Origin of the sequence: Salinisphaera sp. (genome assembly GCF_002729955.1) — a bacterium.
Taxonomy (GTDB): domain Bacteria; phylum Pseudomonadota; class Gammaproteobacteria; order Nevskiales; family Salinisphaeraceae; genus Salinisphaera.
Genome location: NZ_PBYA01000004.1, coordinates 1 through 179,423, shown reverse-complemented (window position 1 = coordinate 179,423; position 179,423 = coordinate 1). Strand labels below are relative to the sequence as shown.

The window sequence follows — 179,423 nt, the reverse complement described above, 5'->3', positions numbered from 1 at the left end:
GCGCCGGTGCCCGTTTTTTCGGCGCTCGGTCCACGGCCGGGAGGCATCTTGCCCTTGTCGTGGTCCATGCCGGCCATTTTCGAGCCGCCCATCGCGTGGCCTTGATGGCTTGCCTCGCCCATGCCGCCCATATCGTGGCGCTTGTCTGCACCCGACATCTTCTGCATCGAGCCGTGATCCATGGCCTTGTCGTCATGGCTCATCGCCTGGGCGTGCTGGCCGTGGTCCATCTGCATGCCGCCCATGTCCATATGGCTCATGTCCATGCCCATATCCATCATCGTGCGCTGCGGCTGTTCGCGCAGCGCGGGCACGGGAGCGACCATGCCCAGGCGCGGGGCGAGGGTGCCGCAGGCGTAGCCGCTACGGTCCATGCTTTCGGCCATGACGGTATAGGCCTGGTCGGCCTGCGGCTGGACCACCACATCGAAGGTTTCGGCGACGCCGATCTGGAATTCGTCGGTCTCGACCGGTTCGACTTCCTTGCCGTCGGCCGCCACCACGGTCATCGGCAGGCCCGGCACGCGGACGTTGAAATAGGTCATGGCCGAGGCATTGATCACCCGCAGGCGGATACGCTCGCCCGGCGTGAACAGCCCCGTCCAGTTGGCCTCGGGGTGCAGGCCGTTCATCAGATAGGTGTAGGTATGGCCGGTGACGTCGGCGATATCGCGGGCACTCATGCGCATATCGCCCCAGGCCAGACGGTCCCTGAGCGTGTCGGCCACACCGGCGGTACGAAAATCCTCGGCCAGATCGCCCAGGGTGCGCTCGCTGAAGTTGTAGTAGTCGCTCATCTTCTTGAGCCGGGCGACGATCCGTTGCGGATCCTCGAAGGTCCAGTCGTTGAGCACGATGACGTACTCGCGGTCGGCATCGATGCCGTCATCCTGGGCCGGATGAATCACGATCGGGCCGATCTGGCCGCTTTGTTCCTGCAATCCGGAATGGCTGTGATACCAGTAGGTGCCCGCCTGCCGGACCGGGAAATCGACTTCGAAGCGCTCGCCCGCGGCGATCCCCGGAAAAGCCACGCCGGGAACGCCGTCCATCTGAAACGGCAGCAACAGGCCGTGCCAGTGCATCGAGGTCGGTTCATCGAGATGGTTGTGTACCCGCAGGCGGGCATTACGGCCTTCCCAGAGTTCCAGGATCGGGCCGGGCGTACTGTGGTTGATGGTGAGCGCAGAAGCCCGGCCGCCGGCGATATCGATGCGCTCGCGGCGTACGTGCAGATCCATGACGACATCCCGGGGCGCCCCGCCTGCGACCCGGGCCGCAGGGGCGCTCGGCTGCTGTCGTGCATCCGTGCCGCGGCTATCTCGGGCATAGGCCGGTAGCAGGGCATTGAAGCCGGCCAGCAGCCCGCTCGCCCCCATGGCGCGTAGCAGGCGGCGACGGTCGCTATCGGTGGTTCGTTGCGCCATGAGTGCTCCTGAATTCGAAATCCTGGGCCGGGTTCGGAGTGGGTCTAGAGGCGCGCATAGACGTCGGCCTGCAAGGTGCGCACGACGAAGGTCTGTGTTTTCTCGCCGGGCATGCCGGGGGTGCCGATCGGCATGCCGGGCAGGGCGATGCCGTCTATATCCGGCTGTTCGCGCAGCAGTTTCGCCACGACTTCGAGCGGCACATGGCCGACCACGGTATAACCACCGACGCGCATCATATGGCAGGAACTCAGCTCGGGCGCGACGCCCGCAGCGCGAAACCGCTCGGCGCGATCGCCCATTTCGGCCACCGTCACGTCGAAGCCGGCTGCGCGCAGATGATCGACATACTTATGGCAGCAGCCACAGTTGGCATCGCGATACAGGGTCGCGCTCAGCGGCGCGGCGAGGGCGGCGCTGGCGACGGCCCATAGCAGAAGGGTGGCGGTGAATCGGTAGAGCGAGCGAAAACGAGACGCGGTCATGGCGTGGCTCCGACAGCTGGGCGCGTTGCATGCGCGGGTTGGATGACCCCGAATATAGCCACGCGCACGCCACGGCGACAACGTGGACCCGGGTACGGACTTTGGTCCTCGTTCTGTCGAAAAATCATGTTTATTCAATAATATGAGAATGATTCGCGGGTTTCGTTCAGGCCCGGCCCGACGGGCGTCAGTCGCGCCCTGCGCGCAGGTCGAGCGGCGGGCGCGACCGGGGATCTCGAGGTCCGGCCCGGCCTGCTTGAGGACAAGCGCGTACACTACGGCGCGTTACGAACCGGTGACAGGACGACGACGTATGCGAGTAGTGGCGATTGGGGCCGGCGCCTGGGGCAAGAACATCATCCGCAACCTCGACGAACTCGGCGTGCTGGCCGGGATCGTGGAAGGCAACACGGAGCGGCTGAACGGATACGGCGAACAGTATCCGGGCGTGTCACTGTTCGAGGACTGGCGTGCTGCCCTGGAATCCGCCGACTGCGACGCGGTGACCATCGCCACGCCCACCCCGTCGCACTTCGAGATCGCCATGGCGGCCATCGAAGCCGGCAAGGACGTGTTCGTCGAAAAACCGCTTACGCACAGCTCGGGCGAAGCCCGTCAGCTGGTGGACGCCGCCCGGCACAATAACGCCATTCTCATGGTCGGCCATCTGCTGATCTACCAGCCGGCGATCGCCTGGATACGCGACTATGTTGCCAGCGGTGAAATCGGCGAGCTGTTCTCGATTCGCCACGAACGGCTCAATCTCGGTCGGGCGCGCAGTGCCGAGAACGTGATCTGGGATATCGGCGTGCACGATATGGCGGTGATGCTGTATCTCGTCGGCGAGGCACCGGAACGGGTGCGCGGCACCGGCCATCGCATGCTCGGCCTGGGCGTTGAGGATGAAGTGCATGTACATCTGGAATTCGCCAACGGCGTGCGTGGCAATATCCATACATCCTGGCTATGGCCGGAAACCGATCGCCGCACCATTCTGCGCGGCTCGCGCGGCATGCTGGTCTACGACGAAGTGGCCCAGACGGTGACCCACCACCGCCGCTGGATCGATGCCGAACTGCAAAACCACGACGAAGGCAGCGAAGTGGTCCACCGCGGCGACGGCCAGCCACTCAAGCTCGAGCTGCAGCATTTCCTCGACCGCATCGCCGATCGCAAGCCCGCCCGCTCCGACGGCGAAAGCGCGCTGGCGGTGGTGGAAACGCTGGAGCGCATCAACGCGGCGGTGGAAGAGTCCAGCCGCTACTAGCCGGCCTGCTGCAACCGCTCGATAACGGCGCCCGAGAGGCGCCGTTTTTGTTTGTGCGGACCGCCGATACAGGCCATATTCGTTGCCTCGGGGCGCGGACGGCGATCTCGAAAAAAAACACAGCCGTGCTGAAAACGGCGCCATGAAAAAATGGAGGAGCGCGCGTGGAACAGGGTCCGCTGATTCAGATCGGTTTGCCGGTCTCTTTGTTCATCATCATGCTCGGGATGGGGCTGACGCTCGCACCGCGCGATTTCCGCAACGTTGTCGTTTATCCACGCGCCACGATCATGGGCGCCATCGCCCAGATTCTCCTGCTGCCGGTCGCCGCCTTCGGAATCGTCGCGCTTCTGGGGTTGCCGGGCCCCATCGCGGTGGGCCTGGTAATCATCGCCGCATGCCCGGGCGGGACCACGTCCAATCTGTTTACCTTTCTTGCGCGCGGCAACGTGGCGCTGTCGATCGTGCTCACGGTGCTGGCGAGCCTGGTGACGATCCTCACCCTGCCGTTGTTCACGAATCTGGCCATGCAGCTCTATATGGATACCAGCGAGCGCATCTCGCTACCCGTGCTGCGAACCGTTGCAACGCTGGTGGTCATCATCCTGATTCCGGTATCGCTCGGCATGGCGATACGCCGTGTGGCGCCGGCCTTTGCAAAACGGTCCGAGAGTCTGGTCAGCCTGTTCGGCATGTTCGTGCTGGTCGCGCTTATCGCTGCCATCGTGATGCAGGTACGCGACGAGTTCTGGGCCCTGCTACAGACCGCGGGGCTGGCCGCGGCGGCTCTGAATATCGCCGGTATCCTGCTGGGCTTGCTGGGTGGCCGGCTTGCCGGACTGCCTTTACGCGATGCCCTCACCGTCGCGATCGAACTCGGCATCAAGAACGCGACGCTGGGCCTGCTCGTGACGCTGACACTGCTGGATTCGAGCGAAATGTCCGTGCCCTCGGCCGTCTACGGCGTTCTCATGTTCGTGTTCGGTGTCGGATTGATCGGCGCCGGTCGATTGATCCAGCGCCCGGCCGGCTAGAGATCGAACTCGGCCACCACCGGTACATGGTCGGAGGGGCGCTTGCGCCCGCGCTCGCCGACATGGGCCTTGCAGTCGCGACAGGCTTCGACCAGCGCCGGGGTGGCGAGCACGTGGTCGATACGCAGCCCAGCGTTACGCGCCCAGCCGCCATTGCGGTAATCCCACCAGGTGAAACGATGCCGGCCTTCGCGTTCGTCGAACAGCCGCCAGCAGTCGGCAAGTCCGGCGTCGAGCAGCGTCTGCAGGGCGGCGCGCTCGGGCGGCGAGCACAGGATACGGCCTTCCCATTTGTCCGGGTCGTAGGTGTCTTCCGGGCGCGGGGCGATATTGAAATCGCCGGTGAGCACCAGCTTGTCGTGGTTCTGTAGCTCGGCTTTCAACCAGCTTGCCAGCGCTTCGAACCAGGCCAGCTTGTATTCGAACTTGGGTGAATCCAGCGCCTGGCCGTTGGGGCAGTACACGCCGATCACGCGCACGCCGTTCACGGTGGCCGCGATCACGCGCTTGTGGTCGTCCTCGAAGCCGGGCAGCGCATAGGCCACGTCCTCGGCCGGCGTTTTCGTGAGCAGGGCCACGCCGTTGTAGGTTTTCTGGCCGGTGAATACGGTTTCGTAACCGGCCTCGCGGATGGCCTCGTGCGGGAACTTGTCGTCGGTGAGCTTGGTTTCCTGCAGCGCGAGCGCATCGACCGGGTTCTTCTCCAGCCAGGCCAGCACGTGTTCCAGGCGCACGTTGAGCGAATTGACGTTCCAGGTGGCGATCTGCATGCGACGGGGTTCCTTTGCGTTGCGGTCGAGGCGGTGGGCGCGCTATACCTTGGGTCACTCCTTCGACCCTTTTGATAGCACGCCATGCGTCGACTTCTATCCAAGCCGTTTACCGCCGCCATTGTAATGACCTCGGGCGTAATCGGCTGTGCCAGCCCGCCGCCGAAGCAGTTCACCCGTTCGGCGGACGAATTCACCGCCTGTTCGAGCGCGCCCCACTGCGTATCTTCCCAGGCCGAAAAGGGCGGGTCGAAATACGTGGCGCCGTTTGCCTACAAGCAGACCAGCGCAGACGTCGCCCGCCAGACCCTGCTCGATATCCTCGCCGCCAGCGAGGGGGCGACGGTGGAGCGCGCCGAAGAGCGCTTCATCCATGCCACTTTTCGCAGCACGCTGGGATTCGTCGATGACGTGACCTTCATCGTCCAGCCCCAGGCCGAGATCATCGACGTGAAGTCCTCGTCGCGGCTGGGCTACTACGACTTCGGCGTCAATCGAAAACGGGTGGAACAGCTGCGCGCCCGCTTCAACGCGCAGCTGTCGGCCAAAGCCTGAGCCGCCCCGACACGCGCGCAAGCTTCCCTAGGCGGCGCGTTCGTTGCCGTCGAGACCGCTATGGCGCAGCAGCGCCTCGATCGACGGTTCGCGCCCGCGAAAGGCCACGAAGTTGTCCATCGCATCGCGGGTGCCGCCGCGTTCGAGCACTTCGGTGAGAAAACGCTGGCCGGTCGTGGTATCGAACAGGTCGGTTTCCTCGAAGGCCGAGAAGGCATCCGCGGAGAGCACTTCGGCCCATTTGTAGCTGTAGTAGCCGGCCGCATAGCCGCCCGCGAAGACATGCTGAAAGCTGTGCGGGAAGCGGTTGACCGCCGGCGGCGTGAGTACGGCCACTTCGGCGCGCACTTTCGCCAGCGTATCCATGACCTGGCTGATGGTGGTCGGGTCGTAGTCGCGGTGCAGGCGCAGATCGAACAACGAGATTTCCACCTGGCGCAGCATCTGCCAGCCGGCCATGTGGTTGCGCGAGGCATAGAGCTTGTCGAACAGATCCTGGGGCAGCGCCTCGCCGGTCTCGAAGTGGGCCGCGAACAGATCCAGCGATGCCCGTTCCCAGCACCAGTTTTCCATGAACTGGCTGGGCAGCTCGACCGCATCCCATTCCACGCCGGCGATGCCGGAAATCGGGCCATAGTCCACGCGGGTGAGCATGTGGTGCAGGCCGTGGCCGAATTCATGGAACAGCGTGGTGACTTCGTCGTGGGTCAACAGCGCCGGTTCGCCGCCGATCGGCGGCGAGAAGTTGCAGGTCAGAAACGCGACCGGCAGCTGCAGGCCATTGTCGTCGGCACGCCGGCTCTGGAAGCCGTCCATCCAGGCGCCGCCGCGCTTGCCTTCGCGGGCATAGGGGTCGAGATAGAACACGCCACGGCGTTCGTCGGCGTCGTCGCGGATTTCGTAGACGGTGACGTCCTCGTGCCAGGTCGATACGCCCTCGAGCGCGGCGATACGAATGCCGTAGAGCTTTTCCACCACCTTGAACAGGCCGTCGATGACCTTGGGCGCCTGGAAATAGGGCCGCAGATCCTCGGCGGAATAGTCGTAGCGCTGTTCCTTGAGCTTTTCGCTGTAGTAGCCGACGTCCCGGGCGGCGAAATCGTCGATGCCGTCGTCGGCGGCCAGCGCCTTGAGTTCGGCCAGTTCCGCTTCGGCCGGGGCACGGCTGCGTTCGGCCAGATCGAGCAGGAAGGCTTCAATCTCATCCGGCGTTTCGGCCATCTTGGTGGCCAGCGATTTCTCGGCATAGTTGTCGAAGCCGAGCAGGCCCGCCGCTTCATGCCGTAGCGCCAGAATCTCGTCCATGATCGCGCCGTTGTCGAATTCGTTGGCATTCGGGCCCACTTCCGATGCCCGGCTGGAGAAGGCCTCGTAGACCTCGGCGCGCAGCTCGCGATCGTCGGCATGGGTCATGATGGCGATGAAGCTCGGCGCATCGAGGGTGACCAGCCAGCCGTCGAGTTCCTTGTTGCCCGCATTCTGGGCCAGCAGCGAACGCGCCGAGTCGGGCAGGCCGCTCAACCGGGCTTCGTCGGTGAGATGCTTGCGCCAGGCCTGGGTGGCGTCGAGCACGTTCTGCTGGAAGGTGGTCGACAGTTCGCTCAGGCGCTGGGCGATATCGGCATAGCGTTTCTTGTTGGCCTCGTCCAGCGCCACGCCGGCCAGACGGAAATCGCGCAGCATGTCGGTGATCACCCGCTGCTGGGCGGCGTCGAGCGTGTCGAATTCGTCGGAGTCGCGCAGGCGTTGCACGGCTTCGAACAATGCCGTGTTCTGGCCCAGCTCCGAAGAAAAGGCGGTCAGCTTGGGCAGGCAGGCCTGGTAGGCCTCGCGCCAAGCCGGCGAATCCATGACCGAATGCAGATGCGATACCGGCGAAAACGCGCGCCCGATGCGATCCTCGGCGGCGTCCAGCGGCGCGATGAGCTTGTCCCAGGTCGGGTTCACGCCTTCGGCGATGGCGCGATCCACCGCTCGGCGGGCGTCGGCAATCATGCGTTCGACGGCCGGTTCGGCATGTTCGGGCTTGATGGCATCGAAATCCGGCAGCTGGCCGCCGTCGAGCATGGTCACCAGCGGGTTGTCTTGCGTATCGGTCATGATCATCTCGGCTAGGAAGCGAAGCAGGCGCCACGGCGCCGTCAATTAACCTGAATCTGCGGCTGGGCTTGTGCTGTATCAAGAGCGCAACACGACGTGCCGCGTTTCGGTGAATACAATGGGCACCATCATATGGTGAGCGAGCAGTTATGAGCGAACATTTCGACCTGGTGGTCATCGGCGGCGGCAGCGGCGGCATGGCCACTGCCCGCCGGGCCGCCAGCTACGGCAAGAAAGTGGCACTGATCGAACGCGGTCGGCTGGGCGGCACCTGCGTCAACGTCGGCTGCGTGCCCAAGAAGGTGATGTGGCATGCGGCCGAATTCGCTACCCACGCGGGCGATGCGGCGCACTACGGTTTTGCCACCGGTGTGCCCGAGCACGACTGGGCCAAACTCGTGGATAACCGCGAGACCTATATCCAGCGCCTGAACGGCATCTATGCGCGCAATCTCGACAAGGACGCGGTGGAATTCATCGCCGGCGACGCGCGCTTTCTCGGCGAGCGCCGTATTGCCGTCGGCGAGCGCGAGCTCGATGCCGACCATGTGGTAATCGCCACCGGCGGCAAGCCGCACTGGCCGGATATTCCGGGGGCGGCGCTCGGCACCGATTCGGACGGTTTCTTCACCTGGCGCGAACGCCCGAACAGCGTGGCCATCGTGGGCAGCGGCTATATCGCGGTGGAACTGGCGGGCGTGCTCAATGCGCTGGGCAGCGACGTCAAACTGCTGCTGCGCAAGGAGCACGTCATCAAGAACTTCGATTCGATGCTGGGCGACACGCTGATCGAGCGAATGAAAGAGGCCGGCATCGATGTGCAGATGAATCGCAGCACCGCCGAACTCAGCGAGGTTGGCGAACAGATCCGGGTCGATTTCGAAGACGGCGACTCGGTCACCGTGGACAAGCTGATCTGGGCGATCGGCCGCCTGCCCAACACCGACAATCTCGATCTGGAAAACACGGGCGTGGAGCTGGCCGCCGACGGCACGATCGTGGTCGACGAATGGCAGGACACCGCCATCGACGGCGTGCATGCGCTGGGCGACGTGACCGGGGGGATCGAACTCACGCCAGTAGCGATCGCCGCCGGGCGACGGCTGTCGGATCGGCTGTTCGGCGGCCAGCCGGATCGAAAACTGGATTACCACAACATCCCGACCGTGGTGTTCACCCATCCGCCGATCGGCAGCGTGGGCCTGTCGGAAGCCGACGCCCGCAGCCAGTACGGCGACGCTGCGGTGAAGATCTATACCACCCATTACGTGGCGCTCTATCACGGCGTGCTCGAACACAAGACACCCAGCGACATGAAGCTCGTCTGCGTGGGCGCAGAGGAAAAGATCGTTGGTGCGCATGTGATCGGCGACGGCGCCGACGAGATGCTGCAGGGCTTTGCGGTGGCGGTGAAGATGGGCGCGACCAAGGCCGATTTCGACGATACCGTGGCGATTCATCCGACCAGTGCGGAAGAATTCGTCACCATGACGTGAGACATGTCGTGCGTATGGGCGGGGCGCTGCTAATGGGCGCGCTCGCTTTGCTGTCGAGCGCATGTTCCGGGCAGTTCTGGGCCAATGCGCTCACCCCGCGCTGGGGTTACGATCGCCATGCGGATATCGCCTATGGCGAACTCGAGCGCCAGACGCTTGATGTCTACGTGCCCAACGACCGCGCGGCCGGCGCGCCGGTGGTGGTGTTCTTCTATGGCGGCAGCTGGCAGAGCGGCGACAAGAACGGCTATCGCTTCGTCGGCCAGGCCCTGGCCTCGCGTGGCTTCATCGCGGTGCTGCCGGACTACCGGCTGTATCCGCCCACGACCTTCCCAGGTTTCGTCGAAGACGGGGCCAAGGCCGTGGCCTGGGCTCAGGCGCATGCGGCCGACTATGGCGGCAACGTCGGGAACCTGTTCGTCTCCGGTCACTCGGCCGGTGCCCATATCGCCGCCATGCTGGCCACGGACGGGCGCTATCTGAACGCGGCCGGGTCTTCGATTTCGGCGCTGTCGGGCTTCGTCGGCATGGCCGGGCCCTATGATTTTCTCCCCATTCGCGACCCGGTGCTACAGCAGATTTTCGCCCCGCGCGAAGACTGGCCGCAAAGCCAGCCGATCGAGTTCGTCGACGGCGACGAGCCGCCGATGCTGCTCATGCACGGCGCGACGGATACCACGGTGCTACCGAAAAACAGCCGAAATCTGGCAGCTCGCGTGAATGAGGTCGGCACAAGCGCCGAATTGGAAATCTATCCGGATACCTCTCATATCGGTGTCATCGCACCGCTTGTCGCGCCTCTGCGCAGCACGGGCAGCGAACTCGATGACTTCGCGGACTTCGTCAATAAAGTGGTCTCGGACAGCTTACGTTAAGCTTCGGCGTGTATCCTGCGCCGCTTAATTTAGTCGCCTACGTAATCATGCGTCGTTTTGTCATAACAACGATAAGCGTGCTCGTACTGCTGTGCGCGTCACTTTCTACGGCAATGGCCGAGTCCGTTGAATGGAAAGAACTTAGCGTCTCGGCTACGGCGTATAATTCCGTGCCGTGGCAGACCACGGCGAACAAGCCGTCGATTGCCGCCTGGGGTGACGAGCTGCGACCGGGGATGCGCGCCATCGCCGTATCCCGCGATCTGATCAAGCAGGGGCTGACCCATGGCGCCCGGGTCAAGATCGAGGGCATGCCCGGCGTGTACGTGGTTCGCGATAAGATGAACAGCCGCTGGAGCAACAAGATCGATATCTACATGGGCAAGGATATCGACGCGGCACGCGAATTCGGTATACAACACGACCTGCGTATCAGCTGGGCCGAGCCAGGCAGCTGATACCCGTCCGGCGTGCATGCGTCGGCTGCCATCGATACAAGGAGAGACGATGCCCGGCAAGCTCGTACTGCTACGCCACGGTCAGAGCCAGTGGAACCTCGAGAATCGATTCACCGGCTGGGTCGATGTCGACCTGACCGATCAGGGCCGGGCCGAGGCACGCGCCGCGGGTCGTCTGCTGGCCGAAGAAGGCATTCGCTTCGATATCGTGTTCACGTCCATGCTCCAGCGTGCCATCAAGACCATGTGGCTGGCGCTGGAAGAGCTGGAGCAGCCCTGGGTCGAGGTGGTGCGTCATTGGCGCCTGAACGAACGCCATTACGGCGGGCTGCAGGGCCTGGACAAGGCCGAAACCGCGGCCAAGCACGGCGAGGAACAGGTTCATGTCTGGCGCCGCAGCTATGATATTCCGCCGCCGGAAATGGCCGCAGACGATCCGGGCCACCCGCGCAATGATCCGCGCTATCGGCATCTGGACGCGCGCGTGCTGCCGGGCACCGAGTCCCTCGCGCTCACGCTCGATCGCGTGCTGCCCTACTGGCACGACGCCATCGCGCCCCGCTTGAAGGCGGGCGAGACGGTGCTGGTGACCGCCCACGGCAACAGCCTGCGTGCGCTGGTCAAATACCTCGACGGCATCGCCGACGATGTGATCACCGGGGTGAACATCCCCACCGGCATTCCGCAGCTGTATACGCTCGACGACGAGCTCAACGTCATCGAATCGCGTTATCTGGGCGACGCCGAAGCCGCCGAGGCCGCTGCGAAAGCGGTCGCCGATCAGGCCAAGTCGAAATAGCGCCGGGCGTTGCGCTCAGCGGCGTACTTGAACGTTGAGCGCGCCGCTGTCGGCGTCGACGAGGCCCGCGGCCACCAGCCAGGCATGGGCGTCCTCGGCGTCGTCGGCAAACCAAGCCGCGGCGCTGCCCAGGCGAAAGGTATAACCCCAGCGGTCCATATCGGCGCACATGCGCTCCCGGCTCATGCCATCGAGATGGTCGCTGGCCAGGATCTGCCAGTAGCAGACCGCGTTCTCCTCGTCGTAGGTGCCGCCCGCATTCGTATGCAGACCGTTGCGGCGTGTCTGGTCCATGCACACGTAGTGGCCGGCCTCGTGCATGGCCGAATGCACCGGCGTATCGTCGCGCACGTACAGCGTGTCGCCGATCAGGCCGGCTTCCTCGTCGCCCCAGAAGCTGCCGGGGATGGGCTCGCCGCCCGGGACATGCGCAAGCGTGAGGCCCAGCCGGTCGAAAAAGCGCGCCAGGGTGTCGAAACCCAGGGAGTCAACGGCGAGCACGTCGTGCGTTTCGGGCACGGCGTCGGGGCTTTGGCGTACAGTATGCAGATTGCTCAATGCACAGGTGAAACGTGAAACCGCAAGCGAAATCCTATCTTATTGGCGTGTTGATGGCTGCTGCCGTGTTGGCGGGTTGTGCGACCGGACCGGTCGACAAGGCCGCGCAGGAAAGCGCTGCCGACCGTGTGATGGCGGCCTATGACGTACCGGACCTGCTCGCCCAGGCCGCGCCGGCCGTGACCCAGTCGCTCAACCAGAACCTGCCCGACGACGTGGACACGGCCACCCGCAGCGCGCTGCGCGATGCCGTCTATGAAGCCTACGACCCGCAGACGCTGCAGCAGGACGTGCTCGATCGTCTGCGCGATGCCGCCGCCCGGGACGACCAGCAGCGCGGGCTCACGCGCGCGGCCGACGCCCTGCATACGCCCCTGGCCACGCGCATGATCGCGCTGGAGTCGGCGACCGGGGATCCGGACTTCGCCGCCAACTTCAAGGCGTTCGTCGAACAGCCGGCCACGGCCGAGCGCAAGGAGCGCCTGCGCAAGGTCGATATGCTGGCCGAGAACATGAAGGTCGTCGAACTGCAGACCGACTTCAACGTCACGCTGCTCGAAGCCATGATTCGCGCCCGCAACGAGGCCTCGGCAGCGGAATACCAGGTCGACAACAGCCGCGTGGAACAGATGGTCGCCGAAACGCGGGCGGATATCGGCAACAAGCTCGAACAGCGCGTGCCGCTGATGCTGCTCTATGTCTATCGCGACGTCGACGACAGCACGCTGAGCGAGTATGTCGCCCTGCAGAATCAGCCGGCGCTCGTCTGGGCCAATCAGGCGCTCAAGAACGCCATCATCGACACGCTTTCCGCGGCCAGCGATCGCGTGACCGAAAACTTCACTCCCGCTTCCAGCTGATCCAAATGCCCATAGTTACCGAAGATAGTCGTATTCGAGAGATCCTGGCCCAGACCCGTCGCGTGATCGTGATCGGACTGTCCTCCAACCCGGATCGGCCGTCCTACGAAGTGGCCCAGGCGCTTCAAAGCGAGGGCTTTGATATCGTGCCGGTCAACCCGAACGAGCGCGAAGTGCTGGGCGTGAATGCGTTCCCGGACCTACGCCATGTCACGGGTTTGACGGACGTCGTGGACGTGTTCCGTTCCTCCGAGCACGTGCCCCAGATCGTCGATGCCTGTATCGAGTGTCATGTCCGCACCCTGTGGCTGCAGGAAGGCGTGATTCACCACGAAGCCGCGCAAAAGGCCGTGGATGCAGGCATCGAAGTGGTCATGGACCGTTGCATGCTCAAGGAATACCGGCGCCTGCTGGGCTGACAAGCCCCCTGGCCTCAGCTCGAACCGCCCGTTGCTGGCGCAGGATTGTTGCCAGTGACGGGCGGCGAGTGCTGGGCGATATCGTGCCCCTGCGTCTGCCCCACGCAGGCGGCGCGCAAGCCCGTTGATCGCGACCTGGGTTGCATGCCTGGCACTTGCCGTTCGCGACGCGACAACACAGTATGGGGCGCACGTACGATTCATGCCCTGCCCCCGGGAGATACCGCTCCATGGACAATCTCAGCCCTATCGTCCTCATCCTGATTCTGGTCGTATGCGTCGGCATCGCGCTCGCGGTCGGTTATTTCCTCGGTAGCCGCTTTGGCGGCAGGAAATCCGTGGCCATGAAAGAGGCGACGGAAAAGCACGACAGCTACAAGAACGACGTACGCGAACACTTCGAACAGACCTCGGCGATCATGTCGCGCATGGTCGACGACTATCGCGACATGTATAAGCACATGGCCGATGGCGCCGAGAAGCTGGCCGAAATGCATCCGGAAAAGCTGGTGACGCCGCCGCCGGCCCCGGAGGCGATCACCCGCGATACGCCGGTGGATCAATCGACGGCCAAGACCCACGCGGCCCAGTCGAAGCAGGGCGGCGATCGCAGCGCCAACAATACGGCCGAAGCCAAACCCGCCGCATCGCCACAGAAACCGACCGGGACCCACACCCAGTCGTCCACGCAGACCAAGACAGGCGAGCCGGCACAGGGCAAGAACCAAAGCGATACTGCCGCGACCTCGGCAAAAGCCGACCCGAAGGCTTCCACGAGCGCAGCGAGCGCCGAGAAGAGCGCCACCCAGACCGCCGGCACGCCGGGTGCCAAGGCCGATACCGATCCCAAGGCCAAATCCGATGCCAAGGCCGATACGAAGACCGGAGACGCCACCAACCGCGATGCGGTGATGAACAGCGATTCCTCCAACGACCGGCCCTGGAACAAGGAAAGCAACAACAAGGACGGCAAGCGCTACGGTCTGGAATGACCGCATCGCGCGGGCGCGCCCTGCGCTTGCGTGGAAAACGAAATGCTGTTCTGATTCAGCCGGCCCCGTGCCGGCTGTTTTCGTAGCGACGCCGGCACTTACGAAATAAAGCAATAATCGAGGAGTACGCCGGTGGAACGCAGCAACACCCCCTACGGCAATCATCAGTTCGGGATTTACAGCGCCGGTCTCAAGGGCGAACTGCCCACCTTGCCGTTACGCTATGAAGACCTGGAAGCGCGGGCACGCGAGGTGCTCGACCCGGCGGCCTACTGGTATGTGGCCGGTGGCGCAGGCGAGGCGTCGATGACGGCGAATCGACGCAGCTTCGATCGCTATCCGCTCGTGCCGCGCATGCTGACCGACGTCAGCGAACGCGATCTGAGCACCACGGTGCTCGGCAAGACGCAGGCCACGCCGCTGATGCTCGCACCGCTGGGCGTACAGGAGATCCTGCATCCCGAGGCCGAGCTCGCGGTTGCACGCGCCGCGGCCGAGGTGGGCGTACCGATGATCCTGTCGACCGTGTCGTCCTATCCGATGGAACAGGTCAAAAGCGAGCTGGGCGATACCACCGGCTGGTATCAGCTGTACTGGCCCAACGACGACGAACTGGCCACCAGCCTGGTACAGCGCGCGGAAAAGGCCGGTTACGAGGCCATCGTCATCACCCTGGACACCAAGATGCTGGCCTGGCGCGAGCGCGATCTCGAAGGCGCCTACCTGCCGTTTCTACAGGGCAAGGGGCTGGCCAACTACACCAGTGACCCGGTGTTTCGTGCCGGGCTGGACAAGGCACCGGAAGAGGACGTGGTGGCCACGGTCAAGCACTGGTCCAAGGTCTATGCCTCGCCCGAACGCAGCTGGCCGGACCTGGCCAAGCTGCGTGCCGCCACCAACCTGCCGCTCATTCTCAAGGGCGTGCTGCACCCCGAAGACGCGCTGGCCGCACGTCGTGCCGGCATGGACGGCGTGATCGTATCCAACCACGGGGGCCGCCAGGTGGACGGCAGTATTGCCGCCATCGATGCCCTGGCCGGCGTGGTGGACGCCGTGGGCGATCATATGAGCGTGCTCTTCGACAGCGGCATCCGCCGCGGCGCCGACGTGCTCAAGGCGGTGGCCCTGGGCGCGGATGCGGTGCTCGTCGGGCGTCCCTTTGCCTGGGGGCTGGCCTGTGCCGGCGAGCAGGGCGTGGCCGAAGTGCTGCGCCGGCTGCTGGCGGATATCGACCTGACCCTGGCCTTGACCGGCCACGATCGGATCGACGGGCTCACACGCGCAGCGATCGCGCCCGTTCGCTATTGATTGTGGCGTGACGCGGCTTGCCTGCCGTGTGCCCTGTTGGATTACGCTTCGCTAATCCAACCTACGTCCGCTACGGCCTCAACGCCTGGCCGAAGCCGCGTAGGTTGGCTTAGGCTGCAGGCCGTAAGCCAACAGGAAGCGCCTCGGGGCTTGCCGCAGCGACGGGGCGCGATACGGCTTTGCGGGCGGTGTTCCCTGTTGGATTACGCTTCGTTAATCCACCTACGTGCTATCCGAGCTGCATTACATCCGCCCGAGATGCATGCCGGCGTCGAGCAGCAGCGTTTCGCCTGTGGTAATACCCGCGCCGGCGGCGAAATAGGCGATCGACTCGGCCACGTCTTCCGGCGTGCAGACGCGGGCCAGCGGCGAGTTGGCTTCGAGGCGCTCGATCATCGCGGTGTAGCGTTTCTCCCCCAGGCCCTCGGCCAGCCAGCTGCCGCGCACGAAGCCGGGGCAGACCGCGTTCACGCGAATGGCCGGGCCGAGCGCACGGGCCAGGGATTTGGTCATGGTAATCAGCGCGCCCTTGGAGGCGGCATAGGCAATCGAGCTGCCAAAGCCGAGCACGCCGGCGATGGAGGCGACGTTGACGATGCTGCCCTGGCCGGCCTGCTGCATGGCCGGGGTGACGGCCCGCACCATCTGGAAAGCGCCCACCGTATTCACGCCGTAGAGCGTATGAAAATCCTCTGCGCTCAGCCCGTCGAGGTTTTCGTGGGCACAGAAACGCGTGGTGCCGGCGTTGTTGACCAGGGCGTCGATACGCCCCCAGCGCTCGAGCGCGCTATCGGCCAGGGCGCGACAGTCGGCGTCTTCAGCGACGTTGGCCTGCTGAACGAGCGTCTGTGCGCCCAGCGCTTCGCATTCGGCGGCCACCTTGTCGGCGGCCTCGGCGCTGCGTGAATAGTTGATGACGACGTTGTAGCCGCGTTCGGACAGCAGGCGGGCAGTGGCCGCGCCGATGCCGGAGGACGAGCCGGTGATCAGGGCGACGGGGCGATCGTTGGACATGCGCTATTCCTTGGCAGGCCGCACATGCCGGATGTGACCGAGGCGCGGCGTGAATCAACGCCGCAGCATAGCCGATCGTGCCCGTTCTAGAGCCTGTTTGTCCCGAAGAGTTGGGCCGCGAATCGTGCTTGGCGGCGTTGCGAGTCTTGATCGAGGCGCGCCACGACGCTGCGACTCGCGCCTTGCTAAACATGATTTACGCACGCCAACGCGGCGCTCGTATGAAACCTCAACAGGCGCTAGGCGTCGAGCTGCCGGTGGGCGGTGCGCTGGATTGTTTCCACCATCGAATACAGGCCGTTACGCCGGTTCATGGTGATGTGCTGCTCCAGGTTGAGATCGGCGAATACCTGGTTGATATCGATTTCGGCGATCTCGCGCGGCGTCTTGTCGGAATAAATCATCAGCAGCACGCCGATGAGCCCGCGCACAATATGGGCATCCGAATCGCCGCGAAAATGCAGCCGGTCGTCGTTGCTTTCGTCGGCCACCAGCCAGACCTGGCTCATGCAGCCGCGTACGCGCGTGGCCTCGTTGCGCTCGTCGTCGTCCAGCGGTTCGAGCTTGCGGCCCAGATCGATGATGAAACGATAGCGTTCCTCCCAGTCGGGCAGCATCTCGAAGGTGGCCTTGAGTTGCTCGATCTGTGTATCCATACGGCGCGTGTTCAAACGAGGTGTACCTGTTACAAGCTTGGGCCATAGCGCGGGCCAGTCAAGCGTTCATGCTCGTGTGCATCGTCGCCAGCGGCTAGACTGGCCGCATGCAAAGCCCATCGGTCATGGCCAGAATCTCGGCAGCGCTGCGCTGGCTGCTGGTGCGCCTGCTGCAGCTGCCGATCGTGATCTATCGCTACACGCTCTCACCCCTGCTGGGGCCGCGCTGTCGCTATGTGCCCAGCTGCTCGGCCTATGCGCTGGAGGCGCTGCAGGTACACGGGCCGATTCGCGGCTCCTGGCTGGCGTTTCGGCGCATTACGCGGTGTCATCCGCTGCGCGAAGGCGGTTTCGACCCGGTGCCGCCGCCCCGCGACAAGCGTTGACAGCGCCCTGCGACCGATGCATGGGGCGCACGCAGGGTTTATGATGTCGCGCTTTGACTGCCAAGCCTGCCTGGATCGACGCCTCGCCCATGACCGGTTTCACCGAACACAAGCCGCTGGATCTGTCTGCACTGGACGGCGATATCCGCCGCTGGTGGGATCAGCAAGACGTTTTCGAGGCCAGCACCGCCGCGCGTGCCGATGGCCCGACCTTCACCTTTTATGAAGGCCCGCCCACGGCCAACGGTCGGCCGGGTATTCACCATGTGCTCGGGCGCACGATCAAGGACACCTTCTGTCGCTACAAGACGATGCGCGGCTATCGGGTCGATCGCAAGGCGGGCTGGGACACCCACGGCCTGCCGGTCGAGATCGAGGTAGAAAAGGAACTCGGTCTTTCCTCGCGTGAGGATATCGAGAACTACGGCATCGCCGAATACAACGCCGCCTGTCGCGAGTCGGTTCTGCGCTACAAGACGCAGTGGGACGAGCTGACCCGACGCATCGGGTTCTGGGCGGATCTGGACGCGCCCTACGTCACCTTCTCCAACGAATACATCGAGTCGGTCTGGTGGCTGCTCAAGCAGCTCCACGAACAGGGCCTGCTTTACAAGGGCCACAAGATTCACTGGTATTCGCCGGGCTCGGGCACGGTGCTGTCCTCGCACGAGGTCAGCCTGGGCTACAAGGAAGTGCAGGACCCGTCGATCACGGTGAAGTTCTTCCTCGAAGACGAGCCGGACGTCGCACTTCTGGCCTGGACGACCACGCCCTGGACCATGCCTTCCAACGTGGCCCTGGCGGTCGGGCCGAGCATCGAATATGCCAAGGCCCGCGGCGAGGACGGGTCGGTCTATATCGTGGCCAAGGCCTGCGTGAACGCCACCTTGGGCGAGCGGGCCGAAATTCTGGAAACCTTTGGTGCCGATGCGCTCATTGGCCGGCGGTACAAGCCGCCCTACGACTGTTTCACCGATCATCCCGAGGCCGACCGGGCCTGGCGCGTGATCGCGGCCGATTTCATCACCACCGACGACGGTACCGGCATCGCCCACGAAGCCCCGGCCTTCGGCGCCGACGACTTCCGGGTGACCTCGGCCGAGGGCATGCCCGTATTCAACCCCATCGAGCGCGACGGCCATTTCCAGGCCGATTTTCCGCTGGTCGGCGGGCTGTGGTTCAAGGATGCCGACAAGCCGGTCGCACGCGATCTCAAGGAGCGCGGGCTGCTGTTCGAGCAGAGCGTGACCGTGCATAACTACCCGCACGACTGGCGCAAGGGCACGCCCTTGATGAACTACCCGGTCGAGTCCTGGTTCGTGGCCACGCAGCAGAACAAGGACAAGCTGGTCGCCTACAACGACCGTATCAACTGGTTCCCGGCCCATGTCGGCACCGGCCGCTTCGGCGACTGGCTGGAAAACAACGTCGACTGGGCGCTGTCCAGGCACCGCTACTGGGGCACGCCGCTGCCGATCTGGGTCAACGACAACAACCCGGACGATATCGTGGTTATCGGTTCCATTGCTGAGCTGCGCGAGTATGCCGGTGATCAGGTCGCCGACGACGACAGCCTCGATCTGCACAAGCCGCAGGTCGATGCCATCACCTGGACGGCGAAAGACGGTGGCACCATGCGCCGTGTGCCCGAAATCATCGACGTCTGGTTCGACTCCGGCGCCATGCCGTTCGCGCAGTGGCACTACCCGTTCGAAAACCAGGAGCGCTTCGAGGCCAACTTCCCGGCCGATTTCATCTGTGAAGGCGTGGACCAGACCCGCGGCTGGTTCTATTCGCTGCATGCCATCGGCACGCTCATCAAGGACTCGCCGGCCTACAAGAACGTGGTGGTCAACGGGCTGCTGCTGGACGCCAACGGCGAGAAGATGTCCAAGTCCAAGGGCAATACGGTGGACCCGTTCGAAGCCCTGGATACCCACGGCGCGGACGTTATCCGCTGGTACATGCTGGCCAACAGCCCGCCCTGGGATAACACCAAGTATGCCGATCGCGGCCTGCGCGAAACGCGCACCAAGGTCTTCGGCACGCTGGAGAACGTGTATTCGTTCTTTGCCACCTACGCCAATATCGACGGTTTTACCGCCGATACGCCAGCGCCGGCCGTGGCAGAGCGCCCCGAGCTGGATCGCTGGATTCTCTCGCGGCTGCAATCCACGGCTGCCGAAGCCTCGGCCGCACTGGACGAATACAACCCCACCCGCGCCGCGCGTGCGGTGGAGCGCTTCATCGATGCGCTGTCGAACTGGTATATCCGCCGCTCGCGGGCGCGCTTCTGGGCCGGCGCACGTGCCGATGCTGGCGGTGCGGCCAGTGATGAAGCCGTTGCGGACAAGCGTGCGGCTTATCACACCACGCTCACCTGTCTGCGTGACGTCGCGGCCATGATGGCGCCGATCGCGCCCTTCTTTGCCGACTGGCTGTACGGCCAGCTCGGCCGCGAATCCGGCGCGCGGGCCTCGGTTCATCTCGCCGACTTCCCGGCGACCGATGCCGCGCTCATCGACGCCGATCTCGAACGCCGCATGGCGCTGGCACGGGCGATCGTGGCCAACGCGCTGGCGTTGCGTAACGAAGCCGGGCTGAACGTACGCCAGCCGCTGGCCCGTATTCTTGTCGTCGAAGAAGCCGACGTCGCGCGCGCCGACGTCGACGCCATCGCCCCCATCGTGCGCGACGAGATCAACGTCGATGCCATCGAGTTCGTGGCCGGCGAGGGTGATCTGGTCAAGCGCAGCGCCAAGCCCAACTTCAAGACCCTGGGCAAACGTCTGGGCAAGAAGATGAAGGCGGTCGCTGGCGCGGTCGCCGCCCTGGACGACGAAGCCATCGCGCGCTACATGCGCGACATGCGGCTCATCGTGAGCGCCGACGGCGAGGACATCGAACTCGGCGAAGGGGACCTGCTGGTATCCGCCGAAGGCGTGGAAGGCTGGCTCGTGGGCCGCGAGGATGGCGTTACGGTCGCACTTGATAGTACACTGACGGATTCACTACGCGAACGCGGGCTGGCGCGCGAAGTGATCAATCGCGTACAGCGGTTGCGCAAACAGGCCGAATTTCATGTCGCCGATCGGATTCGCGTGCAATATCACGCCGATGACGAACTGGCGAAGGCGATCGAAAGCCACAGGACGGTGATCGCACGTGAAACCCTGGCCGAAGCGTACGAGCCGAACGCGCAGCCGTCGGGCGAGGTCGAACAGGCCTTCGATATCGACGGCGCGCAGATCACGCTAGCCCTGGCGCGCGTCTAACAACGCGCGAATCGCAACGGTTTTACTTTTTAACGATCGACAGTCGAGACAGCAGGCCATGCAGAAAGACATCCACCCCAATTATCGCCCCGTCGTATTCAAGGACATGGGCGGCGATTTCGCGTTTCTGACGCGCTCGACCATCGAGACCAACGAAACCATCGAATGGGAAGATGGCAACGAGTACCCGCTCGTCAAGCTGGAAGTCACGAGTGCGACGCACCCGTTCTATACCGGCAAGCAGAACATCATGGACACGACCGGCAAGGTCGAGCGCTTCAACCGCCGCTTTGGCATGATGAAGGGCGCCAAGAAGCAGTAAGGCTTCTGGCCCCCGCGTTCGATCGCATTCGGGCGCGGCGCGTGATGCATGCAAGCCGGCCGGCGTGAAATACGCCGGCCGGCTTTTGCGTGTCCGCTATTCGCGTTTTTAGATGGCCACTTGGGTGGCTCGGTTGTTTCACCGCATGGCCCCAACGGGCAACTCGGACACCCGCTTAATCTCGGCATCGTCATCCAGGGTGGCCGGATCGGCCAGATACTGCGCGGCCATGGGCATCGCATCCGCACCCCAGAACAGTTCGTTGCCGATCGCGAGCGTCGGCACGCCGAATACGCCTCGCGCGCAGGCGTTCTCGGTCTCGACGCGCAGCTGCTGTTTGACCTCGGGCGCGGCGAGTCCAGCCGGGTCCACGTCCAGCGCCTGCGCCAGCCTCTGCACCACGGCCGGATCCTGCGGGTCGACGCCGGTCGTCCATAGTCCGTCGAAGATGCGGTCGATCGCCTCCGCCGTGCTGCCGGCCGCGATTGCCAGCCGCAGATACGGCAACGGGTTGAATGGATGCGCGGCCGGCATGCGAAACGCCAGCCCGTTTTCGCGCGCATGCCAGGCACACCAGCGATAGGTCCAGCGTCGTTTCGGGTCGATTTCGGCCGGCCCCTTCTGACCGTGGTGGGCCAGCACGCCCGCAAACAGGATGGGGCGATGGGCCACCACGGCGTGCTCTCGGAACTCGCCGAGGCGCTGCCAGGCGAAATAGGCGAATGGGGAGATGAAATCGAAGTACCAGTCGATGGTGTGGGGTTTGTTCATGGGATATCCCGAATCGGCTGTGGCGCGAAATGCAAGATTAGCCGAGTCCGTGAGTTCGGCGGTGATCGTAGATCGAATCCGCGTGCGGTCTGAATCAACTGAGGGGGTGCATTTTGGCTTGTGGTTTCGCGCTGCTGCGCGAGTGACTTTCATTTGCTTGTCCAAATGAAAGTCACCAAAGCAAAGGACACCCTGTCTTGCGTCGGCGCTACGCGCCGATGCCCTCCCATCGCAGCCGGCAAGCGGGGCGGCCGGAAACTCGCTGCGCTCAAACATCCGGCCGTCTTTTCCGCTTGCCGGCCGCGCTGCTCGGCGCTGCGCCCAAGGGGCCCAATACAGACAAGCTCGCTATCGCTCGCTCAAGGTCACGATTGGTGTAGGTCGGATTAGCCGAAGGCGTAATCCGACAAGAACGTAGCCAATAGCCTTGATTCCGGTGTGTAGCCGTACCAACTCACTGCTATGGGTTACCCGTCTGTATTCAGGCCCCGTGTGAAGCGAACGAGAAGCACAGGGCCGAAGGGTTCCCGGCGCACTGCGCCGGTGCGGCAAGGTGTTTGAGGGCGGCGAAAGCCGCCCGAGTTTTTGCCGCACCCTTCGGCCCGAGAACTTCTTATTGCTCTGGCAGTGGTTCGGCGCGCAGCGCCGACGCGTAACCCGGGCGTCTTTTTCTTTGCTTCCTTTCGTTTGGACGAGCAAACGAAAGGGAGTCGCACAGCAGTGCGAAACCGAGGGTTCGATAAACTCGTGAGTGCTGAAAAACGTGTAGCTCGAAGCGCCCGTTTTCTGAATTAACTCCAGAAATAGATGTGGCCCAGTAGGGGAGTGCGCTGCGAAGGAAAACCCCCAATCAAACCCTCCCCCTGTGCGCAGCGGCAAGCTCAAGAAACCCCTCGAGCGCCGGCAGCCCACGATCCCCCCGACGCACCCCCAGATGAATCTGCTTGGCGATACCCTGCTCGCCCAGCGGCCGGGCAACGATCGCAAGCTGCGGCTGGTATTCCTCGATCAACCAGCGCGGCAGGGCTGCCACACCGCGGCCTGCGGCCACCATCTGCAACATGATGTCGGTCGATTCCACCGTCTTGTGACGATGCGGCATGACCCCGGCCGGGGTCAGCAGCGATACGTAGACGTCCAGCCGGCTGGGGTCGACCGGGTAGGACAACAGCGTTTCCCCGGCCAGATCCTCGGCCCGTACCACGTCGCAGGCGGCCAGCGGATGGTCGGCAGCCACGGCCAGCACCTGTTCGTAGTCGAACACCGGCTCGAACTGCACGCCTTTCTTGTTGAGCGGGTCGGGCGTGACCAGGATATCGATCTCGTGGTTGAACAGCGCGGCCATGCCGCCGAACTGGAACTGTTGCACCACGTCCACATCCACCCCCGGCCAGGCGCTCAGATAGGGCTCGACCACCTTGAGCAGCCACCGATAGCAGGGATGGCATTCCATGCCGATACGCAGGGCGCCGAAGGTGCCGCTGGCATAGTCGGCCAGCATGTCGTCAACGCGTTCGAGTTGGGGCAGCAGCCGGTTGGCGGCGATCAGCAGCTGTTCACCGGCGGCGGTGAGCCGTACCCGCCGGCCTTCCCGGCTCCAGATCGTCGCGCCCGAGCGTCGTTCGAGCTTGCGGATCGCATGGCTCAGGGCGGACTGGCTCAAATGCAGGGTTCGGGCAGCGGCGGTGAGCGACCCCTCCCGCTCGATCGCCCGGAGGATGCTCAGGTGGATACGCTCGATCATCAGTCAATGAGCGGAATTCATTTATTAATGCAAATATACCAATTTTATTCATCAGTCGCCCGCTATAGAGTTCCGGTTCGCGAATACCGGAGTCAGGCAGCGGACGTCGGCAGCACCCCACACCTATCGGAGCGACCATGACGATTTCCCAGAACCTCGGTTTCCCGCGTATCGGCGAGCGCCGCGAACTCAAGAAGGCCACCGAGGCCTACTGGAAAGGCGATCTCGACCATGCCGGTCTCGAAGCCACCGGCGCCGAGCTGCGCCGTGCCAACTGGGCGAAACAGCAGGCGGCAGGCATTGATCTGATCCCGTCGAACGATTTCTCCTTCTACGACCAGGTGCTGGGTCTGTCGTGTCTGATCGGTAACGTGCCGCCCCGCTTTGGCTGGGATGGCCAGACCATGAATATCGACGTGGCCTTCGATATGGCCCGTGGCACCGACGCCGCGATCGCCTGCGAAATGACCAAATGGTTCGATACCAACTATCACTACATCGTGCCGGAATTCACCCGCGATACCACGTTCCAGCTGGTCGGCACGAAGATTTTCGACGAGTTCGCCGAGGCCAGGGCGCAGGGCATGATCACCAAGCCGGTGATCGTCGGCCCGGCGACCTATCTGAGCCTGGGCAAGGTCACCGACGGCTCCGATCTGAACAAGTTTGACCTCGCCGACGAGCTGATCGCGATCTATGTCGAGATCGCCGAACGGCTGGCCGCCGAGGGCGCCGAATGGCTGCAGATCGACGAGCCGATCTTTTCACTTGACCTGGACGATGCCCAGCGCGAGGTCATTCGCAAGGCCTACGATGCACTCGCGGGCGTTGCCGGCATCAAGGTCATGGTGGCCAACTATTTCGGTGCCCTGGCCGACAACCGCGAGCTGTTCGTCTCCCTGCCGGTTGCCGCCCTGCATATCGACGGCATGCGCGGCGTCGATGAAATCGAGGCCGTGGCCGCACGCCTGTCGGACGACAAGCTGCTCTCGGTGGGTATCGTCGATGGGCGTAATATCTGGAAAACCGATCTCACCCGAGCGCTGGACCGACTGCAGCCTGTGCTCGGCGAGCTGGGCAGCGACCGCCTGATCGTCGCGCCCAGCTGTTCGCTGCTGCATTGCCCGGTGACCCTTCGCAGCGAGCACAAGCTCGACGATGAACTGCTCAACTGGCTGGCCTTTGCCGAGGAAAAGCTCGACGAGATCGTATTCCTCGCCGGGGCGGTGGACGGCAAGGTCGACAAGGACATGCTCGCCGCCAACGCGGCCGCCATGGTCGACCGCGCCAACTCGACGCGTATCCATGACAGCGCGGTCAAAACCCGGATGGCCGATACCAGCGATGCCGACTATCGGCGTTTTTCTGCCTATCCCGAACGGGCCGAGAAACAGCAGGCCAAGCTCGATCTGCCGGCTTTCCCCACCACCACGATCGGCTCCTTTCCGCAGACCGCGGAGGTGCGCAAGGCCCGTGCGGCCCACAAGCGCGGCGATATGAGCGACGCCGACTACGATGCCTTTCTCGAGGCGCAGATCGCCGAGGCCGTGGAAATGCAGGAGGCCATGGGCTTCGACATGCTCGTACACGGCGAATTCGAGCGTAACGACATGGTCGAGTATTTCGGCGAACAGCTGGCCGGCTATGCCTTCACCAAGTTCGGCTGGGTCCAGAGCTATGGCACGCGCTATGTGAAGCCGCCGATCATCTTCGGCGACGTCTCGCGGCCCGAGCCGATGACGGTGAAATGGTCGAAATATGCCCAGTCGCTGACCGAAAAGCCCATGAAAGGCATGCTCACTGGCCCGGTCACCATGGTGCAGTGGGCGTTCGTGCGCGATGACCAGCCGAGGTCCGAGACGGTCAAGCAGGTGGCCCTGGCCATTCGCGACGAGGTCTGCGATCTGGAAGCCGCCGGCCTGGCCGCCATCCAGATCGACGAGGCGGCTTTTCGTGAAGGCCTGCCGCTGCGCCGCTCCGAGTGGGCCGAATATCTGGACTGGGCGAGCGCAAGCTTTCGCCTGACCGCAGGCGGGGTCGCCGACGACACCCAGGTGCATACCCATATGTGCTATTCGGAGTTCAACGACATCATCGAAGCGATCGCGGCCATGGACGCCGACTGCATCTCCATCGAAACCTCGCGCTCGCAGATGGAACTGCTGGATGCCTTCGTCAAATTCCGCTACCCGAACGAAATCGGCCCGGGCGTCTACGACATCCACAGCCCGCGGGTGCCGGCCAAGGCCGAAATGATCGCCCTGTTGGAAAAGGCCACCGAAGTGCTGCCGCCCGAGCGGATCTGGGTGAACCCGGACTGTGGCCTCAAGACCCGCGGCTGGGCCGAGGTTCGGCCGGCGCTAGAGCATATGGTCGACGCTGCGCGCGAACTGCGCCAGAGACAGGCCGCCTGAGGCGATCGCCGCCGCCCCGCTAGCTCGTCGGGGCGGCCGGCTGCGACCTCACGGGCCCCAGCGCAGCGGATGATCGGCGCGTAGTACGCCGTTCGCGTCCCAATCCTGCCAGCCGGTGAACGGGATCGGTCGGGCCGAGTCGAGCGTGTTCAGGCGCTCGGCCCAGCCCCGTTTCAGGCTGTCGAGATGCTGTTCGAACACGTCGCGCTGTTCGTAGGCGATACCGCCGCCCTGAATGCCGTGGGCGACGAACGGTGGCAGCACATCGAAACCCATATAGTGCAGCGAGTAGTGGATGGGCCAGAGCAGGCGTTCGATCGGCCCGCCGCGGCCGTAGGGCAAAAACGTGGCCGCCGGCCCGCCGGTGGTCACCGACAGCAAGGCGCGCCTGCCGTTGAAAACGCCCTCGTCGTAGCGCATGCGCCCGGTATAGAGCTCGCCGTAGACGAATACGCGATCGAACCAGCCCTTGAGGATGGCCGGCTGGGCATGCCACCAGAGTGGAAACTGGAGGATGACCATCTCCGCCGCCATCAAGCGGTCGATTTCGCGCTGTACGTCAGGTGCACGGGTGCGCTCATTGCCTGCATGGCGTTGTTCGGTCAGCGCCGAGAAATAGTCCGCATCGGCGCGTGAGTCGTAGTGGGCCGGGCCTTCGACCGGGTCGAAACCTTCGCCGTAGAGATCCGAACGGGTGACCCTGTGGCCCTGGTCGGCCAGCGTCTGCTCGGCGGTATCGGCGAGCGCGCCGTTGAAGGAGGCGGGTTCGGGATGGGCGAATACGATATGGGCGTGCATGACGGGGTGCCTTTGAAACCGGGCCTTCAGTCTGTGGTTTGCGTTATCGTCGCGAAATAGACAGAACGGCAAGCCGTATTTGCGCGTATGCAAACTGATATCGCCTGGGACGATCTGCGCCTGGTGCTGGCCATTGCACGGGCCGAAACGCTGGCCGGTGCTGCGCGCACGCTCGGGCTGCACCACGCCACGGTCTACCGACGACTGATTGCCTGTGAACGCGCCCTGGGCACGGCGCTGTTCGAACGTGATCGGGGGCGTCATGTACCGACCGCGGCCGGGGCGGAATGGGTGGCCGTGGCCGACGACATGGACGGCGCGGTAATCGATGCCGCGCGCCGTATCGCCGGACGCGACGTCACCCCGGCCGGCACGGTACGCCTGACCACCACGGATACACTGCTGCACGGCCTCGTCTCGCCCGTATTGGGAGCGTTTCGCCAACGTTTTCCGGCTATTCGTCTGGATGTGCGGTTGTCCAACGCGCCCCTCGATCTGGCGCGCCGCGATGCCGATCTGGCGATTCGTGCCGCCGACGCGCCGCCGGACCCGTTGATTGCCCAGCGGCTGGGCGATATCGCCATGGCGCGTTATCGCTGCGCGCAGCATGCGCCGCCGCCCAACGCCTGGGTCGGGCTGAGCGAAGCCGTGCCGTTTGCAGCCCTGCACCGATGGATGGCGGCTTACGTCGATCAAGACGACATCGCCTTGCAGGTCGACAGCATGCTCGCCATGCAGCGTGCGGTGGCCGATGGCGTGGGCGAGGCGCTGCTGCCGTGTTATCTCGCCGATGATGATCCAGCCCTGGTACGTGTTACCGAGCCGATTCCGCCACTGAGCACGCCGATCTGGCTGCTGGTGCATCCCGACATGCGCCGTACGGCAAGGGTGCGCGTGCTGCGCCAGGCGCTCATCGACGCCTTCGAGCCCCCGGATCTGCGGGCACGGCTGTCCGGGGCATAGGCGCGGCGATAAGGCCGGTCGTCAGCCGGCGCGCTCGGCATCGGCGCTCTTGGCCTGTTTGTGGCTCTCCTCGTTCGCGCCGTGCTGCCAGTAGCTGGAGATATACATTTCCTCGCGGGCCACATCGCGGTCCTGCTTGAGGTAGGTGCGCAGGCGGCGCATGGTCTGGAATTCGCAGGCGCACCAGACTGCCGCCCGGCCGTCGAGCCAGTCGAGTGCGCGGACTGCATCGAAAAGCGCGTCGCTGTTCTCGCCGGGTTGGGGGTTGATGACCCAGTGCAGCTGTAGGTGTTCCGGCGCGGAGAGCGGCTGGATATCGCGTTCGTCCACGACTTCGATCACGGCATGGCCGCGGGTGTCCGCTGGCAGCTGTTCGAGGTTGGCGCTGATCGCGGGCAGGGCGGTCATATCGCCGATGAGCAGCACCCAGTCGGCGCTGGCATCGACGCGTTTCTTTGGCCCCGGGCCGGCGATATCGATGGTATCGCCGGGCGCGGCGGTTTCGGCCCAGCGCGCGGCCGGCCCGTCGTCGCTATGGCGTACGAAGTCGATATCCACGGCATCCGGTCTTTGGGCACGGATGGTGTAGGTGCGCAGCAAAGGCTTTTCGCGCTCCGGATGCGGCAGCTGAAGTTTTACATAGGCGCTGGGCTGATCGGCCGGAAAGTCGTCCATGCCTTCGCCACCCAACGTGATGCGCAGCATATTCGGGGTGATCTCGGTCTTGTCGAGCACGGTGAAGGTACGAGGCGGGGCGCGGCGGCTCATAGCGGGTTCTCGCGGGGTTCGAGGTTGGCGATCATCGCCTCGGCGATGTCGATGAAGCGTTCGATATCGTTTGCCGGCAGTTGGCCGGCCATGCGCGTCCCGGCTTCGGCCTCGACTTCGGCGATGCGTTCGGCGAGCGCTCGGCCGGCGTCGGTGAGCAGGAGCTGGCGATACCGGCTGTCTTGCGGGTGCGGGCGGCGTGTCACCAGATCCAGGCCTTCCAGATCCCGAATGAGACGGGCGATATGGCCCTTGTCCTGACGCGTGCGCGTGGCGATGTCCTGAGCGGAGGCGTTCGGATCGCCGGCGATGCCCTTGATCATGCGGATCTGGGCCACGGTAAGTTCGATGCCCGCGGTGGCATAACCTTCGCGCAGGGCGCGTTTGTAGGCATGCAGCAGCCGGTGCAGGGTTTCGCCGATGGGGGGGTGCATGACGCTTAATAGTTGACTAAGGCAACTGATGGTCGATGCATTGGTTGATTTTGTCAACTAATCGGGTGCCACCGACAGCCGGGCGGGTTGTTAAACTACGTCGCCTGTCATTACCCGCCCGGCCTGCTCCTATGACCATCACCACCCGTTTCGCGCCGTCGCCGACCGGTTATCTGCATATCGGGGGTGCACGTACCGCGCTGTATTCCTGGCTGCATGCCAAGGCCAGCGGTGGGCGCTTCGTGCTGCGTATCGAGGACACCGATCGCGAGCGCTCGACCGACGAAGCCGTGCAGGCGATTCTGGATGCCATGGCCTGGCTGGATCTCGAACACGACGGCGAGATCTACTACCAGACCAAGCGCTTCGATCGCTATGCCGAAGTCATCGACTGGCTGCTGGCCGAAGGCAAGGCCTATCGCTGCTATTCGAGCGCCGAGGAAGTCGAGGCCATGCGCGAGGCCGCGCGGGCCCGGGGCGAGAAACCCAAGTACGACGGCACCTGGCGGCCGATGCCGGGCAAGACCCTGCCCGAGCCGCCGGCGGGCGTTGACCCGGTCATTCGTTTTGCCACGCCGCTGGACGGCCAGACCGTCATTCATGACATGGTCAAGGGCGATATCACCATCTCCAACACCGAGCTGGATGATCTGGTGATTGCCCGCGCTGACGGCACGCCCACCTACAACTTCTGTGTGGTGGTCGACGACATGGACATGGCCATCAGCCACATCATTCGCGGCGATGACCACGTCAATAACACGCCGCGCCAGATCAATATCCTCAAGGCGTTGATCGGCGATTTTGCCGAGCTGCCGGTCTATGCCCATGTGCCCATGATTCTGGGCGCCGACGGCAAGCGTCTGTCCAAGCGCCACGGCGCGGTCGGCGTGATGCGTTATCGCGAAGAAGGCTATCTGCCCGGCGCGCTGCTCAACTATCTGGTGCGCCTGGGCTGGGCACATGGTGATCAGGAAATCTTCACCCGCGAACAGATGCTCGAGCATTTTGATATCGAGCATGTCCAGGGCGGGGCTTCGACCTTCGACCCGGACAAGCTGCTGTGGGTGAACCAGGAACACCTGAAGATGGCCGCGCCCGAGGAGCTGGTCGGCGAGCTGCGCTGGCATCTGGCACGCCTGGGCATCGAGGGCGTGGGCGATACCCGTCTGGCCGAAATCGCCGCGATCCAGAAGGGCCGTTGCAAGACGGTGCTGGAAATGGCCGAGCAGAGCCTGTTCGTCTTCCAGCCGGTGGACGAATACGAGCCCAAGGCGGTCAAGAAACATATCAAGGCGGATACGCCGGACCTGCTCGCCCAGGTACGCGATGGCCTGGCGAAGCTGGACGACTGGACCGGCGAAGCCGCGAGCGCGGTGGTCAAGCAGGTATCGAGCGACAACGAGGTGGGCATGGGCAAGGTCGCCCAGCCGATTCGAATTGCGGTGACTGGCGGGCCGGTATCGCCCTCGATCGACGATACGCTGGTGCTGCTCGGGCGCGATGAAACGTTGGCACGCCTGGATGCGGCGGTGGTCGCATTCGCCTCGGAACAGGGTTAGACGCGCCTATAGCAGCGCGTTCAACTCATCAAGGCTGGTGATCGTGTAATCCGGCACGATCGCCGTATCGTTGGCCCGGCGGTCGCGGTTGAGCCAGACCGACGTGGCACCGACGGCGTTGGCGCCGGCCACGTCAGTATCCAGCGCGTCGCCGACATGGATCATATCTGCCGGGCTGCAGCCGGTACGCATGAGCGCGTGCGAGAACATGTCGGCTGCCGGCTTGGGCCGGTGGGCGTCGTCTGCAAACGCGATTACGTCGAAGTAATTGGCGATCCCCAGGTGCTGCGGATGGGTATTGCCATTGGATAGCAGCGCGAGCCGGAGGCTTTTGTCGAGGGCGCCAAAAAACGGGGCGGTATCGGCATACAAGGACGTTGCCTCAAGGCGGTGTTGCAGATAGGCCGCATATAGCTCATTGCCCAATGCCTCGTCGGGCCGGTCGTGTTCGGCGAGCAGCGCATGAAACGCACGCCGGCGAATCTCGGCAAACGACAGGCCCGAGGCGCCTTCATCGGCCAGAATGCGATCGCGCAGAGCCATCATTGGCGTAATATCGACAAGCGCCGCAGCCATATGCGGCCGGCGCTCGATCAGGAGCGTGCGGGTGTTTTCGAGTGCTGCACGCATGCTGGCCTCGAAATCCCAGAGCGTCATGTCGCCGTCGAAGCTGAGCAGTCGGTATTGCGATCGCAACGGAAGCCGTCGCCGCTGTTTTATTGTGCGCAATACCATAACAGGCGCTCGCTCGATACAATGCTTGTTCAATTGTCGAGGTTCGCATGACCACCACGTATCTTGAACTGCAGGTTCTGAGCACCGGCCAGACCTCGCGCCTGGCCGAGATGTTTCGCCTGCTGGGCGAGCCGAACCGGCTGTCGCTGGTCTATGCCTGTCTCGAAGAGCCGCAGAGCGTGCAGACGCTGGCGGCCGATATCGATATCTCCATGTCGCTGGCCAGTCATCATCTGCGCCTGCTGCGGGCCGCGCGCCTGCTGCGGGCCGAGCGTCGCGGCAAGCAGGTGTTCTATGTGGCCGCCGATGCGCATGTACAGCGCGTGCTGCGCGACATGGTCGAGCACAGCATTCAGGAGTAGTCGTCATGGCCCATGCGCATGCCCACGCCCGTCATGACCACGAACACGGTCACGAACACGAACACGAACACGAACATGGCCTGGGCGGCCACCATCATCATGGCGGCAGTGGCCGGGCGCTCGTACTGTCGCTGTGCCTGACGCTTTCCTTTGCCTTCGTCGAAGCCGTCGGCGGCTGGTGGGCCGATTCGCTGGCCTTGATGTCCGACGCCGGCCATATGCTCACCGACAGTTCCTCGCTGGCCATCGGCGCGCTGGCGGCCTGGATGGCCAAACGACCGGCGTCCAAGATGCATTCCTTCGGCCTGCAGCGCGCCGAGGTGCTGGGTGCGCTCATCAACGCCGTGCTCATGATCGTCGTGGTCGTGGCGATCGCCTTTTCGGCGATACAGCGTTTCGCCGAGCCGCGCGAGGTGGCGGGCATGCCGGTGATGGTGATTGCTACCATCGGGCTGGTGATGAATATCGCGGTGGCCGCCATTCTCATGCGCGGCGAACAGACCATGAACGTGCGCGGCGCGCTCATTCATGTGCTGGGCGATCTGCTCGGGTCGGTGGCCGCGATCGTGGCCGGCGCGGTGATTCTGCTGACCGGCTGGATGCCGATCGACCCGCTGCTGTCGCTGGCCGTGAGCGCGCTGATTCTGGTCTCGGCCTGGCGTTTGCTCAAGGATGTGGTGCACGTGCTCATGGAAGGCGTACCCAAGGGCGTGGACGCGACGCGGGTCAGCGATGAACTGGCCGGCGTGGAAGGGGTGCATGCGGTGCACGACCTGCATATCTGGAGCCTGTCTTCGAGCCAGCGCGCGCTGGCCGCGCATATCGAGATTGGTCGCATGAGCGACTGGCAGGCCATCCTGCCGCGACTGCAGACGCTGCTCGCCGAGCGATTTTCCATCACCCATACCACGCTGCAGCCGGAAGACCGCCAGACCGCCAGGGCCTGTGCGGTGGACACGGACTGCGGCGTGGCTACGTAAGCCCGACAGGCAACGGGCAAGGATTGGCCATGTCGATACAACTCAAGCGTATCTACGATTCGGTATCCGATGACGACGGACGCCGCGTGCTGGTGGATGGCATGTGGCCGCGCGGCGTCAAGAAAGCCGATGCCGCACTGGACGACTGGTACAAATCGGTGGCGCCGTCGAGCGAACTGCGGCGCTGGTTCGGCCACGATCGTGATCGCTGGGAAAAATTTCGCGAAAGCTATCGCGCCGAGCTGGACGACGCCGACAACGAGGCTCTCGATGCCCTGCGCGAAATCGTGGCCCAGGAAGACGAAGTGACGCTGCTTTTTGCCGCCCGCGATACCGAATGCAACCACGCCGTCGTGCTCAAGGACTGGCTGGAAGACGCCGCATGAGCGATACGGCCGGCCTGAACGACGCCGAACGCGTTCGCGAGGCCTGTATCGCAGCCGCGCTTGAGGGTTACGAGGAGGCCGCCATCGCCGGCCTCTGCGGGGAAGGCGCCCTGGAGATGGCGATCAGCGTGATACGCCGTCTGGATATGGCCGAGGTTGTGGGCCAAGAGGGCGCCTCTGCGGCCGAAACTAGCAAGCAAAGGCGATAGCGCAGGCGCGTAGCCGCCCCGCGGGCGGGCATGAAAAAGCCCGGGCGCTGTTGTCCTGCGCACCCGGGCTTTGGAAACGACGCGCGAGCGTCGAGCGCGCTATTTGCTCTGGTAGTACTGCATGAGAATCTCGGCCACTTCGGGGCGCGAGAACTCTTCCGGCGGGGCGATGCCGTTGCCGAGCATTTCACGCACCTTGGTGCCGGAGAGGATCACGAAGTCTTCCTTGGTGTGATCCGGCACGTCGCGCATCATCACCACCTTGCCGAGTTTCTTGGAAAACGCGGTGTGATCAGCCGCGAAGATCTCGATATCCAGGGCGTCGTCGGGCACGCGTTCCTCGAAGATCTTCTGGGCATCGAAGGGCCCGAAGAAATCGCCCACGCCGGCATGGTCGCGGCCGACGATGAGATAGGAACAGCCGGCGTTCTGGCGAAACACCGCATGCAGCACGGCCTCGCGCGGGCCGGCATAAAGCATGTCGAAGCCGTAGCCGGTGATCATCACCGAGTTCTTGGGGAAGTAATGATCCACCATCGTGCGAATGGCGGCATCGCGCACGTTGGCCGGAATATCGCCAGGCTTGAGCTTGCCCAGCAGCATGTGCACGAGAATGCCGTCGGCGCCGGTGGCTTCCATGGCCATCTTGCAGAGTTCTTCATGCGCGCGGTGCATGGGGTTGCGCGTCTGGAAGGCCACGACCTTCTCCCAGCCGCGTTCGGCGAATTCGTCGCGAATCGACTGGGCGGTACGGAAGGTGTCGGGGAAATCCTTCTCGAAATAGCTGAAGTTCAGCACCTGGATCGGCCCGTGGACCACATGGCGGCCAAGCGATTTGAAGGTGGCCACACCGGGATGTTCTTCATCCGTGGTGGTGAAGATCTGCTCGAGCAGGGTGTTCAGCTCGTCGTCGCTGAATTCGTCGATGCCCTCGATATCCTGCACCGCGATCACGGGGTTGCCCTCGACGTTCGGGTCGCGCAGGGCGATACGGGCCGCACCCTTGATCGGTTCGATGTCCTCGACAAGGTTGAGCACCGGTACCGGCCAGAACAGGCCGTCGGCGGTACGCAGGTCGCGGCCGACGGATAGCGCATCGGCCTTGCTCATGAAGCCGGTCAGCGGGTTGAAATAACCGGCGCCGAGCATCACCGCGTTGGCCGCGGCGGCGGAGCTGACGGTGATCGCCGGCAGTTCGTGGGCTTCCTGTATGAGTTGCTCGCGGTCGGCCTCGTCGGCCACATACAGCGGATTGAGCGTATCGGAACCGTGCGGTTTGATCATGTCGTCGCGCCTTGCGTTGTCGAATGGCAAAAACGGGTCGCATGACGCGCCCAGCGTGCCATGCGTAACCGAAAACGCGGCTGTCGCGCCGCGTTTTCGATCGTCAGGATTTTGCAGATTCTAACGTATTGCGGGCGTCATGCCCGTGACACAAGGCCGCGACCCATCGGCTGGCGCGCCGACCGGCCAAAATGGTTTCGGCTAGGAGCTTTTCTTGCTGGTGTCGTTTTCGCAGTTGTCCGCCCGGCATTCGCCGTAGAGCACCAGCGTGTGCTTGGACAGATCGAAACCGGATTTCTGGGCCACGTCGCGCTGACGCTGCTGGATTTCGGTATCGAAGAATTCCTCGATCTTGCCGCATTTCACGCAGATGAGGTGATCGTGCGGGCCCTGTTCCAGCTCGAACAGGGCATGGCCGTCCTCGAAATGGTGACGAATCACCAGGCCCGCGTCCTCGAACTGGGACAGCACGCGATAGATCGTGGCCAGGCCGATGTCTTCGTCCTCGGCCATGAGGCGCCGATAGACGTCTTCGGCCGAGAGATGATCCTCTCGGTTGTTTTGCAGCACTTCCAGGATCTTCAGGCGGGGCAGTGTCGCCTTGAGTCCGGCTTTGCGCAGATCGCTGGTTTCCATGCGTCGGCACCTCGATGAATCGCAGAACGGTCCGTTGGTAAGGACCGTCCGGGCGCTGAATGATTCAGCCCGGTCGTCGCACTGCCTAGCGCGTGTGATCGCGATCGTAGGTCAGCGCTCGGCCGATACAGCCTCGGCTAAGTTTACCTTCATGATAGGCCAGTTGGCCAGACACGAAAGTGCTCATGATGCGGCTTTGGAACGTATGGCCGGCGAACGGCGACCAGCCGCATTTGGCCAGGATCGGCTCGTGATCGACCACCGTCTGGCCGCTCGGGTCGGCAATGACCAGATCGGCCCAGTAGCCTTCGCGAATATACCCCCGCTCGGCGATATCGAAGCGATCCGCCACGTTGTGGGCACTCTTGGCGACCAGCTGTTCCAGGCTGAAATGCCCGGCGCTGACATGGTCGAGCAGCGTGGGCATGGCATGCTGAACCAGCGGCAGCCCGGCCGGTGCCGAAAAATAGGGCTGATCCTTCTCCGAGAGCTGATGCGGGGCATGATCCGTGGCCAATACATCAATGCGGTCGTCGGCCACGGCTTTCAACAGGGCCATGCGATCGGCATGGGTCTTGATGGCCGGATTGCACTTAATCAGCGTGCCGCGGGCGGCGTAATCGCTGTCTTCGAAGAACAGATGATGGGCACAGGCCTCGGCGGTGATCTGCTTGCTGGCCATCGCCCCGGCTTCGAACAGATCCAGTTCGTCGGCGGTGGTGATATGCAGGATATGCAGCCGTGCGCCGTGGCGCCGGGCCAGGTCGATGGCCTTGGAGGAGGATGCATAGCAGGCCTCGCGCGAGCGGATGATCGGATGCTCGCTCATCGGTACATCCTCGCCGTAGAGCTCGCGCGCCCGGGCTGCGTTCGCCTCGATCATGGGCGTGTCTTCGCAGTGGGTGAGGATGGTCAGCGGCGAATGCTCGAAGATCTGTTCCAGCGCACGGTCGTCGTCGACCAGCATGCGCCCGGTGGACGCGCCCATGAAGATCTTCACGCCGGCCGACAGGCGGGTGTCGAGCTTCTTGATTTCTTCGATGTTGTCGTTGGTGGCACCGAAGTGAAAACCGTAGTTCGCCGTGCAGCGCCCCTGGGCAAGCGCATGCTTGGCCACCATCGCGTCGTGGTCGACGGTCGGCGGCTTGACGTTGGGCATGTCCATGAAACTGGTGATACCGCCGGCCACGGCCGCTGCCGACTCACTGGCCAGATCGGCCTTGTCGGTCAGCCCGGGCTCGCGAAAGTGCACCTGGTCGTCGATCATGCCGGGCAGCAGATAGTGCCCCTGGGCATCGACGACCTCGACACCGTCCGGGGCGTCGATCTGGCCGGCGATCTTTTCGATGCGCCCGTTGCGAATGAGCACATCGGCTTCGCGGCGCTGGCCTTCGTTGACGAGACAGGCGTTCGCAATCAGGTAATCGGTCATGCGGCGAGGCAGTAGGAATTTGCCCCCAGTTTATGACCTGTGACCGTTTCGTACGAGTCCACGCACGGGATGAAAGGCCGGGCCAGCGTGACGCGGTATCTCTTCGTGGTCGCTGGCTAACGCCCGGATGCTAGGCGTGGCTGGATAGATCGATGCCCCGCTCGGGCAGCATCACCGGAATGCCGTCGTCCACGCGATAGGCGGTATGGCGGTCGGCGGTGACCAGCGCCTGTTCGAGCGGGGCGTCCACCGTGCTGTCGTCCGCATAGCGGGCCTGGCCGGCGCTCACGCGTTCGTTCAGGCGGGCCAGCGTGTCCTGATCGGCCAGGGTGACGGCCGCGCCCGAGACGGGGCAAACCAGAATATCCAGCAGTTTCTTGTCCACGACGGCCACTCGTTGCGATCCAGGCCCGCGATTCTAGCATCGGCGGGGTATCGTGCCATTCAAGAATCGCCTGGCACGGCCGCTATCCGTTCTCAGGATATAAGCCGTGGGCCGGCGAGAGCATGTACGCGGCGTGCAACGGGACAAGCATGCAAGACGCGACGGGCACTCTCATGACCGCCTACCGACAGCGTATCGACCCAGTCATGGGCACGATGGCGCTCATGTTCATGCTGCTCTGCCTGGGCGTGGGGCTGGGCACGGGACACATGCTGCTTGCGCTTGGCGTGCTCGTGCCGAGCGCGGTGGTGGCCCTGCTGGTCGCTTTCCTTGCGCCGGGAGCGCTGGCCAGCGCGCTGTTGATGGCGGCTCAGTTCGTCGTGCTGGCGGCTTTGCTCATCGAACAGAGTGGCGGGCGCGGCGAAGCCCATCTGGCTGTGTTCATCCTGCTTGCCGCACTCGTGGCCTATGCCGACTGGCGTGTGCCGGTGGCGGGTGTGGCTATCGCGATCGCGCATCAAGGCGTGTTCGCCTATCTGCAGTCCCAGGGCCTGGTTTCGCTTTATGCACAGCCCGGCCAGACCACGGCGCCGGCCGTGCTATTCGCGATGCATGCCGGCGCGCTGGCGGTCTATGCCGGCGTGCTCGGTTATATCGCGGCAAGCCTGGGCCGCGCGGTGCGCGATAATGCCGCGATCCAGGTATTCGCCGAAGCGGCCGAACGCGGCACGCTCACCCAGGCATTCACCGCTGCCGAGCTGCAGCGCCCGGCAGTCGCCGCCGTCGCCCGTCTGCAGTCGCGGTTTTCGCAGCGGCTGGCCGCGGCCGGCAAGGCAGCGAATGCGGTACGCCGGCTCAGTGGCGATGCCACGCAGGTTCAACAAAAGCTTCAGGTTCAGACCGAGCGCAGCGGCGTCCATATCGAACGCATGGCTACCAACAGCCGCAAGCTGGCGACGACTACCCGCCATAGCACCGAGCAGGCCGAGCAGGGCCACGATCTGGCCACGAACGTGGGCGGGGCGCTCGATGAAAGTGCACAGAGCGTGCAGCGTCTGGACGATACGATGGCACGAGTCGATGAAAGCGCCCGTGATATCGCCCGGCTGCTCGGCGAGATCGATGCGATCAGCGCACAGACCAATCTGCTCGCGCTGAATGCGTCGGTGGAAGCGGCACGCGCCGGCGAGCAAGGGCGTGGCTTCGCGGTCGTGGCCGGCGAGGTGCGCAAGCTCTCGCAGCGCAGCAGCGATATCGCCCGCTCGATCCGCGAACGTGTCGAGCGTTCGCTTGGCCATGTCGAAACCGGGGTGGCCGATGTCGAGTGCGCGGCCGAACGCATGCAGGCCGTGGTAGCGGTGTTCGAACAGATCCAGCAGCGCATGCACGAAATCAGCGCCTCGGGCGGCGAGCAGCAGGTCGGCCTCGACGTGCTCGACGAAGGTATTCGGGCCATGCAGCAGGCCATGGCCGCCTCGGCGCAGTCGATCGAGAGCACGCGCGACGTCGCCGAGCGTTTGAACCGCGAAGCCGACATGCTCGGCGAGGCGATCGGCTATTTTCGTATCCCGGCCGAGGACACCGCCGGGCCTGGCGGGCGACGCGAACGCCGGCACCGCCAGCGTCCGCCCAAGGAATCGGTGACCGAGTCCGTACGTCGAGGCGTATTGCCGACCTGAAGGCCGGCCATGGCGGCCGTGCGATGCGGCGGTATAAGCTGTATCGGTCGTTCCCCTTATACGATCGATCATGCGCGACGAGGTCAAGGACTATTACGGCCGCCAGCTCACCGGCAGTCAGGATCTGGCCACCACGGCCTGCTGCGATCAGGCCCCGCCTGAGCATCTCAAGCCGGTATTGGCCAAGCTCCACGACGAGGTGATCAGCCGCTACTACGGCTGCGGTCTGGTGGCCCCGGCCGCGCTCGAGGGCATGCGCATTCTGGATCTGGGCAGTGGCAGCGGGCGCGACGTTTATCTGCTGTCCGCCCTGGTCGGCGAAACAGGCGAAGTCGTCGGCGTCGACATGACCGACGAACAGCTCGAGATCGCCCGCCGCCACCAGGATTATCATCGGCAGGCTTTCGGTTTCGAGCGTTCCAACGTGCGTTTTCTCCAGGGCTATATCGAAGCGCTCGACGAACTCGATCTGGCGCCGGCGAGCTTCGATATCGTGATCTCGAACTGCGTGATCAACCTGAGTACCGACAAGGCCAAGGTGCTGGCCGACGTCAAACGGTTGCTTAAACCCGGCGGCGAATTCTATTTTTCGGATGTCTATGCCGACCGCCGCGTGCCGGCCGAGCTCGCGCGCGACCCGGTGCTCTACGGCGAATGTCTGGCCGGCGCGCTCTACTGGAACGATTTCGAAAATCTCGCCCGGGCATCGGGCTTTGGCGACCCGCGCCTGGTGGAATCGCGACGCCTGGGCATCGACAACCCGGCCATCGAAGCGCGCCTGGGCAATATTCGTTTCTATTCGGCGACCTATCGGCTATTCAATATCGATGCCCTGGAGCCGGCCTGTGAGGATTACGGTCAGGCCGTGATCTATCAGGGCACGCTTGCCGACATGCCGCAGGCCTTTGTGCTCGATGGCCACCACAGGATCGAAACGGGCCGGGTATTTCCCGTATGCGGCAATACCTGGCGCATGCTCGCCGAGAGCCGTTTCGCGGCGCATTTCGAGTTCATCGGCAATTTCGACACCCATTACGGCATCTTTGCCGGCTGTGGTACGGCGCTGCCTTTCGATGAACAGATGCCTGAGACAGCCGAGGCCGGTGGCTGCTGTTAGCTCGGGGCCGCGTGGGCTGGCTCGGGCCGCCAGGACGTAAGCCAACATGGAACGCCCGCCTCGGGTTGAAAGCGGTGGGAATCGAACCCGCGGGCTGCGTTCCCTGTTGGATTACGCTGCGCTAATCCAACCTACGTTCTTCGTTCGCGGGTGCTCTTTATCGTCGTCGAATGGCGAGCCATCCTTTGATCGCTTGGTGCCCAGCGGCGGACTTTATGGGGCGTTGGCCGAGGCCGCGTAGATTGGCTTGGGCCGCCAGGCCGTAAGCCAACAGGGCACGGCTTCTGTGGCGCGTGCAAAAGACGCGGGTTGAATCGCTCACTCTAATTTGCGCTTTTAGCGTTCATTTGCGGACTTCCTCGTCCGCCGAGTCTCGTAGGCAGTCAATAACTGCTCTTGAGCCCGATAACTGCGACCACGATTGCCAGCACGCACACAAGCCGCGCCGGGCGGGCGGAATCGCCCCAGAACAGGATGCCCAGCAGGGTGCTGCCCACAGCGCCCACGCCGGTGAACACGCCGTAGGCCACGGCCATGGGGATGCTGTGCATGGCGTAATGCAGACAGGTCAGCCCCAGGCCGAAGCCGCCCACGCCCAGCACCAGACCAGAGAGATAGACCCGCCGGGTCAGACGTTCGAAACCGGCCACGCCCACGATTTCAAAAGCCCCGGCACAGAGCAGGGCCAGCCAGCTCATGACGTGGCCTTCGCGGTCGATGTGGCGGTGAGCTTGAGCCCGCAGACCGCCGCCAGCAGCAGCGTCAGCCAGGCCAGCGCGGCCGGGTCGAAATGCATGCCAAAGGCGAAATGGTCGAGCAGGGCAGTGCCCGCCGTACCCAGGCCGACGAACAGGATATAGACCGTGGTCGCGGCCAGCCGGCGTGCGGCGAGCAGCGCCAGGCTGAAACTCGCGACCACGCAACCCCCGGTTGCTACCCAGTCGACGACGCTGTCGGCGGCGTTGAGGCCGGAAATCCAGCCGACTTCCGCGGCGGCGGCCAGTACCAGCCACATCACGCTACGCATTTCTGACTCCTGCTAACTAACGGTCGTTAGTATAAGCCGGCATGGCGCGATTTCAAGTCCGGTCGATCGGTTGGGTCAGGCTAGAATGGGCACGATGAATGACGCTGCCGCATCGACCGCCGAACGTATCCAAACGACTGCCCTCGCGCTGTTCGCGCGCCAGGGCTATGAAGCCACTACGCTCGCGCAGATCGCCGACGGCGTGGGGATCCGCAAGCCCTCGCTCTACAACCATATCGACAGCAAGGCGGCGCTGTTTCTCGACCTCGTGGCCCAGGTGGAGGCCGCCTTCTTCGTGGTTCAGGACGCAAGCCTTGCCCGGCATGCCGAAGCCGATGTGAAGACCCGGCTGCATGCGCTGGTCGAGGATTTGAGCGTATTCATCTTCACCGAGTCCCAGGGGGCGTTCTACAAGCGCTGTCTTTTGTTTCCGCCGGAGCCGCTGGCCGCGCAGATTCGTGAAATAAACGCCGCCAACGAACGACGTATCGACAGCGCCTTGCGCGATCTCTATCTGCAGGGCCAGCGCGAGGGCTGCTGGCGAAACGTTGGCGAACGCGCTTTTCTCGATGCCTTCTATTGCCTGATGGACGGCCTTTACAGCCAGCGCTTCATCTACGACGAAGCCGAATATCGGCGTCGCCTGACTTCGAGCTGGACGGTGTTCTGGGCCGGGCTCATTCACGCACAGGACTGAAGTACGGTTTGGGTGTGGCTTTACCCACGTGATACAAATGTAATGTTATTTCATTTTATATTTGCGTTGGGGAAGTCATGTTGGGGGATCATCAATACGGGCCGGTCGTGGTGGGTCGGTCGTGGCGGCATTCGGCTGTGTGTCTTGCGCTGCTGTGCCTGCCGGCATCGGTCTGGGCAGCGGGTGGCGATGTCGACACGCTGGCCTTGCCGGACCAGGGCGCCGAGCAGCAGGAACTCGGCCCGATTTCGGTGACCGGCGCGCCGCTGCCGGGCAGTCCGTTGTCGCAGGCGGCGGATGTCGACGTGGTGGAATCCGACGATATCGAAGCCAAGGGCGCGACCAATCTCGGCGAGGCGGTCGAGGATCTGGCCGGCGTGGATTCGATCAGCACCGGCAACAGCGTGGGCAAGCCGGTGATTCGCGGCCTGTCGGGCGAACGCATCAAGATTCTGTCGAACGGCGTGGGCGTCGATCACCAGCAGTACGGCGTGCGCCATATGCCCACCACCGACACATTCCTGATGGATCGGGTGGAAGTCGTGCGTGGTGCCTCAAGCGTGCTCTATGGCTCCAGCGCGCTGGGCGGGGCGATCAACCTGTTGCCGCCCGCAATCGCTTGGGATACGCCGGTCGAAGGGGAGGCGCTGACCCGTTATTCCACCAACAACGGCCAGTGGGATACGGGCATCAAGGCCACCGGCGGCAACGGCCGCTTCGGTTATGCGGCCGGGCTCATTCGCCGCAGCGCGGGCAATATCGAAACGCCCGACGAAACGACCTATTTCCCGCCGCCGCCGGCCGAGCAGTTTCGCGACGCGCCGGCCTATACCGGCAAGCTCGGCTATACCGACTTCAACCAGGTCAACGGCGATTTCGCGCTGGGCTATCGCGATGACGGCGGCGGCGAATGGACCGCGCGCTACTCGCGCTACAACGACGAGCATAATTTTCTACTGCCGCCGCCTGCGGGCAACCTGCCGCCGGCCGCCGGTGAAGAAGGCGTGGGTCAGTACATCGATAACGAACAGGTCGAGCTGGCCGGTCACAAGCAGGCCGGGGGCATCACCTGGAAGCCCAAGCTCGTCTGGCAGAACAACCGGCGCCGCTCGAACGCCGCCGGCACGCCGCGCGCGGCCGGTTTCGATAACGCGCTCGATATCGAATTCGACCAGTACACGGTCCGCCTGGAAGGCCAGCACGGCCCGCTGCTCGGCCTGGACGGCGGCACCGTGGGTATCGAATACGTGAACAAGGATCAGGTCTCGCGTGGCACCACCCAGCTTTCGCCGGGCGGCACGGTCGAAAACGCCGCCATCTTCGCCTTCGAGGAAAAAGGCGTCGGCGATCTGCTGTTACAGGCCGGTCTGCGCTACGACCACCACGAGGTCGAAGGCGAGGCCTCGAAGACGGCGAGCCCGTCGCAGAGCGTGCTCGACGCCAAGACGCAATCCTATGATGTCGTCACCGGCTCGCTCGGTGGTATCTACAGCCTGACCGAGCGCCTGTCGGTGGCCGCCAACGTGGGCCGTGGCTTCAGGGCGCCGAGCCTGTTCGAGCTGTACGTCGCCGGCCAGCACGGCGGGGTCGCGGCATTCCAGCAGGGCAATGCCGATCTCGACGAGGAAACCTCGCTCAATACCGACCTGTCGCTGCGCTGGGCCTCGGATACGTTGCGCGCCAAGGCTACGGTGTATCGCAACGCCATCGACGATTACATCTTTCTGGCCAACACGGGCGACACGATCAACGGCCTGCCGGTGGCCGCCTACAACCAGGCGGATGCCAAGCTCACAGGCGCCGAGCTGTCCGTCGAAAAGGATATCGGCAGCTGGATGACGCTGAGTGCTGCGGCCGCCACCGTGGACGGCGAACGTCGGGACAACGGCGACGAGCTGCCGCTGCTGCCGGCCGATAACGTGCGCCTGGGCGCCGAGTTCACCCCCGCCAGCGACGGCTGGATCAAGGATCCGCGGGCGTCGGTGACCGTGCGCTACTACGACTCCAAGGATGCGGCCCCCGGCGAACCCTTTGCTCAGTTCGACGATGCGCCGTTCGGCACCGCCTCCACCGACGACTACTACCTGATCGACCTTGGCGCCGGTTTCTCGCCGCAGCTTGGCGGGCAGACGGTGCACCTCGATCTGGCCATCAACAACCTGCTGGACGAGGACTACCGCGGTTTTCTGGATACCTATAAAGGCTATGCGCTGTCGCCGGGCCGCGACGTGCGCCTGACCGCGCGCCTGCCGTTCTAGGTGCGTTGTGCCTATGGAAACCCGGCCCGGCATGCGCCGGGCTCATCCTTCGAGGGAGGCCGGAACGCGCGAGCGCGCTCGCGGCCGTGGCAGACGATGAGGCAACCGGTGGCTGACGCGCCGGTCGATCGGCCCGGGCGCAGTGCTGGCTATACGATCGCGGCGGTGTTTATCGTCGCGGTCGGCTTTACTGTGCATACGGGCTATACAAAGGTCGCCTCGATCGCCCTGATTGCCTGCGTGGCGATGCTGGCCGGCGGCGTGCTCGGCTATCGCACGCAGGGCACGAGTGCGTTCTGGCAGGCCCTGGACGGCGTGGCCGGCGGGGCTATGATCGCGGCGGCCTGTATTTTGCTGTTGCCCAAGGCCGTGTCCCTGGATGCGGGGCTGGCGGGCGTGGGCGTGTCGTTCGGCCTGCTGTTCGGTCTGGCCTTGCATCGCGCCTGTCGCTTCCAGGCCTGGCGCCCGGGGGCGCTGGGCGAATCCAGCCTACTGGCGCTGACGGTGCATTCGGCCGGTGCGGGTGTCGTGATCGGCATGCTGTATGCGCAGACGCCGAGCCTGGGGTTATGGGTGGGCAGCGTCATCGTGGCCCACAAGTTCCCGGCAGGCTATGCGGTGGCAAGGCGTCTGCGCGCCAACGACGGCGCGCTGGCTGGCATCCTGCTGCCTGCCTGTGCGGTGGGGATCGTCGCCGTGCTCGCGGCCATGACCACCGGCGTGCTGCCACCGTCGGTCGGGGTGGGGGCAGTCGCTCAAGGCCTTGCCGCCGGGGTGTTTCTGCATGTGGGTCTGGAATGCGTCGCCCTCGAGGGTCCGGCCTCCGCTAGCCCCGACACGCCGGGCTGGCATATCTGGCTGCCGGTCGCGATCGGCATCCTGCTCATGCTCGGGCTGAAACTCCTTCTGGGTTAAGCCGTCCGCGCGCTCGATGCTTGACAGCTTCTATATAGTTTATTTGTTATGTTATAACGTATTAAATCATGACAGAAGACGAACTCCGGGCCATGCCCGACAGCCAGTATATGAGCCCGGACCAGCTCGCGTTCTTTCGAGACCGCTTGTTGCAGCTGCGCGAAGAAGTGCTCGTACGCGAACGTGATATTCGCGTACGGCTCAATGAAAACCTCACGTTTGCCGATCCGGGTGATCGCGCTCTGGCCGAAGAGGCACGGTGGCTGGACCTGCGCCTGCGGGATCGCGAAGCGCAGCTGCGCAACAAGATCGATGCCTCACTAAAGCTGATTCGCGACGGCGATTACGGCTGGTGCGAGGTTTCGGGCGAGCCGATCGGCGTTGAGCGCCTGCTGGCCCGACCCACCGCCACCACCTGTGCCGACGTCAAGACCGACGCCGAGCTGCGCGAGCGCGCGTTTCGCGCGGCGCGCTGAATTACCCCACACGCTTTCAAAAAGGATTGGATATGCGCGACACACGCCTGCCGGTCACCGTGCTTTCGGGCTTTCTAGGCGCGGGCAAGACCACCGTACTCAACCACGTACTCGCCAACCGCGATGGTCTGCGCGTGGCCGTAATCGTCAACGACATGAGCGAGATCAATATCGATGCCGCCCGTATCCGCGATACCGGCGCGCTGTCGCGGGTCGACGAAAAGCTGGTCGAATTCTCCAACGGCTGCATCTGCTGCACCCTGCGCGACGACCTGCTCGCCGAGGTCACGCGGCTGGCACGAGAAGCGCGTTTCGACTATCTGCTGATCGAATCCACCGGCATCTCCGAGCCCATGCCGGTCGCGGCCACGTTTGCAGTACGCGACGAAGACGGCTTTTCGCTGGCCGACGTCGCGCGTCTGGATACCATGGCCACCGTGGTCGATGCCGCTGCGCTTCTGGCCGACTACGAAAGCGCAGACATCATCGCCGATCGAGGCGAATCGCTGGGAGAAGAAGACGAACGCAGCGTGGTCGATCTGCTGGTCGACCAGATCGAGTTTGCCGATGTCATCGTGCTCAACAAGACCGACCTGGCCACGCCGGAGCAACGTCGCGCCGCGCGCGGCGTGATTGCCGCGCTCAATCCGGCCGCGCAGGTGATCGAGGTCGCGCACGGTCGCATCGCCACGGGCGATATCGTCGGCACCGGGCGTTTCGACTTCGACCGCGCGGCGATGTCGGCGGGCTGGGTACGAGAGCTGCAGGGCGTGCATACCCCCGAAACCGAGGAATACGGCATCAGCAGCTTCGTCTATCGGCGCCGCCAGCCGTTTCATCCACAGCGCCTACTCGAACTGTTCCATTCGGACTGGCCCGGCGTGCTGCGCAGCAAGGGTTGGTTCTGGCTGGCCACGCGGCCCGATTTCGTCGGCGAAATGGCCCAGGCCGGCGGCGCGCTCACCCACCAGGCGATCGGTCTGTGGTGGGCCAGCGACCGGGCGGGCCAGGCACCTGAAGATGCCGAAGCACGGGCCAGCGTCGAAGCGCTTTGGGATCCGCTCTACGGCGATCGGCGCCAGGAGATCGTGATCATCGGCATGGGCATGGACGAAGCCGCGCTGATCGAGCGTCTGGATGCCTGTCTGCTGACCGAGGCCGAATGCATGGGCGGGCCCGAAATGTGGCGCGAGTTCGACGACCCGTTCCCACGCTGGCAGCTCGCCGCCCACTAAACGCCTTCTGCAACAACCGGTCGTCCGTCTGTCCCGGCGCTCGTTTCCTCGCGACGCCGGGGCCTTTTTATCCTGCTAGCCACCCGCTATCGAAACAGCGGATGCGGTCAGTGGTTTCAACGCCGTTTCTGATATCTATGAAACTCAGATGGCTGTTTTCAAGCAGGCAGGTTGTCCGCAAATGAACGCGAAAAAACGCGAATAAGGCGAAAGACAGATCGATTGAGCCCGGGGATTGCTTCACGGCGCCTGCTTGATTTCTTGTATAACCAGGACGCGATTAAAAGTAAGGGCGGGTACCGGTTAGTCGTTTGTTTTTAAGCTTCGTGGCTGCGGGTTGCGACTCGCGTGGTTTTACGCGCTCGCTTGACCCGAAAAGTCATCGATTCTTTTGTCGCTAGATGCGTCAAAGGCTATCGCAGAGGCGTTCGGCGTTTCGATTGCGGGCGCGCTGCGTTGCGCGTGCGTGCCGACACAAGCGCGAGCCCAGGCTATGCCGTAGTGTCCAGCGCGGCCAGAATGCCCGCCAGCGACTCGCGCGGGATATCACGGGTAATGAAGACCAGTCGCGAGCGTCGATCTTCGTCCGGCCAGGCGTCGAGCCATGTCATGGGGTGAAAGATATGCTGCACCCCGTGGATGACGGCGGGTCGGGCTTCGCCAGTGATATGGATCAGGCCCTTGATACGCAGCATGCGCTCGCCCATGAGCGATACCATCAGCTGCAGCCAGACCTCAAGACGATCGGCGTCGATGGGCGTATCGAAAGTAAAGCAGTGCGCACGCACGCGATCGTCGTGGCGATTCGGATCGTTGGCGACCGACGTCGGCGCAAGCGTGGGTGCCGGGGTCTTAACGGCCGCGCCCAGGCGCAGTCCGGTAGCGGCGCCTGTCTGCGGCGTCTTCACGGTGGGAGTGCTGCCCAGCCAGCGTTCGATATCGGCCCCGTGTGCGCTTTGCGGGTCGATGCCGAGATCGGTCAGCGCGCCGGCATCGACATGGCCGTGGGTCACCGTGATCTGGCGTGCGCCGTGGTTGAGGGCGCCTAGACGTGCGCGAAGCTTGGCCAGCGTCGCGGTATCGGCGAGATCCGCCTTGGTCAGCAGCAGCAGGTCGGCCATGGCGGCCTGCTTCATCGCCTCGTCGTGCGCATCGAGGCTGGCATGACCGTGGACGGCGTCGACGCAAGTCACCACGCCGTCCAGCCGGTAGGCGCGGGCAATACGGGCGTCGGTCATCAGGGTGTGCAGAATCGGCGCCGGGTCGGCCAGGCCGGTGGTTTCGATCACCAGCCGGTCGAAAAAGCGTTCGCCGCCGCGGGCGAAACGCCAGGTGGCATCCCGCAGGGTACGGACGAGATCGCCGCGTACCGTGCAGCATAGACAGCCACTGTCGAGCGCGACGAGTTCGGTTTCGCGGCTGGCGCTGAATAGCTGGTGATCCAGGCCGATTTCGCCGAATTCGTTAATGACCACCAGGGTGCGGTCCATGCCGGGTTGGCGTACCAGCTGGTTCAGCAGGGTGGTCTTGCCGCTGCCCAGGAAACCGGTCAGCAGGGTGATGGGAATGGTCGTGTCGGCGGATGAAGGCATGGGCGGGAGAAGTGGCGGGATGTTTCGGCGCTCGGCCAGTCAGTGTGCCGGATCGGGCGTGTTCAGCTCGGCGGCCGCGCGTTCGAACCAGTCGATGACGGCACGATGGTGGGCCGCTCCATAGACTTCGATGAATCGCCGGGTGGTGTAATCCGCGTCATCGCGCAGCGCGTGCAGCCGTTGTTCGATATAGGCCGACGTCAATGCGATACCGCAGTCGACCGTAATGCAGTGGCGCCACTGTTCGTAGCTGTGGGGGACGACGTCGTTTTGGGCTGTCATGGCGGCCTCTTGCAGCAGGTTAGCGACGGGATAGAGCGAAAGCCCGCCGCATGAGCCATGCGGCGGGCCGGTTCGGGATGCGTCGTATCAGGCGGGTTCGACCACCGCGTTTCGGGATGTGACCAGTTCACCCGGCAAATCCGGCGTGAGGGTGTCGTCGCGATAGTGAATCACCGAACGAATCGCCTGGCCGCTGCGCAACAGGTCGAAGGCCGTATTGACCTGCTCATGGTCCATGTTGTGGGTGATGTACGGGTCCACGTCGATGGTGCCGTTGAGCCATTCATTGACCATGCCGGGCAGCTCCGAGCGACCCAGCACGCCGCCGAAGGCGGAGCCACGCCATACCCGGCCCGTTACCAGCTGGAACGGGCGGGTCGATATTTCTTCGCCGGCGCCGGCCACGCCGATGATGATGCTCTCGCCCCAGCCCTTGTGGCAGCACTCCAGCGCCGCACGCATCAGCTCCACGCTGCCGACACATTCGAAGGAGAAATCCACGCCGCTGTTGGTCATGTCGATGATGACTTCGTGTAGCGGCTCGGAATAATCACGCGGGTTGATGTACTCGGTCGCACCCAGCGATTCGGCCAGGGCGAACTTGTTGGGGTTGATATCGATGCCGATGATACGGCCCGCACCCTGGAGAACCGCGCCCTGGATCACGGCCATGCCGACCGCGCCCAGGCCGAATACGGCGACCGTGTCACCCGGCTGGACCTTGGCCGTATTGCGCACCGCGCCCACGCCCGTGGGTACGGCACAGCCCATGACACAGGCCTTGGACAAGGGCGCGGCCGGGTCGATCTTGGCGACGGCAATCTCGGGCAGCACGGTGTATTCGGCAAACGTCGACGTGCCCATATAGTGGTGCAGCATCTGCCCGCGGTAGGAAAAGCGGCTGCTGCCGTCCGGCATCAGCCCCTGGCCCTGGGTCTTGCGGATGGTCTGGCACAGATTGGTCTTGCCCGACTGGATATAGGGGCAGTTCGGGTCCTCCGGCTGGTAAAGCGGGATCACGACGTCGCCTTCCTTGACCGAGGTCACGCCCTTGCCGACATCTTCGACGATACCGCAGCCTTCGTGGCCGAGAATGCAGGGAAAATTGCCCTCGGGGTCGCGCCCCGAAAGGGTGAACATATCGGTATGGCACAGGCTGGTGGTGACGATACGCACCAGGACTTCGCCCGCCTTGGGGCCTTGCAGATCGACTTCTTCGATCTCGAGCGGGGTGTTGGGCGCCCAGGCGATGGCAGCACGCGTTTTCATTTGCAAACCCTTGGGTTCTGTTAAGGACGTTATAACGTATCAAATCTGTCAATTAAGCTGACCATATCGAGGCTTCGCAGGTAACGGTGCTGGCAGGTCCCGCCGGACGGTGGCCCACGCCCGGCGGTGTCGACTCGCGCTAGCGGTTGACGACCCGGGCGTCGGTCAGACGATAGAGCAGGCCGTCGTCGGTCTGGGTTTCGGCCTGGAGCGTGCCTTCAACGACCACCGGCTCCCAGGCCATCTCCATGGCGCGCTGGGTATGGACATCCACCACGGTGGCCGGGCCGCCCGGCATATGGAAAAAGCACACCGGCGGATTGGCCGAAAGGATGAAGCGGGTCTGGGTCGTGGACATCTGCATGGGCAGCATATAGCCGACCAGGCGCACGCTCTGGCCGAAGCGCTCTTTCAGCGCTGCCGGGTAGGTCGCGGATACGCGAAACTGTTCGTCATAGTCGATCTGGGCCTGCATCAGCGCCGCCCAGCCCAGCACGTTATCGCTGTCGTCGATGCCTTCCAGGGCGCTGGCGTAGTCGTCCACCGCGTCGGGTTCGCGCACGTCGAGGCCGATCTGGGTAGAAACCGAGCCGGCCGACACCGTGAGCGTATCGCGGCCGAGCGAACGGGCGACCAGGGCCAGATCGGTATAGCCGCCGTCGCGGGTCACCGGCTCGGGGCCGACGAGTGCGTTGTCGCGGGTGGAGCTTAAGCTGATGGGTACATCGTCGAGCAGCTCGCCGTCGGCGTCGCGTACCTCGGCGGCCAGATAGACGATGTCGTTCTGAATGGCCGGGATCACGGGCGCGCCGTCGCTGGGGGCGAGCTGTTCGTAGATCAGGTCGATGGAGGCCGGTTCATTCGCCCAGGCGGTGCTGGCGATCAGCCCGATCGCCAGGCCCAGCAGCAGGCTGCGCCAGTGCGCACGCCGATTCATTCGCCGGCCAGCGTCCGGGCGATATCCACCCGATAGGCCTGAATCGCCGGCAGGAGTGCGGCCAGCAGGCCCACGACCACGGCCATCACCAGAAGGCCCCATTCCGCGGGCTGCCAGGCCCAGCCGGTCAGATGAAACAGTTGTGCGTCCTGCAGCCATAAACCCAATCCTTCGGTCACCAGATGTCCGATCAGCAAGCCCAGTGTGACACCGCCGAGCGCGAGCATCTGACCTTCGAGCAGGATATGGCGCAGCAGTTGCACGCGGGAAGCGCCCAGCGAGCGCATCATGGCCAGATCCACGCGCCGGGCTCGCAGGGCGTTGTAAAGCGCGACGAATACGCTCAGCGCGGCGGCTGCGATCATCAGCCCCGCAAAGGCGGCGAGCGTGTCCAGGCCGAAGCCGATCAGCCCCAGCAGGCGGGTGATTTCGGCGACCGGCGCGGCCGCCTGCAGGCTGGAGACGCGGTTGATCAGCCGCGGCAGCGTCAGGGCCGCCAGCGGCGAGTCGGAAATCAGCAGCAGCGCGGTGATCTGACGGCCCGTGGCCGGAAAGTCCGGCTCCAGGACCGACGGCAGCGGCGCCTGCTCGACGGCTGCGTGCGTGTCGTGATGGTCGTGATCAGGAGCGCCCGGCTGTTCGGCATGTCCGTGGGTATGGTCTTCGTCGTGCTCGTGCTCGTGCTCGTGCCCATGGTCATCGGCGGCGTGCTCGTCTTCGTGCCCGTGGTCGTGGCCCAGGCCGCCATGCAGCGCCCAGACGCTGCGCACATCGGTGAGCGCCAGCCGGTCGATCACGCTGCGCGTAGGCGCAAGCACCCCGACCACGGTATAGCGTGAATCCTCGTGGGTATGCCCGCTGGCGGCGAAGCCATGCACGCCGGCAAAGTTGTCGCCCACGGACAGGCCAGTGGCAGCCGCGACCTGGGCGCCCAGCACGGCTTGCATCGGTGCATGCCAGCCGCGGCCACCCGCAAATTCGGCATCGTAGAGCGGCAGGAAATCGTCGCTCGTGCCGACGATACGAAAACCCTGCACGCTGTCGCCGAGCGCAACCGGAATCGCGCGGTCGACCAGCCGGTGGCGGGACCAGCGCCGGGCCTCGGCGAGATCGATATTCCCGGTGGGTGCATCGATATGGTAGATGCTCGATAGAATCAGCTGCAGCGGCGAGCCCTTGGCGCCCACCACGAGATCGATACCGCCGGCATCGCGTACCAGATTGTCCTTGAGTTGAGTCGATGCCAGCAGCAGGACCACGATGATGGCGCTGCCAAGTGCCAGCAGGAACACATTCAACGCAGCCGTAAGTTTCTGATGGCGCAGATAGGCCAGGCTCAATCGCCAGAGATTCATGCCACCACCCTGGTCTCGCCGAGTGTGAGCCGGCGTTCAAAGCGATCGGCGAGACGGCGATCATGGGTGGTCACCACCAGCGCCGCATCTGCGGCTCGGGCCCGTTCGATCAGCAGCGTGGCCACGCGCTCGGCGTTGGCATCGTCCAGGCTGGAGGTGGGTTCGTCGGCCAGGATCAGCCGCGGTTCGTTGACCAGGGCACGGGCCAGGGCCACGCGCTGGCGTTGCCCTTGGCTGAGTTGTGCCGGGTAGCTGGCCTTGAAGGCGACCAGGCCCACGCGTTCGAGCGTATCGTCAATACGGGCCGGATCCGGCGCGAGGCCAGCGAGATAGCGCGCCAGGGCCAGATTCTCGGCCACCGAAAGCGCTGCGATCAGGTGCAGGCTCTGATAGACCAGCCCGATATGGCGGCCGCGAAAACGATCGCGGGCGGCTTCGCTCATGCGTGCCAGCGGCTGTTCGCAGACCTGGATTTCGCCCCGCGTCGGCGTGAGTACGCCCGCTAGTAGATGCAAAAGCGTGGACTTGCCGCTGCCGGAGGGGCCGAGAATCGCCAGCTGTTCGCCGGCGCCCACATCCAGATGCGCAAGGCGTACGACGGGCACGTCGGTATAGCAGTGCTCCAGATCGCGAATACAGAGCATGAATCAACAAGCAGGCCAGGGACGCTATAACGTTACATGTGTTGGGCCTGCGTGTCTTGCCTATTCGCTGCCCAAGGCCAAAAAAAGCCCGGACGCGGCTGCGCCCGGGCCTGTAGGGCAAGTGCCTAGTTGACCACTTCCAGCGGGCCGTGATCGTCGCAGTGATCGCCGTGTGGGTGGTGCAGGTGGCCATCGACGAGGTAGTCGATATGGTCGCCGTGCGGAACCGGCTCGTGGCCGCAGCCGGGGCCGTGCGTATGCGAGGCGTCATGGCAGCCGCAGTCGTGGGCCGGGGTGCACTGCTCCGGATTTTTCTCGGACACCTCGATCACGTGTTCGTCGACGTGATCACCGTGGGGGTGGTGCAGGTGGCCGTCATGCAGATAGTCCACATGGTCGCCGTGGCGTACGCCGGTGTGCTCGCACTCAGGGCCGTGGGTATGCGGATGGGGCTGATGATGGTGGTGATTGCATTCGGTCATGCTGAACTCCTGGGATGGATGATCCGAGGGTGCGTCCGCGCATCAGCGCGAAACGGAATCCTCGGCTGAGTGTTCGAGGGCCGTGATGACGATCTGCAGTACGTGATCGTCGGTCAGCCGGTAATACATATGCTTGGCTTCACGGCGCCTGCTCACCAGCCGCGCGCCGAGCAGCAGCTTGAGCCGCGCCGATACGGTCGTAACCTTCTGGTCTTCCAACGCGGCCAGCTCGGTGACACAGGTCTCGCCGTCGGCCAGCCGTGCCAGCAGGCGCAGGCGATCGGGGTCGGCGAGTGCCTTGAACATGTCTGCGGCAAACGAAAGATCCGCATCGAGCGGCAGCCGTGGCGGCTGGGGATCGACCGAATGTTCGCAGGCGCTGTGTGCTGTAGCCGTCATCTGTATTCTTTCGTTCCATGAATCGATGTAATGATAGATTCAGCGGCTGCTTGATGCAAGCGTTTCGAGAACTCGGAACGGTTTTCCCGTGCGGCCGGGCGAAGGCCTCCCGGTTTACGCCACGCGCGCCAGCACAGCCAGTCCGCAGCGCTTGGCCCCGTGGAAACGCGCCCCTTTATTCGGCCCGCAGGGGCGGGGCGGCGGAGGATGGTAACGGTTCGACATCGCCCGAGAACGCGCGCAGGAAGCGTTCGTAGAAGGCGTCCATCCGCCAGACGGGTGTTGCCGCGCCGGGTGTCATGCCGGTCTGCCACTGCCAGCTGTCGATGGCGCCGAGCACGGCCGGATCGGTTGAGAGGATATGGATCGGCACGTCCCGCGAGGCCTCGCTGCCAGTGATGATGGGGGCCGGCTGGTGGTCGCCGAGGATGACCAGTACCAGATCGTCGTGTGCGCGTTCGGCGACGAACGAGGCCAGGGTGGCCAGCGAATAGTCGATGGCCTCGAGATACTGGGCGCGGACCCGATCGGGATCTTTCCAGACCTCCACCGGCGGATCGCCCGCGCGGGCATACTCGTCGAACACGGTTCCGTCGCCGACCGTGGCCCAGTCCAGCAGCGGCGGAATGGGCACCCAGGGCGCATGGCTGGAAATCAGCGCGGCTTCGATCATGACCGGCTGGCCACTGGCGCGGTCGAGTTCGGCGCGCTGCAGGGCGGCCAGCGTGTACTGATCGGGCATGGTCACCCAGTTGAAGGGCTCGCCTTCATAGCCCAGATCGTCGCTGGCATAGACCCGGTCGTAGCCGAACCAGGCGGCCTCCGGCCAGGCCCGGGTGATCGCCGGCATGACCGCTGCCGTACGCCAGCCGACCTGGCGAAAACGGCGATTGAGCGATACGCGATCGCTGGCGATCAACGCCTCGTAGCGCGGCTGGCTGTCGATCCAGAGCCCGGACAGCAGCGTGCCATGGGCCAGCCAGCTCTGGCCGCCGACGGTCGGTGACGTAAGCCAGCCGCTGCGGGCCGCAAAGCCGGCCTCGCCGATACGTCGTTCGAAATCGCTCAGCCGTGCGCTGACCGTGTCGGCATAAAGCGCGCGCTCGAACAGGGTGCGTCCATAGGATTCCACGAATACGAACAACACGTCCTTGCCCGCCAGACCGGCCAGGGGCGTTTCGGCCCGCGGGGGTGTCGCACGCAGACCGGCTTCGAATCGTGCGGTCTCGGCATGGCGGTTCTGGAACTGGTCGACGTGCATTGCCAGGCGGTCGTAGACCGGCGTCGGCTTGTGCGGACCCAGCCAGGCCGCGACGAGCGTGGCCGCGATGAACACGCCGAGCACCGCCGCCAGCACGCGCCGATCACGCCCACTTGCCTGCGCCCAGCTGCCCAGGGCCAGAAACAAAAGCGTGAGTAACAACAGCAGAACAGCCGCGAAAGCGATCAGCGCCGCGGCGGCCGGTACCGGTCCAACGGCATGGGCGAACACGTTCCAGCCGAACCCCGGCAGCTGGCTATCGCGGCCGAGGTTGAACGGCCGGCCGAACGCCAGGCCGGTGGCCCAGTCGGCCAGGGTCAACGCCAGCACACCGGCAACGATGACCACGAACAGCCCGCGCAGCGCTTTTGCCGGTGCGCGCGGCAGCATCAACAGCGCGCCGAGCAGCAGGGCGGGTTCGATCGTGGCCCAACGCCAGTCGCCACCGGGCAGGCGCGGTACAGCCGCCAGTGCATACAGCAGGGCCGGCGCGATGACTGCGCCGGCTACGGGGGCGAAACGAAAAACGGGCAAAGCGTTCAGCTCCAGGGTCGAGAGCCAGGGGCGGTGGCGGGCGCAGCGGTGCACCGCCCGCGCCAGTGTTTCATAGTCGCTCGGCGGCCGGCGCGACAAGGGTCTTCGACGACGAAGCCCGACGGGCCGCGGCATTGTGCGTTCGCACGTCTTGCATGCGCCAACGGCTGGGCTGGGACCGCTGCGCCGTCGGCAAGCCGGCGTATGCGGCGAATGGCGAATACAACGATTCAAACGCCGAGCGTAGGATCGAAATACAGCCCATGAGCCGGAACCGGCGCCGGTCCCGGTCGGCGGCTGATTTCATGGTAGCTGTTGTGCGGTAAAGATACCGGCATGCGCCCTTGGCGCATGCCGGTTTTTTTTGGCTTAGAAAGCCTGTCGGTGGGCGGCCGGGGCAATCGCGTCCTGGGCCTGATGTTCGCGCCGATAGTCGCGTGGCGGCATGCCGGTCACCTTCTTGAACAGCCGCGAAAAATAATAAGGGTCGTCATAGCCCAGGTCGCAGGCAATGTCTGTGACGCTCCATTCGGTGATATCGAGCAGATAGCAGGCCCGGCTGATCTTCAGGCGCTGGAATGCCTGCATGGGCGTTTGCCCGGTCTGGCGCTTGTATTCGCGAATGAAGTGATAGCGCGATATCGAGCTGGTCGCCGCGACCAGTTCGTCGAGATCGATACGGTCGTGCAGATGCGCCTGCAGCCAGGCCTGGACGCGATCGATATCGAGTGCGGTGCTGCGCTGGCTGTGCTGGCGATGCACCAGCGCCATGAACGACAGAATGCTCTGCAGCAGGTTCGCGGCGTACACGAAGTGATGGTCGCGAAAGCGTTCTGCCACCGCCAGCAGCAGATTCAGGTCGTCGGTCAGGCGCGGATGCAGCCCGACCGGCACGACGAACGTCTCCCGCGTTTCGGCAATCTCATCGAACAGACAGTCCACCGCGGCGCCGCCCAGGTGCGCCCAGTAGATCGACCAGGGGTCGTTACGGTTCGCACAGTAGCTGTGGCGTTCGCCGGCTCGTAGCAGCAGCACGTCGCCCGGGCCGATCGCCTGCTCACGGCCCTCCCGCCGCGCGATCCCTGAGCCGGCCAGACAATAGATGAACAGATGATCGCCCGGATTGCGCCGGCCCATGCGATGGCCGGCAGCGGTGGGGTAGTAGCCCACGCCGTGGGGCAGGCAGTCGCGACAGAGCGGGTTGCCTGCCATGGCATCGACCAGGCTCTGCGGGATGATCACCCGTCGGCCGGTGTCGGGCAGCGGCCAGCGCGAGGTTTCGATACCGGCATCCGCTAGATCACGCATGAAGCAATTTTGTCCAGCCCGGGTCAATTAAAGCCATTTCAGACGGTAGATCAGCATGATCTGATTGGCAATAAATTAGAAATCGGCACGACGGCCCGGCGGTCGATCGTCGTCGAGACATAACAAGAGGACGGAGGAGACGAAATGCTGATGCTCAGCTATTTCGGTCTGTTGGCGAGCCTGGTGCTGCTCGTCGCGCTGACCATGCGCGGTGTGAACATCATCGTGGCCGCGGTCGGGTGTTCGGTGCTGGTGGCCCTGTGCAGCCAGGTGCCGCTGCGCGAGGCCATGCTCGTCGACTACATGGATGGCTTTACCGGATTTTTCACCACCTGGTTTCCGGCCATTCTGCTCGGCGCCATCTTCGGCCAGCTCATGGACGACAGCGGCGCGGCGAAGGCGATTGCGGCCAAGTCACGGCAATGGTTCGGCGAAAAGCGGGCGGTGGCGGCCGTTGTCGGCGCGGCCGCGATCCTGACCTATGGCGGGGTGAGCGTGTTCGTGGTGGGTTTCAGCGTCTACCCGATCGCCTACGAGCTGTTTCGCGGTGCCGATCTGCCGCATCGCTTCATCCCTGTGGCCATGGTGTTCGGCTCGATCTCCTTCACCATGACCTCGCCCGGCTCGCCGGAGGTGCAGAACCTCATTCCCACCGAGTATTTCGGTACCACGCCGGTCGCCGGCGGACTGATCGGCGTATTCAGCGGGCTGCTGATCCTCGTAATCGGCTCCTTGGTGATACGTCGCACCATCGGCCGTGCGGTGGCCGCCGGCGAAACCTTCGATCCGCCGGCTGCTGCGACGGCCGAGGCCGGCACTGACGCTGATAGGCCGGTCCATATCCTGGCCGCGCTCACGCCGATGATCGTGCTCGTGGGCTCGTTCAACGTCTTTTCCTTCGTATTCGATATTCGCGCGGTGGAGGCGCTGCTGGTCGCCATTCTGATCAGCCTGGCGCTTGGGTTCGTGCTGTTGAACCGGCGCCTGCAGGCGCGTATTCGCACGCTCGGCAGCGGCGCCGACAATGCCTTGGTAGCCACTGCCAACACCTGTGCGGTGGTGGGCTTCGGCGCGGTGGTGTCGCAGACGCCGGCCTTCGATCAGATCGTCGATCAGCTCACGAGCATGCCCGGCCTGGAATACGCGGGCCTTGCCATGGCGGTGACCGTGATCGCCGGCATTACCGGCTCGGCCTCGGGCGGGCTGGGGATCGCCCTGCCGATCCTGGCGCCCATCTATCAGGGGATGGGGCTGGACAACGGCGCCATGCACCGTATCTCCGCGCTCGCCTCGGGCGGGCTCGATTCCCTGCCGCACAACGGCTATGTGGTGACCACCATCCGCGTGATCTGTAACGAAACGCATCAGCGCGCCTATCCGGCGATCTTCATGGCCAGCGTGCTGGTGCCGTCCATCGTGCTCGCGATCGCGGTGGTGTTGTACACGATTTTTTGACCCGCAACCGCGGCACAGCCCTGTGCCCGGTTCGCCAGACATTCGTTGATTCGGCGGCTCGAACAGCGCCGACCATTTGAAAGCCAGAAGGTGAATGCCATGACCTCGTCCCAGATCCAGAACATACGCAAGAGTGGCCGCGTGCCGCTGTTCATCGACGGTGAATTCGTCGATAGCGCCACTTCGGAGTGGATTGAGCTGAACAACCCGGCCAGTCAGGAGGTCATCGCCCAGGTACCGGTGGCCACCGACGACGAAATGCAGCGGGCGGTCGAATCCGCCAAGGCCGCGTTCAAGGCCTGGCGCGATGTGCCCACCGTCGAGCGGGTGCGCTATCTGTTCAAGTATCAGGCGCTGCTCAAGGAACGCCAGGAAGACATCGCCAAAGTGCTGGCCGAAGAAACCGGCAAGACTTTTGCCGATGCCATGGGCGATGTCTGGCGCGGGATCGAAGTGGTGGAGCACGGCTGCGGCATGACCACGCACATGATGGGCGAAACCGCTGAGAACGTGGCCCGCAATATCGATACACACAGCTATGTGCACCCGATCGGCGTATGCGCCGGCATCACGCCCTTCAATTTCCCGGCGATGATCCCGCTGTGGATGTATCCGTTGGCGGTGGCCTGCGGCAACAGCTTCATCCTCAAGCCCTCGGAGCAGGACCCGCTCACCCCGGTCATGCTCACCGAGCTGTTCGCCGAAGCCGGTTTCCCCAAGGGGCTGTTGCAGCTCATCCACGGCGACAAGCGGCAGGTGGACGCCATTCTCGATCACCCGGACGTCAAGGCGGTGTCGTTCGTGGGTTCGGTGCCGGTGGCCGAGCATGTCTATCGCAAAGGCACGGACAACCTCAAGCGTGTCCAGGCCATGGCCGGGGCCAAGAATCACATGATCGTCATGCCCGATGCCGACAAGGATCAGGTCGTATCGTCGCTGGTGGGTTCGTCCTGCGGGGCGGCGGGCCAGCGTTGCATGGCCATTTCCGTGGCCGTGCTGGTAGGCGAATCGACCCGCGCCTGGGTCGATGACATCAAGAACGCACTGGCCGATATCCGCCCCGGTGCGCCGGGCGACGAGGGCGCGGCCTATGGTCCGCTGATCAACAAGAAATCGCGGGATCGCGTACGCGATCTGATCCAGGGCGCTTCCGCCGAGGGCGCCGACGTGCTGCTCGACGGCTCGAACTGCACCGTTGAAGGCTATCCCGACGGCAACTGGGTCGGCCCCACGCTGTTCGACAACGTCACCACCGACATGGCGATCTACCAGGAAGAGATCTTCGGCCCGGCCCTGTGCGTGATGCATGTCGATACGCTCGAAGAAGCGATCGAACTGGTCAATGCCAACCCCTACGGCAACGGCACGTCGATCTTCACCAAGTCGGGTGCTGCCGCGCGCAAGTATCAGCACGAAACCGAAGTCGGTCAGGTCGGCATCAATCTGCCGATCCCGGTGCCGGCGCCGTTCTTCTCCTTTACCGGCTCCAAGAACTCCTTCTTCGGCGATCTGCATGCCTATGGCAAGCAGGCGGTGCGTTTCTATACCGAAACCAAGACCGTGCTCTCGCGCTGGCCCGAAGACGATGTGCCCTCAGGGCCGAACATGACGATCAACATGCGTTAAGAGGCAGTCATGGATTTCGAACTCAACGATACCCAGATCGCCCTGCGCGAGGCGGCCGAGGACTTCGCCCGTGCAGCACTCGCGCCCAAGGCCGCCGAGTGGGACGCCGAGGCCTATTTCCCGCGCGAGGTGATCGCCCAGGCCGGCGAGCTGGGCTTCTGCGGGCTGTATACGCCCGAGGCCCAGGGCGGGCTCGGGCTGACACGCCTCGACAGCGCGCTGATCTTCGAAGCCCTGTCCGGCGGCTGTACGTCGACCGCGGCCTACATCAGCATCCACAACATGGCGACCTGGATGGTCGCCACGTTTGGCGGCGACGATGTACGCGATCAGTGGTGCGGCGAACTCACGGCCGGCCAGAAGCTGGCCTCCTACTGCCTGACCGAACCGGGCGCCGGCTCGGATGCGGCATCGCTCAAGACCCGGGCCGTGCGCGACGACGAGCATTACGTGCTCAACGGCAGCAAGTGCTTCATTTCCGGCGCGGGCGATACCGATCTGCTGGTGGTGATGGCGCGTACCGGCCAGGCCGGCGCGGGTGGCATCAGCGCGTTTGTCGTGCCGGCAGATGCGCCGGGCATCAGCTATGGGCGCAAGGAGCCCAAGATGGGCTGGAACAGCCAGGCCACACGCACCATCACCTTCGAGGATGTGCGCGTGCCCGCCGCGAACCGGCTGGGCGAAGAGGGCCAGGGCTTTGCCATCGCCATGAAGGGCCTCGACGGCGGACGTATCAATATCGCCTGCTGTTCGCTGGGCACCGCCCAGGCAGCACTCGATGCCGCCCGTCGCTACATGAGCGAACGCCAGCAGTTCGGGCGCAGGCTGGAGGATTTTCAGGCGCTGCAATTCAAGCTGGCCGATATGGCCACCGAACTGGTCGCGTCGCGCCAGATGGTCTGGCTTGCCGCCAGCCGACTCGATGCCGGGCACGGCGAAGCCACCGCCTTCTGTGCCATGGCCAAGCGCTTCGCGACCGACCGCTGTTTCGATATCTGCAACGCCGCGCTGCAGATTCACGGCGGCTACGGTTATATCCGCGAATATCCGCTGGAGCGTCATGTACGCGATGTGCGGGTGCACCAGATACTCGAAGGCACCAACGAAATCATGCGCCTGATCATCGCCCGGCGCGTGCTCGCCGACCACGACGGCGACATACTGCGATGAGCGGCGCCGGCTTCCGTATGGAACGTTTCAGCCGCACGGCCGTGCTCACGTTCGACCGCCCGCCGGCGCATGTGCTGGATGCCACGTCGCTGCGTGAACTGGCCACACAGCTGGACGCGCTCGAAGCCGATCGCGATATCAGTACGCTTGTGATCACCGGCGCCGGCGAGCGTTTCTTCTGTGCCGGCGATGATCTCAACATGTACGACGGCATCAGCCCGGCTGTCGCCCGCGAACTCACATGCCTGCTGGCGGCCGTGGTAACCCGGCTACACGATTTTTCCGGCCTCACGCTCGCTGCCATCAATGGCTGGTGTCTGGGCGCCGGGCTGGAATGCGCGCTGGCCTGCGATATTCGCATCGCAGAACGCCATGCCCGTTTGGGCTTGCCGGAAGGGCGGGTCGGGCTGCTGCCCTGTGGCGGCGGCACGGCCACGCTGGCGCGCCAGATCGGCCGTGGCTGGGCCAAGCGGCTGATTCTATGCGGCGAAACCGTGGACGTGGAAACCGCCGAGCGTATCGGGCTGGTCGAACAGTCGGTGGCCGGCGGCGAGAGTCTGCCGGCCGCACTGGCGCTCGCCCAACAGGCCGCCCGCCAGAGCCCGACCGCGCTTGCGGCCACCAAGCGGCTGATCGACGCCAGTCAGGGCGCGGCGCTGACCAAGGCGTTGGCCAGCGAGCGGGCGGCTTTTGGCACGCTGTTCGAAACCGCCGACGCTGCCGAAGGTGTCGCCGCCTTTCTGGGCAAACGCGAGCCCGTATGGACACACGACAGGAGCCGCAATCGATGAGCGAAGCAACGAACGACAGCAGCGTGGTGTTCGAGGAACGTAGTACGGCCAAAGGCTATTGCGTGGCCTTTGCCCAGCTCAATGCACCCCGGGCGCTGAACTCGCTGTCGCGCACGATGATCGACCGCCTTCAGGCGCAACTCGACGCCTGGGCCGAGCGCGACGATATCGTATGTGTCGTGCTTTACGGCGCCGGCGAGAGAGCCTTCTGTGCCGGTGGTGACGTCATCGGGTTGTACAAGGCGATGACTGCGACCGCCGACGCGCCCAGTGCGGATGCCGAAGCTTTTTTCGCCCGCGAATACCGGCTCGATCATCGTATTCATCGCTATCCCAAACCGGTGTTGTGCTGGGCAACCGGCACGGTCATGGGCGGCGGCCTGGGTGTGATGGCCGGGGCCAGCCATCGCGTGGTCACCGAATGCAGCCGGATTGCCATGCCTGAAGTCACCATCGGGCTGTTTCCGGATGTGGGTGCGAGCTGGTTTCTGGGGCGCATGCCCCAACGCATCGGCCTGTTTCTGGGGCTGACCACCACGCCCATGCAGCCAGGCGATGCGCTCTGGCTGGGCCTGGGTGACTATCGCATCGACTCGGGCCAGCGCGAGGCGGTGTTTGCCGCGCTCACGCAGCTGGACTGGCAGGGCGAGCGCGCTGCCGACGATGCGGTACTCGCACGTGGCCTGCACGAATTCGAGGACGTCGCCGAAAGCGACAACGCACGGCGCGAATCCATGCTCTTTGCCAATCAACAGACCATCGCGCGGCTGACCGATACGCCCAGCGTGGCGGCGTTCACTCAACGCCTGGCCGAGCAGGCCGAAGCCGACGATTGGTTCGCCCACGGCGCCAAGGCCATTGCCGGCGCATCGCCGTTGTCGCTGACGGTGGTACATCGCCAGCTCGCCCGCGATCCGAAACTGTCGATCGAACAGGTGTTTCAGCGCGAACTGGCGATGGCCATTGCCTGTACCCGCCGGCCCGATTTCGCCGAGGGCATCCGTGCCCTGCTGGTCGACAAGGACAAGAACCCGCAGTGGACGCCGACCACGCTGGATGCGGTTACGTCCGAACAGATCGCGGCCCATTTCACGCTGCCCGACGATTACGCGCAGCACCCGCTGGCCGATCTTTAACCGGCTACGGCCAGCGCCCAAAACAGACAAACGATTACGACAGGGAGGAGAGAATGGCCAAGGAAATCGCTTTCATCGGCCTGGGCAACATGGGCGCGCCGATGGCCGCCAACCTCATCAAGGCCGGCTATGCGCTGACGGTGTTCGACCTGGTCGAACAGGCCATGGCCGATGCCGTGGCACTGGGCGCCGAGCGCGCCGAGAGTGCGGCCGCCGCGGCGCAACAGGCCGATATCGTCATCTCCATGCTGCCGGCCGGCCAACATGTGGCCGCGCTTTATCAGGGCGAGGGTGGGCTGTTGGACGTCGTCGGCCAGGAAACGCTGCTGGTGGACTGTTCGACCATCGACGCCGAAACTGCACGCCAGGTGGCTGCAGCCGCGGGCGAACGCGGGCTGTCCATGCTCGATGCGCCGGTCTCCGGCGGCGTCAATGGCGCCAAGGCGGGTGGCCTGACCTTCATGGTGGGCGGCGAGGCGGCCGCGGTTGAAAAAGCGAGCGCCTTGTTCGACGTCATGGGCAAGACCTATTTCCATGCCGGGCCCGCCGGGGCAGGCCAGGTCGCCAAGATGTGCAACAACATGCTGCTGGGCATTCTCATGACCGGCACTTCGGAAGCCATCAACCTGGCCGTGGCCAACGGCCTCGACCCGAGCGTGGTGTCCGACATCATGAAAAACGCCTCGGGCGGCAACTGGGCGCTCAACGTCTACAACCCCTATCCCGGCGTGATGGACAACGCCCCGGCCTCGAACGGCTACAAGCCCGGCTTCGGCGTGGATCTGATGTTGAAGGATCTGGGCCTGGCCATGGACTCCAGTCTGAAGAAAGGCGTGGCCACCCCGCTGGGCTCGATGGCCCGCAACCTGTATTCGGTGCATAGCCAGGCCGGCCACGGGGGCGACGATTTTTCAAGCATTCTCAATCTGTTGCAAGGCTATTCCAGCGACAACGCAAACGGCTGAATACGAAGCCGCGACGATTAAAACCATAACGACGGCGGGCATAAAACGAACCCGCCGAACGCGATAAAAGGAGAGGGCGATGCATTCGGCAGACGCATTCAAGGCCGCGCGCCAACAGCTGTTGGACCTGCGCGAGGACTATGCCCGGGCCTACGAGGCCTTCAAGTGGCCGCAGCTCGACGAGTTCAACTGGGCACTGGACTGGTTCGACGATTATGCCCGCGGCAACGACAAGATCGCTCTGTGGCTCGTCGATGCCGATGGCAGCGAACAACGCTACAGCTTCGAGGCCATGCGCCAGCGCTCGAATCAGGTGGCCAACTTCCTGCGGGACCACGACCTCGGCCGCGGCGATACGCTGCTGGTGATGCTCGATAACGTGGTCGAGCTGTGGGAGACGATGCTGGCCGCAATCAAGCTGGGCGCGGTGGTGATTCCGGCCACCACCCTGTTGTCGCAGAAGGATCTGGGCGATCGCCTCGGCCGTGGCGGGGTCAGCCATATCCTGGCGGCCGAAGAGCATATCGCCAAGTTCGAGGGCGTGGCCGACGGGCTCACCTGTATCGCCGCAGGCGAGCCGGTCGGGCAATGGATCGGCTATGAAGCAGCCTACGAATGCGCCGCCGAGTTCGAGCCCGTGGGCACCACCCATGCCGCGGATCCGATGCTGCTGTATTTCACCTCCGGCACCACGTCCAAGCCCAAGCTGGTGCTGCATACACACCAGAGCTATCCGGTGGGCTCGTTATCGACCATGTACTGGCTTGGCCTGCAGCCGGACGATATCCATTTCAATATCAGCTCGCCCGGCTGGGCCAAGCATGCGTGGTCCAATCTGTTCGCGCCCTGGGATGCCGGCTGTACGGTATTCGTCTATCGCAGCGCGCGTTTTTCCGCAACGGATGCCCTGCAGGTGATCGCCGACAAGGGCGTGACCAGCCTGTGTGCACCGCCCACCGTCTGGCGGCTGCTCATTCAGGAGGATCTCTCGGCTTACGATGTGAAGCTCAAAAGCCTCGTCGGCGCCGGCGAGCCGCTCAATCCGGAGGTCATCGCACGCGTCGAACGCCTCTGGGGCCTGAAAATTCGCGATGGCTATGGCCAGACCGAAACCACCGCCCAGATCGGTAACCCGCCCGGTCAGCCGATGAAATCCGGCTCCATGGGCCGGCCGCTGCCGGGCTATCGTATCGCGCTGCTCGATGCCTTTGACGAAGAGGTCGGCGAAGGCGAAATCGCCATCGACGTACGCGCCGATCGCCCGCTCGGGCTCATGCAGGAATATCGCGACGATCCCGAGCGTATGGCCCAGGCCCTGCACGACGGCTATTATCGTACCGGCGATGTCGCCAGCCGCGACGAAGACGGCTACTACTGGTACGTCGGCCGTGCGGATGATGTATTCAAGTCGTCCGACTACCGCGTCTCGCCGTTCGAGCTGGAGTCGATTCTCATTGAGCACGAATCCGTGGCCGAGGCCGCCGTGGTACCCGCGCCCGATGATCTGCGCCTGAACGTGCCCAAGGCCTATGTGGTGCTACGCCGTGGCCACGAACCCGGTCGCGAGGCCGCGAAAGCGCTGTTCGAATTCAGTCGCGAGCGTATGCCGGCCTATATGCGTATCCGCGAACTCGAGTTCGCGGAACTGCCCAAGACGATCTCCGGCAAAATTCGGCGCGTCGAGCTGCGTGCCCATGCCGCCGGGGACGACAACGGCGAGTTCGCCTATAGCGAAACCGATTTCCCCGAGCTCAAGGCATAGCGCGGGCTGCACAATGCCGAGCTGTGGTCGGGGCTGTTCGCAGCCCTGGCATCGCAGCGCGCCCGCGTCTGGATCAGCCGGCCTTGTCTGGACATCGGGGTAGCCTGTTCGCGGGTCGGCCTCACCACCATCCGGTGGTCAGGCGGTGCAGCACATGCCACGTGCCGCCAAGCAGACGCGTGAATCGCCGCGGGAAGAGGAAAGCGAAGGCGGCGAGAAACACGATGGCGCCAATCAGCCAGCCCAACCCAACCGATGGCTCGTGGAAGGGAAAAGGGTGAAAGGCGAGGCGTTTGTTAAGGGCAAACCACAGAAAGGCCGCAGTCGGCACGCTAAAGAAAAGCGACGCTGCCGCGCCCGCGAGGCGGTCGCCCCAGCTGTCGTGCTTTTGCTTTCGTGTTGGCCGCCGTCTCATTGCGTACGACGTTACTGGCTCGGGCGGTTCGCGGCCAGGCGTCGAACGCGCCAGTCGAGCGCGGGCGTCAGCCGCGCTGTGCACAGGCGGCACAGGTGCCGCCGATTTCGATGGTTTCGTGATCGATGGTGAAACCGGCGCGCTTGGCTTCGCGGGCCAGGGCCGTGTCCACGGCCGGGCTGGGGATTTCGGCCACGCGTTCGCAGGCCCGGCAGATCAGAAACTTCGGATGGCCGTCGCCGTGGGCGGCGTCGCAGCCGATGAAGGCGTTGAGCGATTCGATCTTGTGGATGAGGCCGGCATCGAGCAGAAAATCCAGCGCGCGATAGACCGTGGGCGGGGCCGCATTGCCGCGTTCGGCGTTGATCGAATTGAGCAGATCATAGGCCTTGGTCGGCCGATGATTTTCCCAGATCAGCTCCAGCACCCGGCGACGAATCGCGGTCAGGCGCAGCCCCTGTTGCGCGCACAGCGTTTCAGCACGGGTCAGTGCATCGTGGATACAGGCGCCATGGTCGTGGCCGCTGGCATCGAATACGGAATTTTCGGGGGCTTGAATCATAAGTGCGAGCGTGCACGCTTCGAGTCTAAAAGGCTAGGGCTTCCCTAGACACCCGATACGTGCGCACGTTCATGGTGGCAGGCGTGGCTGCTACGCGTGAGCCGATAATTCTGGATATGCGCCGCGGCCAGCAGCAGGCCGCCGGCTACGGTCACGGCGCGTTCGACGCTTTCCGCGCCCAGCGCATGCATTCCGAACGCGGCCACGACCAGCATGAAGACCCCCGCAACGCCCAGCGCGGGCACGAGCGCGTGGCGGTGGCGCCAATAACCCATGCCCAGGGCAATGGCGGTGGTGGGCACGACCACGACCAGAATGATCTGGTGGAAGGTGGTATGGGAGACAAAGGAAAACCCGAACACCGGGAACAGCGCGATCAGCAGGGGAAACGCCAGACAATGCACCAGGCAGATGCCCGAAAGGATCACTGCGGCCTTGTCGAGTTTGTCGGTAACATTGGAAGACGAGCCTAGGCTCACGGCGATGCCCTGAACGAAAAATATTCAATCGTTAGTATATAACATTTAAAGCGGAGCAAGCGATGGCAGACATATATATCGGGCAACACGCACGGCGCTGGCTGTTGTTCACCCTGGCCGGCGTACTGTCGCTGCCGCTTGCCGCCTGTGGCAGCTCCGAGGCGCCCGATTGCGGCGGGCTGCGCGTGGACGAGCCGTGGGTGCGTGCCGCGCCGCAGGGCGCGGATGTCATGGGTGCGTATTTCACCCTGGCCAACGACGGCGAAGGCAAGGTGGTGGTCAACGGCGTATCCAGCACCCAGTTCGACCGTGCGGAAATGCATGAAACCGTGGTCAACGATAACGGCCAGGCCAGCATGCAGCCCATCGAGCGGGTCGTGATCGTGCCTGGCGAAGAGGTGGCCTTCGAAGCCGGCGGGCGCCACGTCATGCTGTTCTCGCCCAGCCAGGCGTATGCCGCGGGCGATCAGGTGGAGCTGGTGCTGGCCTGCGGCGCCGATCAGGCCGAATTCCCGGTCGCGGCGACCGTGCGCGCCGACGGCCCGGACGAACAGATGCAGCACGGTGGACATGACATGGGCGGCATGAACCACGGCGATGCCGCGCACGACAGCGACGAACCGGCGCTGTCCGAGGATACCGACAGCGCCGGCAGTGCCAACGAAGACTCGGCCAGCGCGGAATAGGAAGCTCATGCGTTTTACCAAGATGCACGGCCTGGGCAACGACTTCGTGGTAATCGACGGCACGCAGGCGCCCGTGGTGCTCGACGAAGTATCGGCCCGGGCAATCGCGGATCGACATTTCGGCATCGGCTGCGACCAGATTCTCATCGTGGAAGCGCCGCGCAGCGCCAACGCCGATTTCGGCTATCGCATCCTCAACTCGGACGGCAGCGAATCCGGCCAGTGTGGCAACGGCGCGCGCTGCTTTGCACGCTATGTGCGCGAGCAGGGGCTGACCGAAAAGCGCGAGATCGTGGTCGATGTACGCGACGGCCAGATGGTGCTGGAAAGCCTCGGCGACGACCACTATCGGGTGGCGCTTAGTGTACCGGCGTTCAATCCGGCCGATATCCCCTTGAGCGGCTTCGATATGGCCGATGAATATCGGCTTGAAGACGTAGCTGCACGCACCATTCGCTTCGGCGCGCTGTCGATCGGCAACCCGCATGCGGTTTTGCGCGTAGAGGATATCGATAGCGCCGATGTCGAAGCCGTCGGCCCCGCGCTGGAAAGCCATCCGGCCTTTCCCGAGCGGGTGAACGTGGGCTTCATGCAGGTGGTCACGCCGCAGCATATTCGGCTGCGGGTCTACGAGCGCGGCGCGGGTGAAACGCTGGCCTGTGGCAGCGGCGCGGCCGCGGCGGCGATCGTGGGTATGCGCGCCGGTGTGCTCGAACCCAGCGTGGCCGTCGAGCTGCCCGGCGGTACGGCCACTGTGGAATGGGCCGGCGAAGGCAAACAGGTATATTTGAGCGGGCCGGCCGAGCGCGTATTCGATGGTGAACTGGTATTGTCGAAGGCGGGCGGTTGAAACGAATTGCCCTGGTCTGGCGCGATTCGTGCGTTGCCTGGCAACGGGCAGGTCTACACCTCTTGGAAGAGATGCTCCGACATGAACGAAGCTGAAAAACAAACGCCAACGCCGGCCCTGGACGAAGCCGAAGTCGCAGCCTATCTGCAGGCACACCCGGGTCTGATCAACCGTTATCCGGCCGTGCTGGAGGCGCTGGAGGTCTCCCACGACAGCGGCAACGCGGTTTCGCTGATCGAGCGTCAGGTCGCCGGCCTGCGGACCACCAATCGCCAGCTGCAGGCCCGCTTCAACGACCTGGTGGAAACCGCCCGCGACAACGAGCAGCGCGTGGTTCAGCTCAACCGTGTGGCCAAGGTGTTGGTGACGGTACAGAGCGCGGCCGAACTGGTGCCGCAACTCACGCAATGCCTGCAACAGCATCTGGATGTGGACGATATCTATGTCGGCCTGTCGGGCACGGCCGCCGATGTCGAAGCCCTGGCCGATGGTCAGATTCATGCGATTAGCGACGACAGCCCGGCCGGCAAGGCGCTCACCAACGTCTATCGCCGCGGCAAGCCGATCTGCGGGCCGATCTCCGAACAACAGTCGGAAGCGCTGTTTGCCACGCGCAGCAACGATGCGCCGGCCATGGCGAGCGCGGCCATGATCCCGCTGGGCGCGCACGGCGTGCACGGGGCTCTGGTGCTGGCCAGCCGCAAGGGCGAGCGTTTCGTTCCGGACGTGGGCACGCTGTTCCTGGAACTCACCGGCGAGCTGGTCACCGCCGCGCTGCAGCGCCTGCTTGGCCGCGACGCATTGCCCTAGCCTTGATTCGGGCACCGATCGCATCGTGAGCGCGCTTACCGACCGGGTCGACGCGTTTCTGGCCCATCTCACCCACGAACGGCGCATGTCCGCCCATACCCAGGCCGCCTATGCACGCGATCTGGGCAGTGCCGCCGACTGGCTGGAAGCGCGAGGGCTGGCCGACTGGCGCCGTGTGACCACCGCCGACCTGCGCGAATTCGTGGCCGGCCGGCATCGAAGCGGTCTGAAACCGGCCAGCCTGGCACGGCTGGTTTCTGCGCTGCGCAGTTTCTATGTCTGGCAGATGCGCGAGGGCCTGGCCCTACGTAACCCGGCCACCGACGTACGCGCGCCCAAGCGCCCGGTGCGCCTGCCGGAAACCGTGGACGTCGACGATCTGGCCGCGATGCTCGACGTGACCCCCGAAGACGATCTCGAGATTCGCGATCACGCCCTGCTGGAGCTGTTCTATTCCGCCGGCGTGCGTCTGGCCGAAGCCGTGGGCCTGGATATCCACGACGTGGACCTGGCCGACGGCGAGGCCCGCGTGCTCGGCAAGGGCTCGCGCCAGCGCAGCGTGCCGATCGGCTCGCGGGCGATCGCCGCGCTCGAACGCTGGCTGCGGGTACGCCCGCAGCTGGCCGGCGCCAACGAAACGGCCCTGTTCGTCTCCCAGCGCGGCAGCCGGCTGTCGCGCTCGAGCGTGGCCGCCCGCATGCAGCGCTGGGCGGTGCAAAACGGCCTGCCCGTGCATCTGCATCCGCACAAGCTGCGGCATTCCTTTGCCACCCATCTACTCGAATCCAGCGCCGACCTGCGCGCGGTTCAGGAACTGCTGGGCCACGCCAATATCGGCACCACGCAGATCTATACCCATCTGGACTTCGCCCACCTGGCCAAGGTCTACGACGCGGCCCACCCGCGCGCGGGTCGGCGTACCGAGCCCGACGAGGCTTAGCTTCAGACCAAGCGGCTGTCCCGGCCCTGCGCCGACTCCGACCTTTGTAGAACGCCCTGCATGCGCGCTGGCCGCTAAGCTGAACGGTGGCCGAACGGCCCCGCGAAACGATTGCTTGAATCGGCTCGCGCATGGCCCCAACTCGAAACAGATCGACGTCAACGCAGGGCAAATGCTTTGAAACAATTCGACGGCACAACAATTCTCGCCGTGCGCCATAACGGCAAGGTGGCCCTGGCCGGCGATGGCCAGGTTTCCATGGGCGACACCATGTTCAAGGGCAATGCGCGCAAGGTGCGCCGGCTCTATAACGACAAGGTGCTCGCTGGCTTTGCAGGCGGCACGGCCGACGCCTTCACGCTGTTCGAGCGTTTCGAAGGCAAGCTTCAGGAACATGGCGGCCAGCTGGTCAAAGCCGCGGTCGAAATGGCCAAGGACTGGCGTACCGACCGCGCGCTGCGGCGCCTGGAAGCGCTGCTGCTCGTCGCCGACGAAACCGCCACGCTGATGATTTCCGGCAACGGCGACGTCATGGAGCCGGAATTCGCCTGCATGGCGATCGGCTCGGGCGGCTCCTATGCCCAGGCAGCCGGGCGCGCGCTGGTCGAACATACCGACATGGATGCGCCCACCATCGCCGAAACCGCGATGCATATCGCAGCCGATACCTGCATCTATACCAATCACCACATCACCGTCGAGGTGCTGGACAATGTCTGATACAGCCTCCGAGACCATGGCCGACGACAGCCGCGAACAAGCCGCCGTGCTGCCGCGCCACGAAATGACGCCGCGCGAGATCGTGGCCGAACTCGACCGCCACATCATCGGCCAAGGCGAAGCCAAGCGCTCGGTCGCCATCGCGCTGCGCAACCGCTGGCGGCGCATGCAGCTGGATGAATCCATCCGCGGCGAGATCACGCCCAAGAACATCCTCATGATCGGCCCCACGGGTGTGGGCAAGACCGAGATCGCCCGTCGACTGGCCAAGCTCGCCAACGCGCCGTTCACCAAGATCGAGGCGACCAAGTTCACGGAAGTGGGCTATGTCGGCAAGGAAGTGGATTCCATCATCCGCGACCTGGTGGAAGTGGCCATCAAGATGACGCGCGAAGCCGCCAAGAAGGCGGTGCGCATCAAGGTCGAGGACGCCGCCGAGGAGCGCATTCTCGACGCGCTGCTGCCCAAGCCGAGCACCTGGGACGAAGCCGGCGAATCCGATCAGAAGGCGGTCGAGTCCAGCGCCACCCGGCAGGTATTTCGCAAGCGCCTGCGGGAAGGCAAGCTCGACGACAAGGAAATCGAGCTGGAGCTGCAGCAGGGCGGCCAGAGCTTCGAGATCATGGCGCCCCCGGGCATGGAGGAGATGACCAATCAGCTCCAGTCCATGTTCCAGAACATGAAGGGCGACAAGACCAAGCGCAAGAAGATCAAGATCAAGGACGCCTACCGTCAGATCGTGGACGAAGAGGCCGCCAAGCTGGTCGACGAAGAGCAGATCAAGACCCAGGCCATCGATCAGGTGGAAAACTCGGGCATCGTCTTCATCGACGAGATCGACAAGGTCTGCAAGCGCTCGGACGCCGGCGGCGGCTCGGGCGGGGACGTCTCCCGCGAAGGCGTGCAGCGCGACCTGCTGCCGCTGGTGGAAGGCTCGACCGTGTCCACCAAGTACGGCATGGTCAAGACCGACCACATCCTGTTCATTGCCTCCGGCGCCTTCCACGTGGCCAAGCCCTCGGATCTGATCCCCGAGCTGCAGGGCCGTCTGCCCATCCGGGTCGAACTCGACGCCCTCAAGGCCGAAGACTTCGTGCGCATCCTCACCGAGCCGCACTGCTCGCTCACCGAACAGTACGGCGCGTTGATGAACACCGAAGGCGTGACCATCGAGTTCACCGACGACGGCGTACACCGCATCGCCGAGATGGCCTTCAAGGTCAACGAAGGCACCGAGAACATCGGCGCCCGGCGCCTGCACACCGTCATGGAACGGCTGATGGAGGAAATCTCCTTCGAAGGTCCGGACAAGGCCGGTGAAACGCTCAAGGTCGACGCCGAATACGTCGACTCCAAGCTCAAGGATCTGGCGGCCGACGAAGACCTGTCGCGCTACATCCTGTAACGCGAGCGCGCTATGCTCGAGTCCGACAGGTCGGTCTCGAGCGCGGCATTGCTCGAACGAGCCGGGGCGGGTTTATCCTGTCCCGGCTTTTTTTGGTTGTTCTTGGAGGCAGACTCGTCCGCCAATGAACGCGAACGCAGCAAGCTGCCAAACGCAAAGGAAGACAAGCGAATAGCTTTAAACGATTTCGTGAACGACCACGTATAGGCGTGGAGTCGAATATGTGTAAGTCGGCGTGCTTCTGCGTGAACCACAAACAACGGAGCCGGCTACTCGGTCGGCTATCGCAAAGACTCGCTGACGCTGAACACATCCATTTGCGCTCATCCGCGTTCATTTGCGGACTGTCTTGATTGAACACGCCCCCAAAACCGAACCCGAAAGGTGACCCATGGACGCCCCGACAGACATCACCCTGCATCAGAAATCCAAGGTGCTCGAAGTCGAATACCCCGACGGCGCCAATTACAAGCTGCCGCTGGAATACCTGCGTGTGTACTCGCCGTCTGCCGAAGTGCGCGGCCACGGCGGCCCCATGCAACTGGTCACCGGCAAGCGCGACGTCGGCGTGGAGAAGATCGAACCGGTCGGCAACTACGCCATCCAGCTGTACTTCGACGACGGCCACAACACCGGCATCTTCTCCTGGCAGACGCTGCGCGAACTCGGCGACCAGTACGAAGACAACTGGAACGACTACCTCAAGCGCCTCGAAGACGCCGAAGCTTCAAGGGACAAGCTCTGGCACTAGGGGCTTGGCGCAACGCGTGCCGCGTCGTATTTTGTATTACAAATGCAATGCATCGAGGCGCCGCCATGAAAACCGCTTCTATTCCTGCCGTTCGTGTTTCGCCCGAGTTACGTGAAGCCGCCGAACGGGTATTGCGCGATGGCGAAACGCTGTCCGCCTTCGTGGAAGCGTCGATTCGCGAGCAAATCCATGTGCGGGAAAGCCAGGAAGCATTCATCGCCCGCGGCCTGGCAGCACGCGAAGAAGCACAGCGCACAGGCGAATACTTCACGGTAGATGAAGTTCTCGACGGGCTGGATGCCGTCGCCGAAGAAAACGCGCGGGCTCGTGGCAAATGACCTATCGCGTGGTCTTCACGCGCCAGGCGCGTGACGACCTGACGCGTCTCTACGATTTTCTCGACAGGCGCGACCCCGCCGCTGGCGCCAACGCGCGCGTCGCGATACGCAAGGCGTTCGGCCTGCTCGCCGACTTTCCTTTCACCTGCCGCAAGGCGGCCGAAGAAAGGCCGTTCCTGCGTGAACTCGTTATCAGCTTTGGCCGGGCGGGTTATGTCGATCTGTTCGAAATCAGCGACGAGGCGACCGTAACCGTCCTCGCGGTTCGGCACCAGCGCGAGCGTGACTATCTTTAGTCGTGCGGTAGCGCCGCCATTGAAAAGTCATGCGAGTAGGTCGACAGATCGCATCAGCGAACATAAAAGATCTGCCCGGTTTGACAGCCCTCAATGCTCTTTTGGTAAGCCATGCCGACGCGCTCGCCCGATACGCTCTCGAAGCCTGGGAAGAACGCGCCGTACTTGGACCAGGACTCATCCAGCACTGACGGATTGACGACATTCAGCCGAAGACCTCGCTGGAGTTCGCAGCTTGCGCTGCGCACGAAGGCTTCCACGCCCCCGTTCGCCATGGCCGCGGACGCACCGCAGGCAATCGGATCGTCGACCATGACGCCGCTGGTCAAAGTGAAGTTCCCGCCGTCCGCGAGGTAGTGCTGACCGACAAGGACAGTATCGACCTGGCCTTTGAGCTTGCTCTCGATCGCCGTCTCGTTGTCGGCTGGCGTGAGTTCGCTCAAGGACTTGAACGCGGCACCACCGGCCGCGACAACGACCGCCTCGACTTGCGCAAGGCGTTTGAACATCGAGTCAATCGACTCTGGCGACGTCATGTCGACCGTCATATCCGGACCGTGGCGGCCCGCGCGAACGATGTCGTGACGATCTCCCAAACGGTCGACCACAGCCTGTCCGATCGTCCCGGCTGCGCCCATGATCAAGACCTTCATACGGTTCTCCTTTTAGCGATTTGCTCAGCCCTTTCCGAACTCGCAGAAGTGATGAATTGCCATTTCGGCGCGCGTTGCGCTACGCGTGCGAGTGACTCCCGGCATGCGATCGGCGAACTCATCTAGGTCGCTCGGTTGCCGGCTAGTGTGCGGTCACCGGGCCGCCCGGGGCATTAGGCAAAGCGCGCGGCTTGCTCTCGAAACGTGCGTTACCGCGATTGCGCCGGGCGTTCATTTCGCCGCGGGCGGAAGCGGTAGGCGGTCGGCGTAAGCTCTGTGTGACGCTCGAAGAGATCGATAAAGCTGGAAACGTTCTGATAGCCGAAGGACAACGCGATCGATGTGACAGATTGATCGGTCTGTTCAAGTATTGCGCGTGCATGATCAACCCGCGCTCGAGTGACAGCCGCCTGAGGAGATGATCCATATTTACGACGAAATAGCCGCCGGAAGTTCGCATGAGAGAAGCCATGGTCTCGCGCGACCGATGCGATCGAACTGTTGCATGTGGGGTCGAGCAGTCGATTGTGAGCGTGGTTCAGCCGCGCCATGCGACGGTCGCCGTACCTGCCACGCGGCGCGACCGGCTGCACCAGCGTGGCCGCGAGGATATCGATGCTGGGCCGGATAATGGCTAGCAGGACCGAACGGTTGAACTCAGCCTCACGCGCGAGATAGCGGATAAAACGAGTCGCATGGGATGTAAGCACGATCGTCTGCGCGCCGCGCGTACTGTCGCGCGTGAATCGCGTGTCACCGTAGGGCAGGTCGATGATCAGAAAAGACCCGCCGATCGGGACATTGAACGAATGCCGCGTTCCCTTTGAAAACATGACCGCTTTGAACAGGTCTGCTTGCCCGCACTCTCCATCGGCCTCGAATTCGATGGGCGCGTTTAGCGGTATAACGAGTTGATGCTGCTGATGTACATGGACGTTTCCGTCGAATACGCAGGGGGATAGACGGATGTTCTCGCCGAGCGTCTGCGAGCTGTTCCAATCTCGCGTGTCGATTCGATGCATCCCACCACCGCGCGCAACCGGTTGTCAGATGCAGCTATTTCTATAGCATCATTCGGGTCAGCTCAAGTGGCGGACGTTGTGCATGTCAACAGTAGCCAGGCACGAGACAGCTACACCTCTGTTGCGGCTTTCATTCTGCGTTTGTTGAGTCAGGGCTACTAGCCCGATTATTAGAGAGTTTATTTTCAGTCGAGGGGCGTCGGTTAGAGTTCCGGGCCTATGAATGCGCGTGGAGCAGGCGGCTATCCGGTCAAAACGATAGTTTTGTACCAGCAATGTCGCTCGCTGGTCGTTCGTCATTAAGACCCGGCTGCGCTTAAAGAACGCGTGGGCCCATGCCCGCTGCGATACGCTTTACCGCAGTTTTTGCGCGTAGTAGTTTCACAGGAACTGCTTTAGCAATAGAAGGTTAGCGATGTTGAGACCGCCCCTGGATGATGCCCGTCTGAAAACGCTGGTCGATGCGGCCGGGCTGGAACTCCCGCCCGAGCGCCGTGAGGTGTTGCGGCCGGTGCTCGACGGCGTGCTGCAACAGCTCGATCGACTCTACGAGGTACAGGTCGATGAAACCGTGCCGGTGCATTCCTTCGATGCACGCTGGGAGGCCGAACGATGAACGATATCCTGTCGCTGTCTGCCGCCGAGCTGGGCGCCAAACTCAAGGCCCGCGACCTGTCGCCGGTGGGCGCCGTCGAGGCCTGCCTCGAACGCATCGAAGCCACCGAGCCCAAGCTCAATGCCTACGTGCGCGTATTGGCCGACGAGGCCCGTGCTGCTGCCCGCCAGGCCGAACAGGAGATTGCTGCCGGAGACTGGCGCGGGCCGTTGCACGGCGTGCCGGTGGCGCTCAAGGATCTTTACGATCTGGCAAATGTGCCCACGACCGCCTCGTCGCGCGTGCGCGAAGACTGGACGCCGACGACCGACAGCGCGGCCGCCGAACGGCTCAAGCGGGCCGGCGCGATTATTCTCGGCAAGACCCATACCCACGAATTCGCCTACGGCATCAGCACGCCGACCACCCGCAACCCGTGGGATACCGAGCGCACGCCCGGCGGTTCAAGTGGCGGCTCCGGTGCGACGGTGGCGGCGGCCGGGGCGTTCATGGCCATGGGCAGCGATACCGGCGGCTCCATTCGTATCCCCGCCGGCTTGTGCGGCACCGTGGGCCTGAAGCCGACCTTCGGCCGGGTCAGTCGCGCAGGCATCACCTCGCTTTCCTGGGGGCTGGATCATGCCGGCCCGCTGACGCGTACGGTCGAGGATGCGGCGCTTTCGCTCCAGGCCCTGGCCGGCCATGACCCGCGCGACCCCGGCAGCGTCAACGAGCCGGTGCCGGATTATCTGGCCGGTCTGAGCGACGGTATCCAGGGCCTGCGCGTTGGCGTGCCGACGAACTATTTCTTCGACCGGGTGGACAGCGAAATCGAAGCCGCGGTGCGTGAGGCCTACGCGCAACTACAGGCACTCGGCGCCGAACTGGTCGAGGTCGAACTGCCCATGGCCGACCAGTTCGTACCGGTCGAGTTCGGCATCATGATGCCGGAGGCCAGCGACTATCATCGCGACATGCTGCGCGAGAAGGCCGAGCTGTATAACGACGACGTGCGTGTATTGCTCGAAGCCGGCGAACTCGTGCCGGCATCGGCCTACATCCGCGCCCAGCGCGTACGCTATCTTATTCAGCAGGCATTTCGCAGGCTTTATGAAAAAATAGACGTGATCGTGGCGCCCACGACGACCGCGCCGGCGGTCACTGCAGGCACAGAGTCCGTCACCTGGTCCAACGGCCGTGAAGAGTCGCTGATGTCGGCCTATACACGCTTTGCCGTGCCCGGCAACGTGACTGGTCTGCCGGCCATGAGCGTGCCCTGTGGCTTTACCGAGCACGGCCTGCCGATCGGCTTCCAGGCCATCGGCCGTCCCTTCGACGAAGCTACGGTGTTACGCCTGGGTGCGGCATATGAGGCTGCTACGGATTGGCACCAACGCCGCCCGGATATCTGAGTGTAGGCTCAGGCGGCGCGGCAACGACGATTCGGTTGTCGAGCCTCGCCGCCACTGGCCATCCCGGTAAAGCCGTACTGCCCCGCGATACAGGGTCATTCGGGTGTTGTATGTCGAATTCGTGGCGCCGGCTCAAAGCCTTGGGCTAATTGGTTTCCGCAATCCGTAATGAAGCACCCTGTCCCCAGGGATCTGGTCAGATCGCGAGATGTCCGGCCAGTCTGGTCGCAGCCCCTAGCCGGACTTCCAAGTCATGCGCCGTTCGCGCGCCAGTTCGACGACCCTGGCGATATCCTCGTCCGTATAAACGCCGTTCACGCCCGCGATCGGGGCCAGCTTCATGCCGTGCTTGAGGCCGAGCTTGTAAATCTCCTTGACCTTGCGCCACTCGGTATCGCGGCCGACCGTGAACGCTTCGAAGCGGCCTTCCAACGCCAGCACGATGGTCTCTGCGAGACAGGCATAAACGATGTTTTCCGGCAGGGCGATATCGCGTAGGCCGCGGACCTTGGAGGGCAGTTCGATTTCGCCGGATTCGATCACCAGAACGTCCGGGCGCTTGGCGCATTCCTCGGGCGGCAGGTCGAGCGGGCGGGCCACGTCGGTGATTACGCAGCCGGGTTTGACCGCGGTGATGTCCAGCACCTTCTTGCCGGCGCCCGAGGTCGTGGTGACGATCATATCCATCTCGGCTAAATGCGCTTCATAGTCGGCCGCCGCGACCACTTTCGCCTCGGGCGTCTCTTCGAGGATGGATGCTTTCAGCGCCTCAAGCTTGTCCTGATCGCGGCCGGCGAGATAGAGCTCGTCGAACGTCATCGCCAGCAGGCGCGCGCTCACCGAGCCGATCGACCCGGTCGCGCCGATCACCATGGCCTTGGCCTTTACGCGGCCGCCTTTCGGCGCTTCCACCAGGCCCATGCGGCGCATCGCGTCGGCGGCGGCCCATAGCGCGCCGGACGCCGAGTAACTATTGCCGGTGGTCACCGGCAGGTTCGCGCGCTGGGCCACGGTCATGCCCGCGTCACCGACAACCTTCGTAAATGCGCCCAGGCCGATGATTTGAGCGCCCATTTTCTGTGCCTTGTCCGCGGCCGCGAGCAGCCGGCGATAGGTGAATTCGGGGCTACGGGCAAGCATCTCCTTGGGCGTGCCACCTACCGCAATCAGCCAGCCCTCCGCTTCCGCGCCGGTCGGCGAGACGATGTTCGTCATCTTGCAGTACTCCATCGGCGGTAACATGGCAGCGGCTTTTTCGACCTGATCCATCAGGCGCTTGGGCGTGGATTTCGGTAGCAGCGGTAAGCCCTTCCGGATCGCTTGCTGGCTGAGCGGATGGATAATGAACGCGAACCGGCGCACGTTGCGGAAGTGCCCGGTGGGGTGCAGCAGCTGCGCGGTGAGCTCCAGCTCGTCGATGATGCCGGCACGTGTTTCGTCCGAGAGCTCCTGCGGCTCGAGCCCGGTCGCCGCAAGGATCATCGCCTCGATCACGTCGACGTCGACCACTTGCTTGAACGGCTGCGGGCAGATATCGATCGCGAGATTGACCTCCTGTGCCTTCAGCCAGGCCAGGCTCTGTTCATCGATCGCCGAGCTGAGCAGGGTCTTGCCCTTTAGATTGCCGTCGCCAGCAAAGGATCGGATATCCTCGATCGCGCCGACAATCACATGCGACTTGGCCATTTCCTGGGCCAGCAGGCGCTGCTTGATCTTCGCCAGTCTGGGCAGCACCGCGCCTAGCTTGCGTGTCGCCCAGATGCCGTTGGCCATGGTGCTGCCGGTGGCGAACAGTTCCAGCTGTGCCAGAGACGACAACATGGTGGGCGTGCCGGTCTGTAACAGTGCGTCGGCAAAACTCAAATTGGGCGTGTACTGCGACATCTCGACGGCGATGTCGTAGTTCACCCTGCCGGACATGAACAACACGCGGCTGTTGTTGAAGTAGCTGCCCAACGTCTTATGCACATGGCGCACCGCGCGCAGCTGCAGCACGCGACGCAGATGCGCGCCGGTGGTCGCCGGTACCCGTGTTACCACCTTGAGCAGCTTGTCTTTATCCACGAAACGCCGCGTGCCCACATCGCAGTAATCGCGGCTCAGCCCCAGCCCCACCGCATCGGCGTGGGACTGCGCGCGGCGTAGCAGATCCCAGGCGCGATCTTCGTCGCCGCCCGCGCCCTGGCGGGTGACGGTGAAGTCCTTCCCCAAAAATTTGGTTTTAAGGGAATAGTCCTGCGCGGACGGTCCCATCGAGACGGAAATGACGTGTTTCAAAGCCAGCTCCCCAGTCCGTTTTCTTGTGCGAACAACTTGCTCTGGGCGCGAGGTCTTCCGAATATCGGCGCCTGCTTGCCCTGGACACGGTGGGTTCAAGCTCCGACTGCGACATCGCAGCGGTGTTCTAGAGCCTCTCGAGGCGCGAGATAAGCCAAGCGTTTTCGTGGGCAATCATTAAGCGAACATCCTACTTTTGTCTAGGTCTGCTTGCGTAATGCCTCGAACAGAGGGTTTTGGCGGTGAGGCCGTAGGCAGTTGCGTCGCAACGCCTCAAGGTATGTGCAGAAAAAATTGCCGGGACTATTTCTCGTGCTCTCGGTTGATCGAGTCCACAAGACGGGAGAGGAGTTGATCGAGTTGCTCGACTTCGGTTTTAGACAGCCCGGTCAGCATGTTGGTCTGCCGGTCCACATGCACGGTCAGCATTTCCTCGATCATGTCGAAGCCGGCGGGTGTCAGTTCCACGATGACGCCGCGCCGATCTTCCGTGCTGCGGCGCCGTTCCACGAGGTTGGCCTTGGCCAGCCGATCCACGCGGTTGGTCAGCCCGCCGGAGGAGATCATCATGGACCGCCGTCGGCGCGGGTGCTTAGTAGGTAAAGCCTTCTACCATCGAATAGCGCGCCATTGGTTCGCTGCTTTAAGCAAACGCCGGGGAAGGCCCCGGCGTTTCATCATGGGCCAGCGCGCTCTCGCTAATTCGCCAGCGAGAACTCGTCGAACAGCTCGACTTCGCCGTCGAGATTTGACGGATCGAAGACATAGCTTTTCACCGTGCCTGTGCCGGTATCGAGGATCGAAAACACGCTGAGTTCGTTACTGGCAACGAACGGCAGCGGCCCGTAGTTTTCGTTAACCCGGCTCATGGGGCTGGCGATGTTGGGCGTGATCATCTCGCGGCCCTGCGGGTCGCCGCTCGGCGGGTAGTCTTCGATGCGCCAGCGCGGGTTGGGGCCGTTCACGTCGTCCCAGAAGTTGGCATAGCTGGCGCGTACGTCGTTGGTGTAGACGCCGTTCGGGTCTTCGTAGTAGGCGCCGTAGCTGTTGCCGACGTTGGAGGTTTCCAGATAGTGCATGCCACCCACCTGGGCCCGGTTCCACAGGTGTGAATGGCCGATATGCACCAGATCGACGCCGTTTTCCACCAGCAGCGGCTCGATATCGCGACGCCAGATATCCTGTTCCAAAGGATACTGATAGCGGATTTCAGTGAGCGTATCGGATGCGAGCAGCGGCTGGACCTGGTTGGTCCATTGGGCGTCGCTTAACGGGAAGGTCAGCTCGGTGATCGATTCGGTGCCGTTGATGGTTTCGACAAGCTGCATGAGCGGCTGGGCCAGCACCGGCAGGGTGTTGTCGCCCAGGCCGAACACGCCCTGATGGGCCATGACCACCTTGTAGCGGGCCTGTTTGAAGGCATCGCTTTCGAGCACGCCCTCGAGCCAGGCGTATTGTTCGGATTCCTTGTCGAAGCGCTCGAACAGGAATTCGCCAAAGCCCCAGGCGTCGGGCTTGTCGAGGTTGCTCACTGCTTCCTTGAACTTGCCGCTCTGGTCGTCGCCAACGTTCCAGCCGCGCCAGATGCGTGACACGTTCATGGAGATAAGAAACACGTCGCCGAACGCGATGGCGTAGAAATCTTCGCCGCCGGGGCTGTCGTCGGGGAAGGTGAACAGTTCGCGATAGCTTTGCTGGTTGTGCGACTGGTCGGCAATCCAGTGGGCCTTGATGGCCGCGTCGCCGGTCGGATTGACGCGATCTTTGACCTGCTCGTAGGCCACCCGGGCATACCATTCGGGCTGCGGGGCGTTGAAGGCGCCGCCCAGGCTGTAATCGGTATCGTCAGCGGCCTCGTCGAAGGTGAATCGACCCATCACTTCGTGATTGCCGATCGTGGCGAACAGGGGCGCGTGCTGCAGAATTTCGCCGCCGTTGTAGGCAAAGCCGGGCCGGTATTGCTGATACCGCCCCTGTAGCGAGGGGAAGAACGACGGCGCGTTCTCGCTCGCATTGTCGAACCATTCGGAGGCGCGGTCGGGCACGTTGACCAGATCGCCGGCAAAGAACACCGCGTCGGGTACGCCCACGGTTTCCACCACCTTCTGGTAGTTCGCCGGCGCGTTCTTCTTGAGCTGCAGGTCGGAGGTAAGAAGAATCTTGAGCGGCTGGTCGGTCAGCGGCGCGGGCGCGAGCGTGAAGGTCTCGCTTTTGTGGGTATGGCCATTGGCGTCGACGCTGGTGACATAGTAATCCACCCGGGCCGGGGTCAGATTGCGCGCGGTGGCCTCGTGGCGAAACACATCGCGGCGGGTCGGCTGTTCGTACTCGCGGCCGAGCTGGTTCGACTGTGCGTCTTCCATCATCCGCGACATCTTCAGCGTTTCGGCACTCGCCGTGTTTTCGTCGGCGTAGTGCAGGGTGTGGTCGCGGCCTTCGAACGAGGTAAACCAGACCACCTTTACGCTGTCGCGAGCCGGCATCTGGAGAAACGGTGCGCTCAGGAAGCGGTTCTCGGCATTCAGTTCCACCGGGACTTCGGTCGTCGTCTCGCGTTGCTCGACATCGTCCGAGCAGCCGGCCAGGGCCAGCAGGATGATGAAAAACGTCGCCTCGTAGAAGTAGCGTAATCGGCCCATGTTCGGTCCCCGTGCCAGCGGTCTGCGAATAAGCACCGATTATTCGCGGGCGTCATGACAGGGATATGGCCCGCGGATGACACAAGCACACCGAAAACCTCGCCATGGGGCCGGGCGTTTTCCTGGGCGTGGCCGCGTGGCCGCGTGGCCGCGTGGCCGCGGGGCCGCGGGGCCGCGGGGCCGCGCCCCATGGGGTTTTAAAAGGCTTCGCCGCTCGATACAAAGCGGCACCCACCCGAGCGGGCAGGCTGGCAAGCGTTGCGGGCGCGCAAGACGGGCTTTGGCGCGTTCGAGAGTCAGTTCGGGCCGCGCACATGTGGGCGAACCGATCACAGCCCGCCCGGCGAGGTCATGCGCCTTTCATGAGGCCAAGCGTGCGGGATTCGTATGGCTGAATTTGCGGGGTTCGACGGTCGCGCCGGCACGGCCGACGTCGGCATGGTTCGCCGCCGTATGCTGGGGCTGTATACCGTCGGCAACGATGCCTTGCAGTCCCTGCTGGGCATGCGCATCGTCGATATCGGCCGTGGTGGCCATGTTGCGCACCGCGGTCACCAGCCCGTTGGTACAGTCGCTGATGCGTACGATGGCTTCGCCGGCGTGGCGTGCCATATCCACACCTCGGTCGACGCTGCCGCGACAGTTTTGCATGCTGCCCGTGGCGTCGTTGGAAAGTGTCTGCAGCTTGCCGATCATCTGCGAAATTTCGCTCGCCGCTTCTGCGGTTCTGTGCGCCAGCTGGCGTACTTCGTGGGCGACCACGGAAAAGCCGCGGCCGTGCTCGCCGGCCCGCGCGGCTTCAACAGCGGCGTTCAGCGAAAGCATATTGGTTTGCGACGCAATCGAGCGAATGGTTTCCACAATGGTCGTGATGGCATCCGTCTGCCCGGCCAGTTCGCCGAGCAAATTCGAGGTGACGCTGATCTGATCGGCCATGTTGCGAATCTCGCATACCGTATCGTCGATAACGCGCTGGCCCTCGCCGGCTTCGGTTTCCGTGTCGGCGGAAATACGGCAGGCGGTGCGTATGCTTTCGCTTTCGCGGTCGACGCGCTCGGTGATGTCGCTGGCGAACTTGATGATTTTGTAGAGTTGGCCGTCTTCGTCAAAGATCGGGTTGTAGGTGGCTTCCAGCCACAGCACCCGGCCGGCGTGGTCGTAGCGCTTGAACTGCCCCGCCATGAACTTGCCCTCGTTGAGCTTCGCCCAGAAGTCGCGATACTCCGCGCTGCCGGCCAATTCGCGACCGCAGAAGATGCGGTGATGGGCACCAACAATCTCATCCAGCGTATAGCCCACGGTGGCCAGAAAGTTGTCGTTGGCGGTCAGGATGTGTCCGCTCGGCGTGAATTCGATGACCGCCATGGAGCGGTTGATGGCCCGCAGTCGTCGGCTGACTTCCTGTTCTTCGCGAACCTTCTCCGTGATATCGGTCGCGATCTTGATCACGCGAACGACGCGCCCGCGCCGGTCGTGGATGGGGTTATAAGACGCCTCCAGCCACAGGCGCTCGCCGGCCTGGGTCAACCGTTCGCAACGGCCGTTGACGAACTCGCCTTCGCGAAGCCGCGCCCAGAACGCTGCATAATCCGCGCTTTGCGCGTATTCACGAGAACAAAGCAGGCTGTGATGCTGGCCGATGAGCGCCTCGGCGCTATAGCCGGTGGTTTCCAGAAAGGCCGTATTGGCACACAGTATCGTGCCCTGCGGATCGAATTCGATCACGGCCATGGAACGATGAATCGCCTTGATTAGCGCGGTTTGATGGCACGACGCCCCCGATCTGAACACGGCTTGAATCCTCCCTTGCAGCGCCGGTGCCCGGTTTGGGCCTGTGGTTTTATCTGGCGCACAACGCCAACATCGGCTCTTCCTGGGGAATACTTGAGCCGGAGCAAAACGCCGCCGCCCTGGAATGCGAGAAGTTGCGCGTAAAACAGGCGTTCGGTCACTAGAAGTTTGTATAAAAACCGTAAGATACGGCGCTAGGGCGCTCGGCAAGGCCCAAGCCTCATTTGGCCAAAACGCCCTTGCTTTTGCATGGCCTTGTCGTGCCCACCGCGGTAACTAGCAGGGCGTGGCGGCGCGTTTTTAAAAATAAGGCCCAAGCCTGAGCTCATGCTCGATGTGATGGGCCGTGCCGTCTTTCGACTACAGCGACCCCTGACGCTGTAAGCTGAGCTTGCGGCGCCAGTCGGCTGCGAAACGGCCGCTAGAACAATAGGAGAACGCGCATGGATAGCAACAATGTCGCCGCGGCGGAAGCGGGTTCGCTCGAAGAGCGCATCTGGCCGGTCGTGATCATTGGCACCGGCTTCGGCGGTCAGGCCGCGGCGGTGAACCTCATGCGGCGCGATATCGACGACTTCCTGATGCTCGAGCGGCGCGATTTCATGGGCGGCACCTGGCAGCAGAACAGCTATCCCGGCGCGGCCGTGGACGTGCAGTCGCCGCTGTATTCCCTGTCGTTCGAGCCCTGGCCCTGGACCCAGATGTTCGCCAAACGCGAGGAGCTGGCCGAATACACCGCCCACGTGATCGAAAAATACGGCCTGCGCGAGAAAACACGTGTGTCGCACAACGTCGAACAGGTGGCATGGCAGGAGGGCGAGGACGTTTGGTATATCCACGTGTCCGGCCGCCCGAAGATTCGTGCCCGTGTGCTCATCAACGCCTCCGGGCCGCTGTCGACACCGGTGGTGCCGGACTTCCCGGGTCGCGATCGTTTTCAGGGCGAGGCCTTTCATACCAACGACTGGAACCACGACTTCGACCATCGCGGCAAGCGCCTGGCCATTATCGGCAGCGGGGCGAGTGCTGCCCAGATCATTCCGGCGATTGCGCCCGAGGTGGCCGAGCTGCACGTCTTCCAGCGCAGCCCGCACTGGGTCATCCCGCGACCGGATCGACGGTTTGGCCCGCTCACCCAGCGGCTATTGGCGATCAAACCCGTCTACAAGGCGGTACGCACCGCCATCTACTGGGGGCTGGAGTCGCGGATTATCGGCTTCAAGTATTCGCGCACCATGCTCGACCTGATCGCCCAGCGAAAAGCTGATAAACACCTCAAGGAACAGGTGCCCGACGACGAACTGCGGGCCAAGCTCACGCCGGATTTCACCATCGGCTGCAAGCGCATCATCCTGTCCAACACGCTTTATCCCGCGCTCATGCGCGACAACGTCACCCTGCACGACGCGGAAGATGGCATCGAGGAAGTCACGCCCACAGGCATTCGCACCAAGCAGGGCAGTGAACTCGAACTGGACTGCATCGTCTGGTCTACCGGCTACGACGCGACCGACGGCATGATTTCCTACCCCGTGATCGGTCGCAACGGCAAGACGCTGGCCGATTTCTGGGCCGACTATCCGCGGGCCTATCTCGGTACCGCAATTCCGGGTTTTCCCAATCTGTTCATCGGCACCGGGCCAAACACCGGCATCGGCCATACCTCGCATATCTTCATGATCGAATCGCAGCTGAAATACATCATCCAGTGCGTGGAGAAAGTGCTGAAAAGCGACGCCGGCCAGATCGAGGTCACCCCCGAAGCCGAGGCGCGTTATACCGCGAAGATTCACGACGAAATGGCGCAGACCGTCTGGCATACCGGCGGCTGTAACAGCTGGTACAAGAGCGAATCGGGCCGGGTGACGGCCATGTTTCCCGGCTTTACGTTCACCTACCGCCGCATGGCCGAAAACTTCAAGCGCGACGACCACCGGCTGGTGTAAACCATAGAGCCGGCGCTGAAGCGCTCCAGGCGGCCCGGCCAGCCCGACCCGCCGCGCCATCGATCCGGCGTTTTGCCGGCCGGGGCGAACGCGCGCGCCTATTCGCGGTCAAGCAAATGAGTTGACAGCGATTGATTGCTGCGCCGCAGCGCGATCGCCTGTCGCCATTTTGCGACCGGACCGAGGTGCGCGCCCGAACCATGATCATTCCCACGATTCCAAGCTTCCGGCATATCCTGAAGGGCATCTGGTTGCCGTTGCTGCTGATGTTCGTATGGGACGTGCTGGTCACGCTGTTGTATTTCGCCCAGCCCGAGCGTTACCAGGAATTTCAGTCGTCGGCGTTGTCGCGCACCACGCTCACCCTGTTCGGCACGGTCATCGCGCTGTTTCTCGGTTTTCGGTCGAATTCGGCCTATGCGCGCTGGTGGGAAGGCCGGGTGCTGTGGGGGCTGATGATCAACGCCTCGCGCAACATCACGCGACTGGCCCTGTCGTATATCGACTCGGCCGATGCCCGGGCGCGCGAGCTGCGTGAGGCGATCGTCGTCAATCAGGCGGCCTACGTGCATATCCTGCGCTGCCAGCTGCGTTGTACCGATCGTTCGGAGCCGGCCTATCGACTGCTACCGGCCGACCGGGCCGAGCGCATGCTGGCCTATACCAATGCAGCCAACGCCCTGCTCAACGAGAACGGCCGTCTGGCGGCCCAGGCGTTGGCAGAAGGCTATATCGACACCATTCAGCAGTCGCGCATGGAAGCCGTGAATATTGATGTCGCCAATGCCCAGGGCGGTATGGAGCGCATCAAGAAAACGCCGCTGCCCATGCAGTTCCGTTTATTTCCACAGTTGTTCGTGCGCCTTTTCTGTATTCTGCTGCCGATCGGCATCGCGCCGTATCTGGGCATATTCACGCCCATCGGCTCGTCGATGGTGGCGTTGATGTTTCTGGCCGCGCTGCATATCGGCGACGAACTGGTCGACCCGTTTGCCAACAGCGCGCACGATCTGCCGCTGGAGGCCATGTGCACCACGATCGAAATCGATCTCATGGAGCTGATCGAACGGCCGGCGCCGTCCGCGACCCAGCCGGTCAAAGGCGTTCTCTGGTAGGCGTTGCCGGGTGTAGCGGCGGTCGCGTTTTCAGGTTCCGCCGCGTCGGCCGATACTGATATGACAGCTGTCGGGCCTGTTACCGACCGTACCCTGCGCATCCGCGGCCTGCGTTATCCCGCGAGGATGGTCCGTGGCCGACAGTCGTAGCGACACATGCAATACGGTCCGAGGACGAACGACCCCGACGACATGCTGAAATGGCTGGCCAAACTCTGGAAAATCGGTGTCCACGGTACCGAACCGGCATTGCGACGGCGGATCATGCTCACCAATCAGCTGGGCGTGTTCGGCGCCCTGACGACGCTTCCCTACCAGCTGTTCTACGCGTTCACCGGGTTGTCGTATTACGCGCCGGTATTCGCCAGCAATGGCGTGATCATGGCCGCCTATCTCTGGACGCTGTGGGCAAACTATCGCGGCCGGCACGATTCGGCGCGCAGTTTCGTTGTGTTCGTGGCGATGATCCAGTTGATGATGGTCACCTGGTATCTGGGCCGTGGCCTGGGCGTGCACCTGTTTTATTTCACGATCGTGAGCATTCTGCCGTTGTTGTTCGAACGGGCCCGAGCCACGGTGGTTACGGCGCTCGCGGTCGTGAACGTGGGGCTGTTCTGGATCTGCGATCAGCAATTCGGCCATGGCACGGTACCGCTGCGGGTATCCGATACGGCGCTGTCCGTGGCCTTCGGCTTCAGTGCGCTTGCCGCCGTCACGCTGATCAGCGCCTTCATGCTGTTGTTTCGCTATCAGATCGATGTGGCCGAGCAGAAGCTGCGAACGTCGAATCGGGAGCTGGAGCGGCTGAGCGCGACCGATGCCCTAACCGAATTGCCCAATCGGCGGGCCGTGGAAGCCTTTCTGGCGCGCTGGGCACGAACACCCGGCGCGGTCGTCGGCGTTGTGCTCTGCGATATCGACTATTTCAAGCTCTACAACGACCATTACGGCCATCTGCTGGGTGATCGAACGCTGTATGCGATAGGCGATGCCCTGCGCGATGCCACACGCCGCGATCTCGACCTGGTGGCGCGCTACGGCGGCGAAGAGTTCATGATTCTGCTGCCGCAGGCCGACCCCGCGTATATCGCGGCGGCTGCCGAACGGCTGCGCTCGGCTGTCGAAGCGCTGGCGATCGAGCATGCCTATCGCCCCGACGCGCTGGGTATCGTGACCGTGAGCATTGGCTACAGCCAGTTCGAGAAACTCGACTGGCGACTCGGTGCCCCCCGACGGGAGCCGATCGACGCGGCCGACCAGGCGCTTTACCGCGCCAAGAGTTCCGGCCGCAATCGTGTGGTGAGCGGGTTGCCGGGCGATTAGCGTAGAGGTCTGTACGGCCGCCGCCTCGTGGTGGGCTGACGCGGTCGAGTCGTGGCGGCTATGCCTTCAACCCCGGCTGATTCGGCAGGCCTCGTTGATGGCATGCCGCCCCCGGTTGAAGAGCACGCCCGAACATGGCCCGGGTCCCGGCGCTCTACCCACCGCCTCGGGGCGGGGCTCACGGCTTCCCAAAAAAAAGCAGCCCGGATTACGCCGGGCTGCGTCTTTACCAAGCAAGCGGTTGCCAGACTAGCTGCCCATGGCAAGGGCCCCGGACATGTGATCGGGCGACGCGTGGTGCATGGCCGGCTGCGTGCTCGAGCGGTGCGACGGGGCTGTTTCGGCTTCGCCCGGTGCGCGATCGTCCACCGTGAACTGGCTGACCTCGCGGGCCATTTCCACGGCCTGCTCGTCGAGCGACTTGCTCGCCGCGGCCACCTGTTCGACCAGGGCAGAGTTCTGCTGTGTGACCGATTCCAGCTGTGCGATGGCCTGGTTGATCTGTTCGATCCCCTGCGACTGTTCGTTCGTGGCACTCGATATATCGGTCACCAGGCTGGCGACCTGGCCGATACGCGAGGCGATCTCGGTCAACGTGGCGTGGGTGTCGCCCACCAGCGTGTTGCCGGCATTGATGGTCGATACGTTGCGTTCGATCAGATGGCGAATGCGTTTGGCCTCGCTGGCGCTGCGGCTGGCGAGCTGGCGCACTTCCGAGGCCACCACGGCAAAGCCGCGGCCGTGTTCGCCCGCGCGTGCGGCCTCCACCGAGGCGTTCAGGGCCAGCAGGTTGGTCTGGAAGGCGATGCCGTCGATCGCTTCGACCATATCGGTGACTTCCTGATTGGCGCTATGAATATCGTTCATGGCGCTGCGTGCGTTGTCGGCGATCGTGCGTGCCTTGCTGGCCTGCGCGGAGACGTCTTCGGACAGGCGCTGCGCCTCGCCGGCGTTCTCGGCCGTATGACGGACCGTGGCGTTGATTTCCTCCAGGCTCGCGGCGGTTTCCTCGATGGAGGCCGACTGCTGCTCGGTGCGCTGGGCCAGGTCCTGATTGCCCTGCGAGATTTCGCCGCTGGCCACTTCCACCGACAGGGCGCTGCGCTGGATGTTGCGTACCAGCTGGGCCGTGGCTTCGGTGGCTTCGTTGAACGCGCCGTAGAGCTGCGAGAGTTCATCCGTGCCCGGCACAGCCAGGCGCTGACTCAGATCGCCGTCGCGATGGGTGATGTCATGCAGGGCGCGTTTGAGCGGGCCGACGATCGCACGCACGATCGCCACCGTCAGCAACAGCGCCAGCAGCGACGCCATTACGGCGACGGCCGCATAAATCCACAGATCGGCACGCGCTTCGCTGCGCAGGGCCTGGGTCCGCGCCATGATATCGGCGGTGACGGCATCTTCCACGCCCTTGAGCCGGCCGATCTTGACGGTCTGCCATTCGAACCATTGCTGCGGGTCCACGCCAAAGCCGCCCTGGTCAGCGCGTTCGATGGCCCGTTGTCGCAGCCCGGCCAGGCGCTCGATTTCAGGGCCCGAAAGCGCGGTCTGGTATGCGTTGCGCATGGCTGGGGTTGCCAGCGTTTCGAACCCTTTCAGAAATGCGCTTTCCGACCCGATGAGGTTGAGAAAGCGGCGGTACATCGCCGGCGGCATTTCATCCGCGGCGAACGCATTTGCGAGCACAGCCCGCTCGATACCGGCGAGATCCTTGGCTTCCAGAAGGTTGTAGTAGGCCGATAGCGCGCGGGCCACCCCGGCCTGGCTGGTCATATCGCCCAGTTCGCCAGCCACCCCCATGAGCGCGGCGTTGGCGCCCGTGTAATGGGCCAGTGCATCCGCCAGCGGTACCGACAGCGCATCCACGCGGTTGCGCATGGCGGCGGTTGCATCCAGGCGTTGACGCGCGTCGGCAATCCGGGCGCGCATGTCGGTGCTTAGGTTGCTTTCGTCCAGCGTGGCGAGCTGGTCGATGAAGGCGCTGGCGGCGCTATCGACGGCCGGGCGTTGTTCGCGCAACTCACTGCCAAAGGTCTGGCCGCCGCTGCCCAGAAAGCCGGCGGTCATGCCGCGCTCGAGCTGAAGCTGGTGCACCAGGTTTCCGGCCTGCTGTGCGACGACGGTCAACGATTGCAGGCGGTTCATTTCGGTAACCACTTGCTGGCGTTCGACGATGCCGGTGACAGCAAAATAGAGCATGGCCACAGCCGGCAGACTCAGTGCAAGCACGAATTTGCGACTGATCCCGATACGATGAAGTAGGTTTTTCATGGTCCGCGTAAGAGTGGGACGCGTGTCGAGCGCTTGGGTCGGACGACTCGCCAGTTGTCGTGGATGCCAAGGGTGGAAAAGATTTCGGTTCCTATCGGCAGCGCTTACCTGTTTTTGAACGGCTATCTCACGTTCAGCGCCAGCCCGTCGCGGCCGTTATGACGGGCCACGATGGCTGCCTGCAACATGCAGGGGTATGAACGCATTTGCCGAATTCGCGCCTGGGGCGCGTCGCGGATTGGGGGGGCGATCAGCCTATGTCGCGATCGATGGCCGCCGATTACTGTCGCAAAGGCACGGTTGACGCCTCGTGCGCGCCGCGATGCGTTCGATCAGTTCGTGCGAGCCGGCCGGTGGCCTGCCACGGCGGCAGGCCGAAGCGATGGGCTGGCGTTAGCCCGGGTCGCGCTCGAACTCGTTTAGCGCGTTAAACAGCTCGTCGTCCGCGTCGCCCTGTTCGGCGGCGCTGTCGGCCATGGCATCGAGTTCGTCGGTGGGCGGCACGTCGAAACGCGGCGGCGCGGGCGGCGCGTTTTCGTCCGCCTCGTTAGCGGTCGGCGTCTTGGCAGCCGGTCGGGCTGGGCGGCTTTTGGGCGCCGCTTTGCTGGCCGGCGCCTTGCTCGCATCGTCCGAGGTATCGGCTTTCTGTTTGTCGCTGGCCGTGGCACAGATACAGACCTGGCCGTCGGTCCATACCACCTGCGTGACTTCGGCCCGCCATTGCTTGTTCGCCCGGGTGACGATCTGCACCGTATCGCCTACCTGAACCGGCTGCTGGGTCTTGCAGCCCCAGTCGCCGTTACGCAGTTTGCAGGGATTGGCTTCGATCAGGTCGTCTTCACTCATGGCGTTCGTCGGCTGTGCGATGGTCGAGAGTATCGATGCCGGCAACGCTATGTTCAATCGCGCCGGATTTCCAGGGGGCGGGCGCAGGTTTCGTGGCAGACGAACCCAGGGCCGCGAATCGTGACTGCTAGCTCGCTTCGAGCACCGACACGTAGTTCGCCACGGCCGCGCCGCCCATATTGAAGATCAGCCCGAGTTCGGCATTCGGCAGCTGCAGATCGCCGGCACGCCCGGTGAGCTGGCGATAGGCGATCGCATGCATGGATACGCCCGTCGCGCCCACCGGATGGCCTTTCGCTTTAAGCCCGCCGGAGAGATTCACCGGCAGGCGGCCGTCGCGATAGACGCTGCCGTCGTCGATCGCCCGTGCGCCCTGGCCCTTGGGCGCCAGGCCCATGGCTTCGTAGGTGAGCAGCTCGGCGATGGTGAAGCAGTCGTGCACCTCGGCAAAGTCGATATCGTCCAGGCGCACGCCGGCCTGCTCGAGGGCCATGGCGAATGCGCGTTCCGGGCCCTCGAAGGCCACGAAATCACGACGGCCCATGGGCAGGAAATCGCTCACATGCACGGCCGAGCGAAAACGGGCCGCGTGGTCGAAGTTCGCGGCGTTGTCCTCGCCGGTGAGCACGATCGCGGCGGCGCCGTCGGTCACCAGGGAGCAATCGGTCAGGCGCAGCGGCGGGGCGATTTCGGGGTTTTTGTCGCTGACCTGGCTACAGGCCTCGAAAGAGAAGTCCTTCTGCATGTGGGCCAGCGGGTTGCGCAGCGCGTTGTGGTGGTTCTTGGCCGCGATATGCGCCATGGCATCGAGCGGGTCGGCGTAGCGCTCGGCGTACTGCTTTGCGGCCACCCCGAATACCTGCGGAAAGCTCAACGTCTTTTCATGGTCGTCGTTCTGGTAGCCCGCGCCGGCCAGGGCCGTGGTGACATCGGCGGTGGGGCGATGGGTCATTTTTTCGGCACCGACCACGAGCACGGTTTTCGCCTTACCGGCCTGGATGCTGTTCATGCCGGCATGAATGGCCGCCGAGCCCGAGGCACAGGCGTTCTCGGCCCGCATCGCCGGCTTGAAGCGCAGCTCCGGGTAGGCCTGGTGAATCAGCGACGCGGCAAAACCGTCGGTGACCATGCCGGAATTGAAATGGCCGAGAAAGACCGCGTCGATCTGCTCCGGCGCAAGGCCGGCTTCCTCCACGGCCTCGCGCGTGGCGGCCACGATCAGGGCTTCCAGATTGTTGTCGAGCCGGCCGAATTTCGTATGGCCGCTGCCGACGATGGAAATAGTGTTCTGCATGGTCAGGGCTCGTAAAATAAAACGTTGGCCGCGTCGCGTTTGGATCGCGTCGTGGCGGTTACGCTGTTTTACGGGCCGTGTCCGGATCGCGCAAGCCTCGCGCAGCGTTCCGGCCAGCGGCTATACGCGCGTCCTTGTTGCTTGTATAGCGGGCCGGCGCGCACGTTCGATAGATGCTAGTGAGCGTAACGACGCCCATGCTAGAAGATATTGCACACATGGCGGGTTGCGATGTGCCACGCCCCGTCGGGGGCGATAACCAAAGAACAGGGGGGTTGTATGTGGAAGCGATTGGGGGTGGCGATCTTGTTGTGGTGCGCTGTAAGTACGGCGCAAGCAAAGGTCTTCGACGACAAGAGTGAACTTAGGCCGTTCCTCGACTCGGTGATGCAAATCGTCGCCGACGGGAAATTTGATCAGGCGATTTCCAAGTTCCGGCCCTATATGACGATGCCGGAAGATCAGATTCAAGGTGTCGCGTTGCAGATCAAGTCGGCTCGCCAGCAGGCCAAGACGCTGCTGGGCGAGACCATCGGGTACGAATATCTCGGCAAAAAGGTTGTTGGCGAGTCGCTGATCCGATTCGTATATCTGGAGAAGACGACGAAATCACCGCTGGTTTGGGTTTTCGTCATGTACCGCAACGACGAGGGCTGGGTGATTCCGAGCTTCCAGTTCAACGCCGGCACCGAAGAGCCCTTCTACCGCGATTACGACCCAGAGGAATAACTCCTCAAACGATCGGGTATGAACCGCCGACAAAACGCATAGCCGCTATCGGCTAGGGGGGGGCGTCCACCGACGGCCTCTACGCGGCAAGATCGGCCTAAGACGAATCGATCTTGGATGTCGGCTCTGCGGCTCGAGGATTCCCGCGTCCCACCGGGATCTTCGGGCCGCGCTGCGGTGTACATCGACCGACGGTGTTCGCGCTTGCGGTATTGCCGAGGCGGTTTGTTCGTCGGCCCAGGCGATTCGCTGCCGTAAGGGCTGTCCGGCGCCGCGAAAGACGGTACGCGCTTTCGTACAGCCTTTGAGGGCTCAAGGCGTTCAAGGACACGTAATGCCTGTAGTGGCGTTCGGCGTATCTGGCCTATCCGCCCGATACGCCGTTGTCGAAGCTACAGATCGATATGGCGGCCCTGATCGCCGGCGGCTCCCGGCGCATTCTCGGCCACGGCTGAGCCCCACACGGCGCCCGGCGCGTCGGGCACGGGTTGGCTCAACCGCGCGGCGGCCAGTTCTTGAACTGCTTGGGCCGCGGCGGCGCGTAGGTGCGGCTCTTGGAAGTGGTCAGGCCCTGGCGGACCAGCCCTTCGGCCAGGCACACCGCGGCCGCCACGCCGTCGATCACCGGTACGCCGGTACGCTCGATCACCCGCCGGGTGAGCCCCGACATGCCGCCACAGCCCAGGCAGATTGCCTCGGCGCGATCCTCTTCCACGGCGGCGACGGCCTGTTCCACGATGCGTTCGATGGCCGCGTCCGGGTCGCGTTCGAGGTCGAGCACGGCCAGCCCGCTGGCACGCACCGAGGCACAGCGGCGGCCGAGGCCGGCCAGCAGCAGGCGATCCTCGATCAGCGGTACGGCACGGTCGAGCGTGGTGACCACCGAATACTTGTGGCCCACGAACATCGCGCTCGCGGCCGCGGCTTCGGTGATATCCACCACCGGCACGTCGAACAGCTCCTGCAGGCCCTCGCGGCCGTGCTCGCCGTAGCCGGCCTGGATGATGGCATCGTATTCGCCCTCGTAGGCACGAATGGTTTCCATCACCGCGATCGCGGCTAGATAGCTTTCATAATTGCCTTCCACCGACTCGGCACCAAAGGCCGGCGTGAGCGGCACGATTTCCGTGCCGGGGGCCGCCACCTGGCGTGCCTGGGCGGCGATGGCGTCGGTCATGGAGGCGGTGGTATTGACGTTGGCGATGAGTATTCGCATGCAATGCTCTTTTAAGTTGGGGAACCTCTGATCTGTTCATACACGGATCGCGTTTGTGTCCCAAAAGGCCTCGATACAAGGCGCATGGCGCCGCGTCATAGCCATCCTATGACCAAGCCATGCAACGCCGTAGCGGGGCCTTTTGGGCCAAACCGCCCTGCGGCAGGGCGTTTGCGCGCGCCTGAGAGGCGCGCATTCTTGTTTATTTTCAATCAGCAAACTGCGGCTCGCAGCTGCTCGTTGGTCGCGCGCAAAAGACTCCGGCGCGACCGTGCATGAATAGATCAGAGGTTCCTTAGATACCGGGGCGGGAGATGCCCGCGCCGCTGACGTCGTTGAAGCGCTGGCCGCGCGGCATGAACAGCAGGTACAGCACGGCCGCGATCGCCGCACCGAAGAACCAGGAAAAGCCGGCCACGCTTTCGAAGGCGGGCACGAGGGCGATCACCACCGCCACCACGGCCGAAGGGGCCAGGGCGGCGAAGGCACGGCGGTTGATGCCGCCGGTGTAGTGATAGTCGCCGTCCGGGCGTTCGCTGTAGAGATCGGGAACGTTCACCCGCTCGCGGCGCAGCAGCCAGTAGTCGGCCATGATCACGCCGAAGAACGGCCCGAGCACGGCACCCAGGCCGCCCAGGAAATACTCGATCACCAGCGGGCTGTTGTAGAGATTCCACGGCAGAATCACTGCGCCCAGCACCGCGCTGATCACGCCCGCGCGCTTGAAGTTGAGCGCGCGCGGGGCGATATCGGCCAGGGTGTAGATCGGGGCCACGAAGTTGGCGACCAGATTTACCGCCACGGTGAGCACGATCAGCGCCAGGCTGGCCGGGATCTGCAGCCAGGGCTGGGCCATGCTGCTGACGATATCCGCCGGGCTCTGGATGATCTGGCCGTCGATCTGGAACTGGGCGCCGGCCAGCACCACCACGATTGCTGCGAACAGCATCATGTTGAGCGGAATACCGGCCAGATTGCCCACCACGATCGCACGCCGGCTCTTGGCACAGCGGGTGAAGTCACTGAAGTTCAGCGCGAAGGTGGCATAGATGACCACCCACAGCCCGGCGCCGGCGAATATCTTCTGCCACATCGCCGCACCCGTGAGCGGCTCGTCAATGGACCAGGCCATGGTGAAGTCGGCCTGGGCGAGTACCCAGATCGCCAGCAATGCCATGGTGGTGAGAATGACCGGGCCGGCGAGCGACACATAGCGGCGCACCATGGCCATGCCATAGCTCACGATGATTACCTGCAGCAGCCACAATGCGGAAAAAGAGATCCAGCCCAGCAGCGACAGGCCCAGCACCTGGGTCTGTTCCAGCGACGCCAGGCCGGGGGCGAGCGTCACCAGCACCACGTTGAGGACTTCGGCGGCCAGGAACGTCTGAATGCCGAACCAGACGATGGCCACCGCGCCGCGGGCAATGGCGGCGATACGCCCGCCGTGAATGCCGAAGGCGATCCGGCTCATGACCGGAAAGGGCACGCCCGTGCGCTCGCCGACGAAGCCCGAGAGGGTAAGCATGAAAAACAGCACCAGCCCGCCGATGAGCATGGTGGTGAGGATTTGCCAGGCGCCCAGGCCCAACGCGAACAGGCCGATGGCAAAAGTGTAGTTGCCCAGGCTGTGTACGTCGTTCGCCCACAGGGTGAACACGCTGTAGGCGCCCCAGGGACGAAAGTCGCGCTGTACGGGAGCGAGGTCGTTGTTGTACAGCCGCGGGCTGGGCTTGGGCACATCGGCCGGGCGGCCGGTGTAGTCCGCTGCGGCGTCAGATGGGGTGGCGGCGTGCTCGTTCATTGCTGGCCTCCCGTGGCGTCGGCCACGTCCACCGTCATCGACACGTCAAGCGGGACTTCGTCGCAGTTGGCTTCGGGCCCGGCGCGGTGGACCTCCAAGAACTCGCAGACGTCATCGAGGGCGATCATGGGGTGATGCCACACGCCGCGCCGGTAGTTGATGCCCTGTGCGCCCGTGGCGACGAACGCCCGCAGCGATTCGGGCGTGGGCGCATCGCCGGCGGGTGCGACCACCACGATATAGCGCTGGCCATCGACCGGCACGAAGGCCTGGCTGGATAGCGGATGGCGTTCCATCAGGCGCAGGGGCACCGGCAGGGGTTCCGGCTGGCAGCGCATGCGGCTGATGGTCGGGCGGCCGCCCTCGGCGTTCAGCTCGAGCGTGGCCAGGTCGGCAAAGCGCTCGCCCATGCCCTGATTGATGGCGTTCGGCGTAGTGGTGGATTCGATCACGTCGCCGAACGGCGCGAAGGTGTCGGCGCGCAGCGGCTCGGCCTGCAGTCGTGCAGGCCGGTCGGGCCGGGTGTTGTCGGGCATCGGGGCTCCTCCGATTTCGTCTTGTGTCGGGTCGCGAACGCGGCCTCGTTATGCTTTGGCGTTGTAGGGATGGGTCTTGCGCCAATGACGCGCGATCTCCTGGCGCTGGCACACCCAGGCGTCGTCGTGCGAACGCACGTAGTCCAGAAAACGGGCCACCGCGGCGGCGCGCGCCGGGCGGCCGGCCACGCGGCAATGCAGGCCGATCGACAGCATCTTCGGTGCCGTTTCGCCCTCGGCATACAGCACGTCGAAGGCGTCCTTCAGATAGTTGTAGAACTGCTCGCCGCTGTTGAAGCCCTGCGGGGCCACAAAGCGCATGTCGTTGGTATCCAGCGTGTAGGGCACGATCAGCTGCGGCTCGCCGTCGACGTCTTCCCAGTAGGGCAGGTCGTCGGCATAGGAATCGGCGTCGTAGAGAAAGCCGCCGTGTTCGGCCACCAGCCGGCGCGTGTTCGGCCCGCAGCGGCCGGTATACCAGCCCACGGGCGTCTGGCCGGTGGTGCGCTCGATGGCATCCACCGCCTTGGCGATATGCTCGCGCTCGGTGGCTTCGTCCACGTATTGGTAGTCGATCCAGCGCCAGCCGTGGGAGGCGATCTCGAAGCCGGCATCCACCATCGCCCGGGCGGCCTGGGGGTTGCGTTCCAGGGCCATGCCTACGGCAAACACGGTGGCGGTCAGCTCGCGCTCGGTGAACAGGCGCAGCAGCCGCCAGAAGCCGGCCCGGCTGCCGTACTCGTAAAGCCATTCCATGCTCATGTGGCGCACGCCTTCGCGGGCGTCGGTGCCCACCATTTCCGAGAGAAAAGCCTCGGAGGCAGCATCGCCGTGAAGGATGTTGTTCTCCGCGCCTTCTTCGTAGTTGATGACGAACTGCACCGCGATGCGGGCATTGCCCGGCCACTGGGCATGCGGCGGCTGGCCGGCATAGCCGACGAGATCGCGGGGGTAGGAACGGTCGGTATCGGTTTCGCTCATGGCAACGGTCCGGTGGGGTAAACGGGTTGGCGGTCGCGCCTTAGCGGGCGCGCCCGAGCATGTCGGCCAGGGCATCGGCAGGCGGTGGCTCGAGTGCCAGCGCGTCGAGGCAGTCCATCAGGTGTTCGTGCATCGTTTCGCGTGCGCGGGCGGCATCGCCGGCTTCGATGGCATCCAGCAGTTCACCGTGGGCAGCGTGCGAGCACAGCTCGGCTTCGCGCGGGCGATACAGGGCAATGATCAGCGAGGTTTGGCCGATCAACTCGTCGAGAAATTCCTGCAGTATCGGATTGCCGTGCAGCCGCGCCAGCGCCTTGTGAAAATCGCCGGATTCGGCGATGGACTCGGCCGCGTCTGTCTCGTTGGTGGGCGTGTCGTGATCGTGGGCCAGCGTGGCGCGCAGGGCGTCGATATCCGCCGGGGTGAGGCGCGTCATGCTCTCTTCCAGCATGGCCGCTTCGAGGGTGGCGCGGGCAGCGAACACCTCACGGGCCTGGGCCGCACTCGGCTGGGCCACACGCGCGCCGCGGTTGGCCCGAATTTCCACCAGCTTGCGGCTGGATAGTTGAAATAGCGCCTTGCGTACCACCGTACGGCTCACGTCATAGAGCTCGCCCAGGCGTTCTTCCGACAGGCGCGTGCCCGGCGGCATGCGCTGGTCGTAGATCGCGCGGGTGATGTCCGCCTCGATACGGCGATCGACCGGCAGCGTCTTGTCCTGATCTTCGCTCATGCGCCGGCTCCCGGTCGGCCCAGCACGTCCATGCGCGGGTGGCGGTTCACGTCCTTGTAGAGCAGGTAGCGAAAACGCCCCGGCCCGGCGGCATAACAGGCCTGGGGGCAGAAGGCGCGCAGCCACATGAAGTCGCCGGCCTCGACCTCCACCCAGTCTTCATTGAGCTGGTAGATCGCCTTGCCTTCGAGCACGTACAGGCCGTGCTCCATGACATGCGTTTCCGAAAACGGAATCACGCCGCCCGGCTCGAAGGTCACGATCGTCACGTGCATGTCGTGCGACAGATCGTCGGCATCCACAAAGCGCGTGGTCGCCCATACGCCGTTGCAGTCCGGCATGGGCGTGGGCGCCACGTTGTCATCATGGGTCACGAACGAGGCGGGCGCGGCGATGTCGGCCACCGGCTCGTAGGCCTTGCGGATCCACTGAAAACGCAGCGGCTCGTCGCCGTCGTTGTGCAGCGACCACGCGGCATCGGGCGCCAGGAACACGTAGCTGCCGGCACACAGTGCATGTGTATCGCCGCCAAGCGTGAGCTGCCCACCGCCGGACAGCACGAACAACACCCCTTCCACGCCCGCTTCTGGTTCGCCCTGATCGCAGCCGCCGCCGGGCGCGACCTCCATCGCGTACTGGGCAAACGTCTCGGCAAAGCCGGACAGCGGCCGGGCCAGGATCCAGGCCCGCGTATCCCGCCAGTGTGGCAGCTGGCTGGTCACGATATCGCGCATCACCCCGGCCGGGATCACCGCATAAGCCGTCTTGAACACGGCGCGATCGACCGTGCGATCAGTCTGCGGCGGCAGGCCGCCGGGCGGAAAAGCATAGCTGCGGGCTGTCATCGTCGGGTATCGCTCGGTAAACGGTTATCTGGATACTAACCGTCGTCATGATTGGATACAATTTTGATCGAGCACAGTAGACAATCGTCTAAGGCCGGCGTGTCGGCATGCCGGACCGGTGTAGTGATCCATGAGTAAGCAAGGTTGGCGCGCGTATTCATTTGACTCGTGCAAGGGCAGCAACGGTATGCAGAGAGGGCGAGTGAAGCCGCCGCCTCGGCCCCTGGCTGGGCTCGGCTCAAGTGCCAACCCCAGGTGGCGCTTCGGCGATCGGGCCTGCGCGTTGCAACAGCATTACTCCTTTGCCGCCGGGCTCTGCCCGCCAAAATCAGGGAAGCAAACCCCCTGCGGTAATAACCGGATCCATTGAAAACCCATGCATCGGGCGACCCTCTGCGACGAATGGCGAATAACGGCCTGCTCGAGCGAGCCTTCCTTCGCCAAGCGTTTTATGGAATGTTGCGGCTTCGGCCTAGAGGGCGCCTGGGCGCTAAGCCGGCCCGCGGCAAGTCGCCGCGTGAGACGAGGGGGATCATGAACTATCGACTGCTTACCGCGCTGGCGTTACTCGCCGGCGCCACCACGGCTGCACAGGCCGACCCCGCCAGCGCGGTCGGCCGCGCAGTGGGCAGCTTCGATCAGGCTGCCCTGCAGCGACTAATCAACAGCCCGCCGCAACGGATCACCGTTGCGGCGCGTTGTTTAGAGGAACAATGTTCCGCAGGGTCGAGCAATGTTACCGATGCCGGATTCTTGCGGTGTCGGCGAGGGAGGCAGTAACTGACGCGGTTTGACACGGTTTGACGCGGCGGGGGGCGGTGTCTAGTGAGCAAGATCGCGCAGCGTCACGGTTACAAATTTATGCGCAGAACAAGGGGGTATGAAAGGTTAGATTTGCCTTGTTTATCCCGATGAAATCAAAAAAACTAAAGAGAGTAGTATGAAAGTTTCCTATTTTGGTTATGCGTTTGAGCGTCTAAAAGACGGGCAAAAATATGCCTTTGATCTAAGGCCCTTATTGGATAATTTTGTACAATGGGATAACAAAAAACAAAAAAATAGCTTTACGCACGGAGGGGAAAAGCTATTTTTGTTAAAGGAGTCTCGCGGGTTTTACCTTTTTGTCATAACTCGAGACAGCGATATCGTTAAGAAAATTCAATCTCAAGATTTTAGTGTGTCTGAAATCGGGGCTATGTTGCGAGCAGGCGAGCATTTAGGGTTTGCATCTTATCTCATCGTTGATGATGGAGACCTCGGATTTGCTTCGACGATTATGGCTCCAAAATCGAGCGCTTTTGCGAATTTTATGAACGATCTTCTGGATATTCTGGGTATATCTGGTTTTCGGTTCAGGCTCATGCCGCTGCTCAAACAGTCAACACGCGAAGAAGTATTATCTATGTCTGTCGTCGGGCGATCATCAGTTCAGATTAATAAAGAGAGTAGCTTCTTCGACGATTTGCGTAGCGTGATCGGCGGCAGCGTGGAAGAGTTCGAAGATGTCGATTCTCTAGAGCTGGTTTTAAAGCCTCGACGTAAAAAAGATATTAAAGAAGCGTCGGGTCGGCTACTAGAAAAAGTGCCGGATAAGGGCTTAGAGAAAATGATAATTAAGGCAAAGGACGAAAACGGCGCTCAGCTTGTCGATATGTACCTCGCTGGAAAAGGTATCGTCTCTGACCAAATCGATCCGACGAAGGCTGAGTCTCTAAGGTCGGAAATTCGCAAAAAAAAGAAAGAGAATGCTGTTCTTAAAGACAAAGTTATAGAGCATTTTAAAAATGAAAAAATCAAGAAAGCGAGCCCTAAAGTACTTGCTAAGCTTTCTGACGCTTCTGCCTGGCCCCGTTAGCTACGCAGGCTATCGCCTATTGGTGCAATATGATTCATCGATTTCACTAGCGCTTCTATCTAACCGCGAGGAGTTGGCTAGCCTGATCGCTAGCTTCGCGTTTACATCGCTAGGTTTTTTAGCTGCAATCATTACTGTTTTATTTTCCTTAGCCGGGTCAAGCGTTTTTGCGCAGTACGCGAGAGTTGGGAATTTAGAAGTGTTTTTCTTTTTCTATTTTTTTGTAATTGTGAACCTGGTTCTAACCTCTCTTTTTTCTATACTTGGCTTTTCCGAACACGACGTTATTTGGATTTTTCATTTTCTTCTTATAATTTTCGTTAATAACCTAGTTCAGGTCGGGCTGATAGCGCTTATAGTGACGAATCTTTCTCGCCGCGCGGCCCACGAAATTTCGTGAATAGTAGGCGAAGGGCGGGGAGCGGCATGACGCCGGTAGAAGCACTATGCATGTCGTTATAGGTGGTGGCAGCGGGTTCATTGGTAACGCCCTTGCGGAGCGGCTTCGCGAGCGGGGCGATCGCGTGACGCTGATTTCGCGCTTTGCTGGCGAGGGGCGAATTACCTGGGCGCAGGTGAAGGATGAGCCGTTTCCCGTATGTGACGCCGTCGTTAATCTGGCCGGCAAGCATATTCTCGACCTTACCCGCCGCTGGACACCGGCGTATCGGGATGAGGTGCTGGCCTCGCGCGTTGAAACAACTGAAGCCCTGGTCGCGGCGATCAACCGCATGGCGTCGCCGCCCGACGTGTTCGTATCCACCGCCGGCAAATGCTTCTACGGCACGGCCGAGCTCGACGGTGAGCAGGCCTATCCCGAGTTAACGGAAGACTCCGAGCCGATGGGCATCGACTTTCCGGCCGAGCTGGTCAGCCAGTGGGAACGTGCTGCCGAAGGTATCGACACGAGCCGTACACGGCATGTGCAGGTGAGGATCGGCGTGGTGCTCGGCGCCGTGGAGCGCAAGTCCTATATCGGCAAGCTATGGCGAATCGGCCGCGCTCGGGGCTTTCTGCCCATCATACGACTGCCCTTCTGTCTGGGCATGGGGGCGACCATCGGCCATGGCAGGCAGCCGTTCCCCTGGATCCATATCGATGACATGGTGGGCATTCTGCTGCATGTGATCGACCACCCTCAGCTGCACGGCCGCTACAACGCCGTCGCGCCGGGCATTGTTTCCAATCACGAGTTCACCCATGCCTTCGCGAGGCATCTCAAGCGGCCCGTGGTATGGGCGGCGCCACGGTGGCTGATCAAACGCGTGGTGGGCGCCGAGCGTGCGTCCATTCTCCTGGAAGGGCAGAACGTAAAGCCCAAGAGAACGCTGGAATCGGGTTACCGGTTCGACTACCCGACGATCGATAGGGCGTTGGACGATCTCGTTAAGATCACTGTCTGATGCTGGGCAATGATGAAATGACTGCTGCTGCATGGCCAGAAAATCGCCGCACGAATAGTGATGCCGCATATCCGGTGGCAGATCCGGGGAATACTTAACTCCGAAACGCCGCGAGGATCGCCGCTTAGGTATTGCGTCGGGCACGACGCTCTATCGACCAAGACCTAAAGCGCCGCCCCGGCTCTTGCAATTCGCGCCGGCTCCTTCGACACGTCGACTGCGTAATCAATCGACCAGCCCATCCACAAACGCATCGATCGCCACAGCCGTGCGCCGCGGTGCTTCTCGGATCGGCGTATGGCCGACGTCGTCGAAGATGGTGACCGTGGCGTTGGGCAGGTTGTCTGCCAGTTCCTGGGTGACACGTACATCGAAGATGGCGTCCTTGCGGCCCCAGATTACGAGCGTGGGCATGCGCAGCGAGTGCAGCACCATATGGAAGGTGCTGGGCGGCAGGTGGGTCTGGGTGTTGAGCAGGCTGTCGAGTACCCGCTTGTAATCGGCCCGGTGGGCCACGGCCCGTGTGGCCAGCGCCTGTTGGATGCTGTCGGGGATGAACGGCGGTTTGGCCATGGCGACGTCGAGCAGGCGCTGGTAGTCGGCCGTTGTTTCGATGGCGAGCGGATTGTCGCCCTGGGCGATGGCCTGCATGACCGGCGAGGGATTGTCGGCATAGACGCCGGCGTTGTCGATAAGCACCAGGCCGCGCACCTGCTGCGCCCGGCCCATGGCCCAGAGCGCGGCTACCCCGCCGCCCATGGAGTGCCCGACCAGCACATAGCGCTGGGCGCCGATGGTATCGGCAAAACTGCCCAGGGTATGGGCCATGCCGTCCGCCGAGGCGTCCTCGGCCAGCAGCGTGCCGCCGTGGCCGGGCAGATCCGGAATGATGACGTGCCAGCGGTCGGTGAGATCGCGGGCGACTTCGTTCCAGTGGTTGCGATCGCCGGTGTAGCCGTGCAGCAGGATCAGTGTGGGGGCGTTGGCGGGGCCGCCCTCGGAATACGGAATCTGGCGCCCGTCGGGCAGGGTGGCGGTATGACTGGTCAGCCCGGCCCAGGCGCGTTCCTGTTGCATGAACGCATCGAGCTGNGCGGTGGCCGCNCGGTTGCCCATATTNGCACAGCCGGCCAGCAGGCCGAGCGCGGCGATAATCAAAANCCGGCTCAGAATACAGGCGTGATTNGATCGATGATGCATGGCGATCTCTCCCAGCAGCGCCGGCAGATCGGGCCGGCCGTGTGCATCATGGCATGAAAGCCGCCGGCGGCTGTGCGGCGACCGCATCACTCCTGCGGGAGGATCTCTTCGGCCGGTCGCGACATCAACTCTTCAAGCAGCGGGTTCTGGAAGCGCCGCTCGGCCGAGATGATATAGAAGTCCTCGAACAGCCCGGGCAGGGCGCCGTACTCCTGCAGCGTTTCGTTCTTGAGCTCATCACGCACCACGACGGGCGGCAGCACCGCAATCGCGCCCGTATCGCGGGCGAGCAGGCGCATCATGGCCATGTCGTCCACCTCGGCGATGATATCCGGCTGGCATTGGAGTCTTTCACAGAGCAGATCGAAGCCGGTGCGAATACTGCTGCTGGGCCCGGGCACCACTACCGGGCACTGATTCAGATCGGCCGGGAAATCGAAATGCTGGCCCTGCGGCAGTGGCGGGCCGATGACGCTGACCGGCTGTCGGGCGATGCGTCGGCAACGCACCTTGTTGCGGCTATCTCGCTGAACCGGCTTGTTGGAGAGAATGGCGTCCAGATCGTGTACGTAGAGGCGTCTTGTGAGTTCCTCCAGCGTGCCCGATTGCAGCACCAGCTCCACGTCCGTCTTGCCCATCAACGGCTGGATGAGGTTTTCCTGAAAGTTGCGCGACAAGGTGGCCAGGCTGCCCAGGCGCAGCGCTCGGCGCTGGCTGGTCTGGCCGTCACGCAGCATGGCCTGCATCTCGCTGCCGGTCCGGAAGATGGCCTCGGCATAGTTCATGGCCAGGTGCCCGGCCTCGGTCAGAACCAGGCCGCGCCCTTCGCGCGCGAATAGCGCTTGCCCGAGCTGTGCTTCGAGTTGCTTGATTTGTGCAGACAGCGACGACTGCGACACATGCAGACGCTCGGCGGCCCGGGTGAGGTGCTGTTCTCGGGCCACGGCCCAGAAGTAGTAGAGCTGGTTGTAGTTGAGTCGTGCCATGACCGTTCGGATTATCAGAATGTTTCGATCTTTATTTTCTATTTTACCGAACCTTCAGTGTCCGCGAGAATCATGAGGGTCAGTCGCAAGGAAAGGTCTATGGAAACGGTTATGGACGGGTTGAGCCTGTCCGCGCTCGCATGCAGCGTCCCCGCCCTGTATCTGGTCGCCGGTCTGGCGAGCATGCTGCTGCATAGACCGGAACCGGCCTGGCAGCTGGCGCGCGCGGCGTCGGGGGCTGCCATGCTGATCGCGCTGGCCGTCGCAGTCCTGCGGGGGGTCGCTGGCTCGCCGCCGGCCGCTTTGCAGATCGCCGGCATGGCCGCACTGTTGCTGATTGCCTTCCTGGGCTGGGTCATCCTGAGATTCGCCGCGCCCTACCTGGCCGGTGAATCCTGTCAGCAACGCTTTATGTCCGGTGTGCTCATTACGCTGGCCGGGGCCGCTTTGGTGAGCGTGACCGACAATCTGGCGGTCCTGGCGCTGGCCTGGAGCGCCACGGGTCTTGGCCTGCAGCGGTTGTTGACACTGTATCCGACGCGCCCCGGCGCCATGCGTGCGGCCCACAAGCATTTTGTCAGCGCCCGGCTGGCCGACGTAACCGCGCTGGTGTCGGTGGTGTTGATCGCAAGGGAAACCGGTTCGCTATCGTTGGTGACGCTGTCGACCCAGACGGCGGACGTGCCCATGTCGACCGGGCTTAGCATGGCCGCGCTGCTGTTGGCGATCACGGCGATCATTCGCTGTGGGCTGATGCCGTTGCACGGCTGGGTGCTACAGGTGATGGAAGCGCCGACGCCGGTTTCAGCGCTGTTGCATGCTGGTGTGCTCAATCTGGGCGGTCTGGTGCTGCTGAAGGTGTTCTGGCTGATCAACCAGTCTCTCGCTGCCCAGTGGCTGCTGTTAATCGCCGGCGGGCTGACGACAGCGATCGCTGCGGTGGCGATGATCGCGCAGTCGAATATCAAGGTTCGTCTGGCCTGGTCCACCTGCGCACAGATGGGCTTCATGCTGGTCGAGTGCGCGCTGGGTGCCTGGCATCTCGCGCTGCTGCATCTGATCGGCCATTCGCTCTACAAGGCCTTTGCCTTTCTCAATGCCGGCGACCGAGTAACACGGGCGCGCAGCGCGCAGCTGTTTCCCAGCACATCGGGCGCAATGTCGCCGGTGCTGGTGGGCCTGCTGCTGGCGGCCGCGCTGCTGGTGCCGGTTCTTCACGGTCTGGGCCGGCTTCACGGCAGCGGGGCCGTCTTCGCATTGATCGGCCTGATTGCGCTGGCACCGTTGCTGACCGGCATGCGTCCGCGCTTTGGTCGCGCTGCGCTACACACGGGGATGACCACGGCGATGGTCGTTGGTCTGGCGGTGCTTTGGCATCTGATTTTCGAGCCGCTCATGGCCCCGCTGCTCGAGCATGAGCCGACCACGGGCCAGATAGCCTGGCTGACGGCCCTGTTCGTGGCCATGCTGTTATTCCAGGGCTGGCTGCGTTCGGGCCTTCGTAGCCGTCGCCTGCAGCAGGCGCTGGCCGAGGGGCTGTATGTGGATGAGTTCATCGACAGTCTGCCCGGGCTGCGCCGCCCCTTGTCCGGCGCGCGCCAGCCGGCCACGCCGGTGTTCCAGGAACAGGAGCGTACATAATGAACGACAGCGCCGATTACGCCGACGCCACGATCGGGCCGATGGTCGAGGCCGCCTGCGATGCCATCGCACCGATCTGGCCTCTCGACAGTTTCATTGCGGTGAATCCGTACTGGAGCCATCGCGATCGCCCCGTGTCGCAGGTTGCCGCGCGACTGGCGGCGCTTAGCGGTACCACGCTGCTCATGCCGCCGGCCTACTATCGCGAGCACTGGCAGTCCGGGCGCATCGGGCGGGGCCATCTGGAGCGTGCCCTTAAGGCCACCGGCGCCAGCGGCGACCCCGACCGCCTGGTCGAAGTGCTGGACGAGCCGGCCATCCAGCCGGCCGCGCTACCCACCCTGGCCCGGGTGGCGGCAGCGCACGCCGCGCCCGAGCCGGCTCAAAGCTGGCCCGACCAGGTACGTGATCAGATCAGCGGTTTCTGTGCGGCGTTCTTTGACGATGCCGAGGCGGAGTGGGGCCTTGAGCGCGAGCAGGGGCTGTTTGCCGCGTGGCGGGCCGACTTGCTATCGCACGCCGGCCCCGGCCGCCGTGACAACGGCCGTTTGCGCGAGAGTGCGCGGGCACTGCCCGAGGATGCCGGTACGCTGTTTACGAAAGCGCTCGCCGAGCTGGGGATACCGCGTGAACGCCTACCGGCGTATTTGCTGGCCCTGCTGCTGGATATCAACGGCTGGGCGAGCTGGTGTGCGGGCCTGCGCTGGCGGGCCCGGCAAGCGGGCAGCGACGATAGCTGCATCGTCGACCTGCTGGCGATTCGGCTGGCCTGGGAGTGGCTGCTGGACGACGGCGAGCGCGGGCCGGACAGCCGGCACGCAGACTGGCTCGAGCGTTGGCAGGCCTTGCCCTCGCATGAGCAAACGCTGCAGGCCCACTTCGAAGCGCTATGGATATGGCAATACGCCAGCGAGCTCGCCTATCAGGCACAGCTCGAAGAGCTGTTGCAGCAACCCGCCCCGGCCCCCGCTGCGCCGAGCGTACAGGCCATATTCTGTATCGATGTGCGTTCCGAGGTGATCCGCAGGGCACTGGAAAATACCGACCCCGCGTTCGAAACACGCGGCTTTGCCGGCTTTTTCGGCCTGCCCATCCAGTACCGGCCCCTCGGTACCGACGCGGCGCGCGCCCAGCTGCCGGGCCTGCTGGCGCCGGCGCTGGAAGCCACGGATGACGGCTCGGCCCCGGCCGCGGCAGCTGAACACCGGCGGGAGCGCCTGACCGCGGCTGCACACTGGAAACAATTCGAATACGCGCCCACCTCGATCTTCACGCTGGTGGAAACACTGGGGCCGTTCTATGCCGGTAAGCTGATACGCCGCACCCTCGGTCTGGGTGACACGGAGAACCCGGACAAGGCGGGTCTGGGGCGTCGCGAGCGCGACAGCCTGCGCCCTGCGCTCAATGGCCTGGCGCCGGAGAAGGCCGCCGAGCTGGCCGCCGGCATCCTGACCGCGATGGGCCTGACCACCGACTTCGCGTCGTTGGTGCTGCTCACCGGGCACGGCAGTCAGAGCGCCAATAATCCACATGCGGCAGGCCTGGACTGCGGCGCCTGTTGTGGCCAGACCGGCGAGGTCAACGCGCGCGTTCTGGCGCGCCTGCTCAACGACCCGGCGGTACGCGAAAGCCTGCGCGCGCACGATATCCACGTGCCGGAAGGCACATGGTTCATGGCGGCATTGCACAACACCACCACCGAAGAGATTGCGCTGTTCGATACCGATGACGTGCCGGACACGCTGCGGCCGCGACTCGACGCGTTGCACAAGACGCTGGCGACCGCGGGCGCGCGAGCGCGTGCCGAACGGGCGACAAGCCTGGGCCTGGCGGCGCTGAAGGAAAAACCGGCCGCCTTGCACAAGGCCATGCGGCGGCGTGCCCGCGATTGGGGCCAGGTGCGCCCGGAATGGGGCCTGGCCAACAATGCCGCCTTCATCGCCGCCCCCGGCCACTGGACCCGGGGACGCGATCTGGCCGGTCGCGTGTTTCTACACAACTACGACTGGACGCAGGACAAGGATTTTCAGACGCTGCGGCAGATCATGACCGCCCCCATGGTGGTGGCCCACTGGATCAACATGCAGTACTACGCCTCGGTGGTGGACAACCACTGCTACGGCAGCGGCAACAAGGCGCTGCACAACGTGGTGGGCGGCCATTTGGGCGTGATCGAGGGCAACGGCGGGGATCTGCGTATTGGGCTGCCCTGGCAATCCCTGCACGACGGAGAAAAGCTCATGCACGAGCCGTTGCGCCTGAGCGTGTGTCTGGCGGCCCCCGCCCACGCCATCGACCAGATACTGGAAACCGAACCCACGGTGCACGATCTGGTGGCGAATGGCTGGTTGCATCTGTTCCGCATCGATGACGACTCACGAGCGCTGATCCGGCGGGATGCGAACGGCTGGCAGGTTGGCTAACAGGCGTTTCGGCTTGGGCATGCGTTGTAACAGGCGGCAAAACCGCCGCGCGGCCGGCATGCGCGGGTCGACAGGAGCCAGGGACGAGCCCGCCGGGCGGCGGGCTCGCGTAACGGTTCAGGCCGCGCGAACGGTCGGGGCCGGCGCCGCCTCGTAACGGTCGATGATTGCCTGCCAGCGGCTGCGCTCCTGGGCGATGTTGCAGTCGCCGTGGGCAATCACTTCGTCGACGATGGCCCGGAACAGTCCGGCAAACGCCGTCAGGCCGGCGGTCATCTCCGGGGTGTCGGGATGCATGAAGTTCAGGTTCGTGCCGTGCCCGACCCGATTGACCCAGTAATGCACCGATTTGGCGTTGCGCCGCGTGCCGATCACGGTAAAGGCGTGGGCCGACAGATCACGGAAGGTGGGGATCAGCCGCGTGTCGATGAACGACAGGCTGGTCATTTCCGGCGGCATGCTCGAAAGCGTGGGGTCGATCACCTTCTGGGCCGGGTAGACCGGGACGCCGATCATGAAGCGAACGGCCTTGTTGGCCTTGCGCGCGGCGGTCACGGTTTCGGCAAAGGTGTCGGCGATCGCGAATTCCAGCGGCACCGGATGCGCGAACCAGCCCATGCTGTAGTGCTCGGCCTCGGAAACACGGGTCGAGCGCGGGGTACAGATGGTAAAGCGGGCGCTATCGCGCACGAGCCGGTCGATCAGCGCGGCCACGGCGGTAAAGCCGGCACTGAGTGAGCCGCCTGCCTCGGCACAGGCCGCCTCGAAGGCCTCGGATTCGGCCACCGACAGAAAATCCGGAATGGTGGTCATGCGTCCCGGGGCAAAATCCTCCGGGCCATTGAGCCCGCTGGCGAAGCAGAAGTCCGGCAGGGCGCCGCCGTGCAGCGCCTTGAAGCGTTCCCATTCCATTACCTGGGGCGAATCGGGCGTCAAGCTCGCGCAGTAGGCGGTATCACGCCGGGCATAGTCGGCATGCGACGCGCTTTCGGGTAGTTGATCGAACGGGTCGCGCCCGGCCCGGAATGCTTCGTAGAACATCATGAGCTCTTCGAAAATCATGAACACCGAGAACCCGTCGGTCAGCAGATGATCGAGGCAGACGGCGACGGTGAACTCCGGGTTGGCGGTATCGGCGCCGGCGTTTTCGATACCCAGCGCACTGAAAGAGAACAGATCCCATTCCGGAATGCGCGGCTGGCGTGCATCGATCACCGATGCGAAATCGGCCCCGCCGCTGCCCGGTGTCGCCAGATCCACCGACTCGGCGCTGAGTTCGATGTCCTGCGGTTCGACGGTGCGGCTGGTCCAGTCGCCGTCGCGATATTGAAAGCCGGTGTGATAGACGTCGTGGCGCCGTAGATGCGCTTCGCAGGCTTTCTTGAAGGCTGTATCGTCGTAGTGGTCGAACACCTTGAACGCAATGCCCAGAATGCGCACCGCGTTACCCTGCATATAGGCCGAGGTCTCACGGCTGGAATCCAGTGCCGCCCGCTGAATTTCTGATGGCGGCACGCCCTTTTCGGGGGCGCGGGCGTGGGCACGGCGGGCGCCCGCGCTGGCAAAGAACAGCCGGGCAGGGCCGGCCGGGGCGGGCCAATCGCTAAGCAGGTTCATCTCCATGGTCAACTCCCTATTACCGATAAACGAATCGTGTGTTCGGGTGCGTGATCGCTGGCGGGCGATCATTTCATGTCACATGAAGTTATATACGCAAAATATGCGCCATTACCGATCGGTCAGTTGCCGCGCTGCATGGTGCGGCGTTGTATGGCTCCATACTGCGGTAGCGATATGACGTTTTTTAGAATCGATTGCCGTTCAACTGTCGAACCGGCCGCGCGCCGGACTCGACGTGTGAGCCGTTATCGGCTTCAGGTATTGCAGCGCTTGCCCGATTGCAAAAGACAGCGCGGCAGGGTTGGCGTGCACCCGGGCGGGCATGTGCCTGGCGGCATGCGGATGGCCGTAAAGGTTTCGCCCTTCGCGGGGCCCTCGGGAAGGGCAAGCCGAAGAACGTGCCTGCCCGGGTGCCTGGCCGTGGCGCGGTCGGCGCGCCTGCGTCGACGCGGCGAAGATCAGATGCCGTAGGCCGGGGTGGAGCGGGCGTCTGCGGCATCGCCCCAGTGCTCGCTTGCAGGGTTTTCGCCTGGGGCCAGGCCTGGGGAGGTGGCCTGGGCGTGTCGCTGGCTGAGCTTGAACGCGCCGATGATGCGCGCCAGCCGGGTGGCTTCCTGGCTGAGCGAATCGGAGGCGGCCGCGGATTCTTCCACGAGGGCAGCGTTCTGCTGGGTCATTTCGTCGAGTTGGGAAACAGCCTGATTGACCTCGAGAATGGCTGTGTTCTGTTCTTCGGCAGCGGTGGTGATCTCGCCGATGAGCCCGTTCACGCGATTGACCTGCTCGACGATGGACTTGATTCGTTCGCCGGCCTGTTCGACCAGGGCTTCGCCGTTGGTGGTTTTTTCCACCGACGTATTGATCAGCGTCTTGATCTCGCCTGCGGCCTGGGTGCTGCGATTGGCGAGGTTGCGTACTTCCTGGGCGACAACGGCAAAGCCGCGGCCCTGTTCGCCGGCGCGGGCGGCTTCCACCGAGGCATTCAGGGCGAGCAGGTTGGTCTGGAAGGCGATGGAATCGATGACCGCGATGATCTTTTCGATTTCGCGGGCCGAGCCGCTGATGTCGCGCATGGTATCGACCACGGCGGCCATCGACTGGCTGCCTTCGTCCGCGGCCTGGGCCGCCTCGGATGACAGGCGCGCTGCATGGCGCGAGGATTCGGCCGAGTTGGCAACGGTGCTGGTGAGCTCTTCCATGGCCGCCGCCGACTGCTCCAGGTTGGCGGCCGTGTTCTCGGTGCGGCGGGATAGATCCATGCTGCCGGTGGAGATTTCCCCCGAGGCGAGTTTCACGTTCTCGCTGCTGTCGCGCACGTCGATCATCACGTGGTCGATCTTGTCGACGAAGGCGTTGAACTGGGTCGCCACGGAGGCCAACTCGTTGCGCCCGGCCACCGGCAGCCGCTGGGTGAGATCGCCATCGCCGCTGGCGATTTCGCGCATGCGGTCGGCGAGCTGACTCAACGGTCGGGCAATGCTTCGGCCCACCATCCAGATGAGGATCAGGCCGAGCACGGCGACCAGCGCACTGACGAGGATCATGCCGAAGGTGTCGGTGGTGCGCTGCTCGGCGAGGTCGGCCTGCAGCACGTTCAGGTCGGCCATGACCGCCGCCACCGGCAGTTCCATGACAAGCGTCCAGACCATGTCGGTGTTGCCGATCTGGATCGGGCGATAGAATTCGATCATCTCGCCGTTGGCCGAGCGGGCGCTGAGCGCCTGGCCGCTCTGTCGGGCCTGGGCCAGTTGTTCGAGGCCTGCCTCGCCCAGGACGCTGGCCGCGGGTTGGCCAAGTCGGGCGGCATCGCCGGTGTAGGCCACCAGCCGACCCAGCGGCGCAACCAGGGCCATGCGCCCGGCGCCTTCATAGAGGCCCTGGTTGGCCTGGGTGAGCAGGGTCTGGATGAAGTCCACCGACACATCGGTGCCGGCCACGCCCTTGAACGCGCCATCGACCACGATCGGCACGCTGAAGGTCGCCACCATCACGCTCTTGCCGCTGTAGTCGTAGATGGCCGGGTCCACCACGCAGGTCTGTCCGGTTTCCTTCGAGCACAGATAGTATTCGCCGCGCCGGATGCCGGACTCCAGCATCTTCGGGTTTTCCATGCCGGTGATGTCGAGAGCCGATACTTCAGCCACGCCCTGGTCGTTCTTGAATGCCCACGGCCGGAAACGGCCGCTGCCGTCGTAGCTCTGCGTATTGTTCTCGGGTACGACATAGGCGTCGTCGCTGCCGAAGGCATTCGGCTCCCAGCCGATGAAGGCATCCAGCAGGAAGTCGTTCTTGGCCACGGCCTGTTGGACCAGCGCCGACAGCTCCGGCCGGCCGAACTCGAAAGCCGTGTCCTGCGAGCCGGGGGCGGCCGCGAGCTCGCTTGCCGCGGCAAGATCACGGGCGATGCCCAGTGCCTGTTCCAGCTTGCGGTTGATCTGCTCGCCCTGGGCGTCGGCCAACGAAGTCAGGCGTTCGTCGATGGCCCCCTCGAGCAGGTCGCCGGTATGTTGTTCCACGAACTCGCCGGTACGCGTGGTGGCCACGTAGTTGTAGATCAGCAGCGCAGCGACCACGCTCAGGATGCAGGCGCCGGCGGCCAGTACAACGAAGTGCTTGATCGAGGAGAAATGTTTCATGCGGCAAGGCCCGAATATGAGACGAATGCTGATGTCATCGGATCCGGCTTGCCTTGAGGCCGATGCGCCGGGTCTTTCCCAAAGTAACGACACGGCGGGGGCAAACTTTAAAACTGCGTTTTAGAGGCTGTGCATGGTTGGCATTGTCATAAATTTGCAATAAAACGACGAAATTGGCGCAGGTGGATCAGTCCGCGCCTTTAATTAGGGGTTGGGCGGGTAACCCCTTTCAGAGCAGAGCAGGAGGCTTTGAGCGCTAGATACAAGCAGGAAGAGCGCTTCTGCTTTTCGTCGCTGAATTGCCGGTGGCAAGACATCGGTTTTAGCTCGACATTCGAAGAGAAAATGCGTGTTGAATGCAGTTTTTAAGAATGGTATCTCCTGCCGTAAGCCGGGCTGCTGGGGTGGGCCCGGCAGGGGATGAAAACGGCCCGGATCGTCCCGTAGGCATGAGAGGTGTGGCGTGCGTCGGCAACCACGAGGCGGGCACGCGCCATCCGGTGCAGGCGTGAAATCGTTTTCAGTGCGCCGGCACCACCCAGCGGCCATCGCAGAGCGTGTCGGCGAGCCAGTCGGCCACCACCCGCAGGCGCGGCAGATGCGCCATGTCCTGATGGCGTACCAGCCAGAGCTCGCGGCCGGTGGCCTCGGTATCAAGCGCGGCCAGTCCGCGCGTGCGATCGCCGATGCAGCGTGGCATGAGACAGCAGGCGCCGGTTGCCAGGGCCAGTTCGCCAATAATGCCGCCGCGGTTGGCGCGCAGCAGGGTGCGCCGCTCCGGGAACCGCTCGGCCAGCCATTGTTGTTCCGGCTTGTCGATAAAGGCTTCGTCCAGATCGACCCACGGCGCCCGGTGCGGATCGGCCTTCGCATCGGCGGCATAAATGCCGTAGGCCAGGTCGCCCAGGCGGCGGGCATCGAGGGTGGTGCCGGCCGGCCGTGCCAGACGCAGGGCGATATCGGCCTCGCGCTGGGCAACACGCAGGTTGCGGTTGCCGCCGATCAGGTCGATGCGCAGCCCCGGATGCCGAGTCAGCAACGTGTTGATCCGCGGTGCCACGGCGTGTTCGAGCACGCCGTCTACGCCGGTTATGCGCACCAGGCCGGATACGGGCTGGCGGCCGGGCCGGGTGTGTACATCGGTCAGCGTGGCCGCGAGGCGGTCTTCCATGGCACGGGCGGTTTCCAGCAACGCTTCGGCATGGGCGGTGGCCCGGAGGTTGGGGCCGTCCCGACGCAGTAACGGCTGGCCCAGCTGTTGTTCGAGGCGCTGCAGGCGCCGTGCCACGGTGGTCTGGTTGACCCCGAGTTCGCGTGCGGCTGCGCTCATGGTGCCGCCGCGGCATACCAGCGCAAAGGTCTTGAGGCCTTCCCAGTCGAGCGTGCTCATATTGGCTTTCGGTCTATGGTGGATCTGCGTTTATGCAGATTAGGACTGCAAACTCTCCGATTTTAATTGCAAATTAGCAGGCGCATGCTGTGCACACCCCATTCAGGAGAAACATGATGTCTGCACAAACCATGCTCCAGATCGCTGGCGCGGAGCTGCCCCTCGGCACGCCGAAAAACGCTGCCCTGATCGTGATCGATGCCCAGGAAGAATATCGCGACGGCGCCCTGTCGCTGTCGGGCCTGGCACCGGCGCTGGATAACGTCGCCCGGCTGATCACCCACTGGCGCGACAACGGCGGCACGATCATCCACTTCGTGCACCACGGTGCGCCGGGTGGGCCGGTATTCGACCCGGAGGGGCGATATGTGTCGATCATGTCGGAGGTGGCGGCGGCCGACGACGAGCCGGTGATCGTCAAGCATGTGCCGAACGCGTTCGGCGGTACCGATCTGCAGGACCGCTTGCAGGCCGCCGGTATCCAGCAGCTCGTGCTCGCCGGTTTCATGAGCCACGTCTGTATATCCACCACCGCGCGGGCGGGCCACGAACTCGGCTACCCGGTCACGATCGCCGAGGATGCCGTCACCACCCGTGATCTGCCGGCCACCGACGGTCGCGGCGCGATCGCTGCCGCCGAGCTTCACCGTGCGGAAATGGCGATCCTGTCGGATATCTTTGCCCGGGTGACGACGACCGAGGCCATCGTGTCCGCCTGAAACAGACAGGCCGGGGCGCCTCCGATCACCGTCGCGGTGGTCGGGGTGTTTCCACGCGCGCCGGCTGGCCAGCCCATCGGCTTGGGTCCAGCCGGCCTTCGTAGACGGGCAGCTCGAGCGGCGGATCGTCTTCGCGCCACTGCGACCACAGCCGATTGAGTCCGGCGGTGCCGAATTGGCGAACGCGCGTGACCTCGTCCAGATTCAGTACGTCGGTGAGCGTGCCGGCGTTGGCGCCGCTGAGCTGCGAACGCACCCGGCCTTCCGGGTCGATGATCGCACTCTCGCCCACGCCCGAAGGGGCGCTGGCATTGACGCTGACGACGAACACCTGGTTGAAGATGGCGTTGGCGCGGATGAGGACCTGTTCCTGGGCACGATCGCTGGTCGTGGTGGCCACCGGATTGATGATGACCTCGGCCCCCATCCAGGCCAGCTGGCGACAGACTTCGGGAAACCAGATGTCGTAGCAGATCGCCAGGCCGATGCGGCCGACGCCGGGCACATCGAACACGGTGAACGCCGAGCCGGGGTGATACGGCTCGAACGGGCGCCACGGAAAACACTTGCGATAGGCGGCCACGCATTCGCCGGCCGGCGAGAACACCGGCGCGGTGTTGTAGAGATGGCCGTCCTCGCCGCGTTCGCACAGGCTGCCCGGCTGCAGCCAGATATGGTGGCGGCGGGCGATATCGGCGAGCGCGCGCATGCGCGGGCCGTCAATGGGCTCCGCCGCGGCCTCGAGCTGAGCGCGGCGTTGCGTGGGCGTGCCGGCGTTCGGGCACAGATGCATTTCCGGGTAGCAGACCAGGCGCGGCGTCGCCTCGGCCTCGGGGCCGAAATTGGGGCCGAAGTCGCTCAGCTCGACGGCCAGTGCCTGCTCGAAGGTGTCGTAGTCGTCGCTGGCCAGGGCGGCCTGGGCCGGCGCCTGGATGGCCAGCACGGGTAGAAAACGCGTCATCAGTCGCTCCGCTGCGGGCTATTCTGCGTCGTCGAATTGGACCTGCGGCGGCTCACGGGTGAAGCCGCGGGTCAGATAGGTCAACTGTGCGAGACCCAGCGCCAGCCAGATCAGTCCCAGCACCACCGCATGGCTGTCGAGTTGGGTGAGCAGTACGAGGTTCACCAGGGCACCGATGCCGGGAATGATCAGGCCACGAATCACGCCGTAGCGATCGCGGGTGGGGCGATCGCGTCGGTACATGAACAGCACCGACACATTGACCATGGTGAAGGCAATAAAGGCCCCGAAATTGATGAACGAGGCCGCCGAGAGCACGTCCAGGAACACCGCCACAATGCCGATGGCACCGGTGAGTACGATATTGAACACCGGGGTATGGAAGTTCGGGTGCAGCTTGCCGAACAGCCGGCGCGGCAGCACGGCGTCGCGGCCCATGGCGTAGAGCAGTCGCGATGCGCTGGCCTGGGCAGCGATGCCCGAGGTGAACTGGGCCAGCACCATGCCGGCCAGAAAGATCGCGCCGAACAGGTCGGCGCCGATCGTGCGGGCGATTTCGAAGGCGGCCGAGTCGGCGTCGTTGAAGACCGCGCCCGGGTGCACCAGCTGGGTGGTATAGCCCACGCCCACATAAATGCCGCCGCCGATGAGCGCGGTGAGCATGATGGCGCGCGGTATGTTGCGGCGCGGCGCGATGGTTTCTTCGGTGAGCGTGGTGACCGCGTCGAAGCCCAGAAACGAATAGGCTGCGATGGCCGCCCCGGCGGCGATGCTCGACAGGCTGGATTGATCGTTGAAGAAGGGCGTGGTGCTCAGCAGCGCCTCGGCGCCGTCGGCAGCGAAGACATGGCGTAGCGACAGCAGCACGAAAAAGGCAACCACCAGCACCTGGAACACCATCAGCAGCGAGTTCACGCGGGCGGCGAGTTTGATGCCGTAGGCGTTCAGGGCGGTGGTAAGGCCGATGAAGCCGAGCAGGAACACCCAGCTGGGGACTTCCGGGAAGCGCGCGTTCAGATAGGCGGCGCCGATCAGCCAGATGACCATCGGCAGGAAGAAATAATCCAGCAGCACGCCCCAGCCCACCATGAAGCCCACGCGATCGTCGATGCCGTTGCGGACATAGGTGTACGCCGAGCCCGAGGCCGGGAAGCGCCGCGACATGATGCCGTAGCTGTAGGCGGTGAAAAGCATCGCCAGGGTGGTCAGCAGATAGGCGGTGGGTACGGCGCCGCGGGTGGCTTCGGCGACCACGCCGAAGGTGCCCAGCACGATCAGCGGCGTCATGTAGGCCAGGCCGAAAAGCACCACGGCCTTGAGGGTGAGCGTGCGTTCGAGTTGCGTATCGGTTTCGGACATGCCAAATATCCTCGCGTACGCGGCGCAGCAGCGAAGCCATCGGCTTGCGGCGCCGGCCGGGCTGCGCCTGGCGCAAAACCCCAATCCAAACCAGGCCCGAGGCGCGATGTGCTGTAGTCGACACCGTTCGCCAGAGCGCGATTCCAGGTTCCGGAAAAACGATAGCCGCGCGGCGCGACCGTCGTATATAACCCCTTGGGGGTATTTCGGCGCCGGCCGGGCGCGGTTCGCACATGCGTGATGAGCAAGCGCGAGCGGCCACCGCCCAGGCGATAAGAGCGCTCGGCACGCCGCAGTTCATGAGCCGTTTCCTCGCGCTGCTGCGTACGCTGGCCGCGTTCGACAACCTGATCGTGATTGCCTACTGCGACGAGCAGCGCCCCGAGGCCCTGTATCGCGAATATACGGATCCGGTGGTCTATCTACCGATGGATAGCGAGTATCTGGAAGGGGCCTATCTGCTCGATCCGTTCTATCTGCAACACCGCCAGGGCCGGGCCAGTGGCGTCGAGCGCCTGGCCGATATCGCGCCCGACCGATTCCGGCGCAGCGAGTATTTCCGCAGCTACTACCGTCAGACCACGCTCATCGACGAAATCGCGATCTTCGCGCGCCTGTCGCCGCTGATCACGCTGACCGCCTGCATGGGCCGGGACCGTTCCAGCGGCACCCGTTTTCTGCCGCGCGAGGTCAACGCCCTCAAACGCGATGAAGCCACGCTGAGCGCCTTGATGGAAACCCACTGGCGCGACTACCAGCCGACCCTCGGCACGCCCGCCCGGGCGCTACCGCTGAGCCAGCGCCTGCAGCACGCGCTGGCGCGCGAGCACGATGTGCAGCTGAGCCCACGTCAGGCCGAAGTGGCCCTGTATATCCTGCGTGGGCATTCCTCGCAGTCGATTGGCAGGGCGTTGCGGATCAGTGCCCAGACGGTGAAGGTCTTCCGGCGTCAGCTCTATGCGAAATGCGCGGTGTCGTCGCAGGCCCAGCTGTTCGCCCTGCTGCTGCCGTTGCTGACCGGTCTGTCCGAATAGAGGCGCTTCCCGGCCGTGCGCCCGATTCTGATATAAAACGGGTCGGGGGTTGTCGGCGTGATCGTTTCGTCGACCGGGGCCGATTGGGGGTAGACGAATGCAGGAAGAGTCGCTGGAGCCGGCATGCCGGATCACGCCCGCGCAGCGGGTCGGTGCGCGCCGGGGTTGGCAGTGGTGGCGTGAAAGTATCGAGCTGTTGTCGGTTGATACCGAACGCTGGATCGTTGCCGTATTGCTGCTGATGGGCATCGGTCTGGCTATCGCCGTCGTTTGCAGCTTCTTGCCCTATGTCGGCGATTTGATTAACGGCCTGCTCATGCCGGTGTTTTCCGTCGGGTTCTTGTATCTGGTTTATCGCGTGCTCTACGGCTATGCCTTCGCCTATGGCGATGTGCTGATCGGGCTGCGCTACCGCACCACGGCCCTGCTGCTCGCGGGGGCGGCCCAGGTGGGCCTGCAGATCATGGCGGGTGTGGTGTTCTTCCTGCTGGTCACGCTGTTCGATTCAGGTGCATCGGCCGGGGCGGGGCCAGCATCCGCCGTTGAATTCGCTCAGGGCGGGCGTTTTCTGGCGGTGATGGTGACGTTTTTCTTGCTGGCAACGTTTTTCTATCTCTCCGCGGTGTGGTTTCAGCCCGCGCTCGTGTTCTTTGGTGAAAGCGGGCCGGTACAGGCGCTCAAACAAAGCTTTCGCGGGGTCTGGATCAACTGGCGGGCGTTTGCCCTGTATGGCCTTGTGGGCCTTGAAGTTGCGGTGCTTCCAGTCGCCGTGTTCCTGCTGCTTTTCAGCATGGTCGGCGCATTCACGGCAGGCCTGGTTGCGGTGCTTCTGTACGTGTTGATCGGTATCGCAGCACTTGCGACGGGGCTGTTTTTTCTGGCCGTCATGGGGATGACGACCTACATGGCGTTTCGCGATATCTACGGGCTGGAGGCCGATACGGGCCGTTTTCTCTAGCCGAAACAGCCGTGAAGCCGCCCGTAAAAAATAGTCGATGAAGCACTCAAGTTATCGCTATTGCCGTCGATAGCTCGTTGTGGATCAGCAGTGCCGTCAGGCGCAAAACAATGAGTGAGCTCGCGATCGGTGCGGCCAACGCCGCGTCACCTGCCTCATCGGCACAGGCGGCCAATACACGGGCGCAGTCGGAACAGGGCGGCCAGCCTGCGACGGCGCCACCGCGGGCCAAGGCCAGCGCCGACGAGTCGGCCGAGGTGGAAGAAAAGTCCCGCGTGGCCGGTCTGCAAGCCCAGATCCAGGCGCTGGAACAACAGTTGCGCTGGCAGATGCAGGCGCTCGAGGTCGCACAGACTCAGGCGACCCAGAGCAGCAATGCCCAGCAGGCGGGCGAGTCGAGCGACGTTGCCGCCAGCGCGGCAGCCGACAGCTCGGACGTTCAGTCGGCACGCTCGAGGGTGGCCGGTACGCAGGCGTTGCTGCAGGTGGCCAAGACCCAGCTCTCTCAGGTTCTGGTCGAGTCGGGGCGGGGCCTGGCCGGCCACAGCGTGGACGTGAAGGTCTGAGGCGAACGCTCGGCCATCGCCCTCAGCATGCTGATGCGCTAGTCGTCTTTCAAAAGCGCGGGCAGTTTTGCGAGCACCTGTTTCGAAAAACCCAAGCCGACATGCGTGCCGGTGACGCGAATATGGCGTACATCGTCGCTGGAGCGATCGATACAGGCCTGCCAGGCCACCACGCCGTCGGCCTCGCTGTAGATCGCGCGGACCGGGCGCTGGATCGGCGTGGCATAGCGTTCCAGCGTGGCGGTTTCCAAGCTGTCCATCGACAGGCCGCGGCGCTCGTAGATGTGGCTCACGCTGGTGTATTTCGGCCCGCCCACGACCGGGCTGCCGATTGTGACCACGCGGCGCACGAGCTCCGGGTGCTCGCGGGTGACCTCGCGGGCGATATAGCCACCCAGGCTCCAGCCCACCAGCGATAGCGGTTCCTCCAGGCGTTCGGTCAGCGTTCGCAGGCGTTCGACCACGCGCGGCGCCAGCGTGGCGACATCGCCGTGGTTCTTGCCCTGGCCCCAGTCCCAGGTACGAAAGCCGCAGCGGCGCAGGTGCCGACGAATCCATGCCATCGAGCCCGGCCCGGCACCCAGCCCCGGTAGCAGCACAACGGGGTGGCCATCGCCGTCGATATCGCGCGGCAGGCGTTTGTAGGTAGCCGGGTCCAGGGCCAGCCGTACCGGGGTGAGCAGTTCGCCCAGCAGAAGATGCCGTGGCGGCGGGGCCATGCGCCGGCCGTAGCGGCGCTGGAATTCTGTCGTGTTCATGGGGCGATCATGCGGGCATTCGGCCCCGCCGGGCAACGCGTATGGCGACACACGACGCTACTGCCAGCCGAAACGCCAGGTCTGCTCGTTGTTGAGCCTGCGCCAGGGCTGGGTGATACGACGCCGGGTAAGAACCGCCTCGAGCACGACCTGAACCACGTTATCGTTGTCGTCGCGCAGCAGATCGACCACCAGGAAGTGCTTTTCGCCGTTTTCGGGCGCGGCCGCGGTCCACTTGCTGTGCAGCAGCTTGTTCGGGTTGATTCGGTTCATGGGCCCACTCCAGATGTCGTACGAGGCGGTTACGGCCCCGCGGCCGAAAAACGACTCAGCTGCGAGGTATGCAGCAGGCGCCGGCCGAGCAGGGCCGCGGCCACGCTCAGCCCGGCGATCAGGCCAATCCAGTAGCCGTAGACGCCAAGGCCTTGGAATACCCCGCTCACGCCGCGCCCGAGCAGGTTGCCCAGTCCAACGCCCACGCCCCAGTACGAAAGCAGCGTTACCACCATGATGATGCGGGTGTCCTTGTAGCCGCGCAGCGCGCCGGCAATGCTCACCTGCAGCGCATCCGAAAATTGATAGAGCGTGGCGATCACCAGCAGCTGGATCGCTAGATGCTGAACGGCCGGGTTGCTCGTATAAAGCGAGACCGCGAACGGCCCGGCGACGACCAGAATCACGTCAATCACGAATGCCGCCACCAGCGCACAGGCCACGCCGTTGAAAGCCACGAAGCGGGCATGGCGCAGCTTGCCGCGCCCGAGTGCCTGACCCACCCGTACGGTCAGGGCCATGCCCAGCGACAGCGGCAGCATGAACAGTACCGAGCTGAAGTTCAGAGCCACGGTATGCGCCGAGATCACGATTTCGCCGTAGCCGGCCAGAAATAGCGCGATGAGCGTGAACAGCGATACCTCGGCAAAGATCGCCACCCCCACCGGCAGGCCAACGCGCAGCAGTTCGCCGATGGGCGCCAGCGCCGGCCACGAAAACGCCGCACCGAAGCGGGCACGGCGGTAGGCCGGCGCCAGCCTGGTATAGAGCAGCATGGCGAGAAACATCGACCACATCGATATCGCGGTGGCGATGCCGCAGCCGGCCGCGCCGCGCGCAGGGATTGCCTGCAGCGTGTCGGGCACCAACGCACCGAACAGCGCGACCAGCCCGTCGCCGCCGAAGATCAGCACATAGTTGGCGATCACGTTCACGCCCAGGCCGAACAGCGCGAACTGCAGCGAGGCGCGGGTATGGCCCATGCCGTCGGAGTAGAAACGCAGCGTTTCGTAGAGCGCGATGGCCGGCAGGCCGTAGGCCACGCCGGCCAGATAACGCATGGCCAGGGCAAAGACATCGTCGGGCACCGACATGAACGTGAACAGCGGCGTGGCCAGCATGCGGATACCCAGCGCACAGGCGAGCCCCAGCACGGCCGCCACCCACAGCGCCTGATGCACCGCGGGGCGGATCTCGCCGAAGCGCCGGGCACCCACGTGCTGGGCCACGATCGGCGTCAGGCCCATGAGCGTGCCGATCATGAACAGCACCAGCGGCAGCCACAGGCTGGAACCGATCGATACCGCGGCCAGATCGGTGGCACTGGCATGGCCGGTCATCGCCACGTCGACCGTGCCCATGCCGACCTGGGCCAGCTGGGCGCCGACGATTGGCAGCGCCAGACGAATCAGGCGCGTGCTTTCGATACGGCGCAGTCTGGCGTGGCGGATCGTGAACAAAACAGCCCATCCCGGCGGTGCGAATCGTGGCCTGCACTTCGATTGCAATCCGAGCGCAGGGGCCGCGATTCTAGCCTACGGTCGGCGACGATCGCCGCACGCACTCGTTATTGCGGCGATGCGGCGCCAGGGTGGCGTGTTCAATGGCGTTGTGTGGGCGGTAGCCGCTGGCTCCGGCCGCCACCACCCGGTCGCGCCCGGCGTTCTTGCCCCGATAGAGGCGTTCGTCGGCACGGGCGAGCAGGCTTTGCAGGTCGTCGCTGTCGGGGTCGAGTTCGGCGACCCCCAGCGTCGCGGTGATCGATATCTCGTGGCCGTTGTGTTCGCAGCGCGCGGCCGCGATGGCGCTACGCAGGCGCTCGGCGGTCTGTCGGGCTTCGGCAAGGCCGGTACGCGGTAGCATGAGCGCGAATTCCTCGCCGCCCAGGCGACAGGCCAGATCGCTTTCGCGCAGCGTGTTCGTAAGACACTCCGCGAACGAAATCAGAACCTTGTCCCCGGTTTCGTGGCCGTATTTGTCGTTGATCCGTTTGAAGTGGTCCAGGTCGATCAGCACGGCAGACAATGAGGTGCCGTAGCGGGCGGCCTGGGCATATTGAAGCCGGAAGGCTTCCGACAGCCCGGCGCGGTTGCACAGCCCGGTGAGTGGATCGCGCAGTGCGAGCGCGCGCAGGCGGGCCTCGGCCTGTTCGCGGGTGACTTCATAGGCATGGGACAGCCCGAAGATGCAGGCCGCGCAGAGCAACACGTTCGCGATCGCCGCGATCGCATAGATTTGGCCGGTTTCCGAGATCTTGACCACGAAAATCGCCAGTGAAATACACAGAAAGACCAGGGTGAACCAGAAGCCGCCCCGCCGGCCGAGCAGCAGATAGGAAATCACCGGGATCAGGATCGGCCAGACAAAGACCGTCGGCTCCGCGCGCCGATACCAGCAGGCGAACATCATGGTGGTACAGAAAGGGATGAGGTAGGCCAGTATCCAGCGGTCGAGATGGATACCGGGCCGGCGCACGACATACATCAGCACGCCGGCATAGGCGGCCATCGCCAGTTCGGCCGCGGCCACCGGATGGTTGCCGACCGTGATGTTCACGCTGGCAAAGAAGATGCCGCAGCCGATGGTGAGCCACAGCAGGGCGCGCAACACGGCCCGGCGATGGGGCGCATTCGCCGAAGGCAGGCCGACGTCTTCGGCCACGCCCGACATTGACTGCCAGCTTTGGTTATCGGCTGCCTGTTTCGGTATCACGGCCTGCGTCTCGTACCCTGCCCCCGGGGGGAGTTATATCGCAAACCGCCCTGCCGGGCGACCCGCCTGCGGCCGCGAACGGGTCAGTGCACATGGCGCAGCAGATCCGAAACCACGCGTTCGAGCTGGGCCAGCGAGCCGCATTCATTCACCTGATGGCAGTGCGCGCGATAGCGGCCCATGACCGAATCGCCGGTATCCCAGGCCACCCGCGGCTCGGGGTTGAGCCAGATCACGCGCCGGGCACGGTCGTAGATCTTGCGCAGCAGGTCGGTGCGGGCCTCGCCTTCGTTGTTGCGGGCGTCGCCGAGGATGAGCACGGTCGAGCGCCGATCCACGTCGGCCAGCGCGAGGCGCTCGAAATCGGCCAGCGCGTGGCCGTAGTCGCTGCTGCCCTGGCCATGTTCGGCCAGGGTGCGGGCCATCGCCTCGTCCAGATCGTGCTGCTGGAAAAGGTCGGTGACCTCGCCCAGATCGGAACAGAAGGCAAAGGCCCGCACCTTGGGCAGCACGTCGCCCAGGCTGTAGAGGAACATGAGCATGAAGCGGGCATACAGCGCGACCGAGCCGGAGACATCGCAGATCGCGAACACCCGCGGCCGCTCGACCTGCCTGGAGCGCCAGGCCAGTTCGATGAGCGTGCCGTCGTAGCGCATGTTGCGCCGAAGTGTTCGGGGTACATCGAGTTTGCCGCGCTGCTTTACGCGGCGTTTGCGCGAGTGCGCGGCGGTGAGCTGGCGCGCCATGCGTTCGATCGCCCGGCGCATGAGCGCATCGTCGCGGCGCGAGATCGCGGCCAGCCGGGCGCGATAGAGCAGCTGCTCGCGCAGTCGTTCGCCCTGGGCATCGGCATGCAGCAAAAACTGGTCTTCGACATGGTCGCGTACGCGAATACGCAGCCGCTCGTAGCGCCGGCGCAGCTCCGCGGCGAGCGCGCGCTCGCTTTCGCCGGCGGCGGCCTCGCCGGCCAGAATTTCGTCCATCAGCGGGCCGCGGCCCATGCTGTCGAGAATCCGGCGGGTATACAGGCCTTGCTGGGTGAATACCTTGATATCTTCCAGGCCGTGGGCGCGGGCGGCCTGCGAGATGGCCATGGCCAGGGCATTGCGGTCGTTGGCCATGAGCTGGCGGCCCAGCGGCGACCGGGCGCCAGCGACAGACCGCCCCGGCGCGCCGGCTTCGGCCGAGCTTTCTTCGTCGGCGGCCGTATCGGGAGCATCCGGCGTGTTGCCGCCACTGCCGCCCGCGCCCCCGCCACCCTGACCTTCGCCGGGCGCTGCGGATGGTTCGTTGGCTGTGGAGGCTTGTTCCAAAGATTTGTCGTGACTTGCTTCGGGGGCAGACTCGCCGAAGGCGTCGAAGCGAAAGAACTGCTCGAAGCAGGCATCGAAGGCGTCGGCTTCGTCGGCGCTTTTCGCCAGCACCGCGGCCAAGGCGTGCTTGAGCTGGCTGCGCTCGCGCCAGCCGATCAACTCGACGGCGCGAAACGCATCCAGTGTTTCCGCCGGCGACACGCGCACATCGGCCGCGCGCAGGGCGCGTACGAAGTCGGTGAGCGCGCGTTGCATGGCTAATCGACCACTTGGCGCATGAGCGTGGGCAGCTGCGCTTCGACCGCCTCGACATCGTCCTCGAACTTGAGCAGCACATTGAGGGTGTCGCGTACCCAGGCCTCGTCCAGCGAGTCGACGTTGAGCAGCAACAGCGTACGTGCCCAATCGATGGTTTCGCTGATCGCTGGCGTCTTGCGCAGCTCCAGCGCGCGCAGGCTCTGCACGAAGGCGACCAGCTGGCGGCGCAGCGCCGCGGCAACTTTCGGGACCCGGGTTGCGACGATCTGTTGTTCCAGTGCGGGCTCGGGGAAGGGGATATACAGATGCAGGCAGCGGCGCTTGAGCGCGTCGGATACGTCGCGGGTGTTGTTGGAGGTCAAGAACACGATGGGCGGCGTGCCGGCGGCGGCAATGGTGCCGATCTCGGGCACGGTGACCTGATAGTCCGAGAGCATTTCCAGCAGCAGGGCTTCGAATTCCTCGTCGGACTTGTCGATTTCGTCGAGCAGCAGCACGCTGCCGCCCGGCTCGCGCAGGGCCTTGAGCAGGGGACGGGCTTCCAGGAATTCCTCGGAGAAGAAGATATCGTCATAGCGGTGCAGCTGGGCCACCGACTCGCGCAGCCCGCGGGCACCGCCCAGTGCATCGTCGATCTTGTCCTTGAGCACCTGGATATAGAGCAGCTGCTTGCCGTATTTCCATTCGTAGAGCGCCTTGGCCTCGTCCAGGCCTTCGTAGCACTGCAGACGAATCAACGGCAGTTCGAGCATGGCGGCCACGGTCTTGGCCAGCTCGGTCTTGCCTACGCCGGGCGGGCCCTCCACGAGTACCGGCTTTTGCAGCTGCGCGGCCAGATAGACCACGGTCGCGATCCGGTTCGAGCCGATATAGCCGTGTGCAGCGAGCGCGTCGCTGACGGCATCAACGCCGGTGAGAATGTCGGCAGGCGAGTAAACAGGCGAGTCGGCCACGACGGCTCCGAGGGAAAAACACAGGCAGGCGGCCATCATAGCGATGTAAGGCTCGGGCATCAGCGCGTTGTCGGATTCCTCGTCGGCACCAACGCGGGATAATTCTCGATGCCGAGACTTGGCGGGATGAGGTTGAGCCGATGGCTTCTCAGGCAACCTGCGTGAGTCTCGCGCCATGGGTCGCATGCCACGCCGACCGCGCCCGAGGGCCCTTTGTTTTCGAAAGGGGGACTCAATCGGGGTAAGGCGTATTTACCGTTTCTTTGCGACCCGCAGTGAGCGTAGTACCGACCGAGGCGATGATGATCGCGCCGATCGCCAGCCATTGCAGCAGTCCGAGCGCCTGGCCCAGGAACAGCAGCCCGGAGAGCGCGCCGAACGCCGGTTCCAGGCTCATGAGCGTGCCGAAGGTTTGGGTGGGCAGGCGGGGCAGGGCGATCATTTCCAGGGTGTAGGGCAGCGCGGTCGCGAGGATGGCCACGCCAAGGGCGATCGCCAACAACCGGGTATCGACCGCTTCGATGGCAATATCGACCAGGCCGATGGGTGCGATCACGATCGCGGCAATCGTGATGTCCCACACCGCACTCTGCATGCCGTTGACGGCGCCGGCCTTCTGGCCGAACAGGATATAGGCCGCCCAGCAGCCGCCCGCGCCCAGGGCACAGACCACCCCGTATAAATCGATCGTGCTCGCGTCGTTGTCGTGATTGAGGCTCAGCAATATGCCCAGGCCGATCACCGCGATCGCCACCCAGAGCAGATCGAGCCGGCTTTTCGACGACCACAGGGCCACGCCCAGCGGGCCGGTGAATTCGAGCGCAACCGCGATGCCGAGCGGGATATGGTCGATGGCCTGATAGAGCAGGAAATTCATCGTGCCAAGGGCGATGCCGTAGGTCGCCAGATTGCCCCAGTCGCGGCGTGCCACGCGCCAGCGCCAGGGGCGGAATACGACCCACAGCAGGGCGGCGGCCATCATCAGTCGCAGCGATGTCGCCGCGGCCGGGCCGACGGCCGGAAAGAGAACGGTGGCCAGCGATGCACCGCCCTGGATACAGGCCATGGCGACCAGCAACAGGCCGATCGGCAACAGACGCGACAGGGCAAAGGAACGGCTGAGTAACATCGACAACCTCTGCTGGAATGCGCGGCGCAGTGTGACGCGCCGCGTATCGGTTGTCAGTTCAGCCGACGGCCTGCGGCGCGCTTCGAAGAGAGCGCGCCGCTGTTCGATCAGGCCAGGGCCGCCTCGCTCGGCTGTGCTTCGGCGTGGCGGGGGCGCTGCGCGGGGGCCGACGCCGGCCGCCGGGGCGCGGTGGCAGGCTGGGGCGCGCCGACGCTTTGCGCCACCATCGGGCTGTGGTCGATACGGAAGATATCGACGCTGCGCCCGAGCTCGCTCGCCTGGCTGCTGACCGACTGTGCCGACGCCGCCGATTGCTCGACCAGGGCGGCGTTCTGCTGGGTCATCTGATCCATGCGGGAAACCGCGACGCCGATCTCCTGGATGCCGCTGCGCTGTTCCTCGGCCGCCAGCGACACCTGCTGCATCATCGCGCTGACTTCGCGGATCGAATCCACGATGCCCTGCATGGTGTCGCGGGTGCGGCCCACCTGGGCGCTGCCGGTTTCCACGCGGGTGCTCGAGGCTTCGATCAGGCTCTTGATTTCGCGTGCCGACTTGGCCGTACGGCTGGAGAGCGTACGTACCTCGTCGGCGACCACCGCGAAGCCTCGCCCGTGTTCGCCGGCGCGAGCGGCTTCCACCGCCGCGTTGAGCGCCAACAGATTGGTCTGGAAGGCGATATCGTCGATCATGCCCACGATGCCATGGATCTGGGTCGAGGATTCGGCGATCTGGGTCATGGTGTCGACCACGCCGTCGATTTCCTGACCGCCGCGTTCGGCGGTATCCGCGGCCTGCTGGGCGAGGCCCGACGCCGACTGCGCGCTCTGTGCGCTCTGGCTGACGTTGGCAGTGATCTCTTCCATGCTGCTGGCGGTCTGTTCGAGGGCGGCCGCCTGTTCTTCGGTACGATTGGACAGATCGGCGTTGCCCGCCGCGATCTCGGCCGTGGCCGGTGCCACGACGCCGATCCCGTTCTTTACGTCCTGCACGATCCTTACCAGGCTGCAGCGCATTACGTTGAGAGAGGCCATGAGCCGGCCCACTTCGTCGTTCCGGCGGGTTTCGACTTCGGCGGTGAGGTTGCCCGCCGCGATCTGGCGGCTGAGTGCGAGGGCTTCCTTGAGCGGCTGCATGATGCGCCGGCCGAGCAGGATGCCCCAGACAAGCAGCACAACGCCAAACACACCGGCGACCGAAGCCATGGTCAGCATCATGCGATCGAACATCGTCTCGGTGCGAGACTCCAGCTGCGTGATGCTCTCCGGTATGGCGACGCCGGCGGCGGTCAGCGCGGCCTCGCTTTCCTGCCCCAGCTGGAGCGTGATCGCATGCAGCATTTGCAGCTCCTGCGCGCACAACGCACCCATCGCGATGATGCCGGCCACGCCGACGACCGTCATGAGCGCCAGGCGCGCGGCGAACGAGACGTTGCGTAGACGCGAAAGTCGGGCCTTGACCGAATGCTCGTGAATGACGCCGTTGACCAGGTGCGCGCGTGGCTTTTCGCCGTTGCGCAGCCGCCCGTAGACGCGCTCGGCCTGGCGTTTTTCCTCTTCCGTGGCGCCGCGCCGTACCGATGCGTAGCCCATGGAGCGGCCCTGCTGGATGATAGGCATCACCGTTGCGTGCACCCAGTAGTGGTCGCCGTTCTTGCGCCGGTTCTTGACGATGCCGGTCCAGGTCTTGCCGGCCCGTATCGTCTCCCAGAAGTTGGCAAATGCCTCGGGCGGCATGTCGGGGTGGCGAATTAGGTTATGCGGCTCACCCACGAGTTCGTTCCAGGTGAAGCCGCTGGCTTCGATGAATGCGGGGTTGGCAAAGACGATGTGACTATCGAGATCCGTTTGCGAGATCAGATACTCCTGCTCGCCGATGATGTATTCGTTCGATGTCACTGGTAGATTCTGGCGCATAGGGCCCTCTTCCAAGTTGTTCCCAAAGGTGCAGGGCGCTTCGACTGCACTGCATGAAGAGGTAATACGGCTGGCATTTTGCGATTCTTGAGCGGCGGTATTGCGGTCGAATCGTTTTTTGCAAAGGGCTGACGCGTTTTGCGTGCTCTAATTATTTGAAAATAAAACTGGTTTGGTTGGGTTTTTATTGCATTGCAAACTAAAAAACGAATAGGCGCCAGAATTGCAGGTTGCTTATCGTTCGATTCGCAGCCTGCGATAGCTGCATGATGCGGCAGGGCGCCGCGGGGCTTGAGACGTATCGTCGAAAGGCGCGAAGCCGATGCCCGCGTACCGTCCGTCGGCAACCGCTACAGGCGGTGCTTCGGGAGCTGCATCGAAATGCACATAGCGGCCAATGAGGGGGCGTGAAGGCCAGCAATGAGTTTTCGACGCCGAGCTGCCGTGGTCGATTCGGCGACATACCAGTCGACCGTTTCGACTATTTGAACGCCATCAACTTAAAAGCCGGCACCGGGCAGCGTGATTCCTGAACAGCTTTTATGCCGCGACCTTCCAGCGTTCGCGCCCGCGCGTTTTCAAGCGCGAAAAGCCGACTGTGCTTGCGCCCGGCGGGTAAAGGATCGGGCCGAGTCAGGAATGAACGACGCGGGGCGGGCACGATTGACGATGCCCACGAAAAGCGCTGCCCCGAGAGCCGGGCGGGCCGGCTCTCGGGGTGTGCGGGCGGATCCAATGCTCCGGCATGAACTGAGCGTCGTGCCGGCGCGTTACCGGATCGATTAGGCGGGCTGACCGCCGCTGTGGTCGGCGTCCTTGCGGGTGGTGGCGTCGGCCAGCACCACGCGATTGCGCCCACGCTGCTTGGCGGCATAGAGCGCCTCGTCGGCCGCCTGCATCAGTTGGCGCGAGGAATGAATGCCGTCGCCGGGGACGGTCGCGATGCCGGCCGAAAGGGTCACGGTCAGCGATTCGCCGTTGTCGAGCGGGTGCGCGAGTTCGGCGATACCGTCGCACAGGCGTGCCAGAATCTTCTTCGCGCCGTCCTGATCCATGCCGGGCAGCAGCAGCACGAACTCTTCGCCGCCGTAGCGGGCGAACAGGTCGTTCTCGCGCAGCTGCTTCTGAATACTCTTGGCGATTGCGGCCAGGATCCGGTCCCCCACGGGATGCCCATGGCGGTCGTTGATGGCCTTGAAATGATCGAGATCGAGATAGGCCAGGCTCAGTGGATAAGCCTCGGTCTTGGCGCGGGCAAAATGGCTGCCGAACGCCTCGTCGAAGTGGCGGCGGTTGAAGATGCCGGTGAGCGCATCCTGGCGCGCGATGTAGTCGAGCCGATCGGCCTGCTGGCGAAACGACTGTTCGCGGTCCTGCACCTCGGTGGCGGAGCGCAGCAGTTGCAGGTTGCGGGTGGCCAGCAGCTCGCGCGCCTGATCGGTCAGGCCCAGGGCCTGCGGGGGCGAAAGCACGGTCATGTCGAACAGCGCCTCGACCTCGGGCAGGGCATCGGCCATATGGCTGAGCACCTCGCTGAGCTGATCGGGGTCCATTCCCAGACAGGAGCGGGCTCTGTGAACGGCGGCAGCGGTCGCCGCCTGGGTATCTTCGGCCAGATAGATTTCGGCAATCCGACCGGATACGGCCACGCAGCCCACGAATGTTTCGAGGTCTTCGGGAATGTCGACACGGGAAAGATCGTCGCTGGCGCGGGTGGCCAGGGGCAGATAGTCCGGCAGCCCCCAGTCCTCCATCAGCCAGGCGCCGGCCTCGCAATGGTCGGTGCCGACGAGCTCGCGTTCATAGGCAGGCAGGGTGTCGTGGTTGTGCACGATATGCTTGAGCTGGCCGTAGGTCTCGGGCATGGCGGCGTCGAGCGCGAGCATGCCCAGATCCTGCAACAGGCCGGCGAGGAAGAGCTCTTCCGGCGCGTAGATCTTTTTATATTCGCCAAGCAGTCGCGCGGCCAGGGCCGAGAGCAGTGCCCGCCGCCAGTAGCGATCGAGATCGATGCCCGCGGTCTTGGCGTTGCGCAGCGAGGTGCTCAACGAAAAACTCAGGGCTACGCTGACCGTGGCGTTGAGCCCGAGCACGGTGACCGCCTGGTGCAGATTGCGCGCCTGCCGGCCACGCATATACAACGGCGAATTCGCCATGCGCAGCGTTTTGGTGGCCAGCGCCGGATCGTTGGATAACAGGCTGGCGACTTCCGCCAGATCGATATCCGGATTGCGGCCGACCTTGATGATGCGTAGTGCCACGCTGGAAATGGTCGGCAGCGTGGGGCACAGGCGCAGCTGGTTTTCGATCGTGATGTCCATAGGGGTTCAACCTCTTCCCGGGTACGGGCTATCGGCGGCTCGCGTGGGAAACTTTATGCGCAGCGCGAACCCGTTCGGCCAGCTCAGCGTTGACCGGCATGTCCATGCCCAGACGGGCGCCCTGTGCCACCAGCCAGCCGTTGATCGCATCGATTTCGGTTGCCGCGCCCCGCTGCAGGTCGGCCCGCATCGAGGACGTGTTGGCCGCGGTGGCGCGGGCAACCGCTTCCACCATGGCAAGCGAATGGCCCGGCCAGCCGGCGTCGAGCGCGGTCAGCAGCGTATCGGCCTCGGTGACCACGCGCTGCATATGGGCATGCAGCCCCGCATCGTCGAGCAGAGCGCCATTGTCCACGTCGTGAAGCGCGGTCAGCGGGTTGATGGCGGCATTGGCCACGAGCTTTCGCCACTGCGCGCTGCGTATATCCTCGGTCCAGACCAGCCCCGGCCAGGCGGCCGTGAGGGCGTCGAACCAGGTGGGTCTTGGCCCGCTGTCGCCCATCCAGCTCTGATTTTCGGCCACCACCTCGTGCACGGTTGCCGTGCCGGTGACCGCGTTCGTGGTGACCGTCTCGATCAGGCGGGTGGTGGGGGCCAGCAGCCCGTCCAGGCTGCCGATGCCGTTCTGCAGCCGCAGCACGGTGGCATCCGCCGCAAGCGGGCAGCCGGCCAGCGCTTTGGCGGTATACGGCGTCTTGCAGGCCACGATCAGATGTTCGATCGGGGCGGCCAGCGTGGCCGGCGTGTGCACGGGCAGGCTGATGTGCTGGCGGCGCCCGCTCCCATGGAAATGCAGGCTCGCTTCGATGGGCGCGCGGGCGCTCGCACGCAAGACGCTCACGCGGTGGCCGGCGCGTTGTAGATAGCAAGCGACAAGCGTGCCGATATGGCCTGCGCCGGCAAGAAACCAGTGCGGGGCGGCGGGGTCGGACATGGCCGGTTCCTCGGCAGACTGAAGGCGCCCATTATGGCGCCAACGAAAGCGCGGCTTTGTTTGCGACAATGCGGCGACTTATTTGCAGACCCCGCGAGACTGTCATGAGCGAAACCGGCTCCCCCATCGTGTCGGCTCTGCTGGAGCGGCACGGGCAGACCTTCGCCGACGAGCTGGGTATCGATATCGAGCGCAATACGCCGTCGCCGTTGTTTCGTTTGCTGTGTCTCGCGATGCTCACCAGCGCGCCGGTGCAGGCCGATATCGCCATGCGGGCCGCACGGGCGATGGCCGACGCCGGCTGGACCACGCCGGACAAGCTGGCGGCGAGTACCTGGTCGCAGCGGGTTGAAGTGTTGAACGGCGCCGGCTATGCGCGCGTTGACGAGAAGACCGCGACCCAGCTCGTGGACTTCAACGACACGCTGCGATCAACCTACGACGGGGACCTGCGCCGCCTGCGCGCGGCAGCCGATGGCGATACCGATAAGGCGATCGACAGACTGACCGCATTCAAGGGGATCGGCCCGGTCGGCGCCTCGATATTCCTGCGTGAAGTACAGGCGGCCTGGCCCGAGTTCTACCCCTTTGCCGACAAGGCCACCTTGAAGGCGGCCGGCAAGCTGGGCCTGGGCGACGACGCCGAGGCGTTGTCCCGGCAAGTGTCCCAGGCCGAGTTCGTGCGCCTGATCGCGGCGCTGGTGCGCACCCAGCTGGCCGATGATTTCGACGCCATCCGCGAGGCGGCCAGCTGACGTCGTCAGCTGTTCTGGTGCCGGGGCAATAACAGGGCCGCGGCCGGCCTTCCTATTACAGGCGAGCCAGCAGTTCTCGTTTCTTGGCCGCGAATTCTTCTTCGCTGAGCAGGCCCTTGGATTTGAGGTCGCCCAGACGCTCGATGGCATCGAAAATGCTCGTGTCTTCGCGTTGCCCTGAAGCGGCCTGTGCCGCGGACTCGGTCCTGCGGTCGGCGTGGCCGGCTTCGTCGGCGGGGTAGCGTTCGACCACTGGCAGGCTGGCCAGCGGGACGGGGCCGTGCTGGCTGGTAAAGCTCAGGTTCAACAGGCTGTTGCCCTGTTGCTGGGCGATGCCGGTAATACGGTGATCGCCGGTGTCATGAATATTCATGCGCTCGCCGATGCGTATCGCCAGCCGTTGCGGGCCTGCGAAATAGGCGTAGCACAAGTCGTTCTGTTGACCGGTGGCGTTCGGCTGGCCAAGCGCTTGCGGCCACCAGGCCCCGCTGTTCGAGGCCATGGTCTGGGCGAGCACTTCCCCGGCGGCCGTGCCTGCGGACTGGCGCTGGCTGGCCGGCTCGTACGGCCGCGGGGCTTCCACGCGCTCGCCCAGGGCATGACAAAGCGCGTCCAGCCGGCCCTTGAGTTCATGGTTGAAGCTGTCCTCGATCATCAGCAGGCCGCCGCGCATCCACTGGCCGGCCCCGCCGAGTTCGGGGTGATTGAAGCTGGCCATGTTGCCGTGCCCCTGAGCGACGGCCACGTTCAGAACGTGGGCTGCCTCGGTGCTGAAGCCGTAGCGCTCTGCCAGATCTTCGATCCGCGTTTCGCGCGTAGAGGTAGTGCTCGCCATGACATATCACTCCGACCAGTTGGAGTTCGAGTCTATGTCGGGCCAGACAGGGCGCCTATCCGTAGCAGCGCGTAGCCTGAAAGACGCAGAAAGCGCCGGAGCGCGAGGCGGTTTCCTAGCCCTGCAGGCCCACGAATTCGGCAATCAGCGCGGCGACCTCGCGCGGGCGCTCTTCCTGTACGAAATGGGCGGCATCGAGCTTTTCCAGGCGGATATCGTCGAATACATCGTCCAGATGGTGGGTATAGGGTTCGATGATCACCGGGTCGTGCTGGCCATAGATATAAAGTCCCGGCATGGCGAAGCGCCGGCCTGCAATCTCGGCCCAACGCGCCATATCCGGTTTGTAGCAGCGATAGTAGGCCGCCCCCGTGGCCGGCGTATGCTCAATGGCATAGCAGCGCACGTATTCCTCGAATGCGTCCTCGGGGAAGGTTTCAAGCGACCAGGTCTTGAGGAAGTGGCCCAGCCAGGCTTTTTCGTTGCCCGGAATCATCGCCTCGGGCAGGTTGGGTTCGGCCTGAAAGAACTGATACCAGAACGAGCGCCCACCGGCCTTGCGCAGCTGTGCCTGCGCCGCGGCGTTGCCGCGTGTGTTGGTAATGACCGGAATATTGAGGATTACCAGCCGGCGCACCCGCTCGGGCGCAGCCAGTGCCATCTCCTGGGCCACTGCCCCGCCCCAGTCGTGGCCGGCGAGGTTGAAGGTGTTCACGCCCAGGCTGTCGAGCAGGCCAAGCATATCGGCGGCCAGCGCCTGTTTGGTATAGGCGGCGTTGTCGAGGGTGCGTTCGGAATCGCCGAGCCCGCGCAGGTCCGGCATGATCAACCGATAGTCGTCGGCCAGGTGTTCGGCCACGCCCTGCCAGCAATAGCTGCTTTCCGGCCAGCCGTGCACCATCACGATCGCCGGGCCCGACTCGGGGCCGGCAAGGCGGACGTTGAACCGACCGCGTTCGGTTTCGATCATCCGGGTTTGGCTCTCTGCCATCTCGCATCCTTTTTATACTGATTGACCTGCGAGCTTACGCGATGCCGGTCAGCCGGTTACAGCATTCACTCGTAGCGCTGGCCGCGATATTCCAGCCAACCGCCCTCGTGGCGGGCCTGCGGGTCATGGTGGGTCCAGTGCACGACGCCGCCTTTGTCGTTGAATTCATAAACACCCTTGAAGCGCACGTGCTCCCCGGTTGCCAGGCGCGGCAAACGCGGTGCGATATCGATGTTGTGCGCGATCAGTATGGTCTGCCCACTCGCCAGACGCAGGATGAAACGCTGGTGCCGGCTGCCCCGGGTATCGTCGGCGAGCACGGCCTGTACTTCGCCTGTGCCCGAGACGGCTACGTCATGGGCCCGGTCGCGATAAGCGCGGGCGATGGCATCCGGTGCTCGGGAGGCGTTTTCGGGCGCCGGCGCCGGTGCGGGCGCACCCGGGTCGAGCAGGCGTTCGCCGCCTACGATGAGCACGAGCGCAATGACAATCGGCAGCAGTAGACGCTTCATGGGGCCCTGGGGGTTGAAGGTAAAGCGCGGCGCGAACCGGTCGATAGGAACAACGACGCCGCCACGGATTCCGGCATTCGGATGAAGTGGTGCGTCGTTTTCTTCACCATAGGATGCCTATGCCATGCAGCGCCACTTCGTCGACAATTTCGGGGCATCCGGCCTGATGCGGCTGGCGTTGAAGACAATCGCCGCCGGCCTGCTCTGCCTGTGTATTACTGCGGCCAGTCACGCGGCGGAATATTACGTCGCCCCCGACGGCAGCAACAGCGGGCCGGGCAGCCGCGAGGCGCCCTGGCGCAGCATCGGCTTTGCGCTGCGTCATGCTCATCCGGGCGATACCGTCTATCTACGTGAGGGCCGTTACAACGAGGCGGTCCACATGCCGCATTCGGGCTCGCGTGGCCACGGCATGATCACGCTGCGCAACTATCCGTTCGAAACGGCGGTGATCGACGGTACGGGCCTGCATGTGAACCACGGCGAACAGGGGCTGGTGACCATTGCCGACCGCAGCCACGTGCGTATCCAGGGCCTGCATCTCACTCGCTTTCACTCCGACGACGAATCGGTGCCAATGGGCATATTCGTGACCGGTGCGGGCGAGAATATCGAGCTGATCGACAACCGCATCAGCGCCATCGAAACCCGCAAGGCCGGCTGCGACGGCAACGCGCTGGGCATTGCCGTTTACGGCCGGCGCTCGGATGCGCCGCTGCGCGATATCCGTATTGCTGGCAACGAGGTGTCACACCTGAAAACCGGCTGCAGCGAGTCCATTTCCATCAACGGCAACGTGACCGACTTCGAGATCGTCGGCAACTCGGTACACGACAACAACAATATCGGCATCGACGTGATCGGCCATGAAGGCATGGCTCGCGATCCGACAGTGGATATTGCCCGCAACGGCGTGATTGCCGACAACATCGTCTACAACATCACCTCGGCCGCCAACAGCGCCTACCCGGACGGCGAAATGGCCGCGGGCGGCATCTATGTGGACGGTGGCCACAACATCGTGATCGAGCGCAACCGCGTGTTCGCGAGCGATATCGGCATCGAGCTGGCCAGCGAACACGCCGGCCGGGCCACGAGCGACGTGCTGGTGCGCAACAACCTCATCTACAACAACCACAGCGTCGGCCTGTCGATCGGCGGCTATGCGCCGGACGTGGGCGGCACCGTGGACTGCCGCATCGTGCACAACACGTTCTACAAGAACGATACCGCCATGAGCTGGGGCGGCGAAGTCGTGATTCAGTACAACGCCCGCGACAACGTCTTCGAAAACAACATCGTCTATGCCAACGAGCAGGCGGTGTTCATCAACTACTACGTCGACTCCACCACAGAGCCGCTGACCAGCGACCGCAACCTGTTCTATACCGAAGCCGGGCGCTATGCCGGCCAGTGGCAATGGCAGGGCAAGCACTACGACGACATGGGCGGCTATGCACGGGTATCGGGTAACGACCGTGCCTCCCTGTTCGGCAATCCGCGTATCGCCTCGGCGCGCTTCGTGCCGGATTTCGCCCGGCGCCAGCAGACCGCTCCGCGCGTCGTTCCACGCGGCCAGGGCGAAAGCGCGTTGCGCGATACGGGCTATGTCTCGGCCCGCGCGACTGCCACCGATTTCGGCGCCTACGAATATCATTGAGCGCCGGCTTCAGGGGACAGTCGCTGCCAGCCGTGCTGGACGTCATTCGCTCAAGCGCTTGGTTTCCATCGCGACAGATGGTGCCGGGTGTGTCGCATGGGCAGGCCATGCGTTTTTCCGGCCCGCGCCGGCAAGCGCGAATACCGCATAGCTCACGAACCAGCACAGCGCGGCGCTGACCAGATCGTGGGAGAGAAAATGCGCACCGCGCAGCTGCTGGGCGAGGCCGTAGACCGGCCCGATGAAGGCCGCCGGCAGTAGCCATAGCCAGGGCCGCTGCAGGTGCTGGTCGCGGGCCAGAAAATACAGGCCGACCAGACAATAGCCGCCCGCCGCATGGCCGGCTGGAAAGCAGCCGCCCACTTCGCCGGGATACAGCGCATAGGCGTGGCCGAGCAGGTCGCCGCCGTATCGTTGCAAATCCCAGGGGCAGGGTAACGCGAGCCAGTGTTTGCTCAGCGATACCAGCAGCAGACTCGAAAGCACCGAGGCACACAGGCATACCAGGCTGCGCCGCCAAGACCGCAACCGCGAAAGGCACAGGCTCAAGGCAGTGAATGCCAGCAGCCCCACGCCCCAGACGATCGAAAAACGCTGCCCGTATTCATGCAGCAATCGTGCGGTGAACCAGGCATTGCGCAGGGCCCAGTGGCCGCCTTCCAGCCGGTAGAGCGCGTCGGCCCAGAGCCGGTCGATGGCGAAACCGCGGGTCACGACCAGCCCGGCGATCAGGATCAGAGCGGGGTGGATGAGCAGCGGCTTGTTGAACGTTGGCATGAGACGGCGAATATAGGGCAGGTGAAGGGATGTCATGGCGGGTGGGGCGCGAGGCATGAGCAAAGCGCGAGCCTGGGCGCAGCGGCGTTCGTGCCGGGTCGGCGTCGCGTCGAAAATTCGTGTGTCCATCCCGGCGCGGACAGCGACAAACGAAAAACAAACGCCTGGCTAACAGCGCGGTTATCGCGCGTATCGATAATCGTGAGCCTTACCCCTGCAAGCAGGACGCGCAATGCATCCCGTGGGCGATTTCGCCGTGTCGAGTGAACCGATGGCTGCCGATGCGGACACGCGTTGTACGCAGCGGCCCGGACTGGCCGTGGTCATTCCTTTTCACAACGAACAGGGCAACGTCGTTGCGCTCATCGAAGAGATCGAGTCTGTGCTCGCCGGTGTGGGCGACTATGAACTAATTGCGGTGGATGATGGCTCCACCGATGCCACCGCACGGGTGCTCGAGCGCGTGGCCGCGCGCCTGCCCGCTTTGCGCATCCTCAGCCTCGGGCGTAACCGCGGCCAGAGCGCGGCCATCGTCAACGGCGTGCGTGCCGCGCGTGCGCCACTGATTGCCACGCTGGACGGCGATGGTCAGAACCCGCCGCAGGATATTCCGAGGTTGTTGCAGGCCTATCACGCCGGCTGCGCCAATCGCCCTCTGCTGGTGATGGGCTGGCGCCGGGCGCGCAGCGACAGCGTTCTGCGGCGGTTGTCGTCACGCTTTGCCAATCGCCTGCGCAACGTGTTGCTGGGCGATGGCTGTCCCGATACCGGCTGTGGCCTGAAGGTGTTCGCACGCGACGATTTTCTTGGCCTGCCCGCTTTCGATCACATGCATCGTTTTCTGCCGGCGCTGTTCGTTCGTGCCGGCGGCGAGGTGGTCAGCATCGCCGTTTCGCATCGCCCGCGTCGGTCGGGGCGCTCCAAGTACGGGGTGCGCAATCGTCTCTGGGTTGGCCTGGTGGACCTGGTCGGCGTGCTGTGGCTGCAACGACGTGCCTGCCGCTTCGAAGCCGAGGAATCCCGTGTTTGATGGGCTGCAGACGCAGGATATGGTCTGGATCGGGCTCGGTCTGGTGGGCCAGGCGTTGTTCTCGGCGCGTTTTATCGTCCAGTGGATTGCCAGCGAGCGCCGCCGGGCAAGTCATGTACCGGTGGCGTTCTGGTATCTGAGTATCGCCGGCGGCATCACCTTGCTTGGCTATGCGGTCTATCGGGCCGATCCAGTGTTCATTCTCGGCCAGAGTACGGGCGTGTTCATCTATGCCCGCAACCTGTTTCTGATTCGCCATGCGCAGTCGCAGCCTGTATCGGCCGAGGGCTGATATGCAGCGGTCGCGCTTGGAAACGCTGCTGGCGGTGCTACTCATCAGCGTGCTCGGACTCGCCACCGCCGGCCGCGGCATGAACGACATTCCGCTGGAAAGCCATGAGATCTATGTGGCCCAGACCGCCGAGAACATGCTCGAAAGCGGCGACTGGCTGGTGCCACGACTTAACGGCGAATATCGCTTGACCAAGCCGCCGTTGAGCTACTGGCTGGTGGCCGGCGCAGCGGCGGCACGCGGGCATACGCAGGTAGGCCCGGCGGTGGCGCGCCTGCCTTCGGTGCTCGCACTCGTGGGGATCGCGCTGCTCGCTGCCTGGATCGGCACGCGGCTTTTCGATAGCCGCACGGGCTGGCTGGCCGGGTTGCTCTGCGTGGCGTCGTTTTCGGCCTTCAAATATGGCCACAACGCGCGGCCGGACATGCTCTATGCGTTCTGGACAACAGCGGTCCTGGCGGTCTGGCTTGGCCTGCGTCAGGTGCCACCGTACGCCGCGCGCTACCGGGCCTGGGCCATGTGGGGACTGTTCGCGCTGGCGACCCTGACCAAGGGGCCACAGGCGCCGGCCATCATGCTCGGCGGCGCCGTCGTGTACGACGGACTTGTCGGCAGCGGCTGGCGCGCCGTATGGCAGCGGCTGCACGTGTTAGCGGGCCTGGCGATCGTGGCCGCTATCGTCGTGCCCTGGTATGTGCTGCTGCGCGCGGCGATTGGCGCCACTACGCTGGCCGATTCGCAGGTCTCCGGCGCGTTGTTGAGCGTGGATATCACGCGCGTCTTCTCGCCGTTCTATTTCCTGCGCACGCCGTTGCTCTGGCTGCCATGGACGCTGCTTCTGCCGGTGGCGGGCCTGCAGATATGGCACGACCGACGGGGCGCCACCGGGCTGCTGGCCTTCGGCGTGCTTTTTGCCATGGTGGTCTTCACGCTCGGCCCGCAATATCGTGAAATCTATATGCTGCCCTGGCTGGCGCCGGCGACGGTGGTAGTCGCGGCAGCGCTCGTTCGCCAGCCGTGGGCCCGGCCGGCCCTGGCGTTGGTGTTCGTGGTGGTCGTCGCGGGCCTGGGCTGGCTGCTCTACCAGAGGGGTCCGGCAGGTCTGGCGAGCGTGCTGGTCGCACTTGTTGCGCTGGTCGCTGCCGGCCGTGCGCTGTGGCAGCAACGAACGGCTCGCAGCGCGGGTTTGATCGCCATCGCGTTTGCGATCGGCCTGTTTCAAGGTGGGGCCGTGCCGAAACTGTGGAGTAGCCAGCGTTACGAGGAGCTCGCCTTCACCCGGGATCTGGCCCGTGTGATCGATTCCGACACGCCGGTCGTGGTGTGGGATATCGATGCCGCGCATTATTCCTATTATCTGGGCCGGCCCGCACGCGGTTTCGAGGCGCTGGATGCGGTCTGCGACTGGATCGGCAGCCAACGCCGCCGGGTTGTACTCGTCTATCCGCAATCACGGCGCGCCGAACTCGCCCGACGTATGGCGCTCGACGCAGTGCTCGACGCCCGCGATTCGGAGTTCCAGGCGAGCTGGATAGCGGCCGGCGGCGGCTGTTCGGCCGTAACGAACGCGGGGAGTTGAAGCGTGTATATCCTAATTGTTGAAGACAGCGACGATCTGGCCGCCAATATCGGCGAATATTGCGAGGAGCGCGGCGATATCGTCGACTATGCCGCGGACGGGCTCACCGGGCTGCATCTGGCGGCGGTCAATCGCTACGATGTTCTGGTTCTGGATCTGAGCCTGCCTGGGCTGGATGGTCTGTCGCTGTGTGAGCGCCTGCGTCTGGATGCCGGCAACAACGTGCCCATTCTCATGCTCACGGCCCGGGATACGCTCGACGACCGCCTGACCGGCTTCGAGACCGGGGCGGATGACTATGTCACCAAGCCTTTTTCGTTGCCGGAACTGCATATGCGGCTCAAGGCGCTGGTACGGCGCGCCGCCGGCGCCAGCGAGCAGCTGAGCGTGGCCGATCTGGTGTTCGATACGCGCAGCCTGATCGTGCGCCGCGCCGGCCGACGCCTGGAACTCACGCCCACCGGCATGCGCATGCTCGAGCTGCTCATGCGGGCATCGCCGGCGGTGGTGCGTACGGCCACCGTCGAGCGCGTAGTCTGGGGCGACGACCCGCCCGATAGCGAGGCGGCGCTGCGCGGGCATATCCATCAGTTGCGGGCCATCATCGACAAACCGTTTCCGCAGAAGCTGCTCAAGACCGTGCACGGCATCGGCTATCGGCTCGCCGACGATGACAAGCTTTAGTTTCCGGCCCGGGCTGCGGCCGCGCATTCTTCTCGCCACCCTGGTGCCCGTGCTGGTGGTGCTGGGCGGCATGATCTATGCCGTATCGTCGTTTCTGGAAGTGCTCGAACACGACATGACCCACGGCCAGCTCGCGCGAGAGCTGGACCGGGTGGATGCACTGTATCGACGCGACCCGCAGCTGCTGGATCTGCTCGGGCCGAACCTCGAAACATACGTCGTGCCCAGGGGCGAAACCGACGGCCTGCCGGAGAGCGTGAAGTCGATTGCCAGCGGCCAGTCGCACGAGGTCTGGCTGCCGGGCGCGGCTTACGAATACCAGGCAACCCGCCGCGACATCGGCGACCACAGCCTGTATGTACTGCTCGATCTCACGCCCGAAGAACGCCTGGAGAAGGAATTGATCGGCGTGGCCTGGATCGCCGGTCTGGGGGCGATGTTTCTGGCCGTACTGGTGGCCCTGTGGCTATCGCATGTGGTCATGCGTCCGGTGCGGCGGCTGGCTCATCGCGTGGGCGCGATCGTGCCGGGTGAGCAGCGCCCGGATCTGACCCCGGCCACCGGCGATCGCCAGCTCAATATCATCGTCGAGGCCTTCGACGGCGTGCTGGATCGTTTTGATGCCTTCGTCGCCCGCGAACAGGCCTTCACCGAAGATGCCAGCCATGAGCTGCGCACGCCGTTGGCGACGGTGATCAGCTCGCTGGATCTGATCGTGGAAGACCAGGATCTGTCGGCCAAGTCGCAGCGGCGTCTTGCACGGGCGCGGGCCGCGGCCGCGCGCATGCACGAGCTCATCGAGGCGCTGCTGCTGTTCGCGCGCGAGCAGGGCAGCGAGGTGTTCGATACGCCGGTCAGCCCGGTCGTGCGCGAAGCCATTGCCATGCAGGGGCATATTTTTTCGGCGCAGAGGGCGGGCGCGATCGCGTTCGAGGCCGAAACCGAAGTCCATGTGAATGCGCCGGCGAGCATGGTGCTGTCGGTGGTGAACAACCTGCTTCGCAATGCCATCGAGCATGGCAACGGCTCGCATATCGATGTGCGCCTCGACGCCACGGGGCTGAGCATTCGCGATCATGGGGCAGGCATCGCCCCGGCCGCCCTGTCGCGTCTGTTCGACCGCCGTTTCAAGGGCGAGCACAGCCGCGGCCAGGGCCTGGGACTGTATCTGGTCAAACGCATCAGCGAACGCTTCGGCTGGCGGGTCGAAGTGGAGAGCAGCGTCGGCGCAGGCACCGAGTTCATGCTTCGTTTCGGTGCTTGAAAGCGGTGGTGAACCCGGGCGCCGAGATAACGAAATAACAACGCCAGCGCGATCCGTGGCACACATGGAGCAGCCCATGCTCGACGGCGAAATTCATCGTCTACGAGCGTTGCCATGGTGTCTGGGTCTGTTCGTTATGCAAGACAATTCGGCGCATGGCTGCAAGGGCTGCCGCGCCCGACCAGCAGCGTCCCGGGACTGACCCTGGCGGCCGCGGTATTCATTGCCGTATTTCTCAATACCGTGTTCTGGAAGACGGTGATCGCCGAAGCCGACATCGGCGTGGCGCGCAACCTGGGTTTCGGACTGGCGCTCGCGGCCGCCATGGTCGCATTTTTCGTATTGCTGATTTCGTTGTTCGGCCTGCGCTATGTGTTCAAGCCGGCGCTGGTCACGCTGCTGCTGGTGGGCTCGGCCGCCAGTTATTTCATGAGCACCTACGGCGTGGTCATCGACGACACGATGATCCACAACCTGCTGGAAACCGATCGCGGCGAAGCCTCGGGGCTGCTGAGCCCGGGGCTCGTGTCGCATCTGTTGCTGACCGGCATCCTGCCGGCAGTCGTGGTCTGTATCTGGCAGGTGCGCTATCGATCGTTCTGGCGCGAGGCGGGGCTGCGCCTGCTCACCGCGATCCTGGCCATTGCCGTGCTGGGGGTGAGTGTGTACAGCCATTACAAGGATTTCGCGCTCGTGCTGCGCCAGAACCGGGAACTGCGCTATCTGGTCAATCCCAGCTACCCGCTGTATGCCGCCGTCGAAGCCTTCACCCAGACCGCCGAGGCAGCCAATCGACCCATCGAATCGCTGGGGGTCGATGCCCGGCGCCCGAGCCCGGCCGGCACGCCGCGACGGGTGGTGATCGTGGTGGTGGGCGAGACCGCCCGGGCCGCCAACTTCTCCCTCGACGGCTATGCTCGACCGACCAACCCGCGGCTGGCCAGGCGCGATCTGGTCAATTTCACGCGTTTCAGTTCCTGTGGCACCTCCACCTCGGTTTCGGTGCCCTGCATGTTTTCGCGCCAAAATCGTCATGACTACGACGCCGGCGAGGCGCGTTATACCGAGGGCCTGCTCGACGTGCTCGCCCATGCCGGCGTGAGCGTGCTCTGGCGCGACAACAACTCGGGCTGCAAGGGCGTTTGTGCCCGCGTGCCCAGCGAAGATCTGTCCCATGCCGACGATCCGGCACTGTGCAACGACGAAGAATGCTTCGATGAAATCCTGCTGCGCGGTCTCAACGAACGTATCGCGGCAACGCAAGGCGACCTGCTCGTGGTGCTGCATCAAAAAGGCAGCCACGGCCCGGAATACTACAAACGCTATCCTCAGCGCTTCGCCCGGTTCAGGCCTGTCTGTGAGAGCAACCAGCCTCAGGACTGTGATCGCCAGGCGATCGTGAACGCCTACGACAACAGCATTCTCTACACCGATGCGGTCCTCGACGACGCGATTGCGTTATTGGCGCGCGATGCCCGACAGCGCAACGATGCCACGGCCCTGTTCTATGTATCCGATCATGGCGAATCGCTGGGCGAGGAGGGTCTGTATCTGCACGGCTTTCCCTATGCGCTGGCGCCTTCGTATCAGACCCACGTGCCGGCGCTGGCGTGGTTGTCGCCCGGCTTTGGTCTGCCGGCCGGCTGCCTGGCCGGGCTCGAAGACAACGATTATTCCCAGGACAACCTCTTCGATACGGTGCTCGGGCTGTTTTCCGTACAGACGCAGGTTTATCGGCCGCAAGAGGATATCTTTCGCCCCTGCCGGCCGCCGGTTGGCGAAAATCGACAGCCCGCGCATGGCTGAACCCACGGCCGCCCGGCGGGTTAGTCGACGAGTTCGAAGGTCACGCCCGCGCGTTCGTGCAGACGATCGATCAGGGCATCGCCCAGCAGGGTGGCCGGGGTCCAGAAGCCGCCTTCGGTTTCGCCACGCTGGCTCAGGCAGATCGCCGCCTCGGAGAGCATCTTGGAGGTCGAGCCATAGCCGGGGTCGCGGTCGCCCACCACCTTGGCCTTGAGTTTTTCGCCGGCCGCGGTGGTGCCGAACAGACGCATGTCGTAAAAGCCTTTCTCCTGCGCGCTCGGGCTCGGGCCTTCGCCCGGCTCGGGCAGTACGAAGCGTTGCAGCAGCGCACGCGTGGGCTTGATCGCCACGCCGACGAGAAAACCGCCCAGGCCCGCAGCCAGGCCGTAGGCGTTGAGCCGGCCCTTGGTGCCACGCCCGGTCATCATCGCCTCGTCGTACTTGAACTCGGCGCCGTAGGCCTGGCCCGACAGGGCGTTGCTGCGCTGAACCACGCGGGTGTTGCAGCTGGCCATGATGAACGGCGCGATCCAGCTGTCGGCATCCGGGTCGAACGATGCACCCTTGGGGTTGGGCTGGCGTACCTCGGGCCGATAGCCTTCGGGGCAGATCGAATACGGGTTGGCCAGCTGTTTGCGCAATGCCGGGTTGGCCCGCACTTCCTTGGCGAAGTTCACCAGACTGGCCACGGTGCCGCCCGAGAAGGTGCCGCGCATGGCCTTCACCCGCAGCTTCACCCGTGTGCAGGGCGCGCCGAAGCGCTCGCGGGCGTGGCGTTGCAGAAAATGCACGCCTAGATCCGACGGCAGGGAGTCGAAGCCGCAGCAGTTGACGATGCGTGCGCCGCTGGCCTGGGCGCGCTGTTCATATTTATCGAGCATGGCCGCGATCCAGTGCACCTCGCCGGTCAGGTCGCAGTAGTCGGTGCCGCTGTCGGCACAGGTGGCCACAAGGGTTTCGCCGTAGAGCGCGTAGGGGCCCACGGTGGAAATGACCACGCGGGTCTGGGCACACATCGCCGCCAGCGAATCCGCATCGTTGGCGTCGGCGACGATCATGGCCACTTCCGGGTTGCCGATTTCGCTACGCACCTGGCCGAGCTTGGCCTTGGAGCGCCCGGCCATCGCCCAGCGCACCTCGCCGTCGTCGCCGTAGCGCTCGGCCAGGTAGCGACAGGTCAGCTGGCCGACGAAGCTCGTCGCACCGAAAACCACGATATCGAAAGCAGGCGTATCCATAGCTGAGGCAACCGTTTGAACAGATCGCGCTAATCTACTAGACAACCTGCATTACCTGTCATGTCAGGCGTCGCTTGGCCGTCTGCCGTGCCTCGCGTAAGCTTGCCGCAGCCTCAATCCAGGGTCCGCCATGGTCTCTCAAGACGACTCCTCCGATCGCGCTGCGCGCAGCGCGGATAACGCCGCTGCCGATGACGATACGATCGACTTCGGCTATGAACGCGTCGCCCGCGGCGAAAAACAGGGCCGCGTGGGCGCGGTGTTCGATTCCGTGGCCGACAACTACGATCTGATGAACGACCTGATGTCCATGGGTATTCATCGGGCCTGGAAGCGTTTCACTCTGGAGCTGGCCGCCGTGCGCGAAGGCGAACGGGTGCTGGACCTGGCCGGGGGCACCGGCGATCTGGCGGCCGGCTTCGCGCGGCGCGTGGGCCCGAGCGGCCGCGTACTGCTCTCCGATATCAACGGCGCGATGCTCGCCAACGGCCGCGAGCGCATGCTCGATCGCGGCGTGGCTGGAAATATCGATTACTGCCTGGCCAACGCCGAGAAACTGCCCTTTGCCGACAACAGCTTCGACTGCGTGTCGATCGGCTTCGGCTTGCGCAACGTCACCGACAAGCCGGCCGCGCTCGCCGAAATGCAGCGCGTGACCCGTCCCGGCGGGCGGGCCATCGTGCTGGAGTTTTCCAAGCCGGCGGTGCCGGGTCTGGACAAGCTCTACGATATCTACTCGTTTTCCGTGCTGCCCTGGCTGGGCAAGACGGTGGCCAAGGACGAAGCTTCGTATCGGTATCTGGCGGAATCGATTCGCATGCATCCGGATCAGGGCACGCTTCAGTCGATGATGGAAACGGCCGGGCTTGTGCGCTGTGGCTATCACAATCTCACCGGCGGCATCGTCGCCGTGCACCGCGGCTATGCGCCATGACGGATTCGTCTTTTAGAAGCCTGCCCACCCCCGCGCTGGGCGCGGCCGAGATCGCACTCAATCGGTATCTGGGCCGCGATCCGCGTGCGCTGGCGCGCTGCGAAGATCTGGCCGGACGTTCGCTAGAGCTGCGCTTTTCCGATCTGCAGCTGCGGCTGGTGTTCATCGCCGAGGCGCACGGCATGCAGCTGCGCGGCGTGCCCGATACGCAGGCGGACGTTTGCCTGACCGGCACGTCGACCGCTTTCGGGCGCATCCTGTTTTCCGGTGGTCGTGAAGGTATTACCGGTGGTGGTCTGCGTATCGAGGGCGATGTGGGCGTGGCCCAGCGTTTTTCGGACCTGTTCGCCAGCGTGGATTTCGACCTCACCGATATCATCGATGCACGGCTGGGGCCGGTGCCGGCCTATTTTATCGGCCAGGGCATCAAGCAGGCCCGGGCGCTGTTTTCGCGCGCCGCGCGTGAATTTCCGGAACAGACGGCCGAATATCTGCGCGAGGAAACGCGCGACGTGATCGGGCCCTGGGAACACGAGAAGTTCGTGACCGAAATCGAAACCCTGCGTGACGACGTCGAGCGGCTGTCGGCCCGCGTGGCGCGTGCAAGCGAAGGAAGCCGCTGATGTTCGATCGCAGCCGGCGCATGCTGGAAATCATCCGTACGGCACGGCGGTACGGCCTGGGCGAACTCGCCGGCGATGCGGCGCCCACTTGGCTGGTGGGCAAGCCGCGTGCGTTCGACGAGCCATTGAACGTACGTCTGCGCCTGGCGCTCGAAGAGCTCGGCCCGGTGTTCGTGAAATTCGGCCAGACGCTGTCCACGCGGCGCGATCTGCTGCCCGAGGGCATGGCCGAGGAACTGGCCAAGCTTCAGGACGAGGTGCCGCCCTTCGAAGGCGCCGAGGCGCGACGCCTGATCGAGGCCGCCTATGGCCATTCGCTCGATCAGTTCTTCGAGTATTTCGAAACCGAGCCCATGGCCGCGGCCTCGATCGCGCAGGTGCATCGGGCACGTCTGCACGCTCGCGAAGGCGAAGCCGAGGGCCGTTCGGTGGTGGTCAAGGTGCTGCGCCCCGATGTGCACGAACGCATCGAACGCGACGTGGCCGTGCTCTACCGGCTGGCCGGGCTGGCCGCGCGTTTTCATCCCGAAGCCAAGCGCCTGCGCCCGGTCGAGATCGTGGCCGAGTACGACCGCATCATCACTGATGAGCTGGATCTCATGCGCGAGGGCGCCAACGCCAGCCAGCTGGGGCGCAACTGGGCCGGCTCGGATCTGATCGTGCACCCGGAAATCCATTTCGATTACAGCACCGAAACGGTGCTGGTGATGGAGCATATGCGGGGCGTGCCGATCGACGATGTCGACACGCTCAAGGCTGCTGGCGTGGACTTCAAGGTGCTCGCCGAGCGCGGCGTGGAAATCTTTTTCAAGCAGGTCTTTCGCGACAACTTCTTCCATGCCGACATGCACCCCGGCAATATCCTGGTGCAGCCGGAAGTACCGCATCGGCCGCGCTATGTGGGCCTGGACTTCGGCATCGTCGGTTCGCTGACCGTGGATGACCAGCGCTATCTGGCCGAAAACTTCCTGGCGTTTTTCAACCAGGACTATCGCAAGATCGCCGAGCTGCACGTGGAATCCGGCTGGATGCCGGCCGATACCAGCATCGAGGAATTCGAAGGCGCGATTCGGACCGTCTCCGAGCCGATCATGAACAAGCCGCTGGCCGAGATTTCCTTCGGCCTGTTTCTGGTACGCCTGTTCAAGATCGCGCGCCGCTATCGCTATCAGGTTCAGCCGCAGCTGGTGCTGTTGCAAAAGACCGTGCTCAACGTCGAAGGCCTGGGCCGCGATCTCTATCCGCAGCTCGATCTCTGGGCCACGGCCAAGCCGGTGCTCGAGGAATGGATGCGCCACCGCGCCAGCCCGCGCGTGGCCGGCGAGCGGTTGAAAAACCAGCTGCCGCAGATCATGGACAGCCTGCCGCGCATCGTGCCCACGCTCATGAAGCGTCTTGACGAAGGCACCAATCCGGCCGCGCGCGAACTCGAACGCGCGCTCACCGATATCACCCGCGAGCTGCGCAGCGCGCGCCGGGCCATGCGCTGGACGGTGGTCGGCACGGGGCTGGTCGTGTCCGGCGTGCTGCTGGTGATCTATCCGCCCGTGCCGCTGTGGGTGGGCATCGTCGGCGGTTTGGCCGGATTCGTCTGCTGGCTGCGGGCCTCGCGTGGCTAGTTTCCCTAGCTGAATGCCTGGATCGGCGCTGGCGGCGGGGCCGATCGACGACACGCTCTGGCTGCGCGTGGCGGATGCCATCGACCGGCCGATTCTGTTTCGCTGGCAGACTGAGGCGTACCGCGCGTATATCGAAACGCTCTGGGGCTGGGATGAAAGCTGGCAGCAGCGGGATTTCGAGCGACTGTTCGCTGCGCTCACGCCCCGGGTGGTCATGCAACGCACTGAAGACGGCAGCCGAGCGGTGGGCTATATCCAGACCCAGCGTCGAAGCCAGGCGCTGCATCTGGCCAATATCGTGCTCAGGCCGGGCAGCCGTGGGCAGGGCACCGGCACTCGTCTGCTGCGCCATATGCAAACGCAGGCAGCGCAGGCGCGCTGTGCGGTCACGCTCAAGGTGTTTCGCTGCAACGAGCGCGCACGGGTGTTCTATCAGCGGCTGGGTTTCGTGGAAACCAGTCGCAATCGAACGCACTTCGTGCTTCGCTGGGCACCGATCGGCATCGATGAGAGTTTGTGATGGGATGGCTGGATAGCACACGCCTGCAGGGCGAACACGTCGTACTCGAGCCGCTGGCGCACGAGCATGTCGATGCGCTGTGCACGGCCGTGCGCGATGGCGAAGCCTGGCGGCTGTGGGTGGCCGATGTGCCGAGCCCGCAGCAAATGCGTGCCTATGTCGAGACCGCGCTGGCCAGCACGGATCAGCGTGCGTTCGTGGTGCGCGAACGCGGCGGCGAGATCGTCGGCACCACGCGCTTTTATGGCGTGGATGCGGGCAATCGTCGGGCGTTGATTGGTTATACCTGGTATGCCGCGCGTGTACGCCGTACCGCCATCAACAGCGAAAGCAAGTATCTGCTGCTGTCGTATCTGTTCGACGATAACGAGGCCATCGCGGCGGAGTTTCGCACCCACAGCATGAATACCGCGTCCAGGCGGGCCATCGAACGGCTGGGCGCCAAGCAGGACGGGGTGCTGCGCAGTCACCAGATCCGTGCCGATGGCACCCTGCGCGATACTGCGGTCTACTCGATCATCACGCCCGAATGGCCGGCCGTACGCGCGAACCTGCGTTCACGCCTGGCCGGCGATGCCTGAGCACGCCGGCGCGACCGCGACAGGTTTGCAGAGCTTCCCTAGCGATTGCGCAGGATGTGCAGGCCCTTGAGCAGGTTGAGCGCTTCGTAGAGCGGATAGTCCGTCTGGGCAAGATCGCCGCTGCCGGCAGCATCCGAGGGGCCCGGCACGCGCTGGCTGTCGCGGGTGTCGTTGGACAGCGCGCCGGCCAGATCGGCCTCCGAGAAGGGCGTGACGTTGCTCGATTCCGCGGCGGTGACGTTGACGTTCTGTATGCCCACGTCCGGCTCGATGCCCTCGGCCTGAATCGAACGCCCGCTGGGGGTGTAGTAGCGCGCGGTGGTGAGCTTCAGCGCCGCTCCGTTGGCCAGCGGCACGATGGTCTGCACCGAGCCCTTGCCGAAGGTGCGATTGCCCATGATCACGGCCCGGTTGTCGTCCTGCAGCGCGCCGGCGACGATTTCCGAGGCCGAAGCCGAACCTTCGTTGACCAGCACCACGATCGGCGCGCCGTCGAGCATGTCGCCCGGGGTAGCGGCGAACTGTTGATCGGTGTTGGGTGCGCGCCCGCGAATCGAGACGATATCGCCGGCGTTGATGAAGGTATCGGCCACGTCCACGGCCGAGCTGAGCACGCCGCCGGGGTTGTTGCGCAGATCGAGCACGATGCCGCGCAGCGGGCCTTCGGCCTCGTCCTTCAGGTCGGAGATTTCGCGCTTGAGGCTGTCGCCGGTCTGGCTGGAGAACTGGGTGATACGCACATAGCCGTAGCCGCGGTCGAGCATGCGCGATTTCACGCTCTCGACGCGGATCACGGCGCGCTTGAGCGTGACCTTGAACGGCTCGTCGCGCTCTTCGCGCAGAAGGGTGAGCGTGACTTCGCTGCCGGCATCGCCGCGCATGGCCTTGACCGCGTCCATCAGGCTCATGCCCTTGACCGCCTGATCGTCGATACGAATGATCAGATCGCCGGCCTGGATATTGGCCTTGCTGGCGGGGGTATCGTCGATGGGCGCGACGACCTTCACGAAGCCGTTGGCCATCTGCACTTCGATACCGAGGCCGCCGAACTTGCCCGAGGTGGAGATCGAGATCTCCTTGAATTCCTCGGCGTTCAGGTAGGCCGAATGCGGATCCAGGCCGTCGAGCATGCCGCGGATGGAGTTTTCCAGCAGCGCCTGGTCGGAGACGTCCTCGACATAGCCCTGCTTCACCCGGTTGAGGATCTCGACGAACGTACGCAGTTCATCCAGGGGCAGGCCCTGGGACTCGACGCTGTCGTTGGTGTCGCCATTGCCGCGATCGGCCAGGCCGCCTTGGGCAACGCTCACGATCACGCCGATGACCACGCCCAGCGCAATCAGCAGCGAGCTGCGGGTTTTCGATCGCATGAATCCGGACTCCCTGGGACGACCCCACCCGCACGCGCGAACCGCGCGTCGATAATCAACGACAAATGCGGGAATAATGCAGCGGAAAAGATAGCATATCGTGGGCTTGTCCCGGTTGCTTCAGCCGGCCAGCCAGCTTGCCGGGTTGATCGGCGTACGTCCGCGGCGCAGCTCGAAATAGGCGCCGTCCTGACTGTGCCCGCCGCTGTGCCCGGCCTTGGCCACCGCCTGGCCCTGCTCGACACGGTCGCCGACTTCGACATACGTGCTCTCGGCATGGCCATAGAGCGTGTAGTAGTCGTTGCCGTGATCGACGACCACGATCAGGCCATAGCGGTGCATATAGCCCACGTAGACCACCCGCCCCGGCGCCACCGCGCGCACCGGCGTGCCGGCGGCCGCGCCCAGCCATTCGCCCTGCCATTTGAGGGGCCCGCCGGCCTTGGTGGTGCCAAAGCGCGCCAGCACCGGGCCGTCGACCGGCGGCTGCATGCGCCCCTTGAGCTGACCGAAGGCGGTATCGTCAGCCGGTTCCGGCGGCAGGTCCGACAGCTGGTTGCGCAGCCGGCCCATGAGGCTGCGCAGGCGTTGTTCGTCGGCCTTCATTTCCGACAGGGTGGCCTGCTTGTTCGATAGCTGGCTGTCGAGCGTGGCGATGGCCTGTTCGCGCTCGGCCTGGTTGGCCTTGAGGCTGGCCAGGGTCGACTCGCGTGCCTCGCGCTGGCGTGTGAGTTCGTCCTGTTCGTTTTCCAGCGCGTTCTGGCGCACGGCCAGATCGGCGAGCGCGCTGCGCAACGCGGTCACCTGCTCGGTGCGCGCGTTGGCGAAATATTCGTAGTAGACAAGCATCCGGCCCAGCTTTTCCGGCGACTGGCCCGACAACAGCAGGCGCATTTTGTCCATCTGGCCGCTGGCATGGGCCGCGCGCACCTGTTCTCGCAGGACGTCCAGCTGCTTGCCGAGATCCCGGCGTTCGCGGTCGCGGCGGCGGGTGAGATCGGCCACGCGCTCGCGCGCCTCGGCAATCTTGTCGTCCAGTTCGCGCAGGCGTTTGGAGGCGGCGCTGATATCGGCTTCGGCCTGGGCGAGCCGGCTCGACAGATCGCTGCGCTGGCTTTTGTCCTGGGCGATCTGCTGGCGCACGTTGTCGATACGATCGCGTAGCGCATCCAGCTCGGCGCGCGTGCTTTGCGAGCGCGCATCGCCGCTCTGGGCCAGCCCGGGGCTGGCCACAGCGAAAGCGAGCAGGCAGACGCCGGCAAGAACAACTACGCGCATGCGGCTAGTGTATGGGTCTGCTGCCAAGCCGTCATGCCCTGCGTGGCTCGCGGGGCAGGTCGTTATCACGGCACGCGCAGGTCGGGCCTGCCCTCGATTAACGCGGTCGTTCGTCGCCTTTGGCGGCGAGCGGAGCGCCCGGTATGCAATAATCGCGGCGCGACGCGCAGCTTGCGCATCTCTCGATCGTGAATTCACCGGCCCGAAGCGGCCGACTGGGACCGTACACGCCATGAGTCTGGAGCAGATACAGGAATTCATCACCAACCACCCCTATCTGTGGAGTGCGCTGGTTCTGGTGCTGATCGCGCTGGCGGTCAACGAGGCGCTGCGTACCGTCAAGGGACACAAGCCGATTCCCGCCAACGAAGCGGTGCGGTTGATGAACACCGAGGATGCGATCGTGGTGGATACGCGCTCGGCGGCGGATTTCAAGAAAAGCCATATCCTCAATGCCAAGCATGTACCGATGGCGGGCATCGAGGAACGCGCCAAGGAAATCAGCAAGAACACCGATCGTACGATCATCTGCTATTGCGGCATCGGCAACGTGGCCCCGCAGGCGGTGGCCAAGCTGCGCAAGCTCGGCTATACGCGGGCCTATGCGCTCAAGGGCGGCATCAATGCCTGGCAGGGCGACGGCATGCCGGTGACCAGCAAGTAGCGCTGGCCCGGGCGACAGTAATTCAAGGCAACGAGGAGGCGAGATGGCAGAGGACAACGGCCAGCAGGCCAGCGAAAACGGCGAAGCCCAGCGCCAGGTCGCGCTACAGAAGATCTATATCCGTGACGCATCCATCGAGGTGCCCAACGGCCCGCGCGTGTTTACCGAGCAATACCAGCCGGAGGTCAACGTCGACCTGAACACGCGTATCGAGAACCTCAGCCGGGAAACGCATCAGGTCACGCTCACGGTGACCGTCACCGCCAAGCAGGGCGAGCGCACTGCCTATATCGTGGAGGTGCAGCAGGCCGGCGTGTTCCAGATCGACGGCTTCGACGATGACGCCGAGCGTGGACATCTGCTGGGCGCCTACTGCCCGTCGATCCTGTTCCCCTATATTCGCGAAAGCGTGGGCGACATGGTGCAGCGCGCGGGTTTCCCGCATTTTCTGCTGCAGCCGGTCAATTTCGATCGGCTCTATGCCCAGCATCAGCGCAGCGAAGGCGGGCCGACCGAAGTCGGCGACGCCACGCATTAGGGCGTGGCGTCATGAGATATGACTATGACGACACGCCCTAACCCGTCATGAGCGCTGCGCGCGAAGCGACCGGCCGCTGTATCGCCGTTCTGGGCGCTGGCTCCTGGGGCACCGCGCTGGCTATTCAGCTCGCGCGCAACGGCAACCGGGTGCCGCTGTGGGCCCGCGACGGCGATGCCATCGCGGCGATGGCAGCCGACCGCGAGAACCGGCGTTATCTGCCGGGCTGCCCGTTGCCCGAGTCGCTCACCCCCGAAGCGGACATGACCCGGGCCGTCGAGGCTGCCGACGATGTGCTGGTGGTGGTGCCCAGCCATGCACTGCGCGAAACGCTTGAGCGCCTGGCGCCGCTTCTGGGCGAACAGCGCCGCGTGATCTGGGCCACGAAGGGGCTCGAGCCCCAGTCGGCCAAGCTGCCCGATCAGGTGGCTGCGGAAACGCTGGGCGCGGATCGGGTGACCGCTGTGCTCTCGGGGCCGAGCTTTGCCGGCGAAGTCGGCCAGGGCATGCCCACCGCCGTGACAATTGCCTCGCATGACGACGCCTTTGCCCGCGACATGGCCGGGGCGTTCCACGACGGCGTGTTTCGCGTATACACCACCCGCGACGTGATCGGTGTCGGCGTGGGCGGGGCGGTCAAGAACGTGCTGGCGATTGCCGTGGGCATATCCGACGGGCTCGGCTATGGCGCGAATGCGCGTGCGCTTTTGATTACCCGGGGCCTGTCGGAAATGATGCGCCTGGGCGAAAAGATGGGCGGCGAGCGCACCACCTTCACCGGCATGGCCGGGCTGGGCGATCTGTTGCTGACTTGCACCGACGATCAGTCGCGCAACCGCCGCATGGGCCTGGCCCTGGCGGCCGGCAACGATGTGGAAGGCGCACAGCGCGAGATCCAGCAGGTGGTCGAAGGCGTACGTGTGGCCCGGGAGGTCTATCGCATCGCCCAGCAGCTTGGCGTGGAAATGCCCATCGCAACACAGGCATTTCGCGTACTGCATGAAGACGTCGCGCCGCGAGATGCGGTGCGTAAACTGACGGATCGACCCTTCCGGTCCGAAAAAGACTAAAATATGACATTCGGCAATGGCGTGTCCTTGCCGTTGCGTGTTCCGTGACCGCACCAAGAATTCATCCAAAGACGACCGCGCCATGGCGAACTGGGTAACTTTCGGCCGTTTCCTGCTGCTTTTCGTGCTGCTGGGCATCATCTATTCCGGTGTGCCCGCACTGCAGCTGGTCAATGCGCCGCTGACCGTGTTCATCATCGCCCTCGACGGGGTCGATGGCTGGGTGGCGCGCAAGTACAACGAAGAGTCACTGTTTGGTGCGACCTTCGATATCGCCATCGATCGCATCGTGGAAACGGTGCTCTGGGTGGTGCTCGCCCATCTGGGCTTCATCGGCGTATGGATTCCGCTGCTGTTCATCATTCGCGGCAATCTGGTCGATGCGATTCGCAGCAAGGGCGCGGCCTCGGGCACGGCCGCCTTTGACATGATGCAGTCGCCGATCGGGCGTTTTCTGGTGGCCGGGCGCTTCATGCGTGGCTTCTATGCCGTGCTCAAGGCGGTGGCCTTTGCCTGGATTCTGTTCTGGCAGCCGTTTCCCTTCCTGGCGCCCGAGTTCTGGGCCAACTACGGCTGGTTCTGCGTGGGCGTGGGTACGGCGCTGGCCTGGGCCTCGGCGGCGATCTGTATCGCCCGCGGCCTGCCGGTCATCATCGAGTTCTGTGTCAACGAGCGGCCCGGCGCGCCGACGGGGCGTGGCTGATGCGTCTGGTCCTGTTCGATATTGACGGCACGCTCGTGCCGGGCGCGAGTTCCGAGGCCCGCTTTGCCCGCTATCTATGGGATCGCGGTGCGCTTGGCCTGCGCCAGCTCCTGGCATTTGCCTGGTTTTGCCTGCGCTACTTTCCGCGCTATGGCCGCCACGTCATGCAGAAGAACAAGGCCTACCTGAGCGGCCACGGCAAGGCCGAAATCGCGGCCCTGGCCCGCGACTTCGTCGCCGAGCGGCTGGCGCCTTCGCTGTATGCGCCGGCCGTCGAACGCCTGCGCGCCCATCAGGCCGCAGGTGATCGCGTCGCCCTGCTGTCCGGCACGCCCCAGTTCATTGCCGATGCGCTGGCCGACGCCCTGGACGTGGAATACGCCCATGCCTCGCTGTGTGCGGTCAGCGACGACCGCTACACCGGCGCACCGCCGGTACGCCATCCCTACGGGCCCACCAAGATCGATGCGGCCGAAGCGCTGGCCCGCCAGACCGATCTGCCGCTGGCCACGGCGGTTGCCTTTGGCGATTCGATCACTGACGCGCATCTGTTTCGCGTGGTCGAGGAGGCCGTCGCGGTACAGCCCGACAAGCGCCTGAGCGAAGCCGCCGAGGGCGCCGGTTGGGAAGTGATGCTGGATCGCATCACCGCGCCCGGCAAGGCCGATGCCCAGGAGCACGGGCCGCGCTACTGATTCGGCGCGGCTGTTGCTGGATATGGCACACCGACGAGGCTAGGCAAAACCGAGCTGGCGCCAGGCCTCGAAGGTGATCACGGCCACGCTGTTGGACAGGTTCAGGCTGCGATTGCCGGCCTGCATGGGCAGATAGATGGCCGCTTCTGCGCCCTCGACCAGCGCCGGGGGCAGGCCCCGGGTTTCGCAGCCGAACAGCAGGGCATCGTCGGGCCGATAGCGAACCTCGTCGTAGCGCGTGCTGCCCCGTTTCGTCGCCGCGAACACGCGGGCCTGGGGGTAGGCTGTGCGCCAGGCATCGAAATCATCCCATTCGTGAATGACCGCGCGCTCGCGATAGTCCAGCCCGGCACGGCGCATATGCTTGTCGTCGATGGAAAAACCCAGCGGATGAATCAGGTGCAGCGTAGCGCCGACGTTCACGCACAGGCGAATGACGTTGCCCGTGTTGGGCGGGATTTCGGGCTGGTGCAGAACGATATGCATGGGCAGGCTCAATCGGCCGGTTTCAGGGTTTCGCAGTTCCAGCATTGCTCAAACTGCGCATCGAGATATTCGCCGCAGGCCGGGCATTGCCAGGGGCGGCCGTCGTTGAGCGCACCGCGCTCGAAATCGACAATGAGCGCGCGCGCTGCGTCGTAGTCGTCGGCCTCATCCACCCAGACGCTGGGATAGACATTGGCCGGCAACTCGCCCATGCCGCCCCACAGGTGCTGGCTGCGCACATGGGCGGCAATGCCGTGGTTGACCAGCACGTCCTTGGCGATCTCGGCATTGACCGGGTCGGCCGCCAGATAGACTTCGCGGGCGCTCATGACGCCGTTTGTCGGCCCGTGGCCGCCGACCGCGCCTGATCAATTGACTTGCGCGGGGGCTTTGCTAATGTGAGCCGACCGTATTTGATGGGGGTTAGGATCATGAGCGTTTTCTCTGCGCGCCGCGCGCTGATTGTCGTAGTGGCCGCGCTGGGGCTTGGCCTCGCCAATCCGGCAGCCGCCATCGATGATTATGCCGAGCCCGGCACACCGTCTGCAGCCGCCATGGGCGTCGATATGCTGTTGGTACGCCCGGTCAGCCTGGCCGCCACCGCGGTTGGCACCGGCCTGTTCGTGGTCTCCCTGCCGTTCTCGTTGCTGGGCATGAATACCGGCGATGCGGCCGATCGGCTCGTCGTGGAGCCCGGCAAGTACACGTTCGTACGGCCGCTGGGCAACTTTCAGGCGAGCAGCCCCGAGCGTTAAATCGCGCTGTCAGTTGGCAGCGCTGCCCGCAGGATTGTAAAAGCCGGCCTCGTTCGAGGCCGGCTTTTTTGTGCTCGCAGTTTTCGTTTTGCCGTGTGGGTTACCGCCTGCGTAGGCGTGCCGCCCGAAGGTCGGTCACGCCCGCGCCTGCGTGTCGGCCGCGCCCGCGCGTCTAGTTGGGCGAGAAATCGTCGAGCAGGCCCCCTGGGGTGACGGCGATCTCGACGCGGCGGCTGTCCGCATCGTCGCTTCGCTCGCCGGGCCGGATGTCGATCTTGCTTTCCGAGACACCGTGCGCGGTCAGGTAGTCCGAGATACGAGCGGCCTGGGCGACCGAGCCGCCGGTGTCGCGGCTGTCGCTGAACGCAGGGCCGTAGACGACAACGCGACGTGTCTGGTCGTTGGCCAATACCCCGGCCAGACGCCGCAGCTGGCGTTGACCCGTCGAGGTGACCTGCGGGCGCCCCTGGTCGAGTTCGACCACGTCCATGAGTGCAACGCGGCCCGGCTCACCGTCGCCGGCACTGGGCGCGGGCGGTGCCGCCGGCTGGCGCGGCGCCTGGCTTTGTGCCGGGGGCTGGGCCGGCTGCGACGGCGTATTGTCGAAGCCACGCGAGGGCGAGGTCTGGAGTTGGGTTATAGCCAGGTCGCGGCGCTTCGGCGCGGGCTGGGCCGGCGCCGCGGGCCGACGCTCGGCGACAGGCGCTGTGGCACTGCCGGACGCCGGGCCCTCGGCCGGGTTCACGCGGTAACGAATCGTGAAGGCGATATCGTTGACCTGCTTGCCGGTCCAGTTGAGCGTGTTCTCGCGTTTTTCCCAGGTGCCGGTGCGGTTGGCCTCATAGGCGAGGATATCGATATTGCGCGGCAGCACCCAGGTATAGGAGAACGACGCGAAATCATCGGGCGCGTTCCATTTGCCCAGATGTCCGTCGCTGCGGGTGACGCCGTCCCAGCTGTTGAATACGAAAACGTTGTTGTCGTTGCGCTCGACTTCGGCATCGAAGGCGCCGGTATTCATGAGCGCGAAGCTGCCGCTTTTGAAATGCAGGCGGGTGCCGCCATCGTCGAGCGGGGTGGACTCGTAATCGGCGGGCACGATGAACACCGCATCCTGCGGGGCTTCGTCCGGGCCCAGATAGAGCACGCGCTCGGCCAGATCCGAGCGCAGCGTCTTGTAGCTGGTGAAATGCAGCCCGTCGGCGCCCATGACGATGATGTCTTCGCGTTCGACTGCGGCCAGCGCCTGCGTTGCGCAGACAGCCAGCACCAGTGTCGCGGTCAAGCGACTCCACATCAGCCTATTCATCGTTGTCCCCATTCCCCTCGACATCATCATCAACCGACGTTTCGAGTGTCGTCGGATCTACGACTCGGACTTTACCCCATCCGAGCTCGCGGATGGCGGTTTCGATCTGTTTGAGATCGCCCACCACGACCCAGGTCAGCCCGTCCGTATCGATCATCGCCTGCGCGGCTGTCGCCAGCGCCGGGTCGTCCAGATCGCGGATACGGCGGACATAGTCCTCATAGTAATCGTCCGGCAGATCGAACACGACCGAGTCGGTCAGCGTCGAGGCCAGGGCCGACGTCGTTTCGTTCTCGCCGGGCAGGCTGCGGGTGAGGTTGGCCTGGGCGGCCGAGCGTTCGCTCTCGCTCACCGGGCGACCGTTGCGGATCGCGGTCAGCTCGTTACGCATTTCCTGCATGGCGGGGGCGGTCTTGTCGATCTGTACGGCAGCGTAGGCCACGAACGGCTGCTGGGCGCGGGCGTCCATGAGCAGGCTGCGCGCGCCATACGACCAGTGCTTGTCTTCGCGCAGATTCAGGTTCAGGCGCGAATTGAACATGCCGCCCAGGACCGCGTTCACCGTTTCCATGGCGACGTCCTGATCGCTGGATTTGGGCGGCGCGACATTGCCGGCGATCACCGTGGCCTGATTGCTGCCCGGGCGATCGACCAGATAGATATGGGTTTCTTCTGGCGGGGTGACCTCGGGCAGGCGCTTGTCCGGACGCGGCGCGTCGCTCGCGGCCTGCCAGTCGCCCAGATGCGCTTCGAGCATGGGCTTGAGCTCGTCCATGGTGGTGTCGCCGACCACCACCAGCGTGGCGTTGTCCGGGCGCAGCCAGGTGTCGGCAAAGCGCCGGATATCCTCAACCTTCATGTTCTTCACTGACGCCAGGGTGCCGCTGCCTGTCAGCGGAATACCGTAGGCGTGATCCTTGCCGTAGAGCAGCGGCCCGAGCGTACGTAGCGCCAGACTCGTGGGCTTGCGTTTTTCCTGGGCAATACCCGCCAGCCGCTGTTTCTGCAGGCGCTCGAACTCGTTGGCGGGAAACTCGGCGTTGCGGATCACGTCGGCATAGATATCGAGCGCATCGTCGATGGTGTTACTGAGCATCGAGAGGCTCAGCGACGAGGAGTCGAGCGACGTGCTGGTGCCGAGATTGGCGCCGAGCCGGTCCAGGTCGGCGCTGATAGCCAGCGCGTCGCGGCTGTCCGTGCCTTCGTCGAGCATGGCCATGGCCAGGCTGGCGGTGCCCGGGGCATCGGCCGGGTCGGCCGCATAGCCGGCATCGAAGACCATGCGCATTTCCACGGTCGGCGCGTTGTGGCGTTCGGCCAGACGGATCTTCAGGCCGTTCGACAGGGTGGCATGCTGAACATCGGGCAGATCCAGCGCCGGCGTATCGCCCACGTCCGGCAGTTGGGAACGGTCGACGTCTTCGCCGCTGGCCTTGCGGTCGCCGAAGGGCTCGACCGAGAGCACATACACGCCGTCCGACAGCCAGCGCGAGGCCGCCATGCGGATATCGTCGGGGCTGGCGTTGCGCAGGATCTCCAGCTCTTGTTTGTAGGCGGCCGGGTCGTTTTCATAGATCTCGCCCTGGGCGAGGATATCGGCCTTGCCGCCCAGGCCGCCCACGCTTTCGATACCGCGTACGAACGAGGCGCCAAAGCGTGCGCGCGCACGGTTGACGGCGTCGGCGGGCGGGCCCTCGTTGATGAAAGAGCGCATCTGCTTGTCGAGCACGCGCTCGATCTCGTCGAGGTCCACGCCGGGGCGCGCCGTTGCGCTGACGATGAATTGCGAGCCGATCTCCTTGTCCCAGACGAACGCCGACACGTCGGTGGCGATCTGCTTGTCGTAGACCAGCGTCTTGTAGAGCGGGCTGTTCTTGGAGCCGGCCAGTAGATCGGCGGCAATCTGCAGGCGCGTGGTATCGGGGGCGCCGGTGGGCGGAATATTCCAGACCTTGTACAGACGCGCCTGCGGCACGCGGTCGTACATGACCTGGCGGTGCTCACCGCTCATGCGCGCCACCCAGCGTTTCTGCTGCGATACCGGCGGGCCGGGGTTGATGCTGCCGAAGTATTTCTCGACCTTGGCGCGTGCCTGTTCCGGGTCGATATCGCCGGCCAGCACCAGCACGGCATTCGAGGGGCCGTAATAGGTCTTGAACCAGCTCTTCACGTCTTCAAGCGAGGCAGCGTTAAGGTCCGCCTCCGAGCCGATGGTCGACCAGGAATAGGGGTGTCCGGCCGGGTAGGTGTTGGGCGGGATGGTGTCGAAGACCTGGCCGTAGGGCTGGTTCTCGCCCTGGCGTTTTTCGTTGAGTACGACGCCGCGCTGCTCCTCGAGCAGGTTCTGATCGATGGCGCCCAGGAAATGGCCCATGCGATCCGATTCCATCCACAACGCCATATCGAGGGCGGCGGTGGGCACGCTGGCGAAATAGTTGGTGCGGTCGACGTTGGTGGTGCCGTTCATATCGGTCGCGCCGGCGCGCTCGAACGGCTCGAAATACTCACCCTGCCAGTGCTCGCTGCCCTGGAACATCAGATGCTCGAAAAGATGGGCAAAGCCCTGCTGACCAGGGCCTTCGTTCTTGGAGCCAACGTGATACCAGATGTTGACCGCCACGATCGGGGTCTTGTGATCGCTATGCACGATCAGCGTCAGGCCGTTGTCCAGCACGTACTTCTTGTAGGGGATATCCACTTCGGGGATATCGATGCTCTGATCTTTCGCGCTGCCGTTATCCGCGGCGGCCTGCTTGCGGGCTGGCTCCTGTTGCGCCGTGGCCGCATCGTCGGCGGGCTCGGCGTCGACGCTGGCCGGCGGGGTGTCGGTATCGGTGCTCGCTACGGGGCCGGCGTCGGTGTCGGCGTTATTGCTGTCGCTGTCCGGCACCTCTTCGCTGGTATCGCCTGCGGGCGTGATTTCGTCAGCGGGGGTGTCGGCACCTGTTGCGGAGTCGGCCATCTGGCCAGTCGTCTGGCCGGTCGGCGGCGGGGCGGATTGATCGGAAAAGCCGTTTTCGACCTTGGCCCAGGCACGTTCGAAAAAGTTACGGTCGTCGCTCGAATTGCCGGTGTTCGTATCGTCGCAGCCGGTCGCCAGGACAGCGGTTGCCAACGCCAGGCAAAACAGGATTCGTATCCGCATGAAGAGTCGGTCCTTTTGAATAAGCGGCTGCGCGCACTGCCGCGAGCTTATCAGGGTGATCGGGTACAAGCACCCGAACGTCAGAGGCTATGTACGTCGTGAACCCGGGCTGGGTTTTTATGTGGCGATAGCTATTAATCGCCGATACCCGGCTATCGGGTTTGGCAGGCTCGGACGGGGCATGGCGACGATAAGGCACCGGCCTTAGATCGATACGTGGCCGTTGCGCCGGTGCCGGGCCGCCCGGTCCAGCGGCATGGCGATCCAGTGGCGGGTCGCACTCGTCGCAGGTCCGACAATGCTGTCTTTTGGTTAGACAGTGCAGGCAGAGGGTGCATGGCCGTCGCCGGGCGGCAACTTCAAGCAGCGTAAGCAGCGTCTATTCGGCGAGCGCGGGCACGGACGTGGGCATCGCCAGACAGGTGGACACCGTACAATGGTGCGGACATGCACGCTGGCTGCAAATCGCCCCGTATTTCTCGCGCACCGACGTCGCAGGCGGCCGGTGTGATCGCGAGCGTTGGGATGGTGAGGCAGTGAATGATGTCCGCGTGTTGTTTCGTCATTTTCTGGAACAAGGCCTTGTCATGATGCGATGGGCGGTGCTCGCGCCTTTGCTGGTGTTCGTCTGGGGCGTTGTACAGGCCGCGCCGGATAGGCTGCCTGTCGATCTCGCCGCACTGCAGGCGCATGCCGCCGAACAGAACCTGGCAGACAGCCCGCAGTGGCAGGCGCTGCTGCACTACGAGCGCGACTGGCTGGGCGAGGGGTTGCACAGCACGGTGGTGACCGACTGGTTCTTCCTCGCGCCCGATGGGCGCCGCGATCCGGCCGCCGAACTGAATGCCACCCTGGCCGCCTTCGTCAACGGACGTTATATCGAGGACCGAGAGCGCTCGGCGGCCTGTACCTTCATCGCTCGGCGGCGTTTTCTGGTCGCGCGGCTGGGGCTGGACGAGTACGCGCTGGGCGGTGAGCACTGCGAAAAATATCAGCGTTGGCGTGAGGCGCTGGCACCGCGTCAGATCAGCCTGATCTTTCCGACCGCCTTTCCCAACAGCCCGTCGTCGATGTTCGGGCATACCCTGCTGCGTATCGATTCGTCACGGCGCGCGCGCAATACCGAGCTGTTGTCCTATGCGGTGAATTTCGCCGCGGCGGCCGGCGACGATGCGCACGGTCTGGCCTTCGCCTGGAAGGGGCTGACCGGCGGCTATGCCGGCATCTTCGGGCTGTTTCCCTATTACGAGAAGGTCAAGCAGTACGCCTGGATCGAGCATCGCGACGTCTGGGCCTATCCGCTCCAGCTCAGCGATGCCGAGACCGATCGACTGGTCGACCATCTCTGGGAGATGGACGGGGTGCGTTTCGCCTATTTCTTTCTGACCAAGAACTGTTCCTATCAGCTGCTGAGCCTGCTCGAAGTGGCCCGGCCCGAACTTGCCCTTACCGAGCAGTATTCCTGGTATGCGATTCCGGCCGACACCATTCGCACCATCGCCGACGTGCCGGGGTTGATGGGGGCGCCGCGTTTTCGTCCCTCGCTGGAAACCACGCTGCGCTGGCAGGCGGATCAGCTTGACGCCCAGCAGCGCCAGCTTGCCCGCGAAATCGCGGCCGACGAGGTCGCCTTCGACGACCCGCGCCTGACCGGGCTTTCCCCCGATGCACGCGCCGAGGTGCTCGAGGTGGCCCACGACTATCTTTACTACCGGCTGCAGAGCGACCCGGCCAACGCCCCGGCCGATGCGGATCACGCCAACGCCATTCTCATGGCGCGCAGCCGTATCGCGCGGCCGTCGTCGTTCGCGCCGGTCCCTGCGCCGATGACATCGCCCGACCAGGCGCACCGTACCCTGCGGGTAGCCACCTCTGCGATCTACGAGGGCGACGACCTGTCGCTGGGCCTGCGTATCCGCCCGGCCTATCACGATCTGCTCGATAATCCGGGCGGCTATACCCGTGGCGCGCAGGTCAATTTCCTCGATCTTGGGCTGCGGGTCGATCCGGGCGAGGGCGAACTGCGTATCGACGATCTGACCGTGCTCAACATCATGTCGCTGTTGCCGCGCAACGATCTGTTCAAGCCGATCTCGTTCCAGCTCGATACCGGGCTGCGCCGGCGCCCGTCGGCGAATGTATTCGACAATGTCGACAACAATCTCGGCTACTACCTGCAGGGCGGCCCGGGGCTGGCCTGGGGCAGCGACGACGCCCTGGCCTATGTGTTCGGTCTGGGTTCGATGGACGCCAACAGCGCGCTCTCGCCCGGCTATGCCCTGGGCACGGGGGCGAGTGCGGGGGTGTTGCTGCACCCGGCCCGCTGGCTGCAGCTCAAGGCCGAAACGGGCGCGCTCGAATATGTAGCCGGCGACGACGGCTATTACCGCTGGGCCCGGCTCACCCAGCAGTTCAACCTCGGCCGTGACCTGGGCCTGCGCAGCGAATTCGGCTGGGAGAATACGGCGGTTGATAGCGGCCTGCGTGCGACGATCGGTCTGCAGGCGTATTTTTAGGCCGATGCAGACGCTTTCGATCGACAACGGCTGGCTGGTGCCCGCGCGGCGGCTGATATCGCCCAATCAGGATGCCCGCCCGGGCGATACGGCCGTGGATACGCTGGTGGTGCACGGCATCACCCTGCCGCCGGGGTGTTTTGGTCATGGGCAGGTTGATGCCCTGTTCACCAATACGCTCGATGTGTCCCGCGATGCGTTCTATCGCGAGATCGCGCACCTGCACGTATCGGCCCATCTGCTGATCGAGCGTAGCGGCGCGATCACCCAGTATGTGGATTTCGATGCCCGCGCCTGGCATGCCGGGCAGTCGTCTTTCGACGGCCGTACGCGGGTCAACGACTTTGCCGTGGGTATCGAGCTGGAAGGCACCGACGACTGTCCGTATACGCCGGCCCAGTACCGCGCGCTGGCGGGGGCGGGCGCGGCGCTCATGCGCGTCTATCCGGCACTTACCCGCGAGCGTATCGTCGGCCACAGCGATATCGCCCCGCAGCGCAAGACCGACCCCGGCCCGGCCTTCGACTGGGCGCTGTTTTTCGACTTGCTGGAGCGGGCATGCACCTGATCATGATCGTCATCGCGCTGTTTGCCGAACGCGCGCTCGGCCAGCTCAAGCACTGGCGTCATGCCGACGGTTTTGCCCGTTATATCGCGCTGATCGAAAGCGTGGCGCTGGGCCGTCGCTGGCTGCAGCAGCCGGCCGGCGTGCTGGTGGTGGTGCCGCCGGTGCTGGTCGTTGCGCTTGTGCAGTGGGCGATTGCCGAATACCTGTGGCTGGGGTTCGAGATGGCCTTCGGCGTCTTCATTCTGGTGCTGACCTTCGGCCCGCGTGATCTTTGGGAAGACGTGCATGCGCTCATTCGTGCCCGTGACGAGCGCGACTTCGCCCATGCCGAGGCCTGTGCGCTCGATCTATGTCGGCGTACTGACGGGCGTCTGGCCTCGGATACGAACGGTCGCAGGATCGTGAGCGCGGTGCTGGTACAGGGCCATGAACGCATCCTGGGCGTGCTGCTGTGGTTCTTCGTGGCCGGGCCGGCCGGGGCGCTGTTCTATCGCAGCGTGCGCGAGCTGCCGGCGCTGGCCGCGCGCGGCACGGGCTCGCGTGCCATGCAGCGCACGGCCGAATACGTGCATGGTCTGGCAGCGTGGATACCGGCCCGGCTGACGGTGCTCGTCTATGCCCTGGTAGGCGCGACCCGCGCCGCGATCGGGGCCTGGCCCTCGGCGCGTGCCACCACCCACGCCAGTGCGTCGGCCAGTTGCCGGCTGCTGGCCGCGGTCGGGCGCGGCGCGCTGGGGCTGACCCAGGCGAACGCGCAGACGCGCTATGGCCGCGGGCTGGACGATACCCTTCTTGAAGCCCTGGGGCTGGTCTGGCGAACCCTGCTCGTGGTGCTGGCGATTCTGGCGCTGCTCACGATTTTCGGCGTGCTGCGCTAGCGCAGCATGCGGCCCGACGACGCACGCCACGCCCACCTTGCGCCGGTCAACGCTCGTATAAAGCCCCGACATCGCCTAGCATCTGTGCGCTGGCCCTGAACCATGCCTTGAACAAGGACGTCGTTTTGACCGATCTGCAGCCCTTTCTCGACAAGGCCGTCGAGGCCGCCCGTGCCGCCGAGGCGATCATCCGTCGCTACTATCACGGCGATTTCGAAGTCGAACACAAGGCCGACGCGAGTCCGGTCACCATCGCCGATGTGGAATGCGAACGCGCGATCAAGGCCGTGCTGTCGCAGGCGTTCCCCGAGCACGGCTTCCAGGGCGAGGAGCTCGGCGGCGAGCAGGCCGATGCCGACTATGTCTGGCTGATCGACCCGATCGACGGCACCAAGAGCTTTGTACGCGGCTATCCGTTCTTCTCGACCCAGATCGCGCTATTGAAAAAGGGCGAGCCCAAAGATGAGTTAATAGTCGGCGTGTCCAACGCGCCGCTATTCAACGGCGGCGAAATGGCCTGTGCGGCCAAGGGTCTGGGGGCAACGCTCAACGGCGAGCCGATCCAGACCTCCGGCATCGATACGCTGGCCAAGGCGAGCCTGTCGCTCGGCAATATCGCCTCGCTGGCCGCATCGCCTGCCTGGGCGTCGGTGGGCCGTTTGATCGGCGAGGTGCACCGCATCCGTGGCTACGGCGATTTCTACCACTATCATCTGCTGGCATCGGGCCGTATCGATGCGATTCTGGAGTCCGACCTGAATATCCTCGATATCGCCGCGCTGACCGTGATTCTGCGCGAGGCGGGCGGCGATATCACAGAGCTCGGCGGCGGCGATATCGATCTGCCCACGCGAAGCGTGTTCGCGACCAACGGCAGGCTGCGCGATGCAATCGCGCCCTTCGTGGCCGACTGGGATGAGGCCCGCGACGCGCCCAAGGGGTAGGGCTGCGCTCACGTCGCAAGAGCAAGCTCCGTCCGCAAACGCAGGCGGAGTCGCGCGAATGAAGCGTGTTGCGTGAACAATGTATCGACGCCGAGACTCACGCACGGGTTGGCGAGCGAGCATTCGATCCGGCCCGGCCGTCTGTACCCGGAAGACGAAAGACGGGGTCCGCAAATGAACACGAATACACGCGAATAAGAGGCGGGTAGCCAGTTCGTATCGCCGGCGTGCGAATGCGTGCGCAGTTGCGCAAATGGCCGTTAAGTTATTGAAAGTAAAAACCGAAGGTGCTGGCGTTTACTTTTCGGCGGCGTTAAAGACAGGGGGCGAAACGAGTTGTCTTGGTGTCAGGTGGATAATGACGACTCTCTCCACCGCCATCGATAGTGTCGCGTCACCGCACCAGAGGCTTTCATTCGCGGACAAATCCCTGCCGGAAAAGCCGAGTGATTATCGCAACCTGGTCCGCCCGCAATCGCCACCACCCGGCATTTGCGCGGGTGGCGCGTTCATTGGCGCACAGACAGGTGGCTTGCCGGTGACTACTCGGCCGTCGAGATGGCGAAGGGCGGCTGCTCGCCGCGCAGGCTGACGATCGGCCAGCCGGCCTCGCGAGCGGCGGCGGCGAGGGTGTCGTCGGGATCGACCGCCACGGCGGTATCGGCCCAGCGCAACAGCGGCAGGTCGTTGAGCGAATCCGAATAGAAGGTGACGTGGTCGAAGGTTTCGGGCTGTTGAGCCACCCAGGCCTTGGCGCGTTCGATCTTGCCGGCCTGAAAACAGGGAACGCCCGCGATTTCGCCGGTATAGGCGCCGTCGACGATCTCGGGGTCGGTGGCGATCAGCGCGTCGATATCCAGCAGCGCGGCGATCGGCTCGGTAATGAAGCGGTTGGTCGCGGTAATGATCGCGATGCGGTCGCCGCGCTGGCGGTGCCAGTCGAGCAGGGCGCGGGTATGACGCGCAACCAGCGGGCGAATCACGCGTTCCACATAGTCGGCGCGCAGCGCCTGCATGCGTTCGCGGGAATGGGTGAGCAGCGGTGCCAGCGCGAAACGCTGATAGGCATGAATATCGAGGCTACCGGCCTCGTACTGGGCATGGAAACGCTCGTTCTCACGGGCATAGAAGTCGGCGTCGACCACGCCCTCGTCGACGAGAAAGCGGCCCCATAGATAATCGCTGTCGCCGGCGAGCAGGGTGTTATCGAGATCGAATAGCGTGAGTCGCAAAGTGAAATCCCTTTTTTCGTTTTCGAACGATTTATGAAAGAATCGATTGCGTATTTATACCGAGGGCGTCGTCGTGATTGATGCGCAGGGTTTCCGGGCCAACGTCGGCATCATCTTAAGCAATCAAAGCGGTCAGGTGTTCTGGGCCAAGCGAATCGGCCAGCAATCCTGGCAGTTTCCTCAGGGCGGAATCCATGCGGGCGAGAACGCCCAGCAGGCGCTGTTCCGCGAACTCGAGGAAGAAGTCGGCCTCAAGCCGGAGCACGTGCGCATGATCGGGTCGACACGGCGCTGGCTGCGTTATCGGCTGCCCAAACGCTATGTGCGCCGCAACCGCCAGCCGCTGTGTATCGGGCAGAAGCAGAAGTGGTTCATGCTCGAACTCATCGCCCCCGAGTCCTGCGTGCGCTTCGATACCTGCGACAAGCCCGAGTTCGACGGCTATCGCTGGGTGGACTACTGGCAGCCGGTCAACGAAGTCGTGTTCTTCAAGCGGCAGGTCTATCGACTCGCGCTGGACGAACTCTCGCGCTGCCTGAATACCCAGTAAAGCGCAATTCCCTCTCGACCTCCGTATGGCCGGGCCCGCTCAGGCCCGGCCGGCACGTGCGTGCGTGCAAGCGCGATCGTGTCAGTGTACGCTGACAATTACATCGAATAGTGTCACGATAATTACGTATTGACACTCATTCTCATTCGCGTTTTACTGCGTGTCGGAGGTGGCCCATGTACGTTTGTGTTTGTAATGCAGTAACCGATTGTCAGATTCGCGATGCGTATGGCGAAGGCGCCTGCAGCATGCGCGAGCTGCGCAAGCGTCTGGGCGTGGCAGGGTGCTGCGGCCGCTGTGCACAGTGTGCTCGCGATGTGCTCAATGAATGCCATCAGCAGAAGCACCGTCAGGCGGCACCGATCCGGGTGATCGCTACCGGCGAACCGCTGGTCGCAACCGGCTGACAGGGCCCGCGGGCCATGACTTGAAAGGGTATGCATGCGCTGCGTGCCATGCCTGTTACTGATTGTATAGCGGCGGAGGGTCGGCTAAGCTTGGCCACGAGTTACCGGCCCAACGTACAGGAAGAGCCATGAAAGGCGACCCGAAAGTCATCGAATATCTGCAGAAGTCGCTCAAGCTCGAGCTGACCGCGATCAACCAGTATTTCCTGCATGCCCGCATGTACGAGGACATGGGTTTCTTCGAGCTCGGCAAGAAGGAATACCAGGAATCGATCGAGGAGATGCAGCACGCGGATCGCTTCATCAAGCGGATCCTGTTCCTCAACGGCCTGCCGAACCTGCAGGACCTGGGCAAGCTGCGCATCGGCGAGAATCCCAAGGAAATGCTCGAATGCGACCTGGCGGCCGAATACGAAGGCCATGCCTACTACAAGGAAGCGATCACGCACTGCGAGCAGGTTGGCGACTACGTCACACGTGAACTGTTCGCCGAGATCCTGGCCGATGAGGAAGGGCATATCGACTTCATCGAGACCCAGCTCGACATGATCAAGCACATGGGCGAGCAGAACTATAACCAGTCCCAGATCGGCGCCAACATCAATCAGGATCCGGACACCGGCGAATAAGCCGTTGCCCCGGTCTTCGGGCGCTGCAGTTGCAAAGGCCCCGTCGGATCGTCTCCGACGGGGCCTTTTTCATGCCCGGCGTCGCGGTGTCAGAACGGTTTGACGATCGCCAGAATCACGATCACCACGAGAAAGATCGACGGCACTTCGTTCATGAGCCGGAAATAGCCGGCGCTGCCGGTGTTGCGGCGCTCGCGGAATTTCTTGACCTGGACCTGGCACCAGCCGTGGTAGCCGATCAGGCCGAGCACGAACAGGAGCTTGGCGTGTATCCAGCCATTGGCGGCCATCCAGGCACCGCCGTAGGCGGCAAGCAGCCACAGACCAAAGATAATGGTCAGTGCGGCGCCGATGGACATGAGAATGCCCAGCCGCTTTTCCATCGTGCAGAAGCGGTCGTGGCCGATCTCATCGGTGGTATCGGCGTGGTAGACGAAGATGCGCGGCAGGTAGAACAGACCGGCGAACCACGTCACCATGAAGATCACATGAAAGGCCTTGACCCATAACAGCATTCGAAGCTCCTGTAGAAAGCCGGATTCGGCTTTGTGTTTGGACTGGGAGAATTGTAAGGCCTGGGCGACGAGACGGATGCACGCACCCTGGCTTGACCCGGGCCGACCTGGGTGGGCCTGAGCAGACTAGGGCCGATAGGTCCCGTCGATGGCTTCACGCGTGAGCACGCCGTAGGTGATGGCGTTGCTGCCCACGACGTTGCGCTCCACGATCAATGCTTCCGCCTCGTTGCGATTGACCATATCGAAGGCTTCCTGAAGGCTGGCCCGAACATGGATGGAGTAGGCGTCCATGCGTTTGCCGGGGATCTTGTAGAGATCGACTTCCTCGATATCGTCGTTTTCTTCCTGATTGAGAAAGCGCGCGACGTCCCCCGGACGCATCAGGCTGGCGCGTTGCTCGCGCGAGCGAATGAGCAGCCAGTCGATCTTGTTTTCCAGGATTTCATCGAGCGCGGCGCGATCGATCTTGGGTTCGACGATACGAAAACGCCGGTTCATCGCCGACAGCACGCTGGCGCGGCGCAGGTACTGCGAGATCGGATCGTTGCGGTAATCCAGCCCGCGCCGGCGCAACAACAGCCGGAACAACGATTCGGATACCGATATCCGCCGCGACACCACCAGCGCGGCGATGACCACCAGCATGCCCGGCAGCACCAGCCCGGTCTGGCCCGACAGCTCGAGAATCACCACCAGCGCGGACAGCGGCGCCTGCAAGACTGCGCCCATCATGGCGCCGATGCCCAGTAGCGCATACAGGCCGGCATCGGTGGCATCGCCGGGCAGCAGCATGGCACCGAAGGTGCCGAGCGCACTGCCCAGCGCCGAGCCGATCACGAAGGTGGGCAGGATCACGCCGCCGGGAATGGCGGCCGCGGTGGCAAAGCTGGTCGCGATCAACTTGGCCACGCCAATGCCCAGCGCCATGCCAACCGCATACTGGCCGGCGAGCGAGCCGTTCACGGTATCGAAACCCAGGCCCATGATCTGGGGGAACTGAATCGCCAGTAGCCCCGTGACCAGCCCCGCCAGGGCGATGCGCAGGCTGATGCGGACCTTGGCCAGTACCGGCACGAGTGCACCGCACAGGCGGGTGAAGCCGGCCCCGGCGACGCCCACCACAGCCCCGACGAATGCCAGATACGGCAGCTCGATCGGCGAAAAGCCGGAGTACTCGGCGACCAGTCGCGGATGTACATCGGTAAAGGTGAAGGTCACCAGCGAGCCCGACACCGCGGCCAGGATGATGGGCGCAAAGCCGGCGATGGTGTATTCCATCATCACCACTTCCATGGCGAAGATGACCGCGGCCAGCGGCGTGTTGAAAGACGCGGCGACGCCCGCGGCCGCGCCGCAGCCCACCAGGGTGCGCACGCTGTTGTTGGGCAGATCCAGCCGGCGGCCCAGCCAGCTGCCGGTGGTCGCACCGGTATGCGCGGCCACGCCTTCGCGGCCGACCGACTGGCCGGTGGTCAGCGCCAGCACAGACATGGTGAACTCGGCCACGGCCGCTTTCACCGGCAGCACGCCTTGGTAATAGACCAGCCGTTCGATGATATGGACGATGCCGTACTCGGCGGATTTGAGCACCCACTCCACGATCAGGCCGAGTATCAGCGCGCCCAGCAGGGGCACGGCCACGCGAAATGCCACGCTGGTTTCGGTAAAGCCGGCGCCGGAGACGCCAAACAATTCGAACAGCGGGTCCTGCAGTAGATGAATGCCCGTGTGCAGGGCCAGGATCACCAGCCCGCACAGCGCGCCCGTGGCTGCGCCAAGCAGGCATAGAAGACTCAGCCCGGGGGTGTTCTCGACATCCGCCAGATGCTGGCGCATCGAGTCCATGCGGCCCTGCCAGGCTTCGCGCAGCGAGCGGCGCAGCGAGCGTTCAGCGGCCATGGAAAGGGCGTACGTGCAAGAGCTCGTATCCGGGTGGCGAAAACCTGGGTGGGGTCGCGAGCGCGCAGCGCGACGGCATGCGCGTTATTATGCGCGGTTTCGCAGCTTATTTCAGCAAACATCATGACCGAGAAACAACGCATCGGAATCGTCGGCGGTACGGGCTATGCCGGGGCCGAGCTGCTGCGCCTGCTCAGCGCGCATCCGAACGCCGAGGTCATTGCCGTGACCTCGCGCGGCGATGCCGGCACGCCCGTCGCCGAGGCCTACCCCCAGCTGCGCGGCGTGATCGAGCTGGATTTCGTCGAGCCGTCGACGGCTAACCTGGCAGACTGCGATGTGGTCTTCTTTGCCACCCCGCATGCAGCGGCCATGCGCGACGTGCCGGCGTTGCTCGATGCCGGCAAGCGGGTGATCGATCTGTCGGCGGACTTTCGCCTCAAGGACGCGACGGAGTGGGCATCCTGGTACGGCGTGGAACATGCCTGCCCAGAGCTTATCGAGCGTGCGGTCTATGGCATGCCGGAGCTCAATCGCGCCCGGATTGCCGGCGCGCAGCTGGTCGCGGCCCCCGGCTGCTATCCCACCGCCGTCGTGCTCGGCTTCAAGCCGCTGGTGGAAGCGGGTCTGGTCGATGTCGACCGGCTCATCGCCGATGCCAAGACGGGGGTTTCCGGGGCCGGCAAATCGCTCAAGCCCGGTTTTCTGTTTGCCGAGATGCAGGAGTCGTTCAAGGCCTATGGCGTGGCTGGTCATCGTCATCTGCCGGAAATTCGCCAGTCGCTGGCGGCGTTGGCCGGCGCCGACGTAGGTCTGACGTTCGTGCCGCATCTCGTGCCGATGATTCGCGGCATTCATGCCACCCTGTACGGCCAGCTCAACGCAGCCGGGCACGATCTGCAGGCCCTGTACGAAAAAGCCTATGCCGACGAGCCCTTCGTCGACGTACTGCCGGCGGGGGCCATGCCGGAGACGCGGCACGTACGCGGCGCGAACATGTGCCGCATGGCCGTGCACCGGCCCGGTGGCGGCAACACCGCGGTGGTGCTGTCGGTTATTGATAATCTGGTGAAGGGTGCCGCCGGCCAGGCCGTGCAATGCTTCAACCTGATGATCGGCGTTGACGAGACGCGTGCGCTGGCCGTGCCGGGCGCGCTGCCCTGATTGGTCGTACGTCGGTATTCGCGGCTCGGGGGTTGAATAGCCCGAGCTTGCACCGATGTCATATGATAGGAACCATCCGGTCCACGGAATCGAACGCTTATGAGTACCGCCACACACGCCATGGAAGAAGACCAGTCCGCGCTGGTATTTACCGACGCCGCGGCGATCAAGGTCAAGGAACTGCTTGAAGACGAAGACAACGATGCGCTCAAGCTGCGTGTGTTCGTTTCCGGCGGCGGTTGCTCGGGCTTTCAGTACGGTTTTACCTTCGACGAGAACGTCGAGGACGGCGACACGCTCATCGAAAAGCAGGGCGTGACCCTGCTGGTCGACCCCATGAGCGTGCTCTACCTCAGCGGCGCCGAAATCGATTTCTCGGACGGGGTCGAAGGCGCGCAGTTCGTGATCCGCAATCCCAACGCAACGACCACCTGCGGCTGCGGCAACTCGTTCGCCGTTTGAAGCACAGCGCGCCTTGCCCCTCGTGAGGGGTGTCGCCGCAGGCGAATGGCGTGCAAAAGGATGCTTGTGCACGCCGGGCGATCGGATGGGTCAGTTATCCAGCTCGGTTGCCTGGTATATGCCGCCCAGCGCCACGGGGGCGCGAGCGCCGGTTACGCCGGGCACATTGCCGCTTAGCCCGTGGACCGTGCGCATGGCCAGCCATGCGAAAGCCACGGCTTCGACCCAGTCCGAATCCACGTTGTAGTCGTCGGTCGGCGCGAGCGGGCGCGGGGCCAGCAGCTGTTCGAGGCGCCGATAGAGTTCGGCGTTGCGTACGCCGCCGCCACAGATAAGCACCTGCTCGTCGCCGGGGCCGTAGTCGTCGATGGCCTGAGCGATGGTGCGCGCCGTGAATTCGCACAGCGTGGCCTGCACGTCAGCCGGTCTGGGTCGGGCGGCGAGGCTGTCGATCTGGCCGCGCAGCCAGTCGAGGTTGAAGTATTCACGGCCGGTACTCTTGGGTGCCGGCCGGGCGAAATAACGATCCGCCATCATGTGGGCGAGCAGCCCGTCGTCGACGTGACCGCTGGCGGCCCATTTGCCGTCGGCATCGTAATGGCGTTTGAGGTGGGCCGCGATCCAGGCATCCATCAGGGCATTGCCGGGGCCGGTATCGAGGCCGGTCACGGCATGCGGATCGTCCACGGCGCCGGTGGGCAAGACGGTCAGGTTGGCGATACCGCCGATATTGACCACCACGCGATGACGCTGCGCGTTGGCAAAAACGCTGCGATGAAAAGCGGGCACCAGCGGTGCACCCTGGCCGCCGACGGCGATATCGCTATTGCGGAAATCGCCGACCACGCGACAGCCGGTTCGGGCGGCGATTCGACTCGGCGAGCCGAGCTGAAGGCTGAATGGATAGCGGGCGTCGGGTTCGTGACGGACGGTCTGTCCGTGGCTGCCGATGGCGTCGACATCGGCCGCGCTTATCTGCGCCTTGTCCATGACGGCGATCGCGGCGCGAGCGAACCATTCGCCCACGCGCTGGTCGAGTTCGCCGAATTTCGCCAGCGATACGCCGGCGACCTGCTGTGACAGGTGGAGCAAGTCATCTCGCAGCCCGGCGTCCGGCGCCTGGGCATGGGTGGCGAGAATCTGGGGGCGGTTGCCATCGACATCGAAGCGCACGATGGCCGCATCGGCGGCGTCCACGCTCGTCCCCGACATCAGGCCTATGTAATAGCGCGGCTCACTCATTCGGATTGCGCCGCGAACGGATTGCGATTGCTGCGATCACCGGGCGTCTCCTCAATGGGGCTGGCGGCGCCTGTGTGTTGCGGACGTCGAGGGCGCCGATCAGTTGGCGGAGCGGCCCTCGTTGTCATTGGTGCGCTCGGCGCTGGCGACTTCGGTATGGGTCAGCGAGTCCAGCTGCGAGAGCAGGGGCGCCGAGTGCTTGCGAAAATCCGCCATGTATTCGCCCGGCAGCGGCAGGGCCTTGGGCAGATCCACGCGCTCCGGATCCTTGGGGTCGCCGTCGACGCGGAATTCGTAGTGCAGATGCGGGCCGGTTGCCAGGCCGCTCATGCCGACATAGCCGATGATGTCGCCTTGCTTGACCTTGCTGCCCACGCCCTGGCCGTTGGCAAAACGCGACATGTGGCCGTAGCGGGTCGACAGATGCGAGTCATGGCGTACCACGATCATGTTGCCGTAACCGCCGCGGCGGCCGCGGAAGACGATACGGCCGTTGCCGGTGGCCTTGATCGGCGTGCCGCTGGGAGCGGCATAGTCGGTGCCTTCATGGCGGCGGATCCGGTTCAGGATCGGATGGCTGCGCGAGAGGTTGAAGCCCGAGCTGATGCGCGTGTAGTCCACCGGCGTGCGAATGAAGGCTTTCTTCATGGCCCGGCCGTCCGGCGAGTAATACACGGTGCCCTGATCGTCGCCGGCCTCGTCATAGCGCACGGCGCGCACGTCGCGGCCGCGATTGACGAACGAGGCGGCAAGGATATCGCCGTTGGCGATCTTGTCGCCGTCCTTGTAGAGCTCGTCGTAAACGACCACGAATCGATCGCCCGGTCGGGTATCGAAGGCAAAGTCGATATCCCAGCCGAATATCTCGATCAGCTTCATGATCTGGCGATCGGACAGGCCGGCTTCCAGTGCGTCGACATAGAAGCTGGTATTGATCGTGCCGCTGGCGTAGGCGCTGCGGTGTTCGACATCGGTGAGCACCATCTCGCCCTGATAGCCCTTGTTGTGAGGGCGCACCTGCAAGGTGTGCAGGGGGTCGATGGGGAAGTCGATGGCGAGCACGTGGCCGTCGGCGTCGGCCTTGACCTTCATCGTGTCACCGGCGCGCAGCCCGCGGGTAAAACGCTTGCCGTGCTCCTTCATATGCGCGATCTTGAGCGAATCGGCATAGGACAGGTCGTTGCGGCTGAATGCGATCGACAGGGTGTCGCCCTTGCGGATCGTGACGTCGTGCCACCGCGGCCCCGACGGGACCGGGCGTGGAACAGGCGACTCGGCCATTCCAGCGTTGGTATCGATACCGGTACTGGCATCGACGACGGTGCTGAGTTTCGCGGCAGAGCGGTCGAGCGCATTCATGTCCGACTCGCGGTTCGCCTGGTCGGGGTCGACCGGGGCGACCGGCACATCCAGAGACCGGGCATCGCCGTTGCTGGCGGCCAGTTCCTCTTCGGATAGTTCGCTTGCTGCCGCGGATTCGCTGGCCTCGGCCACGTTCGCGCGGCCCGGGCCCACCGAGGCGTCGATCTGCGCGGAGGCGAGATCGTCGGCGGACGTATTCGATTCGGAAACGTTCTGCGGGTCGCGCTCATCCAGCAACGTGGTCTGCGGGCTTGCCGTAAGCCAGGCGGCACCACCAATCAACGGTACGACGAGGATGAGTGCCAGCCGGCGTAGGCGCGAACTCGGCTGCGGCGGCTCATCGTGCAGCCAGAGGTAATCGGTATCGATCTTGCCCATAAAATAGACGCCGAGCAGTGCTAGTAAAGCGAGGAATTTGTTGCGGGTAGCCCCTTTATCCGGCCCGCATTTATCCGGATAGAAAAGCATAAAGCTGGGTGCTTGCCAAGTGCGAAACCGCTAGACTGCGCGTTTCAAACAGTTCGTACAGGGTCAGGGAGTCGTTCGCCGATGCAGGATATATGGGGCGAAATTCGCCGGGGTTGTGACGAGATCATTCCCGAAGACGCATTCCGGTCACGCCTCGAGCAGGCTGGGCGCGATGGCGAGAGGCTCGTCGTCAAGGCCGGCTTCGACCCGACCGCGCCGGATTTGCATCTGGGGCATACGGTGTTGCTCAACAAGATGCGTACCTTTCAGGACCTGGGCCACGATGTGGTGTTTCTGATCGGTGACTTCACCGGCCGCATCGGCGATCCGACCGGCAAGAACGTGACCCGCAAGCCGCTCGACGAAACGCAGGTCGCCGAGAATGCGGCCACCTATGAGGCCCAGATATACAAGGTGCTCGATCCCGCGCGCACGCGCGTCGTTCTTAACTCCGCCTGGCTCAATCAGCTCAGCAGTGCGGACATGATCAAGCTCGCCTCGACACATACTGTGGCGCGAATGCTGGAGCGCGACGACTTCAGCAAGCGCTACAAGGCGAACGAGTCGATCGCGATCCACGAGTTTCTGTATCCCCTTATACAAGGCTACGACTCGGTGGCACTCAAGGCGGATGTCGAGCTCGGTGGCACCGACCAGAAGTTCAACCTGCTGATGGGGCGCCACCTGCAGCAGGTATACGGGCAGACGCCGCAGGCCGTTCTGACCATGCCGCTGCTCGAAGGCCTCGACGGGGTCAACAAGATGTCGAAGTCGCTCGACAACTATGTCGGCATCGACGAGTCCCCCAATGATCAGTACGGCAAGCTCATGTCGATTTCCGACGAGCTCATGTGGCGCTACTTCGAGTTACTGTCGTTTGAGCCCGTGGGCGTGATTGAGGGCTATCGACGCGAAGTGGACGAGGGGGCCAACCCGCGTGACCTTAAGTACCGCCTGGCTGGCGAGCTTGTGACGCGCTTCCACGGTGCGGCGGCGGCTAAGCGTGCGCACGAAGCATTCGTCGAGCGCTTTAGTCATGGGGTCGTGCCCGAAGACCTGGAGGTCACAACGCTTGTAGTGGATGAAGCCGGCGTACAGGTGGCCGCTCTGCTACGCGAAGCCGGACTCACCCAGAGCAACGGCGAAGGGATTCGGCTGATCAAACAGGGGGCGGTGCGTATCGATAGCGATCGAATCAGCGACCCGAGCCTCCAATTGGCCCCCGGAAGCGAGCATCTCATCCAGGTCGGAAAACGCAGGATTGCGCGGGTGGCTCTCGTAACGGGGTGATCGGGCGGCTGGAAAAGCCTGTCATGACAAGGCTTTCGAATTTTTTCAAAAAAAATTCACGAAATTCGTTGACACCCCTCTCGATATCCCTAGAATACGCCCTCTCGCAACACGGCGAGCCGCTGAAAACGCAACAGCATTCAACGGCAAGCCTGCTCTTTAAAAATGTGTAGAGCGTTGATTACAATAGTGATTAACGGATTTGGTTGGACTGTTCGCAGGCAGTCGAAAGCATTAGCTTGAGATTGAATGCGATCACCGACGCAACAGCTATCAGCTGCAGCGTGGGTGACACGGCCTTGAATAAAGGCCAAAACAAATTTTCAAATTAATTTGAAAAAGTTGTTGACAGCCCAGCCGATCAGCGTAGAATACGCTCTCTCGCAACGGCAAGGACGCCAAACGGCAATAAGCCTAACAGCGTTCTGTTGCAGATCTTTAACAATATGCAAATGACTTGTGTGGGTGCTCCCAGGGAATGGTAATAAGCCAAGCCCTAATAGAGCATCCAAAGCGTTTAACGCTAAGGATGACTCATTGCATGACTTCGGTCATGCACCAGTTGAGAAGTAATTAAACTGGAGAGTTTGATCCTGGCTCAGATTGAACGCTGGCGGCAGGCCTAACACATGCAAGTCGAGCGGAAACGACATCTTCGGATGGGCGTCGAGCGGCGGACGGGTGAGTAATGC

The 179,423-nt window shown here is 64.1% G+C and carries 166 protein-coding genes and 1 rRNA gene; 88 read left to right on the top strand and 79 right to left on the bottom strand.

Annotated elements, in window-relative coordinates:
• The coding region (locus CMN27_RS01465; RefSeq protein ID WP_293623627.1) for a copper resistance system multicopper oxidase at window positions 1-1,427 on the bottom strand (1,427 nt) is incomplete at its 3' end.
• Window positions 1,428-1,471: 44 nt separating this feature from the next.
• Window positions 1,472-1,912, bottom strand: a complete 441-nt coding sequence (locus tag CMN27_RS01460; protein WP_293623626.1) for a DUF411 domain-containing protein — start codon at window positions 1,910-1,912, stop codon at window positions 1,472-1,474.
• A 313-nt stretch (window positions 1,913-2,225) separates the two neighbouring features.
• Here CMN27_RS01460 and CMN27_RS01455 point away from each other — a divergent pair, with 313 nt between their 5' ends.
• Window positions 2,226-3,179: a Gfo/Idh/MocA family oxidoreductase gene (locus CMN27_RS01455; protein ID WP_293623625.1), complete on the top strand. Its 954-nt coding sequence runs from the start codon at window positions 2,226-2,228 to the stop codon at window positions 3,177-3,179.
• 164 nt (window positions 3,180-3,343) lie between these two features.
• A complete protein-coding gene (locus CMN27_RS01450; protein WP_293623624.1) occupies window positions 3,344-4,213 on the top strand; it encodes a bile acid:sodium symporter family protein in 870 nt (289 codons plus the stop codon).
• On the opposite strand, the gene xth is transcribed toward CMN27_RS01450, so the two are convergent.
• Window positions 4,210-4,983 carry an exodeoxyribonuclease III gene (gene xth, locus CMN27_RS01445; protein WP_293623623.1) on the bottom strand — a complete coding sequence of 258 codons (774 nt, stop codon included), beginning with the start codon at window positions 4,981-4,983 and terminating at the stop codon, window positions 4,210-4,212. The two genes, CMN27_RS01450 and xth, sit on opposite strands and share 4 nt — an antisense overlap.
• Before the next feature lie 84 nt (window positions 4,984-5,067).
• Between xth and CMN27_RS01440 the strand changes: the two genes are divergently transcribed.
• Window positions 5,068-5,538 (top strand): DUF1499 domain-containing protein, encoded by a 471-nt coding sequence (locus CMN27_RS01440; RefSeq protein ID WP_293623622.1) that lies wholly within the window; start codon window positions 5,068-5,070, stop codon window positions 5,536-5,538.
• 27 nt (window positions 5,539-5,565) lie between these two features.
• Here CMN27_RS01440 and CMN27_RS01435 read toward each other — a convergent pair whose 3' ends face one another.
• Window positions 5,566-7,638 carry a M3 family metallopeptidase gene (locus CMN27_RS01435; RefSeq protein WP_293623621.1) on the bottom strand — a complete coding sequence of 691 codons (2,073 nt, stop codon included), beginning with the start codon at window positions 7,636-7,638 and terminating at the stop codon, window positions 5,566-5,568.
• Between the two features lie 149 nt (window positions 7,639-7,787).
• Here CMN27_RS01435 and gorA point away from each other — a divergent pair, with 149 nt between their 5' ends.
• The 4 genes from gorA (at window position 7,788) to gpmA (ending at window position 11,266) form a co-directional block, all read left to right on the top strand.
• Window positions 7,788-9,134 carry a glutathione-disulfide reductase gene (gene gorA, locus CMN27_RS01430; protein WP_293623620.1) on the top strand — a complete coding sequence of 449 codons (1,347 nt, stop codon included), beginning with the start codon at window positions 7,788-7,790 and terminating at the stop codon, window positions 9,132-9,134.
• Between the two features lie 32 nt (window positions 9,135-9,166).
• On the top strand, window positions 9,167-10,009 hold the full coding sequence (locus CMN27_RS01425; protein ID WP_293623619.1) for an alpha/beta hydrolase: 843 nt from the start codon (window positions 9,167-9,169) through the stop codon (window positions 10,007-10,009).
• A 170-nt stretch (window positions 10,010-10,179) separates the two neighbouring features.
• The gene (locus CMN27_RS01420) at window positions 10,180-10,467 is read left to right on the top strand and encodes a hypothetical protein (protein WP_293623618.1); all 288 of its coding nucleotides are present in this window, start codon (window positions 10,180-10,182) and stop codon (window positions 10,465-10,467) included.
• Between the two features lie 49 nt (window positions 10,468-10,516).
• Window positions 10,517-11,266: a 2,3-diphosphoglycerate-dependent phosphoglycerate mutase gene (gene gpmA / locus CMN27_RS01415; RefSeq protein WP_293623617.1), complete on the top strand. Its 750-nt coding sequence runs from the start codon at window positions 10,517-10,519 to the stop codon at window positions 11,264-11,266.
• Window positions 11,267-11,281: 15 nt separating this feature from the next.
• Here gpmA and CMN27_RS01410 read toward each other — a convergent pair whose 3' ends face one another.
• Window positions 11,282-11,734 carry a hypothetical protein gene (locus tag CMN27_RS01410; RefSeq protein WP_366515383.1) on the bottom strand — a complete coding sequence of 151 codons (453 nt, stop codon included), beginning with the start codon at window positions 11,732-11,734 and terminating at the stop codon, window positions 11,282-11,284.
• Window positions 11,735-11,877: 143 nt separating this feature from the next.
• Between CMN27_RS01410 and CMN27_RS01405 the strand changes: the two genes are divergently transcribed.
• The 4 genes from CMN27_RS01405 to CMN27_RS01390 all read left to right on the top strand — a co-directional run bounded on the left by CMN27_RS01405 (window position 11,878) and on the right by CMN27_RS01390 (window position 15,403).
• Window positions 11,878-12,684, top strand: coding sequence for a hypothetical protein (locus CMN27_RS01405; RefSeq protein ID WP_293623615.1), 807 nt, complete (start codon window positions 11,878-11,880; stop codon window positions 12,682-12,684).
• Between the two features lie 5 nt (window positions 12,685-12,689).
• Window positions 12,690-13,103, top strand: a complete 414-nt coding sequence (locus CMN27_RS01400) for a CoA-binding protein (RefSeq protein ID WP_293623614.1) — start codon at window positions 12,690-12,692, stop codon at window positions 13,101-13,103.
• Between the two features lie 230 nt (window positions 13,104-13,333).
• Window positions 13,334-14,095, top strand: coding sequence for a DUF1043 family protein (locus tag CMN27_RS01395; protein WP_293623613.1), 762 nt, complete (start codon window positions 13,334-13,336; stop codon window positions 14,093-14,095).
• A gap of 132 nt (window positions 14,096-14,227) precedes the next feature.
• Window positions 14,228-15,403, top strand: a complete 1,176-nt coding sequence (locus tag CMN27_RS01390) for an alpha-hydroxy-acid oxidizing protein (protein ID WP_293623612.1) — start codon at window positions 14,228-14,230, stop codon at window positions 15,401-15,403.
• Window positions 15,404-15,646: 243 nt separating this feature from the next.
• Here the strand turns inward: CMN27_RS01390 and CMN27_RS01385 are convergent, their stop codons facing one another.
• Window positions 15,647-16,417, bottom strand: coding sequence for an SDR family oxidoreductase (locus CMN27_RS01385; RefSeq protein WP_293623611.1), 771 nt, complete (start codon window positions 16,415-16,417; stop codon window positions 15,647-15,649).
• Between the two features lie 239 nt (window positions 16,418-16,656).
• Window positions 16,657-17,073 (bottom strand): SufE family protein, encoded by a 417-nt coding sequence (locus CMN27_RS01380; RefSeq protein ID WP_293623610.1) that lies wholly within the window; start codon window positions 17,071-17,073, stop codon window positions 16,657-16,659.
• A 125-nt stretch (window positions 17,074-17,198) separates the two neighbouring features.
• Between CMN27_RS01380 and yidD the strand changes: the two genes are divergently transcribed.
• The 3 genes from yidD to CMN27_RS01365 are packed head-to-tail and all read left to right on the top strand — an operon-like array spanning window position 17,199 to window position 21,056.
• Entirely contained in the window at window positions 17,199-17,459 is a 261-nt protein-coding gene (gene yidD, locus CMN27_RS01375; protein ID WP_293623609.1) for a membrane protein insertion efficiency factor YidD, read from the top strand.
• A 53-nt stretch (window positions 17,460-17,512) separates the two neighbouring features.
• Window positions 17,513-20,734 (top strand): isoleucine--tRNA ligase, encoded by a 3,222-nt coding sequence (gene ileS, locus CMN27_RS01370; protein WP_293623608.1) that lies wholly within the window; start codon window positions 17,513-17,515, stop codon window positions 20,732-20,734.
• A 58-nt stretch (window positions 20,735-20,792) separates the two neighbouring features.
• Entirely contained in the window at window positions 20,793-21,056 is a 264-nt protein-coding gene (locus tag CMN27_RS01365; protein ID WP_293623607.1) for a type B 50S ribosomal protein L31, read from the top strand.
• A gap of 138 nt (window positions 21,057-21,194) precedes the next feature.
• On the opposite strand, the gene CMN27_RS01360 is transcribed toward CMN27_RS01365, so the two are convergent.
• Together CMN27_RS01360 and CMN27_RS01355 are read right to left on the bottom strand one after the other, a co-directional pair.
• The gene (locus tag CMN27_RS01360; protein WP_293623606.1) at window positions 21,195-21,827 is read right to left on the bottom strand and encodes a 2-hydroxychromene-2-carboxylate isomerase; all 633 of its coding nucleotides are present in this window, start codon (window positions 21,825-21,827) and stop codon (window positions 21,195-21,197) included.
• Between the two features lie 850 nt (window positions 21,828-22,677).
• The gene (locus tag CMN27_RS01355) at window positions 22,678-23,571 is read right to left on the bottom strand and encodes a LysR family transcriptional regulator (RefSeq protein ID WP_293623605.1); all 894 of its coding nucleotides are present in this window, start codon (window positions 23,569-23,571) and stop codon (window positions 22,678-22,680) included.
• A 137-nt stretch (window positions 23,572-23,708) separates the two neighbouring features.
• On the opposite strand from CMN27_RS01355, the gene metE reads away from it, so the two are divergent.
• Complete coding sequence (gene metE, locus CMN27_RS01350; protein WP_293623604.1) at window positions 23,709-25,985, top strand: 5-methyltetrahydropteroyltriglutamate--homocysteine S-methyltransferase; 2,277 nt, start codon at window positions 23,709-23,711, stop codon at window positions 25,983-25,985.
• A gap of 48 nt (window positions 25,986-26,033) precedes the next feature.
• Here the strand turns inward: metE and CMN27_RS01345 are convergent, their stop codons facing one another.
• Window positions 26,034-26,783 (bottom strand): NAD(P)H-dependent oxidoreductase, encoded by a 750-nt coding sequence (locus CMN27_RS01345; RefSeq protein ID WP_293623603.1) that lies wholly within the window; start codon window positions 26,781-26,783, stop codon window positions 26,034-26,036.
• Between the two features lie 87 nt (window positions 26,784-26,870).
• Here CMN27_RS01345 and CMN27_RS01340 point away from each other — a divergent pair, with 87 nt between their 5' ends.
• Window positions 26,871-27,746: a LysR family transcriptional regulator gene (locus CMN27_RS01340; RefSeq protein ID WP_293623602.1), complete on the top strand. Its 876-nt coding sequence runs from the start codon at window positions 26,871-26,873 to the stop codon at window positions 27,744-27,746.
• A 21-nt stretch (window positions 27,747-27,767) separates the two neighbouring features.
• On the opposite strand, the gene CMN27_RS01335 is transcribed toward CMN27_RS01340, so the two are convergent.
• Both CMN27_RS01335 and CMN27_RS01330 read right to left on the bottom strand, forming a co-directional pair.
• Window positions 27,768-28,514, bottom strand: coding sequence for a siderophore-interacting protein (locus CMN27_RS01335; RefSeq protein WP_293623601.1), 747 nt, complete (start codon window positions 28,512-28,514; stop codon window positions 27,768-27,770).
• Window positions 28,511-28,948 (bottom strand): MarR family winged helix-turn-helix transcriptional regulator, encoded by a 438-nt coding sequence (locus tag CMN27_RS01330; protein ID WP_293623600.1) that lies wholly within the window; start codon window positions 28,946-28,948, stop codon window positions 28,511-28,513. The genes CMN27_RS01335 and CMN27_RS01330 overlap by 4 nt, the downstream gene beginning before the upstream one ends.
• 131 nt (window positions 28,949-29,079) lie before the next feature.
• On the opposite strand from CMN27_RS01330, the gene gltX reads away from it, so the two are divergent.
• On the top strand, window positions 29,080-30,510 hold the full coding sequence (gltX, locus tag CMN27_RS01325) for a glutamate--tRNA ligase (RefSeq protein WP_293623599.1): 1,431 nt from the start codon (window positions 29,080-29,082) through the stop codon (window positions 30,508-30,510).
• Window positions 30,511-30,516: 6 nt separating this feature from the next.
• On the opposite strand, the gene CMN27_RS01320 is transcribed toward gltX, so the two are convergent.
• Window positions 30,517-31,206 carry an HAD family hydrolase gene (locus CMN27_RS01320; protein ID WP_293623598.1) on the bottom strand — a complete coding sequence of 230 codons (690 nt, stop codon included), beginning with the start codon at window positions 31,204-31,206 and terminating at the stop codon, window positions 30,517-30,519.
• An 86-nt stretch (window positions 31,207-31,292) separates the two neighbouring features.
• Between CMN27_RS01320 and CMN27_RS01315 the strand changes: the two genes are divergently transcribed.
• The 4 genes from CMN27_RS01315 to CMN27_RS01300 are packed head-to-tail and all read left to right on the top strand — an operon-like array spanning window position 31,293 to window position 33,182.
• The gene (locus CMN27_RS01315) at window positions 31,293-31,607 is read left to right on the top strand and encodes a metalloregulator ArsR/SmtB family transcription factor (protein ID WP_293623597.1); all 315 of its coding nucleotides are present in this window, start codon (window positions 31,293-31,295) and stop codon (window positions 31,605-31,607) included.
• 5 nt (window positions 31,608-31,612) lie between these two features.
• Window positions 31,613-32,587 carry a cation diffusion facilitator family transporter gene (locus tag CMN27_RS01310; protein ID WP_293623596.1) on the top strand — a complete coding sequence of 325 codons (975 nt, stop codon included), beginning with the start codon at window positions 31,613-31,615 and terminating at the stop codon, window positions 32,585-32,587.
• 29 nt (window positions 32,588-32,616) lie between these two features.
• Window positions 32,617-32,973, top strand: coding sequence for a DUF488 family protein (locus CMN27_RS01305; RefSeq protein ID WP_293623595.1), 357 nt, complete (start codon window positions 32,617-32,619; stop codon window positions 32,971-32,973).
• Window positions 32,970-33,182, top strand: coding sequence for a hypothetical protein (locus CMN27_RS01300; RefSeq protein WP_293623594.1), 213 nt, complete (start codon window positions 32,970-32,972; stop codon window positions 33,180-33,182). The genes CMN27_RS01305 and CMN27_RS01300 overlap by 4 nt, the downstream gene beginning before the upstream one ends.
• Before the next feature lie 99 nt (window positions 33,183-33,281).
• On the opposite strand, the gene sat is transcribed toward CMN27_RS01300, so the two are convergent.
• The 4 genes from sat to CMN27_RS01280 all read right to left on the bottom strand — a co-directional run bounded on the left by sat (window position 33,282) and on the right by CMN27_RS01280 (window position 36,919).
• Window positions 33,282-34,466 carry a sulfate adenylyltransferase gene (gene sat, locus CMN27_RS01295; RefSeq protein WP_293623593.1) on the bottom strand — a complete coding sequence of 395 codons (1,185 nt, stop codon included), beginning with the start codon at window positions 34,464-34,466 and terminating at the stop codon, window positions 33,282-33,284.
• 201 nt (window positions 34,467-34,667) lie between these two features.
• On the bottom strand, window positions 34,668-35,102 hold the full coding sequence (fur, locus tag CMN27_RS01290) for a ferric iron uptake transcriptional regulator (protein WP_293623592.1): 435 nt from the start codon (window positions 35,100-35,102) through the stop codon (window positions 34,668-34,670).
• 85 nt (window positions 35,103-35,187) lie between these two features.
• The gene (locus CMN27_RS01285; RefSeq protein ID WP_293623591.1) at window positions 35,188-36,534 is read right to left on the bottom strand and encodes a dihydroorotase; all 1,347 of its coding nucleotides are present in this window, start codon (window positions 36,532-36,534) and stop codon (window positions 35,188-35,190) included.
• A 130-nt stretch (window positions 36,535-36,664) separates the two neighbouring features.
• Window positions 36,665-36,919, bottom strand: a complete 255-nt coding sequence (locus CMN27_RS01280) for a Trm112 family protein (RefSeq protein ID WP_293623590.1) — start codon at window positions 36,917-36,919, stop codon at window positions 36,665-36,667.
• Window positions 36,920-37,068: 149 nt separating this feature from the next.
• On the opposite strand from CMN27_RS01280, the gene CMN27_RS01275 reads away from it, so the two are divergent.
• Together CMN27_RS01275 and CMN27_RS01270 are read left to right on the top strand one after the other, a co-directional pair.
• A complete protein-coding gene (locus CMN27_RS01275; RefSeq protein WP_293623589.1) occupies window positions 37,069-38,598 on the top strand; it encodes a methyl-accepting chemotaxis protein in 1,530 nt (509 codons plus the stop codon).
• A gap of 70 nt (window positions 38,599-38,668) precedes the next feature.
• Window positions 38,669-39,715, top strand: coding sequence for a methyltransferase domain-containing protein (locus tag CMN27_RS01270; protein ID WP_293623588.1), 1,047 nt, complete (start codon window positions 38,669-38,671; stop codon window positions 39,713-39,715).
• A gap of 383 nt (window positions 39,716-40,098) precedes the next feature.
• On the opposite strand, the gene CMN27_RS01265 is transcribed toward CMN27_RS01270, so the two are convergent.
• The gene (locus CMN27_RS01265; RefSeq protein ID WP_293623587.1) at window positions 40,099-40,413 is read right to left on the bottom strand and encodes an SMR family transporter; all 315 of its coding nucleotides are present in this window, start codon (window positions 40,411-40,413) and stop codon (window positions 40,099-40,101) included.
• Entirely contained in the window at window positions 40,410-40,742 is a 333-nt protein-coding gene (locus CMN27_RS01260) for an SMR family transporter (RefSeq protein ID WP_293623586.1), read from the bottom strand. Before CMN27_RS01260 ends, CMN27_RS01265 begins: the two co-directional genes overlap by 4 nt.
• Before the next feature lie 94 nt (window positions 40,743-40,836).
• Here CMN27_RS01260 and CMN27_RS01255 point away from each other — a divergent pair, with 94 nt between their 5' ends.
• The 5 genes from CMN27_RS01255 (at window position 40,837) to zigA (ending at window position 46,323) form a co-directional block, all read left to right on the top strand.
• Complete coding sequence (locus tag CMN27_RS01255; RefSeq protein ID WP_293623585.1) at window positions 40,837-41,439, top strand: TetR/AcrR family transcriptional regulator; 603 nt, start codon at window positions 40,837-40,839, stop codon at window positions 41,437-41,439.
• Window positions 41,440-41,516: 77 nt separating this feature from the next.
• Window positions 41,517-43,697: a TonB-dependent receptor gene (locus CMN27_RS01250; protein ID WP_293623584.1), complete on the top strand. Its 2,181-nt coding sequence runs from the start codon at window positions 41,517-41,519 to the stop codon at window positions 43,695-43,697.
• A 108-nt stretch (window positions 43,698-43,805) separates the two neighbouring features.
• Window positions 43,806-44,612, top strand: a complete 807-nt coding sequence (locus CMN27_RS01245) for a hypothetical protein (protein WP_293623583.1) — start codon at window positions 43,806-43,808, stop codon at window positions 44,610-44,612.
• Between the two features lie 68 nt (window positions 44,613-44,680).
• A complete protein-coding gene (locus tag CMN27_RS01240; protein WP_293623582.1) occupies window positions 44,681-45,088 on the top strand; it encodes a TraR/DksA C4-type zinc finger protein in 408 nt (135 codons plus the stop codon).
• Between the two features lie 32 nt (window positions 45,089-45,120).
• Window positions 45,121-46,323, top strand: a complete 1,203-nt coding sequence (gene zigA, locus CMN27_RS01235) for a zinc metallochaperone GTPase ZigA (protein WP_293623581.1) — start codon at window positions 45,121-45,123, stop codon at window positions 46,321-46,323.
• 491 nt (window positions 46,324-46,814) lie between these two features.
• Here the strand turns inward: zigA and CMN27_RS01230 are convergent, their stop codons facing one another.
• The 10 genes from CMN27_RS01230 to CMN27_RS01185 form a co-directional block, all read right to left on the bottom strand.
• Window positions 46,815-47,915, bottom strand: coding sequence for a GTP-binding protein (locus CMN27_RS01230; protein WP_293623580.1), 1,101 nt, complete (start codon window positions 47,913-47,915; stop codon window positions 46,815-46,817).
• 39 nt (window positions 47,916-47,954) lie between these two features.
• Entirely contained in the window at window positions 47,955-48,197 is a 243-nt protein-coding gene (locus tag CMN27_RS01225; RefSeq protein WP_293623579.1) for a hypothetical protein, read from the bottom strand.
• An 87-nt stretch (window positions 48,198-48,284) separates the two neighbouring features.
• Window positions 48,285-49,466, bottom strand: coding sequence for an S-(hydroxymethyl)glutathione dehydrogenase/class III alcohol dehydrogenase (locus CMN27_RS01220; protein WP_366515375.1), 1,182 nt, complete (start codon window positions 49,464-49,466; stop codon window positions 48,285-48,287).
• A gap of 139 nt (window positions 49,467-49,605) precedes the next feature.
• Window positions 49,606-50,403, bottom strand: coding sequence for a DUF3299 domain-containing protein (locus CMN27_RS01215; protein WP_293623578.1), 798 nt, complete (start codon window positions 50,401-50,403; stop codon window positions 49,606-49,608).
• The gene (locus tag CMN27_RS01210; RefSeq protein ID WP_293623577.1) at window positions 50,400-51,758 is read right to left on the bottom strand and encodes an FtsX-like permease family protein; all 1,359 of its coding nucleotides are present in this window, start codon (window positions 51,756-51,758) and stop codon (window positions 50,400-50,402) included. Before CMN27_RS01210 ends, CMN27_RS01215 begins: the two co-directional genes overlap by 4 nt.
• The gene (locus CMN27_RS01205) at window positions 51,755-52,402 is read right to left on the bottom strand and encodes an ABC transporter ATP-binding protein (RefSeq protein WP_293623576.1); all 648 of its coding nucleotides are present in this window, start codon (window positions 52,400-52,402) and stop codon (window positions 51,755-51,757) included. The genes CMN27_RS01210 and CMN27_RS01205 overlap by 4 nt, the downstream gene beginning before the upstream one ends.
• Window positions 52,403-52,527: 125 nt before the next feature.
• Window positions 52,528-52,884 (bottom strand): hypothetical protein, encoded by a 357-nt coding sequence (locus CMN27_RS01200; RefSeq protein ID WP_293623575.1) that lies wholly within the window; start codon window positions 52,882-52,884, stop codon window positions 52,528-52,530.
• Window positions 52,885-52,926: 42 nt separating this feature from the next.
• Entirely contained in the window at window positions 52,927-53,283 is a 357-nt protein-coding gene (locus tag CMN27_RS01195; protein WP_293623574.1) for a metalloregulator ArsR/SmtB family transcription factor, read from the bottom strand.
• Window positions 53,284-53,458: 175 nt separating this feature from the next.
• Entirely contained in the window at window positions 53,459-55,078 is a 1,620-nt protein-coding gene (locus CMN27_RS01190) for a hypothetical protein (protein WP_293623573.1), read from the bottom strand.
• A 369-nt stretch (window positions 55,079-55,447) separates the two neighbouring features.
• Entirely contained in the window at window positions 55,448-56,386 is a 939-nt protein-coding gene (locus tag CMN27_RS01185) for an AraC family transcriptional regulator (protein WP_293623572.1), read from the bottom strand.
• 150 nt (window positions 56,387-56,536) lie between these two features.
• On the opposite strand from CMN27_RS01185, the gene CMN27_RS01180 reads away from it, so the two are divergent.
• The 7 genes from CMN27_RS01180 (at window position 56,537) to CMN27_RS01150 (ending at window position 65,291) form a co-directional block, all read left to right on the top strand.
• Entirely contained in the window at window positions 56,537-57,841 is a 1,305-nt protein-coding gene (locus CMN27_RS01180; protein ID WP_366515382.1) for a GntP family permease, read from the top strand.
• Between the two features lie 99 nt (window positions 57,842-57,940).
• A complete protein-coding gene (locus CMN27_RS01175; protein ID WP_293623570.1) occupies window positions 57,941-59,467 on the top strand; it encodes a CoA-acylating methylmalonate-semialdehyde dehydrogenase in 1,527 nt (508 codons plus the stop codon).
• Window positions 59,468-59,476: 9 nt separating this feature from the next.
• A complete protein-coding gene (locus CMN27_RS01170) occupies window positions 59,477-60,637 on the top strand; it encodes an acyl-CoA dehydrogenase family protein (protein ID WP_293623569.1) in 1,161 nt (386 codons plus the stop codon).
• A gap of 17 nt (window positions 60,638-60,654) precedes the next feature.
• Window positions 60,655-61,428, top strand: a complete 774-nt coding sequence (locus CMN27_RS01165) for an enoyl-CoA hydratase (protein ID WP_293623568.1) — start codon at window positions 60,655-60,657, stop codon at window positions 61,426-61,428.
• The gene (locus tag CMN27_RS01160; RefSeq protein WP_293623567.1) at window positions 61,425-62,564 is read left to right on the top strand and encodes an enoyl-CoA hydratase/isomerase family protein; all 1,140 of its coding nucleotides are present in this window, start codon (window positions 61,425-61,427) and stop codon (window positions 62,562-62,564) included. Before CMN27_RS01165 ends, CMN27_RS01160 begins: the two co-directional genes overlap by 4 nt.
• Before the next feature lie 53 nt (window positions 62,565-62,617).
• Window positions 62,618-63,529: a 3-hydroxyisobutyrate dehydrogenase gene (gene mmsB, locus CMN27_RS01155; RefSeq protein ID WP_293623566.1), complete on the top strand. Its 912-nt coding sequence runs from the start codon at window positions 62,618-62,620 to the stop codon at window positions 63,527-63,529.
• Window positions 63,530-63,608: 79 nt separating this feature from the next.
• On the top strand, window positions 63,609-65,291 hold the full coding sequence (locus tag CMN27_RS01150) for an AMP-binding protein (protein WP_293623565.1): 1,683 nt from the start codon (window positions 63,609-63,611) through the stop codon (window positions 65,289-65,291).
• A gap of 482 nt (window positions 65,292-65,773) precedes the next feature.
• Here CMN27_RS01150 and CMN27_RS01145 read toward each other — a convergent pair whose 3' ends face one another.
• Entirely contained in the window at window positions 65,774-66,268 is a 495-nt protein-coding gene (locus CMN27_RS01145; RefSeq protein ID WP_293623564.1) for a Fur family transcriptional regulator, read from the bottom strand.
• Between the two features lie 44 nt (window positions 66,269-66,312).
• Entirely contained in the window at window positions 66,313-66,747 is a 435-nt protein-coding gene (locus CMN27_RS01140) for a MerC domain-containing protein (protein ID WP_293623563.1), read from the bottom strand.
• A 62-nt stretch (window positions 66,748-66,809) separates the two neighbouring features.
• Between CMN27_RS01140 and CMN27_RS01135 the strand changes: the two genes are divergently transcribed.
• The 9 genes from CMN27_RS01135 (at window position 66,810) to CMN27_RS01095 (ending at window position 73,543) form a co-directional block, all read left to right on the top strand.
• Entirely contained in the window at window positions 66,810-67,433 is a 624-nt protein-coding gene (locus tag CMN27_RS01135) for a copper chaperone PCu(A)C (RefSeq protein ID WP_293623562.1), read from the top strand.
• A 7-nt stretch (window positions 67,434-67,440) separates the two neighbouring features.
• Window positions 67,441-68,283, top strand: a complete 843-nt coding sequence (gene dapF, locus CMN27_RS01130) for a diaminopimelate epimerase (protein ID WP_293623561.1) — start codon at window positions 67,441-67,443, stop codon at window positions 68,281-68,283.
• Window positions 68,284-68,364: 81 nt separating this feature from the next.
• Entirely contained in the window at window positions 68,365-69,093 is a 729-nt protein-coding gene (locus CMN27_RS01125; protein WP_293623560.1) for a DUF484 family protein, read from the top strand.
• Window positions 69,094-69,118: 25 nt separating this feature from the next.
• Window positions 69,119-70,033: a tyrosine recombinase XerC gene (xerC, locus tag CMN27_RS01120; protein WP_293623559.1), complete on the top strand. Its 915-nt coding sequence runs from the start codon at window positions 69,119-69,121 to the stop codon at window positions 70,031-70,033.
• Window positions 70,034-70,210: 177 nt separating this feature from the next.
• The gene (gene hslV / locus CMN27_RS01115; protein ID WP_293623558.1) at window positions 70,211-70,753 is read left to right on the top strand and encodes an ATP-dependent protease subunit HslV; all 543 of its coding nucleotides are present in this window, start codon (window positions 70,211-70,213) and stop codon (window positions 70,751-70,753) included.
• A 64-nt stretch (window positions 70,754-70,817) separates the two neighbouring features.
• Entirely contained in the window at window positions 70,818-72,158 is a 1,341-nt protein-coding gene (gene hslU / locus CMN27_RS01110; RefSeq protein WP_366515381.1) for an ATP-dependent protease ATPase subunit HslU, read from the top strand.
• Between the two features lie 391 nt (window positions 72,159-72,549).
• Entirely contained in the window at window positions 72,550-72,909 is a 360-nt protein-coding gene (locus CMN27_RS01105) for a DUF971 domain-containing protein (protein WP_293623556.1), read from the top strand.
• Window positions 72,910-72,974: 65 nt separating this feature from the next.
• A complete protein-coding gene (locus CMN27_RS01100; protein WP_293623555.1) occupies window positions 72,975-73,247 on the top strand; it encodes a YlcI/YnfO family protein in 273 nt (90 codons plus the stop codon).
• Window positions 73,244-73,543, top strand: coding sequence for a type II toxin-antitoxin system RelE/ParE family toxin (locus CMN27_RS01095; protein ID WP_293623554.1), 300 nt, complete (start codon window positions 73,244-73,246; stop codon window positions 73,541-73,543). The genes CMN27_RS01100 and CMN27_RS01095 overlap by 4 nt, the downstream gene beginning before the upstream one ends.
• Before the next feature lie 53 nt (window positions 73,544-73,596).
• On the opposite strand, the gene CMN27_RS01090 is transcribed toward CMN27_RS01095, so the two are convergent.
• Together CMN27_RS01090 and CMN27_RS01085 are read right to left on the bottom strand one after the other, a co-directional pair.
• Complete coding sequence (locus tag CMN27_RS01090) at window positions 73,597-74,196, bottom strand: short chain dehydrogenase (protein ID WP_293623553.1); 600 nt, start codon at window positions 74,194-74,196, stop codon at window positions 73,597-73,599.
• A 209-nt stretch (window positions 74,197-74,405) separates the two neighbouring features.
• On the bottom strand, window positions 74,406-75,218 hold the full coding sequence (locus CMN27_RS01085) for an AraC family transcriptional regulator (RefSeq protein WP_293623552.1): 813 nt from the start codon (window positions 75,216-75,218) through the stop codon (window positions 74,406-74,408).
• Between the two features lie 415 nt (window positions 75,219-75,633).
• On the opposite strand from CMN27_RS01085, the gene CMN27_RS01080 reads away from it, so the two are divergent.
• Together CMN27_RS01080 and CMN27_RS01075 are read left to right on the top strand one after the other, a co-directional pair.
• On the top strand, window positions 75,634-75,834 hold the full coding sequence (locus CMN27_RS01080; RefSeq protein ID WP_293623551.1) for a hypothetical protein: 201 nt from the start codon (window positions 75,634-75,636) through the stop codon (window positions 75,832-75,834).
• The gene (locus CMN27_RS01075) at window positions 75,831-77,225 is read left to right on the top strand and encodes an amidase (RefSeq protein WP_293623550.1); all 1,395 of its coding nucleotides are present in this window, start codon (window positions 75,831-75,833) and stop codon (window positions 77,223-77,225) included. Before CMN27_RS01080 ends, CMN27_RS01075 begins: the two co-directional genes overlap by 4 nt.
• Before the next feature lie 234 nt (window positions 77,226-77,459).
• Here CMN27_RS01075 and CMN27_RS01070 read toward each other — a convergent pair whose 3' ends face one another.
• The 4 genes from CMN27_RS01070 to CMN27_RS01055 form a co-directional block, all read right to left on the bottom strand.
• Window positions 77,460-79,676 carry a saccharopine dehydrogenase NADP-binding domain-containing protein gene (locus CMN27_RS01070; protein ID WP_293623549.1) on the bottom strand — a complete coding sequence of 739 codons (2,217 nt, stop codon included), beginning with the start codon at window positions 79,674-79,676 and terminating at the stop codon, window positions 77,460-77,462.
• A gap of 129 nt (window positions 79,677-79,805) precedes the next feature.
• Complete coding sequence (locus tag CMN27_RS01065) at window positions 79,806-80,072, bottom strand: MarR family transcriptional regulator (RefSeq protein ID WP_293623548.1); 267 nt, start codon at window positions 80,070-80,072, stop codon at window positions 79,806-79,808.
• A gap of 128 nt (window positions 80,073-80,200) precedes the next feature.
• Entirely contained in the window at window positions 80,201-82,141 is a 1,941-nt protein-coding gene (locus CMN27_RS01060; protein ID WP_293623547.1) for a metallophosphoesterase, read from the bottom strand.
• A gap of 360 nt (window positions 82,142-82,501) precedes the next feature.
• Window positions 82,502-83,941 carry a PAS domain-containing methyl-accepting chemotaxis protein gene (locus tag CMN27_RS01055; RefSeq protein ID WP_366515380.1) on the bottom strand — a complete coding sequence of 480 codons (1,440 nt, stop codon included), beginning with the start codon at window positions 83,939-83,941 and terminating at the stop codon, window positions 82,502-82,504.
• Between the two features lie 434 nt (window positions 83,942-84,375).
• On the opposite strand from CMN27_RS01055, the gene CMN27_RS01050 reads away from it, so the two are divergent.
• The 3 genes from CMN27_RS01050 to CMN27_RS01040 all read left to right on the top strand — a co-directional run bounded on the left by CMN27_RS01050 (window position 84,376) and on the right by CMN27_RS01040 (window position 88,316).
• The gene (locus CMN27_RS01050) at window positions 84,376-85,878 is read left to right on the top strand and encodes an NAD(P)/FAD-dependent oxidoreductase (RefSeq protein WP_293623545.1); all 1,503 of its coding nucleotides are present in this window, start codon (window positions 84,376-84,378) and stop codon (window positions 85,876-85,878) included.
• Window positions 85,879-86,078: 200 nt separating this feature from the next.
• A complete protein-coding gene (locus CMN27_RS01045) occupies window positions 86,079-86,993 on the top strand; it encodes a bestrophin family ion channel (RefSeq protein ID WP_293623544.1) in 915 nt (304 codons plus the stop codon).
• Window positions 86,994-87,185: 192 nt separating this feature from the next.
• On the top strand, window positions 87,186-88,316 hold the full coding sequence (locus CMN27_RS01040; protein WP_293623543.1) for a diguanylate cyclase: 1,131 nt from the start codon (window positions 87,186-87,188) through the stop codon (window positions 88,314-88,316).
• Between the two features lie 249 nt (window positions 88,317-88,565).
• Here CMN27_RS01040 and CMN27_RS01035 read toward each other — a convergent pair whose 3' ends face one another.
• The 3 genes from CMN27_RS01035 to CMN27_RS01025 form a co-directional block, all read right to left on the bottom strand.
• On the bottom strand, window positions 88,566-90,587 hold the full coding sequence (locus CMN27_RS01035; protein ID WP_293623542.1) for a methyl-accepting chemotaxis protein: 2,022 nt from the start codon (window positions 90,585-90,587) through the stop codon (window positions 88,566-88,568).
• A gap of 393 nt (window positions 90,588-90,980) precedes the next feature.
• Window positions 90,981-91,433, bottom strand: a complete 453-nt coding sequence (locus tag CMN27_RS01030; protein WP_293623541.1) for a hypothetical protein — start codon at window positions 91,431-91,433, stop codon at window positions 90,981-90,983.
• A 127-nt stretch (window positions 91,434-91,560) separates the two neighbouring features.
• On the bottom strand, window positions 91,561-92,727 hold the full coding sequence (locus tag CMN27_RS01025) for an acetyl-CoA acetyltransferase (protein WP_293623540.1): 1,167 nt from the start codon (window positions 92,725-92,727) through the stop codon (window positions 91,561-91,563).
• 279 nt (window positions 92,728-93,006) lie between these two features.
• Here CMN27_RS01025 and CMN27_RS01020 point away from each other — a divergent pair, with 279 nt between their 5' ends.
• Entirely contained in the window at window positions 93,007-93,456 is a 450-nt protein-coding gene (locus tag CMN27_RS01020; RefSeq protein WP_293623539.1) for a hypothetical protein, read from the top strand.
• Between the two features lie 493 nt (window positions 93,457-93,949).
• Here CMN27_RS01020 and CMN27_RS01015 read toward each other — a convergent pair whose 3' ends face one another.
• The 6 genes from CMN27_RS01015 to CMN27_RS00990 form a co-directional block, all read right to left on the bottom strand.
• Window positions 93,950-94,672 (bottom strand): aspartate/glutamate racemase family protein, encoded by a 723-nt coding sequence (locus CMN27_RS01015; protein WP_293623538.1) that lies wholly within the window; start codon window positions 94,670-94,672, stop codon window positions 93,950-93,952.
• A 295-nt stretch (window positions 94,673-94,967) separates the two neighbouring features.
• The gene (locus CMN27_RS01010; protein WP_293623537.1) at window positions 94,968-96,476 is read right to left on the bottom strand and encodes an NCS1 family nucleobase:cation symporter-1; all 1,509 of its coding nucleotides are present in this window, start codon (window positions 96,474-96,476) and stop codon (window positions 94,968-94,970) included.
• A complete protein-coding gene (locus tag CMN27_RS01005; RefSeq protein WP_293623536.1) occupies window positions 96,473-97,012 on the bottom strand; it encodes an ureidoglycolate lyase in 540 nt (179 codons plus the stop codon). The genes CMN27_RS01010 and CMN27_RS01005 overlap by 4 nt, the downstream gene beginning before the upstream one ends.
• 48 nt (window positions 97,013-97,060) lie before the next feature.
• The gene (gene puuE, locus CMN27_RS01000) at window positions 97,061-97,993 is read right to left on the bottom strand and encodes an allantoinase PuuE (RefSeq protein ID WP_293623535.1); all 933 of its coding nucleotides are present in this window, start codon (window positions 97,991-97,993) and stop codon (window positions 97,061-97,063) included.
• Window positions 97,994-98,033: 40 nt separating this feature from the next.
• Window positions 98,034-98,726, bottom strand: a complete 693-nt coding sequence (locus CMN27_RS00995) for a GntR family transcriptional regulator (protein WP_293623534.1) — start codon at window positions 98,724-98,726, stop codon at window positions 98,034-98,036.
• A complete protein-coding gene (locus tag CMN27_RS00990; RefSeq protein ID WP_293623533.1) occupies window positions 98,723-99,571 on the bottom strand; it encodes a bifunctional allantoicase/(S)-ureidoglycine aminohydrolase in 849 nt (282 codons plus the stop codon). The genes CMN27_RS00995 and CMN27_RS00990 overlap by 4 nt, the downstream gene beginning before the upstream one ends.
• Window positions 99,572-100,511: 940 nt before the next feature.
• Between CMN27_RS00990 and CMN27_RS00985 the strand changes: the two genes are divergently transcribed.
• Window positions 100,512-101,426 carry a hypothetical protein gene (locus CMN27_RS00985; protein ID WP_293623532.1) on the top strand — a complete coding sequence of 305 codons (915 nt, stop codon included), beginning with the start codon at window positions 100,512-100,514 and terminating at the stop codon, window positions 101,424-101,426.
• A 446-nt stretch (window positions 101,427-101,872) separates the two neighbouring features.
• Window positions 101,873-102,829, top strand: a complete 957-nt coding sequence (locus CMN27_RS00980) for a TIGR01777 family oxidoreductase (protein ID WP_293623531.1) — start codon at window positions 101,873-101,875, stop codon at window positions 102,827-102,829.
• A 225-nt stretch (window positions 102,830-103,054) separates the two neighbouring features.
• On the opposite strand, the gene CMN27_RS00975 is transcribed toward CMN27_RS00980, so the two are convergent.
• Entirely contained in the window at window positions 103,055-104,029 is a 975-nt protein-coding gene (locus tag CMN27_RS00975; protein ID WP_293623530.1) for an alpha/beta fold hydrolase, read from the bottom strand.
• Between the two features lie 86 nt (window positions 104,030-104,115).
• Window positions 104,116-105,015 carry a LysR family transcriptional regulator gene (locus CMN27_RS00970; RefSeq protein ID WP_293623529.1) on the bottom strand — a complete coding sequence of 300 codons (900 nt, stop codon included), beginning with the start codon at window positions 105,013-105,015 and terminating at the stop codon, window positions 104,116-104,118.
• 99 nt (window positions 105,016-105,114) lie between these two features.
• Here CMN27_RS00970 and CMN27_RS00965 point away from each other — a divergent pair, with 99 nt between their 5' ends.
• Window positions 105,115-106,656, top strand: coding sequence for an NADH-quinone oxidoreductase subunit L (locus CMN27_RS00965; RefSeq protein ID WP_293623528.1), 1,542 nt, complete (start codon window positions 105,115-105,117; stop codon window positions 106,654-106,656).
• Entirely contained in the window at window positions 106,656-109,079 is a 2,424-nt protein-coding gene (locus CMN27_RS00960) for a DUF2309 domain-containing protein (protein ID WP_293623527.1), read from the top strand. The genes CMN27_RS00965 and CMN27_RS00960 overlap by 1 nt, the downstream gene beginning before the upstream one ends.
• A 117-nt stretch (window positions 109,080-109,196) precedes the next feature.
• Here CMN27_RS00960 and CMN27_RS00955 read toward each other — a convergent pair whose 3' ends face one another.
• From CMN27_RS00955 to CMN27_RS00945, 3 genes are all read right to left on the bottom strand, one after another.
• On the bottom strand, window positions 109,197-110,702 hold the full coding sequence (locus CMN27_RS00955) for a condensation domain-containing protein (protein ID WP_293623526.1): 1,506 nt from the start codon (window positions 110,700-110,702) through the stop codon (window positions 109,197-109,199).
• A 455-nt stretch (window positions 110,703-111,157) separates the two neighbouring features.
• The gene (locus CMN27_RS00950; RefSeq protein ID WP_293623525.1) at window positions 111,158-113,335 is read right to left on the bottom strand and encodes a methyl-accepting chemotaxis protein; all 2,178 of its coding nucleotides are present in this window, start codon (window positions 113,333-113,335) and stop codon (window positions 111,158-111,160) included.
• A 520-nt stretch (window positions 113,336-113,855) separates the two neighbouring features.
• Window positions 113,856-114,725 carry a LysR family transcriptional regulator gene (locus CMN27_RS00945; RefSeq protein ID WP_293623524.1) on the bottom strand — a complete coding sequence of 290 codons (870 nt, stop codon included), beginning with the start codon at window positions 114,723-114,725 and terminating at the stop codon, window positions 113,856-113,858.
• A gap of 116 nt (window positions 114,726-114,841) precedes the next feature.
• Here CMN27_RS00945 and CMN27_RS00940 point away from each other — a divergent pair, with 116 nt between their 5' ends.
• Window positions 114,842-115,444, top strand: a complete 603-nt coding sequence (locus CMN27_RS00940) for a cysteine hydrolase family protein (RefSeq protein ID WP_293623523.1) — start codon at window positions 114,842-114,844, stop codon at window positions 115,442-115,444.
• 25 nt (window positions 115,445-115,469) lie between these two features.
• Here CMN27_RS00940 and CMN27_RS00935 read toward each other — a convergent pair whose 3' ends face one another.
• Window positions 115,470-116,405: a carbon-nitrogen hydrolase family protein gene (locus tag CMN27_RS00935; RefSeq protein WP_293623522.1), complete on the bottom strand. Its 936-nt coding sequence runs from the start codon at window positions 116,403-116,405 to the stop codon at window positions 115,470-115,472.
• Window positions 116,406-116,423: 18 nt separating this feature from the next.
• Window positions 116,424-117,764, bottom strand: a complete 1,341-nt coding sequence (locus tag CMN27_RS00930) for an APC family permease (RefSeq protein WP_293623521.1) — start codon at window positions 117,762-117,764, stop codon at window positions 116,424-116,426.
• A 233-nt stretch (window positions 117,765-117,997) separates the two neighbouring features.
• Here CMN27_RS00930 and CMN27_RS00925 point away from each other — a divergent pair, with 233 nt between their 5' ends.
• The 3 genes from CMN27_RS00925 (at window position 117,998) to CMN27_RS00915 (ending at window position 120,322) form a co-directional block, all read left to right on the top strand.
• Window positions 117,998-118,798 carry a helix-turn-helix transcriptional regulator gene (locus CMN27_RS00925; RefSeq protein WP_293623520.1) on the top strand — a complete coding sequence of 267 codons (801 nt, stop codon included), beginning with the start codon at window positions 117,998-118,000 and terminating at the stop codon, window positions 118,796-118,798.
• 97 nt (window positions 118,799-118,895) lie between these two features.
• Window positions 118,896-119,756, top strand: coding sequence for a BPSS1780 family membrane protein (locus CMN27_RS00920; RefSeq protein WP_293623519.1), 861 nt, complete (start codon window positions 118,896-118,898; stop codon window positions 119,754-119,756).
• A gap of 110 nt (window positions 119,757-119,866) precedes the next feature.
• The gene (locus CMN27_RS00915) at window positions 119,867-120,322 is read left to right on the top strand and encodes a hypothetical protein (RefSeq protein ID WP_293623518.1); all 456 of its coding nucleotides are present in this window, start codon (window positions 119,867-119,869) and stop codon (window positions 120,320-120,322) included.
• A 38-nt stretch (window positions 120,323-120,360) separates the two neighbouring features.
• Here the strand turns inward: CMN27_RS00915 and CMN27_RS00910 are convergent, their stop codons facing one another.
• The 10 genes from CMN27_RS00910 to CMN27_RS00865 form a co-directional block, all read right to left on the bottom strand.
• Window positions 120,361-121,080, bottom strand: coding sequence for an alpha/beta fold hydrolase (locus CMN27_RS00910; protein ID WP_293623517.1), 720 nt, complete (start codon window positions 121,078-121,080; stop codon window positions 120,361-120,363).
• A 57-nt stretch (window positions 121,081-121,137) separates the two neighbouring features.
• Window positions 121,138-121,353 (bottom strand): TIGR02450 family Trp-rich protein, encoded by a 216-nt coding sequence (locus CMN27_RS00905; protein WP_293623516.1) that lies wholly within the window; start codon window positions 121,351-121,353, stop codon window positions 121,138-121,140.
• A 29-nt stretch (window positions 121,354-121,382) separates the two neighbouring features.
• Entirely contained in the window at window positions 121,383-122,813 is a 1,431-nt protein-coding gene (locus CMN27_RS00900; protein ID WP_293623515.1) for an MATE family efflux transporter, read from the bottom strand.
• A 70-nt stretch (window positions 122,814-122,883) separates the two neighbouring features.
• Entirely contained in the window at window positions 122,884-124,023 is a 1,140-nt protein-coding gene (locus CMN27_RS00895) for a GGDEF domain-containing protein (RefSeq protein WP_293623514.1), read from the bottom strand.
• Between the two features lie 125 nt (window positions 124,024-124,148).
• The gene (locus CMN27_RS00890) at window positions 124,149-125,633 is read right to left on the bottom strand and encodes a VWA domain-containing protein (protein WP_293623513.1); all 1,485 of its coding nucleotides are present in this window, start codon (window positions 125,631-125,633) and stop codon (window positions 124,149-124,151) included.
• Between the two features lie 2 nt (window positions 125,634-125,635).
• Window positions 125,636-126,589: a MoxR family ATPase gene (locus CMN27_RS00885; RefSeq protein ID WP_293623512.1), complete on the bottom strand. Its 954-nt coding sequence runs from the start codon at window positions 126,587-126,589 to the stop codon at window positions 125,636-125,638.
• A 232-nt stretch (window positions 126,590-126,821) separates the two neighbouring features.
• Entirely contained in the window at window positions 126,822-127,718 is an 897-nt protein-coding gene (locus CMN27_RS00880; RefSeq protein WP_293623511.1) for an EamA family transporter, read from the bottom strand.
• A 107-nt stretch (window positions 127,719-127,825) separates the two neighbouring features.
• A complete protein-coding gene (locus CMN27_RS00875; protein WP_293623510.1) occupies window positions 127,826-129,634 on the bottom strand; it encodes a PAS domain-containing methyl-accepting chemotaxis protein in 1,809 nt (602 codons plus the stop codon).
• 782 nt (window positions 129,635-130,416) lie between these two features.
• Window positions 130,417-131,955, bottom strand: a complete 1,539-nt coding sequence (locus CMN27_RS00870; protein ID WP_293623509.1) for a GGDEF domain-containing protein — start codon at window positions 131,953-131,955, stop codon at window positions 130,417-130,419.
• A gap of 28 nt (window positions 131,956-131,983) precedes the next feature.
• On the bottom strand, window positions 131,984-132,889 hold the full coding sequence (locus CMN27_RS00865) for a 2-dehydropantoate 2-reductase (RefSeq protein WP_293623508.1): 906 nt from the start codon (window positions 132,887-132,889) through the stop codon (window positions 131,984-131,986).
• 104 nt (window positions 132,890-132,993) lie between these two features.
• Here CMN27_RS00865 and CMN27_RS00860 point away from each other — a divergent pair, with 104 nt between their 5' ends.
• A complete protein-coding gene (locus tag CMN27_RS00860; protein WP_293623507.1) occupies window positions 132,994-133,644 on the top strand; it encodes a hypothetical protein in 651 nt (216 codons plus the stop codon).
• A 55-nt stretch (window positions 133,645-133,699) separates the two neighbouring features.
• On the opposite strand, the gene CMN27_RS00855 is transcribed toward CMN27_RS00860, so the two are convergent.
• From CMN27_RS00855 to CMN27_RS00845, 3 genes are all read right to left on the bottom strand, one after another.
• The gene (locus CMN27_RS00855) at window positions 133,700-134,479 is read right to left on the bottom strand and encodes an SHOCT domain-containing protein (RefSeq protein WP_293623506.1); all 780 of its coding nucleotides are present in this window, start codon (window positions 134,477-134,479) and stop codon (window positions 133,700-133,702) included.
• A gap of 115 nt (window positions 134,480-134,594) precedes the next feature.
• Window positions 134,595-135,470 (bottom strand): alpha/beta hydrolase, encoded by an 876-nt coding sequence (locus CMN27_RS00850; protein ID WP_293623505.1) that lies wholly within the window; start codon window positions 135,468-135,470, stop codon window positions 134,595-134,597.
• Between the two features lie 65 nt (window positions 135,471-135,535).
• Window positions 135,536-135,982, bottom strand: a complete 447-nt coding sequence (locus CMN27_RS00845; RefSeq protein ID WP_293623504.1) for a DUF3465 domain-containing protein — start codon at window positions 135,980-135,982, stop codon at window positions 135,536-135,538.
• A gap of 124 nt (window positions 135,983-136,106) precedes the next feature.
• Between CMN27_RS00845 and CMN27_RS00840 the strand changes: the two genes are divergently transcribed.
• On the top strand, window positions 136,107-137,642 hold the full coding sequence (locus CMN27_RS00840; protein ID WP_293623503.1) for a right-handed parallel beta-helix repeat-containing protein: 1,536 nt from the start codon (window positions 136,107-136,109) through the stop codon (window positions 137,640-137,642).
• A 42-nt stretch (window positions 137,643-137,684) separates the two neighbouring features.
• On the opposite strand, the gene CMN27_RS00835 is transcribed toward CMN27_RS00840, so the two are convergent.
• Window positions 137,685-138,455, bottom strand: coding sequence for a phosphatase PAP2 family protein (locus CMN27_RS00835; protein WP_293623502.1), 771 nt, complete (start codon window positions 138,453-138,455; stop codon window positions 137,685-137,687).
• A 235-nt stretch (window positions 138,456-138,690) separates the two neighbouring features.
• Here CMN27_RS00835 and CMN27_RS00830 point away from each other — a divergent pair, with 235 nt between their 5' ends.
• From CMN27_RS00830 to CMN27_RS00805, 6 genes are all read left to right on the top strand, one after another.
• Complete coding sequence (locus CMN27_RS00830; RefSeq protein ID WP_366515379.1) at window positions 138,691-139,449, top strand: glycosyltransferase family 2 protein; 759 nt, start codon at window positions 138,691-138,693, stop codon at window positions 139,447-139,449.
• 19 nt (window positions 139,450-139,468) lie between these two features.
• The gene (locus CMN27_RS00825; protein ID WP_366515378.1) at window positions 139,469-139,741 is read left to right on the top strand and encodes a lipid-A-disaccharide synthase N-terminal domain-containing protein; all 273 of its coding nucleotides are present in this window, start codon (window positions 139,469-139,471) and stop codon (window positions 139,739-139,741) included.
• 1 nt (window position 139,742) lies between these two features.
• On the top strand, window positions 139,743-141,320 hold the full coding sequence (locus CMN27_RS00820) for a glycosyltransferase family 39 protein (RefSeq protein WP_293623499.1): 1,578 nt from the start codon (window positions 139,743-139,745) through the stop codon (window positions 141,318-141,320).
• 3 nt (window positions 141,321-141,323) lie between these two features.
• Complete coding sequence (locus CMN27_RS00815; protein WP_293623498.1) at window positions 141,324-142,004, top strand: response regulator transcription factor; 681 nt, start codon at window positions 141,324-141,326, stop codon at window positions 142,002-142,004.
• Window positions 141,991-143,268: a HAMP domain-containing sensor histidine kinase gene (locus tag CMN27_RS00810; protein ID WP_293623497.1), complete on the top strand. Its 1,278-nt coding sequence runs from the start codon at window positions 141,991-141,993 to the stop codon at window positions 143,266-143,268. The genes CMN27_RS00815 and CMN27_RS00810 overlap by 14 nt, the downstream gene beginning before the upstream one ends.
• A 114-nt stretch (window positions 143,269-143,382) precedes the next feature.
• Window positions 143,383-145,074: a phosphoethanolamine--lipid A transferase gene (locus tag CMN27_RS00805; protein ID WP_293623496.1), complete on the top strand. Its 1,692-nt coding sequence runs from the start codon at window positions 143,383-143,385 to the stop codon at window positions 145,072-145,074.
• Between the two features lie 20 nt (window positions 145,075-145,094).
• Here CMN27_RS00805 and CMN27_RS00800 read toward each other — a convergent pair whose 3' ends face one another.
• Entirely contained in the window at window positions 145,095-146,312 is a 1,218-nt protein-coding gene (locus tag CMN27_RS00800) for a saccharopine dehydrogenase NADP-binding domain-containing protein (RefSeq protein ID WP_293623495.1), read from the bottom strand.
• Window positions 146,313-146,442: 130 nt separating this feature from the next.
• On the opposite strand from CMN27_RS00800, the gene ubiE reads away from it, so the two are divergent.
• The 5 genes from ubiE to CMN27_RS00775 are packed head-to-tail and all read left to right on the top strand — an operon-like array spanning window position 146,443 to window position 150,589.
• Window positions 146,443-147,246, top strand: a complete 804-nt coding sequence (ubiE, locus tag CMN27_RS00795) for a bifunctional demethylmenaquinone methyltransferase/2-methoxy-6-polyprenyl-1,4-benzoquinol methylase UbiE (protein ID WP_293623494.1) — start codon at window positions 146,443-146,445, stop codon at window positions 147,244-147,246.
• Complete coding sequence (locus CMN27_RS00790) at window positions 147,243-147,869, top strand: SCP2 sterol-binding domain-containing protein (RefSeq protein WP_293623493.1); 627 nt, start codon at window positions 147,243-147,245, stop codon at window positions 147,867-147,869. Before ubiE ends, CMN27_RS00790 begins: the two co-directional genes overlap by 4 nt.
• Entirely contained in the window at window positions 147,869-149,488 is a 1,620-nt protein-coding gene (gene ubiB, locus CMN27_RS00785) for a ubiquinone biosynthesis regulatory protein kinase UbiB (protein ID WP_293623492.1), read from the top strand. Before CMN27_RS00790 ends, ubiB begins: the two co-directional genes overlap by 1 nt.
• Window positions 149,489-149,501: 13 nt before the next feature.
• A complete protein-coding gene (locus tag CMN27_RS00780; protein WP_293623491.1) occupies window positions 149,502-150,008 on the top strand; it encodes a GNAT family N-acetyltransferase in 507 nt (168 codons plus the stop codon).
• Window positions 150,008-150,589, top strand: a complete 582-nt coding sequence (locus CMN27_RS00775; RefSeq protein WP_293623490.1) for a GNAT family protein — start codon at window positions 150,008-150,010, stop codon at window positions 150,587-150,589. The genes CMN27_RS00780 and CMN27_RS00775 overlap by 1 nt, the downstream gene beginning before the upstream one ends.
• A 38-nt stretch (window positions 150,590-150,627) precedes the next feature.
• Here CMN27_RS00775 and CMN27_RS00770 read toward each other — a convergent pair whose 3' ends face one another.
• Both CMN27_RS00770 and CMN27_RS00765 read right to left on the bottom strand, forming a co-directional pair.
• Window positions 150,628-151,959: a S41 family peptidase gene (locus tag CMN27_RS00770; protein WP_293623489.1), complete on the bottom strand. Its 1,332-nt coding sequence runs from the start codon at window positions 151,957-151,959 to the stop codon at window positions 150,628-150,630.
• A 120-nt stretch (window positions 151,960-152,079) separates the two neighbouring features.
• Window positions 152,080-153,237 (bottom strand): peptidoglycan DD-metalloendopeptidase family protein, encoded by a 1,158-nt coding sequence (locus tag CMN27_RS00765; RefSeq protein ID WP_293623488.1) that lies wholly within the window; start codon window positions 153,235-153,237, stop codon window positions 152,080-152,082.
• Window positions 153,238-153,469: 232 nt separating this feature from the next.
• Here CMN27_RS00765 and CMN27_RS00760 point away from each other — a divergent pair, with 232 nt between their 5' ends.
• From CMN27_RS00760 to CMN27_RS00740, 5 genes are all read left to right on the top strand, one after another.
• Window positions 153,470-153,901, top strand: coding sequence for a rhodanese-like domain-containing protein (locus CMN27_RS00760; RefSeq protein WP_293623487.1), 432 nt, complete (start codon window positions 153,470-153,472; stop codon window positions 153,899-153,901).
• 43 nt (window positions 153,902-153,944) lie between these two features.
• Window positions 153,945-154,439 (top strand): protein-export chaperone SecB, encoded by a 495-nt coding sequence (gene secB / locus CMN27_RS00755; RefSeq protein ID WP_293623486.1) that lies wholly within the window; start codon window positions 153,945-153,947, stop codon window positions 154,437-154,439.
• 47 nt (window positions 154,440-154,486) lie between these two features.
• Window positions 154,487-155,509 carry an NAD(P)H-dependent glycerol-3-phosphate dehydrogenase gene (locus CMN27_RS00750; protein ID WP_293623485.1) on the top strand — a complete coding sequence of 341 codons (1,023 nt, stop codon included), beginning with the start codon at window positions 154,487-154,489 and terminating at the stop codon, window positions 155,507-155,509.
• 82 nt (window positions 155,510-155,591) lie between these two features.
• Window positions 155,592-156,212, top strand: coding sequence for a CDP-alcohol phosphatidyltransferase family protein (locus CMN27_RS00745; RefSeq protein WP_293623484.1), 621 nt, complete (start codon window positions 155,592-155,594; stop codon window positions 156,210-156,212).
• Window positions 156,212-156,907: an HAD-IB family hydrolase gene (locus tag CMN27_RS00740; protein WP_293623483.1), complete on the top strand. Its 696-nt coding sequence runs from the start codon at window positions 156,212-156,214 to the stop codon at window positions 156,905-156,907. Before CMN27_RS00745 ends, CMN27_RS00740 begins: the two co-directional genes overlap by 1 nt.
• 39 nt (window positions 156,908-156,946) lie before the next feature.
• Here CMN27_RS00740 and CMN27_RS00735 read toward each other — a convergent pair whose 3' ends face one another.
• Together CMN27_RS00735 and CMN27_RS00730 are read right to left on the bottom strand one after the other, a co-directional pair.
• Entirely contained in the window at window positions 156,947-157,393 is a 447-nt protein-coding gene (locus tag CMN27_RS00735; protein WP_293623482.1) for a tRNA (cytidine(34)-2'-O)-methyltransferase, read from the bottom strand.
• 8 nt (window positions 157,394-157,401) lie between these two features.
• On the bottom strand, window positions 157,402-157,722 hold the full coding sequence (locus tag CMN27_RS00730; RefSeq protein WP_293623481.1) for a DUF2007 domain-containing protein: 321 nt from the start codon (window positions 157,720-157,722) through the stop codon (window positions 157,402-157,404).
• 102 nt (window positions 157,723-157,824) lie between these two features.
• On the opposite strand from CMN27_RS00730, the gene CMN27_RS00725 reads away from it, so the two are divergent.
• Window positions 157,825-158,148, top strand: a complete 324-nt coding sequence (locus CMN27_RS00725) for a hypothetical protein (protein ID WP_293623480.1) — start codon at window positions 157,825-157,827, stop codon at window positions 158,146-158,148.
• Between the two features lie 172 nt (window positions 158,149-158,320).
• Here CMN27_RS00725 and CMN27_RS00720 read toward each other — a convergent pair whose 3' ends face one another.
• Both CMN27_RS00720 and CMN27_RS00715 read right to left on the bottom strand, forming a co-directional pair.
• Complete coding sequence (locus CMN27_RS00720) at window positions 158,321-159,445, bottom strand: hypothetical protein (protein ID WP_293623479.1); 1,125 nt, start codon at window positions 159,443-159,445, stop codon at window positions 158,321-158,323.
• A 4-nt stretch (window positions 159,446-159,449) separates the two neighbouring features.
• A complete protein-coding gene (locus CMN27_RS00715; RefSeq protein ID WP_293623478.1) occupies window positions 159,450-162,602 on the bottom strand; it encodes a pitrilysin family protein in 3,153 nt (1,050 codons plus the stop codon).
• 587 nt (window positions 162,603-163,189) lie between these two features.
• Here CMN27_RS00715 and CMN27_RS00710 point away from each other — a divergent pair.
• The 4 genes from CMN27_RS00710 (at window position 163,190) to CMN27_RS00695 (ending at window position 167,508) form a co-directional block, all read left to right on the top strand.
• Entirely contained in the window at window positions 163,190-165,118 is a 1,929-nt protein-coding gene (locus CMN27_RS00710; RefSeq protein ID WP_293623477.1) for a DUF4105 domain-containing protein, read from the top strand.
• 4 nt (window positions 165,119-165,122) lie between these two features.
• The gene (gene ampD / locus CMN27_RS00705; protein WP_293623476.1) at window positions 165,123-165,686 is read left to right on the top strand and encodes a 1,6-anhydro-N-acetylmuramyl-L-alanine amidase AmpD; all 564 of its coding nucleotides are present in this window, start codon (window positions 165,123-165,125) and stop codon (window positions 165,684-165,686) included.
• Window positions 165,677-166,564, top strand: coding sequence for a regulatory signaling modulator protein AmpE (gene ampE / locus CMN27_RS00700; RefSeq protein WP_293623475.1), 888 nt, complete (start codon window positions 165,677-165,679; stop codon window positions 166,562-166,564). Before ampD ends, ampE begins: the two co-directional genes overlap by 10 nt.
• 134 nt (window positions 166,565-166,698) lie before the next feature.
• Window positions 166,699-167,508: an inositol monophosphatase family protein gene (locus CMN27_RS00695; protein WP_366515377.1), complete on the top strand. Its 810-nt coding sequence runs from the start codon at window positions 166,699-166,701 to the stop codon at window positions 167,506-167,508.
• Between the two features lie 542 nt (window positions 167,509-168,050).
• Here CMN27_RS00695 and CMN27_RS00690 read toward each other — a convergent pair.
• Window positions 168,051-168,740: an HAD family hydrolase gene (locus CMN27_RS00690; RefSeq protein ID WP_293623473.1), complete on the bottom strand. Its 690-nt coding sequence runs from the start codon at window positions 168,738-168,740 to the stop codon at window positions 168,051-168,053.
• Window positions 168,741-168,813: 73 nt separating this feature from the next.
• On the opposite strand from CMN27_RS00690, the gene CMN27_RS00685 reads away from it, so the two are divergent.
• The 3 genes from CMN27_RS00685 (at window position 168,814) to bfr (ending at window position 170,326) form a co-directional block, all read left to right on the top strand.
• Entirely contained in the window at window positions 168,814-169,290 is a 477-nt protein-coding gene (locus CMN27_RS00685) for an RNA pyrophosphohydrolase (RefSeq protein WP_293623472.1), read from the top strand.
• A 176-nt stretch (window positions 169,291-169,466) separates the two neighbouring features.
• Window positions 169,467-169,697, top strand: a complete 231-nt coding sequence (locus tag CMN27_RS00680) for a (2Fe-2S)-binding protein (RefSeq protein ID WP_293623471.1) — start codon at window positions 169,467-169,469, stop codon at window positions 169,695-169,697.
• A 128-nt stretch (window positions 169,698-169,825) separates the two neighbouring features.
• On the top strand, window positions 169,826-170,326 hold the full coding sequence (bfr, locus tag CMN27_RS00675; RefSeq protein ID WP_293623470.1) for a bacterioferritin: 501 nt from the start codon (window positions 169,826-169,828) through the stop codon (window positions 170,324-170,326).
• Window positions 170,327-170,415: 89 nt separating this feature from the next.
• Here bfr and CMN27_RS00670 read toward each other — a convergent pair whose 3' ends face one another.
• Window positions 170,416-170,841: a CopD family protein gene (locus tag CMN27_RS00670; RefSeq protein WP_293623469.1), complete on the bottom strand. Its 426-nt coding sequence runs from the start codon at window positions 170,839-170,841 to the stop codon at window positions 170,416-170,418.
• A gap of 126 nt (window positions 170,842-170,967) precedes the next feature.
• The gene (locus CMN27_RS00665; protein WP_293623468.1) at window positions 170,968-172,743 is read right to left on the bottom strand and encodes a chloride channel protein; all 1,776 of its coding nucleotides are present in this window, start codon (window positions 172,741-172,743) and stop codon (window positions 170,968-170,970) included.
• A gap of 123 nt (window positions 172,744-172,866) precedes the next feature.
• On the opposite strand from CMN27_RS00665, the gene argC reads away from it, so the two are divergent.
• Together argC and erpA are read left to right on the top strand one after the other, a co-directional pair.
• The gene (gene argC, locus CMN27_RS00660) at window positions 172,867-173,907 is read left to right on the top strand and encodes an N-acetyl-gamma-glutamyl-phosphate reductase (protein WP_293623467.1); all 1,041 of its coding nucleotides are present in this window, start codon (window positions 172,867-172,869) and stop codon (window positions 173,905-173,907) included.
• Between the two features lie 99 nt (window positions 173,908-174,006).
• The gene (gene erpA / locus CMN27_RS00655) at window positions 174,007-174,369 is read left to right on the top strand and encodes an iron-sulfur cluster insertion protein ErpA (protein WP_353177346.1); all 363 of its coding nucleotides are present in this window, start codon (window positions 174,007-174,009) and stop codon (window positions 174,367-174,369) included.
• A gap of 90 nt (window positions 174,370-174,459) precedes the next feature.
• Here the strand turns inward: erpA and CMN27_RS00650 are convergent, their stop codons facing one another.
• Together CMN27_RS00650 and CMN27_RS00645 are read right to left on the bottom strand one after the other, a co-directional pair.
• Window positions 174,460-175,611: an anhydro-N-acetylmuramic acid kinase gene (locus CMN27_RS00650; protein ID WP_293623466.1), complete on the bottom strand. Its 1,152-nt coding sequence runs from the start codon at window positions 175,609-175,611 to the stop codon at window positions 174,460-174,462.
• Window positions 175,612-175,710: 99 nt separating this feature from the next.
• Window positions 175,711-177,351 carry a peptidoglycan DD-metalloendopeptidase family protein gene (locus CMN27_RS00645; protein ID WP_293623465.1) on the bottom strand — a complete coding sequence of 547 codons (1,641 nt, stop codon included), beginning with the start codon at window positions 177,349-177,351 and terminating at the stop codon, window positions 175,711-175,713.
• A 171-nt stretch (window positions 177,352-177,522) separates the two neighbouring features.
• Here CMN27_RS00645 and tyrS point away from each other — a divergent pair, with 171 nt between their 5' ends.
• Both tyrS and CMN27_RS00635 read left to right on the top strand, forming a co-directional pair.
• Entirely contained in the window at window positions 177,523-178,731 is a 1,209-nt protein-coding gene (gene tyrS / locus CMN27_RS00640; RefSeq protein ID WP_366515376.1) for a tyrosine--tRNA ligase, read from the top strand.
• A gap of 575 nt (window positions 178,732-179,306) precedes the next feature.
• Window positions 179,307-179,423: ribosomal RNA gene (locus CMN27_RS00635) — 16S ribosomal RNA — on the top strand; the annotation flags it as partial.

Bases quoted from the DNA above. Each gene is read 5' to 3' on its own strand.
- CMN27_RS01460 (WP_293623626.1), bottom strand. From the start codon at position 1,912: ATGACCGCGTCTCGTTTTCGCTCGCTCTACCGATTCACCGCCACCCTT.
- CMN27_RS01455 (WP_293623625.1), top strand. From the start codon at position 2,226: ATGCGAGTAGTGGCGATTGGGGCCGGCGCCTGGGGCAAGAACATCATC.
- xth (WP_293623623.1), bottom strand. From the start codon at position 4,983: ATGCAGATCGCCACCTGGAACGTCAATTCGCTCAACGTGCGCCTGGAA.
- CMN27_RS01440 (WP_293623622.1), top strand. From the start codon at position 5,068: ATGCGTCGACTTCTATCCAAGCCGTTTACCGCCGCCATTGTAATGACC.
- CMN27_RS01435 (WP_293623621.1), bottom strand. From the start codon at position 7,638: ATGACCGATACGCAAGACAACCCGCTGGTGACCATGCTCGACGGCGGC.
- gorA (WP_293623620.1), top strand. From the start codon at position 7,788: ATGAGCGAACATTTCGACCTGGTGGTCATCGGCGGCGGCAGCGGCGGC.
- CMN27_RS01425 (WP_293623619.1), top strand. From the start codon at position 9,167: ATGGGCGCGCTCGCTTTGCTGTCGAGCGCATGTTCCGGGCAGTTCTGG.
- gpmA (WP_293623617.1), top strand. From the start codon at position 10,517: ATGCCCGGCAAGCTCGTACTGCTACGCCACGGTCAGAGCCAGTGGAAC.
- CMN27_RS01405 (WP_293623615.1), top strand. From the start codon at position 11,878: ATGGCTGCTGCCGTGTTGGCGGGTTGTGCGACCGGACCGGTCGACAAG.
- CMN27_RS01400 (WP_293623614.1), top strand. From the start codon at position 12,690: ATGCCCATAGTTACCGAAGATAGTCGTATTCGAGAGATCCTGGCCCAG.
- CMN27_RS01395 (WP_293623613.1), top strand. From the start codon at position 13,334: ATGGACAATCTCAGCCCTATCGTCCTCATCCTGATTCTGGTCGTATGC.
- CMN27_RS01385 (WP_293623611.1), bottom strand. From the start codon at position 16,417: ATGTCCAACGATCGCCCCGTCGCCCTGATCACCGGCTCGTCCTCCGGC.
- CMN27_RS01380 (WP_293623610.1), bottom strand. From the start codon at position 17,073: ATGGATACACAGATCGAGCAACTCAAGGCCACCTTCGAGATGCTGCCC.
- yidD (WP_293623609.1), top strand. From the start codon at position 17,199: ATGGCCAGAATCTCGGCAGCGCTGCGCTGGCTGCTGGTGCGCCTGCTG.
- CMN27_RS01365 (WP_293623607.1), top strand. From the start codon at position 20,793: ATGCAGAAAGACATCCACCCCAATTATCGCCCCGTCGTATTCAAGGAC.
- CMN27_RS01360 (WP_293623606.1), bottom strand. From the start codon at position 21,827: ATGAACAAACCCCACACCATCGACTGGTACTTCGATTTCATCTCCCCA.
- CMN27_RS01355 (WP_293623605.1), bottom strand. From the start codon at position 23,571: ATGATCGAGCGTATCCACCTGAGCATCCTCCGGGCGATCGAGCGGGAG.
- metE (WP_293623604.1), top strand. From the start codon at position 23,709: ATGACGATTTCCCAGAACCTCGGTTTCCCGCGTATCGGCGAGCGCCGC.
- CMN27_RS01345 (WP_293623603.1), bottom strand. From the start codon at position 26,783: ATGCACGCCCATATCGTATTCGCCCATCCCGAACCCGCCTCCTTCAAC.
- CMN27_RS01340 (WP_293623602.1), top strand. From the start codon at position 26,871: ATGCAAACTGATATCGCCTGGGACGATCTGCGCCTGGTGCTGGCCATT.
- CMN27_RS01335 (WP_293623601.1), bottom strand. From the start codon at position 28,514: ATGAGCCGCCGCGCCCCGCCTCGTACCTTCACCGTGCTCGACAAGACC.
- CMN27_RS01330 (WP_293623600.1), bottom strand. From the start codon at position 28,948: ATGCACCCCCCCATCGGCGAAACCCTGCACCGGCTGCTGCATGCCTAC.
- gltX (WP_293623599.1), top strand. From the start codon at position 29,080: ATGACCATCACCACCCGTTTCGCGCCGTCGCCGACCGGTTATCTGCAT.
- CMN27_RS01315 (WP_293623597.1), top strand. From the start codon at position 31,293: ATGACCACCACGTATCTTGAACTGCAGGTTCTGAGCACCGGCCAGACC.
- CMN27_RS01310 (WP_293623596.1), top strand. From the start codon at position 31,613: ATGGCCCATGCGCATGCCCACGCCCGTCATGACCACGAACACGGTCAC.
- CMN27_RS01305 (WP_293623595.1), top strand. From the start codon at position 32,617: ATGTCGATACAACTCAAGCGTATCTACGATTCGGTATCCGATGACGAC.
- CMN27_RS01300 (WP_293623594.1), top strand. From the start codon at position 32,970: ATGAGCGATACGGCCGGCCTGAACGACGCCGAACGCGTTCGCGAGGCC.
- sat (WP_293623593.1), bottom strand. From the start codon at position 34,466: ATGATCAAACCGCACGGTTCCGATACGCTCAATCCGCTGTATGTGGCC.
- fur (WP_293623592.1), bottom strand. From the start codon at position 35,102: ATGGAAACCAGCGATCTGCGCAAAGCCGGACTCAAGGCGACACTGCCC.
- CMN27_RS01285 (WP_293623591.1), bottom strand. From the start codon at position 36,534: ATGACCGATTACCTGATTGCGAACGCCTGTCTCGTCAACGAAGGCCAG.
- CMN27_RS01275 (WP_293623589.1), top strand. From the start codon at position 37,069: ATGCAAGACGCGACGGGCACTCTCATGACCGCCTACCGACAGCGTATC.
- CMN27_RS01270 (WP_293623588.1), top strand. From the start codon at position 38,669: ATGCGCGACGAGGTCAAGGACTATTACGGCCGCCAGCTCACCGGCAGT.
- CMN27_RS01265 (WP_293623587.1), bottom strand. From the start codon at position 40,413: ATGAGCTGGCTGGCCCTGCTCTGTGCCGGGGCTTTTGAAATCGTGGGC.
- CMN27_RS01260 (WP_293623586.1), bottom strand. From the start codon at position 40,742: ATGCGTAGCGTGATGTGGCTGGTACTGGCCGCCGCCGCGGAAGTCGGC.
- CMN27_RS01255 (WP_293623585.1), top strand. From the start codon at position 40,837: ATGAATGACGCTGCCGCATCGACCGCCGAACGTATCCAAACGACTGCC.
- CMN27_RS01250 (WP_293623584.1), top strand. From the start codon at position 41,517: ATGTTGGGGGATCATCAATACGGGCCGGTCGTGGTGGGTCGGTCGTGG.
- CMN27_RS01240 (WP_293623582.1), top strand. From the start codon at position 44,681: ATGACAGAAGACGAACTCCGGGCCATGCCCGACAGCCAGTATATGAGC.
- zigA (WP_293623581.1), top strand. From the start codon at position 45,121: ATGCGCGACACACGCCTGCCGGTCACCGTGCTTTCGGGCTTTCTAGGC.
- CMN27_RS01230 (WP_293623580.1), bottom strand. From the start codon at position 47,915: ATGCCTTCATCCGCCGACACGACCATTCCCATCACCCTGCTGACCGGT.
- CMN27_RS01225 (WP_293623579.1), bottom strand. From the start codon at position 48,197: ATGACAGCCCAAAACGACGTCGTCCCCCACAGCTACGAACAGTGGCGC.
- CMN27_RS01220 (WP_366515375.1), bottom strand. From the start codon at position 49,466: ATGAAAACGCGTGCTGCCATCGCCTGGGCGCCCAACACCCCGCTCGAG.
- CMN27_RS01215 (WP_293623578.1), bottom strand. From the start codon at position 50,403: ATGAATCGGCGTGCGCACTGGCGCAGCCTGCTGCTGGGCCTGGCGATC.
- CMN27_RS01210 (WP_293623577.1), bottom strand. From the start codon at position 51,758: ATGAATCTCTGGCGATTGAGCCTGGCCTATCTGCGCCATCAGAAACTT.
- CMN27_RS01205 (WP_293623576.1), bottom strand. From the start codon at position 52,402: ATGCTCTGTATTCGCGATCTGGAGCACTGCTATACCGACGTGCCCGTC.
- CMN27_RS01200 (WP_293623575.1), bottom strand. From the start codon at position 52,884: ATGACCGAATGCAATCACCACCATCATCAGCCCCATCCGCATACCCAC.
- CMN27_RS01195 (WP_293623574.1), bottom strand. From the start codon at position 53,283: ATGACGGCTACAGCACACAGCGCCTGCGAACATTCGGTCGATCCCCAG.
- CMN27_RS01185 (WP_293623572.1), bottom strand. From the start codon at position 56,386: ATGCGTGATCTAGCGGATGCCGGTATCGAAACCTCGCGCTGGCCGCTG.
- CMN27_RS01180 (WP_366515382.1), top strand. From the start codon at position 56,537: ATGCTCAGCTATTTCGGTCTGTTGGCGAGCCTGGTGCTGCTCGTCGCG.
- CMN27_RS01175 (WP_293623570.1), top strand. From the start codon at position 57,941: ATGACCTCGTCCCAGATCCAGAACATACGCAAGAGTGGCCGCGTGCCG.
- CMN27_RS01170 (WP_293623569.1), top strand. From the start codon at position 59,477: ATGGATTTCGAACTCAACGATACCCAGATCGCCCTGCGCGAGGCGGCC.
- CMN27_RS01165 (WP_293623568.1), top strand. From the start codon at position 60,655: ATGGAACGTTTCAGCCGCACGGCCGTGCTCACGTTCGACCGCCCGCCG.
- CMN27_RS01160 (WP_293623567.1), top strand. From the start codon at position 61,425: ATGAGCGAAGCAACGAACGACAGCAGCGTGGTGTTCGAGGAACGTAGT.
- mmsB (WP_293623566.1), top strand. From the start codon at position 62,618: ATGGCCAAGGAAATCGCTTTCATCGGCCTGGGCAACATGGGCGCGCCG.
- CMN27_RS01150 (WP_293623565.1), top strand. From the start codon at position 63,609: ATGCATTCGGCAGACGCATTCAAGGCCGCGCGCCAACAGCTGTTGGAC.
- CMN27_RS01145 (WP_293623564.1), bottom strand. From the start codon at position 66,268: ATGATTCAAGCCCCCGAAAATTCCGTATTCGATGCCAGCGGCCACGAC.
- CMN27_RS01135 (WP_293623562.1), top strand. From the start codon at position 66,810: ATGGCAGACATATATATCGGGCAACACGCACGGCGCTGGCTGTTGTTC.
- dapF (WP_293623561.1), top strand. From the start codon at position 67,441: ATGCGTTTTACCAAGATGCACGGCCTGGGCAACGACTTCGTGGTAATC.
- CMN27_RS01125 (WP_293623560.1), top strand. From the start codon at position 68,365: ATGAACGAAGCTGAAAAACAAACGCCAACGCCGGCCCTGGACGAAGCC.
- hslU (WP_366515381.1), top strand. From the start codon at position 70,818: ATGACGCCGCGCGAGATCGTGGCCGAACTCGACCGCCACATCATCGGC.
- CMN27_RS01105 (WP_293623556.1), top strand. From the start codon at position 72,550: ATGGACGCCCCGACAGACATCACCCTGCATCAGAAATCCAAGGTGCTC.
- CMN27_RS01100 (WP_293623555.1), top strand. From the start codon at position 72,975: ATGAAAACCGCTTCTATTCCTGCCGTTCGTGTTTCGCCCGAGTTACGT.
- CMN27_RS01095 (WP_293623554.1), top strand. From the start codon at position 73,244: ATGACCTATCGCGTGGTCTTCACGCGCCAGGCGCGTGACGACCTGACG.
- CMN27_RS01090 (WP_293623553.1), bottom strand. From the start codon at position 74,196: ATGAAGGTCTTGATCATGGGCGCAGCCGGGACGATCGGACAGGCTGTG.
- CMN27_RS01085 (WP_293623552.1), bottom strand. From the start codon at position 75,218: ATGCATCGAATCGACACGCGAGATTGGAACAGCTCGCAGACGCTCGGC.
- CMN27_RS01080 (WP_293623551.1), top strand. From the start codon at position 75,634: ATGTTGAGACCGCCCCTGGATGATGCCCGTCTGAAAACGCTGGTCGAT.
- CMN27_RS01075 (WP_293623550.1), top strand. From the start codon at position 75,831: ATGAACGATATCCTGTCGCTGTCTGCCGCCGAGCTGGGCGCCAAACTC.
- CMN27_RS01065 (WP_293623548.1), bottom strand. From the start codon at position 80,072: ATGATGATCTCCTCCGGCGGGCTGACCAACCGCGTGGATCGGCTGGCC.
- CMN27_RS01060 (WP_293623547.1), bottom strand. From the start codon at position 82,141: ATGGGCCGATTACGCTACTTCTACGAGGCGACGTTTTTCATCATCCTG.
- CMN27_RS01050 (WP_293623545.1), top strand. From the start codon at position 84,376: ATGGATAGCAACAATGTCGCCGCGGCGGAAGCGGGTTCGCTCGAAGAG.
- CMN27_RS01045 (WP_293623544.1), top strand. From the start codon at position 86,079: ATGATCATTCCCACGATTCCAAGCTTCCGGCATATCCTGAAGGGCATC.
- CMN27_RS01040 (WP_293623543.1), top strand. From the start codon at position 87,186: ATGCTGAAATGGCTGGCCAAACTCTGGAAAATCGGTGTCCACGGTACC.
- CMN27_RS01035 (WP_293623542.1), bottom strand. From the start codon at position 90,587: ATGAAAAACCTACTTCATCGTATCGGGATCAGTCGCAAATTCGTGCTT.
- CMN27_RS01030 (WP_293623541.1), bottom strand. From the start codon at position 91,433: ATGAGTGAAGACGACCTGATCGAAGCCAATCCCTGCAAACTGCGTAAC.
- CMN27_RS01025 (WP_293623540.1), bottom strand. From the start codon at position 92,727: ATGCAGAACACTATTTCCATCGTCGGCAGCGGCCATACGAAATTCGGC.
- CMN27_RS01020 (WP_293623539.1), top strand. From the start codon at position 93,007: ATGTGGAAGCGATTGGGGGTGGCGATCTTGTTGTGGTGCGCTGTAAGT.
- CMN27_RS01015 (WP_293623538.1), bottom strand. From the start codon at position 94,672: ATGCGAATACTCATCGCCAACGTCAATACCACCGCCTCCATGACCGAC.
- CMN27_RS01010 (WP_293623537.1), bottom strand. From the start codon at position 96,476: ATGAACGAGCACGCCGCCACCCCATCTGACGCCGCAGCGGACTACACC.
- CMN27_RS01005 (WP_293623536.1), bottom strand. From the start codon at position 97,012: ATGCCCGACAACACCCGGCCCGACCGGCCTGCACGACTGCAGGCCGAG.
- puuE (WP_293623535.1), bottom strand. From the start codon at position 97,993: ATGAGCGAAACCGATACCGACCGTTCCTACCCCCGCGATCTCGTCGGC.
- CMN27_RS00995 (WP_293623534.1), bottom strand. From the start codon at position 98,726: ATGAGCGAAGATCAGGACAAGACGCTGCCGGTCGATCGCCGTATCGAG.
- CMN27_RS00990 (WP_293623533.1), bottom strand. From the start codon at position 99,571: ATGACAGCCCGCAGCTATGCTTTTCCGCCCGGCGGCCTGCCGCCGCAG.
- CMN27_RS00985 (WP_293623532.1), top strand. From the start codon at position 100,512: ATGAAAGTTTCCTATTTTGGTTATGCGTTTGAGCGTCTAAAAGACGGG.
- CMN27_RS00980 (WP_293623531.1), top strand. From the start codon at position 101,873: ATGCATGTCGTTATAGGTGGTGGCAGCGGGTTCATTGGTAACGCCCTT.
- CMN27_RS00970 (WP_293623529.1), bottom strand. From the start codon at position 105,015: ATGGCACGACTCAACTACAACCAGCTCTACTACTTCTGGGCCGTGGCC.
- CMN27_RS00965 (WP_293623528.1), top strand. From the start codon at position 105,115: ATGGAAACGGTTATGGACGGGTTGAGCCTGTCCGCGCTCGCATGCAGC.
- CMN27_RS00960 (WP_293623527.1), top strand. From the start codon at position 106,656: ATGAACGACAGCGCCGATTACGCCGACGCCACGATCGGGCCGATGGTC.
- CMN27_RS00955 (WP_293623526.1), bottom strand. From the start codon at position 110,702: ATGGAGATGAACCTGCTTAGCGATTGGCCCGCCCCGGCCGGCCCTGCC.
- CMN27_RS00950 (WP_293623525.1), bottom strand. From the start codon at position 113,335: ATGAAACATTTCTCCTCGATCAAGCACTTCGTTGTACTGGCCGCCGGC.
- CMN27_RS00945 (WP_293623524.1), bottom strand. From the start codon at position 114,725: ATGAGCACGCTCGACTGGGAAGGCCTCAAGACCTTTGCGCTGGTATGC.
- CMN27_RS00940 (WP_293623523.1), top strand. From the start codon at position 114,842: ATGTCTGCACAAACCATGCTCCAGATCGCTGGCGCGGAGCTGCCCCTC.
- CMN27_RS00935 (WP_293623522.1), bottom strand. From the start codon at position 116,405: ATGACGCGTTTTCTACCCGTGCTGGCCATCCAGGCGCCGGCCCAGGCC.
- CMN27_RS00930 (WP_293623521.1), bottom strand. From the start codon at position 117,764: ATGTCCGAAACCGATACGCAACTCGAACGCACGCTCACCCTCAAGGCC.
- CMN27_RS00925 (WP_293623520.1), top strand. From the start codon at position 117,998: ATGCGTGATGAGCAAGCGCGAGCGGCCACCGCCCAGGCGATAAGAGCG.
- CMN27_RS00920 (WP_293623519.1), top strand. From the start codon at position 118,896: ATGCAGGAAGAGTCGCTGGAGCCGGCATGCCGGATCACGCCCGCGCAG.
- CMN27_RS00915 (WP_293623518.1), top strand. From the start codon at position 119,867: ATGAGTGAGCTCGCGATCGGTGCGGCCAACGCCGCGTCACCTGCCTCA.
- CMN27_RS00910 (WP_293623517.1), bottom strand. From the start codon at position 121,080: ATGAACACGACAGAATTCCAGCGCCGCTACGGCCGGCGCATGGCCCCG.
- CMN27_RS00905 (WP_293623516.1), bottom strand. From the start codon at position 121,353: ATGAACCGAATCAACCCGAACAAGCTGCTGCACAGCAAGTGGACCGCG.
- CMN27_RS00895 (WP_293623514.1), bottom strand. From the start codon at position 124,023: ATGTCGGGCGTGGCCGAAGACGTCGGCCTGCCTTCGGCGAATGCGCCC.
- CMN27_RS00890 (WP_293623513.1), bottom strand. From the start codon at position 125,633: ATGCAACGCGCGCTCACCGACTTCGTACGCGCCCTGCGCGCGGCCGAT.
- CMN27_RS00880 (WP_293623511.1), bottom strand. From the start codon at position 127,718: ATGTTACTCAGCCGTTCCTTTGCCCTGTCGCGTCTGTTGCCGATCGGC.
- CMN27_RS00875 (WP_293623510.1), bottom strand. From the start codon at position 129,634: ATGCGCCAGAATCTACCAGTGACATCGAACGAATACATCATCGGCGAG.
- CMN27_RS00870 (WP_293623509.1), bottom strand. From the start codon at position 131,955: ATGGACATCACGATCGAAAACCAGCTGCGCCTGTGCCCCACGCTGCCG.
- CMN27_RS00865 (WP_293623508.1), bottom strand. From the start codon at position 132,889: ATGTCCGACCCCGCCGCCCCGCACTGGTTTCTTGCCGGCGCAGGCCAT.
- CMN27_RS00860 (WP_293623507.1), top strand. From the start codon at position 132,994: ATGAGCGAAACCGGCTCCCCCATCGTGTCGGCTCTGCTGGAGCGGCAC.
- CMN27_RS00855 (WP_293623506.1), bottom strand. From the start codon at position 134,479: ATGGCGAGCACTACCTCTACGCGCGAAACGCGGATCGAAGATCTGGCA.
- CMN27_RS00850 (WP_293623505.1), bottom strand. From the start codon at position 135,470: ATGGCAGAGAGCCAAACCCGGATGATCGAAACCGAACGCGGTCGGTTC.
- CMN27_RS00845 (WP_293623504.1), bottom strand. From the start codon at position 135,982: ATGAAGCGTCTACTGCTGCCGATTGTCATTGCGCTCGTGCTCATCGTA.
- CMN27_RS00840 (WP_293623503.1), top strand. From the start codon at position 136,107: ATGCAGCGCCACTTCGTCGACAATTTCGGGGCATCCGGCCTGATGCGG.
- CMN27_RS00835 (WP_293623502.1), bottom strand. From the start codon at position 138,455: ATGACATCCCTTCACCTGCCCTATATTCGCCGTCTCATGCCAACGTTC.
- CMN27_RS00830 (WP_366515379.1), top strand. From the start codon at position 138,691: ATGGCTGCCGATGCGGACACGCGTTGTACGCAGCGGCCCGGACTGGCC.
- CMN27_RS00825 (WP_366515378.1), top strand. From the start codon at position 139,469: ATGGTCTGGATCGGGCTCGGTCTGGTGGGCCAGGCGTTGTTCTCGGCG.
- CMN27_RS00820 (WP_293623499.1), top strand. From the start codon at position 139,743: ATGCAGCGGTCGCGCTTGGAAACGCTGCTGGCGGTGCTACTCATCAGC.
- CMN27_RS00810 (WP_293623497.1), top strand. From the start codon at position 141,991: ATGACAAGCTTTAGTTTCCGGCCCGGGCTGCGGCCGCGCATTCTTCTC.
- CMN27_RS00805 (WP_293623496.1), top strand. From the start codon at position 143,383: ATGGTGTCTGGGTCTGTTCGTTATGCAAGACAATTCGGCGCATGGCTG.
- CMN27_RS00800 (WP_293623495.1), bottom strand. From the start codon at position 146,312: ATGGATACGCCTGCTTTCGATATCGTGGTTTTCGGTGCGACGAGCTTC.
- ubiE (WP_293623494.1), top strand. From the start codon at position 146,443: ATGGTCTCTCAAGACGACTCCTCCGATCGCGCTGCGCGCAGCGCGGAT.
- CMN27_RS00790 (WP_293623493.1), top strand. From the start codon at position 147,243: ATGACGGATTCGTCTTTTAGAAGCCTGCCCACCCCCGCGCTGGGCGCG.
- ubiB (WP_293623492.1), top strand. From the start codon at position 147,869: ATGTTCGATCGCAGCCGGCGCATGCTGGAAATCATCCGTACGGCACGG.
- CMN27_RS00780 (WP_293623491.1), top strand. From the start codon at position 149,502: ATGCCTGGATCGGCGCTGGCGGCGGGGCCGATCGACGACACGCTCTGG.
- CMN27_RS00775 (WP_293623490.1), top strand. From the start codon at position 150,008: ATGGGATGGCTGGATAGCACACGCCTGCAGGGCGAACACGTCGTACTC.
- CMN27_RS00770 (WP_293623489.1), bottom strand. From the start codon at position 151,959: ATGCGATCGAAAACCCGCAGCTCGCTGCTGATTGCGCTGGGCGTGGTC.
- CMN27_RS00765 (WP_293623488.1), bottom strand. From the start codon at position 153,237: ATGCGCGTAGTTGTTCTTGCCGGCGTCTGCCTGCTCGCTTTCGCTGTG.
- CMN27_RS00760 (WP_293623487.1), top strand. From the start codon at position 153,470: ATGAGTCTGGAGCAGATACAGGAATTCATCACCAACCACCCCTATCTG.
- secB (WP_293623486.1), top strand. From the start codon at position 153,945: ATGGCAGAGGACAACGGCCAGCAGGCCAGCGAAAACGGCGAAGCCCAG.
- CMN27_RS00750 (WP_293623485.1), top strand. From the start codon at position 154,487: ATGAGCGCTGCGCGCGAAGCGACCGGCCGCTGTATCGCCGTTCTGGGC.
- CMN27_RS00745 (WP_293623484.1), top strand. From the start codon at position 155,592: ATGGCGAACTGGGTAACTTTCGGCCGTTTCCTGCTGCTTTTCGTGCTG.
- CMN27_RS00740 (WP_293623483.1), top strand. From the start codon at position 156,212: ATGCGTCTGGTCCTGTTCGATATTGACGGCACGCTCGTGCCGGGCGCG.
- CMN27_RS00735 (WP_293623482.1), bottom strand. From the start codon at position 157,393: ATGCATATCGTTCTGCACCAGCCCGAAATCCCGCCCAACACGGGCAAC.
- CMN27_RS00730 (WP_293623481.1), bottom strand. From the start codon at position 157,722: ATGAGCGCCCGCGAAGTCTATCTGGCGGCCGACCCGGTCAATGCCGAG.
- CMN27_RS00725 (WP_293623480.1), top strand. From the start codon at position 157,825: ATGAGCGTTTTCTCTGCGCGCCGCGCGCTGATTGTCGTAGTGGCCGCG.
- CMN27_RS00720 (WP_293623479.1), bottom strand. From the start codon at position 159,445: ATGTGGAGTCGCTTGACCGCGACACTGGTGCTGGCTGTCTGCGCAACG.
- CMN27_RS00715 (WP_293623478.1), bottom strand. From the start codon at position 162,602: ATGCGGATACGAATCCTGTTTTGCCTGGCGTTGGCAACCGCTGTCCTG.
- CMN27_RS00710 (WP_293623477.1), top strand. From the start codon at position 163,190: ATGATGCGATGGGCGGTGCTCGCGCCTTTGCTGGTGTTCGTCTGGGGC.
- ampD (WP_293623476.1), top strand. From the start codon at position 165,123: ATGCAGACGCTTTCGATCGACAACGGCTGGCTGGTGCCCGCGCGGCGG.
- ampE (WP_293623475.1), top strand. From the start codon at position 165,677: ATGCACCTGATCATGATCGTCATCGCGCTGTTTGCCGAACGCGCGCTC.
- CMN27_RS00680 (WP_293623471.1), top strand. From the start codon at position 169,467: ATGTACGTTTGTGTTTGTAATGCAGTAACCGATTGTCAGATTCGCGAT.
- bfr (WP_293623470.1), top strand. From the start codon at position 169,826: ATGAAAGGCGACCCGAAAGTCATCGAATATCTGCAGAAGTCGCTCAAG.
- CMN27_RS00670 (WP_293623469.1), bottom strand. From the start codon at position 170,841: ATGCTGTTATGGGTCAAGGCCTTTCATGTGATCTTCATGGTGACGTGG.
- CMN27_RS00665 (WP_293623468.1), bottom strand. From the start codon at position 172,743: ATGGCCGCTGAACGCTCGCTGCGCCGCTCGCTGCGCGAAGCCTGGCAG.
- argC (WP_293623467.1), top strand. From the start codon at position 172,867: ATGACCGAGAAACAACGCATCGGAATCGTCGGCGGTACGGGCTATGCC.
- erpA (WP_353177346.1), top strand. From the start codon at position 174,007: ATGAGTACCGCCACACACGCCATGGAAGAAGACCAGTCCGCGCTGGTA.
- CMN27_RS00650 (WP_293623466.1), bottom strand. From the start codon at position 175,611: ATGAGTGAGCCGCGCTATTACATAGGCCTGATGTCGGGGACGAGCGTG.
- CMN27_RS00645 (WP_293623465.1), bottom strand. From the start codon at position 177,351: ATGGGCAAGATCGATACCGATTACCTCTGGCTGCACGATGAGCCGCCG.
- tyrS (WP_366515376.1), top strand. From the start codon at position 177,523: ATGCAGGATATATGGGGCGAAATTCGCCGGGGTTGTGACGAGATCATT.